Source organism: Glycomyces sp. NPDC049804, assembly GCF_040674615.1.
GTDB classification, from domain to species: Bacteria; Actinomycetota; Actinomycetes; order Mycobacteriales; family Micromonosporaceae; genus Glycomyces; species Glycomyces niveus.
The window spans coordinates 125,784-352,657 of record NZ_JBFAMQ010000004.1; the positions used below are offsets into that span (position 1 = coordinate 125,784).

General features: G+C 71.1%; 212 protein-coding genes, 7 tRNA genes and 2 pseudogenes (1 of these 221 only partly in view). 137 read left to right on the forward strand and 84 right to left on the reverse strand.

The window, feature by feature from the left end; translation table 11 throughout:
* The first annotated feature begins 307 nt into the window (after positions 1–307).
* From AB0K52_RS07495 to AB0K52_RS07540, 10 genes are all read left to right on the forward strand, one after another.
* Complete coding sequence (locus AB0K52_RS07495) at positions 308–811, forward strand: GNAT family N-acetyltransferase (RefSeq protein WP_363527573.1); 504 nt, start codon at positions 308–310, stop codon at positions 809–811.
* A 33-nt stretch (positions 812–844) separates the two neighbouring features.
* On the forward strand, positions 845–1,831 hold the full coding sequence (locus AB0K52_RS07500; protein ID WP_363527576.1) for a hypothetical protein: 987 nt from the start codon (positions 845–847) through the stop codon (positions 1,829–1,831).
* Positions 1,832–1,869: 38 nt separating this feature from the next.
* Entirely contained in the window at positions 1,870–2,853 is a 984-nt protein-coding gene (locus AB0K52_RS07505) for an NAD-dependent epimerase/dehydratase family protein (RefSeq protein ID WP_363527579.1), read from the forward strand.
* Positions 2,853–3,617: a WecB/TagA/CpsF family glycosyltransferase gene (locus AB0K52_RS07510; protein ID WP_363527582.1), complete on the forward strand. Its 765-nt coding sequence runs from the start codon at positions 2,853–2,855 to the stop codon at positions 3,615–3,617. The genes AB0K52_RS07505 and AB0K52_RS07510 overlap by 1 nt, the downstream gene beginning before the upstream one ends.
* Before the next feature lie 268 nt (positions 3,618–3,885).
* The gene (locus AB0K52_RS07515; protein WP_363527584.1) at positions 3,886–4,656 is read left to right on the forward strand and encodes a methyltransferase domain-containing protein; all 771 of its coding nucleotides are present in this window, start codon (positions 3,886–3,888) and stop codon (positions 4,654–4,656) included.
* A 91-nt stretch (positions 4,657–4,747) separates the two neighbouring features.
* Complete coding sequence (locus AB0K52_RS07520; RefSeq protein ID WP_363527587.1) at positions 4,748–5,887, forward strand: sensor histidine kinase; 1,140 nt, start codon at positions 4,748–4,750, stop codon at positions 5,885–5,887.
* A gap of 26 nt (positions 5,888–5,913) precedes the next feature.
* The gene (locus AB0K52_RS07525; protein ID WP_363527590.1) at positions 5,914–6,576 is read left to right on the forward strand and encodes a response regulator transcription factor; all 663 of its coding nucleotides are present in this window, start codon (positions 5,914–5,916) and stop codon (positions 6,574–6,576) included.
* Positions 6,577–6,653: 77 nt separating this feature from the next.
* Positions 6,654–7,814 carry a nucleotide pyrophosphatase/phosphodiesterase family protein gene (locus AB0K52_RS07530; RefSeq protein ID WP_363527593.1) on the forward strand — a complete coding sequence of 387 codons (1,161 nt, stop codon included), beginning with the start codon at positions 6,654–6,656 and terminating at the stop codon, positions 7,812–7,814.
* 319 nt (positions 7,815–8,133) lie between these two features.
* Positions 8,134–9,378: a DNA polymerase IV gene (gene dinB, locus AB0K52_RS07535; protein WP_363527596.1), complete on the forward strand. Its 1,245-nt coding sequence runs from the start codon at positions 8,134–8,136 to the stop codon at positions 9,376–9,378.
* 164 nt (positions 9,379–9,542) lie between these two features.
* Positions 9,543–9,953 carry a DUF3040 domain-containing protein gene (locus AB0K52_RS07540; RefSeq protein ID WP_363527599.1) on the forward strand — a complete coding sequence of 137 codons (411 nt, stop codon included), beginning with the start codon at positions 9,543–9,545 and terminating at the stop codon, positions 9,951–9,953.
* 124 nt (positions 9,954–10,077) lie between these two features.
* On the opposite strand, the gene AB0K52_RS07545 is transcribed toward AB0K52_RS07540, so the two are convergent.
* Positions 10,078–10,773 (reverse strand): DUF4191 family protein, encoded by a 696-nt coding sequence (locus AB0K52_RS07545; protein WP_208494097.1) that lies wholly within the window; start codon positions 10,771–10,773, stop codon positions 10,078–10,080.
* A 30-nt stretch (positions 10,774–10,803) separates the two neighbouring features.
* Positions 10,804–11,742 carry a lipoyl synthase gene (gene lipA / locus AB0K52_RS07550; RefSeq protein ID WP_363527602.1) on the reverse strand — a complete coding sequence of 313 codons (939 nt, stop codon included), beginning with the start codon at positions 11,740–11,742 and terminating at the stop codon, positions 10,804–10,806.
* 123 nt (positions 11,743–11,865) lie between these two features.
* Here lipA and AB0K52_RS07555 point away from each other — a divergent pair, with 123 nt between their 5' ends.
* On the forward strand, positions 11,866–12,702 hold the full coding sequence (locus AB0K52_RS07555) for a phosphoribosylaminoimidazolesuccinocarboxamide synthase (protein WP_363527605.1): 837 nt from the start codon (positions 11,866–11,868) through the stop codon (positions 12,700–12,702).
* A 52-nt stretch (positions 12,703–12,754) separates the two neighbouring features.
* On the opposite strand, the gene AB0K52_RS07560 is transcribed toward AB0K52_RS07555, so the two are convergent.
* The 9 genes from AB0K52_RS07560 to AB0K52_RS07600 all read right to left on the reverse strand — a co-directional run bounded on the left by AB0K52_RS07560 (position 12,755) and on the right by AB0K52_RS07600 (position 23,654).
* The gene (locus AB0K52_RS07560) at positions 12,755–15,430 is read right to left on the reverse strand and encodes a Dyp-type peroxidase (RefSeq protein WP_363527608.1); all 2,676 of its coding nucleotides are present in this window, start codon (positions 15,428–15,430) and stop codon (positions 12,755–12,757) included.
* A 100-nt stretch (positions 15,431–15,530) separates the two neighbouring features.
* Complete coding sequence (locus tag AB0K52_RS07565; protein WP_363527610.1) at positions 15,531–16,070, reverse strand: hypothetical protein; 540 nt, start codon at positions 16,068–16,070, stop codon at positions 15,531–15,533.
* A gap of 82 nt (positions 16,071–16,152) precedes the next feature.
* A complete protein-coding gene (locus AB0K52_RS07570) occupies positions 16,153–17,349 on the reverse strand; it encodes a DUF418 domain-containing protein (RefSeq protein WP_363527613.1) in 1,197 nt (398 codons plus the stop codon).
* Positions 17,350–17,506: 157 nt separating this feature from the next.
* Positions 17,507–18,697: a DUF418 domain-containing protein gene (locus tag AB0K52_RS07575; protein WP_363527615.1), complete on the reverse strand. Its 1,191-nt coding sequence runs from the start codon at positions 18,695–18,697 to the stop codon at positions 17,507–17,509.
* A gap of 325 nt (positions 18,698–19,022) precedes the next feature.
* Complete coding sequence (gene fabF, locus AB0K52_RS07580; protein ID WP_363528382.1) at positions 19,023–20,246, reverse strand: beta-ketoacyl-ACP synthase II; 1,224 nt, start codon at positions 20,244–20,246, stop codon at positions 19,023–19,025.
* Entirely contained in the window at positions 20,243–20,479 is a 237-nt protein-coding gene (locus AB0K52_RS07585; protein ID WP_363528385.1) for an acyl carrier protein, read from the reverse strand. Before AB0K52_RS07585 ends, fabF begins: the two co-directional genes overlap by 4 nt.
* A 26-nt stretch (positions 20,480–20,505) precedes the next feature.
* Complete coding sequence (locus tag AB0K52_RS07590; RefSeq protein WP_363527618.1) at positions 20,506–21,459, reverse strand: beta-ketoacyl-ACP synthase III; 954 nt, start codon at positions 21,457–21,459, stop codon at positions 20,506–20,508.
* The gene (locus AB0K52_RS07595; RefSeq protein WP_363527620.1) at positions 21,456–22,391 is read right to left on the reverse strand and encodes an ACP S-malonyltransferase; all 936 of its coding nucleotides are present in this window, start codon (positions 22,389–22,391) and stop codon (positions 21,456–21,458) included. The genes AB0K52_RS07590 and AB0K52_RS07595 overlap by 4 nt, the downstream gene beginning before the upstream one ends.
* 93 nt (positions 22,392–22,484) lie before the next feature.
* Positions 22,485–23,654, reverse strand: coding sequence for a helix-turn-helix domain-containing protein (locus AB0K52_RS07600; RefSeq protein ID WP_363527622.1), 1,170 nt, complete (start codon positions 23,652–23,654; stop codon positions 22,485–22,487).
* Positions 23,655–23,770: 116 nt separating this feature from the next.
* Between AB0K52_RS07600 and trxA the strand changes: the two genes are divergently transcribed.
* Positions 23,771–24,163: a thioredoxin gene (gene trxA / locus AB0K52_RS07605; protein WP_363527625.1), complete on the forward strand. Its 393-nt coding sequence runs from the start codon at positions 23,771–23,773 to the stop codon at positions 24,161–24,163.
* Between the two features lie 143 nt (positions 24,164–24,306).
* Here trxA and aceE read toward each other — a convergent pair whose 3' ends face one another.
* Entirely contained in the window at positions 24,307–27,039 is a 2,733-nt protein-coding gene (aceE, locus tag AB0K52_RS07610) for a pyruvate dehydrogenase (acetyl-transferring), homodimeric type (protein ID WP_363527628.1), read from the reverse strand.
* A gap of 397 nt (positions 27,040–27,436) precedes the next feature.
* Here aceE and AB0K52_RS07615 point away from each other — a divergent pair, with 397 nt between their 5' ends.
* The gene (locus tag AB0K52_RS07615; RefSeq protein WP_363528388.1) at positions 27,437–27,832 is read left to right on the forward strand and encodes a DUF3052 domain-containing protein; all 396 of its coding nucleotides are present in this window, start codon (positions 27,437–27,439) and stop codon (positions 27,830–27,832) included.
* Between the two features lie 147 nt (positions 27,833–27,979).
* Positions 27,980–28,441, forward strand: coding sequence for a peroxiredoxin (locus AB0K52_RS07620; protein WP_208494112.1), 462 nt, complete (start codon positions 27,980–27,982; stop codon positions 28,439–28,441).
* Between the two features lie 50 nt (positions 28,442–28,491).
* Here AB0K52_RS07620 and AB0K52_RS07625 read toward each other — a convergent pair whose 3' ends face one another.
* Together AB0K52_RS07625 and AB0K52_RS07630 are read right to left on the reverse strand one after the other, a co-directional pair.
* On the reverse strand, positions 28,492–29,451 hold the full coding sequence (locus AB0K52_RS07625) for a cation diffusion facilitator family transporter (RefSeq protein WP_363527631.1): 960 nt from the start codon (positions 29,449–29,451) through the stop codon (positions 28,492–28,494).
* A 142-nt stretch (positions 29,452–29,593) separates the two neighbouring features.
* Entirely contained in the window at positions 29,594–31,345 is a 1,752-nt protein-coding gene (locus AB0K52_RS07630; protein ID WP_363527634.1) for an ABC transporter substrate-binding protein, read from the reverse strand.
* Between the two features lie 274 nt (positions 31,346–31,619).
* Here AB0K52_RS07630 and AB0K52_RS07635 point away from each other — a divergent pair, with 274 nt between their 5' ends.
* The 10 genes from AB0K52_RS07635 (at position 31,620) to AB0K52_RS07680 (ending at position 43,917) form a co-directional block, all read left to right on the forward strand.
* Positions 31,620–32,891, forward strand: a complete 1,272-nt coding sequence (locus AB0K52_RS07635) for a sugar ABC transporter substrate-binding protein (RefSeq protein WP_363527637.1) — start codon at positions 31,620–31,622, stop codon at positions 32,889–32,891.
* A gap of 91 nt (positions 32,892–32,982) precedes the next feature.
* A complete protein-coding gene (locus AB0K52_RS07640) occupies positions 32,983–33,870 on the forward strand; it encodes a sugar ABC transporter permease (RefSeq protein ID WP_363528391.1) in 888 nt (295 codons plus the stop codon).
* The gene (locus AB0K52_RS07645) at positions 33,870–34,805 is read left to right on the forward strand and encodes a carbohydrate ABC transporter permease (protein ID WP_363527640.1); all 936 of its coding nucleotides are present in this window, start codon (positions 33,870–33,872) and stop codon (positions 34,803–34,805) included. The genes AB0K52_RS07640 and AB0K52_RS07645 overlap by 1 nt, the downstream gene beginning before the upstream one ends.
* A complete protein-coding gene (locus tag AB0K52_RS07650) occupies positions 34,802–37,366 on the forward strand; it encodes a beta-galactosidase (protein ID WP_363527642.1) in 2,565 nt (854 codons plus the stop codon). The genes AB0K52_RS07645 and AB0K52_RS07650 overlap by 4 nt, the downstream gene beginning before the upstream one ends.
* Before the next feature lie 18 nt (positions 37,367–37,384).
* Positions 37,385–38,623: an ROK family transcriptional regulator gene (locus tag AB0K52_RS07655; protein ID WP_363527644.1), complete on the forward strand. Its 1,239-nt coding sequence runs from the start codon at positions 37,385–37,387 to the stop codon at positions 38,621–38,623.
* 46 nt (positions 38,624–38,669) lie between these two features.
* Entirely contained in the window at positions 38,670–39,290 is a 621-nt protein-coding gene (locus tag AB0K52_RS07660) for a GyrI-like domain-containing protein (RefSeq protein ID WP_363527647.1), read from the forward strand.
* Between the two features lie 28 nt (positions 39,291–39,318).
* The gene (locus tag AB0K52_RS07665; RefSeq protein WP_363527650.1) at positions 39,319–40,842 is read left to right on the forward strand and encodes an FAD-dependent oxidoreductase; all 1,524 of its coding nucleotides are present in this window, start codon (positions 39,319–39,321) and stop codon (positions 40,840–40,842) included.
* 74 nt (positions 40,843–40,916) lie between these two features.
* Positions 40,917–41,210 carry a metalloregulator ArsR/SmtB family transcription factor gene (locus AB0K52_RS07670; RefSeq protein WP_363527653.1) on the forward strand — a complete coding sequence of 98 codons (294 nt, stop codon included), beginning with the start codon at positions 40,917–40,919 and terminating at the stop codon, positions 41,208–41,210.
* 14 nt (positions 41,211–41,224) lie between these two features.
* Positions 41,225–42,214, forward strand: coding sequence for an LLM class flavin-dependent oxidoreductase (locus AB0K52_RS07675; RefSeq protein WP_363527656.1), 990 nt, complete (start codon positions 41,225–41,227; stop codon positions 42,212–42,214).
* A gap of 113 nt (positions 42,215–42,327) precedes the next feature.
* Positions 42,328–43,917, forward strand: coding sequence for an SDR family oxidoreductase (locus AB0K52_RS07680; RefSeq protein WP_363527659.1), 1,590 nt, complete (start codon positions 42,328–42,330; stop codon positions 43,915–43,917).
* A gap of 1,300 nt (positions 43,918–45,217) precedes the next feature.
* Here the strand turns inward: AB0K52_RS07680 and AB0K52_RS07685 are convergent.
* A tRNA-Val gene (locus AB0K52_RS07685) sits at positions 45,218–45,292 on the reverse strand.
* A 130-nt stretch (positions 45,293–45,422) separates the two neighbouring features.
* On the opposite strand from AB0K52_RS07685, the gene AB0K52_RS07690 reads away from it, so the two are divergent.
* The 6 genes from AB0K52_RS07690 (at position 45,423) to AB0K52_RS07715 (ending at position 51,799) form a co-directional block, all read left to right on the forward strand.
* Positions 45,423–46,166 (forward strand): DsbA family oxidoreductase, encoded by a 744-nt coding sequence (locus AB0K52_RS07690; RefSeq protein ID WP_363527662.1) that lies wholly within the window; start codon positions 45,423–45,425, stop codon positions 46,164–46,166.
* Positions 46,167–46,259: 93 nt separating this feature from the next.
* Entirely contained in the window at positions 46,260–47,426 is a 1,167-nt protein-coding gene (locus AB0K52_RS07695) for a VLRF1 family aeRF1-type release factor (protein ID WP_363527665.1), read from the forward strand.
* Positions 47,427–47,583: 157 nt separating this feature from the next.
* Complete coding sequence (locus tag AB0K52_RS07700; RefSeq protein WP_363527668.1) at positions 47,584–48,186, forward strand: TetR family transcriptional regulator; 603 nt, start codon at positions 47,584–47,586, stop codon at positions 48,184–48,186.
* 126 nt (positions 48,187–48,312) lie between these two features.
* The gene (locus AB0K52_RS07705; RefSeq protein WP_363527671.1) at positions 48,313–49,728 is read left to right on the forward strand and encodes an FAD-dependent monooxygenase; all 1,416 of its coding nucleotides are present in this window, start codon (positions 48,313–48,315) and stop codon (positions 49,726–49,728) included.
* Positions 49,729–49,941: 213 nt separating this feature from the next.
* The gene (locus AB0K52_RS07710; RefSeq protein WP_363527674.1) at positions 49,942–50,865 is read left to right on the forward strand and encodes an endonuclease/exonuclease/phosphatase family protein; all 924 of its coding nucleotides are present in this window, start codon (positions 49,942–49,944) and stop codon (positions 50,863–50,865) included.
* A gap of 40 nt (positions 50,866–50,905) precedes the next feature.
* Entirely contained in the window at positions 50,906–51,799 is an 894-nt protein-coding gene (locus AB0K52_RS07715) for an endonuclease/exonuclease/phosphatase family protein (protein ID WP_363527677.1), read from the forward strand.
* Here AB0K52_RS07715 and AB0K52_RS07720 read toward each other — a convergent pair.
* The 6 genes from AB0K52_RS07720 to AB0K52_RS07745 all read right to left on the reverse strand — a co-directional run bounded on the left by AB0K52_RS07720 (position 51,735) and on the right by AB0K52_RS07745 (position 59,021).
* Complete coding sequence (locus tag AB0K52_RS07720) at positions 51,735–52,820, reverse strand: NAD(P)-binding domain-containing protein (protein WP_363527680.1); 1,086 nt, start codon at positions 52,818–52,820, stop codon at positions 51,735–51,737. The two genes, AB0K52_RS07715 and AB0K52_RS07720, sit on opposite strands and share 65 nt — an antisense overlap.
* A gap of 50 nt (positions 52,821–52,870) precedes the next feature.
* Entirely contained in the window at positions 52,871–53,329 is a 459-nt protein-coding gene (locus tag AB0K52_RS07725; RefSeq protein ID WP_363527683.1) for a DUF3291 domain-containing protein, read from the reverse strand.
* 91 nt (positions 53,330–53,420) lie between these two features.
* Positions 53,421–53,846: a HepT-like ribonuclease domain-containing protein gene (locus AB0K52_RS07730; RefSeq protein ID WP_363527685.1), complete on the reverse strand. Its 426-nt coding sequence runs from the start codon at positions 53,844–53,846 to the stop codon at positions 53,421–53,423.
* Complete coding sequence (locus AB0K52_RS07735) at positions 53,843–54,262, reverse strand: nucleotidyltransferase domain-containing protein (RefSeq protein ID WP_363527688.1); 420 nt, start codon at positions 54,260–54,262, stop codon at positions 53,843–53,845. The genes AB0K52_RS07730 and AB0K52_RS07735 overlap by 4 nt, the downstream gene beginning before the upstream one ends.
* A gap of 130 nt (positions 54,263–54,392) precedes the next feature.
* A complete protein-coding gene (gene acnA / locus AB0K52_RS07740) occupies positions 54,393–57,113 on the reverse strand; it encodes an aconitate hydratase AcnA (RefSeq protein ID WP_363528394.1) in 2,721 nt (906 codons plus the stop codon).
* Between the two features lie 429 nt (positions 57,114–57,542).
* Positions 57,543–59,021, reverse strand: a complete 1,479-nt coding sequence (locus AB0K52_RS07745) for an aminopeptidase P family protein (RefSeq protein WP_363527691.1) — start codon at positions 59,019–59,021, stop codon at positions 57,543–57,545.
* Between the two features lie 153 nt (positions 59,022–59,174).
* Between AB0K52_RS07745 and AB0K52_RS07750 the strand changes: the two genes are divergently transcribed.
* The 13 genes from AB0K52_RS07750 (at position 59,175) to AB0K52_RS07810 (ending at position 69,956) form a co-directional block, all read left to right on the forward strand.
* Positions 59,175–59,474, forward strand: coding sequence for a hypothetical protein (locus AB0K52_RS07750; protein WP_363527694.1), 300 nt, complete (start codon positions 59,175–59,177; stop codon positions 59,472–59,474).
* Positions 59,471–59,866, forward strand: coding sequence for a hypothetical protein (locus AB0K52_RS07755; RefSeq protein ID WP_112140276.1), 396 nt, complete (start codon positions 59,471–59,473; stop codon positions 59,864–59,866). Before AB0K52_RS07750 ends, AB0K52_RS07755 begins: the two co-directional genes overlap by 4 nt.
* A 32-nt stretch (positions 59,867–59,898) precedes the next feature.
* Entirely contained in the window at positions 59,899–60,366 is a 468-nt protein-coding gene (locus tag AB0K52_RS07760) for a PH domain-containing protein (RefSeq protein ID WP_363527697.1), read from the forward strand.
* Positions 60,367–60,703: 337 nt separating this feature from the next.
* A complete protein-coding gene (gene infC, locus AB0K52_RS07765; protein WP_363528397.1) occupies positions 60,704–61,345 on the forward strand; it encodes a translation initiation factor IF-3 in 642 nt (213 codons plus the stop codon).
* A gap of 82 nt (positions 61,346–61,427) precedes the next feature.
* Positions 61,428–61,622, forward strand: a complete 195-nt coding sequence (rpmI, locus tag AB0K52_RS07770; RefSeq protein WP_208494136.1) for a 50S ribosomal protein L35 — start codon at positions 61,428–61,430, stop codon at positions 61,620–61,622.
* A gap of 51 nt (positions 61,623–61,673) precedes the next feature.
* On the forward strand, positions 61,674–62,057 hold the full coding sequence (gene rplT / locus AB0K52_RS07775) for a 50S ribosomal protein L20 (protein WP_208494137.1): 384 nt from the start codon (positions 61,674–61,676) through the stop codon (positions 62,055–62,057).
* Between the two features lie 2 nt (positions 62,058–62,059).
* Complete coding sequence (locus AB0K52_RS07780) at positions 62,060–62,866, forward strand: RNA methyltransferase (RefSeq protein WP_363527701.1); 807 nt, start codon at positions 62,060–62,062, stop codon at positions 62,864–62,866.
* A 187-nt stretch (positions 62,867–63,053) separates the two neighbouring features.
* On the forward strand, positions 63,054–64,115 hold the full coding sequence (gene pheS / locus AB0K52_RS07785) for a phenylalanine--tRNA ligase subunit alpha (RefSeq protein WP_363527704.1): 1,062 nt from the start codon (positions 63,054–63,056) through the stop codon (positions 64,113–64,115).
* A gap of 3 nt (positions 64,116–64,118) precedes the next feature.
* Positions 64,119–66,614, forward strand: coding sequence for a phenylalanine--tRNA ligase subunit beta (gene pheT / locus AB0K52_RS07790; RefSeq protein WP_363527707.1), 2,496 nt, complete (start codon positions 64,119–64,121; stop codon positions 66,612–66,614).
* Positions 66,615–66,812: 198 nt separating this feature from the next.
* Positions 66,813–68,339 (forward strand): penicillin-binding transpeptidase domain-containing protein, encoded by a 1,527-nt coding sequence (locus AB0K52_RS07795; RefSeq protein WP_363527710.1) that lies wholly within the window; start codon positions 66,813–66,815, stop codon positions 68,337–68,339.
* Positions 68,340–68,394: 55 nt separating this feature from the next.
* Positions 68,395–68,775, forward strand: a complete 381-nt coding sequence (locus AB0K52_RS07800) for a DUF4190 domain-containing protein (RefSeq protein WP_363527713.1) — start codon at positions 68,395–68,397, stop codon at positions 68,773–68,775.
* Between the two features lies 1 nt (position 68,776).
* Positions 68,777–69,484, forward strand: a complete 708-nt coding sequence (locus AB0K52_RS07805) for a phosphatase PAP2 family protein (RefSeq protein ID WP_363527716.1) — start codon at positions 68,777–68,779, stop codon at positions 69,482–69,484.
* Positions 69,485–69,512: 28 nt separating this feature from the next.
* Positions 69,513–69,956: a DUF4190 domain-containing protein gene (locus AB0K52_RS07810; RefSeq protein ID WP_363527719.1), complete on the forward strand. Its 444-nt coding sequence runs from the start codon at positions 69,513–69,515 to the stop codon at positions 69,954–69,956.
* On the opposite strand, the gene AB0K52_RS07815 is transcribed toward AB0K52_RS07810, so the two are convergent.
* Complete coding sequence (locus tag AB0K52_RS07815) at positions 69,934–70,344, reverse strand: YrdB family protein (protein ID WP_363527722.1); 411 nt, start codon at positions 70,342–70,344, stop codon at positions 69,934–69,936. The two genes, AB0K52_RS07810 and AB0K52_RS07815, sit on opposite strands and share 23 nt — an antisense overlap.
* 116 nt (positions 70,345–70,460) lie before the next feature.
* Here AB0K52_RS07815 and AB0K52_RS07820 point away from each other — a divergent pair, with 116 nt between their 5' ends.
* From AB0K52_RS07820 to argH, 9 genes are all read left to right on the forward strand, one after another.
* Complete coding sequence (locus AB0K52_RS07820; RefSeq protein WP_363527725.1) at positions 70,461–71,642, forward strand: histidine kinase; 1,182 nt, start codon at positions 70,461–70,463, stop codon at positions 71,640–71,642.
* A complete protein-coding gene (locus tag AB0K52_RS07825; protein ID WP_363527728.1) occupies positions 71,632–72,276 on the forward strand; it encodes a response regulator transcription factor in 645 nt (214 codons plus the stop codon). Before AB0K52_RS07820 ends, AB0K52_RS07825 begins: the two co-directional genes overlap by 11 nt.
* A 130-nt stretch (positions 72,277–72,406) precedes the next feature.
* On the forward strand, positions 72,407–73,420 hold the full coding sequence (gene argC / locus AB0K52_RS07830) for an N-acetyl-gamma-glutamyl-phosphate reductase (protein WP_363527731.1): 1,014 nt from the start codon (positions 72,407–72,409) through the stop codon (positions 73,418–73,420).
* 67 nt (positions 73,421–73,487) lie between these two features.
* Positions 73,488–74,642 (forward strand): bifunctional glutamate N-acetyltransferase/amino-acid acetyltransferase ArgJ, encoded by a 1,155-nt coding sequence (gene argJ / locus AB0K52_RS07835; protein WP_363527734.1) that lies wholly within the window; start codon positions 73,488–73,490, stop codon positions 74,640–74,642.
* Positions 74,639–75,541, forward strand: a complete 903-nt coding sequence (gene argB, locus AB0K52_RS07840; RefSeq protein ID WP_208494150.1) for an acetylglutamate kinase — start codon at positions 74,639–74,641, stop codon at positions 75,539–75,541. The genes argJ and argB overlap by 4 nt, the downstream gene beginning before the upstream one ends.
* Positions 75,538–76,740, forward strand: a complete 1,203-nt coding sequence (locus AB0K52_RS07845) for an acetylornithine transaminase (protein WP_363527737.1) — start codon at positions 75,538–75,540, stop codon at positions 76,738–76,740. Before argB ends, AB0K52_RS07845 begins: the two co-directional genes overlap by 4 nt.
* A 2-nt stretch (positions 76,741–76,742) precedes the next feature.
* The gene (argF, locus tag AB0K52_RS07850; RefSeq protein ID WP_363528400.1) at positions 76,743–77,687 is read left to right on the forward strand and encodes an ornithine carbamoyltransferase; all 945 of its coding nucleotides are present in this window, start codon (positions 76,743–76,745) and stop codon (positions 77,685–77,687) included.
* 88 nt (positions 77,688–77,775) lie between these two features.
* Positions 77,776–78,300, forward strand: a complete 525-nt coding sequence (locus tag AB0K52_RS07855; RefSeq protein ID WP_363527740.1) for an arginine repressor — start codon at positions 77,776–77,778, stop codon at positions 78,298–78,300.
* Between the two features lie 31 nt (positions 78,301–78,331).
* Positions 78,332–79,726, forward strand: a complete 1,395-nt coding sequence (argH, locus tag AB0K52_RS07860) for an argininosuccinate lyase (RefSeq protein WP_363527743.1) — start codon at positions 78,332–78,334, stop codon at positions 79,724–79,726.
* A 67-nt stretch (positions 79,727–79,793) separates the two neighbouring features.
* Here the strand turns inward: argH and AB0K52_RS07865 are convergent, their stop codons facing one another.
* Entirely contained in the window at positions 79,794–80,294 is a 501-nt protein-coding gene (locus AB0K52_RS07865) for a hypothetical protein (protein WP_363527745.1), read from the reverse strand.
* Between the two features lie 66 nt (positions 80,295–80,360).
* Entirely contained in the window at positions 80,361–80,921 is a 561-nt protein-coding gene (locus AB0K52_RS07870) for an HdeD family acid-resistance protein (RefSeq protein WP_363527748.1), read from the reverse strand.
* A gap of 140 nt (positions 80,922–81,061) precedes the next feature.
* Here AB0K52_RS07870 and AB0K52_RS07875 point away from each other — a divergent pair.
* The 3 genes and pseudogenes from AB0K52_RS07875 to AB0K52_RS07885 form a co-directional block, all read left to right on the forward strand.
* Positions 81,062–81,253 (forward strand): annotated as a pseudogene (locus AB0K52_RS07875) (hypothetical protein); the annotation flags it as partial.
* Between the two features lie 74 nt (positions 81,254–81,327).
* Positions 81,328–81,651: a type II toxin-antitoxin system PemK/MazF family toxin gene (locus AB0K52_RS07880; protein ID WP_363527750.1), complete on the forward strand. Its 324-nt coding sequence runs from the start codon at positions 81,328–81,330 to the stop codon at positions 81,649–81,651.
* Positions 81,652–81,717: 66 nt separating this feature from the next.
* Positions 81,718–82,386: a hypothetical protein gene (locus tag AB0K52_RS07885; RefSeq protein WP_363527753.1), complete on the forward strand. Its 669-nt coding sequence runs from the start codon at positions 81,718–81,720 to the stop codon at positions 82,384–82,386.
* Positions 82,387–82,427: 41 nt separating this feature from the next.
* Here AB0K52_RS07885 and AB0K52_RS07890 read toward each other — a convergent pair whose 3' ends face one another.
* From AB0K52_RS07890 to AB0K52_RS07905, 4 genes are all read right to left on the reverse strand, one after another.
* Entirely contained in the window at positions 82,428–84,554 is a 2,127-nt protein-coding gene (locus tag AB0K52_RS07890) for an MMPL family transporter (protein ID WP_363527756.1), read from the reverse strand.
* A 108-nt stretch (positions 84,555–84,662) separates the two neighbouring features.
* Positions 84,663–85,334, reverse strand: coding sequence for a response regulator transcription factor (locus AB0K52_RS07895; RefSeq protein ID WP_363527759.1), 672 nt, complete (start codon positions 85,332–85,334; stop codon positions 84,663–84,665).
* Positions 85,331–86,470, reverse strand: a complete 1,140-nt coding sequence (locus tag AB0K52_RS07900) for a sensor histidine kinase (RefSeq protein ID WP_363527761.1) — start codon at positions 86,468–86,470, stop codon at positions 85,331–85,333. The genes AB0K52_RS07895 and AB0K52_RS07900 overlap by 4 nt, the downstream gene beginning before the upstream one ends.
* A 109-nt stretch (positions 86,471–86,579) precedes the next feature.
* Positions 86,580–88,922, reverse strand: a complete 2,343-nt coding sequence (locus AB0K52_RS07905; RefSeq protein WP_363527764.1) for a Tex family protein — start codon at positions 88,920–88,922, stop codon at positions 86,580–86,582.
* Positions 88,923–89,055: 133 nt separating this feature from the next.
* On the opposite strand from AB0K52_RS07905, the gene AB0K52_RS07910 reads away from it, so the two are divergent.
* From AB0K52_RS07910 to AB0K52_RS07920, 3 genes are all read left to right on the forward strand, one after another.
* A tRNA-Gly gene (locus AB0K52_RS07910) sits at positions 89,056–89,128 on the forward strand.
* A 24-nt stretch (positions 89,129–89,152) separates the two neighbouring features.
* Positions 89,153–89,224: transfer RNA gene (locus tag AB0K52_RS07915), tRNA-Val, on the forward strand.
* 47 nt (positions 89,225–89,271) lie between these two features.
* Positions 89,272–89,345: transfer RNA gene (locus AB0K52_RS07920), tRNA-Cys, on the forward strand.
* Positions 89,346–89,417: 72 nt separating this feature from the next.
* Here AB0K52_RS07920 and AB0K52_RS07925 read toward each other — a convergent pair.
* Positions 89,418–89,546 carry a hypothetical protein gene (locus AB0K52_RS07925; RefSeq protein ID WP_363527767.1) on the reverse strand — a complete coding sequence of 43 codons (129 nt, stop codon included), beginning with the start codon at positions 89,544–89,546 and terminating at the stop codon, positions 89,418–89,420.
* 26 nt (positions 89,547–89,572) lie between these two features.
* Between AB0K52_RS07925 and AB0K52_RS07930 the strand changes: the two genes are divergently transcribed.
* The 3 genes from AB0K52_RS07930 (at position 89,573) to AB0K52_RS07940 (ending at position 93,503) form a co-directional block, all read left to right on the forward strand.
* Entirely contained in the window at positions 89,573–90,016 is a 444-nt protein-coding gene (locus tag AB0K52_RS07930; protein WP_363527770.1) for a universal stress protein, read from the forward strand.
* 103 nt (positions 90,017–90,119) lie between these two features.
* Complete coding sequence (locus AB0K52_RS07935; RefSeq protein WP_363527773.1) at positions 90,120–92,690, forward strand: cation-transporting P-type ATPase; 2,571 nt, start codon at positions 90,120–90,122, stop codon at positions 92,688–92,690.
* Positions 92,691–92,852: 162 nt separating this feature from the next.
* Positions 92,853–93,503 (forward strand): UdgX family uracil-DNA binding protein, encoded by a 651-nt coding sequence (locus AB0K52_RS07940; protein ID WP_363527776.1) that lies wholly within the window; start codon positions 92,853–92,855, stop codon positions 93,501–93,503.
* A gap of 51 nt (positions 93,504–93,554) precedes the next feature.
* Here AB0K52_RS07940 and AB0K52_RS07945 read toward each other — a convergent pair whose 3' ends face one another.
* Both AB0K52_RS07945 and AB0K52_RS07950 read right to left on the reverse strand, forming a co-directional pair.
* Positions 93,555–94,034, reverse strand: a complete 480-nt coding sequence (locus AB0K52_RS07945; protein WP_363527779.1) for an Hsp20/alpha crystallin family protein — start codon at positions 94,032–94,034, stop codon at positions 93,555–93,557.
* Between the two features lie 123 nt (positions 94,035–94,157).
* Positions 94,158–94,664, reverse strand: a complete 507-nt coding sequence (locus tag AB0K52_RS07950; protein WP_363527782.1) for a GNAT family N-acetyltransferase — start codon at positions 94,662–94,664, stop codon at positions 94,158–94,160.
* 117 nt (positions 94,665–94,781) lie between these two features.
* Between AB0K52_RS07950 and AB0K52_RS07955 the strand changes: the two genes are divergently transcribed.
* Positions 94,782–95,756, forward strand: coding sequence for a phosphotransferase (locus tag AB0K52_RS07955; protein ID WP_363527785.1), 975 nt, complete (start codon positions 94,782–94,784; stop codon positions 95,754–95,756).
* A 6-nt stretch (positions 95,757–95,762) separates the two neighbouring features.
* Here AB0K52_RS07955 and AB0K52_RS07960 read toward each other — a convergent pair whose 3' ends face one another.
* The 4 genes from AB0K52_RS07960 to AB0K52_RS07975 all read right to left on the reverse strand — a co-directional run bounded on the left by AB0K52_RS07960 (position 95,763) and on the right by AB0K52_RS07975 (position 99,407).
* Complete coding sequence (locus AB0K52_RS07960) at positions 95,763–96,245, reverse strand: DUF4188 domain-containing protein (RefSeq protein WP_363527788.1); 483 nt, start codon at positions 96,243–96,245, stop codon at positions 95,763–95,765.
* Positions 96,246–96,356: 111 nt separating this feature from the next.
* Positions 96,357–98,750: a phosphoketolase family protein gene (locus AB0K52_RS07965; protein WP_363527790.1), complete on the reverse strand. Its 2,394-nt coding sequence runs from the start codon at positions 98,748–98,750 to the stop codon at positions 96,357–96,359.
* Between the two features lie 73 nt (positions 98,751–98,823).
* Entirely contained in the window at positions 98,824–99,069 is a 246-nt protein-coding gene (locus tag AB0K52_RS07970) for a hypothetical protein (protein WP_363527793.1), read from the reverse strand.
* Positions 99,066–99,407, reverse strand: coding sequence for a winged helix-turn-helix domain-containing protein (locus tag AB0K52_RS07975; RefSeq protein ID WP_363527796.1), 342 nt, complete (start codon positions 99,405–99,407; stop codon positions 99,066–99,068). The genes AB0K52_RS07970 and AB0K52_RS07975 overlap by 4 nt, the downstream gene beginning before the upstream one ends.
* A gap of 115 nt (positions 99,408–99,522) precedes the next feature.
* Between AB0K52_RS07975 and AB0K52_RS07980 the strand changes: the two genes are divergently transcribed.
* From AB0K52_RS07980 to AB0K52_RS07995, 4 genes are all read left to right on the forward strand, one after another.
* Entirely contained in the window at positions 99,523–100,185 is a 663-nt protein-coding gene (locus tag AB0K52_RS07980; RefSeq protein ID WP_363527799.1) for a GNAT family protein, read from the forward strand.
* Complete coding sequence (locus AB0K52_RS07985; protein WP_363527802.1) at positions 100,182–100,844, forward strand: GNAT family protein; 663 nt, start codon at positions 100,182–100,184, stop codon at positions 100,842–100,844. Before AB0K52_RS07980 ends, AB0K52_RS07985 begins: the two co-directional genes overlap by 4 nt.
* Before the next feature lie 116 nt (positions 100,845–100,960).
* A tRNA-Gly gene (locus AB0K52_RS07990) sits at positions 100,961–101,033 on the forward strand.
* A 67-nt stretch (positions 101,034–101,100) separates the two neighbouring features.
* Positions 101,101–101,200, forward strand: a tRNA-Gly gene (locus AB0K52_RS07995).
* A gap of 174 nt (positions 101,201–101,374) precedes the next feature.
* Here the strand turns inward: AB0K52_RS07995 and AB0K52_RS08000 are convergent.
* From AB0K52_RS08000 to AB0K52_RS08015, 4 genes are all read right to left on the reverse strand, one after another.
* Positions 101,375–102,019 (reverse strand): helix-turn-helix domain-containing protein, encoded by a 645-nt coding sequence (locus AB0K52_RS08000; RefSeq protein ID WP_363527805.1) that lies wholly within the window; start codon positions 102,017–102,019, stop codon positions 101,375–101,377.
* Positions 102,020–102,127: 108 nt separating this feature from the next.
* Complete coding sequence (locus AB0K52_RS08005) at positions 102,128–103,618, reverse strand: MFS transporter (RefSeq protein WP_363527808.1); 1,491 nt, start codon at positions 103,616–103,618, stop codon at positions 102,128–102,130.
* A gap of 247 nt (positions 103,619–103,865) precedes the next feature.
* A complete protein-coding gene (locus AB0K52_RS08010; protein WP_363527811.1) occupies positions 103,866–104,117 on the reverse strand; it encodes a hypothetical protein in 252 nt (83 codons plus the stop codon).
* 60 nt (positions 104,118–104,177) lie between these two features.
* Entirely contained in the window at positions 104,178–105,731 is a 1,554-nt protein-coding gene (locus AB0K52_RS08015; RefSeq protein WP_363527814.1) for a serine/threonine protein kinase, read from the reverse strand.
* A 283-nt stretch (positions 105,732–106,014) separates the two neighbouring features.
* Between AB0K52_RS08015 and AB0K52_RS08020 the strand changes: the two genes are divergently transcribed.
* The 5 genes from AB0K52_RS08020 (at position 106,015) to AB0K52_RS08040 (ending at position 112,535) form a co-directional block, all read left to right on the forward strand.
* Positions 106,015–107,160 carry a citrate/2-methylcitrate synthase gene (locus tag AB0K52_RS08020; RefSeq protein WP_363527816.1) on the forward strand — a complete coding sequence of 382 codons (1,146 nt, stop codon included), beginning with the start codon at positions 106,015–106,017 and terminating at the stop codon, positions 107,158–107,160.
* A 76-nt stretch (positions 107,161–107,236) separates the two neighbouring features.
* Entirely contained in the window at positions 107,237–109,294 is a 2,058-nt protein-coding gene (gene pta, locus AB0K52_RS08025) for a phosphate acetyltransferase (RefSeq protein WP_363527819.1), read from the forward strand.
* Between the two features lie 30 nt (positions 109,295–109,324).
* A complete protein-coding gene (locus tag AB0K52_RS08030; protein WP_363527822.1) occupies positions 109,325–110,509 on the forward strand; it encodes an acetate kinase in 1,185 nt (394 codons plus the stop codon).
* 129 nt (positions 110,510–110,638) lie between these two features.
* Positions 110,639–111,094: a hypothetical protein gene (locus AB0K52_RS08035; RefSeq protein WP_363527824.1), complete on the forward strand. Its 456-nt coding sequence runs from the start codon at positions 110,639–110,641 to the stop codon at positions 111,092–111,094.
* Entirely contained in the window at positions 111,081–112,535 is a 1,455-nt protein-coding gene (locus tag AB0K52_RS08040) for a multicopper oxidase family protein (RefSeq protein ID WP_363527827.1), read from the forward strand. The genes AB0K52_RS08035 and AB0K52_RS08040 overlap by 14 nt, the downstream gene beginning before the upstream one ends.
* Before the next feature lie 81 nt (positions 112,536–112,616).
* On the opposite strand, the gene AB0K52_RS08045 is transcribed toward AB0K52_RS08040, so the two are convergent.
* Positions 112,617–113,051: an SsgA family sporulation/cell division regulator gene (locus AB0K52_RS08045; RefSeq protein ID WP_125246281.1), complete on the reverse strand. Its 435-nt coding sequence runs from the start codon at positions 113,049–113,051 to the stop codon at positions 112,617–112,619.
* A 400-nt stretch (positions 113,052–113,451) separates the two neighbouring features.
* Between AB0K52_RS08045 and AB0K52_RS08050 the strand changes: the two genes are divergently transcribed.
* On the forward strand, positions 113,452–114,120 hold the full coding sequence (locus AB0K52_RS08050; protein ID WP_363527830.1) for an O-methyltransferase: 669 nt from the start codon (positions 113,452–113,454) through the stop codon (positions 114,118–114,120).
* A gap of 15 nt (positions 114,121–114,135) precedes the next feature.
* On the opposite strand, the gene AB0K52_RS08055 is transcribed toward AB0K52_RS08050, so the two are convergent.
* Positions 114,136–114,939 carry an SDR family oxidoreductase gene (locus AB0K52_RS08055; RefSeq protein ID WP_363527833.1) on the reverse strand — a complete coding sequence of 268 codons (804 nt, stop codon included), beginning with the start codon at positions 114,937–114,939 and terminating at the stop codon, positions 114,136–114,138.
* A 122-nt stretch (positions 114,940–115,061) separates the two neighbouring features.
* Between AB0K52_RS08055 and AB0K52_RS08060 the strand changes: the two genes are divergently transcribed.
* The 5 genes from AB0K52_RS08060 (at position 115,062) to AB0K52_RS08080 (ending at position 120,584) form a co-directional block, all read left to right on the forward strand.
* Positions 115,062–116,366: a sensor domain-containing protein gene (locus AB0K52_RS08060; protein ID WP_363527836.1), complete on the forward strand. Its 1,305-nt coding sequence runs from the start codon at positions 115,062–115,064 to the stop codon at positions 116,364–116,366.
* 140 nt (positions 116,367–116,506) lie between these two features.
* Positions 116,507–117,148: a response regulator transcription factor gene (locus AB0K52_RS08065; protein ID WP_363527839.1), complete on the forward strand. Its 642-nt coding sequence runs from the start codon at positions 116,507–116,509 to the stop codon at positions 117,146–117,148.
* A gap of 91 nt (positions 117,149–117,239) precedes the next feature.
* Positions 117,240–119,612 carry an excinuclease ABC subunit UvrA gene (locus AB0K52_RS08070; protein ID WP_363527842.1) on the forward strand — a complete coding sequence of 791 codons (2,373 nt, stop codon included), beginning with the start codon at positions 117,240–117,242 and terminating at the stop codon, positions 119,610–119,612.
* Positions 119,613–119,725: 113 nt separating this feature from the next.
* A complete protein-coding gene (locus AB0K52_RS08075) occupies positions 119,726–120,169 on the forward strand; it encodes a helix-turn-helix transcriptional regulator (protein WP_363527845.1) in 444 nt (147 codons plus the stop codon).
* 10 nt (positions 120,170–120,179) lie between these two features.
* Positions 120,180–120,584: a VOC family protein gene (locus AB0K52_RS08080; protein ID WP_363527848.1), complete on the forward strand. Its 405-nt coding sequence runs from the start codon at positions 120,180–120,182 to the stop codon at positions 120,582–120,584.
* A 175-nt stretch (positions 120,585–120,759) separates the two neighbouring features.
* Here AB0K52_RS08080 and AB0K52_RS08085 read toward each other — a convergent pair whose 3' ends face one another.
* The 3 genes from AB0K52_RS08085 to AB0K52_RS08095 all read right to left on the reverse strand — a co-directional run bounded on the left by AB0K52_RS08085 (position 120,760) and on the right by AB0K52_RS08095 (position 124,284).
* Positions 120,760–121,599: an alpha/beta hydrolase gene (locus tag AB0K52_RS08085; protein WP_363527851.1), complete on the reverse strand. Its 840-nt coding sequence runs from the start codon at positions 121,597–121,599 to the stop codon at positions 120,760–120,762.
* 234 nt (positions 121,600–121,833) lie between these two features.
* Positions 121,834–122,631 (reverse strand): metallophosphoesterase family protein, encoded by a 798-nt coding sequence (locus tag AB0K52_RS08090; protein WP_363527854.1) that lies wholly within the window; start codon positions 122,629–122,631, stop codon positions 121,834–121,836.
* A 24-nt stretch (positions 122,632–122,655) separates the two neighbouring features.
* Positions 122,656–124,284 (reverse strand): helix-turn-helix domain-containing protein, encoded by a 1,629-nt coding sequence (locus AB0K52_RS08095; RefSeq protein WP_363527857.1) that lies wholly within the window; start codon positions 124,282–124,284, stop codon positions 122,656–122,658.
* A 130-nt stretch (positions 124,285–124,414) separates the two neighbouring features.
* On the opposite strand from AB0K52_RS08095, the gene aceA reads away from it, so the two are divergent.
* On the forward strand, positions 124,415–125,728 hold the full coding sequence (gene aceA / locus AB0K52_RS08100; RefSeq protein ID WP_363527860.1) for an isocitrate lyase: 1,314 nt from the start codon (positions 124,415–124,417) through the stop codon (positions 125,726–125,728).
* Positions 125,729–125,801: 73 nt separating this feature from the next.
* Positions 125,802–127,427, forward strand: coding sequence for a malate synthase A (aceB, locus tag AB0K52_RS08105; RefSeq protein ID WP_363527863.1), 1,626 nt, complete (start codon positions 125,802–125,804; stop codon positions 127,425–127,427).
* 120 nt (positions 127,428–127,547) lie between these two features.
* Here the strand turns inward: aceB and AB0K52_RS08110 are convergent, their stop codons facing one another.
* From AB0K52_RS08110 to AB0K52_RS08120, 3 genes are all read right to left on the reverse strand, one after another.
* Entirely contained in the window at positions 127,548–128,603 is a 1,056-nt protein-coding gene (locus AB0K52_RS08110; protein ID WP_363527866.1) for a hypothetical protein, read from the reverse strand.
* A 441-nt stretch (positions 128,604–129,044) separates the two neighbouring features.
* Positions 129,045–129,488, reverse strand: coding sequence for a DUF4383 domain-containing protein (locus tag AB0K52_RS08115; protein WP_363527869.1), 444 nt, complete (start codon positions 129,486–129,488; stop codon positions 129,045–129,047).
* A 91-nt stretch (positions 129,489–129,579) separates the two neighbouring features.
* Positions 129,580–130,284: an FCD domain-containing protein gene (locus AB0K52_RS08120; protein ID WP_363527872.1), complete on the reverse strand. Its 705-nt coding sequence runs from the start codon at positions 130,282–130,284 to the stop codon at positions 129,580–129,582.
* A gap of 151 nt (positions 130,285–130,435) precedes the next feature.
* Between AB0K52_RS08120 and AB0K52_RS08125 the strand changes: the two genes are divergently transcribed.
* Together AB0K52_RS08125 and AB0K52_RS08130 are read left to right on the forward strand one after the other, a co-directional pair.
* Complete coding sequence (locus tag AB0K52_RS08125; protein WP_363527875.1) at positions 130,436–130,939, forward strand: gluconokinase; 504 nt, start codon at positions 130,436–130,438, stop codon at positions 130,937–130,939.
* Between the two features lie 95 nt (positions 130,940–131,034).
* Positions 131,035–132,426 (forward strand): GntP family permease, encoded by a 1,392-nt coding sequence (locus AB0K52_RS08130; protein ID WP_363527877.1) that lies wholly within the window; start codon positions 131,035–131,037, stop codon positions 132,424–132,426.
* A gap of 207 nt (positions 132,427–132,633) precedes the next feature.
* Here AB0K52_RS08130 and AB0K52_RS08135 read toward each other — a convergent pair whose 3' ends face one another.
* Positions 132,634–133,824 (reverse strand): M20 family metallopeptidase, encoded by a 1,191-nt coding sequence (locus AB0K52_RS08135; protein ID WP_363527880.1) that lies wholly within the window; start codon positions 133,822–133,824, stop codon positions 132,634–132,636.
* 181 nt (positions 133,825–134,005) lie between these two features.
* Between AB0K52_RS08135 and AB0K52_RS08140 the strand changes: the two genes are divergently transcribed.
* Positions 134,006–134,659, forward strand: a complete 654-nt coding sequence (locus AB0K52_RS08140) for an NADPH-dependent FMN reductase (RefSeq protein ID WP_363527882.1) — start codon at positions 134,006–134,008, stop codon at positions 134,657–134,659.
* 51 nt (positions 134,660–134,710) lie between these two features.
* Here AB0K52_RS08140 and AB0K52_RS08145 read toward each other — a convergent pair whose 3' ends face one another.
* A complete protein-coding gene (locus tag AB0K52_RS08145; protein ID WP_363527885.1) occupies positions 134,711–136,486 on the reverse strand; it encodes a 5'-nucleotidase C-terminal domain-containing protein in 1,776 nt (591 codons plus the stop codon).
* Positions 136,487–136,865: 379 nt separating this feature from the next.
* On the opposite strand from AB0K52_RS08145, the gene AB0K52_RS08150 reads away from it, so the two are divergent.
* The 5 genes from AB0K52_RS08150 (at position 136,866) to AB0K52_RS08170 (ending at position 140,303) form a co-directional block, all read left to right on the forward strand.
* Entirely contained in the window at positions 136,866–137,453 is a 588-nt protein-coding gene (locus tag AB0K52_RS08150) for an SUKH-4 family immunity protein (protein ID WP_363527888.1), read from the forward strand.
* Positions 137,454–137,478: 25 nt separating this feature from the next.
* On the forward strand, positions 137,479–138,471 hold the full coding sequence (locus AB0K52_RS08155) for a 2-dehydropantoate 2-reductase (protein WP_363527890.1): 993 nt from the start codon (positions 137,479–137,481) through the stop codon (positions 138,469–138,471).
* Between the two features lie 133 nt (positions 138,472–138,604).
* Positions 138,605–138,958 (forward strand): YbaB/EbfC family nucleoid-associated protein, encoded by a 354-nt coding sequence (locus AB0K52_RS08160; protein ID WP_208494201.1) that lies wholly within the window; start codon positions 138,605–138,607, stop codon positions 138,956–138,958.
* Positions 138,958–139,287, forward strand: coding sequence for a hypothetical protein (locus AB0K52_RS08165; RefSeq protein WP_363527893.1), 330 nt, complete (start codon positions 138,958–138,960; stop codon positions 139,285–139,287). Before AB0K52_RS08160 ends, AB0K52_RS08165 begins: the two co-directional genes overlap by 1 nt.
* On the forward strand, positions 139,284–140,303 hold the full coding sequence (locus tag AB0K52_RS08170) for a hypothetical protein (RefSeq protein WP_363527895.1): 1,020 nt from the start codon (positions 139,284–139,286) through the stop codon (positions 140,301–140,303). Before AB0K52_RS08165 ends, AB0K52_RS08170 begins: the two co-directional genes overlap by 4 nt.
* Before the next feature lie 2 nt (positions 140,304–140,305).
* Here the strand turns inward: AB0K52_RS08170 and AB0K52_RS08175 are convergent, their stop codons facing one another.
* Genes AB0K52_RS08175 through AB0K52_RS08190 form a run of 4 tightly spaced genes read right to left on the reverse strand, consistent with a single transcriptional unit; the run spans position 140,306 to position 145,062 of the window.
* Complete coding sequence (locus tag AB0K52_RS08175) at positions 140,306–141,352, reverse strand: ATP-binding protein (RefSeq protein WP_363527898.1); 1,047 nt, start codon at positions 141,350–141,352, stop codon at positions 140,306–140,308.
* Entirely contained in the window at positions 141,349–142,020 is a 672-nt protein-coding gene (locus AB0K52_RS08180) for a response regulator transcription factor (RefSeq protein WP_363527900.1), read from the reverse strand. The genes AB0K52_RS08175 and AB0K52_RS08180 overlap by 4 nt, the downstream gene beginning before the upstream one ends.
* Before the next feature lie 10 nt (positions 142,021–142,030).
* Positions 142,031–143,677 (reverse strand): serine hydrolase domain-containing protein, encoded by a 1,647-nt coding sequence (locus AB0K52_RS08185; protein WP_363527903.1) that lies wholly within the window; start codon positions 143,675–143,677, stop codon positions 142,031–142,033.
* A 47-nt stretch (positions 143,678–143,724) separates the two neighbouring features.
* Positions 143,725–145,062, reverse strand: coding sequence for a BNR-4 repeat-containing protein (locus tag AB0K52_RS08190; RefSeq protein ID WP_363527906.1), 1,338 nt, complete (start codon positions 145,060–145,062; stop codon positions 143,725–143,727).
* 148 nt (positions 145,063–145,210) lie between these two features.
* Between AB0K52_RS08190 and AB0K52_RS08195 the strand changes: the two genes are divergently transcribed.
* From AB0K52_RS08195 to argG, 5 genes are all read left to right on the forward strand, one after another.
* Positions 145,211–145,957, forward strand: coding sequence for a GAP family protein (locus tag AB0K52_RS08195; protein WP_363527908.1), 747 nt, complete (start codon positions 145,211–145,213; stop codon positions 145,955–145,957).
* A gap of 119 nt (positions 145,958–146,076) precedes the next feature.
* Positions 146,077–146,688, forward strand: a complete 612-nt coding sequence (locus AB0K52_RS08200) for a glyoxalase (protein WP_363528402.1) — start codon at positions 146,077–146,079, stop codon at positions 146,686–146,688.
* Positions 146,689–146,832: 144 nt separating this feature from the next.
* A complete protein-coding gene (locus AB0K52_RS08205; protein ID WP_363527910.1) occupies positions 146,833–147,198 on the forward strand; it encodes a hypothetical protein in 366 nt (121 codons plus the stop codon).
* 140 nt (positions 147,199–147,338) lie between these two features.
* Positions 147,339–147,794 carry a hypothetical protein gene (locus AB0K52_RS08210; RefSeq protein WP_208494210.1) on the forward strand — a complete coding sequence of 152 codons (456 nt, stop codon included), beginning with the start codon at positions 147,339–147,341 and terminating at the stop codon, positions 147,792–147,794.
* Between the two features lie 177 nt (positions 147,795–147,971).
* Positions 147,972–149,420 (forward strand): argininosuccinate synthase, encoded by a 1,449-nt coding sequence (gene argG, locus AB0K52_RS08215; RefSeq protein WP_363527913.1) that lies wholly within the window; start codon positions 147,972–147,974, stop codon positions 149,418–149,420.
* A 53-nt stretch (positions 149,421–149,473) separates the two neighbouring features.
* On the opposite strand, the gene AB0K52_RS08220 is transcribed toward argG, so the two are convergent.
* The gene (locus AB0K52_RS08220) at positions 149,474–150,331 is read right to left on the reverse strand and encodes an alpha/beta hydrolase (protein WP_363527916.1); all 858 of its coding nucleotides are present in this window, start codon (positions 150,329–150,331) and stop codon (positions 149,474–149,476) included.
* 132 nt (positions 150,332–150,463) lie between these two features.
* On the opposite strand from AB0K52_RS08220, the gene AB0K52_RS08225 reads away from it, so the two are divergent.
* From AB0K52_RS08225 to AB0K52_RS08250, 6 genes are all read left to right on the forward strand, one after another.
* A complete protein-coding gene (locus AB0K52_RS08225) occupies positions 150,464–151,483 on the forward strand; it encodes a LacI family DNA-binding transcriptional regulator (RefSeq protein WP_363527919.1) in 1,020 nt (339 codons plus the stop codon).
* Positions 151,484–151,547: 64 nt separating this feature from the next.
* On the forward strand, positions 151,548–152,318 hold the full coding sequence (locus AB0K52_RS08230) for a ThuA domain-containing protein (RefSeq protein ID WP_208494214.1): 771 nt from the start codon (positions 151,548–151,550) through the stop codon (positions 152,316–152,318).
* Positions 152,315–153,436 carry a Gfo/Idh/MocA family oxidoreductase gene (locus AB0K52_RS08235; protein WP_363527922.1) on the forward strand — a complete coding sequence of 374 codons (1,122 nt, stop codon included), beginning with the start codon at positions 152,315–152,317 and terminating at the stop codon, positions 153,434–153,436. Before AB0K52_RS08230 ends, AB0K52_RS08235 begins: the two co-directional genes overlap by 4 nt.
* Positions 153,437–153,452: 16 nt before the next feature.
* Positions 153,453–154,613 carry a Gfo/Idh/MocA family oxidoreductase gene (locus AB0K52_RS08240; protein WP_363528405.1) on the forward strand — a complete coding sequence of 387 codons (1,161 nt, stop codon included), beginning with the start codon at positions 153,453–153,455 and terminating at the stop codon, positions 154,611–154,613.
* Between the two features lie 177 nt (positions 154,614–154,790).
* Positions 154,791–155,204: a YciI family protein gene (locus tag AB0K52_RS08245; RefSeq protein WP_363527925.1), complete on the forward strand. Its 414-nt coding sequence runs from the start codon at positions 154,791–154,793 to the stop codon at positions 155,202–155,204.
* Entirely contained in the window at positions 155,204–156,355 is a 1,152-nt protein-coding gene (locus AB0K52_RS08250; protein WP_363528408.1) for a DUF6596 domain-containing protein, read from the forward strand. Before AB0K52_RS08245 ends, AB0K52_RS08250 begins: the two co-directional genes overlap by 1 nt.
* 198 nt (positions 156,356–156,553) lie before the next feature.
* Here the strand turns inward: AB0K52_RS08250 and AB0K52_RS08255 are convergent, their stop codons facing one another.
* Entirely contained in the window at positions 156,554–157,279 is a 726-nt protein-coding gene (locus AB0K52_RS08255; protein WP_363527928.1) for an SDR family NAD(P)-dependent oxidoreductase, read from the reverse strand.
* 89 nt (positions 157,280–157,368) lie between these two features.
* On the opposite strand from AB0K52_RS08255, the gene AB0K52_RS08260 reads away from it, so the two are divergent.
* Both AB0K52_RS08260 and AB0K52_RS08265 read left to right on the forward strand, forming a co-directional pair.
* A complete protein-coding gene (locus tag AB0K52_RS08260; RefSeq protein WP_363527931.1) occupies positions 157,369–158,232 on the forward strand; it encodes a GNAT family N-acetyltransferase in 864 nt (287 codons plus the stop codon).
* 73 nt (positions 158,233–158,305) lie between these two features.
* Positions 158,306–158,860 (forward strand): GNAT family protein, encoded by a 555-nt coding sequence (locus AB0K52_RS08265; protein ID WP_363527934.1) that lies wholly within the window; start codon positions 158,306–158,308, stop codon positions 158,858–158,860.
* A gap of 3 nt (positions 158,861–158,863) precedes the next feature.
* On the opposite strand, the gene AB0K52_RS08270 is transcribed toward AB0K52_RS08265, so the two are convergent.
* Positions 158,864–160,135 carry a glycoside hydrolase family 27 protein gene (locus tag AB0K52_RS08270; protein WP_363527937.1) on the reverse strand — a complete coding sequence of 424 codons (1,272 nt, stop codon included), beginning with the start codon at positions 160,133–160,135 and terminating at the stop codon, positions 158,864–158,866.
* An 89-nt stretch (positions 160,136–160,224) separates the two neighbouring features.
* Here AB0K52_RS08270 and AB0K52_RS08275 point away from each other — a divergent pair, with 89 nt between their 5' ends.
* Entirely contained in the window at positions 160,225–161,043 is an 819-nt protein-coding gene (locus AB0K52_RS08275; protein WP_363527940.1) for a helix-turn-helix domain-containing protein, read from the forward strand.
* A 4-nt stretch (positions 161,044–161,047) separates the two neighbouring features.
* On the opposite strand, the gene AB0K52_RS08280 is transcribed toward AB0K52_RS08275, so the two are convergent.
* A complete protein-coding gene (locus AB0K52_RS08280) occupies positions 161,048–162,277 on the reverse strand; it encodes a SpoIIE family protein phosphatase (protein WP_363527943.1) in 1,230 nt (409 codons plus the stop codon).
* 234 nt (positions 162,278–162,511) lie between these two features.
* On the opposite strand from AB0K52_RS08280, the gene AB0K52_RS08285 reads away from it, so the two are divergent.
* The gene (locus AB0K52_RS08285) at positions 162,512–164,539 is read left to right on the forward strand and encodes a galactosylceramidase (protein WP_363527946.1); all 2,028 of its coding nucleotides are present in this window, start codon (positions 162,512–162,514) and stop codon (positions 164,537–164,539) included.
* Positions 164,540–164,668: 129 nt separating this feature from the next.
* On the opposite strand, the gene AB0K52_RS08290 is transcribed toward AB0K52_RS08285, so the two are convergent.
* Together AB0K52_RS08290 and AB0K52_RS08295 are read right to left on the reverse strand one after the other, a co-directional pair.
* Positions 164,669–167,383 carry a S8 family serine peptidase gene (locus AB0K52_RS08290; protein ID WP_363527949.1) on the reverse strand — a complete coding sequence of 905 codons (2,715 nt, stop codon included), beginning with the start codon at positions 167,381–167,383 and terminating at the stop codon, positions 164,669–164,671.
* Between the two features lie 305 nt (positions 167,384–167,688).
* Positions 167,689–167,763, reverse strand: a tRNA-Val gene (locus tag AB0K52_RS08295).
* A 224-nt stretch (positions 167,764–167,987) separates the two neighbouring features.
* On the opposite strand from AB0K52_RS08295, the gene AB0K52_RS08300 reads away from it, so the two are divergent.
* Positions 167,988–170,312, forward strand: coding sequence for a rhamnogalacturonan lyase (locus AB0K52_RS08300; protein WP_363527951.1), 2,325 nt, complete (start codon positions 167,988–167,990; stop codon positions 170,310–170,312).
* Between the two features lie 208 nt (positions 170,313–170,520).
* Positions 170,521–172,758 carry a hypothetical protein gene (locus tag AB0K52_RS08305; protein WP_363527954.1) on the forward strand — a complete coding sequence of 746 codons (2,238 nt, stop codon included), beginning with the start codon at positions 170,521–170,523 and terminating at the stop codon, positions 172,756–172,758.
* 64 nt (positions 172,759–172,822) lie between these two features.
* On the opposite strand, the gene AB0K52_RS08310 is transcribed toward AB0K52_RS08305, so the two are convergent.
* Together AB0K52_RS08310 and AB0K52_RS08315 are read right to left on the reverse strand one after the other, a co-directional pair.
* Complete coding sequence (locus AB0K52_RS08310) at positions 172,823–173,854, reverse strand: ABC transporter substrate-binding protein (protein WP_363527957.1); 1,032 nt, start codon at positions 173,852–173,854, stop codon at positions 172,823–172,825.
* Between the two features lie 147 nt (positions 173,855–174,001).
* Positions 174,002–175,057: an ABC transporter substrate-binding protein gene (locus AB0K52_RS08315; protein ID WP_363527959.1), complete on the reverse strand. Its 1,056-nt coding sequence runs from the start codon at positions 175,055–175,057 to the stop codon at positions 174,002–174,004.
* Positions 175,058–175,153: 96 nt separating this feature from the next.
* Between AB0K52_RS08315 and AB0K52_RS08320 the strand changes: the two genes are divergently transcribed.
* Genes AB0K52_RS08320 through AB0K52_RS08330 form a run of 3 tightly spaced genes read left to right on the forward strand, consistent with a single transcriptional unit; the run spans position 175,154 to position 178,052 of the window.
* A complete protein-coding gene (locus AB0K52_RS08320) occupies positions 175,154–176,221 on the forward strand; it encodes an iron ABC transporter permease (RefSeq protein WP_363527962.1) in 1,068 nt (355 codons plus the stop codon).
* Positions 176,218–177,258, forward strand: coding sequence for an iron chelate uptake ABC transporter family permease subunit (locus AB0K52_RS08325; RefSeq protein WP_363527965.1), 1,041 nt, complete (start codon positions 176,218–176,220; stop codon positions 177,256–177,258). Before AB0K52_RS08320 ends, AB0K52_RS08325 begins: the two co-directional genes overlap by 4 nt.
* Positions 177,255–178,052 carry an ABC transporter ATP-binding protein gene (locus AB0K52_RS08330; protein ID WP_363527968.1) on the forward strand — a complete coding sequence of 266 codons (798 nt, stop codon included), beginning with the start codon at positions 177,255–177,257 and terminating at the stop codon, positions 178,050–178,052. Before AB0K52_RS08325 ends, AB0K52_RS08330 begins: the two co-directional genes overlap by 4 nt.
* A 16-nt stretch (positions 178,053–178,068) precedes the next feature.
* Here AB0K52_RS08330 and AB0K52_RS08335 read toward each other — a convergent pair whose 3' ends face one another.
* The 3 genes from AB0K52_RS08335 to AB0K52_RS08345 all read right to left on the reverse strand — a co-directional run bounded on the left by AB0K52_RS08335 (position 178,069) and on the right by AB0K52_RS08345 (position 181,350).
* A complete protein-coding gene (locus AB0K52_RS08335; RefSeq protein ID WP_363527971.1) occupies positions 178,069–179,208 on the reverse strand; it encodes a low temperature requirement protein A in 1,140 nt (379 codons plus the stop codon).
* A 75-nt stretch (positions 179,209–179,283) separates the two neighbouring features.
* Positions 179,284–180,666 (reverse strand): HAMP domain-containing sensor histidine kinase, encoded by a 1,383-nt coding sequence (locus AB0K52_RS08340; protein ID WP_363527974.1) that lies wholly within the window; start codon positions 180,664–180,666, stop codon positions 179,284–179,286.
* A 6-nt stretch (positions 180,667–180,672) separates the two neighbouring features.
* Positions 180,673–181,350: a response regulator transcription factor gene (locus AB0K52_RS08345; protein ID WP_363527977.1), complete on the reverse strand. Its 678-nt coding sequence runs from the start codon at positions 181,348–181,350 to the stop codon at positions 180,673–180,675.
* A 321-nt stretch (positions 181,351–181,671) separates the two neighbouring features.
* On the opposite strand from AB0K52_RS08345, the gene AB0K52_RS08350 reads away from it, so the two are divergent.
* Positions 181,672–182,523, forward strand: a complete 852-nt coding sequence (locus tag AB0K52_RS08350) for an SDR family oxidoreductase (protein ID WP_363527980.1) — start codon at positions 181,672–181,674, stop codon at positions 182,521–182,523.
* On the opposite strand, the gene AB0K52_RS08355 is transcribed toward AB0K52_RS08350, so the two are convergent.
* The 5 genes from AB0K52_RS08355 to AB0K52_RS08375 all read right to left on the reverse strand — a co-directional run bounded on the left by AB0K52_RS08355 (position 182,520) and on the right by AB0K52_RS08375 (position 186,920).
* A complete protein-coding gene (locus AB0K52_RS08355) occupies positions 182,520–182,954 on the reverse strand; it encodes a hypothetical protein (protein ID WP_363527983.1) in 435 nt (144 codons plus the stop codon). The two genes, AB0K52_RS08350 and AB0K52_RS08355, sit on opposite strands and share 4 nt — an antisense overlap.
* Before the next feature lie 86 nt (positions 182,955–183,040).
* Complete coding sequence (locus tag AB0K52_RS08360) at positions 183,041–183,892, reverse strand: hypothetical protein (RefSeq protein WP_363527986.1); 852 nt, start codon at positions 183,890–183,892, stop codon at positions 183,041–183,043.
* Positions 183,893–183,901: 9 nt separating this feature from the next.
* On the reverse strand, positions 183,902–185,167 hold the full coding sequence (locus tag AB0K52_RS08365) for an MFS transporter (RefSeq protein ID WP_363527989.1): 1,266 nt from the start codon (positions 185,165–185,167) through the stop codon (positions 183,902–183,904).
* On the reverse strand, positions 185,164–186,168 hold the full coding sequence (locus AB0K52_RS08370; RefSeq protein WP_363527992.1) for an S-adenosylmethionine:tRNA ribosyltransferase-isomerase: 1,005 nt from the start codon (positions 186,166–186,168) through the stop codon (positions 185,164–185,166). The genes AB0K52_RS08365 and AB0K52_RS08370 overlap by 4 nt, the downstream gene beginning before the upstream one ends.
* Complete coding sequence (locus AB0K52_RS08375) at positions 186,165–186,920, reverse strand: SDR family NAD(P)-dependent oxidoreductase (protein WP_363527995.1); 756 nt, start codon at positions 186,918–186,920, stop codon at positions 186,165–186,167. The genes AB0K52_RS08370 and AB0K52_RS08375 overlap by 4 nt, the downstream gene beginning before the upstream one ends.
* 123 nt (positions 186,921–187,043) lie before the next feature.
* Here AB0K52_RS08375 and AB0K52_RS08380 point away from each other — a divergent pair, with 123 nt between their 5' ends.
* The 4 genes from AB0K52_RS08380 to AB0K52_RS08395 all read left to right on the forward strand — a co-directional run bounded on the left by AB0K52_RS08380 (position 187,044) and on the right by AB0K52_RS08395 (position 190,967).
* The gene (locus AB0K52_RS08380; RefSeq protein WP_363527998.1) at positions 187,044–188,189 is read left to right on the forward strand and encodes a sensor histidine kinase; all 1,146 of its coding nucleotides are present in this window, start codon (positions 187,044–187,046) and stop codon (positions 188,187–188,189) included.
* Positions 188,182–188,805 (forward strand): response regulator transcription factor, encoded by a 624-nt coding sequence (locus AB0K52_RS08385; RefSeq protein ID WP_363528000.1) that lies wholly within the window; start codon positions 188,182–188,184, stop codon positions 188,803–188,805. The genes AB0K52_RS08380 and AB0K52_RS08385 overlap by 8 nt, the downstream gene beginning before the upstream one ends.
* A 150-nt stretch (positions 188,806–188,955) precedes the next feature.
* The gene (locus AB0K52_RS08390) at positions 188,956–189,954 is read left to right on the forward strand and encodes a hypothetical protein (RefSeq protein ID WP_363528003.1); all 999 of its coding nucleotides are present in this window, start codon (positions 188,956–188,958) and stop codon (positions 189,952–189,954) included.
* Complete coding sequence (locus AB0K52_RS08395) at positions 189,954–190,967, forward strand: hypothetical protein (protein WP_363528006.1); 1,014 nt, start codon at positions 189,954–189,956, stop codon at positions 190,965–190,967. Before AB0K52_RS08390 ends, AB0K52_RS08395 begins: the two co-directional genes overlap by 1 nt.
* A gap of 81 nt (positions 190,968–191,048) precedes the next feature.
* Here the strand turns inward: AB0K52_RS08395 and AB0K52_RS08400 are convergent, their stop codons facing one another.
* On the reverse strand, positions 191,049–191,879 hold the full coding sequence (locus AB0K52_RS08400) for an aldo/keto reductase (RefSeq protein ID WP_363528009.1): 831 nt from the start codon (positions 191,877–191,879) through the stop codon (positions 191,049–191,051).
* Between the two features lie 113 nt (positions 191,880–191,992).
* Here AB0K52_RS08400 and AB0K52_RS08405 point away from each other — a divergent pair, with 113 nt between their 5' ends.
* The gene (locus AB0K52_RS08405; RefSeq protein WP_363528012.1) at positions 191,993–192,457 is read left to right on the forward strand and encodes a hypothetical protein; all 465 of its coding nucleotides are present in this window, start codon (positions 191,993–191,995) and stop codon (positions 192,455–192,457) included.
* A complete protein-coding gene (locus AB0K52_RS08410) occupies positions 192,454–192,753 on the forward strand; it encodes a transcriptional regulator (RefSeq protein WP_363528015.1) in 300 nt (99 codons plus the stop codon). The genes AB0K52_RS08405 and AB0K52_RS08410 overlap by 4 nt, the downstream gene beginning before the upstream one ends.
* A 50-nt stretch (positions 192,754–192,803) precedes the next feature.
* On the opposite strand, the gene AB0K52_RS08415 is transcribed toward AB0K52_RS08410, so the two are convergent.
* Both AB0K52_RS08415 and gmd read right to left on the reverse strand, forming a co-directional pair.
* The gene (locus tag AB0K52_RS08415) at positions 192,804–193,640 is read right to left on the reverse strand and encodes an aldo/keto reductase (RefSeq protein WP_363528019.1); all 837 of its coding nucleotides are present in this window, start codon (positions 193,638–193,640) and stop codon (positions 192,804–192,806) included.
* A gap of 18 nt (positions 193,641–193,658) precedes the next feature.
* The gene (gene gmd / locus AB0K52_RS08420; RefSeq protein ID WP_363528022.1) at positions 193,659–194,654 is read right to left on the reverse strand and encodes a GDP-mannose 4,6-dehydratase; all 996 of its coding nucleotides are present in this window, start codon (positions 194,652–194,654) and stop codon (positions 193,659–193,661) included.
* A gap of 196 nt (positions 194,655–194,850) precedes the next feature.
* Here gmd and AB0K52_RS08425 point away from each other — a divergent pair, with 196 nt between their 5' ends.
* The 3 genes from AB0K52_RS08425 (at position 194,851) to AB0K52_RS08435 (ending at position 198,147) form a co-directional block, all read left to right on the forward strand.
* Positions 194,851–196,002, forward strand: coding sequence for an alkaline phosphatase PhoX (locus AB0K52_RS08425; RefSeq protein ID WP_363528025.1), 1,152 nt, complete (start codon positions 194,851–194,853; stop codon positions 196,000–196,002).
* A 103-nt stretch (positions 196,003–196,105) separates the two neighbouring features.
* Positions 196,106–197,080 (forward strand): NAD(P)/FAD-dependent oxidoreductase, encoded by a 975-nt coding sequence (locus tag AB0K52_RS08430; RefSeq protein WP_363528028.1) that lies wholly within the window; start codon positions 196,106–196,108, stop codon positions 197,078–197,080.
* Positions 197,081–197,181: 101 nt separating this feature from the next.
* Positions 197,182–198,147, forward strand: a complete 966-nt coding sequence (locus AB0K52_RS08435) for an NAD(P)H-quinone oxidoreductase (protein ID WP_363528031.1) — start codon at positions 197,182–197,184, stop codon at positions 198,145–198,147.
* 218 nt (positions 198,148–198,365) lie between these two features.
* Here the strand turns inward: AB0K52_RS08435 and AB0K52_RS08440 are convergent, their stop codons facing one another.
* Entirely contained in the window at positions 198,366–198,785 is a 420-nt protein-coding gene (locus AB0K52_RS08440; RefSeq protein WP_363528034.1) for a MerR family transcriptional regulator, read from the reverse strand.
* Between the two features lie 186 nt (positions 198,786–198,971).
* Between AB0K52_RS08440 and thrS the strand changes: the two genes are divergently transcribed.
* On the forward strand, positions 198,972–200,993 hold the full coding sequence (gene thrS, locus AB0K52_RS08445) for a threonine--tRNA ligase (RefSeq protein WP_363528037.1): 2,022 nt from the start codon (positions 198,972–198,974) through the stop codon (positions 200,991–200,993).
* 42 nt (positions 200,994–201,035) lie between these two features.
* Here thrS and AB0K52_RS08450 read toward each other — a convergent pair whose 3' ends face one another.
* Positions 201,036–202,529 carry a potassium/proton antiporter gene (locus AB0K52_RS08450; RefSeq protein WP_363528040.1) on the reverse strand — a complete coding sequence of 498 codons (1,494 nt, stop codon included), beginning with the start codon at positions 202,527–202,529 and terminating at the stop codon, positions 201,036–201,038.
* An 82-nt stretch (positions 202,530–202,611) separates the two neighbouring features.
* On the opposite strand from AB0K52_RS08450, the gene AB0K52_RS08455 reads away from it, so the two are divergent.
* The 7 genes from AB0K52_RS08455 to pdxS all read left to right on the forward strand — a co-directional run bounded on the left by AB0K52_RS08455 (position 202,612) and on the right by pdxS (position 208,087).
* Entirely contained in the window at positions 202,612–203,157 is a 546-nt protein-coding gene (locus AB0K52_RS08455; RefSeq protein ID WP_363528043.1) for an HIT domain-containing protein, read from the forward strand.
* A gap of 116 nt (positions 203,158–203,273) precedes the next feature.
* Positions 203,274–203,894 (forward strand): phosphatidylinositol phosphate synthase, encoded by a 621-nt coding sequence (gene pgsA / locus AB0K52_RS08460; RefSeq protein WP_363528046.1) that lies wholly within the window; start codon positions 203,274–203,276, stop codon positions 203,892–203,894.
* Positions 203,887–204,783 (forward strand): phosphatidylinositol mannoside acyltransferase, encoded by an 897-nt coding sequence (locus AB0K52_RS08465; protein ID WP_363528049.1) that lies wholly within the window; start codon positions 203,887–203,889, stop codon positions 204,781–204,783. The genes pgsA and AB0K52_RS08465 overlap by 8 nt, the downstream gene beginning before the upstream one ends.
* Positions 204,784–204,793: 10 nt before the next feature.
* Complete coding sequence (locus AB0K52_RS08470) at positions 204,794–205,909, forward strand: glycosyltransferase family 4 protein (RefSeq protein ID WP_363528411.1); 1,116 nt, start codon at positions 204,794–204,796, stop codon at positions 205,907–205,909.
* A gap of 121 nt (positions 205,910–206,030) precedes the next feature.
* Positions 206,031–206,495, forward strand: a complete 465-nt coding sequence (locus AB0K52_RS08475; RefSeq protein ID WP_363528052.1) for an SPW repeat protein — start codon at positions 206,031–206,033, stop codon at positions 206,493–206,495.
* A gap of 68 nt (positions 206,496–206,563) precedes the next feature.
* Positions 206,564–207,043 carry a hypothetical protein gene (locus tag AB0K52_RS08480; RefSeq protein ID WP_363528055.1) on the forward strand — a complete coding sequence of 160 codons (480 nt, stop codon included), beginning with the start codon at positions 206,564–206,566 and terminating at the stop codon, positions 207,041–207,043.
* A gap of 123 nt (positions 207,044–207,166) precedes the next feature.
* The gene (gene pdxS / locus AB0K52_RS08485) at positions 207,167–208,087 is read left to right on the forward strand and encodes a pyridoxal 5'-phosphate synthase lyase subunit PdxS (protein ID WP_363528058.1); all 921 of its coding nucleotides are present in this window, start codon (positions 207,167–207,169) and stop codon (positions 208,085–208,087) included.
* Positions 208,088–208,140: 53 nt separating this feature from the next.
* On the opposite strand, the gene AB0K52_RS08490 is transcribed toward pdxS, so the two are convergent.
* Positions 208,141–208,575, reverse strand: coding sequence for an SSI family serine proteinase inhibitor (locus tag AB0K52_RS08490; protein ID WP_363528060.1), 435 nt, complete (start codon positions 208,573–208,575; stop codon positions 208,141–208,143).
* Between the two features lie 61 nt (positions 208,576–208,636).
* Here AB0K52_RS08490 and AB0K52_RS08495 point away from each other — a divergent pair, with 61 nt between their 5' ends.
* Positions 208,637–208,930 carry a hypothetical protein gene (locus AB0K52_RS08495; protein WP_363528063.1) on the forward strand — a complete coding sequence of 98 codons (294 nt, stop codon included), beginning with the start codon at positions 208,637–208,639 and terminating at the stop codon, positions 208,928–208,930.
* Here the strand turns inward: AB0K52_RS08495 and AB0K52_RS08500 are convergent.
* Positions 208,927–209,484, reverse strand: a complete 558-nt coding sequence (locus tag AB0K52_RS08500; protein WP_363528066.1) for a hypothetical protein — start codon at positions 209,482–209,484, stop codon at positions 208,927–208,929. The genes AB0K52_RS08495 and AB0K52_RS08500 overlap by 4 nt on opposite strands.
* Positions 209,485–209,536: 52 nt before the next feature.
* Positions 209,537–209,968, reverse strand: coding sequence for a hypothetical protein (locus AB0K52_RS08505; RefSeq protein WP_363528069.1), 432 nt, complete (start codon positions 209,966–209,968; stop codon positions 209,537–209,539).
* Positions 209,969–210,129: 161 nt separating this feature from the next.
* On the opposite strand from AB0K52_RS08505, the gene pdxT reads away from it, so the two are divergent.
* The 3 genes from pdxT (at position 210,130) to AB0K52_RS08520 (ending at position 212,326) form a co-directional block, all read left to right on the forward strand.
* Positions 210,130–210,783: a pyridoxal 5'-phosphate synthase glutaminase subunit PdxT gene (gene pdxT / locus AB0K52_RS08510; protein WP_363528072.1), complete on the forward strand. Its 654-nt coding sequence runs from the start codon at positions 210,130–210,132 to the stop codon at positions 210,781–210,783.
* A 20-nt stretch (positions 210,784–210,803) separates the two neighbouring features.
* Entirely contained in the window at positions 210,804–211,565 is a 762-nt protein-coding gene (locus AB0K52_RS08515) for a YebC/PmpR family DNA-binding transcriptional regulator (protein ID WP_363528075.1), read from the forward strand.
* Positions 211,566–211,657: 92 nt separating this feature from the next.
* Entirely contained in the window at positions 211,658–212,326 is a 669-nt protein-coding gene (locus AB0K52_RS08520; protein ID WP_363528078.1) for a phosphoribosyltransferase, read from the forward strand.
* Here AB0K52_RS08520 and AB0K52_RS08525 read toward each other — a convergent pair.
* Positions 212,323–212,922 (reverse strand): annotated as a pseudogene (locus AB0K52_RS08525) (alpha/beta hydrolase); the annotation flags it as partial. The gene AB0K52_RS08520 and the pseudogene AB0K52_RS08525 sit on opposite strands and share 4 nt — an antisense overlap.
* A 57-nt stretch (positions 212,923–212,979) precedes the next feature.
* Entirely contained in the window at positions 212,980–214,230 is a 1,251-nt protein-coding gene (locus tag AB0K52_RS08530; RefSeq protein ID WP_363528081.1) for a multidrug effflux MFS transporter, read from the reverse strand.
* A gap of 275 nt (positions 214,231–214,505) precedes the next feature.
* On the opposite strand from AB0K52_RS08530, the gene ruvC reads away from it, so the two are divergent.
* From ruvC to secF, 6 genes are all read left to right on the forward strand, one after another.
* Positions 214,506–215,042 (forward strand): crossover junction endodeoxyribonuclease RuvC, encoded by a 537-nt coding sequence (gene ruvC / locus AB0K52_RS08535; protein ID WP_363528084.1) that lies wholly within the window; start codon positions 214,506–214,508, stop codon positions 215,040–215,042.
* Positions 215,039–215,638, forward strand: a complete 600-nt coding sequence (ruvA, locus tag AB0K52_RS08540; protein WP_363528087.1) for a Holliday junction branch migration protein RuvA — start codon at positions 215,039–215,041, stop codon at positions 215,636–215,638. Before ruvC ends, ruvA begins: the two co-directional genes overlap by 4 nt.
* A 3-nt stretch (positions 215,639–215,641) precedes the next feature.
* The gene (gene ruvB / locus AB0K52_RS08545) at positions 215,642–216,703 is read left to right on the forward strand and encodes a Holliday junction branch migration DNA helicase RuvB (protein ID WP_363528090.1); all 1,062 of its coding nucleotides are present in this window, start codon (positions 215,642–215,644) and stop codon (positions 216,701–216,703) included.
* Between the two features lie 98 nt (positions 216,704–216,801).
* On the forward strand, positions 216,802–217,272 hold the full coding sequence (yajC, locus tag AB0K52_RS08550; protein WP_363528092.1) for a preprotein translocase subunit YajC: 471 nt from the start codon (positions 216,802–216,804) through the stop codon (positions 217,270–217,272).
* Between the two features lie 160 nt (positions 217,273–217,432).
* Positions 217,433–219,286 (forward strand): protein translocase subunit SecD, encoded by a 1,854-nt coding sequence (secD, locus tag AB0K52_RS08555; protein WP_363528095.1) that lies wholly within the window; start codon positions 217,433–217,435, stop codon positions 219,284–219,286.
* A gap of 9 nt (positions 219,287–219,295) precedes the next feature.
* Positions 219,296–220,465 (forward strand): protein translocase subunit SecF, encoded by a 1,170-nt coding sequence (gene secF / locus AB0K52_RS08560; protein WP_363528098.1) that lies wholly within the window; start codon positions 219,296–219,298, stop codon positions 220,463–220,465.
* 94 nt (positions 220,466–220,559) lie between these two features.
* On the opposite strand, the gene AB0K52_RS08565 is transcribed toward secF, so the two are convergent.
* Entirely contained in the window at positions 220,560–220,757 is a 198-nt protein-coding gene (locus AB0K52_RS08565) for a YtxH domain-containing protein (protein WP_363528101.1), read from the reverse strand.
* Positions 220,758–220,900: 143 nt separating this feature from the next.
* On the opposite strand from AB0K52_RS08565, the gene AB0K52_RS08570 reads away from it, so the two are divergent.
* Both AB0K52_RS08570 and AB0K52_RS08575 read left to right on the forward strand, forming a co-directional pair.
* Entirely contained in the window at positions 220,901–222,109 is a 1,209-nt protein-coding gene (locus AB0K52_RS08570; protein WP_363528103.1) for an FAD-dependent monooxygenase, read from the forward strand.
* A gap of 237 nt (positions 222,110–222,346) precedes the next feature.
* The gene (locus AB0K52_RS08575) at positions 222,347–222,802 is read left to right on the forward strand and encodes a hypothetical protein (RefSeq protein ID WP_363528106.1); all 456 of its coding nucleotides are present in this window, start codon (positions 222,347–222,349) and stop codon (positions 222,800–222,802) included.
* 53 nt (positions 222,803–222,855) lie between these two features.
* Here the strand turns inward: AB0K52_RS08575 and AB0K52_RS08580 are convergent, their stop codons facing one another.
* The 4 genes from AB0K52_RS08580 to AB0K52_RS08595 form a co-directional block, all read right to left on the reverse strand.
* On the reverse strand, positions 222,856–223,338 hold the full coding sequence (locus AB0K52_RS08580) for a hypothetical protein (protein ID WP_363528109.1): 483 nt from the start codon (positions 223,336–223,338) through the stop codon (positions 222,856–222,858).
* A gap of 66 nt (positions 223,339–223,404) precedes the next feature.
* Complete coding sequence (locus AB0K52_RS08585) at positions 223,405–225,813, reverse strand: bifunctional (p)ppGpp synthetase/guanosine-3',5'-bis(diphosphate) 3'-pyrophosphohydrolase (protein WP_363528112.1); 2,409 nt, start codon at positions 225,811–225,813, stop codon at positions 223,405–223,407.
* Positions 225,814–225,878: 65 nt separating this feature from the next.
* On the reverse strand, positions 225,879–226,802 hold the full coding sequence (locus AB0K52_RS08590; RefSeq protein ID WP_363528115.1) for a peptidylprolyl isomerase: 924 nt from the start codon (positions 226,800–226,802) through the stop codon (positions 225,879–225,881).
* 32 nt (positions 226,803–226,834) lie between these two features.
* On the reverse strand, positions 226,835–226,874 hold the 3' portion of the coding sequence (locus tag AB0K52_RS08595) for a hypothetical protein (RefSeq protein ID WP_363528118.1). The gene runs 293 nt beyond the window's last position; 40 of the gene's 333 nt are visible here — the last part of the coding sequence; the start codon falls outside the window, past its right edge — the gene reads right to left on this strand; the stop codon is at positions 226,835–226,837.

Below are 226,874 nucleotides of genomic sequence, written 5' to 3' on the forward strand. Positions count from 1 at the left end.
CGGAGGGTCCCGGCGATTCGGACATCGACGGGCCCCCGGTCTCAACCCTGCACCATGGGTCCGACATGGTCGGCCGCCACGGAAACGTGAGCGGAGGGTCCCGGCGATTCGGACATCGACGGGCCCCCGGTCTCAACCCTGCACCATGGGTCCGACATGGTCGGCCGCCACGGAAACGTGAGCGGAGAGTCCCGGCAAATCGGACATCGACGGGCCCCCGGTCTCAACCCTGACACGGGGGTGCGACGGCGAGGGCGGCGCCGGGGGAGCTGGCGCTGTTCGAAGGTGTGGATTACGCTTCCGGGCCATGGAGATCCGTGACGCCCGCCCTGAGGACTGGCCCGCTGTGTGGGCGTTCGCCGCTCCGATCGTCGCGTCGGGGGAGCACTTCGTGTGGGAGGCCGACACCCCCGAAGAGCGGTTGCGGGCGTGCTGGATCGAGAAGGAGGCGCCCGCGAGCGCGCTCGTCGCGGTCGTCGACGACGGCACGCCCGAAGGCCGGGTCGCCGGGATCGCCGAGATCCACCCCAACCAGCCCGGGCGCGGCGCGCACATCGCCAACGCCGGGTTCATGGTCGACCCGGCCGCGCGCGGCCAAGGCCTCGGGCGCGCGCTCGGCGAGGCCGCGCTCGCCCGCGCCAAAGCCGACGGGTTCACCGCCATGCAGTTCAACGCCGTCGTCGCCACCAACACCCGCGCCGTCGACCTCTGGCACTCCCTCGGCTTCCGCACCCTCGCGGTCCTGCCCGAGGCCTTCCGCCACCCCGCCCAGGGCCTGGTCGGCATGCACCTCATGTTCCGTGAACTGTGACCCGCGCAGCACTTGTGTAGCATCGCAATCGCTATGAACGAACTGCGCGAGTCCATCCTCTCCGTAGGCGTCGCCGACCCCGAGACGGCCGTCAGCGTCCACGCCCTCCTCGGCTCCGACCCCGCCCTCCTGGCGCAGGCCGGCGACCTCCCCTCGACCCGCCAAGAAGCCGACACCTGGGTCAAGACCGCGTTCCTGCGGCCCGGGAGTCCCTTCCTCGAGGCCGCCGCCGGCGCCGTCCAGGCCGCCCTCGGCGAAGGCCCCGACAAGCCGACCGACGCCGTCCTCGCCGCCGTCACCGTCCGCCCCCGGACCCCCTACGACCTGCGCGCCACCACCGGCCTCAGCGAAGCCGACCTCGACGTCCTCCTCCCGCGCCTCGAAGCCGCCGGGCTCATCCGCGCCGACGCCAACCCGCTCGAACCCGACGCGCCGTTCTGGACCATGGAGCACCGCCTCGCCCGCTTCCACTACGCGATGCTCGCCGAGCACCTGCCGCGCTGGCGGCGCGGGTACATCACCGACAAGCTGTGGCGGATGACCCACGCCCGCTTCGACCGGTACGTGTGCCGCCCCGAATTCCACCGCCTCGCCCGCGAATGGGCCCTCAACGACCCCGCCGCCGCGCGGACCACCCGCCTCACCGTCCCCGACCCGCGCTTCCGGCAGCTGCGCTCCATCGAGCTCGCCGCCTGGACCGCGACCGGCGAACCGATCGCGCTCGGCACCATCCGCTGGAAGTTCCAAATGGTCGAACGCCAGCTCAAACGCCTCCGCTACGTCAGGAAGCTCCTCGGCGACCCCCCGACCCGCCTCTACTGCATCGCCCCCCGCGTCGAGGCCGCGATCGCCGCCGACCCCGACCCGGACCTGTTCGTCATCGGCCCCGCGCAGCTGCTGCGCCGCGGCGCGGACGAGGCCCCCGCAGCCGGCCCCGACCCCGCCTTTGACACTGCCCCCAAAGGTGACTTACACCCCATTTCCCGGCTGGTAGGTGCGGAAACGCGACGGGTAGGCTGAGGCTTCTTTCCCCGTACCCGAAACCTTGAGGAGTGACGATGGCGGCAAGCGTGGACGCGGTAGTGGCGGGAGCCGGTGGGTTCATCGGCGGGCACCTGGTGGCGAGCCTCCTCGCCGAAGGCAAGACCGTTCGCGCCGTCGACGTCAAGCCCCTCGACGAGTGGTACCAGGTCCACGGCGACACCGAGAACCTGCAGCGCGACCTCGCCGACCTCGACGCCTGCCGCGAAGCCGTCGGCGACGGCGCCGCCGAGGTCTACAACCTCGCCTGCAACATGGGCGGCATGGGCTTCATCGAGAACAACAAGGCCCTGTGCATGCTCTCGGTCCTCCCCTCCACCCACATGCTCATGGCCGCCAAGGACGCCGAGGTCGGCCGCTTCTTCTACTCCTCCTCCGCGTGCGTCTACGCCGGCTACAAGCAGACCGAGGCGAACATCGCGCCCCTGAAGGAAGAGGACGCCTACCCCGCCGACGCCGAAGACGGCTACGGCTGGGAGAAGCTGTTCTCCGAGCGCATGTGCCGCCACTTCCGCGAGGACTTCGGTCTCGAGACCCGCATCGCCCGCTACCACAACATCTACGGCCCCGAGGGCACATGGGACGGCGGCCGCGAGAAGGCCCCCGCCGCCACCTGCCGCAAGATCGCCCTCGCCGCCCTCAAGGGCGAGAAGACCGTCGAGATCTGGGGCGACGGCGAGCAGACCCGCTCCTTCACCTACATCGACGACTGCGTCCACGGCACCAAGATGTTCACGCGCGGCGACGTCACCGAGCCCCTCAACCTCGGCTCCTCCGAGCTGACCACCATCAACAACCTGTACTACCTGGTCGCCGACATCGCCGGCATCGAGATCGAGCTCAAGCACATCGACGGCCCCCTGGGCGTGCGCGGCCGCAACTCGGACAACACGCTCATCCAGAAGTACTACGGCTGGGAGCCCTCGATCAGCCTCCGCGAAGGCATGACGAAGACCTACGAGTGGGTCTACGACCAGGTCAAGGCCAAGTACAGCAGCTGATGTCCGACCCGCAGCTGCGCCGCGTCGACGTCCTCGGCGTCGGCGTCTCCACCGTCAACCAGGACATGGCACTGGCCGAGGTGACCCGCTGGGTCGAGACCGGCGAACGCCACTACGTGTGCGTCACCGGCGTGCACGGGGTCATGGAGTCCCAGCGGGACCCCGAGCTCCTGGCCATCCACAACGCCTCCGGGCTCACCACGCCCGACGGCATGCCGATGGTGTGGGCCGGGCACAAGGCCGGCGCCGACTGGATGGACCGGGTCTACGGGCCCGACCTGATGCTCAACGTGCTCGCCCGCGCCGCCGAACGCGGCTGGACCTCGTTCCTCTACGGCGGCAAGGACGGCGTGCCCGAACTCCTCGCCGAGAAGCTCGCCGAGCGCATCCCGGGCGTCAAGTTCGCAGGGCTTTACTCGCCGCCGTTCCGTCCCTTGACGGAAGAGGAGGACGAGGCGATCGTGAAGCGCATCAACGACTCCGGCGCCCAGCTGGTGTGGGTGGGGCTCTCGACGCCCAAGCAGGAGCGGTGGATGGCCGCGCACCGCGACCGCCTCAACGCCCCCGCCATGTTCGGCGTCGGCGCCGCGTTCGACTTCCACGCCGGACTCGTCCCGCAGGCCCCGCCGTGGATGCAGCGCAACGGCCTCGAATGGTGCTACCGGCTCACCAAAGAGCCCAAGCGCCTCTGGCGCCGGTACTTCAAGAACAACCCGGCGTACCTGCGGGAGATCCGCAGACGCCCGCCCTTCCTCCGCGACTGACACTCGCCTCCGCCGCCCGGTCCCGCCTCGGGGCCGGGCGGCGTTTCCGTGTCGCACCCCCGTGCCAGGGTTGAACCGGGGGCCCATCGATGTCCGATTTGCCGGGACCCTCCGCTCACGTTCAGCGGGCGCGACCGATGTCGTACCCCTCGTGCAGGGTTGAGACCGGGGGCCCATCGATGTCCGATTTGTTAAGACCCTCCGTTCACGTTTCCGCACTCTGCCGCCCTCCTCACCCACAGGGGTGAACGGCGCTAGGCTGTGGCCCATGGTCGACATTCCCAAAGAGATCACGCACACCGGGCACCACCCCCGCATGGCCGTCGTGTGGTCGGTCCTGTCGGCCGAGATCGAGCGATTCGCCGCCGGGACCGGAGCGACCCTCCGCATCCTCGACGTCGGCGGCGGCTCCGGCGGATTCGCCGTCCCCCTCGCCGAACTCGGCCACGACGTCACCGTCGTCGAACCGAGCGCCAACGCGCTCGCCTCCCTGCGCCAGCGCGCCACCGACGCGGGCGTCACCGACCGCGTCCGCGCCGTCCAGGCCGACGCCGACGAACTCCCCGACGTGGCCGAGCCCGGCACCGCCGACCTCGTGCTCTGCCACTCGGTCCTGGAGATGGTCGACTACCCCGACACCGCCCTCGACGCGCTCGGCCGCGTCTGCGCGCCCGGCGGCGCCGTCAGCATCCTCGTCGCCAACCGCATCGCCGCCGTCCTCAGCAAGGCCCTCTCCGGGCACTTCGACACCGCGCTCGACCTCCTCACCCACGTCGACGGCGTCACCGCGGGCCGCGACACCATCAAGCGCCGCTTCGAGACCGCGACGCTCACCGCGCTCGTCGGCGGCTCAGGGCTCGTCACCGAGCAGGTCCACGGCGTCGGCGTCGTCGGCGACCTCGTCCCGGCCCCGCTCGCGAGGGTCGAGTCCGGCCCCGGCGAGGGCCTGCGCGAGTTCGAGCTCGCCACCGCCTCGCGAGTCCCCTTCCGGGACATGGCCACCAACATCCACCTGCTCGCCCGCAAACCCATGCGCTGACCGGGGGCGGCCGCGTCTACGCCGAGGCGCATAGACGCGGTTACGTCCTCGCGCCGAAGGCGCGCGCGCCTCCCGGCCGTAGCCTGGAGCCGTGACCGCGCCATCCGCCGCCCGCCGCCGCATCCCGGCCCTGGCCTTCGACATCGGCCTCGCCGCCCTGCTCGGCGTCCTCGCGAGCGGCACGACGGTCGGCGCCGCCGCCGACCACGACCCGGGGCCGCTCGCGTTCACCCTCATCGCGGTCGCCGCCGCGTTCCTGGCGGTCCGCCGCCACTGGCCCGAAGTCGCCCTCGCGGGGACGGTCACGAGCCTGTACGTGTACCTGTGCCTCGGCCTGCCCGAAGGGCCGGTCTACATGCTGCCGGCGGTCGCGGTGTTCTTCTACGCGTTCGCGAGGCCGCTCAAGACCGTCCTGATCGTCATCGGGGCGCTCTTCGCGGTCAACACCGCGTTCCAGACGTTCGTGCTCGGCGACATCCCCGACCTGTGGGTCAACGCGAGCATCACCTTCGTATGGCTCGGCATCGCCGCCGCGGGCGGCCGCATCGTCCGCGAGGCCCGGCACGCCCGGGCGCGCGAACGCGAGGCCGAACGCGAGCGGTACCGGGCCGATGAACGCGTCGAGATGGCCCGCGAGATCCACGACGTGGTCGGCCACAGCCTCGCGGTCGTCAGCATGAACGCCGGCGTCGCCCTGCACATGCTGGAGAAGCGCGGCCAGGGCGCCCCGCCCGAGGTGCTCGAGAACCTCCAGGCGATCCGGGACGCCTCCACCCGCGCGCTCCAGGACCTCCGCGCCACCCTCACGCCCCTGCGCCAGGGCCGCCAGCCCGACCTGCGCCCGACCGGCGCGATCGCCGACCTCCCGTCCCTGGTCGAGTCGGTGCGCACCGGCGGGCTCGACGTCGCCTACGAGGTCAGCGGGGACCCCGCGCTCGTGCCCGCGAACCTCGCCGCCACCGCCTACCGGGTCGTCCAGGAATCGCTGACGAACGTCATCCGCCACGCCGAAGCGACCCGGGCGACGGTCCGGATCGACTGCGGCGCAACGGAGATCCGCATCCTCGTCGAGGACGACGGGCGCGGCGGGCCGATCGACCTCGACCGGGTCGGCCAGGGCGTCACCGGCATGATGGAACGGGTCCTCACCAGCGGCGGCCACTTCAGCGCCGCGCCCGGGCCCGGCGGCGGCTTCGCCGTCCAAGCCGACATGCCGTACACGACAACATGACCTCGAATGCCCATAAAGGACCGCGCATGATCGAACTCGTGATCGCCGACGACCAGAGCCTCATCCGCATGGCCCTGCGCAACCTCTTCAACGGCGAGGACGACATCCACGTAGCCGCCGAAGCCGAGAACGGCCAGGAAGCCTGGGAGCTCGTCTCGCGTCTGCGGCCCGACGTGGCCCTCCTCGACGTGCGCATGCCCGGCCTCGACGGCCTCGAAGTGCTGCGGCGCATCAGCCGCGACGCCGGCCTCGCCGCCACCCGCGTCGTCATGATCACGACCTTCGAAGTCGACGACTACATCTTCGACGCCCTCTCCAACGGCGCCGCCGGCTTCATCATGAAAGACGCGCCCCCCGACGACCTGCTGCGGGCCGTGCGCCTCGCCGCCGCCGGCGACTCCCTGCTCAGCCCCGACGTCACCCGCAAGGTCATCGACGCCTACGCCGAGCGCGGCACCGGCGTGGCCCGGCCCCACCCCGGCCTCGCCGCCCTCACCGAACGCGAACTCGAGATCCTGCGCTGGGTCGCCACCGGCCTGCCCAACGACGAGATCGGCGCCCGCCTGTTCATCAGCCCCGCCACCGTCCGCACCCACGTCGGCAAGCTCCTGACGAAACTCGCCGCCCGCGACCGCGCCGGACTCGTCGCCCTCGCCTACCGGTCCGGCCTCGACATCCCCGACGCCTGAACGGCCGCGACCCGGAAAGCACGCCCCTTTCGCACATGGTGTGGCCGAACCGACACGAAACCGGCTAGCCTCGGGCCATGCCTTCGAGCCCGCACCTCACGGCGACGCGACCCGCCTACGACACCGGCACCCTCGCCGACGTCATGCCGACCGCGCTTGCGGCCCTTGGCATCCCCACCCGCGGCCGCAACCTCCGCGGGGCCGAGCTCGACGGCGTCCGCCGCATCGCCGTCCTCCTCCTCGACGGCTTCGGCTACCACCTCCTCGGCCAGGCCGCCCAGGCCAGCGCCACCATCGGCGCCATGCGCCACGGCGAACTCGGCACCCTCACCCCGATCACCGCCACGGTCCCCTCCTCCACCCCGATCAGCCTCGCGTCCCTCGCGTGCGGGCTCCCGCCCGGCGAGCACGGCATCATCGGGTTCACCGTGCGCGTGCCCGACACCGGCGACCTCGTCACCCACATCCGCTGGGACGGCGCGCCCGACCCAGAGACGTGGCAGCCCGAGCCGACCTGCTTCGAGCAGGCCGACGCGGACGGCGTGGTGTGCACGGTCGTCTCGAACGGGACGTTCCGCGACACGGGCCTGACCCGCGCGATCTACCGCGGCGCCGACTGGCTGCCCGCCATCGCCCCGCACGAGGTCGCCGAGGGGACCCTGGCGGCGCTGGCGCGGGGGGACCGGAGCCTCGTGTACGCGTACCTGCCCGACGTCGACACGGCCGGGCACTTCCACGGGATCGGGTCGCCGCAGTGGCTCGAAGCGGTCGCGAAGGTCGCGGAGGCGATCGACGGGATGCTCACCGGGCTGCCGCGGGACGCGGCGCTGATGGTGACCGCCGACCACGGGATGGTCAACATCACCGACCGGCTGCACCTCGACCGGCGGCCCGACCTCGGGTACGGGGTCGAGGCGGTCGCGGGCGACGGGCGGATGCGGTACCTGTACACGGCGCCGGGCGCGGTCGAGGACGTGCGGCAGGCGTGGACGGACGCGGTCGCGGGCCGCGCCGAGGTGATCGGGCGGGACGAGGCGGTCGACCGCGGCTGGTTCGGGCCCAAGGTCACCGAGACGAGCCGCGAGCGCATCGGCGACCTGGTGGTGGCGTGCCGCGACACGTTCGCGATCGTGGGCGTGGAGGGCGAGCCGCCGCACGTCGCGCGGCTCATCGGCCACCACGGCGGCCTGACGGCCGCGGAGATGGCGGTCCCGCTGTGGAGCTACCGCACCGGCTGAGCCGAGGGCCGGATGCCGCTCAGGTGGCGGGCTGCTGTGCGCCGCAGGGCGCTTCGCGAGGCCGGGGCGGCCGCCGCGCCGCGTGTGCCGCACGGGAGCGGGGGCCGGGACGGTGTGCGATGGACGTCGGTGAGGGGGCGCTTCGGGCGGCGCGGCGGCGCGCCGCCTGGCGCGCGTAGGGCGTGCCCCTTCCCACCCGCGTCCGCCTGCCTGCCAACCGAAGGGGACCACTTCCTCAAACGGGTCTGACATTCATGTGTCTGCGCAGGTCGTGGATGGTGGTGCGGGGGTTGTCGGACCTGGTGGCTAGGCTTCGGGGGTGGCCAGCGATCTTCATCGGTTCATCGGTCCCGGGCTGTCCGATGACGGTCTCGGGATCATGCACGTCGACATGGACGCGTTCTTCGCGTCCGTGGAGATCGCGCGCGACCCGTCGCTGCGCGGCAAGCCCGTGATCGTCGCCGGGCTCGGGCCGCGCGGGGTCGTCTCCGCCGCCTCGTACGAGGCCCGCGAGTACGGCGTGCACTCGGCCCTGCCGACCGCCATCGCCCGCCGCCGCTGCCCGCACGGCGTGTTCATCACCCCGACCACCTCGTACGGGGAGGTCTCGCGGGCGGTCATGGCGATCTTCCGGGAGTTCACCCCGCACGTCCAGCCGATCTCGGTCGACGAGGCGTTCCTGGACGTTTCCGGGGCGCGGCGGCTCATCGGCTCGCCCGTCGAGATCGCGCGGGCGATCCGCGAACGGGTGCGGGCCGAGCACGGCATCACCTGCACCGTCGGGATCGCCTCGACCAAGTTCCTGTCGAAGCTCGCGTCGGAGGCGTCGAAGCCCGACGGGCTCGGCGTCGTCCCGGCCGCCACGGAGCTCGAGTTCCTGCACCGCCTGCCGATCCGGTCGGTGTGGGGGATCGGGGAGAAGACCGCCGAGAAGCTCACGCGCCTGGGGATGCGCACCGTCGGCGACCTGGCCCGGCTCGACGTCGACAGCCTCGCCGCGTCCGTCGGCACCGCCAGCGCCGAGCACCTGTACGCGCTGTCGCGGAACATCGACCCGCGGCCGGTGCGACCCGACCGGGTCGAGAAGTCGATCAGCAACGAGACGACGTTCGACCGCGACGCCCCGGACGGCGCGGTGTGGGGGCCGGTCCTGCTGGAGCTGTCGCGGAAGGTCGCGTCCCGGGCGCGCGCGGCGGGCTGGGCGGGCCGCGGGGTGACGGTGAAGATCCGCTTCGGGGACTTCAAGACGATCACGCGTTCGAGGATGCTGCCCGCGCCGACCGATGTGGGCCGTGAGATCTACGCCGCCGCAAGGGAACTGGCGGACGCGGCCGCGACGGCGCCGGTGCGGCTCATCGGTGTGAAGCTCGATCACCTGGTCGAGGCGGCCGCCGTGGGGCGGCAGGTGGCGCTCGGCGAACCCGAGCACGGGTGGCGCGACATCGAGACGGTGATCGATCAGGCGAGCGCGAAGTTCGGGAAGGGCGCGGTGCGTTCGGCGGGCCGCCTGGCGCGCCGGGACTCGCGTGTAGACACCCCTGAATCGGGGAACCCGAGCCGGTGACGGCCCCGGCGGCGGGCGCGCCCCGTCAGCGCGCGCATCGGGGCCAGAACGCACTGATTCAAGCACGAACTGCCTTCCGCCTCGGGCGAAAGCCTCGTAGACTTGGATGCAAGCAGTGGAGTCGCCGTGGCGGCTCCGTCGAGCACTAGCGCAGGAGGAGTGTCGTGCCGCTCTCCGACCACGAACAACGTCTGTTCGAGCAAATCGAGCAGTCCTTGTCCGAAGACCCGCAGTTCGCCTCTGCTGTGCGCGCCCACGATCCGGCGCACGTGACCCGGCGCAGGCTGATCCTGGCCGGCATCGTCACGGTCATCGGGATCGGCGTCGTCATCGGCTCTGTGATCGCCGGGGGCGATGTCGCCATGTTCGGCGCCCCGATCGGCGCGGTGCTCATGTTCGGCGGTCTGATCCTCGGCCTGTGGGCCCAGCGCCGCGGCACCAATGTGAAGCTGAAGGCGGTCGACGGCAAGGCCAGCCGGCCCGTCGGCGGCTCGAAGGCCCCCAAGCCCGGCGGTTTCACCTCCCGTATGGAAGAGCGCTGGCGGCGCCGCCGCGACAACGGCGACATCTTCTAGGCATTGGTCATCTGAGACATCGCTTCGCCGCTGCACGACCGGCGGCGGGGCAGGACAGCGAAAGGCCCGGCGGGGCTTCCCCGCCGGGCCTTTTCGTGCGCAGGTGTGTTGCGGCGCTTGCGTTCTAGCGGCCGCGCAGGGCGGCGCGCCGCGCGCCCTTGCCGGCGTTGGCGCTGGTCGGGATCGGGCCCTTCGGGATGGCCATGCCGATGCCGAGCGCGTCGAGGCGCTTGGCGATGTGGTTGGCGTCCTTGGAGTCGATGTTCTTGGGCAGCTTCATGAGCCGCTTGCGGACCTCGGTCACCGAGAAGTCGTCGCTCGCGGTCTCGCCGACGAGGAACGTGTAGACCGGGGTCGAGCCGACCACGCGGGAGATGCGCTTCTTCTCCTGGCCGAGGAGCTTGCGGACCTTGCCGCCGCCCTCGCCGAGGAGGACCACGCCGGCCTTGCCGACCGCGCGGTGGACCATCTGGGTCTCGGACAGGGCCGCGACGCCGGGGGTGACCTGCCAGCCGCGGATGCCGTCGATGAGCGCGTACGCCGCGCCCGGCTTGCCCACGGCCTCCTTGTTCACGACCTTGCTCGTGCGCATGTTGAGCACGATCAGGCCGGCCAGGAGCGCGACGAACAGGGCGCTGACGAACCAGATGAGGGAGAACTTCGCGAAGACCACCAGAGCGGTGATGATCGCGAACGGCAGCAGGATCGCGGCGGCCTCCAGCGGCAGGAACAGCTTGTCCCGCTGGTGGGTGAACTTGATCGCCATCCCGATGGTCTTCAGGCGCGACCCGAACGTCTCTTTTTCCTGCTGCTTTGCCATGACGTCAATTCTAGTGGGCGATGTCGGCGGTTACGCGGGGGCTGCTGCGCGTGCTTCGATCGCCTGTCGGTACAGGCGGCCGGCGCGGTACGAGGAGCGCACGAGCGGGCCGCTCATGACGCCCGCGAAGCCGATCTCCTCGGCCTCGGCGGTGAGCTCGACGAACTCCTCGGGCTTGACCCAGCGGTCCACCGGGTGGTGGCGCTTGGTCGGGCGCAGGTACTGGGTGATGGTGATGAGCTCGCACCCGGCGGCGTGCAGGTCCCGGAGGGCCTGGGAGACCTCCTCGCGGGTCTCGCCCATGCCGAGGATGAGGTTCGACTTGGTGACCAGGCCGGCCTCGCGGGCTTTGGTGATGACCTCGAGGGACCGCTCGTAGCGGAACGCGGGCCGGATGCGCTTGAAGATGCGCGGCACGGTCTCGACGTTGTGCGCGAGCACCTCGGGGCGGGAGGAGAAGACCTCGGCGAGCTGCTCGGGGACCGCGTTGAAATCGGGGATGAGCAGTTCGACGCCGCAGCCGGGGACGGCCGCGTGGATCTGGCGGACGGTCTCGGCGTAGAGCCAGGCGCCGCCGTCGTCGAGGTCGTCGCGGGCGACGCCGGTGATCGTGGCGTATTTCAGGCCCATGGTCTGCACGGACTCGGCGACGCGGCGGGGCTCGTCGCGGTCGAGCGCGTCGGGCTTGCCCGTGTCGATCTGGCAGAAGTCGCAGCGGCGCGTGCACTGGGAGCCGCCGATGAGGAACGTCGCCTCCCGGTCCTCCCAGCACTCGTAGATGTTGGGACAACCGGCTTCTTGGCAGACCGTGTGCAGCCCCTCGCTCTTGACGAGGCCCCGCAGTTCGGTGTATTCCGGGCCGGTCTTGGCCTTGACCTTGATCCAGGAGGGTTTCTTCTCGATCGGGGTCTGGGCGTTGCGCACTTCGAGGCGCAGCATCCGGCGTCCTTCAGGCTGTTCGGAAGTCACCGGCCCAGCCTACGCCGCGCAGACGCGGGACGGCAGGTGTCGCTCCGCACAGCGGCCGCGTCGATGAAACGTAGGATGACGTTCCCGCTGGTCTAATGGGACCAGTCGAACACGGGAGCAGCAGTGGAACTCATTCACCAGGGCAAGGTCCGCGACGTCTACGCCGACGGCGGCGACCTGATCCTCGTCGCCTCCGACCGCGTCAGCGTCTACGACGTGGTCCTGCCGACCCCGATCCCCGGCAAGGGCGCGCTCCTGACCGCGTTGAGCCTCTGGTGGTTCGAGCAGCTGTCCGACATCGTCCCCAACCACGTCGTCTCCGCCGAGGACGTGCCCGCCGAGTTCGCCGGGCGGGCCGTGCGGGTCAAGCGCCTCGAGATGGTGAAGGTCGAGGCGGTCGTGCGCGGCTACCTCACCGGCTCCGGCCTCGCCGAGTACCGGAAGAGCGGCACCGTCTGCGGCATCGCCCTCCCCGAGGGCCTCGTCGACGGCTCGCGCCTGCCCGAGCCGATCTACACCCCGACCTCCAAGGCCGACGTGGGCGACCACGACCTCCCCATGACCTACGAGGAGACCGCCGGCGTCCTCGGCGACGCCCTCGCCGCCCGCGTCCGCGACCTCACCCTCGAGATCTACCGGCGCGGCGCCGAGATCGCCCTCGCCAAGGGCATCATCATCGCCGACACGAAGCTCGAGTTCGGCATCGACGCCGACGGCACGCTCCGCCTCGCCGACGAGGTGCTCACCTCCGACTCGTCCCGCTTCTGGGACGCCGCCTCGTGGGAGCCCGGCCGCACCCAGGCGTCCTTCGACAAGCAGTTCGTGCGCGACTGGGCCAAGTCGACCGGCTGGACGCCCGACGACGCCGAAGCCCCCGAGATCCCGCAGGACATCGCGGAGGCGACCCTCGCCCGCTACATCGAGGCGTACGAGCTCCTCACCGGCCGCACCTGGTCCTGAACGGCGCCGTGCGGGCCGCCCTCCCGGACGGCCCGCACCGCCGCCGTCATCCTCAGGCCTCGAACAGCCCCTGGCCGACGTAGCCGCCCTCGGGCGCGCCCGGCGGGAGCACGAACACCCCGCTGCCCTCGGCGGTGACGAACTCGCTCAACCGGTCCGAGGCCGCCATCTTCTCCTGCGCGTCGACGAACGCCTGCGGATCGGCCTGGAACGACACGAACAGCAGCCCCGCGTCGTACGGGTGCTCGGCGTGCATGTGCCCGTCGAGGTGGCCGTCCGCGGCCGCGTCGGAGCTCACGTCGCCCTGGGTGAGGAACCCGTAGTCGTAGTTGTAGCCGCGCCGCACCATCGGCGCGTCGTGCACGACCGCGATATGCGAGTCCGCCGGGACCGCGGGCAGCCCGGAGGCGTCGAGCGCGGTGAAGTCCGGGTGGTCGAACTCGCCGCCGCCGCTCAGCGGCACCCCCGAGTCGCGCTCGCGCCCGAACGTCAGGTTCTGGTCGTCCCGCGAGAGCATCGACCAGTCGGGCAGGCGCATCCGGATCTTGCGGAACACCAGGTACGTGCCGCCCTCGAACCACGCCGGCTCCGCGTCGACCGCCCACACCCGCGAGTCGAACGCCTCCGACCCGACCTCGGGGTTCGCGCTGCCGTCCTTGAACCCCATGAGGTTCCGCGGCGTCCCGCCCCCGGCCGGACGCGACGAGAACCCCTGCTGCACCCAGCCGAGCGCCGCGAGGCCGACCGCGCGTTTCCGCAGCTCCAAGAACGCGCCGCTCACCACCTGCTGGTCGTCGCCGCAGATCTGCACGAGCAGGTCGCCGCCCGACCAGGCCGGGTTGAGCCTGTCGCCGTCGAATTCGGGCAGTTCCACCAGCTTCGACGGCTGCACCCGCCCCAGCCCGGTCTTGGCGAACGCGCCCGGGCCGAGCCCGAACGTCACCGTCAGCCGCGCCGGGTCCAGGCCCGCCGCCACCGCCTCCGCGTCGAACTGGTCGTCGCCGTCGATCCTCGCCTTCGGCGGCGCCTCGCCCGCGGCCAGCGCCGCGGCCACCGCCGACCAGTCCTGCAGCAGCGCTCGCAGATTCGCGGCCACCGCGGACGCGTCGAGCGCCGCGCCGGACGCCAGGTCGGTGCCGGACAGGGTGAACGACGCGAACAGCGCGTGCGCCTGCGCGGGCGTCTCGATCCCGGCCTGCCGCTCCCCGAAGAACGGCTCCACGCTCGCGGTGTCAGCGGCGGCTTCGCCGTCGTCGGGCCGGGACGACGCGATCGCCATGCCCGCGCCCGCGCCGACGGCCGCCGAGATGGTGGCGCCGGCGAGCGCCGCGCGACGGGAGATCCGGGCCTCGCCGTCCTCGTTCTCCTTGGGCGGCTTCCTGAACCGCTGCCACAGGCCGATGGCGACGTCGATCGCGACGAACGCGGCCAGGGAGAGGCCGAAGAGCGGGAACCACCAGCCGACGCCCACGGCGGCGACGACGATCCCCGCGACGAGCGGCCACGGCAGGCGCCGCAGCGACCCGCGCGGATACGGCCGCCCGACGAGCCCGCCCTCGGGGCGGCGCTGCCACCACATCCGGTAGCCCCACGCGATCACGCACAGCAGCGCGACCATCACCGCCGCCAGCAGCAGCTGGTTCGCGAGGCCGAACAGCAGGCCCATGTGCGCGGCGATGAACACGTTCGTCACCTGCGCCATGAACGGCCAGTCCGCGAACCGCAGCTCCTCGGCCACCTCCGGTGCGCCCGACGCGGTGTCCACCACCATCTGGTCCTGCTCGAGCGGCAGGGCCCGGTGCGTCTCGGCCACCAGGTACCGGGTGCCGGCCCCGGTGGGCAGCGTGATCTGCAAGGGGCCGTTCATGTCCGCGTCGCGCGCGGCCGCATAGACGCTGTCGAGGAGCGCCACCGCGAACGGCGACGCGCCCGACGCACCCGAGTGGTCGTGCCCGCCGTGACCGCCGTGGTCGCCCGCGGCCTCGACGGAGACCGACGGCGTCGTCCAACTCAGGGCCTCGCGCAGGTCCGCGATGTGCTCGCCCGCGTACCGCGACCAGGTCAGACCGGTGACCGACAGGAACAGCAGGGCCGCGACCAGCCACAGGCCCACCGGGCCGTGCCACGCGAGCGTCCGGGACCGGCCCGCGCCGGCCGGCTTCGGGTAGAGCAGCCCGCCGTTGCGGCGCCGGCGGGTCAGCCAGAGGACGAGCCCGCCCAGGGCCACCACCCACAGCCAGCTCGCCGCGAGCTCGCTGTAGAGGCGGCCCGGCTCGCCCAGGTGCAGGTTGCGGTGCAGCGTCGAGATCCACTCGCGCACCGGACCGGCCTGCGAGGACCCGTACGAGGTCGACTCGCCGAGCACGTCGCCGGTGTACGGGTCGACGTAGACGACCGCGACCGCGCCCGACTCGCGGGCGACGCCGTCGTCGACGAGCACCGCCGTCGAGGCGTCGTCCTCGGCGGCGGGCCGCACCGCCGTCACGGTCCAGTCCGGGTGGGCCGCGGTGACGGCCTCGACCTGCGCGGCGAGGCCCAACCGCTCACTGCCGGGCTCGACGGTCCGCAGGTCGGCGTAGAGCGCGTCCTCAAGCGGGTACGAGAGCGCGTAGGCCAGCCCGGTCAAAGCCGAGACCAGCAGGAACGGGGCGATGAGTATCCCGGCGTAGCTATGCAGCCGGAGCAGCGGCCGCCTGAGGGCAGCCGAAATCCTTGATCTATTCGACATGGTTCGCTTTCTGAGCAGCCCTGGGAGCAGGCGGCCGCACACGGGGCACGCCTGATCGAGGGCAGGAGTCAGCGCCGAACGCGCTGGGGGACAAAAGGACTCAGGAGAAAGCGAACCGCGGCGGACCGCGATGCGAGATGGCGGTGCGCACCGCCGGGACCGGACGCGGCGCCTGCGCCCGCAGCGCGACCCGGCGCGGCCGGATCGCCACGAGGAGCCCGGCGCCGAGCACCCGGACCGCGCGCGCGAAGTACAGCGTGAGCGCGTCGAGCAGCCTCGCGAACGCGGCGTCGCCGCGCGCCAGCCACGACGCCTGCGCCAACGCCGCCGCGAGGTGCACCAGCCACATGCTCAGGCCCGCGCCGTGCGCGTGGCCCGCCGTGGCGGTGGCGCCCAGCTCGAAGAACTCGTGCAGCCCGAACTGCGCGGCGAGGCACAGCGGCGTGAGGACGAGGAACCCGCGCTGGCGGCCGCCGATCGCGTACGCGGCCGCGAACAGCAGCGCGAGGGCGGCGGCGAACTGGAGCGGGCCGGGCGCGAGGCCGCCGCTCCACAGGTGCAGCAGGAGCGAAGCGGACGCCGAGACCGCTGCGAACACGGCGGCCCGCAGCAGTCGGAACGGCGTCTGCCTCACTAGCACTGGCGTATTGTGGCACGCCGCCCGAAACGCGCGGAACCCCCGCGTCGGCAATGCGACGCGGGGGTGTCGGAAACGGCGGTCCTCAGGCCCGCTTGGGGCCGTAGGTGAGGCGGCGCAAAAGGACCTCGAAGGGGCCGCGTTTGCCGGCCTTGTCGAGCGCGACCGCGACGAACACGGTGATCAGCCAGGTCCCGAAGGCGATGCCGAACGCCGCCAGGTACCCCAGGTCTTCGCCGAGGCCGAAGCCCCAGGCGGTGAGCAGCGGGGCCATGATGAACGACTGCAGCAGGTAGCTGGTGAGGGACCGCTCGCCGACCGCCGCCAGCGCGCCGGGGACGCCGCGGCGGCCGAAGCCGCGCAGCTTGTGGGCCAGGAGCGCGAAGCCGCAGATGTACCCGATCCCGGCGTAGAGGCCGCCCAGGAGCGTCAGGTAGACCGAGCCGACCCACACGGGGGTCGAAGGCTCCCACGCGCCGAGTCCGATGAGCGCCACGGGAAGCGAGGTCGCCACGTTCACGATCATGCCGGTGATGAAGACCCGCTTCAACTGCGGCAGATGCGCCTCGGGGCGTTCGATCCAGCCCGCGCGGTGGAGCATCATGCCCGCGATGATCAGCGGGAAGAACGAACCGGAGACGGTGATGCCGAGGACGCCGGCGGGCGAGGCCATCGCGCCGAACACCATCTGGTTGACATAGGGCGGGAGGTCCAGCCCGGGCGGCGTGCTCGAAGTGAAGAAGTACGCCATGATCACGTTGCCGATGAGCACGACGTACGCGATCGAGCCCCACAGCCACCGCTTGAGCGACTTGTCGGAGAGGCTGACGAAGAACAGGGCGATCAGGCCCATCGCGCCGTAAGGGGCGAGGATGTCGCCGTAGAACAGGAACACCGAGTGCAGGAACCCGAAGGCGAGCAGCCACCACGAGCGGCGGCGCAGGATCTTGCGGGCGCCCTTGGCGTCCATGCCGCGCGCGAACATGCGCGAGGCCATGATGGCGATGCCGAAGCCGTAGAGGACCGCGAACATCGGGCGCGACCGCTCGGCGATGAGCAGCTGCTCGAGGAAATAGGCGATGTGGTCGGCCGCCGACTGGCCGGTGTTGTGGTTGTACCTGTCGAGTTCCATGCCCCACAGGTGGACCGGCACGTTCGCGAGCGCGATGAACAGGAGCATGAAGCCGCGCGCGATGTCAGGGGCGAGTGACCGCTCGGCTTTCGTGATCGAAGCGGGCGCGCCTGGCGGGCTGGCGGCCGCAATAGGGGTCGAAGTGGACACGACGGGCTCCTTCGGAGACGTGCGGGTGCTGATTTCCGGTTTCAGCGTAAGGGAAAAGGCCTGATTTCACGGTAGTGCCAGCCCCCGTCGAAGGCTGCAGCCTGCGGTACCGAACCGCCTCATGCCCCGGAAGGACCCCCGTCGTACCCAGGGTGGATCAGGCCCGTCTGCGGCCGTAGGTGAGGCGGCGCAGCAGCACCTCGAAGGGGCCGCGTTTGCCGGCCTTGTCGAGCGCGACCGCGACGAGCACGGTGACCAGCCAGGTCCCGAAGGCGATGCCGAACGCCGCCAGGTAGCCCATGTTCTCGCCGAGGCCGAAGCCCCAGGCGGTGAGCAGCGGGGCCATGATGAACGACTGCAGCAGGTAGCTGGTGAGGGACCGCTCGCCGACCGCCGCCAGCGCGCCGGGGACGCCGCGGCGGCCGAAGCCGCGCAGCTTGTGGGCCAGGAGCGCGAAGCCGCAGATGTACCCGATCCCGGCGTAGAGGCCGCCCAGGAGCGTCAGGTACATGGCGGCGATGAACAGGAGCGTCGGCGGCTCCCAGGCGCCGAGTCCGATGAGCGCCAGGGGAAGCGAGCTGAGGACGTTCACTGCCATGCCGGTGATGAAGACCTTCTTGAGCGCGGGCAGGTGCGCCTCGGGGTGGTCGATCCAGCCCGCCCGGTGGAGCGTCATGCCGACGATGATGAGCGGGATGAACAGGGCGACCAGGACGCTCACGAAGCTGAGGAGGACGGAAGTGGAGGCGCCTCCGATCATCTGCTCCACATAGGGCGGCCGAGTGGACTCGACGGGCGGACCGCTCTCGCCGAGGAGCACGGCCAGGAGCGGGAGGCCGACGAGCACCAGGTAGATCGAGCTGCCCCACAGCCAGCGCCTGAGCGACCTGTCCGAGAGGTTGACGAAGAACAGGGCGACCAGCCCCGCGGCCCCGTACGGGGCGAGGATGTCGCCCGCGAACAGGAACGTGGCGTGCAGGAAGCCGAACGCGAGCAGCCACCACGAGCGGCGGCGCAGGACCTTGCGGACCCCCTTGGGCTCCATGCCGCGCGCGAACATGCGCGAGGCCATGACCGCGATCCCGAAGCCGTACAGGATCGCGAACATCGGCCGCGACCGCTCGGCGACGACCAGCTGCTCCATGAACAGCGCGACATGGTCGGCGGCCGACTGGCCGGTGTTGCGCCCGTACTCGTCGACGCCCATGCCCCACAGGTGGTTGGGGACGTTCGCGAGCGCGATGAACAGCAGCATCCCGCCCCGCGCGATGTCGGGGGCGAGCGACCGCTCGGCCTTGGCGATCGGCGCCGGCGGGCCGCTGGGGCTCACGGCAGGGGCTGCGGTCATGGCAAGGGGCTCCTCTGCGGGTTCATGGTCCCGGCCGTCCACTGACGACCGGGCGTGCTCCACGCTAGTGCCGTGCGCCGCGCGGCACACCCGTCCGCGGGACGGACTCGGCTCGTTCTCGAGAAGGAGCACGGACCCGTGGGTGGTACCCCGGTACTACGGGCCGCAGGGAGACGAAAGGCCCCATCGCGTTCAGCGATGGGGCCTTTCAATGTTCTTGTGCCGCTTACGCCTTGGCGCGAAACGCCAAGCCGGCTACGCCTTCGTGCTGCGCTTCCGGTCCACTCCGGCTACGCCTTCGTGCTGCGCTTCCGGTTCACTCCGGCTACGCCTTCGTGAACAAGAGCGCCGCGTTGTGGCCGCCGAAGCCGAAGGCCGTGTTGAGCGCCGCGTTCAGCTCGACCTTGCGGGCCTCGTTCGCCGCCACGTCCAGGTCCAGGGCCGGGTCCGGGTTCTCCAGGTTGATGGTCGGAGGGATGACCCCTTCGACGATCGCCAGGATCGTCGCGATCGACTCGACCGCGCCGGCCCCGCCGAGCAGGTGCCCGGTCATGGACTTGGTGCCGGTCAGCACCGGGTGGTCGCCAACCTCGCGCTTGACGCCCTTGACCTCGGCCATGTCACCGACCGGGGTGGAGGTGGCGTGGGCGTTGACGTGGCCGATCTCCTTCGGGTCGATGCCGGCCTGCTTGATCGCCGCCGCCATCGCCCGGCCGCCGCCCCGGCACTCCGGGTCGGGCTGGACCATGTCGAAGCCGTCGGAGGTCAGGCCGGAGCCCGCCACGACCGCGTAGATCTTCGCTCCGCGCGCCTCGGCGTGGTCGCGGCGCTCCAGGATCAGGGCGCCGCCGCCCTCGCCCATGACGAACCCGTCGCGGTCGCGGTCCCAGGGCCGGGAGGCGTGCGTCGGGTCGTCGTTGCGGGTCGACATGGCCTTCATCGAGGAGAACCCGGCCATCGGCAGGCCGCCGATGACCGCCTCGGCGCCGCCGGCGATGACCACGTCGGCGCGGCCGACGCGGATCATGTCGGCGGCCCACGAGATCGCCTCGGCCGAGGTGGCGCACGCGCTGGTGGGGGCGTGCACGCCGGCGCGGGCGTGGAACTCGAGGCCGACCACGGCCGCGGGGCCGTTGGGCATGAGCATGGGCACGGTGAACGGGGAGACCTTGCGGGCGCCGCTCTCCTCCAGGATGTCGTCCTGGGCGAGCAGCGTCAGCGCCCCGCCGATGCCGGAACCGAAGACGACGCCCAGGCGTTCCTTCTCGAGGTCGTCGTTCAGCCCCGCGTCGTTCCACGCCTGCTGAGCCGCGACGAGCGCGATCTGCTCGGAGCGGTCCAGACGGCGCAGCCGGACCCGGGGCAGGACCTCGGACGGCTCCACCGCCAGCTCGGCGGCGATGCGGCAGGGGAGTTCCTGCGCCCATTCGTGCTCGAGCAGGTGGACGCCCGACCGACCGGCCACGAGTGCTTCCCAGGTCGACGCCACGTCCCCGCCGAGCGGGGTGGTCGCGCCGAGCCCGGTGACGACTACCTCAGTCACATTCAGCCCTTTTCGATGAAGGAGACGGCGTCGCCGACGGTCTTGAGGTTGGCGACCTCGTCGTCGGGGATCTTCACGCCGAACTTCTCTTCGGCGGCCACGACGACCTCGACCATGGCGAGCGAGTCGACGTCCAGGTCGTCGGTGAAGGACTTGCCGTCGGCGACATCGTCGGGGTTGACGCCCGCGACCTCTTCGAGAATGTCGGACAGGCCTTCGCGGATCTCGTCACGAGACAGAGCCATGAGTTATTTCCTCTCGATAATTACGGGCAGCGGATGACTTGCCCGGCGTAGGTGAGTCCGCCGCCGAATCCGAACAGGAGGATCGGGGCGCCGGAGGCCACCTTGCCACTTTGTACCAACTTCGACAGCGCCAGCGGCACCGATGCCGCGGACGTGTTGCCGGAGTAGACGATGTCCTCGGCGATGACGCAGTCGTCGCTGAAGTCGAGGCGCTTGGCGATGCCCTGGATGATCCGCAGGTTCGCCTGGTGCGGCACGAAGGCCGCGAGCTCGTTGACCTTCAGGCCCGCCCGCTCGGCGACCTGCTCGATGAGCGGCGCGAGCTGGGTGGTGGCCCACCGGAACACGGTCTGGCCGGCCTGCTTGATGAACGGCACGTCCTCCTCGATGCGGATGACGTCGCTCATCGACGGGTCCGAGCCCCACAGGACCGGGCTGATCGCCTGCTCCGGGTCGTCGGTGCCCTCGACGATGACCGCGCCCGCGCCGTCGCCGAAGAGGACGCACGAGGAGCGGTCCTCCCAGTCGGTGACCGCGCTGAGGCACTCGGCGCCGATCACGATGGCGCGCTTGGTGCTGCCGACCCGGATGGCCATGTCGGCCTGGGCCAGCGCGTACTCGAAGCCCGAGCACGCGGTGTTGATGTCGATGGCCGCCGGGGCGCCGATGCCGAGGGCGTCGGAGACGCGGCAGGCGGTGTTGGGGCACAGGTCCTTCGCCGAGACGGTGGCGACGATGACCATGTCGATGTCCTCGGCGGTGAAGCCGCCGTTCGCCATCGCGTTCCGGGCGGCCTCGATCGCGAGGTCCGCGACCTTCTGGCCCTCGGCGGCGATGCGGCGCTCCTTGATGCCGACACGCGAGACGATCCACTCGTCGTTCGTGTCGACCATCTCGGCGAGGTCGGCGTTGGTGAGGATCTTCTCCGGCTGGTAGTGCCCGACGCTGACGACGCGCGATCCGTTGACGCTCACTCGGCTCCTTCATTCGAGTCGGATTCGGCCTGCGCGCCGTGTTCGGCGGCGAGGTGAAGCTCGTCGGGCGTGTTCACGTTGACGCGCTCCACGCCCTTGAGCGCCCGCTTGGCGAGGCCGGTGAGCGTACCTGCAGGCGGCAGCTCCACGACCGCCGTGACGCCCATGGCTTCAAGCGTACTCATGCAGGCGTCCCACCGGACCGGCGACGTGACCTGGGCCACGAGCTGGTCGAGGGCCTGGCGGCCGGAGGTCACCGGCTTGCCGTCCCGGTTGGACAGGAGCGTGCGGACCGGGTCGGCGACCTCGATCTCGGCGGCCGCGGCCTCGAGCGCCTCCTGCGCGGGGGCCATGTGCGGGGTGTGGAAGGCGCCGGCGACCTTGAGCGCGATGACGCGCGCCTTCTCGGGCGGGTTGCCGGTGAGCTTCTCGATGGCGGCTACCGGTCCGGCGGCGACGATCTGGCCGGCGCCGTTGCGGTTGGCGGGCCAGGCGCCGGCGTTCTCGATCGCGGCGAGGACGTCCTCTTCGACGCCGCCGAGGACGGCGGCCATGGTCGTCGGCTCGATCGCGCACGCGGCGGCCATCTCGCGGCCGCGGACGGCGGCGAGCTGTACGGCGGCCTCGGGGGAGAGGACCCCGGCGAGGGCGAGCGCGGTGAGTTCGCCGACGGAGTGACCGGCGACGACGCTCGCGGCGGCGACCGGCAGGTACTCGGCGGCGAGGAGCCCGGCGGCCACGAGGAGCGGCTGGGTGTTCGCGGTGTCGGTGATCTCGGCCTGGTCGGCGGCGGTGCCCAGGTGCACGAGGTCGAGCTGGACGAGATCGGACCAGGCGCGCAGGCGGGCCTCGGCGGCGGGGTCGTATTCGATCCACGGCGTCAGGAACCCGGGCTTCTGCGAGCCCTGCCCGGGGGCGAGAATGGCAAGCACACTAAGACTTTCGCATCGACAACAGGAGATACGGGAGCAGTCGGAGGACTGAAAGCCCGTTCGGTTCTTGTAGGGAATCTACAACACTCGTTGTCAACTGCGAGAACGCCGGGTGCCTGAAGCGTTCTCCAGGCGCCCTATGGTCAACCCCACACGGAGGACGAACGCCTCATGCGGCTCGGTGGGGGAGAAACCGGTCACCTCCTGGATACGGCGCAGGCGGTAGCGGACGGTGTTGGGGTGGACGTACAGCTCGCGGGCGGTGCCCTCGAGGACACCGCCGGAGGCGATGAACGCGTCCATGGTCTCGAGCAGCTCGCCGCCCGCGCGGCGCAGCGTCATGTAGACGCTCTCGCGCAGGGCCCGGCGGGCCTCCTCGTCGCCCGCGATGGCCCGCTCCGGCAGGAGCTGCGTGGCCGTGACGGGCCGGGGCGCGTCGGGCCAGGCCGGGGCGGCCCGGTGGCCGGCGACGGCCGCGAGCGCGGACGCGGAGGCGTCGGCGAGACCGCTCACGGTGGGGCCCACCACGACCGGGCCGTCGCCGAACTGCCCGGTGAGCTTCTCGACGATCTCGACGGGCTCTTTGACGCCGCCGAGGAGGAGCACGAGGCGGGCGCCGTGGACGCCCGCGAGGATGTCGAGCCCGAGCCGCCTGGCGGCGCGCTGGACGGAGTGGAGCACGAGGGTGGCCTCGCCGCCGGGGGTGGCGCCGCAGACGACGGTGATCGTCTGCGTCTCGGACCAGCCGAGGGCGGCGGCGCGGGAGATGAGCTCGTCGGAGTTGTCGCCGCGCAGGAGCGCGTCGACGAGCATCGCCTGGAGTCGCGCGTCCCAGGCGCCCCGGGTCTCGGCGGCGCGCGCGTACACGCGCGCGGAGGCGAACGCGATCTCGCGGCTGAAGCGCAGCACCGACTCGCGCAGCTGGTCCGTCTCGCCTTCGGCGGCGAGCTGGGGCACCTGCTCCTCGACCACGTCGATGACGACCTGGATGAGGGCGACGGTGTGCTGGAGGCTGATCGCGCGGGCGAGCTCGACGGGGGCGGCCTCGAAGACCATGTCGGAGGTGCCGAGGTCTTCGCCGCCGTTGCGCAGCCACTCGAGGAACTGCCGCACGCCGGCCTGCGCCACCAGGGTGACCATGGAGCGCTGCTCGGCGGGGAGGTCGCGGAACCAGGGGAGGCGTTCGTCCATCCGGGTGAGCGACTGGGTCGTCAGCGCCGACGAGGAGCGTTCGATGTTCTGAATGGTCGTGGCCAGATCCATGCCCTATAGCCTGCCAGACGTGGCGAGCGCCGCGCATGGCCGTCTGTCGGAATAGCTCGGCCGCCACTACTGTTGCGCGGAAGAGCACGAAGAACCGACGACAGAGAGGCGGCCCCATGGCCACGGTTGAGCTGACCAAGGACAACTTCGAGGAGACCGTCACGGGCAACGGCATCGTGCTGGTGGACTGGTGGGCGGAATGGTGCGGCCCGTGCAAGATGTTCGCGCCCACCTTCGAGGCGTCGAGCGAGAAGCACCCCGACGTCGTCTTCGGCAAGATCGACACCGAGGACCAGCCGGAGCTCTCGGGCGAGGCCGGGATCCAGTCGATCCCCACGCTCATGGCCTTCCGCGACGGCATCCTCCTCTACAGCCAGCCCGGCGCGCTCCCGCCGGCCGCGCTCGAGGAGATCATCGGCAAGGTGAAGGAGCTCGACATGGACGCCGTGCGCGCCGAGATCGAGAAGGAAGAGGCCGAGGGCCACGACCACGAGGGCCACGCGCACTAGTCCGAAGAACGCCCCGCGGCGGCAGGCGGCGGGCGGCATACGCGGACGGGCGGAACGCCTCGGCGTCCCGCCCGTCCGCGTATGCCGCCCGAACGGCGGCGGGGCCGCGAGCATCCGCTCGCGGCCCCGCCTTCGCGCGTTCCTTAGGAGTCGCCGCCCGCCTCGCCGGCTTCGGCGGCGGTCGGGTCGGTGATCTGGTACTTCGCGGCGGCCTGGGCGGCCAGCTCCGGCTTGACCTCGCCGCGGGCGGCGAGCTGCTGGAGGGCGGCCACGGTGATCGACTCGGCGTCGACGTTGAAGTGGCGGCGCAGCGCCCCGCGGGTGTCGGAGTGGCCGAAGCCGTCCGTGCCCAGCGAGGTGTAGTCGCCCGGCACCCAGCGGCTGATGAGGTCCGGGACGGCCCGCATGTAGTCGCTGACGGCGATGAACGGCCCCTCGGCGCCCGAGAGCTTCGAGGTCACGTACGGGATCTGCTTCTCGGCCTCCGGGTGGCGGAGGTTGTGGCGGTCGGCCTCGATGCCGTCGCGGCTCAGCTCGGTCCAGGAGGTGACCGACCAGATGTCGGCGGCCACGCCCCAGTCCGCTTCGAGCAGCTCCGCGGCCTTCACGGCCCAGGACATGCCCGAGCCCGAGGTCAGCAGCTGTACTCGCGGGCCGGAGCCCTGGGCGGACTGGACCTTGTGGATGCCCCTGAGGATGCCCTCGACGTCCACGTTCTCCGGCTCGGCCGGCTGCACGATCGGCTCGTTGTACACGGTCATGTAGTAGAAGACGTGCTCGCCCTCGCCGTACATGCGGCGCAGGCCGTCCTGGACGATGTGCCCGATCTCGTAGCCGTACGCCGGGTCGTACGAGACGACCGCCGGGTTGGTGTGCGCCAGGAGCAGCGAGTGGCCGTCCTCGTGCTGCAGGCCCTCGCCGTTGAGCGTGGTCCGCCCGGCGGTGGCGCCGATGAGGAAGCCGTTCGCGAGCTGGTCCGTGGCGGCCCAGATCGCGTCCGCGGTCCGCTGGAACCCGAACATCGAGTAGAAGATGTAGAACGGGATCATCGGCTCGCCGAGCGTGTCGCCCGCCGTGCCCGCGGCGGTGAACGCGGCCATCGAACCGGCCTCGTTGATGCCCACGTGCAGCAGCTGGCCCTGCTCGGACTCCTTGTAGGAGAGGAACAGGTCGCGGTCCACCGACAGGTACTGCTGGCCGTGCGTCGACCAGATCTTCGCGGTCGGGAACATCGCGTCCATGCCGAACGTGCGGGCCTCGTCCGGGATGATGGGGACCCAGCGCTTGCCGGTCTCCTTGTCCCGCATGAGGTCCTTGAGCAGGCGGACGAGCGCCATCGTGGTGGCGGCCTTCTGCTTGCCCGAACCGCGCTTGGTCGACTTGTACGCCTCCTCGCCGGGCAGGCTCAGCGGGATGACCGTGTTGCGGCGCTTGGGGATCGCCCCGCCGAGGGCGGCGCGGCGGGCCTTCAGGTACTCGTCCTCGGCCGAACCGGCCTCGGGCTTGACGTACGGCGGCAGGTACGGGTCGGCCTCGAGCTGCGCGTCGGTGACGGGCATCTCGAGCGCGTCGCGGAAGCCCTTGAGGTCGTCGAGCGAGAGCTTCTTCATCTGGTGGGTCGCGTTGCGGCCCTCGAAGGTCGAGCCCAGCTTGTAGCCCTTGACGGTGTGCGCGAGGATCACCGTCGGCTGGCCCTCGTGGTCCATCGCGGCCTTGTACGCGGCGTAGATCTTGCGGTCGTCGTGGCCGCCGCGGCGCAGGTTCCAGATGTCGTCGTCCGACAGCGGCTGCGCGAGCGCCTTAGTGCGGGTGTCGCGGCCGAAGAAGTGCTCGCGGATGAACGCGCCCGACTCGGCCTTGAAGGTCTGGAAGTCGCCGTCGGGCGTGGTGTTCATGAGGTTCACCAGCGCGCCGTCGGCGTCGGCGGCCAGGAGCGGGTCCCACTCGCGGCCCCACATGACCTTGATGACGTTCCAGCCCGCGCCGCGGAAGTACGACTCGAGCTCCTGGACGATCTTGCCGTTGCCGCGCACCGGGCCGTCGAGGCGCTGGAGGTTGCAGTTGACGACGAAGGTGAGGTTGTCGAGCTCGGCGCCGGCCGCGAACTGCAGCGCGCCGCGGGACTCGACCTCGTCCATCTCGCCGTCGCCGAGGAAGGCCCAGACCTGCTGCTTCTTGGTGTCCTTGAGGCCGCGGTCGTCCATGTAGCGGTTGAAGAGCGCCTGGTAGATCGCGTTGATCGGGCCGAGGCCCATCGACACGGTGGGGAACTGCCAGTAGTCGGGCATGAGGCGCGGGTGGGGGTAGGACGGCAGGCCGCCCTGGGGGCGCGAGACCTCCTGGCGGAAGCCGTCGAGGTCGTCCTCGGTCAGCCGGCCTTCCACAAAGGAGCGGGCGTACATGCCGGGGGAGGCGTGGCCCTGGAAGAAGATCTGGTCGCCGCCGCCCTCGTGGTCGCGGCCGCGGAAGAAGTGGTTGTAGCCGACCTCGTAGAGGTTCGCCGCGGAGGCGTAGGTCGAGATGTGGCCGCCCACGCCGATGCCGGGTCGCTGCGCGCGGTGGACCGTCATCGCCGCGTTCCAGCGCACGAACGAGCGGATGCGGTGCTCGACGGCCTCGTCGCCGGGGTAGTGCGGCTCGGCCTCCACCGGAATGGTGTTCACATAGTCGGTGCTCGTGGACGCCGGTACGCCGATCTGGCGCTTGCGGGCGTGCTCGAGCAGTCGCTGCATGACGTAGCGGGCACGGGTGCGCCCGCCGCCGTCGAGGAGGCCGTCCAGGGATTCCAGCCACTCGCTGGTCTCCCCAGGGTCAGTGTCCGGTCCTTGGGTCGGCAATCCGTCACTGATGGGCGGCCGGTTCTGTTCCGTGGTCACGGGCGATCCCTCGTTCTAAGACTGCGGCTTTGCAGGGTTGCTCTTCAGGCAGCAGAGTGTCATCGTTTTCTACCATCCTCCCTTGAATCTACCGCGAGCATCGTCCACCCACCCGCCTTGATGCGACCGCGCCCACACTCCCCGAAGCTGTGAAACGCGCTCACCTGCGGCGCTGTGAAAGCCGTCTCGGCAAGCGGGATCACGGGCATGTGAACGTGTCCGCACGAAGCCCCCTCGGCGGCTTTGCGAACCGCTCGGGGCCCGCTTTTGCCGCGTGCGCGAGATCTGGATATGCCACGCCTCATATGGTCTACTTCATATGCTGTTGCAGAGCAGAGCGGGACGCTCTGGCAGCCTGACCTATGGAGGGGACGAAGTGAACGCTCCGAGCAGCCCGGTGGACTCATCGAGCGTGGTGCAGCGACTCGGACTCGAAGGCGTCGAGTCCGTCATGGAGATCGGCTTCGACACCGACGTCGACGCCGCCCTGCGCAGCGCCGTCATCGAGGCCGTCGGGGAGCTCCTCGACGAGGACTCCGACGAGATCGTCGGCGCGGTGCTCCTGTGGTGCCGCGAAGAGGACGGCGACCTGGTCGACCTCCTCCTCGACGCCCGCGACCCGCTCGCCGACGACGGCGTCGTCTGGCTCCTCACCCCCAAGGCCGGGCGGCCCGGCCACATCGAGCCCGCCGACATCGAGGAGTCCACCACCCTCGCCGGGCTCAAGTCGACGAAGACTCTGAACGCCTCCCCGGACTGGGTCGCGTCCCGCATGGTCGTCGCCCGCCGCTGAGGGCGGCGCCGGCGACGCCGACAGGTGGCGCTGAGACGAGGCGCGGACTCGGGGCGGGCGCGGTGACGCGCGCCGCGGCCTGCCGCTAACGTTCAGCGCGTCAGGTACCCATGGCCCTCGCCGAGGGCCGCACCGCGAGGAGCGCGCATGCCGATCGAGACCGGAACCAAGGCCCCCGCCTTCACCCTGAAGGACCAGAACAACCAGGAGGTCAGCCTCGCCGACTTCCTCGGCGAGAAGAACGTCCTGCTCGTGTTCTACCCGTTCGCGTTCACCGGCGTGTGCGAGGGCGAGCTGTGCGGCATCCGCGACAACCTCGACGCCTACCAGAGCGACGACGTGCAGGTCCTCAGCGTCTCCGTCGACTCCCCGTTCGCCCACAAGGTCTGGGCGCAGCGCGAGGGCTTCGAGTTCCCGCTGCTGTCCGACTTCTGGCCGCACGGCGAGGTCGCCCAGGCCTACGGCGTCTTCAACGACGAGAAGGGCATGGCGAACCGCGGCACCTTCGTCATCGACAAGCAGGGCGTCGTCCGCTTCGCCGAGATGAACATGCCCGGCGAGGCCCGCGACCAGGGCGCCTGGCAGAAGGCCCTCTCCGAGCTGGCGTAAGACGAGCAGAGAAGGGGCCGCCGGGTTCGCCCGGCGGCCCCTTTCGCATGTCAGGGGCTCGGTTCGGCGCCGCGGCCCGGTTCGGCGTCGCCCCACGGGCTCAGGAACACGTACATGACCATCGGGTAGCGCTCGCGCAGCCGGGCCTCGAGCTCGCGGCAGCTGCGCTCGATCGCCTCGCCGCTCGCGCCGTCGCGGAAGTCGACCTTCGCCGCGACCATCACCGAGGCCGGCCCGAGCTGGAGGGTCAGCAGCTCCTGCACGGCCGTGATGTCCTCGCCCGCCTCGATCTCGTCCCGCACCGCCTGCCGGAACCGCGGCGGAAGGCTCTTGCCGATCAGCAGCGAGACGTTCGCGTGGCCGAGCACCACGGCGACCGCGAGCAGCAGCACGCCGATGAGGATCGAGGCGGCCCCGTCGTACAGCGGGTCGCCGGTGGCCTCGGTGAACAGCAGGCCGGTCGCGGCCAGGCCGAGGCCGATGAGCGCCGCGAGGTCCTCGAGGAACACGGCCTTCAGACTCGTGTCGGGGGTGTGGCGCAGGAGCGTCCTCGGGCGCACCGACCACCGCTTCGACTCGCCGCGCAGCTGCACGATCGTCCGCGCGAAGGAGATCGCCTCCAGGACGAACGAGATGCCCAGGACCATATAGGACAGCAGGTAGTCGTCCGCGGGTTCGTCGTGGAGGGAGTGGAAGCCGTGCGTGATCGAGAACAGGCCGCCCGCCACGAACGTGAACGCCGCCGCCAGCGCCGCCCACAGGTACGCGGTGCTGCCGTAGCCGAAGGGGTGCGCCGCGTCCGGGGCCTTGGCGCTGTTGCGAAGCGCGACGTACAGCATCATCTCGGTGACGGTGTCCGCCATCGAGTGCGAGGCCTCCGAGACCATCGCCGCCGATCCGCCGAGGAGGCCCGCGATGAGCTTCGCGATCGTGATGCCCAGGTTCATGAGCGCGGCGACGAGGACGGTCACCACGCTCTCGGATTTCACCTCTGCCGCTGCACCGTTCACGCCCTCGAGCCTAGGCGAGCAGCAGTGCGGCGGGAAGAGAAAGGGCCGGGAGCGGCGACGCGCTCCCGGCCCTCTGATCCTGCTCAGCCCGTGGCGCTCTCGTCCAGGCTGCGCCCTCTATTCCTCTTCGGGCCTACGCCCTCTATTCCTCTTCGAGGAAGCCCCATTCGCCCACGTTGTAGAAGACCCGCATGGTGGTCGCCCAGTTGTCGCGCACGTTCACGACGTCCCGGTTGACCATGACCAGCTGCGGGGTCCACGCCAGCGGCAGCTGCACCGCGTGGTCGAGGGAGATCTGCGCGGCGCGGTTGTTGAGCTCGGCGGCCTTGTCGCGGTCGAGGGTGGTGGCGAGCTCGGCGACGATGGCGTCCACTTCGTCGTCTTGGAACCCGGTGTGGTTGCCCTCGCCCCAGTAGTCGGCGGCGGAGGACGCGAACAGCGGGGTCTCGATCCAGGAGAAGAGGATGAGGTCCCAGTCGCGGGCCTCGAGCACCGTGTTCAGCTCGCCGCGCGGGATCGGGTCGGTCTTGACGTCGACGCCCAGGTCGCCGAGGTAGGTGATGACGAGGTCCTGGATGATCGGCGTGAAGGCCTCGCCTTCGATGCCGGTGCGGAAGCGCAGCGAGACCGGCTCGCCCTCGGGGGTGAGGAGCGCGTCGCCGTCCCAGGTGTACCCGGCTTCGGTGAGGATCGCGCGGGCCGCCTCCTGGTCGCCCGAGCCGAGGCCGGAGTCGCCGATCTGGTCGGTGTGGTACTCCGAGCCGGGCCGGAAGAGCACGTTGGTCATGGTCTCGGTGTCCTCGAACGCGGTGCCGTAGGCGCGGGCGTTGATCTCGTCGGCGTTGATCGCGGTGAAGATCGCGCGGCGCAGCGGTTCGGCGGCGAGGAACGGGTTGTCGAAGTTCGCGTCGATGTGGGACCAGCCGGACTGCGGCGCGACGCTGTACTTCAGTTCGGGGTCGGCGGCGAGCTGGTCGAGGATCTCGGGGTCGAAACTGGACGGCGCGGCCCCGTCGACGGTGCCCTGGCGCAGCTCGGTGGCCATGGCGTCGGCGCCTTCGATGTACCTGAGCGTCAGAGAGTCGAGCGTGGACCGCTGCGAGCCGGTCCACTCGGGGTTCGGCACGTACTTCGCGTAGTCGCCGAGCGCGCCTTCGACCATTTTGAACGGTCCGGCGCTGTAGTCCAGGGGCGGGTTCTCGGAGAAGTCGGCGACGGACGCGGCCATGACCTCGGGGTCGGTGCGCCAGTCGGCGTGGCCGCGGGCCTCGGCGATGTGCGCGGGGTGCGTGATCACCTGCGCGGCGTACCACTCGGCGTCGAGGTAGCCGTCCTGGTAGGTGACGACGATGGTGTCGTCCTCGCCCTGCTCGATCGAGGCGACGTGGGAGCCGTACTCGGTGGCGGGGGTGCAGCCGGCGCACTGGGCGTCGTCGGTGGAGGTGGCCTTCCAGTGCCAGAGGAAGTCGTCGAGGCCGATCGGGGTGCCCTCGCCCCAGGTGGCCTCGGGCTTGAGGTGGTAGGCGACGGTGAGCGGGGTTTCCGAGAGGAGTTCGGGGCCTTCGGAGTAGATGCCGTCGTTGTAGTGGATCTCGCCGTTCTGGTCGTAGGTGAAGACGGTGGGTCGCAGCGGCTGGTTGATGATCGATGTGGAGAGGCTGGAGCCGTAGATGTCGGCCTGGCCCCAGGCCTCCCATTTGCCGCCGACGGCCCAGACGAGGTCGCCGCCTTCGGCGCGCGGCCCGGAGTTGCACGTGGTCGGTTCGGTGAGGCAGTCCTCGAAGCCGACGCCGGTCTCGGCGGGTTCCTCACCGCCGCAAGCGGTCAGGACGAGGATGAGGGCGGCGGCGGTGGCGGCGAGGGCGGTGGCTCGGCCGCGTAGCTTTTTGGGCATAGCAGGCTCTTTCGCGTCATTCAGGGGGAAGTTCTTACTGGCGACATCACACCATATTGCCGCCCGAAATGGAACTCTAGTAAAACGATAGGAATACTAGCTTCTCGGCGCGGCGATCGCCACCGTCGTCCGGTCATCCCATCGTCATCGCGTCGAAATCGTTATCCGTCACATCTATCCAACCCTTTATCTATGGGTTAGATTTTGCCTTGTCTTAACTCGCGCCGGCGGCCCGCCGGCGTCCGAACCCCCGTACCGCAAGGAGGCGGAAGACATGGTGGACAAGGCTTATTGGCGAAGGGGCGTCGCCCTCGGCGCCACGGCGCTGCTCGGCGCGGCGGCCCTGGCCGCGTGCGGCGGAGGCGAATCCGGCGACGACGGCACGCTGAAGATGGTCGTCTGGGGCGGGGACCTCGACAAGGAGACCTACCAGGCCCGTATCGACCTCTTCGAGGCCGAGAACCCCGACACCAAGATCGAGCTGCAGCTCATCCCCTCGGACCAGTACGCCCAGAAGGTCCAGACGATGATCGCCGGCGGCGACGGGCCCGACATCATGCAGGTCGCCGAGAACGTCAACTCCTACTCGTCCAAGAGCCAGCTCCTGCCGCTCGACGAGTACATCGAAGAGTCCGGCCTCAACATGGAGGAGCGCTTCGGCCCCGTCGGCTCGCTCTACACCTACGAGGACCAGACCTACGCGATCCCGGACCGCTCCGGCGCGATGATCCTCTACTACAACAAGGACCTCTTCGACGCGGCCGGCGTCGAGTACCCGACCGCCGAGTGGACCCAGGAGGACGCCCAGGCGGCCATGGAGAAGCTGACGATCCCCGGCGAGCAGTGGGGCTTCTCCGGCGCGGGCTGGTGGGCCCAGTGGTGGAGCTTCGCCTACCAGAACGGCGGCCAGATCATCGACGACGGCGGCAAGCCCGCCGTCAACTCCCCTGAGGTCGTCGACGCCCTGCAGTGGGCCAACGACCTCCAGTACAAGTACCACGTCGCGCCCACCGCGGCCGAGTACGCGGACATGGGCCCGGACATGGGCGGCGACCCCGCCTTCGCCGCCGGCACCGTCGCGATGAACGCGACCGGCTTCTGGGGCATCGGCGGCCTCCTCGAGTCCGACATCAACTGGGGCATCGCGCCGCTGTGGCGCGGCCAGGAGCAGGCCGTCTCGGCCTTCGGCTCCGGCCTCTCCATCACCCGCGACAGCGAGAACCCCGAGAAGGCCTTCGAGGCCATCGACTTCCTCACCGACACCGCGGCGCAGGAGGTCATCATCGACAAGGCCCAGGACGTCCCGGCCAACATCCAGGTCCAGCAGTCCGACGCCTTCCTCAGCCCCGAGTGGGCCCCCGAGGGCCTGAACATGGGCGCCTTCGGCGAGTCCTCCAGCTTCATCTTCCGCGCCCCGTTCATCCCGGAGTGGAACGAGATGCAGGCGACCTTCGACGACAACCTCGGCACCTTCTGGAACGAGGGCGGCGACGCCAAGACCGAACTCGACAAGATCCAGACGCAGCTCGAGTCGGTCATCGAGTAGGGGACCGCACCCAATGTCGTCGAACGCCATCGGCGAAGCCCCCGGCGCGGCGCGCACTGCGCGCCGCGCCGGCGGGCGCCGCCCCGCCAAGATGTCCCGCCGCAGCAAGAAGGAAGCGCTGTACTTCTGGCTCTTCATCTCGCCGTGGCTGATCGGATTCGTCGGGTTCCTGCTCGGCCCCATGATCGCCTCGGTCTACATCTCGCTGACCGAATGGGACTCGTTCACCCCGCCCGAATGGGTCGGGCTGGAGAACTACAAGGAAGCGCTCACCGAGGACCCCATCTTCTGGAAGGCCCTCTGGAACACCTTCTACTACGCGCTCATCTCCGTCCCGCTGGGCCTGGTCATCGGCACCTGGCTCGCCAACCTGCTCAACAAGCGGGTGCAGGGCCGCAAGCTCTTCCGCACCTTCATCTACCTGCCGACGCTCGTCCCGCTCGTGGCGACCGCGATGGTCTTCAAGATGGTCCTCGCGCCCTCCGGCCCGCTCAACGACCTGCTCGGCTGGTTCGGCATCTCGGGCCCCGACTGGCTCCTCGACGAGAACTGGGTCAAGCCCGCCCTGATCGTGCTCTCCGCGTGGGGCGCGGGCGGCGCCACGGTGCTCCTGCTCTCGGCCATGAACGGCATCCCGCGCGAGCTCTACGAAGCCGCCGAGATCGACGGCGCCGGATCGTTCCGCCAGTTCTGGTCGGTCACGTTCCCGCAGATCACCCCGGTGATCTTCTTCAACCTCATCATGGGCCTCATCGGCTCGTTCCAGATCTTCTCGCAGGTGTACATCCTCACCGCGGGAGGCCCGGACAACGCCAGCCAGATGATGGTGCCGCTCCTGTTCGAAGAGGCCTTCGGCTTCTACCACTTCGGTTACGCCTCGGCCGTGGCCTGGCTGCTGTTCGTGGTCATCATGCTCTTCACCGCGGTCGCGTTCCGCACGTCCCGCAAATGGGTGTTCTACGAGACGGAGGTGCGGTAATGGCCATCGCCGCCCAGATCCCCGCGACCGCCGACGAACCGGTCGCCAAGGGCCCCAAGAAGGACCAGGACCACGCGCAGCGGCGCCTCTCGGTCTTCAAGGCCTCGCCGGCCACGTACGCGGTCCTCATCGTCGTCTCGGCGCTGTTCTTCGTGCCGTTCATCCTGATGATCTCGATCGCGCTGGCCAGCGACCAGACCAGCGCCGCCAACGGGTTCACGGTCTTCCCGACCGAGTTCACCTGGACGAACTTCACCGACGTGTTCACCGCGACCGGGCTCCCCGTGGGGCGGTTCATCACCAACTCGGTCCTCATCGCCACGCTCTCGGCGGTCGGCCAGGTGCTGTCGTCCTCGCTCGTCGGCTACGCCTTCGCGCGGCTGCGGGCCCCCGGCAAGGGCGTCATGTTCATGATCGTCCTCGCCACCATGATGATCCCCGCGCAGATCACCATGATCCCGCAGTTCCTGCTGTTCAAGGAGCTCGGCTGGGTCAACACCTACCTGCCGCTGATCATCCCGAACTTCTTCTCCAACGCCTTCAACGTGTTCCTGGTGCGGCAGTTCGTCTCCCGCATCTCCAACGAACTCGACGAGGCGGCCCAGGTCGACGGCCTCGGCTACTTCGGCGTCTACCGCCGGATCATCCTGCCGATGATGTGGCCGATCCTCACCGCCATCGCGATCTTCACGCTGACGCACGCGTGGGGCGACTTCATGGGCCCGCTCATCTACCTCAACGCCGAAGAGCAGATGCCGCTCGCCCTCGGCCTGCAGTACATGACCTCCACCAGCAACTCCCTGCAGCTGCCGCCGTGGAACCTCGTCATGGTCGGATCGATCATCCTGACCCTGCCGATGATCGTCATCTACTACCTCGGCCAGAAGTACCTGTACGAAATGAACCTCCAAGGTGGAAGTGCTGGTGTGAAGTGACTGATCTGTCCACCGCGACCGTCCGGCTCGGACGCTCTGGGCTCGTCCTCGACGACCGCGAGGAGACGCTCCTGTGCGCGTCGCTGTTCTACTTCCGGCTCCCCCGCGAAGTATGGGAGGCGCGGCTCGCGCAGGTGCGCGCCACCGGATACCGCGCGATCGACGTCTACCTCCCGTGGAACTTCCACGAGACCGCCCCGGGCGCATGGGACTTCGAGGGCCGCCGCGACGTCGGCGCGTTCCTCGACCTCGCCCACGCCGCCGGCCTCGCCGTCATCGCCCGCCCGGGCCCGTACATCTGCTCCGAATGGGACGGCGGCGCGCTGCCCTCCTGGCTCGCGCTCGAAGACGGACTCCAACTGCGCCAAGCGGAACCGAAGTTCCTCGCGCAGGTCGGCCGCTGGTTCGACCAGGCCATGCCGATCCTCGCCGAACGCCAGTGGGGCCGCGGCGGCAGCGTGGTCGCCGTGCAGCTGGAGAACGAGCTCGACTTCTTCGACACGCACGACCGCCACGCCTACCTCACCGCCCTGCGGGACATGGCGCTCGGCCACGGCATCGACGTGCCGCTCGTCGCCTGCGCCGGCCAGGGCGACCTCGTCGGCGCCACCGGCGGCGTCGAGGGCGTCGCCCCGGCGTTCAACTTCTACCCCGACGACCGCTCGCCGTTCGTCGAGGCCGAAGTGCGCCGGTACGCCGATCTCGTGGGCGCCCAGGGGCTCCCGCTGCTCGTCACCGAGACCAACCGGGCGCACACCACGCTCCGGCGCCTCATGGCCAGCGGCGCGACCCTCCTCGCCCCCTACCTCCAGGCCTCCGGCTACGACTTCGGGTACACGCCCTCGACCGGCAACTGGGGCGACCCCGGCGGGTTCATGACCCACGACTACGACTTCGGCGGCTACCTGTCCCCGGTGGGCGAGGCCCGCGCCGAGTCGGCCGAGGCCCGCGTCCTCGCGGCCCTCGCCCGCACCCTCGGCCCGGCCCTGGCCCGCGCGACGACCGTCGAGGCCCGCGGCATCAGCGCGGACGTGCCCACCAGCGCGTCCCCGTCGCAGCTCGTCCTGGACGGCGGCGGCACGCTGACCGGCGTCCCGAACCTCGGCGACGAACCGGGGACGGCCGCCGTCGGCGGCGTCTCGATCGCCTTGGCGCCCTTCTCGTGCGCGCTCGTCCTGCGCGACCTCCCGCTCGCGGGCTTCGGCCTGCCCGGCACCTTGAAGTTCGCCTCGGCGGACCTCGTGAGCGCCGACGGCGGCCTCGAGTTCGCCTCCCGCGTCCCGAGCACCATCGTGCTCGAAGGCGCCGGCGGCGCGCAGGTCGTCGAGGTCGACGCGCCCCAGCGCGGCGGCTCGGTCGTCACCGAGGTCGCCTCCGGCGGGGACCGCTGGACCGTCGTGGTCCACCACCCCGAGGACGTGGCCGCGCCCGACGGCGCCCCCGGCGTCATCTCCCCGGCGCTGCCCGAACCCGAGAGCCTCACCGCCGCAACCCGTCTCGACCTCGAGACCCGCACCGGCGAGACCACGGCGCACGAACTGCCCCCGACCTCGGAGGCCATCGGCGTCTACCGCGGCCGCACCCACTACGCGGCCTCGGTCGCGGGCGCGACCGAACTGCTCATCGAAGGCGCGGGCGACATCGTGGACCTCGCGCTCGACGGCACCGCGCTGCCGAGCCTCGCACGGTTCGGCGCCACCGTGCGCGTCCCGGTCGACGGCGCCTCGCGGCTCGAAGCGACCGTGGAGACCTGGGGCCACGCGAACTTCGACGACTCGCGCCTGCCCGGCCTCGCGATCGGGTCGCTGCGCGGACTCGGCCGCGTCTGGTCGATCGCCTCGAGCGAGGACGTCGCCTCACTGTGGACCGTCGGCGGCGGCGCGCAGTGGGCCGGCGACCCCGCCCCCGTGCGGACCCTCGCGGGCTGGAGCAGCACCCGGATCGGACGACCGGCCACGTACCGGCGCGCCCTGCCCGTGGACGGCACCAGCCACTACGCGCTGCACCTCGCCGGGCTCCAGACCCCGGTCGAGATCACCGCGGACGGCGCGTCGGCCATCGTGAGCCCCGACGACCCCTGGGTCCACTTCGGTCCCGGTGAGGGCCGCGAGGTCGCGATCACCATGGCGCACTGGCCCGTCGACGGCGGCGGTGCGACGCTCCTGCGCCTCGAGGCTGTGCGAGACTGGCAGGTCGAGGCGCAAGCCGACCACGCCCTCCTCGCGCTGTCCGCGAAGGACAGTGCCGGGACCGTGATCGAGCTGCCGCTCGAACTCGAAGCGGGGGAAGAGGTCTGGCTCGACGTGCCGGTCCCGGCCGGCGGCCGGTCCCTGCGGTTCGAGGGCGGGCAGCTGCGCGTCAGCGCGTTCGCGAACGGCGAACTACTGGGGCGCGTGTGGCTCGACGACGCCGCCCGCCCGAAGTTCACCGGCGGGGACCCCGGGCGACTGTGGATTCCGGGATCATGGAACACCGGCGCAGTGCGCCTGCTGGTCCACGGCACCGCCGGCGGCGACCGGCCGCGCCTCGAGCGCGTCACCGCCGCCGCCTCGCCCGAATAACCCCGACCAGGAGTCCACATGGCCGTCACCAGGCGCACCTCGCGCGACATCCGCAGCGAGTCGCGGCTCGACGTGCTGCACGCGCTGCTGGCGGCGGGCGAGGCGAGCCGGGGCGAGCTGGCCGCCGAGACGGGCCTGAGCAACGCCACGGTCGCGACCGTGGTGAGCGACCTGCTCGAAGGCGGCATCGTCACCGAGGCCCGCCGCACCGGCGGGCGCATCGGGCGGCCGACGACCACGCTGCGGCTCAACGGCAGCCGCGGCCGCATCGTCGGCGTCGACGTCGCCGAGACGTACGTGCGGGCGACCGTGTTCGACTCGGCGCTCGACGAGCTCGCCTCCGCCGAGGTGGCGACCGACGAGCACCACGACGACCACGACTCCATCGCGGACGCCATCGTGGAGGCCCTCGACCGCGCTCTCTCGCGAAGCGCGGCCGAGGGCGCCCCGGCGGGCCGCGACGACGTGCTCGGCGTCGGCATCTCGCTCCCCGGCGGCATGCAGCGCCGCGCCGAGGTCGCCGTCGTGGTGCCGAACGCGCCGTGGCTCCACGTCGACCGCCTCCGCGAGCGCATCGGCCTGCCCATGGTCGTCGACAACCCGCTCAAGGCCATCGCCACCGCCGAACTCTGGTTCGGCGCCGGCCGCCGCCACAAGAGCATGATCACCGTCAACCTCGGCACCGGCGTGGGCGCCGGGATCGTCCTCGAAGGCACCATCCTGCGCGGCGCCCAGAACGGCGCGGGGGAGTGGGGCCACAGCCTCCTCGCCCTCGACGGCCGCACATGCCGCTGCGGGCGCATGGGCTGCGTCGAGGCCTATGTGGGCGCGGCGGGCATCCAGCAGACGCTCGCCGCGATCGCCCCCGAGCACCCGCTGTCGTCGGTGCCGATGCAGCGGGAGTTCATCGGGGCGCTCGCGGCCGCGCTCGAACCGCCCGCGCACCCGGCGCTGGCCGAGACGCTGGAGCTGACGGCCCGGTACCTCGGCTCGGCGATCGCGGACCTGTGCGCGATCGTCAACCCCGAGATGATCACCCTGACCGGGTGGACGGCGTGGGCGCTGGGCGACCACCTCGTCCCTGCCGTGCGCCGCCGCGTGCTCGAGGAGGCCCCCGGCGACTCCGCCGCCGACCTCGCCATCGAGGTGTCCACGGTGCGCGGCAACTCGGTCGCCACGGGCATCGCCACCATCGCGTTGGAGCGCTTCCTCGGCGACGTGGGCCTGGTGACCACCCGGGTGCCCACGGCCATCTGACCGTCGTTCCGGCGGCGCTGTCGCACCCGGATGCGACACTGCGGGCATGGAGAAGTACGACGTCAAGAAGGCCTACAAGCAGCTGTACTCGCCGCCGCGCAACGCGTTCGCGGTCGTGGAGGTGCCCGAGTTCCGGTACCTGGCGGTCGACGGCAAGGGCGACCCGAACACCGCCGACGCCTACGCGGACGCCGTCGCGGCCCTGTACGGGACGGCGTACACCCTCAAGTTCGCGAGCAAGAACACCCTCAAACGGGACTTCGTGGTCGCCCCCATGGAAGGGCTGTGGCGCGCCGACGATCCGGCCGTGTTCCTCACCCGCGACAAGGGCGCGTGGGAGTGGACCATGATGATCAGCCAGCCGGAGTGGATCACCGAGGAGATGGTCGTGGCCGCCGCGGGCGAGGCCGCCGCGAAGCACCCCAACCCGGCCTTCGACGGGCTGCGGTTCGTGGCCTTCACCGAGGGCCTGTCCGTCCAGACCCTGCACATCGGCTCCTACGACTCCGAGACGCCCGTGCTCGAGCGCCTGCACGAGCACTACCTGCCGTACAACAAGCTCGCCTTCAACGGCGACCACCACGAGATCTACCTCAGCGACGCCCGCCGCACCGCCCCCGCCAAGCTCAGGACCATCCTGCGCCAGCCGGTCAAGCGCGTGGAGTGAGCCGCCGGTCCGGGGGTACCCCCTGGCCATGAAGTCGCCGCTGGTCATGCCTGAGTCCTACTGGATCGCCTCCACCGAGGAGACGCACTACCCGGCCCTCGAAGACCCACTCGAAGTCGAGGTGGCGGTCGTCGGCGGCGGCATCACCGGCCTGTGCACGGCCTGGGAGCTCGCTCGCGCGGGCCGCTCGGTCGCCGTGATCGAGGCCGACCGGATCGTCTCGGGCACCACCGGCAACACCACCGCCAAGCTCAGCGCGCAGCACGGCAGCATCTACGCGCACCTGCGCGACGCGTTCGGGGCCGAGGCGGCCCGGCAGTACGCGGCCTCGCAGACGGGCGCGATCGGGCATGTGGCCGCCGTCGCCGAGGAGCTGGGGATCGACTGCGAGCTCGAGCGCGCGCCCTCGTTCGTCTTCACTGGTGCCGAGGACGGCGTCAAGCAACTGCGCAAGGAGGCCGAGGCCGCCCGGGACGCCGGCCTCGACGCCTCGTTCACGACCGAGACCGGCCTGCCGTTCGACGTCGCGGGCGCGGTCCGGGTCGAGGACCAGGCGCAGTTCCACCCGCGCCGCTTCCTGCTCGCGCTCGCCCAGGACCTGACCGCGCAGGGCGCGGCGGTCTTCGAGCGGTCGCGCGTGACCGGCCTCGAGACCAAGGTCGGCGTCCACGTCCTCGACGTCGCCGGCGGCGGCGAGGTCCGCTGCGACCAGGTCGTGATCGCCACCCAGTTCCCGGTGATCGACCGGGTCAAGCTCTTCGCGCGCCTCACGCCGCGCCGCGAGCTCGTCGTCGCCGCCCCGATCGCCGCGTCCGCCGACCCCGGCGGCATGTACCTCACCAACGACGACAACCTCCGCTCGGTGCGCACCGCGCCGTACGGCGAGGACCGGCGGCTCCTCATCGTCACCGGCGAGAAGTTCACGCCCGGCGACCCCGACACCGCCGGGCGGCTCGACCGCCTGAGCACCTGGACCACCGAGCACTTCGACATCGGCGGGATCGAATACCGCTGGGCCGCACAGGATTTCACGACTACCGACCGCGTGCCGTTCGTCGGCGCCCTGTCCGGCGAGGACGGCGTCTACGTCGCCTGCGGTTTCGGCGGCTGGGGGATGACCAACGGGGTCGCCGCCGCGCGGACCATCGCCGACACGATGGCGGGCTCGCCGCCGCCGTGGGCCGAGCTGTTCGGCCCGGGCCGGTTCCACCTCCTCAAGGAGGCCGGCCGCCTCGCCTCCTCGGGCGCCAAGGTCGTGGGCCACTTCCTCGGCGACCGCCTCCCGCACGCCGCCCCGTCCGACCCGGACGAGCTCGAGCCCGGCCAAGGCGCGGTCATGCGCCTTGACGGCGGGCTGCGGGCCGTCTACCGCGACGAGGACGGCGGCCTGCACGTCGTCTCGGCCACCTGCATGCATATGGGCTGCATCGTGGGCTTCAACGACGCCGAGCGCACCTGGGAGTGCCCGTGCCACGGCTCGCGGTACGCCACCAGCGGCGCCGTCCTGCAAGGCCCCACGACGAAGCCCTTGGAGCCGCACCCGCACCACTGAGCGGTGACCTGATTCATTTTGCCGTCGGCGCCCGAGCGGTATAGTTTCGGCAATTAGCGAAATGCCGAAAGGCGGTGGACGTGCTCGACGAGTGCAAGGCCCTCTCCAACGAGACGCGCCTGCGAATCCTCAACTGGCTCAAGGATCCCGAGGCCAACTTCCCGTGCGGCGACACCGCCGGGCTCGGCGTGTGCGCCGGGCTCATCCAGCAGAAGTCGGGCGCCTCGGCCTCCACGGTCTCGGCGCACCTCGCGATCCTCCAGCGCGCCGGGTTCCTCCAGGCCACCAAGCGCGGCCAGTGGATCTACTACCGCCGCGACGAGGAGCGCATCCGCGCGTTCACCGCAGACCTCCACAGCAGTCTCTAAGGAAGGCACCGAACATGGCCGTAGCCCTGTCGATCCTCGACCTGGCGCCGATCGCGCCGGGCCGGTCCGCGCGCGAGAGCCTCGCCGCGAGCGTCGAACTCGCCCGGGCCGCCGAACGCAGCGGCTACACGCGGGTTTGGTACGCCGAGCACCACAACATGCCGACCATCGCCTCCAGCGCCACGAGCGTCGTCATCGGGCACGTCGCCGAGCACACCGACACCATCCGCCTCGGCGCGGGCGGCATCATGCTGCCCAACCACTCCCCGCTCGTGATCGCCGAGCAGTTCGGCACCCTCGAGACCCTCTTCCCCGGCCGCATCGACCTCGGCCTCGGCCGCGCCCCGGGCACCGACCGCGAGACCATGCGCGCCATCCGCCGCGACGCGACCTCCGCCGACACGTTCCCGCAGGACGTGCTCGAACTCCAGGCCTACCTCAAGGGCGAGTCGCGCATCCCGGGCGTCCAGTCCGTGCCCGTCCCCGAAGGCGAGGTGCCCCTCTACCTCCTGGGCTCCTCGCTGTTCGGCGCGCAGCTCGCCGCCCGGCTCGGACTGCCGTACGCGTTCGCCTCGCACTTCGCGCCCGACGCCCTCTTCGAGGCCGTCGCCGCCTACCGCGAGGAGTTCCGCCCCTCCGAGCAGCTCGCCGCCCCGTACGTCATCGCCGGGGCGAACGTCTTCGCCGCCGAGAGCCGCGAGCAGGCCGAGGCCCAGCGCGAGACCGCCTACCGAAACCGCGCCCGCGCTTTCATCTCCCGCGGCGGCCCGGGCCGCGAGTACACCGACGCCGAGATCGACGCCTTCCTGCACTCCTCCGGCGGCCGCCAGCTCACCGCCATGACCAAGTACACCGCCACCGGCACCGCCGAGGACGTGCGCGCCTACCTCGAGGACTTCGCCGCGAAGGTCCGCGCCGACGAGCTCATCACCGCCCACTACGCCCAAGAGGTCCCCGACCGCATCCGCTCGGTCGAACTCACCGCGAAAGCCCTCATCCGCTGAACGCGGACGCCGGACCGCGCGGCCCCTGAACCGGCCGGACGGCGCCCGTCCGGCCGCGTCCGGCCCTCCGCTGCCCTAGGCTCCCGGTGAGGAGCCGACGACGGGAGAGCGGGATGGACGGGGCGGACCTGACGGCGCCGAGCGGCGCCGAGCCCGAGTACCGCTGGAGGCCCTCGCAGGCCGGGGAGGCGCGCCCGCTGGTGCTGCTGCTCGGAGCGACCGGGTACATCGGCGGCCGGCTCCTGCCGCGGCTCCTGAACGCCGGATACCGGGTGCGGGTGCTCACCAGGCGGCCGGAGCGGGCCCGCGGCCTCGCATCGGCCGACGTCGAGGTGACGGCCGGCGACGCCGCCGACCCGGCGGCGGTGCGGCGGGCCGCGGCGGGCGCGCGGTTCGTGTACCACCTCATCCACTCGATGACCGACCGGCGCGACTTCGAGCGGCGCGACCGGCTCATCGCCCGCAACGTCGCCCGCGCCGCCGCGGCCGCCGGCGTCGCACGCGTGGTCTACCTCGGCGGGCTCTCGCCGCAAACCGGGCTGCTCTCGGCGCACCTGGCGTCGCGGCGCGAGGTCGGCGAGATCCTGCAGCGGTCCGGGGTCCCGGTGCTGGTGCTCCAGGCCGGCGTCGTCATCGGATCGGGCTCGGCCTCCTTCGAGATGATCCGGCACCTGACCGAGGTGCTCCCGGTCATGACCGCCCCGCGCTGGGTCCGCAACCGGATCCAGCCCATCGCCATCCGCGACGTCCTCCACTACCTCCTCGCCGCACTGCGCACGGAGGGGCACGGGGCCTACGACATCGGCGGACCCGACGTGCTGCGGTACGACCAGATGATGAACGGCTACGCGCGCGTCGCCGGCCTGCCGCCCCGCCGCATCCTCGCCCTCCCGGTCCTCACCCCGCGCCTGGCCTCGCACTGGGTCGGGCTCGTGACGCCGGTGCCCCGCAACCTGGCGCGCCCGCTCGTCGAATCGCTCCAGCACGACTGCGTGATGCGCGACCACCGCATCGACGACCTCATCCCGCCACCGCCCGGCGGTCTCCTCCGCTACGACGACGCGCTGCGCCTCGCCCTCGGCCAGATCGAAGTCGACCGCGTCGAGACCAGCTGGGTCGACGCCACCGTGGCCCGCGCGCCGAGCGACCCCCTGCCGGGCGACCCCGAGTGGGCCGGCCGCGTGGTCTACACGGACGAACGCTCCGTCGACACCGCCGCGAGCCCCGAGGCGCTCTGGCGCGTGATCGCCGGCATCGGCGGGGAGAACGGCTGGTACTCCACGCCGCTCCTGTGGGCCGCCCGCGGCTGGGGCGACCGCGCCTTCGGCGGCGTGGGCCTCAAACGGGGACGCCGCAGCCGGTCCCAGGTGCGCGTCGGCGACAGCATCGACTTCTGGCGCGTCGAGGTGTGCCGACCCGGCCGCCTCCTGCGACTGCGGGCCGAGATGCGCCTCCCCGGCCTCGCCTGGCTCGACCTCGCCTGCGAGCCCGGCGCGGTCACCCGCTACCGCCAGCGCGCCGTGTTCTTCCCGCGCGGCCTCACCGGACGCCTCTACTGGTTCGCGGTGCTGCCCTTCCACGGACTCGTGTTCTCCGGCATGGCCCGCCGCATCGTCGCCATCGCCGAGACGGAGGACCGAGCATGGACCCGGCCGAGGGGCACCGGCCGGTGGCGCGGCCCGAAGCCGCCCACCAGCACCTGAGATACCTTGCAGCGCACTGGATGCCGACCGACATCTGCGCAGCGTTCCAAGGTGGGTGCTACAGGGATCGAACCTGTGACCACCTTGCTGTAAGCAAGAACCCGTGTCCGGCAGTGTCCGATTTCGCAAGCATTCCCGCAGCTAGAAGCCATTTCAGGACGGTGGTTGTCGGTAGTTGCTGGCTGCTATTGGCTGTTGTTGTCCGCTGCTTTCGGCTCTGGAAACGGCTCTTGGTGCCAAGTCGCTCCAGGCCCGGAACCGCGTCATGACGACGGGATGGCACGATAGCTCCATGTCCGACCTTCGAAAGGCCAATGCCGCGTAGACGGCCAAGCGCCTTGCGCGCTGAACAGGCTACTGCCCGCCCCCGCGGGTGCGTCCTACCAGTCCGGATTCACGGGATCTCAGCCCGGACCGCCAACGCCATTCACCTGGTGGAGGTCTCCAGCAGGGCCTACTACCTCTTTCCTGGCGTGACTAAGAGAGCGTTGCGGCGCTACCGTGCGTTCGTCTCCCCGCCAGGCAGGCGTACACGCTACCCGAAACCTGCCGAATGTTCGTGCCGCGGTTGCTCACTCGACGATGTACGCCACGCGCGTGATGTCCTCGAATCAGTTCTTGTACAGCTTCAAGGGCGTGAGCGTTCAGAGCTGGGCCTGCAGGTTGCACGACTCGATTCCCAGTATCTTGCTCGTACACTGCCCGATCCGTTCGCAACGCATTACGACAGCGACCGACCATGCCCATGGTGGAGACGTCGTCTCTCCTTGGGGCTCGAGGGAGGCCAGACTTGGTGAACCGTGATCGAATGCTTTTCCATGCCGGGTCTCATCGGACTCGGCACCTTGCCGCAGCCGACGCTTGCGGCGGATAGTAGTCCTATCCGCGCCTGCGGTGGTGCCGCCGACCGCCACGATCTCGACCACACGGGACCCGGACGCCGTTCATTCGGCCGCAACTGGAACGGAGCCGGAGTCTAGCGCGATGAGGACGGACATTGGTTCGAGGTGCACGACGCTCCCCATGATCCCTCTGTCGCTGCCTTGGCGCCCCTGCGCCTCACCTGGCTCGAGTCGTGCCCGTGCCGGCCATTCTTCATCTCGTCTGCCTCGCTGGCGCCGCGGCCTGAGGAACGGCCGGAGGCCGCACGCCCCGGGCGAGCGGCGCGCGCCAGGCGCGCGCAGCGCGCCCTTGACAAGGCCTTCGGGAAGGGATTCGTCGATGCGAGTTGAGCAGGCGATCGGCTCTTGATCTGGCTCTTCTCGGCCCTCGGCGGATGCTCCGCCGGGGGCCTTCGTGCTGGTGGGTGCTACAGGGATCGAACCTGTGACCACCTCGTTGTAAGCGAGGTGCTCTACCGCTGAGCTAAGCACCCGGAGGGCGCGCGGAAGCGCGCCGAGCCTGAGAAAGGGTACCTGAACGGGGACTTGGGCGCGAGTGCCGGGTGGCCAAGGCGTTCCGCATCGTGGGCGCGGGACGAGGCGTGCGGCACAGACCGGAATTCAATGGAAGCTTCAACTGTTGGGGAGTTCGTGGAAAAACTTCGCGTGGACATCTGGTCCGACATCGCCTGCCCGTGGTGCTACGTGGGCAAGGCCCGGTTCGACAAGGCCGTGCAGCAGCTCGAGGGGAAGGTCGACGTCGAGGTCCGGCACCGGTCCTTCGAACTCGACCCGCACCGCGAGCCGGGCGACACCGCCCCGGTCGTCGACATGCTCGTCAAGAAGTACGGCATGAGCCGCGCCCAGGCGCAGGCCGGCGAGTTCCGCCTCGGCGACCTCGCCAAGGCCGAAGGCCTGGAGTACCAGACCGAGGGCCGCGACCACGGCAACACCTTCGACCTCCACCGGATCCTCCACCTCGCCTCCGAGCGGGGCCTGGAGGCCCAGGCGTGGCAGGCGTTCTACGTCGCGAACTTCGCCGACGAGGCCTCGATCTTCGACCGCCAGCGCGTGATCGACGTGGCCGTCGGGGCCGGGCTCGACAAGGACGAGGTCGTCGCCGTGCTCGACGACCCCGACGCCTACCGCGAGGCCGTGCGCGCCGACGAGGCCGAGGCCGCCGCGCTCGGCGCCACCGGCGTCCCCTACTTCGTCGTCGACGAGAAGTACGGCGTCTCCGGCGCCCAGCCCACCGAGCTGTTCGCCGAGGTCCTCGAGAAGGCCTGGGGCGAGAAACGACCCGCGATCACCACGATCTCCGGGGCCGAGGACGCCGAGGCGTGCGGCCCGGACGGCTGCGCGATCTAGGACCGGCTCAGGCGTAACTGGCGAAACCTTCACGTACGGGCACCTACGGGAATATCCTGAGGCGAATTCCGCTCGATCGAGGAGGCGATAGCCATGCCGATGGACCGCGAGACGCAACTCAGGCTGGTGAAACTGCGCGACGACACCGGCGTGCTCTCGCTCTACGTCAACGCCGACCCCCGGCAGGAAGGGTCCACGCCGCCCTGGAAGACCCGGCTCGACCAGGGCCTGAAGCAACTGCTCGAATCCGTCGACAACGGCACCCGCTCCGGGCTCGGCCGCCGACTCGAGGAGATGAAGCTCGACCTCGAGCAGCTCGTCCGCCCCGGCGCGCCCGGGATCGGCCGCGCGCTGTTCGTCGGCCTCGCCAGCGGCCAGACCTACCGCGTCGAGATGCAGACGCCGCTGACCGACCGGGTCGCCCTCGCGCCCCGCTCCCACATCGCCCCGATGTTCGGGGCCTGGGCCGAGGGCTCCCCCACCGGCATCGCCGTCGTCGACGGCAAGGGGATGCGCCTGCTCGACAGCCGCTTCGGCAAGTGCGAGGAGGTCTCGGGGCTCCACTTCGAGCTCGACACCGCCGAATGGCGGGTCATGAAGGGCCCCAGCGCCACTCGCAGCGCCTGGGGCGGGCGCGACGGCATCAGCGCGAACAACCAGCACGACCTGTTCGACTACCGCATCGCCGAGCACCTCCAGAAGTTCCTCGCCGCCGCGCACTCCACCCTGGAGGAGCACGTGGCGACATTCGGCTGGGAGCTGCTGGTCATCTCCGGCGAGCCCGAACTCGTCGAGGCGTCCACCAAGTCCCTGCACAACGGGTTCAAGGCCCAGGTCGTGCCCTCCCAGCTGGTGCTGAGCCAGTCCACGCCCGCGCAGGTCCAGCAGGCCCTCGCGCCCGAGATCGCGGCGGCGCGGGCGGCCCGGGACGCCCAGTTGGTCGCCGATTTCAACGAGTCCCCGCGCAAGACGGTCGCCGGCTCCGAAGCCGTGATCGACGCGCTCCAGGGCGCCCGGGTGGACCGGCTCGTCATGGAACGGGACTCGGTGTGGAGCGGCCGCCGCATCCCCGACGGTACGGTCCTGGCCGACTCGATCGCACCGGGGGAGCCCGAGGTCGCCGCGGCGATCGCGGACGCCCAGCTCGGCGAGGCGATGATCGAGATGGCGCTGGCGTCCGACGCGAGGGTGTCGATCCTCAGCGACGGCGTCCGGCTCGACGAGACGGCGGGCGGGGTCGGCGCGTTCCTGCGCTGGTGACGACCACTTGAGCCGACAAGTTAGGTTATGCTAACCTTTCTTCGGCAGTACGAACCAGGGCCGCGGGTCGCTCACCTCCCGCGGCCCTGAGCCGTGTCCGGGGATATTTTTTTGGCAGTCACTGCCATTTGGCAGTGACTGCCGATATGCTGTCACCATGGACCCCGATTCCGGCGCGGCGCCGAACCTCCAGGCGCGCAAGAAACTCGCGGCGATGCACCGCATCCAGGCGGCCGCCCTGGACCTCTTCGAGGCGCACGGGTTCGACCAGGTGGCCATCGAAGCGGTCGCCGCTGCCGCCGACGCCTCGCCCCGCACCGTGTACCGCTACTTCGGCACCAAGGAGATGCTGGTCATCTGGGACGAGGCGGACGAGCATCCGTCGAGCCCGCTCACCCCTTACTTCGGCGACGGGGACCCGATCGGGGCGCTCCGCGCGATCTTCGCGGCCGGGTTCGCGGCGATGGGGGAGGACGACCTCGACCTCATCCGGCGGCGGCTGGCGCTGGTGTACACCACTCCGGCGATCGAGGCCGCGTTCATCCTCCACTCCTACGAGAAGTCCCGCGCCATCGCCGCGGCCGTCGCTTCGGCGCGGGGGGACCGGTCCGAGACCGAGATCTTCGTGCACGCCTTCGTCGGCGCCACCATCGGCGCGATGCGGCACTGGTGCCTCTCGGGGTTCGACGGCCCGCCCTTCCCGCACCTCGACCAGGCGCTGCGCCTGCTCGAGCACGGCTTCGCCCACGGCACTCCCTGAACGTTCCCGTCTGCTGAATCACACTGGGGCCGAAGGGCTTCCCTTGGTTCGCCGCTCCGGCTACAGTGAATTCATCAGGTGATGAATTAATCGTCTCGATCCACACCCCCATCGAAGGAGTACGGCATGTCAACGCAAGCCGAAGTCATCGTCGTCGGAGCCGGACCCACCGGTCTGCTGCTCGCGGGCGACCTCGCCGAATCCGGCGTCGACGTCATCGTCCTCGAAGGACGCGGCGAGAAGATCTCGAACCTCTCCCGGGCCTTCGGCGTCCACGCCAGGACCATGGAGGAGCTCGACGCCCGCGGCCTCGCCGATGCGCTCCTCGCCTACGGCGGCGCGAAGCTCCCGGGCATCCGCCTGTTCAACCGGGTCACCCTCAACCTCTCCGACCTCGAGACCCGCTTCCCCTACCTCCTCATGACCCCGCAGTACACCGTGGAGGAGGTCCTGCGCAAGCGGGCGCTGGAGGCCGGGGCCTCGATCCTGTACGACCACAAGGTGACCGGGCTCGACCAGTCCGCCGAAGGCGTCACCGTCCGCACCGACGCCGGCGACTACACCGCCCGCTACGCCGTGGGCGCGGACGGCGTGAAGTCCGCCGTCCGCGAGGCCATCGGCATGCCCTACCCCGGCGAGGCGGTCCTGCAGTCGATCATGCTCGCGGACGTCAAGCTCGCCGAGCCGCCCGCCGAGAGCCCCGCCATCCACGGCATCAACGGCGCCTTCTGCTTCATCGCCTCCTTCGGCGACGACTACTGGCGCATCTTCGCCTGGAACTCCGCCGAGCAGAAGAACGACGACGACCCCATCGACCTCGATGAGATCAAGAAGGCCACCCGCCTCGTCTTCGGCTCCGACTTCGGCATGCACGACCCGCGCTGGATCTCGCGGTTCCACTCCGACGAGCGCCAGGTCCCCTCGTACCGCGACGGCAACGTCTTCCTCGCCGGCGACGCCGCCCACTGCCACTCCCCGGCCGGCGGCCAGGGCATGAACACCGGCCTCCAGGACGCCGCGAACCTCTCCTGGAAGCTCGCCGCCGTCCTCAGAGGAGCCGACGCGGCCCTGCTCGACACCTACCACTCCGAGCGCCACCCCGTGGGCAAGGCCGTGCTCCGCTCCAGCGGCACCATGATCCGCCTCGCCGCCGAGCGCTCGAAGGTCAAGGCCGCCATCGGCGGACTCGCGTTCGGCGCGGCCATGCACATCAAGCCCATCGAGGCCAAGGCGATGGGCGTCATCTCCGGCGTCGGGTTCCACTACGCGCACGAGAAGGGCGAGGACCAGCTCGTCGGCCACCGCGCCAACGACATCGCCCTCGCCGACGGCACCCGCCTCTACGAGGCCCTGCGCGGCGGCAAGTTCGTGGTCCTCGACAGCGCCGAGTCCTACGCGGCCGGCGTCGTCGCCGACGCCCGCTCGGCCGCCCCGGACGGCGAAGCCAAGGTCATCCGGCCCGACGGGTACATCGGCTGGGCGGGCGAGGACGACCCGACCGCCATCCGCGCCTACCTCGAATCGCACGCCGGAAAGAGCTGACACCGAACACCACCGCGACGGCGGCGGGCCACCGGCCCGCCGCCGTCGCCGCGCCCGCCGCTTGAGGACGGTCGGGGGCGGCGGGACGAGCCGGGCGTTCCACATGGGGCCGAGGGGCATTCACCGCGTGTTCACCGGTTGAGGGTGTTCGGAAGGCGGCATTTGTCGTTGACTTGCCTTCCACCCGGTTTCATCCTGAGATATAGAGGTTCCATGACCACCATCCTCAGTAGACGGAATGTCCTCGGTGCGGGCCTCGCGGTCGGCGCCGCCGCCGTCGCCTCCGGCGCCCTCGCCACCGCCGCCGAAGCCCAGGAGTCCTTCGGCGCCACCCTCATCGGCCCCGCCCGGGGCGACCAGCTCCACCTCATGACCTTCAACCTCCGGTACGAGGGCGGCGACCCCTCGCCCCGCACCTGGGACGAGCGCCGCCCGCTCGTCAAGACCGTCCTGTGGCGCGAGCGCCCCACCGTCCTGTTCACACAGGAGGGTCTCTACGGCCAGAACCAGGACATCCTCGAGGACCTCAAGGACCACGACTGGATCCACCTCGGCCGCCTCGGCGGCTCCAAGAGCGAGGCCACCGCCGTCTTCTGGGACCGCCGCCGCCTCAAGGCCCTCGAGTACGACCACCTGTGGCTCTCGGACACCCCGCTGCTCATCGGCTCCAAGAACTGGGGCAACAACGTCGTCCGCATGCTCACCTGGGTCCGCTTCCTCGACCTGCGCACCGGCCGGGAGTTCTACGCGGTCAACAACCACTTCGACCACGAGTCCGAGCCCGCCCGCCAGCAGGGCGCGCAGATGAACCTCGACGTCATCGCCCCCTGGGTCGAGGCCGGCGTCCCGGTGGTCTGCGCGGGCGACTTCAACCAGGTCCCCGACACCCCGACCTACACGATCCTCACCGACGGCGGACTCGTCGACACCATGCTCGCCGCCGAGGAGCAGGTGACACCGGTGTACGGCACCTGGAACGGCTGGAACCCCGTCCCCAGCGAGGAGGAGCGGCGCATCGACTGGATCCTCACCACCCCCGACGTGCGGATGCTCAAGGCGGGCGTGAACACCTACACCAAGGACGGGCGCACGCCCTCCGACCACTGGGCGGCGCAGGCGCTCATCGAGCTCCCCTAAACGGTCGGCGGGGCGGCGGCGGCGCGGATATTTTGAGGACATGAACGACGCGCTGATCGCCGCCCCGCCGGGCCACCCGCTCCTGGGTCCCGTCGAGCCGCCGCTGCTGCACGTCATGACCTACAACCTCAAGTCCGCCTCCGGCCGCGCCCCGCACTCCTGGTGGCGCCGCCGCCCTCTCGTGAAGGCCGTCCTCGAGAACGAGCTCCCCTCCGTCATCTGCACCCAGGAAGGCCGCTTCCGCCAGCTCCTGGAACTGCGCGACGACCTCGACGGCTACGACTGGGTCCACCTCGGCCGCGGCGGGGGGTCCCGCAGCGAGGCCACCGCGATCCTCTGGGACGCCGCCCGACTCTCCCCGCTCGAATACGACCACCTCTGGCTCTCCAAGCACCCCAACGTGATCGGCTCGCGCAACTGGGGCAGCGGCACCATCCGCATGCTCACCTGGGTCCACTTGGAGGACCGTGTGACCGGCCGCCGCTTCTACGTGGTCGACAACCACTTCGACCACCGCTCCGAGAAGGCCCGCCGCAAAGGCGCGGGCATCCTCCTGCGCACCGTCGAACGCTTCCTCGACCCGGTGATCGTCGCGGGGGACTTCAACTGCGGCCCCGACTCCGCGACCTACCGCGCCCTCACCGGCGGCGGCCTCGAGGACACCTGGGAGACCGCGGCCGAGCGCGCGACGCCCGACTGGGCCACGTACAACCGCTGGCGGCCCGAACCGGTCGAAGGCCCGACCCGCATGGACTGGATCCTGGCCCGGCCGAGCGAGGACTGCGGCGTCGAGGTCCACCGGGTCGGGGTGAACGCCTACACCGAAGGCGGCCTGACCCCCTCCGACCACTGGCCGGTCCAGGCAGTGCTCAGACTCGCGCCCCGGCGCGAGCCGCGGCGGGCCTCGCGCCCAGGTACTCCCGGATCTCGCTGACCGCCGCCCGCCCGGCCCGGTTCGCCCCCACGGTGCTGGCCGAGGGGCCGTAGCCGACCAGGTGCACGCGCGGATCGGCCGCGACCCTGGTGCCGTCCATGACGATCCCGCCGCCGGGACCGCGCAGCCTCAACGGCGCGAGGTGGTCGAGCGCCGCCCGGAACCCGGTCGCCCACAAGATCGTGTCGACCGGCACGAACCGGCCGTCGTCCCAGCGCAGGCCCTCAGGCGTGATCGCGTCGAACATCGGCGAGCGGGCGAGCACGCCCGACTCGCGCGCGGCCCGGATCGCGGGCGTCAGCGGCACCCCCGTGACGCTGATGACCGACCGCGGCCGCAGCCCGCGCCGCACCCGCTCCTCGACCATCGCGACCGCCTCGCGGCCCCGGTCCGGATTGAAATCCCCTGAGCGCCAGCGCGGTTCGCGCCGGGTGAACCAATGCGCGGACGCGGCGAGCGGGGCGATCTCCATCAGGTGCTGGATCGCCGAGATCCCGCCGCCGACGACGGCGACGCGCCGGCCCTCGAACTCCCACGGCCCCCGGTACTGCGCGGTGTGCAGCTGCCGCCCGGCGAAGGTCTCCTGCCCGGCGTAGCGGGGCCAGAACGGGCGCTCCCAGGTGCCGGTGGCGTTGACGAGCGCCCGGGTGATCCAGGTGCCCTGGTCGGTGACGACCTCCAGCCGCTTGTCGGGAAGCGAGCGCACCGAGGCGACGGAGACGGGCCGGCGGACCCGCAGATCGAACTCGCGCTCGTAGTCGGCGAAGTACTGCGCGATCACACCGGAGACGGGGGTGGACGGGTCGGGCTCGGGCACGTCCATGCCCGGCAGCCGGTACACCCCGTTCACGGTCTCGAAAGTCAGTGTGGGCCAGCGGAACTGCCACGCGCCGCCCGCGTGCGGGGCATGGTCGAGCACGACGAACCCGGTCTCGGGCTCGAAGTGCCGCCGCAGGAAGTAGGCGGCGGAGAGGCCGGCCTGGCCGGCCCCGATCACGACTACCTCGACTTCGCGCTGCACCTCTAGTGGAACGGTTCCGGCACGGGCGGGATTCCGCCGCGTGAGCCCCTTCACGCCTCCGGCGCCGGGAATACCTCCCTCATCGTGAACGCCTCCGGGCTCGGCCCCTTCTCCCGCAGGACGGTGAGCCGCTTCTCGGCGTCCTGCACCGTGGGCCGCTCGCCCGCGGGCACCCACCACAGCGCGGTGACCGCCTCCTTGAGGTGCTCGAACCACTCGCGGCGGCGCTGGAGGAACGGCCGGTGCGCGGGGCCGTACACGTACTCGCGGAACGCCTCGGGGCCGGTCCACACGGACATGTTGACGATGAGCCATTCGTCGCCCCAGAACCGGAACCCGGTGGAGCCGTCGCCCTCGCCGTCCACGAGCCGCCACACGAAGCCCTCGGCGGCGTCCGCGGCGGCGTTGACCTCCGCGAGGCCGTCCATGAAGTCCTTCATCACCGGCGAGTCGAGGGGCGCGCGCATCCGCCCGATGTTCACTTGCGCCAGTTCGTATTCCGCACTCATATCAGGAAGCCTGCCAGCGCGCCCTGCCATACGTCAACGTCCGCAGCGGATTCAAGTCACACTGCAGCCGACTGGATCTCCCCGGCGGTGCTTAATCCGCCAGTTTGCTCAAGTGAGTGGCGATCGCAGTGACATAGCGCTTGTAAAGGCCCGCCGCTGTCGGAATCGCCTCGGCGAAGAGACGTCGATCCACTGCGACGTAGTCGTGGATGAGGATATTCCGTAGACCCGCGCTCGGTGCCAACTCGGCGGCCAGGTCGGCCGGCACCGCGCCGATCTCGGCTACCTTCGGGAAGGTTTCGCGATAGGACTTCGGGATGATGCTGCCGGTTTGCGCGATCAGATGGTTATTGATCGCCACCGCCAGTTCGACAAGCTGAGTGAAGACTCGCTCCGTTGCGAGGCGCACGGTGATGTCGCTTTCGAGGCGTTCGAGCGTGACCGGCCCGATCGAGTCAAGGGCCTCCAGCATCTCTCGCATCAGCACGAGTCGCTCATGGACGATGTCGGGGTTCACTGCCATTGAGTGAGCTGCCTCCGCTGGAGTTCGCGGACCCATTCGGTGTCCATGCGCGCGTTGATCGCAGCCATCTGCTCCCTTGCGAAGTCGCCGTTACGGCGTTCGAAGAGGACTTCGCCGTATGCCAGGGCCTGTTCGCGCGCGATAGGCGCGGCCTGGTCAAGGTTCATAACGTCGATGGCGCTGGTGCCGACAGCCTGCGTGAGGGTGTCTATGAATCCGAGGAAGTCCGCGCTCCTCCCGCGGCGCAACCGGAAGGCGAGGTCGAGATCATGGGCGGGTCGGCCGGTCTTGCGCACCGCGCTGCCGAATCCGACGAGCAGATCCACACCGAACTCGTCGCACAGCGACTGCAGGCGGCCGCTTCGGGCCATCCCCTTCAACCGCCGAAAGGCGCGACGCTGCTCGTCCATCGCCGAAACTATACCGTTCCGTCCTGCTACCGGGCCTCGGGATTTCTGCCGCACCGCTGGGCAGGCGTCTGCGCGGCCATGGGGAAAGGGGCGGGCCGCTCGGCCCGCCCCTCTCATTCGCTCGTGGCGGTTACTCCGCCAGCAGTCCGCGCAGGACGTACTGGAGGATGCCGCCGTTGCGGTAGTACTCGGCCTCGCCCGGGGTGTCCAGGCGGACCACGGCCTCGAAGGTCGTGACAGTGCCGTCGGGGCTCTCGGCGGTCACGGTGACCGTGGCCGGGATGCCGTCGTTGATCGCGGTGACGCCCGCGATCGAGACGGTCTCCTCGCCGGTCAGGCCGAGGCTCTGGTGCGACTCGCCCTCGGGGAACTGGAGCGGCAGGACGCCCATGCCGATGAGGTTCGAGCGGTGGATGCGCTCGTACGACTCGGCGATGACGGCCTTGACGCCCAGCAGGCGGGTGCCCTTCGCGGCCCAGTCGCGGCTGGAGCCGGTGCCGTACTCCTTGCCGGCGAAGACGACCAGCGGGGTGCCCGCGGCGGCGTAGTTCTGGCAGGCGTCGTAGATGGTCGCGACCGGGCCGCCGGCCTGGGTGAAGTCGCGGGTCCAGCCGCCCTCGGTGCCCGGCGCGAGCTGGTTGCGCAGGCGGATGTTCGCGAAGGTGCCGCGGACCATGACCTCGTGGTTGCCGCGGCGCGAGCCGTAGGAGTTGAAGTCCTTCGGGCTGACGCCCTGGGCCTTCAGGTACTCGCCGGCGGGCGAGTCGGCCTTGATGGAGCCGGCGGGGGAGATGTGGTCGGTCGTCACCGAGTCCCCGAGCTTCGCCATGACGCGGGCGCCCGTGATGTCCTCGACGGGGGCCGGGGTGGCCGGCATGCCGTCGAAGTAGGGGGCCTTGCGCACGTAGGTCGAGGCGTCGTCCCACTCGAAGGTGTTGCCGGTCGGGATCGGCAGGGACTGCCAGGTCTCGTCGCCGTCGAAGACGGAGGCGTACTCCTTGAGGAACATGTCGCGGCCGATGTTGCCGTCGACGACCTCGCGGATGTCCTCGGCCGAGGGCCAGATGTCGCGCAGGTAGACGTCCTGGCCGTCCTTGCCTTTGCCGATCGGGTCCGAGGTCAGGTTGAGGTCCATCGAGCCGGCGAGCGCGTACGCGACGACCAGCGGCGGGGACGCCAGGTAGTTCATCTTGATGTCGGGGTTGATGCGGCCCTCGAAGTTGCGGTTGCCCGAGAGGACCGCCGCGACGGCGAGGTCGCCGGCCTGGACCGCGGCCGAGGTCTCCTCGGGGAGCGGGCCGGAGTTGCCGATGCAGGTGGTGCAGCCGTAGCCGACCAGGTTGAACCCGAGCTTGTCGAGGTATGGGGAGAGCCCGGCGCGGGTGAGGTAGCCCGTGACGACCTGCGAGCCCGGCGCGAGGGAGGTCTTGACCCACGGCTTGGAGAGCAGGCCCGCCTCGACGGCGTTCTTGGCGAGGAGGCCCGCACCGACCATGACGTACGGGTTGGAGGTGTTGGTGCACGAGGTGATCGCGGCGATCACGACGGCGCCGTGGTCGAGCTCGAACTCGCCGGCCTCGGTCTTGACGGTCTGCGGGTTGTGCGGGCGGTCCCCGTTGGGGGACTGGGCGGGCGCGTCCGAGCCCGGGAAGGACTCGACGCCGGCCTCGTCGGTGACGTAGTTGGCCACGTCGCGGCGCCACTGGTGCCCGGCCTGGTCGAGCTGGATGCGGTCCTGCGGGCGCTTGGGGCCGGCGATGGAGGGCACGACGGTGGAGAGGTCGAGCTCCAGGTACTCGGAGTACTGGGCCTCCTTGGCCGGGTCGTGCCACATGCCCTGGGCCTTGGCGTAGGCCTCGACGAGGGCGATCTGCTCCTCGCTGCGGCCGGTGAGGCGCAGGTAGTCGACGGTGCGCTCGTCGATCGGGAAGATGCCGCAGGTGGAGCCGAACTCCGGGGCCATGTTGCCGAGGGTGGAGCGGTCGGCGACGGGCACGGAGGCGACGCCTTCGCCGTAGAACTCGACGAACTTGCCGACGACGCCGTGGTCGCGCAGCATCTCGGTGATGGTGAGGACCAGGTCGGTGGCGGTGGTGCCGGCCGGGAGGTCCCCGGAGAGCTTGAAGCCGACGACGCGCGGGATGAGCATGGAGATCGGCTGGCCGAGCATCGCGGCCTCGGCCTCGATGCCGCCGACGCCCCAGCCGAGGACGCCGATGCCGTTCTCCATGGTGGTGTGCGAGTCGGTGCCGACGCAGGTGTCGGGGTAGGCGACGCCGTCGCGGGTCATGACGACGCGGGCCAGGTGCTCGATGTTGACCTGGTGGACGATGCCGGTGCCGGGCGGGACGACCTTGAACTCGTCGAACGCGGTCTGGCCCCAGCGCAGGAACTGGTAGCGCTCGCGGTTGCGCTCGTACTCGCGCTCCACGTTGCGCTGGAAGGAGTCCGGGTGGCCGAAGAAGTCGACGATCACGGAGTGGTCGATGACCATCTCGGCGGGCGCGAGGGGGTTGATCTTGGACGGGTCGCCGCCGAGGTCGCGCACGGCCTCGCGCATGGTGGCGAGGTCGACGACGCAGGGGACGCCGGTGAAGTCCTGCATGATCACGCGGGCGGGCGTGAACTGGATCTCGGTGTTGGGCTTGGCGTTGGGGTCCCAGGAGCCGAGCGCCCGGATGTGGTCGGCGGTGATGTCCGCGCCGTCCTCGTTGCGCAGCAGGTTCTCGAGGAGGACCTTGAGGCTGTAGGGGAGGCGGTCGTGGCCTTCCACCTTGTCGATGCGGAAGATGTCGTAGTCGTTTTCGCCGACCCGCAGCGTCTCGCGGGCGCCGAAGGAGTCCGTGCTCACCATGAGAGCTCCTTGGTTTCAGAACTGAAGATCGGTCTCAGTCTGCCGCACCCTCAAGGCCAGGGAACCGAGGTCGCAGAGAGTGGACCGCTCCTAAACAGTACGTCCGTCTTATTTAACGGTTCCAACTGTATCACCCGGTGCGTGGCGAGGGGTCCTTAGCCGAGCCTAAACCGGTGCCGCGACACGGTTCCACGGCATCGGCTCACGGCAGGGCCAGGGCGTGATGCCTTGCGGCGCTTGGGATTTCGAAGAGGTCCGCGACCGGGCCGCACTGCGGGGTTTGAAGGCCGGCGGCGGTTCGCGGTTGGTGTGCGGTGATGCTCGCCGCCGCCGGCCCGGTGCGGTGGATATAAGTCTTAATTCGGACTATACGCGCCGTGCCCGCCAGGTCTTCACCGACCCGGTGATTCACGTCGCCACCAGGCCTTACACCGCCAAGCGAGGTCCGGCCTGGCGCTGCTCGCCGAGCCAGGACTCGACGTCGTCGGCCGCGCGCGGGAGCCCGGCCGAGAGGTTCTCGCACCCCTCGGCGGTGACCCGCACGTCGTCCTCGATGCGGATGCCGACCCCGCGCAGCTCCTCGGGGACCAGCTCGTCGTTGGCCTGGAAGTACAGGCCCGGCTCCACGGTGAGCACGTAGTCCTCCTGCACCGCGCCCCGGTAGTAGTGCTCGGGGCGGGAGTTCGCGCAGTCGTGCACGTCGAGGCCGAGCATGTGGCCGAAGCCGTGCAGGGTCCAGCGCCGGTAGATGAGCGAGTCCTTGTCCAGGGCCTCGTCGACCGAGCCCGGCAGGACCCCGAGTCCCTTGAGGCCCTCGGCCAGGACCCGCATGCAGGTCTGGTGGATCTCCTGGAACTCGGTGCCGGGCTTGATGACGTCCATGCCCGCCTGCTGCGAGGCGTGCACGATGTCGTACACCTCGCGCTGCAGCGGCGTGAACGCGCCGCTCACCGGCAGCGTCCGGGTGACGTCCGCGGTGTAGAGGTGGTTGTTCTCCACGCCCATGTCCATGAGGATCAGCTCGCCCGGGGTGGTGCGCCCGTCGTTGGTGATCCAGTGCAGCGTCGTGGCGTGCGAGCCCGCGCCCACGATCGAGTCGTAGCCGAGGCCGTTGCCCTCGAGGCGCGAACGCAGGCCGAACACGCCCTCCAGCGTCCGCTCGGGGATCGAGCCGTTCGAGGGCAGGATGCGCGCCACGTCCTCGAAGCCGCGCACCGTGATGTCGATGGCGTCCTGCAGCTGCTCGAGCTCCCACGCGTCCTTGACCAGGCGCAGCTCCGAGAGCACCGCGGCGAGTTCGCCGTCGCGGGTCAGCTGCGGGCGCCCGTCGGCGTCCTTGCCCGGCTCCTCGGCCGCGTACAGCGCGTCCACGCCCGCGTCGAAGCCGCGCAGCACGCGCACCTTGCCGCGCTCGACGCCCTGCAACTCGCTCTCGAGCCGCTCCACGTCGCGGACCTCGACGCCCAGCTCGATGCTCGTCTCCTGGAGGGACCGCTTGCGGCCGATCCACAGCTCGCCGTATTTCGCGGAGCGGAAGAACTCGTCGGAGTCGGTGCCCTTGCGCGGGCGGCGGTACAGCACCGCGTCGTGGCCCGCCGTGCCGTTGGGGTGCAGGACGAGCACGCCCTCGGGGTCGAGGTCGCCGGTGAGCCACGCGAAGTCCGAGCCCGCGCGGAAGCGGAAGAAGGTGTCGTTCGAGCGGGTCTTCTCGGCGCCCGTGGGGACCACGACGGTCTCGCCCGGGAAGGCCGCGGAGACCGCCTCGCGGCGGCGGGCCGTGTAGGCCGCCTGCGCCGTCTCGGCCACGTCGAGTTCCGACGCGCCCCAACCCGTTCGCATGAAGTTCAGGAACTTCTCGGGGAACTTGGGGTCGTGGGGCCGCTCGCCGGACTTCTTCTCAGCCATGACAGGTCCTTCCCAACCGTGCTGCTGCGCCGATGATCGGTTCGCAAGCTTCGCCGAATGTGAGGTGGATGTGCCTCAACACGACCGTACTACTGCGGTGAGACCCCGACGGCGGCTAGTAGCGAGGCCGCGGCCACCGCTACCCTGGAAATCGTGACCGATCGCGCCAATTCGTCGCTCAATCCCCCCGCCGGGGCGGGGGCCGGGCGTTCCGGTGTCACGCTCGGCGCCGACCAGCTCGAGCAGATCCGCCGCCTCGTCGCGGTCGGCCGGGCCTCCTCGGTCGACGAGTACGTCGCCGCGGCCGTGGCCGAGCGCCTCGAGCGCGACCGCTCCCTCACCGAGCTGCAGGACCTCTTCGAGCGCAAGGGCCACGCCCCCAGCGCCGAGCACCTGGCCTGGGCCCGCGAAGTCCTCGGCGTCGACGACAGAGACGGCGAGGGCAGAGCGTGATCGGCGGCCGCATCCTGGACGTGTCGGCCATCGTCGGTTTCGCGACCTCCATGCCCTACCCGCAGGCCGTCGTCTTCACCGCCCTCGAGCAGAACGTGGTCCTCGCGATCCCCTCCGGGGCCCTCGCCGAGGCCTGGTCCCAGGCCCGCCGCCGCGACCGCGACGCCCTTCTCGTCCTGCTCGGCCTGCCCGTCACCGTCGTGATGGACCTCGACCAGAAGTCCGCCCGCGACGTCGGCCTCATGCTCTCGCGCTCGCGCCAGCACGGGAACATCGCCGCCGGGCACGTCGCGTGGTGTGGCCTGAACCGCCCCGGCTGGCCCATCGTGACGGGCGAGCCGAAGACGCTGCTTGCATTCGACTCGAGCCTCGAGATCGACCAATTGCCTTGAGCCGAGGACCGACGGACAATGGAGGGGTGCACGTGACCGCCGCACAGGAGCAGACCATGAGCGATCTCGGCCAACTGGACTACCGGCCCCGCAAGTCCCGCATCGGGGCCTGGATCGGCGCCGCCGTCGCGTTCGGCGGCTTCACCGCCCTGTCGTTCACGCTCGGCAGCCAGACCTACGAGGGCGGCGCCGTCACCTGGGTCGACCAGGCGGGCATGATCGGCCTCGGCGTCATCGGCGCCGGCATCGCCCTCAGCTTCCTGCGCCTGCGCGTCCGCGCCGACGCGAAGGGCATCGAGGTGACCAATGTCGCATCGAAGCGCTACTTCCCCTGGCAGGTCGTCACCGCCCTCAACTTCACGGACAAGATGACTTGGGCCACCGTGGAACTCGCGGACGACGACGAGATGTCCATCATGGCGATCCAGGTCAGCGACAAGGCCCGCGCTGTGGCGGCGATCAAACACCTGCGAGCGCTCTTGGAGCAGTCCCGCAGCTAGGTGCTAGTATTGCGTGTCGATCGCACCGGGCCATCTCGCATGGCGCGCGGTGCCGCAAGCGGAGTCCAGCTCCCACCCGCAGCCGGGACCCCTCAGGGGGAGCCGACAGGTGAACGGGTCACGTACGGCGACGAGATCGCCGTGCCCTTGGAGTGGACCCTGGCTGACGCCGGGGTCTTTTCTTTTGGGGACCTCACACGCGTGAGGCCTGTGCTGGGTCACGCTTGCACGACAAGCCGCCGGGGCTCCCGCCCCGACGACCGGAACAGCCACAGGGGCGCTGATGTTGACATCAGCGAGAATCGCGAACCAAGGAGGCCCCATCAGCGATCTGCGTATTAACGACCAGATTCGGACCAAGGAAGTGCGCCTGGTCGGCCCGGCAGGGGAACAGGTCGGCATCGTGTCGATCGACAAGGCCCTGCAACTGGCCGCCGACGTCGACCTGGACCTGGTCGAAGTCGCACCCACCGCCCGTCCGCCGGTCTGCAAGCTCATGGACTACGGCAAGTACAAGTACGAGTCCGCTCAGAAGGCCCGTGCCTCGCGCCGCAACCAGCAGCAGACCGTCATCAAAGAGATGAAGCTCCGGCCGAAGATCGACAAGCACGACTACGAGACCAAAAAGGGTCACATCGTGCGGTTCCTCACGGCCGGCGACAAGGTCAAGATCACGATCATGTTCCGCGGTCGCGAGCAGTCGCGCCCCGAGCTCGGCCGGCGCCTGCTGGACAAGCTCGCGGAAGAGCTCGCCGACCTCGCGATCATCGAATCGGCCGCCAAGCAGGACGGCCGCAACATGATCATGGTCGTCGCCCCGATCCGCCCCAAGGGCGAGATCGCCAAGAGCGGCGGCGGACGCAAGGGCGGACGCGGCGGCGACGCCGAACCGGCCGAAGCGGCGGCCCCGGAGGCGCCCGCGGCGGCTCCCTCGGAGCAGCCCGCGGAGACGCCCGCCGAGACGACGCCCGAGGCCTGACCCCGAGCACCACTCACCGGCCGGAAGCGGGCGCCCGCGCGCGCCCGCCCCCGACCGGCATTGAACACAGAGGAGAAGCACGATGCCGAAGATGAAGACCCACAGCGGTGCCAAGAAGCGGTTCAAGGTGACCGGCTCCGGCAAGCTGATGCGCCGCAGCGCCGGCAAGAACCACCTCATGGAGCACAAGAGCGGTCGCTTCAAGCGCAAGGCGCAGGGCCGCACCGAGCTCGCCCCCGCCGACCAGAAGCAGGTCCGGAAGCTGCTGGGCAAGTAAGCCCGCACTCCGTTTGACTTCCCATCCGCTTTAAACGCAAGGAGACTTACTGTGGCACGCGTCAAGCGTTCGGTGAACGCCAAGAAGAAGCGCCGCGTCGTACTCGAGGAGGCCAAGGGTTACCGCGGCCAGCGCTCGCGCCTGTACCGCAAGGCCAAGGAGCAGCTGCTCCACTCGTACACCTACTCGTACCGCGACCGCAAGAACCGCAAGCGCGAGTTCCGCAAGCTGTGGATCACCCGCATCAACGCGGCCGCCCGCGCGAACGGCATCACCTACAACCGCTTCATGCAGGGCCTGTCCCTCGCCGAGGTCGAGGTGGACCGCAAGATCCTCGCCGAGCTGGCCGTCAACGACGCGGCGGCGTTCACCGCCCTCGTCGAGGTCGCCCGCAAGGCCCTCCCCGAGGATGTCAACGCCCCGGTCGAGCAGTAAAGATGCATCTTGATGAACCCGGGACGGGCGCGCTCACCGCGCGATCGTCCCGGGTTGTCAATGCCCGCAAGCTGCAGCGCCGCCGCGAGCGCGACAAGACCGGGCGGTTCCTCGCCGAAGGCCCCCAGGCCGTCCGCGAAGCGGTCGCCGCGGGCGTGGTCGTGGACCTGTTCTACGACCTCGACGCCGACGAGCGCCACTCGGACCTGATCGACGCCGCCGTCGCCGCGGGCGCCCACGTGCACCCGTGCACCGACGCGGGCCTGGCCGCGCTGGCCGAGACCGTGACCCCGCAAGGGCTCGTCGCGGTCTGCAGGTTCCTCGACCAGCGCCTCCCCGAAGCGGCGACCCTGGTCGCGGTGCTGCACGGCATCACCGACCCCGGCAACGCCGGGACGGTGCTCCGCGCCGCCGACGCGGCCGGAGCCGACTGCGTGGTCTTCGGGACCGACTCGGTCGACCCCTACAACGGCAAGTGCGTGCGCTCCTCCGCCGGGAGCCTCTTCCACCTGCCCGTGGTCCGCGCCGCCGACACCGGCGACGCGCTCGACCTGTTCCCGCACGCCCAGATCCTCGCCGCAGCCGCCGACGGCGACGACCTGTACGCGCTCGACGCCGCGGGCGACCTCGAAGCGCCGACCGTGTGGCTGTTCGGCTCCGAGGCCCACGGCCTCGACGACGAGACCGCCGCACTGGCGCACCGCAAGGTCGGCGTCCCGATCTGGGGCAAGGCCGAGTCCTTGAACCTGGCCGTCGCCGCCGGGGTGTGCCTGTACGCGAGTGCCGCCGCGAAGCGGCGCGCGTCATGAGCACGGTCGCGAGCGCCGCCGCCGCACGGCGAAAGTTACACTGGTGGCATGTCGATCGACTACCGCGAATTTATCCAGCCCGCCGGGTGCGGGCTGTGGCGTTAGTCGACCACTTCCTCTCTGGCGGGCTGCGGCCGAGCCGCGCGCCTTTTCTAGACTCCTAAAGGTCCCGCCAGGAGAGAGACGAATGACTACAGAGAATGAGGCTGGCCTGCTCCAGCCCGAGGCCCTCGCAGGGGCCGTCAAGGACGCCGCCGCGATCATCGAGGCCGCCTCCGACCTTGGAGAACTCGCCGCCGCCAAATCCGCCACGCTCGGCGACAAGGCGCCGGTGTCCTTGGCCCGCAGGGCCATCGGTTCGATCCCGGGCAAGGAGCGCGGGGAGGCCGGACGCAATGTCAACGCCGCCCGCACCGAGATCACCGCGGTCTTCGAGGCCCGCGAGGCGATCCTGAAGGAGGCCGAGGCCGCCCGCGTCCTCCGCGAGGAGACCGTCGACGTCACCGCGCGCACGCCCCGCCGCCGCCAAGGCGCCCGCCACCCGATCAACGTCCAGATGGACCGCATCGCCGACCTGTTCGTGGCCATGGGCTACGAGATCGGCGAGGGCCCCGAGGTCGAGCTCGAGTGGTTCAACTTCGACGCGCTCAACATCCACCCGGACCACCCGGCCCGGACCATGATGGACACCTTCCACATCGCCGACGGCAAGGGCGAGTACGGCTCGAACATGGTGCTGCGCACCCACACCTCGACCGTGCAGATCCACACCATGCTCACGCAGGAGCCGCCGATCTACACGGTCGCGCCCGGCCGGGTGTACCGCACCGACGAGGTCGACGCCACCCACTCGCCCGTGTTCCACCAGACCGAGGGCCTCGTGGTCGACAAGGGCATCACCATGGCCGACCTCAAGGGCACCCTCGACCACTTCGCGAAGTCGGTCTTCGGCCCCGAGGCGATCACGCGCCTGCGGCCCTCGTACTTCCCGTTCACCGAACCGAGCGCCGAGGTCGACGTCTGGTTCGCCGCGCACAAGGACGGGCCGCGCTGGATCGAGTGGGGCGGCTGCGGCATGGTCAACCCGCGCGTGCTGCGCGCCTGCGGCATCGACCCCGACGTGTACTCGGGCTTCGCGTTCGGCATGGGCGTGGAGCGCGCGCTCATGCTGCGCCACGGCATCACCGACCTGCGCGACATCATCGACGGCGACGTCCGGTTCCCCGCCGGGCTGAAGGTGGAGGAGTAGACGATGAGGATCCCCGTTTCCTGGCTCGCCGAGTACGCCGCCCTGCCCGCGGACCTCACCACGGAGGCGCTCGACGCCGCCCTGGTCGAGGCCGGGCTCGAGGTCGAAGAGGTCGACGACCTGCGCGGCCGCGTCACCGGCCCGCTCGTGGTCGGCCGCGTCGCCTCCATCGAGGAGCTGACCGAGTTCAAGAAGCCGATCCGCCACTGCTGGGTGGAGGTCGGCGAGGCCGAGCCCCGCTCGGTCATCTGCGGCGCGCGGAACTTCGCCGAAGGCGACCTCGTCGTCGTGGCCCTGCCGGGCGCCGAGCTGCCCGGCGGGTTCAAGATCGGCTCGCGCAAGACCTACGGCCGCCTCTCGGACGGCATGATCTGCTCGGCCCGCGAACTCGGCGTCTCCGACGACCACGAGGGCATCATCGTCCTCCCCGAGGGCGAAGTGGGCGCCGACGCGCGCCCGCTCGTGGGCCTGGACGACGTCGTGTTCGAGCTGGCGATCACCCCTGACATGGGCTACTGCTTCTCCGTGCGCGGCATCGCCCGCGAGGTCGCGCACCGCCTCGGCGTCGCGTTCACCGACCCGGCGTCCAAGGCCGCCGAGCCCGCCGCGACCGAGCACCCGCCCTACCCGGTGCGGGTCGAGACCGACGGCTGCACGCGGTTCACGCTGCGCGAGGTGCGCGACGTGGACGCGAACGCCGAGTCCCCGGAGTGGATGGCCAAGCGGCTCACCCAGGCCGGGATGCGCCCGCTGGGCCTGGCCGTCGACGTCACGAACTACCTCATGCTCGAGCTGGGGCACCCGCTGCACGCCTTCGACCGCGACGCCCTCGAGGACGTCATGGTCGTGCGCCGCGCCAAGCCGGGCGAGACGCTGAAGACCCTGGACGACGTGGAGCGCAAGCTCGACCCCGAGGACATGGTCATCACCGACGGCACCGGCCCGCTCTCGCTCGCCGGCGTCATGGGCGGCCAGACCTCCGAGGTCGGGCCGACCACCCGCAACGTGCTCATCGAAGCGGCGCACTGGAACCCGACCGCGATCGCCCGCACCTCGCGGCGGCACAAGCTGACCTCCGAGGCCTCCAAGCGCTACGAGCGCGGCGCGGACTCGGGGATCACGCTCATCGCCGCCCAGCGCGCGGCCGACCTCCTGGTCGAGTACGGCGGGGGCACCCTCGTCGAGGCCGTGGCCGACATCGACCACCGCGAGCCGGCCGCGCCGATCGTGATGCCGGTCGACCTGCCGTCGCGGACCATCGGCGTGGACTACGACCGCGACCTCGTCGTCGCGATGCTCGAAGCGGCCGGCTGCACCGTCGTCGGCGGCGTCGTCAAGGAAGGCACCGTGGAGGGCGGCGACGTCCTCACCGTGGTGCCCGCCTCGTGGCGCCCCGACCTCACCGACCCCGCCGACCTCGTGGAGGAGGTGGCCCGCCTCCACGGCTACGGCCACATCCCCTCGAGCATCCCGCGCGCGATCGCCGGAACCGGCCTGACCTCCTCGCAGCGGCGCCGCCGCCGCGTGGCCCGCGCCCTGGCGGACAACGGGTTCGTCGAGACCTACACGTTCCCGTTCGTCTCGCGCGAGCGCGCCGACGAGCTGGGCCTGGACGAGAAGGACCCGCAGCGCGAGGCCGTCGCCGTGCTCAACCCGCTCGACGACGCCGCGCCGCTGCTGCGCACCACCGTGCTCGCGAGCCTGGTGAACGCGGTGCGCCTCAACCTGGCGCGCGGCGCGAAGGACCTCGCGGTGTTCGAGGAGGGCCTGGTCTTCCAGCCCGCCGAGGGCTGGTCCGACCTCGAAGTGGTCGAGCTGCCGGTCTCCAAGCGCCCCGAGGACGAGGCCATCGCGGCCGCGATCCGGCGCCTGCCGGCGCAGCCGCGGCATGTGGCCGCCGTGCTGTGCGGACAGAACGTGCCGTCCGGTGTGGACGTCCAGGGCCGCGCCGTGGACTGGGCCGACGCGGTCGAGGCCGCCGAGATCGTCGCCGAGGCCTCGGGTGTGAAGCTCAAAGCGGCCCGAGGGGAGGCCGCGCCGTGGCACCCGGGCCGCTGCGCGGAGCTGCGCGTGGGCGGGGCCGTCGTCGGCCACGCCGGCGAGCTGCACCCCGAGGTCTGCGAGCGCTTGGGCCTGCCCCGGCGCACCGCCGCGATGGAGCTCGACCTCACCGCGCTGCCGCTGCCCGACCTGGCGCCCGCGCCGGTGATCTCGCACTTCCCGGCCACCCTCATCGACGTGGCGATCGTGCTCGGCGAGGAGGTCCCGGCGGGCGAGGTCGAGGCGGCCCTGCGCGAAGGCGCGGGCGAACTGCTCGACTCGCTGCGGCTCTTCGACGTCTACCGGGACGCGAAGCTCGGTGAAGGCAAGAAGTCGCTCGCCTTCAAGCTCGAGCTGCGCGCCGCCGACCGGACCCTCACGAACGAGGAGGGCGTGGCCGTGCGCGACGCCGCCGTCGCCGTGGCGGCCGCGCGTTTCGGCGCTTCCATTCGCGAATAGACGGTTGCGACTCCTGGGGCGCAACATCGCAGGTGCGATGGGGCGCCCCATTCGCGTGTCCGCGTCAGCCGGTTACGGGCAGTAAGCCCAGAGCCGGGGGTTCCCGGCTGGTCCGCGCCTTTTAAGGTACGTGGTGTGAATAACGGGAACCCCTCTCGCGTTGGCAGGCGGCGGAGGCGGACCGGCTCGCAAGGCGCGTTGGCCCGCAGCCACCGAGCCGCACCCGCCGGCGCGTCCTACAACGGTGCGCGGCGCAAGGACGCCACGAACGTCTTCTCCGCCATCAAGGTCGATCCGCACGTCTTCGACGGGCTCCTCAAGATCGACCGGCTTCGCCTGGCCGTCGGCGGGGCCGTCGTCCTCGTGATCGCCATCGGCGTCACCATCGTCCTCGCCAACCTGCCGAGCGAAGGCGCCGGCGGGGCCGACCAGGAGGACGCCGCCTACCTCTACGCGGGCGGCCAGGCACTCCCCGACGACTTCGCCGACCGGCACCCCTCGCTGGCCGAGCAGATCAACGCCGAACTCGAGGCCCGCTACGGCCTCACCCCCGACCAGCTCTACGACGAGGCCGCCCGGCCCGACGGCCTCCGCGTCGTCCTCACCCTCGACAAGGCCCTCCAAGAGGCCGCCGAGCAGACCCCCGACGAAGCGGGCGTCGTCGCCGTCGAACCCGGCACCGGCGCGGTGCGCTGCTATTACGGCGCCGAGCGGGCCTCCGGCGCCGACCAGGTCAGCGCCGCCGCGCCCCACCCGCCCTCCTCGGTGTTCGACATGATCACCGCCGCCACCGCACTCGAAGCGGGCGCCTCCATCGAATCGTGGTGGAGCGACCAGGACACCGACGTCACCCTCGCCGCCGCCGTGCAGGAGTCGCGCACCGGCGCGATGGACGCCGTCGCCGAGAAGTACGGCGTCGAAGCGGTCCTCGAGACCGCGAAGGGCATGGGGCTCAGGACCATCGCCGACGGCCAGGGCACCGTCTACGACCTCGCGAACGGCGAGTACGGCGGACTCAAGGCCGCCGACTTCGGCACCTACCCCGTCAGCGTCGTCGACATGGCCGGCGTTTACGCCACCATCGCCGCGGGCGGCCTCCAGGCCGAGACCCACTTCATCGAGCGGGTCATCGACACCGGCGACGACGAGGTCCCCGCCGACCAGGACATCGCCACCAACCAGGCCCTCGCCGAGACCACCGCCCAGGACCTCCAGTTCCTCGGCCTCGGCGAGGCCGAGGCCATCGACGACCGCGACTTCTTCGGCGTGGGCGCCGACTACCACGGCGAGACCACGCAGGCCTGGTTCGTCGGCGCGATACCGCAGCTGAGCGTCGCCGCCTGGGCCAACGGCGAAGCCGCCGCCGACGGCGGCGTAGGACTGTGGCGCAACGTCATCGACACCGCCATCGAGACCAACGACTACGAGGCCGAGCGGCTGCCCGGCGCCTCCGGCGAGGGCGAGGACCTGACCGAGGACATCGTGGGCGACGACGGCCAGATCGACCCCGACAGCGCCTACTGCCGGACCAATCCCGACGCCGAGGGCTGCGGCGCCTCCTCCTCGCCCAGCGCCTCCGACTCGCCGTCCGCGGACGACACCAGCAGCGCGGCCGAACCCGAACCCGACCCCACCTCCGCCGAACCCGACCCCGAGCCCTCGTCCTCCTCGGAACCCGAGCCGGAACCGTCCACCACGGAGGACTGCAACTGGCCGTTCTGCTGAGCCGCAGTGGTAGGGTGCGGGCTCCGGCAACGCCCACCAGCCATGAGGAGTCACCATGTCCTACGACCCTTATCAGCAGCAGTCCCAGCCCCCGGGCATGCAGCCGCCCCCGCCGCCGGGCATGCCCATGGCACCGCCCGCCTACCCGCAGCAGCAGGCCGGCGGCGTCGAGATCAACGGCAAGGCCGTCGCGGCGCTCGTCTGCGGCGTCCTGTTCTGCACCGGCCTCCTCGGCATCATCTCGCTCGTGCTCGGCAAGAGCGCCGAGCGGGAGATCAACGCCGGCATGGGCATCGGCCGCCCGATGGCCAAGGCCGGGCGCATCCTCGGCTGGGTCGGCATCGCCTTCACCCTGGTCTGGGTCGCCTACTTCATCATCCTGTTCGCCATCATCGGCACCGCGGCGAACTCCATCTCGAACTCCACGGTGTACTAGCTTGACCCCCAACGGCTTCCCGCGATCGCGGCTGCTCCTGACACTCTCGATCGCGGTGCCGTTGGCGGTGCTCGGCGACGCCCTCTGGGTGCGCGCCGACCCCGGCTCCCCGCCGTGGCAGGGCCTCGACGACTGGTGGAACGGCCTCGTCGGCAGCCCGGGCGGCAGCCCGCTCTGGCACGCCGCCGAGCTCTTCAACCACCTCGGCGGCGAGTTCGGCCTCGTCCTCGGCGCCGTCGGCATCGTGCTGCTGCTCCTCGTGCGGCGCTGGCGTTCGGCGGTGTACGTCTGCGCGGCGCTCGCGGCGACCAAGCTCGTCACCGACGCGGGGAAGCACCTGGCCGAGCGTCCGCGCCCCGGCGACATCACGGTGGACACCGGCTCGTGGGCGTTCCCGTCCGGGCACAGCTCCCGGATCGCCGCGATCGCGGTCGTCATCGCGGTGCTCTTCGTCCCCGCCCGGCACTGGAGCCGCTGGTGGCCGTTCGCGATCGCGCTGACGTGCGCGATGATGCTCGCCCGCAACTGGCAGCACGCGCACTGGCTGACCGACACGGTCGCGGGCGCGGCCACGGGCGCGGCGGTCGCCGTCTTCATGTGGTGGGCGCTCGCGCCGCTGCTCGACCGCGAACGCGCCCTTCGCGAAGGCGCCGTGCTCGAGACGGCCGACGCGGGGGCCCAGGGGATCGGCTCAGAGCGCTTAAGCTGATTGCAGTTCTTTCTGAGAGGTGCCCTCGATGACCACGCCCGACCCGTACTCGCAGTCCCAGCAGCCGCCCCCGCCGCCGCAGGTCCCGCCGCCCTACGTGCCGTACCCGCCCCAGCCCTACGGGTACCCGCCGTACGTGCCGCCGCGGCCCACGAACGGCATGGCGGTCGCGGCGATGGTCGTCGGGATCGTCGGCGTGTGCGGCTTCCTGGGCATCCTGGCGCTCATCTTCGGCAACGTCGCGAAGCGGCAGATCCGCGAGACCGGCGACCAGGGCGACGGCATGGCGACGGCGGGCATCGTGCTCGGCTGGATCGGGACGGCCGCCACGATCTTCTGGATCGCTTACTACATCATCATGATCGTGTTCGTCGGCGCCGCGTTCAACGAGCTCGAGAACAGCGACTGGCCGACCAGCGACTGGCCGACCGACGACCCGACCTGGGCGATCACTTTGCTGGCCGGGTTCTGACGTACGTCGTCGCCGTCGTGTTCGCGGCCGCCAGGACCGCGAACGCGACCGCGGCGGCCGCGTAGCCGAGTCCCCACAGGGCCAGTGCCCCGGAGCCGAACGCGGCGGCCTTGACCGCGACCACGCCCGCGGTCGGCAGGAGGAACCGCGCTCGCGGCGAGGCGAACGCGCCCCACACCGCGATGAGCGCCCCCACCGCGGCGACCGCGATCGGGATCCTGGCCCACCAGGCGAGGTCGAGCGCGAGCGCCCACCAGCCCACGAAGGCGAACATCGCCATCTCGAGGGCGAACGCCAAGAGCGCGTTGAGCATGACGAGGGTGCGGAGCGGGCCGGCGTACCTCGCCCATTCGACCGGGGGAGGCGAGGATTGTTCACTTCGGGGCACATGTCAATGATGTCGCCCGGGGCGGCCCGTATCCACTCCGGGTGCGACCAAAGTCGGAGGCGCGGATACGCATCGAGGCTGAGGACGCGGCGGCCCGGGCGTGATGGGATGGGGGCATGACCGATTCCCCGGGCCTCCTCCAGCGCGTCCACCGCGGCGACGCGATCGCCGCGGGGCTGCTGTTCGCGGCCGGGTCGCTCCTGATCGGACTGGGCAGCTTCGAGCGGTACGTGGCGGACCTGCCGATGTGGGTCCGGTTCGTGCCGCTGGCGCTGACCTGCCTGGGCGTGGTGATCCGGCGGGCCGCGCCGGGCTGGTGCCTGGCCATCGGCACCGTCGGGTTCTGCATGGAGGTCGGCATCGGACTGTCGCTGGCCACGGCCTGCGTCTTCACCGACAACCTCTACGCGTTCGCCCGCTACGGCCCGCGCCGCAAGGTCCGGGTCCTCGCACCGGTGGTGGCGCTCCTCGTCCTGGGGCTCGGGGTGTTCTCGGTCCTGGAGGGCCGGAGCCTGGTCGCGGTGCTCACCACGCTCGCGATCGCCGCGGTGGTGCTGCTCTCGCCGATCGCCACGGGCGTCATCGTGCGGCAGGCGCACGACCGGGCGAACCTGGAGGCCGAGCGGGCGGAGCAGGCGACGCGCCTGGCGGACGTGCGCCGCCGCGAAGCGGTGCTGCGCGAACGCACGATCATGGCCCGGGAGCTGCACGACACGGTCGCGAACTACCTCTCGGCGATCGCCCTGCAGTCGACGGCGCTGCAGGCCCGCAAGGACCTCGACGCGGAGACGGTGCGGACCTCGGTGGCCGCGATCCGCTCGAGCTCGGTGGAGGGCCTGGCGGAGCTGCGGCGCATCATCGGGCTGCTGCGCGCGGGGGACGAGGGCGAGGAGCTGGCGTCGTACCGGATCGACCAGGTGCCGGACCTGGTGGAGCGCATCCGCGCGGTCGGGTTGAAGGTCGACTTCGAGGTCGAAGGGGTGCAGCGGGACCTGCCGGGCGAGGTCGAGCTGACCGTGTACCGGCTGGTGCAGGAGGCGCTGACGAACGCGCTCAAGTACGGCTCGGACGCCTCGGTCGTGATCGGCTTCGAGGCCGAGCGGCTGACGGTGCGGGTGGAGAACGCGCTCGACCCCGAGGCCACCGCGCCGTGGAACGACGCGGTGCCGAGAGGCGGGGCGGGCCTGGTCGGCATGACGGAACGGGTCCGGCTGCTGGGGGGTAAGGTGCACGCCGGACTCGACGGCACCCGCTGGAAGGTCTGCGCGGCAATCCCCACGGGAGGCAATGGTGGCTAGGGTCCTGCTCGCCGACGACCACGCGGCGGTGCGCGCCGGGCTGCGGATGCTGCTGGACAGCGCCGACGACATCGAGGTGGTCGGCGAGGCCGCCGACGGCGTCGAGGCGGTGGAGCGCGCGAGGGAGCTGCGCCCGGACGTGGTCGTGATGGACATCCGGATGCCCCGCAAGGACGGCATCGCGGCCGCGGCCGAACTGCGCGGCGTCGCCGACGTGCTGGTGCTGACCAGCTACGGCGACGACGCGAACGTCTTCGACGCGCTCCGGGCGGGGGCCAGCGGGTTCCTGCTCAAGGACGCCGACGCCGAGACGCTGGTCGAGGCGGTGCGCACGATCGCGCGCGGCGACGGGTTGATTTCGCCCGCGGTCACGCGCGGCCTCATCGCGGAGTTCGCGCGCTCGCGCCCGGCCTACGCCCCGATCGCGGTCGACGGCGCCGGGCTGGCGAACCTGACACCGCGCGAGACCGAGGTGCTGGCGCTCATCGGCGAGGGCATGTCGAACGCGGAGATCGCGGGCGAGCTCGGCATGGCGGAGGCGACGGTGAAATCGCACGTCACACGGGTGCTCGCGAAACTCGGTCTCGCCAACCGCGTGCAGGCGGCGATCTTCGCCCGTGAACAGGGGCGCTGAGGTTCCGGCGACCTGCGGCCGCCCGCGAACAGGGCGGTGATCACTTCCCAACCTCCGGAATTCGAGCGCGACACCCCGGCTGAATGCTGATACAGTGCTCTGCATAGTCATTCAACACGGAGGTTTTCCAGTGGCTTATCAGGTCGCCGTGGCGGGTGCCAGCGGCTACGCCGGGGGCGAGGTGCTGCGGCTGCTCGCCGACCACCCGCAGCTCGACGTCGTCGCCGCGGGCGCGCACAGCAACGCCGGTGAGTACATCACCGCAGTCCACCCCCACCTCACCGCGTACGGCGACCGACGCTTCACCCCGACGAGCCCGGAGGCCTTCGAAGGCGCCGACCTGGTCATCATGACCCTCCCGCACGGCCAGTCGGCCGCGCTCGCCGCCCAGCTCCCGGCCGACCAGAAGATCGTGGACCTCGGGGCCGACCACCGGCTCCAGGACGCCGCGGCCTGGGAAGCCTACTACCCGGGCCCGCACGCCGGGACCTGGACGTACGGCCTGCCCGAGCTCCCCGGCCAGCGCGAGGCGGTCGCCGCCTCGACGCGGGTCGCCGCGACCGGCTGCTACGCCGTCGCCACCATCCTCGCCCTGCGGCCCCTGCTCGACGCCGGGATCGCCTCGCCCGAGGACGTGGTGGTCGTCGCGGCCTCCGGCACCTCCGGCGCCGGCAACGCCCCGAAGAAGAGCCTCCTCGCGAGCGAGGTCATGGGCTCGATGAGCGCGTACAAGGTCGGCGCGCACCAGCACGTGCCCGAGATCAAGCAGGCTTCCGGCGCCGCCTCGATCTCGATGACGCCGCTGCTGGCGCCGATGCCCCGCGGCATCATCTCCACGGTGACCGCCAAGGCCGCCGCCGAGGTCACCGCCGCCGATGTGCACGCCGCCCTGGTGAAGGCCTACGACGGGGAGCACTTCGTGCATGTGCTGCGCGAAGGCCAGTGGCCCTCCACGGCCGCCACCTACGGCACCAACGCCGTCCAGCTCCAGGGCACGGTCGACAAGGACTCGGGCCGGATCATCGTCACCTCGGCGATCGACAACCTCGGCAAGGGCGCGGCCGCGCAGGTCGTGCAGTGCGCCAACCTCATGCTCGGCCTCGACGAGGCCGCGGGCCTCACCGTGAACGGAGTGGCGCCGTGACCGCTCACACCCGTCGCCCCGCCCGCCGGCCCGCTTCGCTCGCCGTTACCCGAACCGGAGTAAACGCATGACCATCACGTCCCCCAAGGGCTTCCAGGCCTCGGGCGTCACCGCGGGCCTCAAGGCCTCCGGCAACCCCGACATGGCGCTCGTCGTCAACGAAGGCCCGCTGCAGGTCGCGGCGGGCCGCTTCACGGGCAACCGCGTGAAGGCCGCCCCGGTCAAATGGTCCCAGCAGGTCCTGAAGACCGGCGCGCTCAAGGCCGTCATCCTCAACTCGGGCGGCGCGAACGCCTGCACCGGCGCGCTGGGCTTCCAGAACACGCACGCCACCGCCGAGAAGACCGCCGAGGTCCTCGGTTGCGGCGCAGTCGAAGTCGCGGTCTGCTCGACCGGGCTCATCGGCGAGCAGCTGCCGATGGACAAGATCCTGCCGGGCGTCGAGGCCGCCGCGAAAGCCCTCGCCGCCGACGGCGGCCCCGCGGCCGCCACCGCGATCATGACCACCGACACCGTCGCCAAGAACGCCGTCGTCACCAGCCCCGCGGGCTGGTCCGTGGGCGGCATCGCCAAGGGCGCGGGCATGCTCGCGCCGGGCCTGGCCACGATGCTCGTCGTGCTCACCACCGATGCGGTCGTCGACGCCCCGCTCGCGGACGCCGCGCTCGGCACCGCCTGCCGGTACTCGTTCGACCGGCTCGACTCCGACGGGTCGATGTCCACCAACGACACCGTGCTCCTGCTCGCCTCCGGCGCCTCCGGCGTCGAGGCCGAGGCCGACGAGTTCATCGCCGCGCTCACCGAGCTGTGCAAGGACCTCGCGCACCAGCTCCTGTCCGACGCCGAGGGCTCCACCAAGGACGTCGCCATCACCGTCTCGGGCGCCGAGGTCGAGGACGACGCCGTCGAAGTGGCCCGCTGCGTCGCCCGCGACAGCCTCGTCAAGACCGCCCTGTTCGGCTCCGACCCGAACTGGGGCCGCATCCTCGCCGCCGTCGGCACCGCCAAGGCGCCCTTCGACGCCGACGCGGTCGACGTCGCCGTCAACGGCGTCTGGATCTGCAGGGCCGGCGCCGCCGGGGAGCCGCGCGACCTCGTCGACCTCAAGGGCCGCGAGGTCACGATCGACATCGAGCTCCACAACGGCCCCGCCTCGGCCACCATCTGGACCAACGACCTGTCCCACGACTACGTTCACGAGAATTCGGCGTACAGCACATGAGCCTGACAGACGACCTCGCACCTCACCTGCAGAAAGCCCTCGGCAAGGCCGAGACCCTCATCGAGGCCCTGCCGTGGCTCCAGCGCTTCACCGGCTCCATCGTGGTGGTCAAGTACGGCGGCAACGCCATGATCAACCCCGAGCTGCAGGCCGCGTTCGCCGCCGACATGGTGTTCCTGCACTACGTCGGCATCAAGCCCGTCGTCGTGCACGGCGGCGGCCCGCAGATCTCCTCCATGCTCGCGAAACTCAACATCGCCTCCGAGTTCAAGGGCGGCCTGCGCGTCACCACCCCCGAGGCCGCCGACGTGGTCCGGATGGTCCTGGTCGGCCAGGTCGGCCGGGAACTGGTGGGGCTCATCAACAACCACGGCCCGTTCGCGGTCGGCATGTCCGGCGAGGACGCGCAGCTGTTCACCGCCAAGCGGCGCTGGGCCGAGGTCGAGGGCGAGCGGGTCGACGTCGGCCGCGTCGGCGACGTCGCCTCTGTCAACACCGCCGCCGTCGACGACCTCATCGCCGCCGGCCGCATCCCGGTCGTCTCCACCGTGGCCCTCGACCACGACGGCGTCCTCTACAACCTCAACGCCGACACCGCCGCCGCCGCGCTCGCCGAAGCGCTCGGCGCGCAGAAGCTCATCGTCCTCACCGACGTCGAGGGCCTCTACGAGAACTGGCCCGACAAGGACTCGCTCCTGCGCCAGATCACCACCGACAAGCTCGCCGGCATGCTGCCGTCCCTCCAGGCCGGCATGGTCCCCAAGATGGAGGCCTGCCTGCGCGCCGTCAAGGGCGGCGTCCCCCAGGCGCACGTCATCGACGGGCGCGTGCCCCACTCCACGCTGCTGGAGATCTTCACGACCGACGGCGTCGGCACCATGGTCCAGGAGTCGAAATGACCTACGCGGAGCAGATCAAGACCCGGTACGAAGCCGCGCTCATGGGCAATTACGGCCTGCCGCCCGTCGCCCTCCGCGAGGGCGAGGGCCGCTCCGTGACCGATGTGGACGGCAACACCTACCTCGACATGATCGGCGGCATCGCCGTCTCCAGCCTCGGGCACAACCACCCCGCGCTCGTGGAGGCCGTGAGCCAGCAGGCCGCCCGGCTCGCGCACACCTCGAACCTGTTCCTGCACGAGAAGGAGGTCGAGCTCGCCGAGAAGCTCCTCGAGCTGTGGGGCAACCCCGGGCGGGTCTTCCTCTGCAACTCGGGCACCGAGGCCAACGAGGCCGCGCTCAAGCTCGCGATCCTCCACGGCGCGGCCACCGGGAAGACCCGGATCGTCGCCACCGAGAACGGCTTCCACGGCCGCACCCTCGGCGCCCTGTCGATCACCGGCAAGGCCGCGATCCGCGAACCCTTCGCGCCCTTCGGCCGCGACGTCGTGTTCGTGCCCTACGGCGACGCCGACGCGCTCAAGGCCGCCGTGGACGAGACCGTCGCCGCCGTCTTCCTCGAACCCACCCAGGGCGAGACCGGCGTCGTCCCCTCCCCGGCCGGGTACCTCAAGGCCGCCAGGGAACTCACCGCCGAGCACGGCGCGCTCCTGGCCCTGGACGAGATCCAGTCCGGGTTCGGCCGCACCGGCGCCTGGTTCGCCCACCACGCCGAGGGCATCGTCCCCGACGTCGTGACCCTCGCCAAGGGACTCGGCGGCGGCGTCCCCATCGGCGCGGTGCTCGCCACCGCGGCGACCGCCGCGCTCTTCACCAAGGGCGCCCACGGGTCCACGTTCGGCGGCAACCCGATCGCGTGCGCCGCGTCCCTCGCGGTGATCGACACGATCGAGCGCGACCACCTCTTCGAGAACGTCCTCGCCCTGGGCGAGCGCCTCGACGCCCGCCTCACCGCCGACCCCCGGATCACCGAGGTCCGCGGCCAGGCCCTGTGGCGCGGCATCAACCTCGCCGAACCCGTCGCGGCCGAAGCGGTCGAACGGCTCATCGGCCTCGGCGTGCTCGCCAACGCGCCCCGGCCCGACACGGTCCGGATCGCGCCCCCGCTCACGATCACCGAATCGGAGCTGGACGCCTTCTGCGACAAGCTCCTCGAAGCCCTCGACCTCGTCATCCCCGCGCCCGGAGGCCGACCGTGACCCTGAAGCACTCAGCTCCGCTGAAGAAGAAGCATTTCCTCAAGGACGACGACCTCACCGTCGCCGAGCAGGCCGAAGTCCTCGACCTCGCCGCGAAGATGAAGGCCGACCGCCACGGCTTCCCCGCGCTCGCGGGCCCGCTGTCCGTCGCGGTCGTCTTCGAGAAGCCCTCCACCCGCACCCGGCTCTCCTTCGACGTCGGCATCGCCGAGCTCGGCGGCCACTCGGTCGTGATCGACGCCCACTCCACGCAGCTGGGCCGGGGCGAGACCGTCTCGGACACCGCCCGGGTCCTCTCGCGGTACGTGAGCGCGATCGTGATCCGCACCTTCGGCGACGACCGGATCGAAGAGCTCGCCGCCCACGCGAGCGTCCCGGTCGTCAACGCCCTCACCGACGGCTGGCACCCGTGCCAGCTCCTCGCCGACCTGCAGACCATCGCCGAGCACAAGCCGCTCAAGGGCACGAGCATCGCCTACCTCGGCGACGCCGCGTTCAACATGGGCAACTCCACCGTGATCGCCTGCTCGATGGCCGGCATGCACGTCCGCATCGGCGCCCCCGCGGCCTACCAGCCCGCCCCCGAGGTCCTGGCCCGCGCGGCCGAGATCAACGCCGAGACCGGCGGTTCCGTGGCCCTCACCGAGGACCCGGTCGAGGCCGTGGCCGGCGCCGACGTCGTCTCGACCGACGCATGGGTCTCGATGGGCATGGCCGACAACGAGAAGCGCATCCAGGAACTCACGCCGTACCAGCTCAACGGCGAACTCCTCGCCCACGCCGCGCCGGACTCGATCGTCCTCCACTGCCTTCCCGCGCACCGCGGCGAGGAGATCACCGACGAGGTCATGGACGGCCCGCGCTCGCGCGTGTTCGACCAGGCCGAGAACCGCCTCCACGCGCAGAAGGCGCTCCTCGCCTGGCTCCTCAAGGAGCGACGACCGTGAGCCCGCACCCCTCGCCGGCCCGCTGCGCTCTGAGCGACTCGGAGAACGCCGCGTGCCGACGCGTCGCCCCTCACCGGAGTGAGCGCCGATGAACCAACCGACCACCAAGGCCGCCCGCCAGGCCCGGATCGTCGAGCTCATCTCGGGCAGCCCGATCCGTTCCCAGACCGAGCTGGCGAACCTCCTCGCCGCCGACGGCATCGAGGCCACGCAGGCCACGCTCTCGCGCGACCTCGAAGAGCTCGGCGCGGTCAAGGTGCGCGGCACCGACGGCGGCAGCGCCGTCTACTCGATCTTCGAGGAAGGCGAACGGCCCCTTCGCGACACCGAGATCGCCTCGGACCGCCTCCAGCGGCTCCTGCGCGAACTCCTCGTCGGCGCCGACCACTCCGGCAACATGGCCGTCCTGCGCTGCCCGCCCGGCGCGGCCCAGTACCTCGCCAGCGCCATCGACCGCTCGGGCCTGTCCGACGTGATCGGCACCATCGCCGGGGACGACACCATCGCCGTGATCGCGCGCGACGGCGTGACCGGCGCGCACGTCGCCGACCAGATGCTGCACTGGGCGGGCAAAGGCCCCGACCCCTATGCGGCCCAAGACCACCAGCAATGACCGTGATGCACAGCAAGGGAGACGCCGCGTAATGGCGAAACTGTGGGGAGGCCGCTTCTCGGGCGGCCCGGCCGCCGCGCTCGAGGCCCTGAACGCCTCGATCGGCTTCGACTGGCGCCTCGCGCCGTACGACCTCAAGGCCTCGAAAGCCCATGCGCGCGTGCTCAACCGAGCCGGACTGCTCACCGCCGACGAGCTGGAGCGGATGCTCGGGGCCCTCGACGGCCTCGGCGAGGACGTCGCCTCCGGCGCGTTCACCGGCACCATCGCGGACGAGGACGTGCACACCGCGCTCGAACGCGGTCTCGTCGAACGCCTCGGGGAACTCGGCGGCAAGCTCCGCGCCGGCCGCTCGCGCAACGACCAGATCGCCACGGACCTGCGCCTCTACTGCCGCGACCACGTGCGCGGCCTCGCCGCCGACCTCACCGACCTCGTCAGTGCCCTCACCGAGCAGGCCGCCGGGCTCGTGGACGCGCCCGCGCCGGGCATGACCCACCTGCAGCACGCGCAGCCGATCACCCTCGGCCACCAGCTCCTGGCCCACGCCCAAGGCCTCCTGCGCGACCTGGAGCGCCTGGGGGACTGGGACAAGCGCGCCGCGCTCTCCCCGCTCGGCTCGGGCGCGCTCTCGGGCTCGTCGCTGCCGCTCGACCCGGTCGCGGTCGCCGAGGAGCTGGGCTTCGACGCCCCCGTGGCGAACTCGCTCGACGGCGTCTCGGACCGCGACTTCGCGGCCGAGCTGCTCTTCGCGTGCTCGATGATCGGCATCCACCTCTCCCGCCTGGGGGAGGAGGTCATCCTCTGGTCGAGTCAGGAGTTCGGCTGGGTCACGCTCGACGACGCGTTCTCCACGGGCTCGTCGATCATGCCCCAGAAGAAGAACCCCGATGTGGCGGAACTGGCGCGCGGGAAGGCGGGCCGTCTCGTCGGCAACCTGACCGGTCTGCTGGTGACGCTCAAGGGCCTGCCGTTCACGTACAACAAGGACCTCCAGGAGGACAAGGAGCCGGTCTTCGACTCGCTCGACAACCTGGCGCTCCTCCTCCCGGCCGTGACCGGCATGGTCGCGACCATGACGTTCAACGTCGAGGTGACGCGCGCGTCCGCGCCGACCGGGTTCAGCCTCGCGACCGAGGTCGCGGACTGGCTGGTGCGCAAGGGCGTGCCGTTCCGCAGCGCCCACGAGATCGCCGGGGCCTGCGTGGCCCACTGCGAGTCGCGCGGCATCGAGCTCCACGAGATCGCCGACGCCGACCTGGCCGGCATCTCCGAGCACCTCGACCCGGCCGTCAAGCAGGTCCTCGACGTGGACGGCGCCCTCGCGGGCCGCACCACCCCGGGCTCCACCGGCCCGAAGCCGGTCGCCGACCAGCTGGCGAAGGTCCGGGAGCAGATCGACGCCTGGAAGGCCTGGGCGAACTGACGCCCGCGCGTCTCAAGCCGAACGAGCAGCGGCCCGCGCCTCGCGCGGGCCGCTTTCCCTGCGCCCGTCAAGCGGGCGGGGCGATGACGATCTTCCCGTCGCAGTGCGGCGGCTGCGTGCCGGTCACCGGTTCGGTGCGGCAGACGGCCACGGTCAGGTAGTCGATCGAAGCGGTCTCGTCCGCGGTGAGCGCGAAGGCGTATTCGATGCCGTTGTCGCGCTCCGGCATCGGCACGTACTCGACGTCCACGGGGGCGTCCTTGTCGTAGGCGACGACCTCGAGGTGGCGGTCGTGCGGTTCCACGCCCAGGCAGATGCGGCCGTCCCGGTGGAACGAGGTCCAGGCCTTGCCGGTGACGTTCACCGTCGGCTCGACGCCGATCTCGGCCCATTCGGCCTCGCCGGCGGTCGAGTAGAGGGTGCAGTAGTCCTCCCCGAGCGCTTCGGTCGCGAATCCGATCGGCGCTCCGGCCGACGCGGGGGCGGCGGCCGCGAAGACCGCGAGCACCGCGGTGAGGACCACCAAGGCGGTCCTCACCGCGGTGCGGCGTGTGCGGGTTGGGTGCATGGCGACTCCAGGTCGTCTGAGCGGGTGCGCGCCCAACCTCGCGCCCCGACGTCAATATTTACCGTCCTAAATATCCGTGAACTCCATGCGGCCGTCAAGCTCCTTGGCGAGCCGCCGCAGCCGCACCGCGGTGAACACCGTGAAGAAGCCCCAGATGATCGCGAAGAACCCGATCGTCACGACCAGCGCCACCGCGCCCTCTTCGGGATTGGCCAGCAGCACGATGCCCAGCACGACTCCGGCGAGGCCGGAGATCACGAACAGCCAGCGCCCGCCCGCGTCGCGCGAGAGGCCGAAGCCGCTCACGATCGAGCCGAAGCCGATCACGATCGCCCAGATCGCGATCAGGTACAGCAGCGCGAGCGCGCTGATCCCCGGCCAGAACAGGGCGATGAGGCCGGCGACCACGCCGACCGCGCCGAGCACGATCAGGATCCCGCGCCCGCTGGAGCGCCTGATCCCCATGGCGATCGCGGTGATCCCGTCGACCACGGCGTACGCGCCGAACAGGATGACCAGCGCGAGCAGCGTGATCTCCGGCCAGAACACGGCCATGGCCCCGAAGACGATGGTGAAGACACCCCGCACCAGCACCCAGGCCCAGTTCCTGGCGAGCAATTCCAGCATCGCAACCACCCCGTTCCACCTGCGATAACGCCCTTGGATCCGAGGCTAGACCCCAGCGGACCGAGCAGCATGAGTTCCCCGAAACGCGACACGGCGGACGAGGGCGGACGTGTGTTTGACAATTGTTGTACACTCGATGCATGGCTATTGGCTTCCGTCCCACCGACGACGACGAGCGGATCATCGAGAGCTTCAAACGCGAAGGCGAGAGCACCTCCGATGTCCTCCGTCGCGGCCTGCGCAGCCTCGAACGGCTCGCCTGGGAGGACCAGGCCCGAGCCGACATGGCCCGGCTGGCCCTCGAAGACCTCTCCGACGAACCCGACGCGTGGGAGTACGACGAGAGCGGCGCCATCCGCATCGTCGGTACGGACCTCATCGTCCCCGCCCGCAAGGACGAAGGCCGGTGATCCGGGGCGCCGTCTACCCGATCGACCTCGGGGACGCGAAGCGCGGCCACGAGCAGCGCGGCAAGCGGCTCGGCCTGGTGCTGAACACGCAGCAAGAGCGGTGGAGCACGGTGATCGTCGTTCCAACCTCGACCAGCGCCCAAGGATCGGCCTTCCGGCCCGAGGCCCTCGTCGCCGGCCGGACTACGCGCTTGCTGGTCGACCAGTTGCGCACCATCGACACGCGGTATGTCACCGGCGACCTCGTCGACTTCTTGAAACGCGAGGACATGGAGCAGGTCGAATACGCGGTCGTCCGCTACCTCGGCCTCATGGCCTGAAGCGCTTCGTGCTCGCCCGCCCGATAGTCGCTTTACCGGAGTCCGGCGGGTGCATAGGCTGCGGGCGTGATTGATGCGCTGCGCGGGTTCCCGTCCGATCCGGCCGCTTTGGCGGAGTTGAACCACCGGGAGGCGGCCGGGTGGCTGCTCGCGGACGGGTGGAACGTCTGCGGAGCGGGGGACTGGGCGACGGTGTGGCGCTCGCCGGACGGGGCGCTGGCGGCGCGGGTGAGTCCGTTCGAGCCGGCCTATGAAGTGTTCGTGCGGCTGTGCCGGGCGCTCCCCGGCAATCCGCTGCTGCCGCGGATCGAGCTGGACGCGCCGCTCGAGGGCGGCGGGCGGCTCACCGTCATGGAGCATCTGGCCCCGGCCGATCAGGAGCGGGCGGAGGCGGTGTGGCAGCGGTGGGACGAGGCCGGTCCGGACGATCCGATCGCGGTGGTCAGGGCCACCGCGGAGCGGCTCGATGCCGAAGCGGCCGAGGCGATCCCGTACTGGGGCGGGCTGGACCGCAACCCGCACAACGTGATGGCGACAGCGGCGGGCGAGCCCCGACTGGTCGACCTGTTCTACGCCGAGGGCCTCGTGATCTACGGCGAGCTGCTGAAGGACCCGGCGGCGGTGCGGGCGCGGTTCCCCGCGGAGCGGCGGCGGTACATGGCCGAGATCGGCGCGGTCGTGCGCATGTCGCCGCCTGAGGAGCTCGCGGCGCTCAGGGCCGCCGCGCAGGATTGAAGAAGGCCCCGGCGCATCGCGCCGGGGCCTCGGTTTCCTTTCTAACGGGTCAGGGCCGGTTCGCGGTCCGCGCGCTTCGGCTCGGTCTCCGGTTCGACGGTGACGTGGGGCAGGGCCTTGTCGAGCCACTTCGGGATCCACCAGGCGCCGCGTCCCATGACCTTCATGACGGCGGGGACGAGGAGGCAGCGGATCACGAACGCGTCGATGAAGATCGCGACGGCCATGCTGATGCCGAACTGCTGGAGCAGGCGGGCGTCGTCGAGGATGAACGAGCCGAACACGGCCATCATGATCGCCGCGGCGGCGGTCACCACCCCGCCCGTGGAGGCGAGGCCGCGGCGGACCGCGACGAGGGCGTCGCCGGTGCGCTGCCACTCCTCGCGCATGCGGGACATGAGGAACACCTCGTAGTCCATGGAGAGGCCGAAGATGATCGCGAAGGACATCACCGGGACGAAGGCCTCGACCGGTCCGGCCGGGATGCCGAACATGCCCTCCTGGAAGATCCAGGCGACCACGCCGAGGCTCGCGCCGATCGTCATCAGGTTGAGGATCGCGGCCTTGACCGGGATGAGGATCGAGCGGAAGACGACCATCAGCAGCAGGAGCGAGAGGCCCACCACGAACAGCAGGAACAGCGGGGCCTTCTCGATCATGATGTCGCTGAAGTCGATCGCGGCGGCGGTGGAGCCGCCGACGAGCTGGTCGCCGTCGACCGCGCCGAGTTCGTCGCGGAGCTCGTGGACGAGGTCGACGGTGGCCTGGTCGGCCGGGCCGGCGGTGCCGACCACCGTGGACATCCACAGTTCGTCGCCGATCGCGAACGGCGGCGACGCCAGCTCGACCGCGTCGAGACCGGCGAGCGTCTCGTACGCGGCGTTCGCCTCGGCCTCGGTGCCGTCGGTGACGACCATGAGCGGGCCGTTGAAGCCCTCCCCGAACTCGGCGGAGAGCAGGTCGTACGCTTCGCGGCTGGTCGTGCCCTCCGCGTCGGTCCCGGCGTCGGCGAAGCCGAGGCGCAGGTCGAGCAGCGGGGTCGCGAGGGCCGCGAGCCCGGCGGTGACGACGATGATCGCCAGCCAGGCCCGCTGCTCCACGAACCGGGACCAGCCGACCCAGCGGGCGCCCGGCACCCGCTTCGCCTTCGCGGCCTTCTTGCGGACGCGCCGCTCGATGCGCTTGCCGAACAGCGCCAGCAGGGCGGGCAGCAGCGTCACCGAGGCGAGCATCGTCACGAGCACCGTGAGCGCCACCGCGATCGCGACCGCCTGGAGCGAGCCCAGGCCGAGCGCGAACAGGCCCATGAGGGCCACGATGACCACCGAGCCGGCGAACAGGACCGAGCGGCCGGCCGTGTCGAGCGCCGTCGCGGCGGCGGCCCTCCGGCTCGCGCCGCCCTGCAGCTCGGAGCGGAAGCGGGCGAAGATCAGCAGCGCGTAGTCCACGCCCACGCCGAAGCCCACGAGGAACATGATGGGCGTCAGGAACGTCGGCAGCGTGACCACATGGGACACCAGCATGGACAGGCAGAACGCGGTGCCCACGGCGAACAGGGCGGTGATGAGCGGCAGGCTCGCGGCGAGCAGGGACCCGAACATGAACACGAGGATCACCAGGGCCGCGAGCATGCCGATGCCCTCGGCCGCGCCGCCCCCGCCTTCGCCCGCCTCGCGGATGACGTCGCCGCCGAGGGCGAGCGTCAGGCCCTCGCCCGAGGCGTCCTCGGCCATCGGGATCAGCTCGGCGGCTTCGGCGGTGGTGCCGTCCCAGGTCAGGGTCGCGTAGCCGACCGTGCCGTCCTCGCTGATCGCGCCGTGCTCGGCGAACGGGTCGTTCACGCCGGTCACGCCCGGCTCGTCGGCGAGGTCGGCCAGGAAGGCCGCGACCCGGTCCCGCTCGGCGGCGACCGAGTCGGCGCCGAAGACCACCTGCACGGTGGACTCGTTGGCTTCAGGGGCGCGCTCGTCGAGCAGGTCGGCGAGCTCCTGCGACTCGGTGCCGGGCATCGAGTTGTCGTCCTCGAACGCCGAGCCGACCGCGCCCGACGCGCCGATCGCGGCGCCGAACACGAGGACCCAGAGGAGGAGTGCGATCCAGGGGCGGCGCTGCGTCCAACCGGACAGCCGCGCCAGGGCGGAGGGCTTCGAGGCAAGGTGTGGTTCCATGCCGACCACTCTCGCCGTCAGGGCCGCCCTGCCGCATCGGCTCGGCAGCGGCATTCGCCGTACGTCCCAGGGATGAGGACTCGCGCCGGCACTACGTCGGCAGTCGCATCACTCGCCGTCGGTCCAGGTCGGGCGCACCAGGCCCGACTCGTACGCGGTCACCACCAGCTGCGCCCGGTCGCGCGCCGAGAGCTTCGACATGATGCGGCTGACGTGCGTCTTCGCCGTCGCGGGGGAGAGGAACAGGGTCCCGGCGATCTCGTCGTTGCTCATCCCGGTGGCCACGAGCTTGAGCACCTCGGTCTCGCGCTCGGTGAGCGCGTTCAGCTTCGAGCTCGGCTCCGGCCGGGCGATCCGCCCGGCGAACTCGCCGATGAGCCGCCGCGTCACCTTCGGCGAGATGAGCGCGTCCCCGGCCGCGACCACCCGGATCGCGTGGATCAGCTCGTCCGGGTCGGTGTCCTTCACCAGGAACCCGCTCGCGCCCGCGCGCAGCGCCCGGTACACGTAGTCGTCCTCGTCGAAGGTCGTCAGGATCACCACCTTGACGCCGTCGAGCTTGGCGTCCCGGCCGATCCGCTCCGTCGCCTCCAACCCGTCCATAGCGGGCATCCGGATGTCCATGAGCACCACGTCGGGGCGGTGCCGCCGCGCCAGCTCCAAAGCCTCGGACCCGTCGCCCGCCTCCGCGACCAGCTCGATGTCCTCCTCGTCGCCGAGGATCGAGGCGAACCCCGCCCGCACCAGCCGCTGGTCGTCCACCAGCATCACCCGGATCACCTGTCAACCTCCAGCGGCCACGTGGCCTCGACCGAGAAGCCGCCGTCCTCGCGCGGCCCCGCAGTGAAGGTACCGCCGAGGCTCTCGGCCCGCTCGCGCATCCCCGTCAGACCGTTCCCGGCCCCTTTGGCGCCCTTGGCATCCCCGCGGCCGTCGTCGACCACGGCGACCGCCAGCGTCGACGTCCCGGTCACCACCTTGATCTGCACCCGCTTCGCCTTCGCATGCCGCAGCACGTTCGTCAGCGACTCCTGCACCACCCGGTACGCGGCCGCGTCCACCGCCGCCGGCAGCACCGCGCTCCCGTCCACGCGCACGTCCACCTCGAGGCCCGACGCGCGCGCCGCGTCCACCAGCGACGGCAGCTGCTCCAGGCTCGGCCCCGGCCCGGTCGGCGAATCCTCCCCGGGCTCGCGCAGCACCCCCACCATCGCCCGCAGCTCCCGCAGCGACAACTGGCTCGTATCCGCGATGACCTGCAGCGTCTCCTCGGTCCGGAACAGCGGGTCCTTGCGGAGCTTCCGCAGCGCCGCCGCCGTCTGCACATTGATGAGCGACAGGTGGTGCCCCACCGCGTCATGCAGCTCCCGCGCGATCCGCAGCCGCTCCTCGGCCGCACTCCGCAGCTGCGTCTCCGCAAGCGCCACAGCCGTTTCGGCCCGGTACCGCCGGTAGTGCGCGACGACCGCGCCGATCGCCGGGACCGCGATGATCCACCCGCCGAGCATGAACGTCTCGCTCTCGGTCATGTGCGCGAAGTCCGCCAGGATCTCCGAGATCACCACCGTCAGGAACACGCCCACCGCGATCACCCCGGCCGCGAGCAGCCGCCCCAGCGCCGCGAGCGTGTACAAGGCGATCACGAACGCCAGCAGCATCGGCCCGTCGATCGCGGACGCCGGGTAGTACACGATCGTGCAGGCCATCGTCACCAGCGTCACGATGAGCGGGAAGACGCTGCGGAAGAACAGGGCCGCGACCGAGACGCACAGCACCACCCACGCCAGGGACTCGTTGAGCCCCATCGTGTCGCGCATCTGCAGCGCCCACTGCGTGAGCGTCCAGCCCAGCACGATCACGGCGTTGGCGACCCCGAGGAGCAGGTCCGTCCGGGAGACCGGGAAGCGGTTCAGCACGCCCCAAGCGTAAAGGAGCGCCCGGCGGCCGCCGGGCGCTCCGTGAACGCATCCGGCCGGCACTCGGCCCGACCGGTTCACCGCGCGGCCGCTCCGGCCGCCTTCATCGCTACTTCGCGAGCCCGGCGCGACGCAGCGCCTCGGCCATCGCGCTCTGCGGGGCCGCCTGCTGGCCGCCGCGCTGCTGCGGCTGCCGCCGCCCGTTGCCCTTGCCGCCCTTGTTGTTCCCGCCCTGACCACCCTGCCCGCGGCGCTGGCCGCCCTGGCCGCCGCCCGCTTCGGGCTCGTCGTCCAAGCGCATGGTGAGCGCGATCCGCTGCCGCTGCAGGTCGACCGAGAGCACCTTGACCTTGACCACGTCGCCGGGCTTGACGATCTCGCGCGGGTCCTCCACGTAGCGGCTGGCGAGCGCGGAGATGTGGACGAGACCGTCCTGGTGGACGCCGATGTCGACGAACGCGCCGAAGGCCGCGACGTTCGTCACCGCTCCTTCGAGGAGCATCCCCGGCTTGAGGTCCGCGACCTTCTCCACGCCTTCCTTGAAGGTGGCGGCCTTGAACTCGGGGCGCGGGTCGCGGCCGGGCTTCTCGAGCTCGGCGAGGATGTCCGAGACCGTGGGCACGCCGAAGCGGTCGTCGGCGAAGTCGCCGGGCTTGAGTTTGCGGAGGGTCTTGGCGTCCCCCACGAGAGCGCCGATGGGCGCGCCGGTGGCGGCGAGGATGCGCTCGACCACCGGGTACGCCTCGGGGTGCACCGCGGAGGCGTCGAGCGGGTTGTCGCCGCCCGCGACCCGGAGGAACCCGGCGGCCTGCTCGAACGCCTTGGGGCCCAGGCGCGGCACGCCGAGCAGCGCCTTGCGGTCGGCGAAGCGGCCGTGCTCGTCGCGGTGCGCCACGATGTTCGCCGCGACGCTCTCGGAGAGCCCGGAGACCTGCGACAGCAGCGGCACGGACGCGGTGTTCAGGTCCACGCCGACGGCGTTCACCGCGTCTTCGACGACGGCCTCAAGGGATTTCGTGAGTTTGGACTCGGTCAGGTCGTGCTGGTACTGGCCGACGCCGATGTGCTTCGGCTCGATCTTCACCAGCTCCGCGAGCGGGTCCTGGAGGCGCCGCGCGATCGAGACGGCCCCGCGCAGGGACACGTCCATGCCCGGGAGCTCCTTGGTGGCGTACGCCGACGCCGAGTAGATCGAGGCCCCGGCCTCGGAGACGACGATCTTCGACAGCTCCGCGACCCCGCTCATGGCCTTGATGAGGTCGGCGGCGAGCCGGTCGGTCTCGCGCGAGGCGGTGCCGTTGCCGATCGCGATGAGCTGCACGCCGTGCTTCTTGACCAGCGACGCGAGGGTCGCCAGTGAAGCGTCCCACTGGTTCTGCGGCTGGTGGGGGAGGATCGCGGTCGCGTCGAGGACCTTGCCGGTCGGGTCGACCACGGCCACCTTGACGCCGGTGCGGTAGCCCGGGTCGAGGCCCATCACGGTCTTCGGCCCGGCCGGGGCCGCGAGCAGCAGGTCCTTGAGGTTCGCGGCGAAGACCTTGACGGCCTCGTCCTCGGCGAGCTGCCACAGCCGCATCCGCAGGTCGACGCCGAGTTTGACGAGGATGCGGGTGCGCCAGGCCCACGAGACGGTCTTCGCGAGCCACGCGTCGGCGGGCCGACCCGCGTCCTTGATCCCGAACTTCGCGGCGATCACGGCCTCGCAGTCCGCGCCGTCGACCTCCGATTCACCCGGTTCGAGCGCGAGCGACAGCGCCTCCTCCTTCTCGCCGCGCATGAGCGCGAGCACCCGGTGCGAGGGGAGCGTGGTGAAGGTCTCGGCGAAGTCGAAGTAGTCCGAGAACTTGGCGCCCTTCTCCTCGGCGCCGGCGCGGACCTTCGAGACCAGCCGGCCCCGCTTCCACATGCGTTCGCGCAGGTCGCCGATGAGGTCGGCGTCCTCGCTGAACCGCTCGGTGAGGATCGCGCGGGCCCCGGCGAGCGCCGCGGCCGCGTCGTTCACCTCCGCCTCGGGGTTGAGGAACCCCGCGGCAGCGGTCTCCGGGTCCTGTGAGGGATCACTCAGAAGCAGGTCCGCGAGGGGTTCCAGGCCGGCCTCGCGGGCGATCTGGGCCTTCGTGCGGCGCTTGACCTTGAAGGGCGCGTAGAGGTCTTCGAGCCGCGCCTTCGTGTCGGCGGCGTCGATCTGCGCGGCGAGCGCTTCGGTGAGTTTCCCCTGCTCGGCGATCGATTCGAGCACCGCTTTGCGGCGGGCCTCCAACTCGCGCAGGTAACCCAGGCGCTCTTCGAGGGCGCGCAGCTGCTCGTCGGAGAGGCCCCCGGTGGCCTCTTTTCGGTACCGGGCGATGAACGGGACGGTGGAGCCGTCGTCGAGAAGCGCGACGGCCGAGCGGACTTGATGGGCGCCGACCGAGAGTTCCTCGGCGATGCGCTGATCGATAGCTTGAGCCACGGGAGGATTCTGCCAGAGCGCTGCGACAACATGCCCCGAAGCCGGAAGCCCCGACCCCCCGGTGGACGCCCGGTCGGGCATTGGGTAAAGTTCTATCCCGTCGCCGGGGAACGGAAAAACCCCTGGAAGACATGCGGACGTAGCGCAGTTGGTAGCGCGACACCTTGCCAAGGTGTAGGTCGCCGGTTCGATCCCGGTCGTCCGCTCGGAGCTCGAAAGAGCGCTATCCCGGACGATTAGCTCAGCGGGAGAGCACTCCCCTGACACGGGAGAGGTCACTGGTTCAATCCCAGTATCGTCCACCGAAGTGGAAGGCCCAGGTTCACAAGGCTTGGGCCTTTCGCGTCAAGGTGGGTTGTCCGAGTGGTTAGGTAACGGCCTGCAAAGCCGTGCACACGGGTTCGAATCCCGTACCCACCTCCACATCACTTCCCGTCGTCTCATGCCCGGTTCTCGGGCGCTCGCCGACACCATTCTGATCCATTCCGACCGCCTTCAGTCTGCGCTGAGACGGGACACGCCCCCCTGCGCGCCCCGGTCGGGGAAGCGCCCTGCCGCGACGAGTTCCGCGATCCCGGCGCGGCCGGTCGCGGACCGCTGCACGATGAGGAGGAGGCCGGACACGGCCGAACACAGTGTTGGAGGCGGCAATGGCACGGAAACCGCACGCCGACGGCGGCATCGTGGTGGGCATCGACGGATCACCGTCCTCGGCTGCCGCCCTGCGATGGGCGCTCGACGAGGCCGCGAAGACCGGCTCGACCGTCAAGGCGGTCATGGCCTGGGAGGTCCCCACCAACTGGGGCAAGAAGGTCCCGGTCTACCCAGGCGACGACCTCGGTGAAAAGGCCGCGGAAGCGCTCGCTGCGATCGTCGATGCTGCCGCGGCCGCCCGGCCAGGCGTGAACGTCACCCAGACCGTCGCCAAGGGGCACCCGGCCCGGGTGCTGCTCGACGAGTCCGAAGGGGCGGACCTGCTCGCGGTCGGACAACGCGGCCTCGGCGGGTTCACCGGGGCCATGCTCGGCTCGGTCAGCCAGAAGTGCCTCCACCACGCCACCTGCCCGGTCCTGGTCGTCCGCGCCGAGGACTGACGTCGCAGGCCGGTGTTCGCACCGCCCGTCCGGGACATCGGGGACATCGGACGCGTCCTTCCTACCCCGGTCCGCCCGGCCGCGCCGCGCCTAGGCTGGGCACATGGAAGCCGGGAAGGCGTCATCGGCGGCCACCGGCCTGACCACCGCCGAGGTGGCGGCGCGGCTGCGACGCGACGGCTCCAACGCCCTGCCTCCGCCCCGGCGGCCGCATCCGCTGCTGATGCTCGGCGCGCAGATGGCGCACTTCTTCGCGGTCATGCTGTGGATCGCCGCCGCGCTCGCGCTGGTGGCCGGGATGCCCGCGCTGGCCGCGGCGATCGCCGCCGTGGTCGTCGTCAACGGCGTGTTCTCCTTCGCCCAGGAATACCGCGCGGACCGGGCCGCCGAACGGCTCCGGGACCTGCTGCCGGTCCGCGCGACCGTGCGGCGCGACGGCCGCCCCGTCACGGTCGAGGCCGAAGACCTCGTCGTCGGCGACGTCCTGCTGCTGGAGGCCGGGGACCGGATCTGCGCCGACGCGACCGTCGTGAACGGGCGGCTGTCGGTCGACGAGTCCATGCTGACCGGCGAGAGCGTTCCGGTCCGGCCCGACCCGGGCGGCGGCGTCTACGCGGGCTGTCACGTCGTGGAGGGCCACGCGACCGCGACCGTCACCGCGACGGGCGCGCGGTCGCGACTGGCCGGGATCGCGGCCGTCACCGAACGGGCCGGCCGCCCGCCGAGCCCGCTCGCCGTGCAGCTGCGGCGCGTCGTCAAGATCATCGCGCTGACGGCCGTCGCCGTCGGGGCCGTGTTCTTCGCGGTCGCCCTCGCACTTGGCCGGGCCGGCGGCGAGAGCGCGCTGTTCGCGATCGGTGTGACCGTCGCCCTCGTCCCGGAAGGGCTGCTGCCGACCGTGACGCTCTCCCTGGCGCGGGCCGCGCAGCGCATGGCGTCGCGCAACGCGCTCGTGCGCCGCCTCGAATCGGTGGAGACCTTGGGCGCCACCACGTTCATCTGCACCGACAAGACCGGCACCCTCACCCGCAACGAGATGTCGGTCGTCGAAGTGTGGACGCCTGCCGGCACGGTCGCCGTCGCCGGCGAGGGCTACCGGCCCTCCGGGGCGGTGACCGGCGACCCGGCCGCGCTCGCCGCGGTGCGCCGCCTCGCCGACAGCGCCGCGCGCTGCTCGCCGGATTCCCGTGCGGTCCAGAGGGGGGACTCGCACTGGGAGCCCGTGGGCGACCCGATGGAGGTCGCGCTGCACGTCCTCGCCGATCGCTCAGGCGTCGCCGCGCCGCCGACGCCGCAGTGGCGCCACCCGTTCGACCCGCGCCGGCGGCGCGCCTCCGTCGTCGACGCCGACGGCGTGCACGTCACCGGCGCACCCGACTCCGTCCTGGAGCGGTGCGCGCACACCCCCGCCGCCGCGGCCGCCGCCGTCGCGGCCATGACGGAGCGAGGGCTGCGCGTCCTCGCCGTGGCGCACCGCGCCGCGGTGACCGAAGCGGACCAGGCCGCCTCCGCCGAACGCGATCTCGGACTGCTCGGCATCGTCGGCCTGGAGGACCCGCCGCGGCCCGACGTGGCCGCAGCGATCACCGCCTGCCGGGCCGCCGGCATCCGCCTGGCGATGATCACCGGCGACCACCCCCGCACCGCCGCCGTCATCGCCGCCGAAGTCGGACTGCTCGGCCCTCACGCGATCGTGGTCGAAGGCAAGGACCTGCCCGCGGACGACGCCGAGCTCGGCGCGCTGCTCGACCGCGACGGTGTGGTCGTCGCGCGGGTCGCCCCCGAGGACAAGCTGCGCATCGCCGAAGCCCTCCAATCCCGCGGGCACATCGTGGCCATGACCGGCGACGGGGTGAACGACGGTCCCGCGCTCCGCGCCGCCGACATCGGGGTCGCCATGGGCGCCTCCGGGACCGACGTCGCCCGCGAGGCCGCCGACCTGGTGCTGCTCGACGACCACTTCGGCACGATCGTCGCGGCCGTCGAACTCGGCCGGTCCACCTTCGCGAACATCCGCCGCTTCCTCACGTACCACCTCACCGACAACGTCGCCGAGCTCGCGCCGTTCGCCGTATGGGCACTCCTCGGCGGCTCCCTGCCGCTCGCCATCGGGGTCCTCCAGATCCTGGCGCTCGACATCGGCACCGACCTGCTCCCCGCGCTCGCGCTCGGCGCTGAGCCCCCGAACCCGCGCACCATGCGCGGTCCAGCCCGAACCGGGGGCTTGATCGACGCGCGCGTGGTCCGCCGCGCCTTCGGCGTCCTCGGGCCGGCCGAGGCCGCAGTCGCCATGGGCGCGTTCACCGCCGTCCTCTTCGCGGGCGGCTGGACGTGGGGCACGGCACCCGATGCGGCCCTGCTCGCCACCGCCTCCGGCACCGCGTTCACCGCGATCGTCCTGGGGCAGCTCGCGAACGCGTTCGCGTGCCGCAGCGAAGCGCGCTGGATCGGCCGGGTGGGCTTCGGCGGCAACCCGCTCCTGCTGTACGCGGTCGGCTTCGAACTCCTCATGCTCGCCGTCTTCCTCGCGGTGCCGCCGCTGCCCGACCTCCTCGGCGGCACTGTGCCCGACCCCCTCGGCTGGGCCCTCGCCGCGCTCGCGATACCCGCGGTGTGGCTCGCCGACACCGCGCACAAGGCCGTGCGGGCACGGTCGATACGAGGCCGCCCGTAGCGGCCCCCGGCCGCGGGCTCTCGCCTGATCGAGCCGTCCGCGGGTTCACCGCGGACCGACGGCCCCTCCCCGGCCCGAACCGGGGCCTCCGGCGCTCCCGCCGGGTTCACCGGCCGGCACCGCGGGTATCCACCGTGCCGACCCGAACGGCAGGAGGGCCGCATGGCACGGCATCCCGGCGCCCAGGCGTGGGTGCCCGAAAGCGCGGGGACCGCGCGGCTGCGCGAGGCGGCCCGGTCCTGCGAAGGCTGCGACCTCTACCGCGAGGCCACGCAGACCGTCTTCGGCGACGGCCCGGAGGACGCCCGCCTGTTCCTCGTGGGGGAGCAGCCCGGCGACGTGGAGGACCGCGAGGGCGAGCCGTTCGTCGGCCCGGCCGGGCGCCTGCTCGACCAGGCGCTCGAGGACGCCGGCGTCGACCGCTCCGGCGTCTACGTCACCAACGCCGTCAAGCACTTCAAGTTCGAGCGCGCCGAGGAGACCGGCCGCCGCCTCCACAAGAAGCCGACCCGCGGCGAGACCGTCGCCTGCCACCCGTGGCTCCAGGCCGAACTGCGGGCGGTCCGGCCCGACCTCGTGGTCGCCCTCGGCGCGACCGCCGCCCAATCGCTCATGGGCACCGACTTCCGTGTCAGCACCCAGCGCGGCCGTGTCTACGACCTCGAACTCGGCGAAGCAGGCCGCTGCGAGTTCATGGCCACCGTCCACCCTTCGGCGGTCATCCGCCTCTCCGGCGACGAGCGGGACGAGGCGCTGGCGCGGTTCACGGCCGACCTGCGCAAAGCCGCCGACCTCGTCGGCGCGGCGCACTGAGGACACGGCAACGGCCCCAAGGGAAACCCCTGGGGCCGTTCGCTTCCGTGCTTACTCGGCGTCCTCGGACGTCGCCTCGCCCTCGATCTCGACCTTGGGCTCGACGCCCTTGATCGGGATGCGCTGCGCCTGCGGGGCCGGCTTGACGGCGCCCGAGACGCGGATCGTCAGGAGGCCGTCGGCGACCTCCGCGCTGAGCTGGTCGGCGCTGACGCCCTCGCGGAGCGTGAACTCGCGGCGGAACGTGCCGCCGGCGAGGCCGCGCACGAGGTAGCGGTCGCCTTCGGCCGCTTCGCGCTGCCGGCGCTCGGCGGTGATCGAGAGACGGCGGCCCTCGAGCTCGACCGTGACGTCCTCAGGGCTCACGCCCGGGACCGCGGCGGTGATGACGAGGTCCTCTCCTTCGGTGTAGACGTCGGAGCGAAGCGTGTACTGGACGGCGCGCTGGCCGAAACCGGCCCGCGCGAGGCGCTCGAACTCGCGGTCGAACTGCCGGAACGCCGCGTAAGGGTGCTGGTAGCGAACGATCATGGTGGCTGTCTCCTTCCTCAGGATTAGCACTCGGCGGTGGAGAGTGCTAACGACCTATACGACGCCCGCCCCGATCCGAATATTTCGGCCGTGGCCCAGATCACGACCCGGGCGGCGGCGGGCTCACGCGGCGGCGTCTCGCAGCGGCAGGTCCCAGACCTGGTTCACCAGGTCGTCCTTTCCGAACATCCGCACCGGCCGCTCGTCCGCCAGCGCGAACCCCGCGTCCTCGTACAGTCGCCGCGCCGAATCGAGGACGCTCATGGTCCACAGCGACATCGACAGGTACCCGGCCTCCCGCGCGAAGTCCACGCACTGGCCGACCAGCAGCCCGCCCACGCCGTTCCCGCGAGCCGCCGGCTCGACCCACAGCAGCCGCAGCTTCGCCACCGACGCCCCGGCGTCCACGCACAGGACCGACCCGACCGGCTCGCCGTCGATCTCGGCGATCCAGCCCGCCTCGCGCGTCGGGTCGTGGCGCTCGGCGTAGTCGGCCACGATGCGCGCGATGAGCGCCTCGTACTCCTCGTTCCAGCCGAACTGCTCCCAGTAGCCCTTCCCCTGGCTGTAGACGATCCAGCCGAGGTCGCCGGGCCGCAGCCGTCGCAGTCGCAGTCGCACAGCGTCCATATCGCCTCCGGTGTCCGTTCGCGGTCGACTTCCCACGCTATGCCCGCCCGTCCCAGCAGGCAAGAGCCGCACCGATACCCGATTGCGCGCCCCGCCCGGCGGCGACACAATGGCGCGATGGAGATCGCCATCCGCCCCAAGCTCGACCGCGCCGACGTCGAGGCCCTCGTCCGCAAGCACCTCCCCGGCCCGATCGAGGTCACCGGCCATGAAGAGTTCAAGGACGGGTTCTTCAACGCCGCCCACGCCCTCGCGCTGGCCGACGGCCGCCACGTGGTCGTCAAGGTCGCCCCTGACAAGAGCCTGAAGCTGCTGCGCTACGAGGTGGACCTCATGGCCACCGAGATCGAGTGCTTCGAACGGGGCCTGGAGGCGGGCGTGCCGATGCCGGCGCTCCACTACGGCGACCCGGAGGGCGGCGTGATGATCATCGACCGCCTCAAGGGGGTCTCGCTGCCGAAGGCCCGCAGTGAGATGTCCGATGCGGAGTTCCTGGCCCTGCGCCGCGAGATCGGCGAGCTGAGCGCCCGCTTCGCGACGGTCACCGGGGAGCGGTTCGGGTATCCGCGGCAGAGCGGCCGCACCGTCGCCGACTCGTGGTCCGAGTCGTTCCTGGCGATGGTCGACGACGTGCTCGCCGACATCGCGGAGAACGGCTCGCCGCTGCCGCGCCCGGCCGAGGAGATCGCCGCGATCGTCCACGGCGAGAAGGCGCTGCTCGACGAGGTGACCCGGCCCGCGCTCGTCCACTTCGACCTGTGGGACGGCAACATCTTCGTGGAGCGCGGCGAGAGCGGTTGGCGTGTAGAGGCGTTCATCGACGGCGAGCGGGCGTTCTACGGCGACCCGATCGCCGAGATCGTGTCGCTCGCGTTCGGTTCCGAAGCGGAGCAGGCCGCTTCGGCCGAGGGCTTCCTGGGCCGGGGGATGACGGCGGGGGAGCAGCGGCGTCTCGCGCTCTACCGCGTCTACCTGATGCTCATCCTCATCGCCGAGTGCGATGTGCGCGGGTTCGACCCGGAGCAGACCGAGCACCAGCGCGGCTGGTCGACCGAGAGCCTGCTCAAGAACCTCGCGCTGCTGGAGGCCTGACCGCCCTCAGCGGACGGCGTCGGCCTCGTGGTCGTGGTCGTCGGGGTCGGTGCGGGTCGCGTCCCGCTCCTTCGTGGCGCGGGCGAGGCCGTACGGCGGCATGTTGATGTACGAGGTGTCGTACTCGCCCGCCCTGACCTTGTAGAGCTCGTGCCAGAGGCCGACCTCGCCGTTGCTCTTGACGTTGCGGTTGAACCACTTCCAGAAGCCGCGGTGGGCGTGGACCTGCGAGTGCGCGTACCGCTCCAGGTGCTCCTCGCTGCGCCAGTACTGGACGACCATGATGACCCGGCCGCCGATCATGGTGCGGGTGTCGAGCAGGCCGAGGTCGGGGTCGGCGTGGAGTTCGCGGAGCATCCTGGGCATCGAGGTGAACACCGGCCACCACTTGCCGAACTTCCAGAACTTGTTGATCCGCATGCCGACGGTGAAGACGACGAGGTCGTCCTCGTAGTCGACCACGACGCGACCGGGCCTGACCTTCGCCACGTGGAGTCCTCCCAGGGGTTGCGAGCATGCCTCCCCTTAGAGACTAACGAAGCGTGTTCACCCGGTGTCAAGACGCCGGACGGAATCGGTTGCGCGGCTGGGGGTTCCCGGTCAGTGCGGCCACTCCCACTCGGCGACGGCGGGCGAGTCCTCGCCGTGGACGCGGGTGTGCTCGCGGGCGGCGTGGCGGGCGTCGACCATGCGCTGCCGGAGCCCGGCGGCGTTCTGGCCCAGGCCGGGCACGCGGTCGATGACGTCCATGACGAGGCGGAAGCGGTCGAGGTCGTTGAGCATCACCATGTCGAACGGCGTGGTCGTGGTGCCCTCCTCCTTATAGCCGCGCACATGGATGTTGTCGTGGTTCGCGCGCCGGTAGGTGAGCCGGTGGATGAGCGTCGGGTAGCCGTGGAACGCGAAGAGCACCGGCTTGTCGGCGGTGAAGATCGTGTCGAACTGGCGGTCGCCGAGGCCGTGCGGGTGCTCGGTGTCGGGCTGGAGTCGCATGAGGTCCACGACGTTGACCACGCGCACGCGCAGCCGCGGCAGGGCCTGGCGCAGCAGGTCGGCGGCGGCCAGGACCTCCAGTGTGGGCGCGTCCCCGGCGCAGGCGAGCACGACGTCGGGCGACTGGCCGTCGTCGGTGGAGGCCCACTCCCAGATGCCGAGGCCCCGTTCGCAGTGGCGCACGGCCTCGTCCATGCTCGTGTACTGCAGCGCCGGCTGCTTCCCGGCGACGACCACGTTCACGTACTGGCGGCTCCGCAGGCAGTGGTCCATCGTGGACAAGAGCGTGTTGGCGTCCGGCGGCAGGTAGACGCGCACGATGTCGGCCTTCTTGTTCATCACGTGGTCGATGAAGCCGGGGTCCTGGTGGGAGAAGCCGTTGTGGTCCTGGCGCCACACGTGGCTCGATAGCAGGTAGTTGAGCGAGGCGATCGGCTGGCGCCACGGGATCGAGTTCGTCGAGTCGAGCCATTTGGCGTGCTGGTTGAACATCGAGTCGACGATGTGGATGAACGCCTCGTAGCTGGTGAACAACCCGTGCCGCCCGGTGAGCAGGTAGCCCTCGAGCCAGCCTTCGCACAGGTGCTCCGAGAGGGCCTCCATGACCCGCCCCTGCGGCGCCTGGTGCTCGTCGGTGGGCAGGATCTCGGCGCCCCACTGGCGGTCGGTGGCCTCGAAGGCCGCGCCGAGGCGGTTCGACTCGACCTCGTCGGGGCCGAAGAGCCGGAACCGGTCGGGGTTGGCGGCGATGACGTCCCGGATCCACTTGCCGAGGACTTTGGTCGCCTCGCCGGTGGTGCGCCCGTGGCCCTTGATCTCCGGGCCGTACTCGCGGTAGTCGGGGAGGACGAGGTCGCGCAGCAGCAGCCCGCCGTTCGCGTGCGGGTTGGCGCTCATGCGGCGCGCCCCTCGCGGATGCATCTCGAGCAGTTCGGGCGCGGGCTTGCCGGTGGCGTCGAACAGCTCCTCGGGCCGATACGAGCGCATCCACGCCTCGAGCATCGCTAGGTGCTCGGGGTTGTCGCGCACCGCCGAGAGCGGCACCTGGTGGGCCCGCCACGTGCCGGCGACGGGCACGCCGTCCACATCGTCCGGTCCGGTCCAGCCCTTCGGGGTCCGCAGGATGACCATCGGCCAGCGCGGCCGGATCGGCGTGCCGCCCTCGGCGCCCGTGTGGCGGCGCGCGTGGGCGCGGATCTCGGCGATCCGGTCGAAGCACGCGTCCAGCACGGCGGCGAGGCGCTGGTGGACGCTCGCGGGGTCGTCGCCCTCCACGAGGAACGGCTCGTAGCCGACGCCGCGGAAGAACGACATGCGGTCCTCGTCGGAGATGCGCGCGAAGATCGTCGGGTTGGCGATCTTGTACCCGTTGAGGTGCAGGATCGGCAGGACCGTGCCGTCGGAGACGGGGTTGAGGAACACGTTCGAGAACCACGAGCCGGCCAGCGGGCCGGTCTCGGCCTCGCCGTCGCCCACGACGCACGCGACCGTGAGGTCCGGATTGTCGAACGCGGCCCCGTACGCGTGCGAGAGCGCGTAGCCGAGTTCGCCGCCCTCGTGGATCGAGCCGGGCACGTCGGCGGCCACGTGCGAGGGGATGCCGCCGGGGAAGGAGAACTGGCGGAACAACTGCCGGAGGCCCTCCTCGGAGTGGTTCACCGAGGGGTGCAGCTCCGGGTAGGTGCCTTCGAGCCAGGTGTTGGCGACGATGGCCGGCCCGCCGTGGCCGGGGCCGGTCACGTAGATCATGTCGAGGTCGCGGGCGGTGATGCACCGGTTGAGGTGCGCGTACAGGAGGCTGAGGCCGGGGCTGGTGCCCCAGTGGCCGAGCAGGCGCGGCTTGATGTGCTCGGGGCGCAGGGGTTCGCGGAGCAGGGGGTTGTCGAGCAGGTAGATCTGTCCGACGGTGAGGTAGTTGGCGGCCCGCCAGTAGGCGTCGAGGCGGGCCAGCTCCTCATTGCTCAAAGGCGCGGTCGACAGGCCGGATTGCGTCGTGTCCATGCGTCCGAGGGTGCCGCATCAGGGCGGGCCTGAACCGCGATTCGCGGGAATTCCTCGCCTCGGCCGCCGCGGCTCAGTCGACCTCTTTGAGCATCCGCTCCACGTTCGCCAAGCGGCCCTTGATCTCTGCGAGGGACGCCTGCACCTCGGTGTTGTCGAGGCTCATCTTGGCGGCGAGCTCGCGGTAGGCGTCCTCGCGGGCCACCGAGGCCTTCGCCTTCGCGGTGGTCGCCGCGTACACGATGCCCGCGATGATGACGGCGGTGACGAGCAGGCCGAATCCGAAGACGAACAGCATCCCGGCTTGTCCCATGTTCATGGCGAGGTTCCCTCTCTCTTGTCGGTCGACGGGGGCAGCGTCGGCAGGGCCGACTTGACGATCTGCGGGGTGATCTCCAGCTTGAAGGGGACCGCCTCGAAGTACTTGACGGCCTTGCCGTCCTCCGAGAGCTCCAGCGAGCCCTTCACCAGCCCCGCGGACTGGAGCTTCTGCAGGTGCATGTGGAGCAGCGGGCGGCTCATCCCGAGCTGGCGGGCCAGGTGGCTCACGTACTGCCGCCCGTCGGCGAGCGCCCCGAGGATGCGCAGCCGGTGCGGGTTCGCCAGGGCCGAGCTGGCCGCGAGCAGGGCCGCGCCGGTCAACTCCTCGGTTCCCATGAAAACCATCCTTGTCGCATGTCAGAAAAGTCTGACACATGTCAGGACCGTCTGCAGTCCCGGGGTCGCGGTTAAACCGATTGCCCCGCCGCGCCCGCCCGGAAAGAATCGAGGCATGATCGCCGACCACCTCCCGATCCACCGGCTCCGCCTGCGGACCGAACGGCTCGAACTGCGCCTGCCCGCGAACTTCGACGAGCTCGCCGACCTCGGCGAGGCCGCCGCCGCGGGCGTCCACGACCCGGACTTCATGCCGTTCTCCGTGCCGTGGACCGCCGCCGACCCCGCGACGGTCGCGCGCGGGACGATCGTCTGGTACCACCGGGCCATCGGCCGCTGGGAACCGCAGGACTGGGGCATCCCTTTCCTGGTCTTCCGCGAGGGCAAGGCGATCGGCTCGCAGGTCGTCTCCGGCAAGGAGTTCAAGACCACCCGCGAGGTCGACTCCGGCTCCTGGATCGGACGCGCCCACCAGGGCAACGGCTTCGGCACCGAGATGCGCGCCGCGATCCTGCACCTCGCGTTCGCCGGACTCGACGCCGAGACCGCCCGCAGCGGCTCCTACATCGGCAACGACGCCTCCGAGCGCGTCTCGCGCCGCCTCGGCTACCGCGCCGACGGCGAGGAGTTCCACGTCGTCCAAGGCAAGCGGCGGCACCTGCGGCGCTGGCGGCTCTCGCGCGCCGACTGGGAGGCCCACCGCAAGCACGAGGTCGTGATAGACGGCCTCGACGACGACGTGCTGGACATGCTCGGCCTCGCGAAGGAGACCCCGTGACACTCACCGACTACCTGCCGGCCTACCGGCTGCGCCTGCGCAGCGAGCGGCTCGAACTGCGCCTGCCGGACCTCGACGACCTCGTGGCCCTCGCCGACGAGGCCGCCGCGGGCGTGCACGGACCGGACTTCATGCCGTTCGTGGTGCCGTGGACCGAGTGCGAACCGGTCGAACGCGGCCGCCGGACGCTGATGCACCAGCTGGGCGTCATAGCCGGGATCACCCCCGAGCGGTGGATGCTGCCGCTCGTCGCCGTGCACGAGGGCAAGGTGATCGGCATGCAGGAGGTCGGCGCCGCCGACTTCAAGGCGACCCGCGAGGCCAGGACCGGCTCGTGGCTCGGCCTCGCCCACCACGGCAGGGGCTTCGGCACCGAGATGCGCGCGGCCGTGCTCGAGTTCGTGTTCACCGGGCTCGGCGCCGACTTCGCGCTGAGCGCCTCCTTCGAGGGCAACGGTCCGTCGGAGGGCGTCTCTCGCAAGCTCGGCTACAAGGCCGACGGCATCGACCACAAGGTCCTCGACGGCGTGCGCCGCCAGGACAACCGCTGGCGGCTCACCCGGGCCGACTGGGAGGCGAACCGCAAGCACGAGGTCGCGATCGAGGGCCTGGACGCCGAGGTCCTGGCGTCGCTCGGCCTCGATGGCGCCGGGGCCTGACCGGGACGGGCGCGGCCCAGGCGTGAGCCGCGCCCCAATCGGTACCAAGGCCCTATCAAGGGCCGGTGAACGATGCGCTAAAGTAATCACCGTTCCCCGGTCAACACCGGAGAAATGCGGACGTAGCGCAGTTGGTAGCGCGACACCTTGCCAAGGTGTAGGTCGCCGGTTCGATCCCGGTCGTCCGCTCTAGAAGAGAAGGCCTGGTCGCATGACCAGGTCTTTGCTCGTGTTCGGGAACTGGGGCGGTTTTGGGGCGGGCGTAGCGCAGTTGGCGGTGCCGTTGCAGCGCTTCGCGCTGGTGCGACACCTTGCCAAGGTGTAGGTCGCCGGTTCGATCCCGGTCGTCCGCTCCAGAGGAGAAGGCCTGGTCGCATGACCAGGTCTTTGCTCGTGTTCGGGAACTGGGGCGGTTTTGGGGCGGGCGTAGCGCAGTTGGCGGTGCCGCTGCCGAGAAGGAAGGCCCGGTCTTCCGACCGGGCCTTTCATGTCGAGCGTCGGCAGGGCCGCCCGATCGTGCGGCGCTTCGCCTATTCCTTGGCGTTCTTCGGAATCCAGCGGACGCCCATCTCCTCCTCGGACACGGCTGTGCCCGGCAGCGGGCTCTCGCCCGGGGCACGCAGCGCCTCCAGGTACAACTCGAGGATCCGCAGCCGCACCTCGCGGGTCCGTGCGGCGTCGCCGATGTCGATCGACGCCAGGGACTCGGTGATCATGATGATGTCGCCGATCTCGGCGTCCTCGCGGATCACGCCCGCGCCGTGCACCCGCCGCATGAGGGCGTCGTTCAACTCGGCCCCGGCCGCGCCAGCCGCGAACATGTCCGGCGTCGGTGTGAAGGTCCCCGCCAGCTTCACGGTGATCGACGCCGTGTCCGCCGCCACGATCTGCCTCATGAAGCGGCAGAACGCCTCCCACACGTCGCCTTCGGCGTCGACCGCCTCCTGCACCAGCTCCACGTGCTTGGCCAGGCCGTCGCCGCAGAGCTTGCGCAGCAGGTCCTCCTTGCTCGGGTAGCGCCGGTACAGCGCGCTGATGCCGACGCCGGCGCGCTTGGCGACCTCCGCGATCGGGGCCTCCGGGTTCGCGACGAACACCTCGTGAGCGGCTTCGAGGATGAGCTTGTCGTTGCGGGCGGCCTGCGCCTTGCGCCCGCTGAGCGGCTTGTCGGTCATGACGGCATCCTATCCGGAACAGAGCGATTCATTCTGTTGCACCTTTCTCGAGAGACGCCCTGACCGGCCGCGCCCGCGAGGGCCCGACCGGTCGGGGACTCATGACATCTAGTGCTCGGCCTTGGCCTGCTTCGGGAGTCCGAAGGCCACCCCGAAAGCGACCAGGGTCAGCAGGACCGTGAGGCCGGTGACCAGCTGGGCCGCGCCCATCGCCGGGGCGGCGCCGGCGCCGATCGCGAACTGGCTGAAGAAGACCGTCCCGAGACCGGCCACGCCCAGCGCCGACGCGCCCTGCTGGAACGACTCCAGGAGGCCGGAGGCCGAACCGACCTCGTGGTCCTCGAGGTCGCCGGTGATGATCCCGAACAGCGGCACGAAGATCACGCCCATCCCGATCCCGAAGACCAGCAGGGCAGGGACCAGCGCCCACGGGCCGGGGGCCGCGTCGCCGCCGAGCTGGAAGAACAGGATCGAGAGGCCGACGACCATGCCGACGAGGCCGATGTGGAGGATGTTGCGGCCGAGCTTCGGCGCGATGCCCGCGCCGACACCGGAGCCGATGAACGCGCCGAACGCCCAGGAGGCCATCGCCAGGCTCGCCTTGAGAGGGCTGTAACCGAGGCCGAGCTGCAGGAACAGGCCGACCGCGAGCGAGAAGCCCGTCACCGAGCCGAAGAAGACGACCACGAACGCGATACCGGAGGTGTACGAGCGCTTCTTGAAGACGCTCAGCTCGATCAGCGCGGACTTGCCGATGCGGGCGCGGCCGACCTGGAGGCGGACGAAGACGGCCAGGACCGGGACGGAGGCGACGAGCATGGCGATCGACCAGGCGGGCCAGCCGAGTTCGTGGCCCTCGACGAGCGGGATGAGCAGCAGGCTCATGCCGACCGCCGCGATGACCGCGCCGCCGAGGTCGAGCTTCAGGCCCTTGACCGTGGGAGCGCCCGCGGGGAGGATCTTCACGCCCAGAACGAGCGCGGCGATGCCGAGGGGCAGGTTGAGCAGGAAGATCGAGCGCCAGCCGGTGCCGAACAGGTCGGCGTCGACGAGCAGGCCGGCGAGGATGGGGCCGCCGATGGTAGCCAGGCCGATCATCGGGCCGAAGAGCGCGTAGGCCTTGCCCATCTCGCGGCCGAACATGTCGCGGATGAGGCCGAAGCACTGCGGCACCATCACCGCCGCGAACGCGCCCTGCACGACGCGGGCGATGAGCAGCAGCTCGATCGACCCGGCCGCGCCGCAGGCGAGCGAGGCGGCGAGGAAGCCGACCAGGCCGACCATGAGGACCTTCTTGCGGCCGAACATGTCGCCGAGGCGGCCGCCGGTGAGCAGGCCGATCGCGAGGGCGAGCGTGTACCCGGCGGCGAGCCACTGGATGGTCGCGGCGGTGCCGCCGAGTTCGGTGCGGATCGCGGGAGCGGCGACGTTGACGATCGACGCGTCGAGCAGGTTGAGGAGGGTCGTCGCGAGGATCGCGATGAGCCCGAGCCAGCGCCGCGGGAAGGGCGCTTCGGTTGCGGCCGTGCCGGTTTCGGGGGCCTCGACCGCGGCGGGGCGCGCCGCGTCGATGATCGGGGTTTCGGCGGTGATGGTCACGGTTGCCTCCGGGGCTCTCGTAGAACAGTGGAACGGAACGCTTGATTCCACTATAACAGACCGGAACGATCTGTTCCACTAGGAGGGCCGGGAATTTCCAGAACGCGGTGAGCAGCGAAAACGCCCGGTCGCTTACGACCGGGCGTAGAGCAATTCAGGCGCTAGCCTTCAAAACGGGCATTCAAGGGGCCCCCGGCAACCACCCTGACACGAGGGTCCGACAGTGCGGGCCGGAGGCGACGGCGGCTCAGGTCTGCTGGCCCGCGTTCAGGTAGCCGAAGATGATGATCATCGCGACCGCCACGATAACCAGCCACAGCGTCGCCTTGCGGAACTTGTGCCGGGCGCCGGGGGAGAACCACATGATCGCCGCGAGGATGAGCAGCACCCCGACCACCACGCCCGGTGCGGAGTTGATTCCTTCGTCCACCTTGATCCCTATCCCGTCAGAGCCGACCGACCGAGGCGACCGCGCCTCACGGTCGCTCTGGTCGCCCATTCAATCATTCAGTGCGGAGCCGGGCCGGTCAACCCGTTCCGCCGCAGTGCCGCCTGTCCGTCACCACGAGCAGCTGGTGCCCTCGGCCGTGCGCTCGTGGAAGTACAGCGTGATCGGTGCGGCGTAGTCGCTGGTCTGACCTGGTGCGGGATTCTGGTCGATCACCGTGCAGTGCGCAGGTTCAGGGTGGATGGCGTAGTAGCCGACCACGGCGGACACGTTCGTGAAGCCCTGCTCGTTCAGGTAGTCGCGAGCGTCGAATGTGGTCCTGCCCCGCGCGTCGGGCACCTCGGCGCTGCCCTCCTTCGCGGTGTCGTCCCCGCCTGAGTCCTCCTGGCCGCCGGTCTCACCGCCGCCGGTCTCGCCGCCGCCTTCGGTGCCGTCCCCGGTCCCGTCTTCCCCGGTGCCGCTGTCGCCTTCGGCGCCGGTCGACTCGGCCGCGCTCGTCGCGCCCGCCTCGGACGCCGACGCGTCGGCGCTGGCCGTCGCACTCGTCTCCGCCGCCGCGCCCGAAGCCTCCACAGTGGATGAGGTGCCCTCCGCGCCCTCGGCGACCCGGCCGTCGCCCGCGAACGGGTTCAACGCCAGGACCGCGATCACGACGGCCACCAATGCGACCGCCGCGCCGACGAGGACCATCCGGCGCCGGCGCGGGTCCGGCTGCTCGAGCGCCGCCGGCTCCGCGGGAGGCGTCACCGGCGGCAGGAACGGCGGCCGCGCCGCGGCCGGGTCGTCAGCGGTCGCGCCATCCATTGGGGATTCGAGCGCCGGAGGCGTCGCGACCGCGTGCTGCCCGGTCGTGGCCGCCCGGGCCGCCGCCGCGAGCACGTCGCCGGACTCCCAGCGCTCCTCAGGGGATTTCAGCAGCGACCGGGAGACGATCCCGGCGACCTCGGCCGGCACGTCGGCCGGCAGCGCGGGCGGCTCGGAGTACAGGTGCCCGTGGATGACCGCCGCCGGGTCGGCCGCGTCGAAAGGCGGCGACCCGGTCAGGCACTCGTACGCCACGGCCCCCAGCGAGTACAGGTCGGACGCGCCCGTGACGCCCTTGTCCCGCAACTGCTCCGGCGAGACGTACGGCGCCGTGCCCAGCACCTGGTCGCTCGGGGTGAGCCGCGACCGGTTCTGGAACAGCGAGATCCCGAAGTCCACCACCTTCACCCGGTCCTCGGCGTCGATGAGGAGGTTCCCCGGCTTGATGTCCCGGTGCACGATCCCGCGCCGATGCGCCGCGGCCAGGGCCTCGGCCGCCTGCGCCATGATCGCCATCGTCCGGGCCGGGTCGAGCTTCTCCTCCCGGTGCAGCAGCTCCGCCAGCGAGACGCCGTCGACGAGCTCCATCACGAGGAACACGACCGTCCGGTCCCCGTCGGCCTCCTCGCCGTAGTCGTAGACCTCCACGCACCCCGGGCCCTTCAGGCTCGCCAGGGTCTTCGCCTCCCGCTCGAACCGGTCGCGGGGCCGCTGCGAGCCGTCGAGGCCCGCGTGCAGGACCTTCACGGCGACCGTGCGGTCGAGCCGCAAGTCCTCGGCCCGCCACACCGAACCCATCCCGCCCGAGGCGATGACGCGGTCGAGCCGATAGCGGCCGGCGATGAGCGTTCCGGAGTCCACGGGCAGTCCTCGTTCGGGGTGTCGAATCGCGCGACCGCCTGCGGGCCAAGGGGGGTCGGGAACCGGCGGCTCGCGGTGTCGGCGCTGCTGTCGGGCAGGAGGGTCCACTCTAAGACGCGCCCGCCAAGACCCCGCCGCCGCCCGGGCCGCGGCGCGCGACGCCTGGCGGACGTTCAGGTCCGCGGCGCGCGAAATCCCGTAGGCTGTCAAGCGAACCGGAGCGGCGATCGCGACAGCAAGCGTCACCAGGCGGCCCACAGGCGTGCCGGACGAGGAGAAGCCAATGACCGAATTCATCGAAGTCCCCAAAGGCCTGGACCGTGTCGTCGTCGCCGACACCGAGATCGGCGACGTCCGCGGCGAAGAGGGCTTCTACCACTACCGCCAGTACAACGCGGTGGAGCTCGCGCAGCGGTGCTCGTTCGAGCAGGTCTGGTACCTCATGACCCACGCCTCCCTCCCCACCCGCGACCAGCTCGCCGAGTTCAAGGACCAGGTCGCGCCCTACCGCGCCCTCACCCCCGGGCTCCGCGGACTCCTGCCGCTCCTCAAGGGCGCCACGCCCCTCGACGGCCTGCGCACCGCGCTCTCCGCGGCCTGCGCCGCCCGGCCCATGCAACCCGTTCTCGACATCGACGAGGCCGCCCGCGCCGACGACGCGCTCTTCGCCTGCGCCGTCACGCCCACCATCCTCACCGCCATGTGGCGCATCGGCCAGGGCCTCGAACCGCTCGACCCGCGCGAAGACCTCGGATACGCCGCGAACTACCTGTACATGATGACCGGCGAGGTCCCCTCCGAGGCCAATGCGCGCGCCGTCGAGCAGTACCTCATCCTCACGATCGACCACGGCTTCAACGCCTCCACGTTCACCTCCCGCGTCATCGCCTCCACCGGGGCGGACCTCGGTGCGGCCCTGGTGGGTGCGATCGGCGCGCTCTCCGGCCCGCTGCACGGCGGCGCGCCCGCGCGGGCCCTCGACGCGCTCGACGCGATCGGCGGCCCCGACAACATCGACGCCTGGATCCGCGGCGAGCTCGAGGCCGGGCGGCGCATCATGGGCTTCGGCCACGCCGTCTACAAGACCGACGACCCGCGCTCGCTCCACCTGCGCGAGGTGGCCGAGGGCCTCGACGGCGCGATGGTCGACTTCGCCAAGACCGTCGAGCGCCGCGTGGTCGAGATCCTCGCCGAGGTCAAACCGGGCCGCAAGCTCTACACGAACGTGGAGTTCTACGCCGGGGTGGTGATGGAGCTCGCGGGCGTGCCGCGCACGATGTTCACGCCGACGTTCACGACCAGCCGCGTCGTCGGCTGGAGCGCCAACATCCTCGAGCAGGCCCGCGACCCCAAGATCATCCGCCCGCGCGCCCGCTACGTCGGCACCCCGCCGCCGCAGCCGGTCCCCGCGGACGGCTTCGCCGACTAGCGCGGGCGCAAGCTCACAGGTGAGCCGCCGCGCAGATACGCTGCGCGGCTCGCACGGGATGGATAGCGTTGGAGCCGTGGCTCAAAGTCTCTACCTCGCCAGTCTCGACCCCGGCAGCGGCAAGTCCGCCGTAGCGGTCGGCGTCATGGACCTGCTCACCCGGCGCGCCGGCTCCGTCGCGGTGTTCCGCCCCATCGTCCGCGACGAGCACACGCTCTCCGGCGACCCCGTCATCACCCTCCTCCGCGGCCAGTACCGCCTCCCGAGCCCCTACGAGGCCTCGGTCGGCGTCACCTACTCCGACGTCCGCTCCGACGCGGACGCCGCCCTCACCTCGATCGTCGAGCGCTACCACGCGCTGGCCGACGCGCACGACGTCGTCCTCGTCGTCGGCTCCGACTACTCCGATGTGGGCGCTTCGGTCGAGTTCACCTACAACACCCGCGTGGCCGTGAACCTCGCCGCGCCGATGCTCCTCGTGGTCGCCGGCCACCGCAAGAGCCCCGCCGAGATCGCCGCGGCCCTGCGCTTCGGCACCGCCCAGGCCGAGGCCGACCACGCCACGGTCCTCGGCACCGTGGTCAACCGCGTCGACCCCGCGGGCGTCGACCTCGTCAAGGCCGCGCACCCCGGCACCGGCGTCATCGCCGAGGACCCGGTCGTCGTGGCACCCACCGTGGGCGAGCTCATCGAGGCCGCCGACGCGACCCTCATCTCAGGCGACCCGGACGTCCTCACCCGCACCGTCGGCGACGTCGTCGTCGCCGCGATGACCCTCCCCAACCTCCTCACCCGCCTCGCCGACGACAAGGCCGTGATCCTCCCCGGCGACCGCTCCGAGGTCCTCCTCGGGCTCCTCGCGGCCCACCAGGCCGAAGGCACGCCGAGCCTCTCGGCGGTGTTCCTCACCGGCGGCATCCGGCCCGAACCGCAGATCCTCGACATCGTCGCCGGACTCGACTCGCGCCTGCCGATCGCCCTGGTGCAGCACGACACGTTCGACATGGCGAACCTCGTCGGCGACACCTCCGGCTCGCTCGCCGCCGGCGGCCAGCGCAAGATCGCCCGCGCGCTCGAGGACTTCGCGGCCGGCGTGGACGGCGACGACCTGCTCGACCGGCTCGCGCTCGCCAAGCCGACCGTGGTCACGCCGATCATGTTCGAGCACGCGATGATCGGCCGCGCCAAGGCCCTCGACAAGCACATCGTGCTCCCCGAAGGAACGGAGCCGCGCATCCTCAAGGCCGCCGAGATCCTCGTGCGCCGGGACGTGGCCCGCCTGACGCTCCTCGGCGAGGAGTCCGAGATCCGCTCGCAGGCCGGGCAGCTCGGCGTCGACCTCGGCGGGGTCTCGATCCTGAACCCCGGCGACCACGAGATCCGCGAGCGGTTCGCGAAGGAGTACGCGCAGCTGCGCGCCCACAAGGGCGTCACCGTCGAGCAGGCCTACGACACGGTCGCGGACGTCTCCTATTTCGGCACGATGATGGTCCACACCGGCATGGCCGACGGCATGGTCTCGGGCGCGGTGCACACCACGGCCCACACGATCCGGCCGTCGTTCGAGATCATCAAGACGAAACCCGAAGTGGCCGTGGTCTCCTCGGTGTTCTTCATGTGCCTGGAGGACCGGGTGCTCGTCTACGGCGACTGCGCGGTCAACCCGAACCCCAATGCGGAGCAACTGGCCGACATCGCGCTATCCTCTGCTGACACCGCCATCGAGTTCGGCGTGGAACCGCGCGTGGCGATGCTCTCCTACTCCACCGGCACCTCGGGCCACGGCGAAGCCGTGGACAAGGTCCGGGCGGCCACCGAGATCGTCCGGTCCCGCAGGCCCGGCCTCCCGGTGGAGGGCCCGATCCAGTACGACGCCGCCGCCGACGCCGGCGTCGCGGGCACGAAACTGCCCGACTCCCAAGTGGCCGGGAAGGCCACGGTCTTCATCGTCCCCGACCTGAACACCGGCAACAACCTGTACAAGGCCGTGCAGCGCTCCGCCGGCGCGATCGCCGTCGGCCCGGTGCTCCAGGGCCTGCGCAAGCCCGTGAACGACCTGTCGCGGGGGGCGACGGTGCCCGACATCGTCAACACCGTCGCGCTGACCGCCATCCAGGCGAGCCAGCCCGGCTGAGCCCCCGGGGGCTCGCGAGAAAGGAACGCCATGAGCGCACCGGTCCTGGTGATCAACTCCGGGTCCTCGTCGATCAAGTACCAGCTGGTCGACGGCGAGACACTGGAGGCCTCGACCTCGGGCGTGATCGAGCGCATCGGCCAGGCGGAGTCGGTCCTCACCCACAAGCACGACGGCGAGAAGCACCGGTCCACGGCGCACCTCGCCGACCACGCGGCCGGGCTCGAGGCCGTGGTCGCCGCGTTCGAGGCGCACGGGACCCCGCTCTCGCGCGCCGGGCTCATCGCGGTCGCGCACCGCGTCGTGCACGGCGGCGAGCGGTTCGTGCAGCCGGTCGTCGTCGACGACGAGGTCGAGCAGGCCATCGAGGACCTCGCCGTGCTCGCGCCGCTGCACAATCCGGCCAACCTCGAGGGCATCCGGGTGGCGCGCAAGCTCTTCCCGAAGCTCCCGCAGGTCGCCGTGTTCGACACCGCGTTCCACGCCACCGTGCCCGAGCGGGCCCACCTGTACGCCGTGCCGGGCGCCTGGCGCGAGGAGCACGGCGTGCGCCGGTACGGCTTCCACGGCACCTCCCACGCGTACGTCTCCCGCAAGGCCGCCGAGCTGCTCGGCAAGAGCCCCAAGGAGGTCAACGTGATCGTCGCCCACCTGGGCAACGGCGCGTCGGTCACCGCCGTCGAGCGCGGCCGCTCGATCGACACCTCCATGGGGCTCACGCCGCTCGAAGGGCTCGTCATGGGCACCCGCTCGGGCGACATCGACCCGGCGATCGTCTTCCACATGCACCGCCGGACCGGGGCCTCGTTCGAGGACCTGGACGCGGCGCTCAACAAGGAGTCGGGGATGCTCGCCCTGACCGGCCAGATCGACATGCGCGCGGTCGAGGCCGCCGCCGCGTCCGGCGACCGGGCCGCGCAGATCGGCCTCGAGATCTACTGCTACCGCATCCGCAAGTACATCGGCTCGTACATCGCCGCGCTCGGCGGCGCGGACGCGATCGCGTTCACCGCCGGCGTCGGCGAGAACAGCGCCGAAGTGCGCGCCGGCGCGCTCGGGTCGCTCGTCGCCCTCGGCGTGCACCTCGACGAGGCCGCGAACGCCGCGGGCGGACCGGTCATCTCCACCCCGCAGTCGCCGATCACGGTCATGGTCGTCCCCACCAACGAGGAAGGCGAGATCGCCTCCCAGACGGCGGCGCTGCTGCGCTCCTAGCGCTCACCACCTGCGGCCGCGCCTCGGAAAACCGGGGCGCGGCTCTGCGCCTTCCGCGAACTTCGACACGCTCAGTGTGCCTATGATCACTTTCGGAAACCGGAAGTCCGAGTGAGAGAGGCCCGCACCATGAGAGTCGTCTACCGCGTCCTCGCGTACGTCATCGCCGCCGAGGTCGCGCTCCAGGCCGCGTTCATGGCCTACGCCGTCGCCGGCCTCGGCATCTGGGTCCAGGACGGCGGCGTCCTGGACGCGGCCGTCATGGAGAGCGAGGAGCCCCCGTTCGACGAGGCGGTCGGCTTCATGCTCCACGGCATCAACGGCATGATGGTCGTCCCGGCCCTCGCCCTGATCTTGCTCATCATCTCGTTCTTCGCCAAGATCCAACGCGGCGTCCTCTTCGCGCTCATCCTCCTCGGCTGGGTCGTCGTCCAGGTCTTCCTCGGTCTCTGGGGCCACGAGGCCGCGATCTTCGGCCTGCTCCACGGCCTCGTCGCGTTCGCCGTCTACGGCACCGCCTTCATGGCCGGCTTCCGCGCGAAGAAGCCCGCACTCGGACCCGCGGCCGGGAATGAGCCTTTCTAGGAGGGCCAAGACCCTCGCCGCCCTCGCCGCCACGGCGATCGTCCTCGCGCCGGTCGCCTGGCTCTGGCAGGCCAGCCTCCTGCCGGAGTCGTACTCCATCACCGACATGGGCCGCCACGACCACGGCGGCCACACCGGCCCGGACGAAGCGCCCACCGTCCCGGTGGACGCGCTCACCGTGCCCGACGACCGCGAAGCCGACGTGCGCGCCACGCTCACCGCCGCCCGCGGCACCATCACGCTCGACTCCGGCCGCGCCGTCGACGGCTACACCCTCAACGGCGTCTCGCCCGGCCCCGAGATCCGCGCCGAGCAGGGCCAGCTCGTCGAAGTCGTCCTCGAGAACGCGAACATCGACGAGGGCGTGACCCTCCACTGGCACGGCGTCGACGTCCCCGGCGCCATGGACGGCGCCGCCGGCGTCACCCAGGACGCCGTCGCACCCGGCGACGACTTCGTCTACCGCTTCATCGCCGACCAGGCCGGCACCTTCTGGTACCACTCCCACCAGGTCTCCCACGAACAGGTCCTCGGCGGCCTCCTCGGCCCCCTCGTCGTCACTCCCGCGGAAGGGACGGCGGCGGCCGATGTGGACGTGGTGGCGCTGGCGCACCTCTACGACGGCGGGCGCACCGTCAACGGGCGCGACGGCACCGACCATGTGGACGCCCCGGCGGGCAGCACCGTCCGCGTGCGGGTGATCAACACCGACTTCGGGATCATGCCGGTGTGGGTGGACGGCGCGCCGTTCCGCGTCGCCGCCGTCGACGGCACCGAAATCCATGAGCCCCAACAGGTCGAGGACGCGGCCATCGAGGTGCCCGCCGGGGGCCGGGGCGACCTCGAGTTCACCGTGCCGCCCAGCGGCGGCGTCCGCGTCAACCTCAGCGCCTCCGCGGCCCTCCTCGTCGGCGACGCCCCCGCCGAGGCCTCCGCCCCGCCGACCGAGACCGTCGATCTGCTCCACTATGGAACACCGGCGCCCATCGGCCTCGATCCCGGCGACGCCGACCGCGAATTCGAGTTCGGCATCGACCGCCGCCCCGGATTCCTCGACGGCAAGCCGGGGTTCTGGTGGACCGTGAACGGCGAACTCGTCCCCGAGGTGCCGATGTTCACCGTCGCGCACGGCGACATCGTGACGATGCGGATCGCCAACGACAGCGGCGAGGCCCACCCGATGCACCTGCACGGCCACCACGCGGTGGTCCTCTCCCGCGACGGGGTCGCCGCGACCGGCAGCCCCTGGTGGGTCGACTCGCTCGAAGTGCGCGACGGCGAGGTCTACGAGATCGCGTTCGCCGCCGACAACCCCGGCATCTGGATGGACCACTGCCACAACCTGCCGCACGCGGCCGAGGGCCTGGTCGCGCATCTGGCGTACGAAGGGGTGAGCGAGCCGTTCCTCATCGGCGGGCCCGCGGGCAACCGTCCCGAGTAGGCGGAGGGAACGCGGAAGGGGCGGCCCGGGTCTCCCCGGGCCGCCCCTTCCGCTCGCCGGTAAGGCAGGTCGGCGCGGTCGTCAGACCCCGCCGGCCAGGAGCTTGGTGAGGGTCGAGTCCATGTCGACGTAGCCGGACTCGCGGCCGCGCGGCACCAGGCTGTAGGCCCGGCGGAGGAAGCGCTGCACGACGCCGCGGTTGATCTCGAAGAGGGCGTTCCCGTCCGGGGACGAGAGCGCCAGCGCGACCGACTCGCCGCGCGGGGTGGTCCAGGGCCACACCCTGACGTCGCCGATGCCCGTGGGCTCCTCCAGCCCCTTCGCGAGGAGCTCCCGCGAGAAGGACCAGGCCACCTGGTCGGCGTCGGTGCCGTCGGGGTGGAACATGACGCAGACGGCGTACGGGTCGTCCGGGTCGTAGCGCAGGCTCGCGCGCACACTCACCGTCGCGAAATCGGGCGCGACGAGCCGCATGGTGGTGCCGATATCGACTGTCGCCGATCGTGCCATGCTCATAGCGTTACCCCCCAGTGTGCGACCGGCTCCCCCCGAAGCCGGCCGTCATTCCAATCCGCGACCGCACCGGAGGTCCGGAACTTCGGCCGCGAACAAGTCGTGATTCAGGTCTATCATTCAAGCCGTTGCGCCGTACGACGATCCGCAAGACCGAGACCGGCGCGTTCCCCTGATAAGGGGGCAAATTCTGACAAAAGACCACGGTCGATCATCGTGCTATGTCGTAATTACAACAACGTCCTTCACCCTTTAGCGGTACTATTCCCGACCCTCAGTCCCGGTAGTCGCAAATCGGTGTTGCGACTCGGTTGCGATTCCGCGGAATTATCGGCGTGAATCGGGCGGCGCGGCGGTGATAGCGTTTGACCGACGTTCTCGGACTCCTCGGAAGGAGCGAACCATGGGCCAGGCGCAATGGACCGAAGTCGACGCGTTCCTCTCATCGCTGCTCGTCGGCGAGGACGACGCCCTCACCGAGGCCACGGCCGCGGGCCGGCGGGCCGGCCTGCCGCCGATCTCGGTGTCGCCCGCCCAGGGCAAGCTGCTGTACCTGCTCGCGAAGACGCTCGGCGCGAAGCGGGTGCTCGAGATCGGGACGCTCGGCGGTTACAGCGCGATCTGGATGGCGCGGGCGCTGCCGAAGGACGGGCATTTGGTGAGCCTCGAGTACAGCCCGCGGCACGCCGAGGTCGCGAGCGGGAACATCGCGCGCGCCGGGCTCGTGGGGGTCGTCGAGATCCGCGTCGGGGCCGCGGCCGACACCCTGCCGAAGCTGGCCGCCGAGGGCGGCGAGCCGTTCGACATGGTCTTCATCGACGCCGACAAGGGCGGCTACCCGGACTATCTCGACTGGTCGCTGCAGCTGACGCGGCCGGGCGGACTCATCGTGGCCGACAACGTGGTCCGCGGCGGCGCCGTCGCCGACGGGCTCAGCCGCGACGCGAACGTCCAAGGCGTACGGTCCTATCTGGAGAAGGTGGCGGCCGACCCGCGCCTGGAGGGCACCGTCATGCAGACCGTGGGCGTGAAGGGCTACGACGGCCTCTCGATCGCCCGCGTCGTCGCCTAGCCGGGCTAGCCGGGCCTAGCGGCGCTGGTAGTCCGCGAAGCGGCGCAGGACCAAGCCGATGAGGCGGGTCATGAGCCGGCGCGGGCGGCGCGGCAGCAGGTGCGCCTCGGGCCAGTTCTTCCAATCGGGGACCACGTACCCCCGGTCGCGGTCGAGGGCCTTGAGCGACTGCCGCACGATCGCCTCGGGGTCGGCCAGGAGCCACCCGAAGCGGCCCTCGTCGTACTTGATGCCGTTGGCGATCGGGAAGTCGGTGTCCACCGGGCCCGGGCACACCGCGAGCACCTTCACGCCCGAGCCCTTGACCTCCGCCCACAGCCCGAGGCTGTAGTTCACGACGAACGCCTTCGTCGCCGCGTACAGCGCCATGTACGGCTGCGGCTGGAACCCGGCCATCGAGGCGACGTTCACGACCGCCCCCGACCCGCGCGCGACCATGCCCGGCAGGAACCGCTGCACCAGGTCAGCGACCGCGACGACGTTCACCATCGCCACGTCGCGGTTGTAGTCCGCGCCGATCTCCGCGTCCCGGCCGAACGTGCCGATGCCGGCGTTGTTGACCAGGACCTCGACGCTGATGCCCGCGGCCGCCACGGCTTCGGCGATCCGCTCGGCCGCGCCCGGCGCCGCGAGGTCCTGCACCGCCACCCGCGCCTTGACGCCGTGCGCCGCGCGCAGCTCGGCCGCGAGCGCCTCCAGCTTCGCCTCCGAACGCGCCACGAGGACCACGTGGTGCCCGCGGGCCGCCAGCTGCCGCGCGAAGGCCGCGCCGAGCCCCGCAGAAGCGCCCGTGACCAGCGCCCACGTCCCCTCGCCCATGCCGTTCCCCTTCAGCGGTAGTCGATCAGCAGGCACCAGCCTAGCGAGGGACGCGCTGCGGGCGGTGACACCGCAGGCAGCGGGGCCGGGGCCGGATCGGGGGCGGGTACTCTTGCCGCACCATGTCGATCCCGGACAATCCCATCACGCGGCGACTGGCCCTTCCGGGCTGGTCGGTCCTGCGGTTCAGTCTCACCGTCGTCGCCGGCGTCCTGCTGGTCGCCGCGATCGTCACGGGCGCGCTCGTGGTCTTCTGGATCGGCATCCCCGTCGCCGTGTTCGTGCTCCTCGCCATCCGGGTCTGGGCCAACACGCAGCGGCGCGTGATCGGCGAGCAGCTGGGCGTCCACATCCCCGCCCCGTACCGGCCGCGCCCGAAGAGCCGCTTCGACCAGCAGGCCCTGTGGCTCGTGCGCGAGGCCGCGACCTGGCGCGACTTCGCGTGGCTCGCGATCGACGCCACCCTCGGGTTCGTCGTGAACCTGCTGTACCTCGGCGTCTTCAGCATCGCCGTGTACTACCTGGTGCAGCCGCTGCTGCTCGCGACGGTCTTCCACAGCGCGCCGAGCCCGTTCGTGAACGACTTCGGGTTCTACGACTTCGACACGCCCGCGAAGACCCTCATGCTCGTGCCGGTCGCGCTCGCGTGCGGGGTCGCGTGGTGGCGCTGGGGCGAGCTGCTGCTGCGCTGGTACGCGCACCTGGGCGTGCTGCTCCTGGGGCCGACCGCGAAGGCGCTGCTCACCGAGAAGGTCTCCGAGCTGCGGCAGTCCCGCGACCAGACCGCCGACCACGCCGCCGCCGAGCTGCGCCGGATCGAGCGGGACCTGCACGACGGCGCGCAGGCGCGCATCGCCGCGCTGAGCCTCACCCTCGGGATGGCCGAGGAACTGCTGACCCAGAACCGGCCCGAGCAGGCCGCCGCGCTCGTCGGGGAGGCCCGGCAGGCGTGCTCCGACGCGCTGGAGGAGATCCGGCAGCTGGTGCGCGGCATCCACCCGCCGGTGCTGGCCGACCGGGGCTTCACCGGCGCGCTGCAGGCGATGGCGCTCGACCACCCGCTCCCGGTGTCCGTTGTGGACCGCCTGGTGGACAAGCTGCCGGCGCCGCTCGAGGCCGCCGCGTACTTCGCCACGAACGAGGTCCTGACCAACATCACCAAGCACGCCGAGGCGACCCAGGTGCAGGTCGTCGTCAACCGCGAGCGGGACCGGGTGGTGATCGAGGTCCGCGACGACGGGATCGGCGGCGCCGCGTTCGCCACCGGCGGGGGCCTCGACGGGGTGCGGCGGCGCCTCGCCGCGTTCGACGGGACCGTCGAGGTCGACAGCCCCGAGGGCGGCCCCACGGTCGTCACCATGACCCTCCCCGCCGCCGTGGTCGAACTCGGCAGCGCCCATAATGCGGCCAAGCCCGCTCCGGACTGACGCCGGTCGGGGACGCGCCGCCGGGCGCAGTGGTATGTCACCGGTGCCATGTCACATGGCACTGACGACACGCGCAAGGGACCGCCGCCGATGCCATGTCACATGGCATTAATGCCAGCCGAACCGACAAGGGGTGCCAGATGGACGTCGTCCTCGCCGAAGACCACTCGCTGCTCCGCGACGGCCTGACCCGGATGCTCGAGGCCCACGACTTCCACGTGGTCGAAGCGGTCGACAACGGCCCCGCGCTCGCCGCGGCCCTCCTCAAGCACCGGCCCGACGTGGCCGTGGTCGACATCCGCCTCCCTCCCACCTTCACCGACGAGGGCCTGCGCGCCGCGATCGAGGCCCGCCGCCACATCCCCGCCCTGCCGATCCTCGTGCTCTCCCAGTACGTGGAGCAGCTGTACGCCCGCGAGCTCCTCGGGGACCGGCGCGGCGGCGTCGGGTACCTCCTCAAGGACCGCGTCTCGAACGTCGCCGAGTTCATCGAGGCCCTGCGCCGCGTCGCCGCCGGCGGCACCGCCATGGACCCCGAGGTGGTCGCCCGCCTCCTCGGCAAGCAGCAGAACCGGCTCGACGCGCTGACCCCGCGCGAGCTCGAGGTCCTGGGCCTCATGGCCGAGGGCCGCACCAACGCCGCGATCGCCGCGAGCCTGTTCATCACCGAGAAGGCCGTCGGCAAGCACTCCGCGAACGTCTTCCGCAAGCTCGGCCTGGGCCAGTCCGAGGACGACAACCGGCGCGTCCTCGCCGTCCTCGCCTACCTCGAAGGGAACTGACCAAGCGGCGTCATCCCTGGTCACGGGCGTGCGCGGCGACCGATCAGGATTCGAGAAGCACGTGTCGGAGCCTCCCTCTAGAGTGGCGTCCATGAGCAAAGCCGTGAAGCCCTCCGATACGCACGACGCCGACCGCCACGACATGATCCGCGTGCAGGGCGCCCGCGAGAACAACCTCAAGGACGTGAGCGTCGAACTGCCGAAGCGGCGGCTCACCGTGTTCACGGGCGTCTCCGGCTCGGGCAAGAGCTCGCTCGTGTTCGACACGATCGCCGCGGAGTCGCAGCGGCTCATCAACGAGACGTACAGCGCGTTCCTCCAGGGCTTCATGCCCACCCTGGCCCGCCCTGAGGTCGACGTCCTCGACGGTCTGACCACCGCGATCATCGTCGACCAGGAGCGCATGGGCGCCAACCCGCGCTCCACGGTCGGCACCGTGACCGACGCCAACGCGATCCTCCGCGTCCTGTTCAGCCGCCTCGGGTCCCCGCAGATCGGCCCCCCGATCGCGTTCTCCTTCAACGTGCCCGCGCGCAAGGCCAGCGGCGTGCTCACCTCCGCGACCGGCGAGAAGACCATCGTGCGCGAGGCGGTCTACCACGGCGGCATGTGCCCGCGGTGCGAAGGCCGCGGCAAGACCTCCGAGATCGACCTCACCCGGGTCTTCGACGAGACCAAGTCGATCGCCGAAGGCGCGATCACCGTCCCCGGCTACACCGCGGACGGCTGGATGGTGGCGACCTACCGCGAGTCCGGCTTCCTCGACCCCGACAAGCCGATCGCGAAGTTCACCAAGAAGGAGCTCCACGACTTCCTCTACAAGGAGCCCACGAAGATCAAGGCCAAGGGCATCAACGTCACCTACGAGGGCCTGATCCCCAAGATCCAGAAGTCCATGCTGTCCAAGGACCTCGAATCGCTCCAGCCGCACATCCGGGCCTTCGTCGAGCGCGTCGCCACGTTCGCCGACTGCCCCGACTGCGGCGGCACGCGCCTCAGCGAGTCCGCGCTCTCCTCGAAGATCAAGGGCGCCAGCATCGCCGACGTGTGCGCCATGCAGATCACCGACCTCGCCGAATGGGTCAAGGGCATCGACGAGCCGTCGCTCGCGCCGCTCCTCAAGGCCCTCAGCGACAACCTCGACTCCTTCGTGGAGCTCGGCCTGGGCTACCTCAGCCTCGAGCGCCCCTCCGGGACGCTCTCGGGCGGCGAGGCCCAGCGCATCAAGATGCTCCGGCACCTCGGCTCCTCGCTCACCGACGTCACGTACGTCTTCGACGAGCCGACCATCGGCCTCCACCCGCACGACATCCAGCGCATGAACAACCTCCTGCTCCGGCTGCGCGACAAGGGGAACACCGTGCTCGTCGTCGAGCACAAGCCCGAGACGATCGCCATCGCCGACCACATCGTCGACCTCGGCCCCGGCGCTGGCACGGGCGGCGGCGACATCTGCTACCGCGGCGACCTCGAGGGCCTGCGCGCCAGCGGCACCGTCACCGGCCGCCACCTCGATGACCGGGCGACGCTGAAGCCGGACGTGCGCAAGGCCACCGGGGCGCTCGAGATCCGCGGCGCCTCGACCAACAACCTGGACGATGTGGACGTCGACGTCCCCACGGGCGTGCTCACCGTCGTCACCGGCGTCGCCGGCTCCGGCAAGAGCTCCCTCATCCACGGCCACCTCGCCGACGAGGAGGGCGTGGTCGTCGTCGACCAGACCGGCATCAAGGGCTCGCGCCGCTCCAACCCCGCCACCTACACGGGCCTGCTCGACCCGATCCGCAAGGCCTTCGCGAAGGCCAACGGCGTCAAGCCCGCGCTGTTCTCCGCCAACTCCGAAGGCGCCTGCCCCACCTGCAACGGCAACGGCGTCATCCTCACCGAGCTCGGCTTCATGGACACCGTCTCCACGCCCTGCGAGGACTGCGGCGGGAAGCGGTTCGAGGCCACCGTCCTCGAGTACAAGCTCGGCGGACGCGACATCAGCGAGGTCCTCGGCATGTCCGTCGCCGAGGCGGAGGCGTTCTTCGGCGACGGCGAGGCCAAGACCCCCGCCGCGCACAAGATCCTCCTGCGCCTGGCCGACGTCGGCCTCGGCTACCTCACCCTCGGCCAGCCGCTCAACACCCTCTCCGGCGGCGAGCGGCAGCGCCTCAAGCTCGCCACCCACATGGGCGACAAGGGCGGCACGTACATCCTCGACGAGCCGACCACCGGCCTCCACCTCGCCGACGTCGCGAACCTGCTCGGCCTCCTCGACCGGCTCGTCGACTCCGGCAAGACCGTCGTCGTCATCGAGCACCACCAGGCCGTCATGGCCCACGCCGACTGGATCATCGACCTCGGTCCGGGCGCCGGACACGACGGCGGCAGGATCGTCTTCGAAGGCACCCCAGCCGATCTCGTCGCCGACCGCTCCACCCTGACCGCCCAGCACCTCGCCGAGTACGTCGGGACCTGACCGGTTCCCCCGATCGAGACGGCACGCCCGCGACCGCGCGTCGCGGGCGTGCCGCTTCCTCACAGGGGGCGCCGTCCCTGGCCGAGGACCGGCCGCGATGGCAAAATGGGGCGGTGACCAGCCCCACGGCCTTCGAGCAGCGCCTGCGCGACCTCGCGCTGCTGCGCCGCGTGCGCGACCGCATCGACCGCGAGTACACCGAACCGCTCAACGTCGAAGCCCTCGCCCACGGCGTCCACATGTCGGCCGGGCACCTCAGCCGCGAGTTCAAGGCCGCGTACGGCGAATCGGTGTACTCGTACCTCATGACCCGGCGCATCGAACGCGCGATGTCCCTGCTGCGCATGGGGGAGATGAGCGTGACCGAGGTGTGCTTCGCGGTCGGCTCGTCCTCGCTGGGCACGTTCAGCACGCGCTTCACGGAGCTCGTCGGCATGCCCCCGAGCGTCTACAAGGAGAAGGCGGCCGACGCGACCGAGGGCATACCCGCGTGCGTCTCCAAGCAGATCAGCAGACCGATCAGGAATCGAGAAGCACCCGGCACCGCCAAGAAATAGAGTTGGCCGCATGGACATCAACATCTACCAGGCCTATCTGCCGCAGAACGACCCTGAGGCCGCGCTCGAGTTCTACCGGGACGTGCTCGGATTCGAAGTCCGGAACGACGTCGGCTACGAGGGGATGCGCTGGATCACCGTCGGACCCGTCGGCCAGCCGGACGTCTCCATCGTCCTGCACCCGCCGGCCGCCGACCCCGGCATCACCGACGAGGAGCGGGCGACCATCGCCGAGATGATGGCCAAGGGCACGTACGCCTCCATCAACCTCTCGACCCCCGACCTCGACGAGGTCTTCGCGAAGCTCCAGGAGACCGCCGAGGTCGTCCAGGAACCGACCGACCAGCCCTACGGCATCCGCGACTGCGCCTTCCGCGATCCCGCCGGCAACATGGTCCGCATCAAGCAGCAGTAACCCGCACTGCACCGCACTGCGCCCGGCCGACCTCCTCGGCCGGGCGCAGTGGCATGTCACATGGCACACCGGCGGCGGCGAGAGCTTCGGCGTCGCGGTAGACGGTGGCCGGCGCGCAGGCCGACCAGTTCCACGAATCCGGCGGCGGCGAGCCGGTCGCGCCCGGCGACGGGCGTCAGGCCATCCCGGCGAGGATCGCGGCCGCCTGTTCGGGGCGGACGAGGAAGCCGACGTGGCTGGTGTCGATGGTGTGCACGTCGAACGTGTTCCCGGGGGTGAGGGCGTCGGCCTCTTTGATGAAGCGGTCCTGCAGCTCGACGGGGATCGAAGTGTCCTTTGCGATGCGGATGTAGCTGCGGGGGAGGCGGCCCCAGGTCGCGGCGTCGGCGCGGTCGGCGGGGCCGCCCGCGTCGAGGCTCTCGTCGGGGGTGAGGGTGCTGAGGAAGACGCGGAACTCGTCGTCGCCGCCGTCGGCGAGCAGCGCCTCCTTCAGGGCCGCGAGGAGGACCGGGTCGGCGGTGCGCCAGTTCATGCGGACCGCGCCGAGCCGGCCCGGGTTCGCGGCGGCGACGCCCGCGACCTGGTCGAGGACGCACGCGGCGGCCTCGGGCAGCTGCATGTACTCGCCCGGGGTGTGGTCGACGCAGCACCAGGCCGACACGTAGACGAGCCGGTCGATGAGCTCGGGGTGGCGGTTGGCGACGGCGGTGAGGGTGACGCCGCCGCGGCTGTGGGCGACCGCGATGACCGGGCCGTGCTCCTTGGCGCGCTTGAGGATCGACACCATGTGGTCGACGTTCGCCTGGAGTCCGACGCCCACCAGGTTCGACGCGGCCTCGGCCAGTTCCGCCGCGTCCTGGGTCTGGTACGCGGAGGGGACGCCCGCCTCGAACCCGTGCCCCGGCAGGTCGACCGCGAGCGAGCGGTGGCCGAGGAGGGCGAGCTCGCGCTGGAGCGGCGCCCACGAGAACGAGTTGGCGTTGGAGCCGTGGATGAGGACGAACGTCGGTGTCATGGAGGCATTGTCGCACCGCTCGGCAGCGCGGTCGGTGCTTCGGGCGGGAGGTCGTGTTGCACGCGGAACCCGGCGGCCGAGGCGGCCCGCGAGGGGGCCGCGCCGGGGCGCGGCTGCGCCGCGCGCGTAGGGCGTGCCCCTTCCCACCCGCATCCGCCTTCCGACCAACCGAAAAGGACCACGGTCTCATGGGGGTGTGACATGTGAGCGGCGCTCGTGGTCGGGGGAGGCGCGTCAGGGGTTGCAGGTGTGGCGGTGGTAGGCGGGTTCGCGGCCTTCGCGGTGGGTGGCGCGGTAGACGCCGGTGCGGAGTTCGACTTCCCACACGTCGGCTTCGGGCATGCCGGAGCGGTGGGCGAAGGCGATCTCGGATTCGTGGTCGTAGGCGACGCGCACGAACTGGATCGAGAACGGGGCGGGCTCGGTCGAATCCGGGACGCCCTCGACGATCACGTAGACCGGGGTGGGGTCGGCGAGGCAGTTGCCGACGCTGCCGACGTTGACCAGGGTCCGGCCGTGGCGATCGGATTCGAGGTACGGGTCGTGGATGTCGCCGTAGGCCACGACGTCAGGAGCAGGGCCGTCGCCGGTGGCCTCGGTGTTCGCGAACATGCCCAGGAACTCGTCCTCGCCGTGGTCGAAGAACACCCGTTGGTACACGCTCTGCGGCGAGGCGTGGAAGACGCGGATCCGCTTGCCGCTCATCAGGAAGTCGTGCGAGAGCGGCAGGTCCCGCAGCCACTTCGCCTGCTCCTCGGCGAGCTCGTCGCGCCACCATGCGGCGATCGGGAAGCCCGCCAACCGCTCCGGGTTCGTCAGCGACGCCTCCCAGTTCCCCTGGACGTGCACCTCGCAGCGCTCGCGGGAGAGGTCGACGCACGCGGCCCCGCGCGGTCCCTTCCCGACCGTGTCGCCCAGATTGAAGACCCGGGTGACACCGCGCGCCGCGATGTCGTCGAGCACCGCCTGGAACGCGGTGAGGTTGCCGTGGACGTCGGAGACCAGCGCGATGCGATCGAGGGAGGAGTGCACGCGCCCAAGTGTCCCACCGGAACGTCAGTCCTTGGAATGCCGTTCCAGGAACTGGTAGACCTCGGTCTCGTCCACGCCCGGGAACGAGCCCAGCGGCATCGCCGCGAGCTGGGAGCTCGCGGCCCGGGCGGTCGGCCACACCTGCCCGGCCCACGACTCGGCGAGGGCGCGCGGCGGGTTGCGGCAGCAGTCCGGGTCCGGGCACTTCGACACCGAGCGGGCTTTGGTCTCCTTGCCGCGGAACCACTTCGCCGCCTCGTACGGGACGCCGATGCTCAGCGAGAACAGGCCGTCCGCGCTGCGCTCGGTCCGCGCGGTGCACCAGTAGGTGCCCGTCGCGGTGTCCGTGTACTGGTTGAAGGCGTTGAACTTGTCGGGCACGTCGAAGACCTGCCGGCTCGTCCAGTACCGGCAGACCGGCTGGCCCTCGATCGCGCCGGTCGGGTCGGCCGGGAACGCCACGTCGTCGTTCTCGTAGGCCTTGAAGATGATCCCGGACTTGTGGACCTTCTGGAAGTGCGTGCGGATCCCCAAGTGATGCGTGGCGAGGTTGGTGAAGCGGTGCGCGGCGGCCTCATAGGACACCGCGAAGTTGTCGCGCAGGTCCTCGACCGCGATCTCCTTGCCCGTCATCTTCTGCCGCAGGAACGCCACCGCGCTCGACTCGGGGATGAGCAGCGCCGCCGCGAGGTAGTTCGTGGCGACGCGCTGGCCCAGGAACTCCAGGTACGTGCGCGGCACGTCGTGCTGCAGCACATGGCTGGCGAGCGCCTGGAGCAGCACGGTGCGCGGGTCGTGGGCGCCGGTGCCGACCTGCGTGAGGTAGATGCGGCGGTGCTTGAGGTCGGTGACCGAGCGGGTGGAGTGCGGCAGGTCGTCCACGTGGTGCAGCGTGAACCGCAGATACGCGGCGAGGTCGGCGATCTGGTGCTGGGAGAGCGGCCCGCCGGCGTAGTCGACGCCGTTGAGGAGGGTGCGGGCCTCGGCCTCGATGTCGCCGAAGTAGTTGTCCTTGTCGCGCATGCGCCGGCGCAGCTCCGTGTTGGCCCGGCGGGCCTCCTCAGGGGTCGCGGTGTGAAGGTTGACCTGGCGTTCGACCTCGCGGTGGAGGCCCACGAGCGCTTCGAGGATCTCGGTGGGGGTGCGTCCGGAGGGCTTGACGTTCGGCAGTCCGAGCGCCTGGTACTGGGCGCTGCGCTGGGCGCGTTCGAGGGCGATCTCGAGGGCCACGCGGCGGTTCGGGGGCTCGGAGCCGAGCAGTTCGTCGGAGGAGACGCCGAGGGCGCGGGCGAGGGCCCGCAGCATCGAGAGCTTCGGCTCCTTCTTGCCGTTCTCGATGAGGGAGAGCTGGGAGGCGGCGGAGCCGACGGCCGCGCCCAGGTCGTCCAGGCTCATCTCGCGCTGCTTGCGCAGATGCCGGATCTGCTTGCCGAGGCTGATGAGGTCCACGGTGTGGTCGTCGGCGGCCAGTTGGGCCGCCTCGGCCGCCCCCCACGGGCGGTGGGCGCCCCCCGGATCCGAGGAATCGCCGTTCTTCGCAATGACACGGGTGTGCTTCGCACGCGTGGCCGGGCGCGGGTTACCGCTGCCACCGCCTGTGCTCTGGGCGTCGTTCGCGCCTGGGCCGGGGCCGTTCGCGGGCAGGTTCGTCATTTCCCCAGTATTGCGAAGAACTGTCGATCTTTCCACCCGGAACCGCTACTCAGGCGTCGCGGCAAGTGAAAGATTGTCGTTACCTGCAAGTAACGGCCGCTGCTGCGGCCCCGAATGCTCGGAGCCGACGATGAACGACATGAACCGCGACCGCGAGAACCGCGACCTCGCCGCCGAACGGCTGGCCCTCGAGTGGGCCTCCGACGAGCGCTGGGCGAACACGGTGCGCGACTACAGCCCCGAGGACGTCGTCCGCCTCCGCGGCCGCGTCACCGAAGAGCACACCCTCGCCCGCCGCGGCGCCGAGCGCCTCTGGTCCCGGCTCACCGAGGACGCCGCCACCGGCGGGTACACCCACGCCCTCGGCGCCATGACCGGCGGCCAGGCCGTCCAACAGGTCAAGGCCGGCCTCCACGCCATCTACCTCTCCGGCTGGCAGGTCGCCGCCGACGCGAACCTCGCCGCCCAGACCTACCCCGACCAGTCGCTCTACCCGGCCAACTCGGTCCCGCAGGTCGTGCGCCGCATCAACAACGCGCTCATGCGCGCCGACCAGATCGAGGCCTCCGAAGGCGTCCAGTCCGTCGAGGACTGGCTCGTGCCCATCGTCGCCGACGCCGAAGCCGGCTTCGGCGGGCCGCTCAACGCCTTCGAGCTCATGAAGGCCATGATCGGCGCCGGCGCGGCCGCCGTCCACTGGGAGGACCAGCTCGCCTCCGAGAAGAAGTGCGGCCACCTCGGCGGCAAGGTGCTCATCCCCACCTCGCAGCACCTGCGCACCCTCAACGCGGCCCGGCTCGCCGCCGACGTCGAGAACGTCCCGACGCTCATCATCGCCCGCACCGACGCCGAGGCCGCCACCCTCATCACCTCCGACGTGGACGAACGGGACCACCCGTTCATCACCGGCGACCGCACCGCCGAGGGCTACTACCGCGTGCGCAACGGCATCGAGCCGTGCATCGCCCGCGCCAAGGCCTACGCGCCCTACGCCGACCTGCTGTGGATGGAGACCGGCACGCCCGACCTCGAGGCCGCCCGCGCCTTCGCCGAAGCGGTCAAGGCCGAGCACCCCGACCAGATGCTCGCCTACAACTGCTCGCCGTCGTTCAACTGGAAGCGCCACCTCGACGACGACACTATCGCCAAGTTCCAGCGCGAACTGGGCTCCATGGGGTTCACCTTCCAGTTCATCACCCTCGCGGGCTTCCACGCGCTCAACCACTCCATGTTCGACCTCGCCCACGGCTACGCCCGCGAAGGCATGACCGCCTACGTGGAGCTCCAGGAGCGCGAGTTCGCCTCGGAGGAGCGCGGGTACACCGCCACCAAGCACCAGCGCGAGGTCGGCACCGGCTACTTCGACCGCGTCACCGCCGCGCTCAACCCCCAAAGTGAGACGCTCGCGCTCGCGGGCTCCACCGAAGCGGGACAATTCCACTAGCTGCCCTGCGACCTGTCCGCTGCGACGGGGTCCGCGACACCGGACCCCGTCCTGCCACATAAGGAGAACCAACGTGGTTACGCAAGCCGAGACCCGCACGGATGCGGCGATCGCGGTCAACGGGCCCGCCGTCGACCGCCAGGACGAGATCCTGACCCCGGAGGCGCTGGCGTTCGTCGCCGCCCTCCACCGGGCGTTCGCGCCCCGCCGCCAGGAGCTGCTGCAGCTGCGCCAGCAGCGCCGCATCAAGATCGCCAACGGCGTCGACCCCGGCTTCCTGCCCGAGACCGCGGACGTGCGCGAGGACTTCTCCTGGAGCGTCGCCACCCTCGCCCCGGGCCTGGAGGACCGCCGCGTCGAGATCACCGGCCCCTGCGACCGGAAGATGACCGTCAACGCCCTCAACTCGGGCGCGAAGTGCTGGATGGCCGACCTCGAGGACTCCTCGACGCCCAACTGGCGCAACGTGATCGACTCGCAGGTCAACCTGCGCGACGCGATCGAGCGGCGCATCGACTTCACCAGCCCCCAGGGCAAGGAGTACCGGCTCACCGGGGAGTCGCTGACCGACCTGCCCACGATCATCGTGCGGCCGCGCGGCTGGCACCTCGCCGAGCTCCACATGCGCGTCGACGGCGTCCCCGTCGCCGGGTCCCTCGTGGACTTCGGGCTGTTCTTCTTCCACAACGCCCACCGCCTCATCGAGCTCGGCCGCGGCCCCTACTTCTACCTGCCGAAGCTCGAGTCGCACCTCGAGGCGCGGCTGTGGAACGACGTGTTCACCATGGCCCAGGACCTCCTCGGGCTACCGCACGGGACGATCCGCGCCACGGTGCTCATCGAGACCATCACGGCCGCGTTCGAGATGGAGGAGATCCTGTACGAGCTGCGGCACCACTCGTCGGGGCTCAACGCCGGCCGCTGGGACTACATCTTCTCGGTCATCAAGAACTTCCGCGAGCGGGGACCGCGCTTCGTGCTGCCCGACCGCGACCAGGTGACGATGACCGCGCCGTTCATGCGCGCCTACACCGAACTGCTCGTGCGCACCTGCCACCGGCGCAGCGCCTCGGCGATCGGCGGCATGGCCGCGTTCATCCCCAGCCGCAAGGACCCGGAGGCGAACGCGCTCGCGCTGGAGAAGGTGCGGGCCGACAAGACCCGCGAGGCCGACGACGGCTTCGACGGCTCCTGGGTCGCCCACCCCGACCTCGTGCCCGTCGCCATGGCGGTCTTCGACGAGACCCTGGGCGGCCTGCCCAACCAGATCGACAAGCAGCGCGAGGACGTCGTGCCGAACGCGGCGGCCTTGCTCGACGTCGCCGCCACGCCCGGCGAGATCACCGAGGCCGGCATCCGCAAGAACCTCGAGGTCGGCGTCCGGTACATCGAGTCGTGGCTGCGCGGCAACGGGGCCGCGGCGATCAACAACCTCATGGAGGACGCCGCGACCGCCGAGATCTCGCGCTCGCAGATCTGGCAGTGGATCAACGCCGAGGCCACGACCGGCGACGGCCGGACCGTCTCGCGCCGCTGGGTCGAGCGGCTGCTCAAGGAGGAGTTCGCCCGGATGGAGCGGTTCGAGGGCGACCGCTTCGACGACGCGCTCTCGGTGTTCGCCGAATGCGCGCTGGGCGAGGCGTACCCGACGTTCCTGACGATCCCGGCCTACACGAGGTTCCTCGCGAACGGCCACTGAGCGCCTCGGCACCAGCCCCTGAAGCGGCGGGCCGGCCCGTACCCGCACGGGCCGGCCCGCCGCGCCTCTTCCTGAGGCGCATCATAGAGATATATCGACATCGATGTAATTGCCCGGTGCTCAGCGGCGGCGGTCGATGCTCCGGTCCGGCGTTAAACGCCGGCCCGCTGCGGATTCGACGGGGCGGACCGGGGTCTGGGCCGCGGCGTAGGCGGCGTGGTAGAGCCGGCGCATGGAGCGGATCGCGGAGCGGACCTCTTGGAGGTAGCCGCTGGCGGTGTGCCGCTTGCGGAAGTGGGGCTCGGGGAGGGCGGCGGGGTCGACGCCGACGGTGTCGACGCTGCAGCCGTAGGGGAGTCCCATGTGGGTGATGGCGTCGCAGTGCTGGAACGCGGTGTAGGGCGCGGAGGTGACGACGAGGACGCTGTCCCCGGGCGCGAGGTCGACGACGCGGTCGGCCCAGAAGCGGCAGGTGTCGACGGTGTCGGCGCGGCGGCGGCCGGGCTGCGAGGACGGGGCGGCGACGGCGCGGACGGTGGTCCGCCCGGCCGTGTAGGTCGCGACCTTCCAGGCCCGGCCCGGGTCGCGCAGCGGGTCGCCGCCTTCGTCGACGCGGGGGTTCCCGGCGAGGTCGAAGGCGCGCTTGAGGCTCGCCTCGATGGCGTCCACTTCGAAACCGCCGCAGTCGATCCCGCTGAGGGCCGCCGATTCGAGGTCGGCCCCGCCGAGGGGCCGGAAGCCGCCGACGCCGGTGACGTGGTCGGCGCTCACCCCGTCTGAGAGGATCTCGGCGGCGAAGCGGGTGCGGAAGACGCAGGAGGCGACGAGACCGCCGAGGACGAGGACGTGCGTGTAGTGCGCCAGGCGCGGCTTCGCGGCGGCGCCGAGGCCGAGGGCGAGGGCCGCTGCGGTGGCGGCGTGCTCGTGCTCGGCGGTGAGCGGCTGGGGCGAGGTCTCGTGGCGTTCGCGCCCGGCCCGGAAGTCCCAGTGGTCGGCGGAGAACGCCTCCAGGTAGGCGAGGTCGTCGGCGGTGCCGTTGCCGGGGAGCCTGCCGCCGAAGAGGGCGAGGAGCCGGTGCATCGGCTCGGAGCCGGTCCAGGCGGCGACATCGGCGAGGAGCGAGTGCGGCCCTTGGCCGTCGTAATGCGGCAATCGCACCGGGTTGAACTCGGGCATGGCTGGTCCGATCTGCGGTGGTGTCGCGGCCAGGGGGCCGGGGTGGTGTTGTGGCACATGCTAGGCGGTTACTGACCGTGCCTCACTGGTCAGACCAGGAGAAACGCCGTGTCGCTGCCCAAATACGGTTCGGTCGGACGGGATCGAGGCGCTTTCCGGAGGTCAGTGCCGGGGTGCGTGTGCCACAGGGGACTGCTGGGGTGCGGGACGGCTGCTGCCGTGCGGGTGTCGTGGAAACCTTTCTGGGTATGTGACGCGTGATGTACTACAGCAAGTTGCAAAGCGCCGGGTGTGGCGATGCGCACGAAGGAGATCGCCGGACCGGACGACGGGGGCGCGGCGCCGGGGCGGCGGCCGCGGTGCGCGGGCGGGGACATAGGGGGACCTGCCGCCGAGCCGGTGCGGGAGGCCGGCTCGGCGCGGCAGGGTGAAGCGGCCGCGTCAGGTTCGGCTGCTTCGGGCGAACGCGGCGCCGAGGCCGATCATGCCGACCGCGAGCCCCAGGTGGAGCCAGTTGTCGGCGTCGTTGACCGGCACGAAGTTCGCGCTCGAGTCGAGGTCGATGAGCACCCCGTACAGCCAGAGCACGAGGTAGATCACGCCGCCGATGATCAGGAACGTCACCGATCCGCTCGCCGTGCGGGCCATCAGGAAGCCGACGATCCCGAACAGCAGGTGGACGATGTTGTGGAGCACCGAGACCACGAAGATCCCGAGCAGCTCGGCGTCCGAGTGGTGGCCGGCGAAGGTGAGCGAGTCGTAGTCGGTGGTGACCCCGGGGATGAACCCGAGGACGCCGACCAGGAGGAACACCACCGCGACGACCATCGTCACGACTTGTACGGGCGCCCGTCCGCGGGTCGCCTTCATGCGGATGTCTGACATCTCCGCCTCCCTCAATCGTTGGGCCGGGAGATCGGCTGGGGAGTACCCGCTTCAAACGGTTTCCACACCGTGTGATTCGGAGGATCGCGGCTCAGCCGGGGAGCATCGCGGTGCGGACCTCGACCAGGAGCGCTCTCATGGCGGTCTCGGCCTCGGCGGAGCGGCCGCCCGCGACGGCCGCGGCGACGGCATCGTGCAGGTCCATGGCCTCGGGGACGGGCTTGTGCGGCATGAGGCCGAGCTGGGTGCGGCCGCGCAGGACCGCCGCGATGACGTCGGCGAGCGCGGCGAACATCTCGTTGCCGCTGGCCTGGAGCAGGAGGCCGTGGAATTCGACGTCGCGTTCCATGAACTCGGTGAGCTCGCCGGCTTCGCCGAGGCGGCGGAGGACGGCGGCGAGTTCGACGGCGCGGGAGCGCTGGGCGGGGGTGGCGGCGCGCGCGGCGGCGCCGGCGGCGAGGGGTTCGACGGCGATGCGCAGTTCGGTGAGGGTGCGCAGCTGGGCGCCGCGGGCGGGGCCGGAGAGGCGCCACCAGATGACCTTGGGATCGAAGACGTTCCAGTCGGCGGTGGGGCGGACGGTGATGCCGACGCGGCGGCGGGACTGGACGAGGCCCATGGATTCGAGGACGCGCATGGCCTCGCGGGCGACGGTGCGGGAGACGCCGAACCGCTCCTGGATGCCGTCGAGGGTGAGGACGTGCCCGGGCGGGAGCGCGCCGGCGGCGATCTCCATGCCGAGCTTCTCGAGGACGGGGTCGTGGAGGCCGGTGCCGGTCTGGCGGCGTTCGATCATGCCGTCGCCGCCCCGCACCGGTGGTACCGGTGTTCTGTCTCCTTGCGCCTGTCGCCCATGCCCGAATCCTATACGGCCGGTGTTTGCGGCACGGTGCAATTGGTGCTACCTTTCCGTGGAATAAGTACTACCTTTCGATGAGGAGGGGTCCATGGCGACGACCTGCCTGGTGGTCATGGGGGTCGCAGGCTCGGGCAAGAGCACCGTGGCGCGACTGCTGGCCGATCGGCTCGGCCTGCCCATGGCCGAGGCCGACGAGTTCCATCCGGCGGCGAACATCGCCAAGATGAGCGCGGGCGTCCCGCTGACCGACGCCGACCGGGAGCCGTGGCTCCGGGCGCTGCGGGACTGGATCAGCGAGCACGACGCGGCGGGCCGCGGCTCGGTCGTCACCTGCTCCGCGCTCAAGCGCTCCTACCGGGACCTCCTCCGCGGAGCGAGCGCCCGCGTCCGCTTCGTCCACCTCAGCGGCACCCGCGAGGTCATCGCCGCCCGAATGGCCTCCCGCAGCGGGCACTTCATGCCCCCCAGCCTCCTCGACTCCCAGTTCGCCGCCCTCGAACCGCTCGGCGCCGACGAGGACGGCCTCACCGTCGACGTCGCCGCCGCCCCCGACCGCCTCGTCCAGACCGTCTGCGACGGCCTCGGCCTCTGACGCCCCGTCCCCGGCACCCCCCGACCCTTCTCCGGTACCCCCCGACCCTCCGCCAGCGCCCCCCGGCGCTCCGTGAAGCAAAGGAGCTCTCACCCATGGAAATGGACTGGACACAGACCTTCGGAGCGGCACCGCTCCTGGGGATCGCCGCGGGGGCCGTCGCGCTCCTGCTGGTGCTCATCATCTGGCTGCGCGTCCACGCGTTCCTCGCCCTGGTCACCGTCTCGGCGCTGACCGCGTTCGCGACGGGCATCCCGGCCGAATACCTCATCCCGACGCTCACCACCGGCTTCGGCGCCACCCTCGCGAGTGTGGCCCTGCTGGTGGGCCTGGGCGCGATGCTCGGCCGGCTCGTCGAGGTCTCCGGCGGCGCGAAGGCGCTGACGGACATGCTCATCGCGAAGTTCGGCGAGCGGCGGGCCCCGCTCGCGCTGGGCGTGGCCTCGCTGATCTTCGGGTTCCCGATCTTCTTCGATGCCGGACTCGTCGTCATGCTGCCGATCATCTTCGCGGTGGCGCGGCGCCTGGGCGGCGGTGTTCTGCGCTATGCGCTGCCCGCGGCCGGCGCGTTCTCGGTCATGCACATCTACGTGCCGCCGCACCCCGGCCCGGTCGCGGCGGGCACGCTGCTCGGCGCGGACGTCGGCCTCGTGGTGGCGCTCGGCCTGCTCATCGCGATCCCCACCTGGTACGTGACCAGCTACCTGTTCGGCCTGTGGGTCGGCAAGCGCATCGAGCTGCCCGTCCCGGACGTGCTCTCCGGCGGACCGCAGGCCGACGACGTCGAGAACCCGCCCCGGGCGCGCACGGTGATCCTGCTGCTGCTCCTGCCGCTGGTGATGATCTTCTTCGACACCGGCCTCAACACCGCCGGCTCGGCCGGCTGGGTCGACTCTGACGCCTCCTGGTTCAGCGTGGCGCGGGCGCTCGGCTCGACGCCGATCGCGCTCCTGGTGACGGTGTTCGTGGCGAGCTTCGTGCTCGGCACACGGCGCGGGCGCACCCGCGCCTGGGTCGAGGACCTGCTCGACAAGGCGCTCGGCCCGGTCTGCGCGATCATCCTCATCACCGGCGCGGGCGGCATGTTCGGCGGGGTGCTGCGCGCCAGCGGCATCGGCGACGCGCTCTCGGGCGCGCTCGCCGACATCGGCCTGCCGGTGATCGTGGCGGCGTTCCTCATCGCGACCGCGCTGCGCGTCGCCCAGGGCTCCGCGACCGTGGCGCTGACGACGGCGGCGGGCCTGGTGCAGCCGATCGTGGCCGGGAACGGCTACAACGCGGTCGAGCTGGCCGCGATCGTGCTCGCGATGTCCGCCGGCTCGGTGATGGTCAGCCACGTCAACGACTCGGGGTTCTGGCTCGTGGGCCGCTTCCTGAACATGGACGTGAAGACGACCCTGAAGACCTGGACGGTCATGGAGACCACGATCGGCCTCATGGGATTCGCCGGGGCCTCGCTGGTCTTCGCCTTGGCGGCCGCCGCCTAACGCTCGCCTACCTCAAGGCCGACCACCATCCCCAGCCCCCACCCGCCCCGAGGGGAACGCGAGGCCCATCGCGATCGTGGCAGGGGGTGCGACAAGAAATCGGCCCGATACGGCGCCGGGGACCCCGATTCACTCGATCGGGGTCCCCGGCGCTCGTCCACGGGCGGCGCGGCGGGGGCCGAGCGCGGACCGCCGCAGCGGTGCGGCTCAGCCGCGGGCCATGCGCCGCACGGCGAGTTCCGCCAGCAGCGCCGCGCCGTCGGCGAGGACCGAGTCGTCGAAGGCCGCGCGCGGGGAGTGGTTGGACGCGCCCTGGTCCGGGTCGTCCTGGATCGTCGCGCCGTAGAACATGTAGCTGCCCGGCACGTTCTCGAGCACCCGCGAGAAGTCCTCCGAACCCATGACCGGGAACGGCATCTCGAGGTACCGCTCCGCGCCGAACAGGTCCTTCACCGTCGACTCGACGAACGCCGCCTCGTCGGCGTGGTTCACCGTCGCCGGGTACTCGCGGTCGAACCGCACCTCGGCCGTCAGCCCGTGCGCGGCCGCGATGTCCTCCGCCAGCTGCACCGACTCCTTCTCGACCTGCGCCAGCGCCTCCTCCGAGAACGTGCGCACCGTCGCCTCGAACCGCGCGTTGTCGGGGATGATGTTGTACCTCGTGCCGGCGTGGAAGGTGCCCACCGTGATCACGATCGGCTCGAACGTCGAGAACCGGCGCGTCACGAGCGTCTGCAGCGCGGTCACGATCTCGGCCGCCACCGGGATCGGGTCGAGCGCCGAGTGCGGGCGGGAGCCGTGCCCGCCCTTGCCGACCACGTTCACGAACAGGCCCGAGGACGCGGCCATCATCGGCCCGGCCTTGGTCGTGAACACGCCGCGCGGGACCATGTCCGAGATGACGTGCAGCCCGTAGGCGGCGTCGGCCTTGCGGCCGGCCGCTTCGAGGACGCCCTCGGCGATCATGTGGCCCGCGCCGTCCTGGCCCTCTTCGCCGGGCTGGAACATGAACACGACGTCGCCGGCCAGCTCGGCCTGGTGCGCGGCGAGCAGCCGGGCCGCGCCCACGAGTCCGGCGGTGTGCATGTCGTGGCCGCACGCGTGCATGGTGCCCACGTGCTGCGAGGTGTACTCGAGGCCGGTCTCCTCGGTCACGGGCAGGGCGTCCATGTCGCCGCGCAGCAGCACGACCGGGCCGGGCTTGCCGCCGCGGAGGACGGCGGTGACCGACGTCGAGGTCTGTCCGAGGGTGATCTCCAATGGCAGGCCCTCCAGCGCCGCGAGCACGGCCGCCTGCGTCTGGGGGAGGTCGAGCCCGATCTCGGGGATCCGGTGCAGTTCGCGGCGCAGCGCGATCAGCTCGGGTGCGATCGCTGCGGCCTCTTCACGGAAGTCCATGTGCGCTCCTGGCTTCGGGGACGGTCGTTACTAGCCGGGCGGCAAGCCCGTCCGCTGACGCAATATTGCCACGCGCGCATATGAGGCCGGAAGGGTATTTCCCGGATCGCGCCGCGACGCCCGCGCGCGTCCGCTACACCTGCATGGAGAGCTCAGGAACCGCTGCAGAAGGGAGCGGCCGATGGCGGCCGAGATCAGGCCCATGCGATACCTGGTCATGTCCGGTTCGGGCAGGCAGGGGTCGTACAACGGCCGCCTCGCGGCGCTGGCCGCCGCGGCGGTCGAGACGAACGGCGGCATCGCCGAGCGGACCCGCATCACCGACTTCCCCGTCCCCGTCTACGACGGCGACCTCGAAGCGGCCGAAGGCATCCCGGCGGGTGCCGAGGCGTTCCGGGAGCGGCTGGAGGCGACCGACGCGTTCATCCTCGCCTGCCCCGAGTACAACGCCTCGGTGCCCGGCTCGGTCAAGAACCTCATCGACTGGGTCTCGCGCATGCGCCCCCACCCGCTCCACCAGCGGCAGGTGCTCGTCATGTCCGCCTCGCCGTCGATGGCCGGCGGCAACCGGGGCCTGTGGGCGCTGCGCGTCCCGTTGGAGCACTTGGGCGCCCGCGTCTACCCGGACATGTTCTCCCTCGCCGCGGCGCACGCCGCGTTCGGCGACGACGGCGGCCTCGCCGACGATCCGCTCGCCAAGCGCTTGGACGACAACGTCGCCGGGTTCATGGAGCTGGTCGAGGCGGCCGTGGTGTTCCCCTGCGTCAAGCACGCGTGGGTGGAGTTCCTCGGCGAGCGGCCCGACCCGGTCATCGACCGCGTCCAGATGGAGTGAGCGCGCGGAAACGGCGCCTCGCGGCCCGAGGCGCCGTTTCCTCTGCGTCCCTTAGAAGACCGGCGTGCCCTCGCGGGTCAGGAGCCAGTCCACCGAGGCGAACTCGGCCGGGTCGAGCGCGCCCTTGGCGGTCACCCACTCGATGATGCGGGTGCGGATCTCGATCGACTCGCTCCACAGCTCCTCGGCGGCCGCCACGTGCGGGAAGTTCCCGCCGCCGTTGGCCCGGTAGTTGTTGACCGCGAGCACGAACCGCTGCGCGGGGTCCACTTCGGCGCCCGCGAACTTCAGGTTCGCGATCCGCGAGCCCGCCGCCTTGGCGATGTCGATCTCGTACGTGAATCCCGAGACGTAGTCGTAGTTGTAGTCCGGGCGGCCCTCGGCGTTCGTGATCGCGTTCGGGTCCACCGCGGCGCCCGCCGCGGTCTGCACGAAGTACTGCGCCGAGTACTCGAGGTAGTCGCGGATCTGCGCGCCCGTCATGAGCTTCGCGACCAGCGTGTTGTCGTAGATGTACAGGCTCGAGAGGTCCTTGATCCGCACGTCCCCCGCCGGAATCACCGAGGTGCGCGAGAACGGCGAGGCCTGTGCGACCACCGGCAGGTCCGCGTGCGCGGTGCCCGCGAGCGCGGCCTTCACCGTGTCCTCCTGGACCTTGGTGATGAGGTCGATGATCGGCTCGTCCTTGTACCGCGCCTCGGCGGTGTCGAGGTCGATGGCGGCCTGGCCGACGACCTGGTTGACGTAGGTGACGACCTCGTTGTGCTCGTCGGAGAGGATCGCGGCGATCCGCTCGTCCTCTTCGACCTCGTTGGAGTTGAGGATCGAGGCCTTGACGGACTCGACCTTCCACTCGCCCTTCTCGAGGACGAGGTCGAAGTCGAAGAGGGTGAGGCGCTGGCCGTAGCAGAGCGGGTTGGAGAGGACGACTTCGTGGCCGTCGGGGTCGGCGACGCGCAGCTCCTCGATCTCGACGTGGGCGTGGCCGACGAGGATGGCGTCGATGCCGCTGACCTGCTGGGCGACGAGCGCGGAGGCGTTCTCGACGCCGAGGCCGCCGGAGGTGTCGTACGCGGACTTGCCGGAGGTGCCGGAGTGGGCGGAGATGACGACGACGTCGGCGCCCATGGCCTTGAGCCTGGGTACCCAGTGGGCGGCCTCGGACTCGAGGCTGGGGAACTCGAGGACGCCGTCGACGTAGGCCTTGTCCCAGATGGTGACGCCGGGCGTGCAGAGGCCGAGGATGGCGACCTTGACGTCCTTGCCGCAGCCGGTGCGCAGGCGGGCCATGTGGTAGGGCGGGAAGGCGGGTTCGCCGGTGGCGACGTCGATGGTGTTGGCGCCCAGGAGGGGGAACTCGAGCTGGGACTCGAACTTGCGGAGGGTGTCGAGGCCGTAGTTGAACTCGTGGTTGCCCAGGGCGGCGGCGTCGTAGCCGATCTCGTTCATGGACTGGGCCATGGGGTGGACGGGTCCGGCTTCGGCGACGATGGGGTCGACGCGCGCGTAGTAGTACGCGAGGGGGGTGCCCTGGATGGTGTCGCCGGAGTCGATGAGGAGGGTGTTCTTGCGGCCCTTCTCGGCGCGGACGCGTTCGACGAGGGTGGCGATGCGGGCGATGCCGCGGGTGTTGCCGGCGGCGTCGGCGTACTCCTTGTCGGCGAAGTAGTCCCAGTTGAAGACGTTGCCGTGGAGGTCGGTCGTGCCCATCACGGTGAAGGAGTAGCGTTTGGCGGGCTTCGCCTCGGCGGGCGCGGCCGCTGCGACGGCAGCGGCCGCCCCCGCGGCGGCCGATGCCCCGAGCAGGGTCCTGCGGTTGACGGTCATATGGGTCGCTCCTTAACGGGGTGTCCGGGGAATATGTGAGGAGTATTGCACTCGAACCCGGGTGTCATCCCATGACCCCATCTTGAACTGGGGATGTCCATCGCGAAACGATTCGGCTCGGCGCGATGCGGCTCAGCCGGGCGGCCGAAGGTTCGGCATAGGCGGGGTGAGCAGCGCGGTGACGCGGGACGACCAGGAGCGCGGCCGCGACGCCGACGCCCACGCGGCGCCCCAGCGCGCATGCGCGCGAGGTGGATCCCGAGGACTCGCGGCGACGCCGAGCGGCGGGCCGAGCCGGGGGCGGACCGCCGCCCACCGGATCCCGCTACGCTCTGCCCTCGACGTGAATGATGAACGCACACAGGAGGTTCGGGCGATCATGACAGGAGCGGGCGTACCGCGGGTACCGGAGAGGGCGTGGCTCGAAGCCCGGTTCGGGGCAGATTCGCTCTGGCGGCCCGCGGCCGCCGACCTGCCGCCGGAGCTGACGGACGAGGCCTCGCGGGAGTTCCTGACCACCATCGGATTCCCGGCGGCGACGATCGACCTCATCGCCTTCCGCTCCACGTCGCTGGCGGACGGCGAGGCGATGCACGCGTTCGACGCCGACGAGCTGTTCGGGCGCCGCCAACCCGACGACGACGCGCCGCCGAGCACCTTCTGCTTCTGGGTCGGGACCTGGTGGGACCAGGAGTTGATGCTCGACGCCGCTACGGGCGGGGTCGACCACTACGACCCCAGCGGCTGGGACCACGGCGAGGGCTACCAGGGCCCGGCGGCCGCCTCGCTCGCGGCGCTGGCGGGACAGCTCGGGCTCCTCTCCGAGCGGCGCGAGGCGCTGGCCTCCGACGACACGGAGGTCCGCGACGCCGCCGTCGCCGACCTGCGCGACCGCTTGCGCGAGTTCGACGCCGCCGCGGACGAGTCGTCGTTCTGGAACGCGGTGTTCGAGCATCTGTCGGAGTGAGGCGGCCGCCCAGTAGCATCCGGTCATGATCTGCGTGTACGGCGCCGGGAGCGTCGGCTGCTATGTGGGCGGGCGGCTCGCGGCGGGCGGGGCCGAGGTCGTGTTCGTCGGGCGGGAGCGGATCGCCGCCGAGGTGGCGGCGCACGGGCTCACCCTGACCGATCTGCACGGCGCCGAGCTGCGGGTCGGGTCGCCCCGGTACGCGACCGCGCCGGTCGCCGGGGCGGATCTGGTGCTCCTGACCGTCAAGTCCGCCGCTACCGCCGAGGCGGCGGAAGCCCTCGCGCCCCACCTCGAGCCGGGGACGGTCGTCGTCAGCTTCCAGAACGGGCTGCGGAACGCGGCGGTGCTGCGCGAGCGGCTGCCGCAGGCGCGCGTGCTCGCCGGGACGGTCGGGTGCAACGTCGTCCACGCCGGTCCCGGCCGCTTCCACCAGGGCACGGCGGGCGACCTCGGCGTGGAGGACCACGTCGCGCTCGACGCGTTCGCCCCGGACTTCGCTCGGGCGGGGCTACCGCTGGTCCGCGAGCGCGACCTGGCGGGCGTGCAGGCCGCGAAGCTCCTGCTCAACCTCAACAACGCGGTCAACGCGCTCTCGGGCCTGCCGCTCAAGACCGAGCTCTCGCAGCGCGACTACCGCCGCTGCCTCGTCCTCGCCCAGCGCGAGGCCCTCGCCGCCTACCGGGCCGCCGGCGTGCGCCCGGCCAAGTCGGCCGGGCTCGACCCGCGCCTCCTCCCGGTCCTGCTCGGCCTGCCCGACGCGCTGTTCACCCGCGCCGCCGCCAAGATGCTCGCCATGGACCCGCGCGCCCGCTCCTCCACCTGGGAGGACCTGGAGGCCGGTCGGCCGACCGAAGTGGACTACTTGAACGGCGAGATCGCCGCCCTCGCCGCCGAACACGGCACCGCCGCCCCCGTCAACCGCCGCCTCACCGACCTCGTCCACGCCGCCGAGCGCGGCGGCCGCCGCGACTGGACCGGCGCGGCGCTCCTCGCCGAACTGCGCCGCGCCGCCTGACGCGCAAGGCGCCGCACCGTGTTCAGGAACGCGCCACCGCCGGTTCACTCCCGTTGGCTAGCTTGACAACCGCCCCACCAAGCACAGCCAATCAGCGGCGCCGCGACGGCACCGCCGGCGACGAAGGACGACGATGCGCACCCCCGAAGAGATCATGCAGGACCTGGAGCGGCGCGTCGCCGTGATCCAGGAGCAGGCCGGCCGGGCCGAGGAGGCGCTGGCGGCGTCGGAGACGGTCCTCGCCAGCGACGAAGGCGCCGTCACCGTCACGGTGAACGCGGGCGGCGCGCTCACCGGGCTCCGCTTCTCCAACGAGGCCAAGCACATGTCCGGGACCGGCCTCGCCGACCTCGTGCTCGACACCTACCGGCGGGCCGTGGAGGAGTCGGGGCGCAAGACCGCCGCGATCATGTCCGACCTGCTCGGCGGCGACCAGGAGGCCATGGGCCTCCTGCAGTCGTTCACCGCCCCGAAGGCGGAGGACTGATGGTCAAGGTCGACCCGCAGGCGCTGCGCGAGCACGCCGCGCGACTCGCGAACGGCCCCATGGCGAGGGTCAAGACCGCCGCCGACGCCGCGAACACGGTGCGCCTCGGCGACGTCGACGCGTACGGCATCGTCTTCGCCCAGGTCGTCCCGCCCGTCCTCGACCTGTTCCTGGACGACGCGGGCGCGGCCCTCACCTCGGCCGACGACCTCGGCCTCGGCTTCGCGGCGGCCGTGAACGACACCGCGACCCAGCACCTCGCCGCCGACCAGGAGGTCGCGGCGCTCTTCGACGCACTCGGCAGGGAACTGGACGGGCACACCCCATGACGAACCCCCTCATCGAAGGCCCCACCGCGACCTCGGCCCTCCAGGGCACCAAGGTCATCGGCGGCCTCGCCAAGACCGCCACCGCGTACTCGGCGGTGTTCACCGCCGAGAAGTTCAGCTACCTCGACGCCGGGGTCGCGACCGTGACCACCGGCCTCGACATGCTGTCGTTCGTGGCCAACCCCTTCAAGCACCTCCTGCAGGCCGGGGTCGGCTGGCTCTTCGAGCACATCTCGTTCCTGCGCGAACCCCTCGACTGGGTCGCCGGGAACCCGCAGGCCATCGAAGGCCTGGCGCTGACGTGGAACAACATCGCGATGGAGATGAGCACCGCCGCCGACGAATGGGCGGCCGAGCTCAAGAGCGTCGAGGACTGGGACGGCGCGGACGCCACCGCCTACCGGTCCGCCGCGGCCGGGTTCGAGCAGGTCCTGCGCTCCAGCGCCGAAGCGGCCGCGACGACCGCGAACGGCGTCAACGTCGCCGGTGTGGCCGTGGGCATCCTGCGCACGATCTTCCTGGAGATCATCACCAACTTCATCGCCGAGGCGATCATGTGGGCGCTCAGCGCCCTCGCCACCGCCGGGTTCACGTTCGGCGCCACCCTCGCCGCCGCGATCGCCCGCATCGTCTCCAAGGCCGTGAGCGTCTTCGCGAACCTGGTCGGCAGGCTCGGGCAGCTCATGTCGAGGTTCGGCCGCTACGTCTCGTCCTTCCGCACGTTCGGCGCCCAGTCGCAGGGGCTCAAGAAGGCCATGGACGCCGCCTCCGACCAGCTCCTCAAGGGCTCCTCGAAGGCGCTCATGAACGGCGGGCGGCTGAGCATGAACGGCGCCCAGAACATGCGCAACGCCTCCATGGACACGCTCCGGAGGTCCTTCGACCCGCTCCAGAACAACTGGGGCAACCCGATCAACGCCCAGAAGGTCCTCAAGTACTCGGCGACCGAGATCAACCGCGGCCGCAACCTCGACGACCGGATGGAGCAGGAGCGCAAGGACAACGGCGGCCCGTGACCTCACTCCGCTCGGACCGGGAGCGTCAGCCGGAACCTGGCGCCCCGGTCCGAGCCGAGGAGCACGACGTCGCCACCGTGGGCCTGCGCGATCTGCCGCGCGATCGGCAGCCCCAGGCCGGTGCCGGGAGCCCGGTCGCCGCGCCAGAACCGCTCGAAGACCCGGTCCCGTTCGGCCGCAGGCACACCCGGGCCCTCGTCGGCGACGACCACGTCGATGCCCGCCCCGGTCCGCGCGACACGGACGGTGACGGTCGTGCCCTCCGGGGCGTGCTTGACCGCGTTGTGGACCAGGTTCGCGACGGCGCGGTGGACGCTCGGGGCGTCCACCGGCGCCTCGGCGGCCTCTCCTCGCAGGTCGAGACCGACCTCGCGTGACGCGGCGAAGGCCGCGACCTCCGCGAAGACCTCGCGCACCAGGGCCGTGACGTCGGCGGGGCGGCGCTCGACCGCGCGGGCGCGTCCTCGCGCGTCCACCAGCAGCTCGCCCACCGCGTCCCGCAGCCGCTCGGCCGCGTTCCGGCTGCGCTCCAAGCCCTCCCGGTACAGCGCGAGGTCCGGTTCGGGGTGGCGCAGCAGCACGTCGGCCCCGGTGATCAAGACGGCCAGGGGCGTCCGCAGCTCATGGCTGGTCTCCTCGATGAGCCGCCGCTGCACCCGCGCCGACCGCTCGAGCCGGTCGAGCATCGCGTCGAACGCCGCCGCCAGCCCCCGCGCCTCCGCGGTGCCCTCCCCGCCGCCCACCCGCAGGCTCAGGTCCGAGGCCTCGATCCGTTCGGCCGCTTCGCGGATCCGCTCGAACGGGCGCACCGCCCGGCCAGCCCACCACCACGCGAGCGCCACCGTGACCGGCAGCAGCGCGGCCACGGTGAACCACGCCCACCCCGTCGGGTCCACACTGGATTCCGAGACGAGGCGGGTGGTGCCGTCGGGGGCGGTCTCGGTGACCTCCTGCGCGTCGATCGAGGTCACCGCGAAGACCAGGACCACCGGCAGGTAGATCGCCAGCGCCCCGGTCAGCGCGAGGCGGCCGCGCAGCGAGCGCGTCACGGCGCGCCCCGCAGCACGTACCCGACGCCGTTCACCGTCGCGATCGGACCGGGCTCGCCCAGCTTGCGCCGCAGGCGGCTCAGGATCACCCGCACCGAGTTGGTGAACGGGTCGGCGTGCGCGTCCCACACGTGCTCGAGCAGCTCCTCCGCGCTCACGGTCCGGCCCGGGTGGTGCATGAGGTAGCGCAGCATCGAGAACTCCCGCGGGGTGAGGTCGAGTTCGCCGCTCCCGCGCCAGGCCCGGTGCGCGGCGGCGTCGAGGCGCAGGTCGCCGACGGTGAGGACCGCGTCGCGCACGTCGGCGCGGCGGGCGAGCGCCCGCAGCCGCGCGGCCAGCTCCTCGAAGCTGAAGGGCTTCACGAGGTAGTCGTCCGCGCCCGCGTCGAGCCCGGCCACGCGGTCCTCCACGGCGTCGCGGGCGGTGAGCACGAGGACGCGGCGGGGGCGGCGCAGCGCCGGGTCGGCGCCGAGGCGGCGCAGCAGCGCCAGGCCGTCCCCGTCCGGCAGCCCCAGGTCGAGGCAGGCCGCGTCGAAGTCGTTGCAGCACAAGAGCGCCTCGGCGTCGGCGACGGTGGCCGCGAGGTCCACGGCGTAGGCCTCGTTGCGCAGGCCCAGCGCCAGGACCGGGCCGAGGTCGCGGTCGTCCTCGACCAGCAGGATGCGCACATGAACCCCTCTACGCGTCGCGGCGGGCCTCGAGCCCGCCGCCCGGTCCGGCCACGGTCATGAGGTCGTCCTCGAACGCGACCCGCACGTCCGCTCCGGCGGGATCGGCGGGCCGGTATTCGCCGTCGCCGGTGGGCACCAGCGTAAACGCGGGCGGCTCGGTCGGGACGGCGACGGCGCCGACATCGCCGTGCTCGCCCAGGGCGTACCAGGCGAGCACGTCCCCGCCCGCGGTGCCGAGCCGCACGTAGGTCCGCAGCTCCCCGTTCCCGGCCGCGGTCCCGGCGAGCGCCACGTCCGCGATCGCGCCCAGTTCGGCTTCGAGCGCGTCGCGCTCCTCCCGGCCGGCCGCGGTCTCGCCGTTGAGGAGGGCGAGCACGGCCGCTTCGTGCGCGGCGACGTCCTCGGTCGTGAAGTCGTCCGAAGCGAACAGTGCCGCGACGGCGTCGGCGCCATCGGCCGCGACGAGGAGGCCGTCGTCCTCGGCCGTGACCGTGTAGCTCGAGCCGGAGTCGGCGGTGTAGACCCCTTCGCTCGCGCGCAGTGCCGCCGGGTCGGTTTCGGCGTGCGGTTCGGGGGCCGGGATCGGCTCGCCCGCGATGAGCGCGGGCGCGATCGCGTCGACCAGCTCCCCGGCGATGACGTCCTCGCCGTTCGAGGCGACCGCGAGGGTCGTGCCGGTCTCGGGGAGCCAGGCCGCTACGGCGTTGTGGCCGGTGTCGCCGCCGCCTCCCGAGGCGGTGACGACCGGCGCGCCGAACAGGTCCGGGCCCACGGACACCCAGCCGGGGATCTCCGCGGTGCCGTCGCCGTTGTCGAACCGGGTGCCGAGCAGCAGGTCGACCGCGTCTTCGCCGACGACGCCGCCGGTGAACAGCGCGCCCGTCCAGTCCCGCAGCTCGGCGGCGGTCATGGCCAGGTCGCCGTTCCCGGCGAGCGCCCAGTGCGGCCCGGCGAAGCCGCCGTTCTCGACGGCGGGCGCCCCGTCGACGGTGCCGACCGCGCGCGGCCCCGGCGCGGCCGGCTCGCCGTCCCAGAACCCGCCGATCCGCTCGCCGCCGACCACCAGGATCTCCTCGGCCAGGTAGCCGCGGTAGTCACCGGTCGCCTCGTCCACGATGAGCGCCAGCAGCGCGTACCCGGCGTTGGAGTAGAGGAACTCCGTGCCGGGCTCGAACGCGGACCGCATGCCGCTCAGCATCGCGATGGCCGCGTCGCGTTCGAGCGGCCGGTGGTCCTCGCCGTACTCGCCCTCGATGCCGCTGGTGTGCAGCAAGAGCTGCTCCACGGTGGCGTCCGCGGCCGGGCCGCCCAGGCCGGGCAGGAGACCGCCCGCGCGGTCGTCCAGCGCCAACGTCCGGGCGTCGACGAGGTCGAGCACGGCGGCCGCCGTGAACGCCTTGCTGATCGAGCCGATCGCGAACACGGTGTCGTCGGCGTTCGGCGTCGCGCCGTGCGCCATGCCGGACGCGGCGCGGCAGTCGAAGCCGGCGCCGTCGCCCCATGCGAGCGCGCCGCTGAACCCGGCGGCGGCCCAGTCGCGGATCGCGCCGGTGAACGCGGGGTCGCAGCCGGAGGCGTCGGTCTCGACCTCAGGGTCGGCGGTGCAGCCGGCCGCCAGCAGGACGGCCGCGAGTAGAACGGGAATGCGTCTCATGCGCCGAACCGTAAGGGCGGCGCTGTGAACCGGGCGTAAACGAGCCGTCAGGGGCGCGGCATGTCGAGCAGCACCACTTCGCAGCGGTAGTGCTGCGAGGCGGTCATCGGGCCGCGGAACCACAGCAGCGGTGCGCGGGACGGGTCGCCGGGGGCCACGATCGGCCGCAGGTTGTCCACATCGGAGCTCTCGGTCACCGGCGTCCAGGCCCAGAACCGGCCCGCCGCCGCGGCGCGGCCGTGGAAGATCTCGCGGTGGGGGAGGACCGCGCCGTCGCGCGGGTCCACCGACGTGGAGATGTAGACCGAGCCGGGGTCGTACGGGTCGATCGCGGCGAGCCCGGTGTAGTCCTCCTCGTGCGGCATGAGCCCGGGCCCGGCCTTCGCCAGCTCGTGCACCGTCCATTCGCCCGCGGGGGCCATGCGGGCGTAGAAGAACCGGAGGTCGGGGGCGGCCTGCCGGCGGCCGAGGTCGAGCTCCTCCTCGCCCGCGCGGGCGGTGAGGACCGCGGCGACGCCGCCGTTCGCGGTGGTGCGGATGTCGGTGGTCCAGCAGTGCGAGATGCGCACCCCGTTCCAGCGCGAGCCCGCGGCGAGGACCGTGGTCAGCCCCTCCTGCGACGGGGCCTCCCCGGTGAGCGCCCGGGGGTCCAGGACGGTGCCGTCGCTCTTGTGGAGCGCGCCGCGCTCGAGGTAGCCGTGGTAGATCGAGTTGTCGAAGTCGCGCGGGTGGTGGTCGGTGGTCACCAGGTGGAGGCGGTCCCCGGCGGCGGCGTAGCGGGTGTAGCCGTTGACGTAGCCGACCTTCGGCCGGGTGAACAGCTTGCCCGCGTACGACCAGGTCTCCCCCTCGTCGTCGGAGACGAGCGCGCACTGGTCGTCGTTCACCGCGCGCGCGAAGCAGTACAGCCGCCCGTCCATCGCCCGCAGGTTCGAGTAGGTGACGCCGCGGCCCTCCGTGTGGGGGCTCCAGTCGAAGACCCGCTCCGGGCCCCAGGCGGTGGGGTCGTTCGGTTCGCTGATGCGCCAACGGGTCAGGTCGTCGGTCTTGTGCTTGGTGTAGACGGCGAGCCAGCGGCCGTCGGAGCGGCGCCAGAGGGCGGGCACGTCGTGGTCGTCGGTCTCGAACAGCTCGTGGAGGACCACGACCCGCGAGGTGCCGGTCGCCAGGTCGACCACCGCGAGTTCGACGTTGCCCGAGCGGGCCTCGCCGCCGGGGCCCTCGGCGGCCGCGATCGACCCGACCACGAGGGTCTGCGACGCCGGATCCACGAGCGCGCGCTCGTCCTGGAACCAGCACCATGCGCCGTTGTCATTGACGACGACCGGCTCGGCGATCCGGGGCATGACGGCCTCCTTGGGGATGTCCGCGCGGTGCGAACGCATCGACCGAGCACACTATCGGAAAGCGGTATCAAGCGGTCGGGCGGCCCCGACCGCACCCAACGGCGTGCCACCAAAGATGCAGGCCCCCACCGAAACATCGATCCCGCGACCGACGCGCCCGCCCCCGCCGCATCCCTACGCTCGGCACATGGACCTCGCACTCGCCGCCTCCCTGGCGGCCCTCGCGCTCATCGACTCGACCAGCTTCGGGACCCTGCTCATCCCCATCTGGCTGCTCCTCGCCCCCGGCCGCGTCCGCGCCGGGCGCATGCTCGCCTACCTCGCCACCATCGCCGTCTTCTACTTCGCCGTCGGCCTCCTCATCGCCGTCGGCGCCACCACTTTCATCGACGACATCGGCGCCGTCCTCGACACGAGGCCCGCGCTGTGGGTCCAGCTCGTCCTCGGCGTCGGCCTGCTCGTGCTCTCCTTCCGCTTCGACTCCAAGAAGCAGCAGGGCGAAGGCGGGCGCACCGCGCGCTGGCGCGAGAAGGCCCTCGGCATCGAAGGGGCCGAAGGCGAAGGCGCCACCCGCACGCGCGCCTCGGTGCTGCCCCTCATGGGCCTCGCGCTCGGCGCGGCCACCATCGAGGTCGCCACGATGCTCCCGTACCTCGCCGCGATCGGCATGGTCACCTCCGCCGGGATCGGGGCCGCCGGGATCACAGCGACGATGGCCGGGTACTGCCTCGTCATGGTCCTGCCCGCGCTCGTGCTGCTCGCTGCCCGGCTGGTCGCCCGCGACGCGGTCGAACCGGTGCTGCAGCGCATCAACGACTGGATGGTCAAGAACGCCGCGTCGACGACCGGCTGGGTGCTCGGCATCGTCGGGTTCCTCGTCGCCCGCGACGCGGCCTGGCGGCTCGACCTCTTCGAGATCCTGCTCAACCGCTGAACCGCGGCCGGCCCTCCGGCGCGCCGCGAGGTGATCAGGAATCGAGAAGCACGGTGGCCCCTCCCGGAAATATCGTTGTGGACATGAGCAAGACCAGCGCATATGTCAAGGAGAACACCGTGAACGCCATCCAGACCGTCACCCTCGAAGTCGACGACACCGCCGCCGCCGAGGCCTTCTACGCCGCCGCCTTCGACCTCGGCGAGGACTCATGGCTGCGGGTCCGGCCCGCCAAGGACCCCAGCAGCGGCTTCCGCGGCTTCGCCATCTCCCTCGTGGTGGTCCAGCCCGGCACCGTCGACAGCTTCGCCGAGACCGCCGTCGCCGCCGGCGCCACCGCGATCAAGGCCCCCGAGAAGAGCCTGTGGGGCTACGGCTGCGTCCTCAAAGACCCCTCGGGCAACATCTGGAAGATCGCCACCTCCCAGAAGAAGAACACCGGGCCCGTCACCCGCGAGGTCGAGTCCGTGAACGTCGGCATCGGCGTCGCCGACGTCGCCGCCACCAAGCAGTTCTACATCGACCGCGGCCTCACCGTCGCCAAGAGCTTCGGCCGCAAGTACGTCGAGTTCGAGGCCCCCGGCGACACCGTCTCGCTCTCGCTGTACAGCCGCAAGTTCGCCGCGAAGACCTCGTTCGTCTCGCCCGAGGGCGACGGCTCGCACCGCATCGTCTTCGGCGGCGCCGAGACCTTCACCGACGCCGACGGCTTCGCGTGGGAAGCCGCGTAGATGGCCAGTGCCGCAAGCGGATCGGCACGGGCCCCGGGCCCGTGCCGCGGCGGCGGTGACGTATGCGGCAAGCGCGAGCGGTTCGGACAATTCGCCGCCCCCGGGCTGTTAGCGTGGCCGGACATCACGCGATCGGAGCAACCAATGACGGCACGACGAACCCTCGCCGCCCTCGCCATCGGCGCCCTCCTGGCCCTCGGCGCCTGCAGTGAGGACGGCGGGCTCGAGATCCCCGCGGACTCGCCCACCCTCCCCGGCGAATGGCAGTCCTCGCTGGACGAGCTCGCCTCCGAGATGCCCACCGACCTCGCCACCGACCTGTGGGAGGTCGTCCCCGACGCCTCGCCCGAGGAGATCCTGGCCGGCGCCCGGGAGATCTGCGGCGACGTGGCCGCCAACGCCGACGAGGAGCAGCTGGCCCGCGACGCCGCCGAGCTCTTCGGCGTCGAAGAGGCCGAAGGCCCCACGATCGTCGAGACCGTGAAGCCCTACTGCGACGCGATCGGCTGACCCTCCGGGTGGACATATGCGGCCCAACAGGGCCTAATGTCCGTTTTAGGGGTCCGCGGTGAGGAAGCACCCACCCGGATCGCCGAAACGAGCGGTCCGGGCTTTGCGGGAACGCCGACCGGGGCGGCTACCGTTGAAGGATGACCTACAGCTATCTCTCGAGCGATGAGGCCACGGCCGTCCTCGAGTCCAAGTACCCCAAGGCGCAGCGCCTCGCCGCGCTCTCGGACATGCTCGACGCCGAACTGCTGTGGGACCACGACGCCCGGACCTTCGTCTACGCGGTCGACTGCTGGATCGAGGGCACCGGTTACGGCACGCGCCTCCACACCTGCGCGGTCTGGAACGTCACCGCCGACAAGGACCTGGCCTTCGGGTTCTCCAAGGCCTCCCGCAAGGCCGACCCCGAGCTCGTCTCCGCCGCGGCGGACGAGATCCTCGACATGGTCGCCGCCGGGGTCGCCGCCGCCGACGACGCCGCCGCCTCGGTCGCGATCACCGCGGTCCTCCACAGCGGCCTGGCCGAGTCGCCGTCCCGCAAGCCCATGTTCGCCGCGCTCCGTGCCCAGCAGGCCGCCCGCACGACGGCCGTCTAGAGAACGTCTCCGAACGGGCCGCCCCCACCGGGGCGGCCCGTTCTTTCGTGCGCTTCCATGCCCGGCAGTGAGGCTCGCCATGCCCCAGGCGTATCAGGCCAGGTCGGCGTCCCGGAGCGTGGAACGGCGCCATCCCCCCAGTTGCATGAAAATTCAGCATCATGCATACTCATAACCATGTCTAAAGTTCTCTCCTCGCTCCCGGTCGGCGAACGCGTCGGCATCGCCTTCTCCGGCGGCCTCGACACCTCGGTGGCGGTCGCCTGGATGCGCGAGAAGGGCGCGGTGCCCTGCACGTACACCGCCGACATCGGCCAGTACGACGAACCCGACATCGCCTCCGTGCCCGGCCGGGCCGAGGCCTACGGCGCCGAGATCGCGCGCCTCGTGGACTGCAAGGCCGCGCTCGTCGAGGAGGGCCTGGCCGCCCTCGCCTGCGGCGCGTTCCACATCAAGTCGGGCGGGCGCACCTACTTCAACACCACCCCGCTCGGGCGGGCCGTGACCGGCACGCTGCTGGTGCGGGCGATGCTCGAGGACGACGTGCAGATCTGGGGCGACGGCTCCACCTACAAGGGCAACGACATCGAGCGGTTCTACCGCTACGGCCTGCTCGCCAACCCCTCGCTGCGGATCTACAAGCCGTGGCTCGACGCGGGCTTCGTGAGCGAGCTCGGCGGCCGGACCGAGATGTCCGAGTGGCTGACCGACCGCCGCCTGCCCTACCGGGACAGCAAGGAGAAGGCGTACTCGACCGACGCGAACATCTGGGGCGCCACGCACGAGGCCAAGACCCTCGAGCACCTGGACACCGGCATGGAGACCGTCGAGCCGATCATGGGCGTGCGGCACTGGGACCGGTTCGTCGAGATCGAGCCCGAGGACGTGACCGTCGGCTTCGAGCAGGGCCGGCCGGTCACCATCAACGGCAAGGAGTTCGGCACCGCCGTCGACCTGGTCCTGGAGGCCAACGCGATCGGCGGGCGGCACGGCCTGGGCATGTCCGACCAGATCGAGAACCGCATCATCGAGGCCAAGAGCCGGGGCATCTACGAGGCCCCCGGCATGGCGCTCCTGCACGCCGCCTACGAGCGGCTCGTCAACGCCATCCACAACGAGGACACCCTCGCGATCTACCACGCCGAGGGTCGGCGGCTCGGGCGGCTGCTGTACGAGGGCCGCTGGCTCGACCCGCAGGCGCTCATGATCCGCGAGTCGCTCCAGCGCTGGGTCGGCACCGCCGTTACCGGCGAGGTGACCCTGCGGCTGCGGCGCGGCGAGGACTACTCGATCCTCGACACCGCCGGGCCCGCGTTCAGCTACCACCCGGACAAGCTCTCGATGGAGCGGACCGAGGACTCGGCGTTCGGCCCGAACGACCGGATCGGCCAGCTCACCATGCGGAACCTCGACATCGCCGACTCGCGGTCGAAGCTCGAGCAGTACGCCGGGATCGGCATGGTCGGCAGCGCCCACCCGACCCCGATCGGCGCGGCCCAGGCCGCCTCGACCGGCCTCATCGGCGCGATGCCCTCCGGCGGCGCGGTCGCGATCGCCTCGCGCGGCGAGGCTCCGGACGACGAGGCGCTGCTGGACCACGCCGCGATCGAGTTCGGCACCGACTAGCGCGCAGACGCGGCGGCGCCCCGGAGTCCACGACTCCGGGGCGCCGCTTCGCGCTATCCCTCCAGGACTTCGCGGAGGGCGGCCGCGAACTCGTCGGGCTTGCCGGTCTGGCCGTACTCGCCGCCGAGGAAGCCGCCGTGGTCGCCGGGGAACAGCACGGGCGCGGTGCCGAGCGCCTCGGCCAGGACCTGCGCGGCGCGGGCCGGCAGGATCTCGCCGGAGTCGGCGCCCACCGCGAGCACGATGCGCGTCGGCGCCGCGCCGAGCGCCGCGATGTCGTGCCGGTAGGCGTTGCAGGTGACCATGTTCAGGCCCAGGAGCGGGTCGTCGCGGTCGCCGTCGTCCTCGGTCGGCAGCCCGAACGCCGCCGGGTCGGGCGCGGGCTGGTCGCGGTACGCCTCGGTGAACGGCCCCTGGTGGGAGACCAGGCCGATGAACTTGGCCATGGCCGGGCCGAACCCGGTGGCGAGGTAGGTGTCGCGGATGTCCTCGCAGACCTTGAGGATCACCTCGGCGTCGGGCAGCTCGGCCGACGCGGGCGGCTCGTGGGCGACGAGGGTGCGGACGTCGCCGGGGTGGCGGGCCACGAGCGCGAGGGCGTTCACGGCCCCGCCGCTGCTGGCGAACACGTCGACCGGTCCGCCGCCGACGGCCTCGATGACGCGGTGCAGGTCCTCCGCGTGCTCCTCGACGGTGTTCTCGGCGGCGCCGTCGGTGCGGCGGCTGCGCTCGGACCCGCGCGGGTCGTAGGTGACGACGCGGCGGTCGGCGAAGTGGCCCGCGAGCGTGGCGAAGCCGGGCGCGGCCATCGGCGATCCGATGAGCAGCAGGGTCGGTCCGTCGCCGTCGCGCACGTCGTAGTGCAGGACGGCGCCGGGTGCTTGGACGGTGCCGCTCTGGGGCTCGGTCATGACATCTCCTTCAGTGGTGGTCACCGGTACTGACGACCAGCGTTCCCCGAATTCATCGGCAGGATTGACCCTCGCTCATTTTTATGCTTAAAATCTGTTGCGGACCGGGACACTGCAGAGAGGAGCCGGCGCATGGGCGGCACCCGCAAGGCGAGCATGGCCGACGTGGCCGACCTCGCCGGCGTCTCCGCCATGACCGTCTCCAACGTCATCAACCGCCCCGAGATCGTCTCCGAGGCCACCCGCGCGAAGGTCCACGACGCCATGCGCGAGCTGCGCTACCGCAACAACCTCGTCGCCCGCAGCCTGCGCCTCGCGCAGCCGCGCCAGATCGCGTACGCGCTGCCCGCCCAGGACGCCGTCGGCAACCAGTACATGGACGCGTTCGTCCACGACCTCGCCGAGAGCTGCCAGGCCGTCGACCGCAACCTCACCCTCGTCGCCGAGCGCGACACCGAGGCGCTCCTTACCGCCTGCGAAGACCTGTACTTCGGCCAGTCCGCGGCCGGGTTCGTCATCTCCAACCTCGGCCCCGACGACCCCCGCCCGGCCGGGCTCCGCAAGCGCGGCATCCCCTTCGCCGCCTACGGCCGCACCGGCGACGCCTTCGCCAGCCCCTGGAGCTGGGTCGAAGCCGACGCCGCCCAAGGCATCGCGATGGCCGTCGACCACGTCGCCGACCGGGGCCACCGCGAACTCGCGTTCATCGGCGCCGACACCGGCGTGGTCACCATGGCCCAGCGCGAGATCGGCTACCGCGACGCGTGCGGGCGCCGCGGCCTCACCGCCTCCCTCGGACGGATCGTGCACTGCGGCCGCGACCTCGAGACCGGCGTCCGCGTCGCCGCGGCCCTCCTCGACGCGCCCGAACCGCCGACCGCGATCATCTGCGTCTCCGACCCCCTCGCGGCCGGCGCCGTCATCACCCTCCAGAGCCGCGGCCTCGCACCGGGCCGGGACGTGGCCGTCACCGGCTACGACGACACCACCCTCACCTCGTTCGGCGCCGTCGGCATCAGCTCCGTCCGGCAGCCGTCCGCCGCCATCGCCGCCGCCCTCGTGCGCCTCGTCATCGAGCAGCCCGAGACCCCCGAGCACCTGCTGCTGCCGCCCACGCTCGTCGAACGGTCGAGCACCGACCCGAGACTCTAGGCGAGCGCCTTGGCGCCCAACGGTTTTTAAGCTCACAACACCGGAAACCCATCAAAGGAGACACATGTCAACCGCACCGATCCGAGTCGTCGTCTGGGGCGAGAACCGCCACGAGCAGGTCGAGCCCTCCGTGGCCGAGCGCTACCCCGACGGCATGCACGGCGCGATCGCCAAGGGCGTCAGCGCCTGGCTCGGCGACAAGGCCACGATCACCACCCACACCCTCGACGAGCCCGAGCACGGGCTCACCTCCGACGTCCTCGACGAGACCGACGTCCTCGTCTGGTGGGGCCACGCCGCCCACGGCGAGGTCGCCGACGAGGTCGTCGAGCGCGTCCACCGCCACGTGCTCGCCGGCATGGGCCTCGTCGTGCTCCACTCCGGACACTGGTCCAAGATCTTCACCAAGCTCATGGGCACCACCTGCACGCTGCGCTGGCGCAGCGAGCACGACCGCGAACTGGTGTGGACGGTGAACCCGCAGCACCCGATCGCCCGCGGCATCCCCAACCCGATCGTCATCCCCGAGCAGGAGATGTACGGCGAGTACTTCGACGTGCCCACCCCGGACGAGCTCATCTTCATCTCCGGCTTCACCGGCGGCGAGGTCTTCCGCTCCGGCATGACCTACCGCCGCGGCTTCGGCCGGATCTTCTACTTCAGCCCCGGCGACCAGGACTTCCCGGTCTACCACCACCCCGACGTCAACCACGTGATCGCCAACGGCATCGAATGGGCCCGCCCCGACCGCGAGCGCGAGACGCCGACCCTGCTGCGCTACGACACCGACGACTTCTTCAACGGCCAGGGCTACCGAGGAGCGTTCGAGCGATGAGCTTCAAGACACTCGATACCGAAGGGCCGCTGCGACTCGTCGTCGTCGGCGCCGGCGGCATGGGCCGGGCCTGGACCCGCAACATCCAGTCCAGCCCCGACGCCGAGCTCGTCGGCATCGCCGACCTCTTCCCCGCATCCGCCGAGTCGGCCGCCGCCGACACCGGCATCCCCGGCCTCGCCACGGGCACCGACGCGATCGAACTCGCGCGGCGCACCGGCGCCCACGGACTCGTCAACGCCACCATCCCCGAAGCGCACCACCCGGTCACGGTCGCGGCCTTGAACGCGGGCCTGCCCGTGCTGGGAGAGAAGCCGGTGGCCGCCACCGTCGCCGAAGGCCTCGCCCTCGCGGCGGCGGCCGAGCACACCGGGCAGCTGTTCATGGTCAGCCAGAACCGCCGCTACCACCCGGCGCTCCACCAGGCCAAGCAGCGGCTCGCCGGGCTCGGCGCGGTCGGCATCGTCTCGGTCGACTTCTTCCAGTCGCCGCACTTCGGCGGCTTCCGCGACGAGATGGCCAGCCCGCTCCTGCTCGACATGGCCATCCACCAGTTCGACATGGCCCGCTACCTCCTCGACGCCGACCCCGTCTCGGTCTCCTGCGAGGAGTACAACCCGACCTGGAGCTGGTACGCCGGCGACGCGGCCGCGAACGCGGTCTTCGCGATGGACGGCGGCGCCCGCTTCACCTTCAACGGCTCCTGGTGCAGCCCCGGCCACGAGACCTCCTGGAACGGCTCCTGGCGCGTCTCGGCCGAGCGCGGCACAGTCCTCTGGGACGGCGAGAACGACCCGACCGCCGCCCCCGACGAGCCCTTCGACCCCGGCCAGGACCACGGCCGGGACATCGCGGGCTCCTTGCGGCAGTTCATCGCCGCGCTGCGCCACAGCACCGAGCCGATGGGGCGTGTGCACGCGAACATCATGAGCCTCGCTATGGTCGAGGCCGCGACGCAGAGTGCGGCGCAGGGGCGGCGGGTCGCGATCGACGACGTGCTCGACCGCTCCTACACCGCCGCGATCGCGAACGAGCGCGACCCGGAGGTGCTCGCCGTCCTGAAATCGTGGCCTTCCGTACGGGAGGCCCTGAGCGCTAAGAGGAGCGACAGTGAGTGAATCCCTCAACGTCGGCATGATCGGGTACGCCTTCATGGGCGCCGCCCACTCCCACGCGTGGCGAACCGCGCCGCGCTTCTTCGACCTGCCGCTCGCGCCGCGCATGACCGCGCTGGCCGGGCGCGACCCCGAGCGGGTCGCGGCGGCCGCGTCGAAGCTCGGCTGGGAGTCGAGCGAGACCGACTGGCGCCGCCTGATCGAGCGCGACGACATCGACCTCATCGACATCTGCGTCCCCGGGAACCTCCACGCCGAGATCGCCATCGCGGCGCTCGAGGCGGGCAAGCACGTCCTGTGCGAGAAGCCCCTCGCGAACTCGGTCGAGGAGGCCGAGCAGATGACCGCCGTGGCCGAGGCCGCCAAGTCCGCGGGCGCGCTGGCGATGTGCGGGTTCTCCTACCGCCGCACGCCCGCCCTCTCGCTGGCGAAGCGCCTGGTCGAATCGGGCGCGCTCGGGCCGATCCGGCACGTGCGCGCGCAGTACCTGCAGGACTGGCTCACCGACGAGAACGCGCCCCTCACCTGGCGCCTCGACAAGTCGAAGTCGGGTTCGGGCTCCCTGGGCGACATCGGCGCGCACATCATCGACGCCGCGCAGTGGGTCGCGGGCTCCCCGATCACGGGCGTCTCGGCGATCCTGGAGACGTTCGTGAAGGAGCGCCCGGTCGGCGGCGACTTCGTCGGTCTGGGCGGCGTCGGCGGCGCCGACGGCCCCAAGGGCCCGGTCACCGTTGACGACGCCGCTCTGTTCACCGCGCGATTCGCCGGTACCCCTGAAAACCCCGGCGGCGCCGTGGGCGTGTTCGAGGCGACCCGGTTCGCGCTGGGCCGCAAGAACGCGATGCGCTTGGAGCTCAACGGCACCAAGGGCTCCCTCGCGTTCGACTTCGAGGACATGAACTCGCTGTGGTTCTACGACGCCGAGGACGGGCCGAACGCGGGCTTCCGCCGCATCCAGGCCACCGAGCCCGAGCACCCGTACACGGGCAACTGGTGGCCGGTCGGGCACGGGCTCGGCTACGAGCACGCCTTCACCCACCAGGTCGTGGACCTCGTGGGCGCCATCGCGAAGGGCGAGCAGCCGACCCCGTCGTTCGCCGACGCCCTGCGGGTCCAGAAGGTCCTCGCGGCGGTCGAGACGAGCGCCGCCGACGACAGCCGCTGGACGGCGATCTGACGCACGCGACGTGAGGGCCCGGCCGTGATCGGCCGGGCCCTCACCGTCTCCACCTGCGGATTCGACCCGCTCGAAAAAACTTCTGGAAACCTCCCGCCGGGATGTCGAGAACCGCCGACCGGCTCCGTCCTAGGGTTGTCAGCGGCGAACGAGCCGCCCGAACCGAAGGAGGCCGTCATGGCCAAGTACCTGCTCCTCAAGCACTACCGCGGCGGACCGAAGCCGCACGCCAACGCCGCCACGCCCATGGACGACTGGACTCCCGCGGAGATCACCGCCCACATCGGGTTCATGGACGACATGATCGAGGACCTCAAGCGGCGCGGCGAATTCGTCGACGCCCAGGCCCTCGCCCCGCAAGGCGAGTTCGTCCGCTACGGCGGCGTGGGGAGGCCGCCGGTCACCGACGGCCCGTTCGCCGAGACCAAGGACCTCATCGCCGGATGGATGGTCATCGACGTCGACTCCAAGGAGCGCGCCTACGAGGCCGCCGCCCACCTCTCGTCCGCGCCCGGCAAGGACGGCAAGCCGCTCCACGAATGGCTCGAGGTGCGCCCCTTCTACGGCGAAGCGCCGGCGGTCGAGGAGTGATCGACCCGAACCTCCTGCGGGACCTGACCCCGCAGGTGCTGGGCGCCCTCGTCCGCCGCGGAGCCGACTTCGCGGCGGCCGAGGACGCCGTCCAGGAAGCGCTCGCCGAAGCGGTGCGCCGCTGGGACGGCGGCGCGCCCGACGAGCCCAAGGCCTGGCTCGTGACGGTCGCCTGGCGCAAGTTCCTGGACGCGCGCCGCTCCGCGTCCGCCCGGGTCCTGCGCGAGGTCGCGGCCCACCGCGAACCGGCCCCCGGCCCCGCCGGGCAGGTCGACGACACGCTCCTGCTGCTCAGCCGCTGCTGCCACCCCGCCCTCTCGCCCGCGTCCGCCATCGCGCTGACGCTCCGCGCCGTCGGCGGCCTCACCACCGCCCAGATCGCCCGTGCCTTCCTCGTCCCCGAAACCACCATGGCGCAGCGCATCTCGCGCGCCAAGCGCACCCTCGCGGGGGAGCGGTTCGAGGAGCCCGGCGACGTGCGGGCCGTCCTGCGCGTCCTCTACCTCATGTTCGACCAGGGATTCGCCGGCGACGAGACCGAAAAGGACCTGTCGGCCGAGGCGATCCGCCTCGCCCGCCAGCTCGTCGCCTCCGTGCCGCACGACCCCGAGGCCGCGGGCCTGCTCGCCCTCCTCCTGCTCCACCACGCGCGCCGCCCCGCCCGCCGCACCGCCGCGGGCGAACTCGTGCCCCTCGCCGAACAGGACCGGTCCCTCTGGGACACCGACATGATCGCCGAAGGCGTCGACCTGCTGCAGCACGCGCTGGCGATGGACCGGGTCGGCGAGTACCAGGCGCAGGCCGCGATCGCGGCCCTCCACGACGACGCGGCCTCGGCCGAGGAGACCGACTGGCCGCAGATCCTCGAGTGGTACGACGAACTCGAGCGGCTCACCCCGGGCAGCCCGGTCGTGGCGCTCAACCGCGCGGTCGCGGTGGGCCACGTCGACGGCCCGCTCGCGGGGCTGCGCCTGGTCGAGGCGCTCGATCCGGGCCTGCCGCGCCGCGACGCCGTCGCCGCGTACCTCCATGAGCGCGCGGGGAACCGGGCCGAGGCGGCCCGCCTCTACCAGGCGGCGGCGCAGGCCACCGTGGTCATGGCCGAGCACACGCACCTGCTCAAGCAGGCCGCCCGGCTCAACCGGGCATAGGGCCTGTCCTGTGAATCAGAGACCGGTCGGTATCCGGCCGAGTGGCCCGCCGTGCCGGCGCGTCGCCGGCCTTCCCGGTACCACCCCGGTATCGGGAAGGTCTTCCGCGGCCTCGGCGACGCTCGCGAGCCGTGAATCGGGTACTGCGAGCGAACAAGCGGACTCGGATACCGCCCTCCCTGACGCAGGGGACAGGCCCTAGCCGAGTTTGACGCCGGTGTGGGCTTCGAGCCGTTCGATCAGCGCGTGCTGGAAGTCCGGGTCCGAGGCCGCGGGGTGCGAGCGGGCGACCTTGCGGTGGTACCAGTAGCCGCCGGTGCGCGGCTCGATCGCGCCGTCAGGGGCCGTCGCCAGCCACTCCTGCGTCCGGTGGCCCTCCTCGAGGTCCCCGGGCGCGCCCGGGCCGCCCATCCGCGTCGGGACCCAGCCCGGGTCCACCACGTGCGCGACGGTGTCGGCCCAGCGGCGCGCGACCGCGAACGCGAGGGTGGTCACGTACAGCTTCGAGTCCTCGTACGCGCCGGGCCGCGCCCGCGTCTCGGCGAAGTCGATCGCGTCGAGGTCGGTCGAGCCGTCCCGGTGGTAGCCCGAGCTGAGGTAGACCAGCCGGCGCGGCTTCGCCATCGCCGCCGTCAACAGGTACGGCGCGACCGTATTCACCTGCAGCGCAAAGGGGTCGCGGTACACGCCGGCATTGTGGACCACCGCGTCGAACCGGCCGAACGCGTCGGCCTGCTCGGCGACCGACAGGGTCTCGTCCATGCGCGAGAGGTCGCCGTGGACGGCCCCGTGCAGCGACCCGATGGCCGGCAGCCGGTCCTTCCCGCGGGTGTGGACGACGACGTCGTGCCCCTCGCCGGCCAGCGTCCGGGCGGCGGCCTCGCCGAGGCCCGTCGAGGCCCCGGTGATCAGGATGAGCGCCATGGGCGTCCTTTCGTCGAGCCTGCGAGGCCGAAGATACCGCGCCCGATAACCGGTTGCGGCCGACCGGCGCGGCAGTGTGTCATCTGCGTATGGGGATCGAACTGAACACGCCGGGAACCGCCGACCTGGGCCGAGCGCTCGCGGCGCTGCGCGAATGGCAGTCCGACGACGCGCCGATGCAGCTGCACCCGGGCGACCTCGGCTGGTTCTGGCGCTTCGGGGCCGCCGAGACGGCCGCGGCCGTCCGGACCTGGAGCCGGGACGGCCGGGTGCTCGCGTTCGGGTTCCTCGACGGCGCCGACGTGCTGCGGGTGACGACCGCGCCCGAACGCTTCCGCGACGCCGCCCTCGCCGAGCAGATGGCCGCCGACATCGCCGACCCCGACCGCGGCGTCCTTCCTGCGGGCAAGGCCAACGTCGAACTGCCGACCGGCGCGGTCCTCGACGACCACCTCGCCGCCGTCGGCTGGGGCACCGACGAGGCCTGGACGCCGCTGCGCCGCGACCTGACCGCACCCGTGGAGGACCCGGGCCTGCGGATCGAGACCGCCGGACCCGCACAGGCCGAGCTGCGCGCCGAGCTGCACCGCTCCGCGTTCGAAGGCTCCACGTTCGCCGCCGACCACTGGCGCGCGATGGCCGCAGGGCCCGAATACGCCGACGCCCGCTGCCTCATCGGCTACGACGGTTCCGATGCCGTCGCGGCCGTGACCGTCTGGTCCGCCGGGCCCGGCCGGCCCGGCATCATCGAACCGATGGGCGTCCACGCGGACCACCGCGGACGCGGCCACGGCAGGGCCGTCTGCGTCGCCGCGGCCGCCGCGCTCCGCGACCTGGGCGCATCGAGCGCGCTCGTGTGCACCCCGAGCACCCTCACCGGCGCGGTCGCCACGTACCGCTCCGCCGGATTCGAACCGCTCCCCGAACGCCTCGACCGCCACCGCGAGGGATAACTGGCCCTGCCGCGCGGCCGCGCGATGTGAGAGCATGTCGTCTGTCGCCGCGCGGTCGCACCCGGAGGAACACATGCTCAAGACTTCCCTTGGCGAAGGCGCCGAACTGCGCCCCTTGACGCCTGACCTGGCCGAAGAGTTCGCGGCCCACATCGACCGCGGCCGCGAGTTCATCGGGCGGCACGTCGGCATGGCCGACGCCATCCCCGACGCGGACGCGGCCCGCCGGGTCCTCGAGACCTTCGCCGAGAAAGCCGCCGCCGACACCGGCCGGATGTGGGGGATCTGGCTCGACGGCACCCTCGTCGGCGGCGTCCTCTTCCGCAGCATGGACTTCCGCATGGAGACCGCCGAAGCCGGATGCTGGCTCGAACCCGCCGCCGTCGGCAGGGGCCTCGTGACCCGCGCGGTCGGCGTCATCATCGACTGGGCGATCGAGGTGCGCGGCATCCACCGCGTCGACTGGTGGGCCTCGACCGAGAACACCCCCAGCATCAACGTCGCCAAGCGGCTCGGCATGACCAGGGAAGGCGTCGCGCGCGAGGCCTACCTCCACCGCGGCGAACGCTACGACATGGAGATCTGGTCGGTCCTCGCCCCGGAGTGGCGGGCCGCGCGCGACGCCTGAGGCCTACTCCAGGCGCAGCAGCCTCGCGCCGTGCGCCGGGACCCGCAGCCGCACCGCACCGTCCTTCACGGGGACCTCGGCGCCCGCCCACAGGTCGCGGGCGCCGGTGCGGCCCGCGCCGCCGACGTCGGCCAGGTGCACCTCGAGGTCCGCCGGCTCGTCGCCGAGCCAGAACACCGCGCACGCGTCCGCGTCGCCGAGGTCGGCCTGCCAGACCACGAGCGAGTGGTCGCGCACGACCTCGCGGCTGCCCTGGTTGCCCAGCAGCGCGAGCACTTCGGCGTTCTGGAGCAGTTCGAGCGTGTCGGCCGGAGTGTCCGGCAGGTGCCCGCCGAACATCAGCGGCGAGCGCATCACGCACCACAGCGTGAGCATCGTGCGCTGCTCTTCGATCGTCAACCGCGACAAGCGGTCTTCGCCCACGTGCGCGCGGATGCCGACGTGCCCCAACGGCAGCATGTCGGCGTCGCCCCATGAACCGGGCTCCTGGTGCGGCGCCCAGCGCGCGGCGCGCTGGAACATCTCCTTGAGCCCGTACCAGTCGTCCCACAGGTCGTCCGAGATCCGCCACATCTCCGAGTGGCGCCGCAGCTCGTCCAGGTGCGCGAGCGACAGCGCCTTGCCCGGCGAGAGGCTGAGCACGATCGGCCGCCCGCACCGGTCGATCGCCGCCGAATAGGCGGCGATCTCGACGTCCTGCGTCGGCGGGTGGAGCACGTCGTCGAGCTTGACGAAGTCCACGCCCCACTCGGCGAACTGCGCCACCTGGGAGTCGTAGTACGCCTGGGCGCCGGGCGCGGCGTGATCGATGCCGAAGTTGTCGGGGTTCCAGGTGCACGCGTTGCCGCGGTCGGCGATCCGGGACGCGGTGGTGTCGCCGCCGAGGACCGGGAGGTCGAGCTCGACGGCCTTCTTCGGGATGCCGCGCATCATGTGCACGCCGAATTTGAGGCCCAGCGCGTGGACGCGGTCGGCGAGCGGCTTGAAGGACCCGTCCTTCGCCGACGGGAACCGGTTCGGCGCGGGCAGCTGGCGGCCCCACGCGTCCAGGACCGGATCGGCGACGTCGTTGTACCGGTGCTCGCCGGGGTTCGGTTCGTACCACTGGATGTCGACCACGATCGTGTCCCAGCCGTACGCCTTGAGGTGGGCGGCCATGAACTCGGCGTTGGCGAGGACCTCGTCCTCGGTCACCGACCCTCCGAAGCAGTCCCAGCTGTTCCAGCCCATGGGCGGCAGTTGCGCGGCGCGCTTGCGCGCGGAGTTCGTCGTCATGGCATCACGGTAGCCGTGACGAAGCGAACTCGAATCCGGCGCGCTTAGGCGTTCCTCCGGGATCCTTTGCTCGGCTAGCATCGCCCCTCGTGGGCGGCGATCGGATGAAGCGCGGGACGGCGGTGGACTCCGCCGACACCGGGCTCTGGGTCGCGCACGGGACCGCCCCCGCGATGGGCCGCGCCCACAGCCACGACGACATCGAACTCAACGTCGTCACCAGCGGCGCCATCGAGTACCTCATGGGCGAGCGCCGCGTCCGCGTCGAGGCGGGCCAGTCGGCCGTCTTCTGGGCGGCCCTGCCGCACCGCCTGCTCTCCCTGCCCGGCGAGCCCGCCGGTATCTGCTGGGTCCACGTGCCGCTCGCGACCTTCCTGACCTGGGACCTCCCCGCGCCGGACCTCCGCTCCCTCCTCGAAGGCCGCCCCGCGCTCGCCGCGATGCCGCCGGACGTGGACGCCGCCGGCGTGTGGCGCCGCTGGGAGTCCGAGCTCGCGCTCGGCGACGGCGTCGCCGCCCTCCTCGAAGTCCACGCGCTCATGCGGCGCACGCTCCGCTCCGCCCGCGCCCGGCCCGCCGCGACCGGCCCCAGCTCGCGCCCGCTCGAGATGGCGGCGTTCATCATGGACCGCTTCCGCGACCCGATCACGGCGGCCGACGTGGCGGCCGCCGTCCACCTCAACACCGAGTACGCGATGACGCTGTTCCGCAAGACCTGGAGCATGACCTTGGGCGACTTCCTCCTGCGCCGCCGCGTCGCCGAGGCGCAGCGCCTCCTCGCCACCACCGACCTCGACTGCACCGCGGTCGGCTACGCCGCAGGGTTCGGCTCCGGCAGCACGTTCTACGCCCAGTTCGCCAAGCTCGCGGGCACGACTCCCGGCCAGTACCGGGCCGCCCTCCGCTGACCGCTCACAGCCGCACGACGATCAGCGAGATGTCGTCGTTGCCGCCTTCCGCCACGCCGAGGTCCTCGAGCACCGCGTCGGCCATGTCCGGCGGACTCTGCCCGCAGTGGCGCGTGAGGACCTCGCACAGCCGGTCCAGGCCGATGTCGATGCCCTCGCCCCGGCGCTCGATGAGCCCGTCCGTGTAGAGCACGAGCGTGTCCCCCGGGGTGTACGGGTGTCCCGCCTGCGAGCACGGCACGTGCCGCGGCCGGGCGCCCAGGGGCGGGTCGACGTGCTGGTCCAGCAGCTCGCAGCCGCGGTCGGGGCGCACCAGCGCCGGCGGCGGGTGCCCGGAGTTGCTGTAGATGATGAGCCCGCTGCCGGGGTCGACCAGCGCCTCGACGGCCGTGGTGTTCAGCGCGCCCTCCATCGAGCGGGCGTACAGCGTCAGCACCTCGAGCGCGTGCGCGGGCCGCTCCAGAGCGCGGATCGCGGCGTTCAGCACGCTGCGGAGCATGCCCATGACCGCGGCGGCCTCCAGCCCGTGGCCGACCACGTCGCCGACCCCGAGCGCGAAGCGGTCCCCGGCCAGGTCCACCAGGTCGTACCAGTCGCCGCAGACGTTGAACGACTCGATGGCGGGCCGGTACCGCACCGCCGCGTCCGGGTGCTTCTCGAGGTCCGGCGTGAGCAGCATGGCCTCCTGCAGTGTGACCGCGACCTGCCGGTCGCGCAGGTTCGCCTGCCGCAGTTCCTCATTGAGGTCGTGCAGTTCCCGCGCCCGGTCGTACAGCTCCGCTTCCAGAGCGATCCGTTCGGAGAGCTCGACGCTCGGCATCTGGTGGCTCAGGGCGCTCGACCGCACGAACTCGGTGACGTCGTCGGAGCGGATGAAGACGTACTCCACCTTCCCGTCCGCCCCGAAGATCGGAGTGAACACCGGCGACCACCAGCGGTCGTCGAACTCGCCGGGCTTGTCCGCCACCGGGATGGCGTAGTGCAGGATCAGCGAGTCCTGCCTTCCGGTCTCGATGACCCGCTGGATCGACCCCTTGGCCTTCCGCAGGCTCCCGACGTTGCCCTTGCTCTCCGGGAACGCGTCGAAGAGCTGGTGCCCGACCAGTTGCTCCCGCGTGCGCCCCGTGGCCTCCAGGTACGCCTGGTTGGCCGCGACGATCGTCAGGTCCGGCCCGACCACGACATACGGGGACGGCATCGCCGCGAACCATGCGGCGTAGTCCAGATCCGGCATCTTCCGACCGCCTTAGCGCCCAGGAACCCCATCAGCCCCTCTCCTACCGTTGATACCAGGCCCCGGCCCCGAGAACCTCGAAACCGCCAGGTCCCTCCGCTATGGTCGACCCGCTAAAGGAAATCCTGCGCGAACCTCTTGCCGCGGGCGCGACCGGCTTGTTAAGTTCGGTCTCCCAACTAAGAGGCCGGTCGCACCCCAGCCCCGGCCGCCCCTCGCCCTTTTGGAGCGCGCGTGCAACGACCAGTCCAAGTGGTGGAGCTCCGGGAGGGCCCGGGCGACCGCAGGTTCGACGGGATTGGGGCGGTGAACGGCGGCGGGGCGACCTCGGTGCTGCTCAAGGACTATCCGGAACCGCAGCGCGGTCAGATCCTCGATCTCGTGTTCGCGCCGAAGTTCGGGGCGTCGGTGAGCGCGATGCTCGTCGAGGTCCCCGGCGACGGCAACTCGACCCAGGGCTCCATGCCCAGCCACATGCACACCCGCGGCGACCTGGACGCGCACCGCGGCTACACGTGGTGGGTGATGAAGGAGGCGAAGCGCCGCAACCCGGCGCTGAGCCTCGACGCCGTGGCCTGGAGCGCCCCGGGCTGGATCGGCGAGGGGGAGTTCTGGTCGCAGGACATGGCCGACTACTACGTCTCCTGGGCGCGGCTGCTGCAGGACGTGCACGGGCTCGACCTCGACGCGATCGGGTGCCGCAACGAGAAGGGCGTGAGCCTCGACTTCGCCAAACGCCTCCGGGCGGCGCTGGACGAGGCCGGGTTCGCATCGGTGCTGCTGCACGCCTTCGACAACTGGCCCGACGACAAGTTCGACTTCGTCGACCAGCTGCGGCGCGACCCTGACGCCGCGAAGGCGATCGACGTGATCGGCGCGCATGTCATGTACGGCAACGACATGCACGCCCCTGCGGCGGTGCAGGAGTGGGCCGAGGCGGCGGGCAAGCCGATCTGGAACACCGAGGACCACGTCTACCGGCCGGGGTTCGACTGCCTCATCGGCATCGTGGCGTGCTTCAACGAGAACTACCTGCGCAGCAAGGCGACGAAGACCGTGCTCTGGTACGACGTCGCCGGGGTGTACCCGATCGAGCCGTACGCCGTGGAGCCGGCGATGATCCTGGCGCACGAGCCGTGGAGCGGCCACTACCGGGTGCGGGAGGCGCTGTGGGGCTATGCGCACTACGGCCAGTTCACCGAGCTCGGATGGACCTATGTCGACGAAGCCTGCGCGTTCCTCGACGGCGGCGGCAGCGTCGTGGCACTCCGTTCGCCCGCAGGCGATTTCAGCGTCATCGCCGAGACCAAGGGCGCCGCCGCTCCGCAGCGGCTGCGCGTGCGCGTCCCCGGCGGCCTGGCGCAGGGCCCGGTGACGGTGTGGCGCAGCGACGCCGCCGAGCAGTTCCGCCACATGGGCTTCCTGGCGATCGAGGACGGCGCGATCGAGATCGACCTCGACCCGGACTCGGTGTACTCGCTGTCGACGACCACCGGCCAGCGCAAGGGCGGCTTCGCCGAGGTGCCGGACAGCGCCCCGTTCCCCCTGCCCTACCGCGACACCTTCGCCGGCTACGGCGACCCGGCCGCGCGCGGGCATCTGCCGCGCTTCACCGCCGACATCGCGGGGGCCTTCGAGCTCGTGCCCGCGCCCGAGGGCGCCGGCATCTGCCTGCGGCAGGTCGTGCCGGCGCCGACGCTCTCATGGGCGCCGGACTGGCGGCCGTACACGATCATCGGCGACGCGGACTGGAGCGACTACGAGGTGAGCGTCGACGTCCGGCTCGAGGCCGGGCAGAGCGCGGCCCTCATGGGCCGCGTCAACGAGGTCGGCACGGGGTACGGCTTCATCCCCAAGTGCTACCTGTTCGAACTCGCCGCCGACGGCGCCTGCCGCCTGGTCGCCGTCAACGGCAAGGACGACCCGAACGAGCTCATCGGCGACGCCGAGCAGCAGGCCCTCATCGCCGCCGGAGGCCGCAGCCCCGGCGGCGAGCACACCCTCGCCGAGGCGACGGCCGTCCCGGGCCCGGAGCGATGGCGGCGTCTGACGCTCAGGTTCGACGGCACCCGCATCACCGCGCTCCTCGACGGCGAACCCGTCCTCGAGGCAGTGGACGAGACCCACGGCGCCGGCATGGCGGGCCTGCTGGCGGGAACCGAACCGGCCTTCAGCACACCCCATTACGCGGATCTGGTCGTCAAGGAACTCGGCGCCGGCGATCCACCGCCGCACACCGACGCGGGGGAGCGCCTGTACTAGCCGAGGGGTTCGGTGGCACCGTCGGCACACGCCGCGCCGAGCCGAAGTCAGGACCGGGCGTCACATGCGAGCGTGGAACGAAACGGGCTCGCGCCGCACAGCGGCGCGAGCCCATGCCCCTCATTCAGGTCAGGCGTCGGCCTCCAATTCGAAGTCGGCGCCCACGACGGCGTCGGCCTCGACTTCGGCTTCGGCGGTGCCGGTGGTCCAGCCGTCAAGGGCCGCTTCCAGGTTCGCCGATCCGGCCGCGGTGAAGAGGACGTAGGCGCCGTCCGCTCCGGTCACGGCGGCGTTGCCGGTGGCGGGGTCGGTGACGACCGCGCCCTCGATCGGGTCGCCGGTCGCGGCGTCGGTGACGCTGCCGCGCACGAGGCCGCCTTCGAGCTCGCCGCAGCCGATGCGGACGTTGTCGACCATCCACCAGTAGGCCCACGTGTCGTGGTCGTCGAAATGGAACTTCAGCTGCACGGCGGTCTGGTCGGCCCAGGCGGCGAGGTCGACCGCTTCGACCGTGGCCTCCAAGTCCTCATTGGTGTACCAGACCTGCTCCCAGGTCTCCCCGCCGTCGACGGAGACGAGCACCTCCGCTTCGGCGCCGATGCCGTCGTCCACGAAGAAGCTCGCGAACGACAGGGTCGGGTCCTCGGCGGCGCTCAGGTCGAACACCGGCGTGACGAGGTCGGTGTCGACATGGTGGTCCGGGTCGGCCGCGTCGGAGTTCGCCTCCGCGAAGCCGCCCGAGCCCGGCGTCATGTTGCCGTACCCGAACCGGTCGTCGAAGACCCAGCCGGCGGTCTCGCCGCGGTCCACGACCTCCCAGCCCGCCGGGAGCCCCGGCGAGTCGAAGGCCTCGTCGAGCACGTCGGACCCGTAGCCGGGCGCCAGGCAACCGGGCAGGAGCGGCACTTCGACCAGGCCCGCGTCGGCCGGATCGACCTGGACCACTTCGTATCCGGGGTAGGCGGTCTCGACGGTGAGCGGCCAGTCGCCCTCGGCCGGGATCTCCATGCTGAACGCGCCGGTGAACGGGTCGGTGCGGGCCACGGCCTCGTCGCCCGCGGTCGACACGGTCGCGTCGAGCGCCCATCCGTGCCCGCCGCCGTCGACAACCGCGCCCTCGACGACCTGCGTCGCCTCCTTCTCGAGCTCGGCGTCGAAGACGGCCGCGCCGTTGTTCTTGATGCGCACGGAGCCGGTGACGGTGCCGTACAGGAACTTCGAGACGGTCACGTGGTAGCGCCCGGCCGGGATGCGCGCGAACTCGTAGGCGCCGTCGGCGCCGGTGGTCGCCTCGCGGACGACCGCGCCCTCGAACACGAGCCGGGCGCCCGCGACCGGCTCGCCGTCCTGGTCCGCGACCGCGCCGGAGAGCGCCCCGAACTTGCCCGCGGGGGCTTCGTCGACGGCGTCCTCGGCGTTGACGCGGCCGTGCCCGTAGACGTTGTTGGCCTCCTTGTCGCCGGTGCACTGGTCGTCCGCCGTGTCGACGGCGGTGCCGGTCAGCGTCTCGTAGACCGCCTCGTAATCGCCTTCGAGCGTCGGCGAGGCCGACATGAGCAGGGCGATCGTGCCCACCACGTGCGGTGCGGCCATCGAGGTCCCGTCGCCGAGGCCGTACTCGTCGCCCGGGAGCGCCGAGCGCACGTCCACGCCCGGGGCCGAGAGGTCGGGCTTCAGGACGCCGTTGAGGCCGTGGCCGCGCGAGGAGAACTCGGCGATCTCGTGGTTCTCGTCGTAGGCGCCCACGGCGATCACGTTCTCGTACACCCCGGGGGTGCTCATGGTCAGGCACGCCGGACCGTTGTTGCCCGCGGCGAAGACCGGGATGATGCCCGAGGCGTGCCACAGTTCGACGACCTCGGCGTAGATCGGGTCGTAGCCCGGGATCGTCGTGCCCCACGAGTTGTTGACCACGTGCGGGGCCTTCAGCGGGTCGGGGTTGCGGCCCTCGGAGTCGGTGGGCGCGGCGAGCCACTGCCCGGCCAGGATCAGCGTCTCGATGTCGGGGCAGCAGCCGTTGACGGCGATCCACTCCGCGCCGGGAGCGACGCCGATCCCCTCGGAGCCGACCATGGTGCCCATCGTGTGGGTGCCGTGGCCGTCGTCGTCGCACGGGGCGTCGCCCGGGCAGACGTCCTGGATGTCGTAGAAGTTGTAGTCGTGCGTGAAGGTCCCGTCACCGTTGTTGCCGCGGTACTGCCCCGCGAGCGCCGGGTGGTCGTACTGGACGCCGGTGTCGATGCTGGCCACGACGATGCCCTCGCCGGTGAAGCCCTGCTCCCACACCTCGGGCGCGCCCACGTCCTCGACGCCCCATTCGACGGCGGCCTGCTGGACCGCGTCCCAGGTCTGGAAGTCGTTCTCGGGCTTGTCGTCCGGGGCGATCGGCTCGATCATCGAGTAGTCGGGGGCGGCCACGACCGCCTCGACCTCGTCGAACGCGACCAGCTCGGCGAGCAGGTCGGCGTCGCCGACCACCTTGACGGTGGAAGCGCCCCAGTAGGACTCGTAGTCGACGCCGTGCTCCTCGAGGGCCGCGATCACGTCGGCCTGCGATTGCTCCGCGTACTCCTTGGCAGCCTCGACCGCCGCGGTTCCCTTGGCCTCCTTGGTGTCCGCGGCGAGCGCGGTGCTGTAGTCGGGCGACCCGGCGAAGAGGAGCCACAGCTCCGCGTCGCCCTTGTCGTCGATCTGCTCGAGCAGTTCGGGGGCGACCTTCTCCTCGATGAGGATCTCGGTCTCGGATGGCTGGGCCGCGGCGCCGGTGGCGACCGCGGCCGGGACGAGCGCGCCGGCGAAGGCGGCGGCGAGGATGCGGCGTGAACGCCGCTGTGCAACTGTCACGAACTCTCCTTGTTGGGGGTGGCCCCGCGGCGCCGCCGCGAGACCGGGGGTGGTCTCCGAGAGGAATGAAATTGGTGACTATGGACAGATTCGCTGGGGTAGCTCCACATTGGCGACCCTGAAATCGGTACGCCCCGAAGGACCGGGACGGTTGCATGCGTCACGATTTAGGCACACGAAGATTCCGCGGCGGCTGTTCGGGGGCGTGCGGGTCGGTGAGATGACCCTGGGAGCCGAACCCGGCGATGGACCCGGATTCGGCGACGAAGAAGGCCCGGCGGACATCCGCCGGGCCTTCATGCTGCTGGTGGTCGATACTGGGATCGAACCAGTGACCCCTCGCGTGTGAAGCGAGTGCTCTCCCGCTGAGCTAATCGACCGGGACGAGGTAGAACTGTACCGGAGTGCGCTGCGGGGGACGAATGTGGGGGGGCGGGCGTACCGGCGGTCACAGGGGGCGGGTTTGGAGAGCGCTTGACAGCGGCAGGCGGATGTCGATAGTCTTCGATGCGTTAAATCGTTTCAATTGAGGCCTCCGCGCGTCCCCTCCTTGCATTCGATGCGTTCTCGCAGGCCTCGTGCGTTTTCCGAGGAGCCCCCTTCCATGAGTCCTCCCACTATGTTTCGCAAGGTCGTCGCGGTGTCGTTGGTCGGTGTGCTGGCCGGGGCCGGGGCCACCGCCTCGGCGCAGGCGCACGGCGGCGGCCGGCACGACGACCTCCAGCTCGAGCGGCTGGACCGCGGCCTCATCGCGGCCGTGACCGGCGACGGCGTCTTCCTGAGCTGGCGGCTGCTCGCCGACGAGGTGTCCGGTTATAACGATTCAGGTCTGACCGGGGCCACGTTCAGGGTCTACCGAGACGGCCGGAAGATCGCGACCGTCACCGACTCCACCAACTTCCTCGACGCCAAGGGCGGCGCCGACGCCGAGTACAAGGTCGTCGCCGTCGAGCGGGGCCGGCCCACGGACGTCTCGGACACGGTCACGCCCTGGTCCGAGGGGTACCTCGACATCCCGCTGCAGAAGCCCGCCGACGGGGTCACGCCCGCGGGCGAGGCGTACCGCTACAAGGCCAACGACATCAGCCCCGGCGACCTCGACGGGGACGGGGACTACGAGTACGTCGTCAAGTGGGACCCCTCGAACTCCAAGGACGTCTCGCAGGTCGGCTACACCGGCCCCGTCTACCTCGACGCCTACACCCAGGAGGGCGAGCTCCTCTGGCGCATCGAGCCCGGCGTGAACATCCGGGCCGGCGCGCACTACACCCAGTTCGACGTCTACGACTTCGACGGCGACGGCATCGCCGAGGTCATGCTCAAGACCGCGCCGGGGACCAAATCGACCTCCTATGTGGAGGACGAGGAGCGGTACATCACGCTGCCTGAGGACGACGTCGCCGCCGGTGTCACCCACCAGGACGACTACCGGCTCTCCGCCGCGGGCTACTACGACCACCTCGTGCGGATGTTCATGGGCTGGCACGAGCACCCCGAGGTCGTCAAGGGCGACTGGCCCGCGACCATCGAGGCCGCCCTCGGGGCCGACGCGCTGTTCGACTTCGCGTACCCGCTCGCCAAGGAGGACGCCGAGACGCTCGCCGATCACTTCATCGACGTCTACGCGCCCGCCCGCTCCGCCCGGAACCAGCTGCGGAACTTCGCCGGGTTCGTCCTCTCCGGACCGGAGTACCTCACGGTCTTCAACGGCCGCACCGGGCTCGAGATGGACACCATCGACTTCCCGGTGGCCCGCGGCGACGACGGCCTCGAGTGGGGCGACTACGCCATGGCCCGCATCGAGCCGGGCAACCGCGTCGACCGGTTCCTCTCCGGCGTCGCCTACCTCGACGGCGAGCACCCGAGCGCGATCTTCGCCCGCGGCTACTACACCCGCACGACGATCACCGCGATCGACTGGGACGGCCGGAACCTGCGGCAGCGCTGGCAGGCCGACTCCGGCCACGCGCCGATGTCGAACCCGTTCAACGGCTCGCCGCACGGCGTCGAGGGCCCGGACCCCGAGTGGGGCACGCTGACCACGCAGGGCGACCACTCGCTGAGCGCGGCCGATGTGGACGGCGACGGCAGGCAGGAGATCGTCTACGGCGCCGCGACCATCGACGACGACGGCTCGCTGCTGTACTCCTCGTACGCGGTGATGCCGCCGAACGCCAACAACCCGGGCACGCTCGCGAAGCTCGGCCACGGCGACGCCCTGCACGTGGGCGACTTCGACCCGGCCCGCGAGGGCCTGGAGATCTTCTCGGTCTTCGAGGGCGGCGCGTGGGCGCCGTACGGGTACGCGATGCGCGACGCCGAGACCGGCGAGGTCCTGTGGGGCGGCTACTCCGGCCGCGACACCGGGCGGGGCATGGTCGGCGACATCGACCCGTCGGTCCCTGGCATGGAGGCGTGGGCGTCGCTCCCGCCCGACCAGGCCGGGAACCCGGAGGGACTGTTCACCGTGACCGGCGAGCCGATCGCGGCCCCGACGCCGGGCACGAACATGAGCATCCGCTGGGACGCCGACCTGACGACCCAGCTCGTGCACGGCGCGGACGCCGCCACCGTCGAGGAGACGACGATCCGCGACTACCAGGACGGGGTGGTCCTCGACGCCGCCGGGACGCTCACCAACAACTACACCAAGGGCAACCCGGGCCTGGTCGCCGACGTGCTCGGCGACTGGCGCGAGGAGCTGCTGGTGCGCACCGCGGACTCGAGCGCGATCCGGGTCTTCACCGCCACCGAGGTGACCGGCCACAAGCTGTTCACCCTCATGCACGACCCGCAGTACCGGGTCGGCGTGGCGAACCAGCAGACCACCTACAACCAGCCGCAGTACCCGAGCTTCTACATGGGGTCCGACATGGACTTCGCTGACGTGGAAGTGCCGGACTACTACACGCCCCGCTACCGGGGCTGACCCTCACGGGGTCTTCAGGGGCGGGCCGCTTCGCGCGGCCCGCCCCGCTGCGTTCCCCCTGCGGAAATAGACATGGGATGATACGAGGAATTCACTCGGAAGCCTTGCTTTCGACCCGCTGTTGCGGTTGAGTGAAGACCGCCCCCGTCATCCCGCCTCGGGCGCGCCCTCGCGCCGAGGTCCCGTACGACAGCATTGGAGCTCTCCTGTGCGTTCCCTCAGACGGCGAGCCCGGCTCGCGGCGGCGGCCGCGGGCGCGGTCATCGTCGGCGCCTCCGGCTTCCTCTTCGCCTCGTCCGCCCACGCGGACGTCGACATCGTGCACATCGGCGCGGTCCAGGGCTCGATCGCCGACGGCGACACCGACTTCACCTCGCCCCTGGCCGGACAGACCGTGTACGTGCAGGGCGTGGTCACCCAGCTGACCATGGAGGCCAACGGCAACAAGGGCTTCTTCCTGCAGGAGAAGGCCGACGCGACCGACGGCGACCCGCTCTCCTCCGACGGCATCTTCGTCTTCAACAACAAGTTCTCGACCGTCCGCACCCTGAACGGCTCGCCCGCCCAGGCCGAGCTGGGCGCGAACTGGACCGTGAAGGTGGGCGACGAGATCGTCGTGCGCGCCGTCGTCGGCTCCTACTTCGGGAACATCCAGTTCAGCGGCGGCTCCACCTTCGTCTACGACGTGGTCGCCTCCGGCCTGGACCCGCTCGCCGAGATCGCCGCGGTCGAAGTCGACCCGCCAGACAACGCGAAGGCCTCCACCGAGTACTTCCGCCGCCACCTCGGCATGCAGCTCACCGTCCCGGCCGACTCGGTCGTGACCGCCGGGCGCGACGTGTACTCCAGCGGCGGCGAGGTCTGGGCGATGCGCGGCGACAGCGAAGCGGCGCAGCAGGACGGCTACGCCGCCCGCGCCTTCCGCGACGCGCACCCGCTCGACACGGTCGAAGGGAACTTCGACGACGGCAACGGCTACCTGTTCGTCATGGGCGACATGGGCATCCGCGCCACCGAGGGCACGAACGAGACGGTCATCGCCCCGGCCAAGACCTACGACGTCATCACCGAGGCCAACACCGGCGGCGTGTACCTCTCGTTCGCCAAGTACGGCATCCAGGTCGCGAACGACCTGGCGCTCGAAGGCGGCCTCGAGCCGGCCGAGAACGAGCCGGTCGAGCCCGCGGGCCGCAATGAGGCCGGCATCGCCTCGTACAACATCGAGAACCTGTACGACTTCCGCGACAACCCGAACTCGGGCTGCGACTTCGCCGGGAACACCGGCTGCACCGACGCCGAGGACCCCGAAGGCAACGTCAAGCCCCCCTTCAACTATGTGCCGGCCTCCTATGAGGAGTACGAGGCGCAGCTGCTGCGACAGGCCGGCCAGATCGTCGAGGACCTGCACAGCCCCGCGATCCTCATGACCCAGGAGGGCGAGGCCCAGGACGTCTGCTCGGTCAACCCCGAGTGGACCGAGGACGCCGACCTCGGCCCCGACCGCCTCGTGTGCGACCTGGCGAACACCGGTGAGGCCAACACCGGCGGCGACGGCGCCCCCGACTCCATCCAGGAGCTCGCGCTCGTCATCGCCGAGTACGGCGGCCCGGACTACACCGCGACCGGCGACCTCGACTCGGCCGACACGCGCGGCATCATGACCGGCTTCCTGTACCAGCCCAAGCTGGCCGGCCTGTCGAAGGTGAAGAGCTGGGACCCGGTCTTCGGCGCCGCGCCGAAGGTCGAGTACCCGACCGAGGCCGACGCGATCAACGCCGACGTGCAGAACCCGAAGGCCCTCAACGCGGCCCTGCCGCAAGAGGTCATCGACCAGTGCAAGAGCTCGGGCGTCTTCGCCTGCAACGGCTTCGACGTCTTCAGCCGCCCCGCGCAGGTCGCGAAGTTCTTCCTCAAGGACAAGCACGGCTTCAAGGCCTCGGAGATCTACCTGATCAACAACCACTTCTCCTCGGGCCCGAACACCCGCGTGCTGCACCGCACCGAGCAGGCGAACTACGTGGCCGCGATCAGCGCCGCGATCCTCGACCACGACCGTCGGGCGAAGGTCCTGGCGGGCGGCGACCTCAACGTCTTCCCGCGCCCCGACGACCCGTTCGCCGAGGGCCAGGTCATCTCGGGCGACTGGGTCGGCCCGTCCGACCAGCTCGCGGGTCTTTACGAGCACTCGGGGCTGTCGAGCCTGCACGACCTCATGGTGGAGGAGCACCCGGAGGCGGCGTACTCCTACACCTTCATGGGCCAGACGCAGACCCTCGACCAGATGTTCGTCTCGCCCGCGCTGTTGCGCGAGGTCGAGGCCGCGGTGTCCGCGCACATCAACGCGGACTACCCGGCCGACGCGTACGACTTCGGCGAGGAGCCCGCTTACGGCCGCTACGGCGTCTCCGACCACGACCCGTCGATCGTCACGATCGACATCCGTTAAGGCGCAAGGCATGACGAAGGGGCGGACCGAACGGTCCGCCCCTTCTCGCTTCGCAGTCGAGCCTTTAGACGAGCTTCTTCGCGTTCTGGATCGCGGTCGCCAGGGCCTCGATGGAGGCGGCGGCGAGGCCGTACGCGTACATCGGCTCGGCCTCCCAGCCGACGATCTGGCCTTCCTGGACGGCAGGGAGGGCGTTCCAGGTCGGGAACTCGGTGAGCGCGTCGGGCTGGAGGGCCTGGACGCGGTTGTCGAGCAGGAGGACGTCGGCCGCGTACTTGTCGGCGTTCTCCCACGACAGGAGCTCGTAGTAGTTGCCGGTGGCCTCGTCGAGCGCGTCGGGCACGATGATGTCGACGCCGAGCTCCACGAAGAAGCGGAGGTCGTTGCCGGTGGCCGGGTTCGAGGCGTAGAAGGTCTCGGCGGCGGCCGAGCACGCGAGCACCTTGACCGGGTTCGCGGCGGCGGCGGCCTTGAGGGCCTCCACGGCGGCGTCGTACCGCTCCTTGTTGGCGGCGTTCGACTCCGAGTCGAGGTCCGCGCCGAGGGATTCGGCGAGCTCGGCGTGGCGGGCGATGATCTGGTCCTGGGTGTTCGCGCCGTCGTCCACGTTGAGGGCGGTGACCTCGGCGAGGCCGGTGATCTCGTCGTGGCTCTCCTCGGGCACGTACCAGAGGGTCGCGGGGTCGTAGTAGAAGTGCGTCATGAGCACTTCGGGGCCGTAGGCGGCGTAGGCCTCGACGTCGAACTCGCCGTAGACGTTGCCGAAGACCTCGAGGTCGGCGACGGGGAGATTCCCGGCCTGGGTGGTGGGGGAGCCGTCCTCGTTCGTGGTGGGGCCGAAGACGGCCGGGACCTCGATGCCGAAGTCGTACAGCGCGGCGGCCATGCCGGTGAACGCGACGATCTTGGCAGGGGTCTGGTCGAGCTTCACCGTCGCGGGCTGGTCGTCGGTGAACTCCCACGGCTGCGCCCCGGCGGCGTCGCCGGAGCCGGGCGCGTCGTCGCCCTGGCCGCAGGCGGCGAGCACGCCGGTGAGTCCGAGGGCGCCGCCGCCCGCGAGCAGGCCGCGGCGGCCGAGCTTGGCATCGAAAGCCATGTGTCTCTCCTTCTTGAAGGGCATTGAGGGGCCGGACTGGGAACGGCTCGCGGACACCGCCCGGCCGATCGGAGGTTAGGCTAACCTAATCGAATTCCGGCTCTCTGAGCTGGGGTGCTCACGTGGCGTCAGCCACTGGCCCCGCGGCTAGCCGAGTGGCCTCCCGGCTCCGATCCCCTCGGCGATCCGTTCCAGCTCAACGGCTCCGCCGACGTGCGAATAGATGGGCTCGCCGTTCCACCGATAGACCTGCCCCGCCTGTACGGCCGGGAGCGCCGCCCAAGTCGGGTAGTCGGCGACCAGGGTCTCAGGGTCGATGTTCCCGGTGCGGATATCGAGGAAGATCGCGTCGGCCTCGTACTTGTCGACGTTCTCCCAGGACAGCAGCTCCCAGTACCCGTTCTGGTCGGGGTCGTCCGGCACGACGAAGTCGACGCCGAGTTCGACGCACTTGCCGAGCAGGTTGAACATGGGCGGGTTGGCGACATAGAGCCCGTCGGGCCACGCGCCGACCGCCATCACCCTGTACTCCCTGCCGGTGGCCTGCTGGATCTCGAAATACGCGTCCGGGATCGACGCCATGGCGGCGCCGAACCGTTCGATTCCCGCGGCGTTCGCTTCGGACTCCAGGTCCGCGCCGAGCGCCTTCGCCAGGGCCGCATGGCGGTCGATGATCTGGTCCAGGGTCGGCTTCGAGACCTCGATGCCGATGCCCGGCGCCAGCGCCTCGACCTCTTCGAGCCGCTCTTCGGGCACGAACCACAGGTCGAAGCCCTCGTAGTAGTGGGACACGATGAGCTGCGGGTTGAGCTGCGCGTACTTCTCCACGTCGAACTCGCCCCAGGCGTTGCCGAGGACGGTCAGCTTCTCGACGGGCATGCGCCCGGCCTGGATGTCGGGGGAGCCGTCCGCGAGCGTGGTCGGGCCGAACACGGCCGCGACCTCGACGCCGTAGTCGTACAGGGCGGCCGCGAGGCCGGTGAACGCCACGACCGCGGTGGGCGCGCGCTCCAGTTCGACCTCGGTCTGGTCGCGTTCGTCAAGGAAGGAGAACGGCCCCGCCGCGGCGTTCCCGCCGTCGCCGGCCGGCTCCTCGTCCGAACCGCAGGCCGCGAGCAAGGAGGCGGCGCCGAGGCCGCCGCCCGCGGCGAAGAAGGTGCGGCGGCTGCAGCCAGAAGGGGCGGGCACGGGCCGGAGTGGCAAGGGGAACTCCTTCGAAGGGGGAGCGTTCATGGCGGGGGTGACGCGGTTAGGTTAGCCTAAACAAAACCGCAGACACTATCCCTCCGGAGTTCGCACTTGTCAACCGCCCACAGCGCCAGGGAGCAGGCCCCGGCGCTCGATTCGCCAAGGGCTGCAACCGGGGCCGCGCCGCGCCCCCGCACGGCCCGCCGGGTCCTGGGGCTCCTCGCGCTCCTCGCGGTCCTGGCCGCCCTCGCCGTGCTCAGCGTCGCCGTCGGCTCCCGCGCGATGGACCTCGGCCAGGTCTGGGCCGGGCTCACCGACGCGGACTCGAAGGCCTACCCCGTGGTCACCGAGCTGCGCCTGCCCCGTACCGTGCTCGGCCTCGCCGCCGGCGCCGCCCTCGGCCTCGCCGGGGCGCTCATGCAGGCCATGACCCGCAACCCCCTCGCCGACCCGGGCCTCCTGGGCGTCAACACCGGCGCGGCCGCCGCGGTCGTGACCGCCTCCTTCTTCATCGGCTCCTTCGGGTTCACCTCGACCATCGTGTTCGCGTTCCTCGGCGCGGCCGCCGCCTCCGTCGCGGTCTACCTCATCGCCGGGGCCGCGAGCGCGACCCCGGCGCGGCTCGCGCTGGCGGGCGCGGCCGTGACCGCGGCCGGGTACGCGTACGTCTCGGCCGTCCAGTTGATGGACGCGGCCACGCTCGACCAGATGCGGTTCTGGTCGGTCGGGTCGCTGGTGAACGCCCATGTGGCGCCGATGCTCCCGGTCGTGCTCCTCATCGGCGCCGCCGCGGCGGTCGGCGTGCTGCTCGCTCGCCCGCTCAACGCCCTGGCCCTCGGGGACGCGACCGCGACCGGCCTCGGCGTCGACCCGCGCGTGCTCCGCGTCGCGGGGATCGCCGCGATCACGGTGCTCGCCGGGACCGCGACGGCCGTGTGCGGCCCGATCGTCTTCGTCGGCCTCGTGGTGCCGCATGTGGTGCGGGCCTTCACCGGGCCCGACCAGAACTGGGTCCTGCCGTACTCGATGCTCACGGGCGCGGCGTTCCTCGTCGCCGCCGACGTGCTCGGCCGCGTCGTCGCCCGCCCCGCCGAAGTGCAGGTGGGCATCGTCTGCGCCGTCGCGGGCGGCCCGTTCTTCCTCTACCTGGTCAGCCGCAGGAAGGTGGCCCGGCTGTGAGCGCCCCAGGTTCGACCGTCCTCCGCCTGGGCGGCACCTCGATCCGCGTGCGGCACCGCACGGTCGCCGCCGTCCTCGGCTCCCTCGCCGTACTCTTCGCGGTCGCCATGTGGTCGGCCGCGACCGGCTCGACCGCGCTCGGCCTCGACCGCACCTGGGCGGCCCTGCTCGACCAGGGCACCAAGGGCGACGAGTTCATCCTCTGGGACCTGCGCCTGCCGCGCCTCGCGACCGGCCTCGCCGTGGGCGCGTGCATGGGCCTCTCGGGCGCGCTGTTCCAGAACCTCACCCGCAACCCCTTGGGCAGCCCCGACATCCTCGGCCTCACCCAGGGCTCGACCTCGGGCGCGCTCGTCGCGATCATCCTCACCAGCGGCGGCCTCCAGCTCACGGCCCTGTTCGCGGCGTTCGGCGCGCTCGCCACGGGCCTGGTGATCTGGGCCCTCACGCGCGGCGGCGACCCGTCCGGGTACCGCCTCGTCCTGGTCGGCATCGGCGTCGCCGCGATCCTCGCGGGCGTCAACGGCTACCTCCTCACCCGCACCACGATCGTGGACGCGTTCCGGGCGGTCTACTGGCTCACCGGCGACCTCTCGGGCCGCAGCTGGGACCAGGCCGCGGTCGTCGCGGTCGTGCTCGCCGCCGGGGCGGCCGCGGTGACGGTCCTGTCGCGCGGGCTCGACGCGCTGCGCCTCGGCGAAGCGAGCGCCACCGGCCTCGGCGTGCGCGTCACCGGCACCCGCGTCGCCGCGCTCGTCACCGCCTCGGTCCTCACCGCCGGGGCCGTCGCGGTCGCCGGGCCGCTCGCGTTCGTCGCGCTCGCCGCTCCGCACATCGCCGCCCGCCTCACCGGCTCCACCAGGAGCTTCATGCTCTCCGCGATCATCGGCGCCCTCATCGTCACCGGCGCCGACATGATCGCGGTCGCCGGGATCGCCGACCGCCAACTGCCCACAGGGGTCGTCACCGGCGTGGTCGGCGGCCTCTACCTCGTCTGGCTGCTCACCGCTCAACGCAAGAAGGGGGTCATGTCGTGACCGCTGGTCCACTCGTCGTGCAAGACGCCACCATCGGCTACGGCCGCGTCGCCATCAGCGCCGGTCTGAACGTCGACATCCCCGAAGGGGAGTTCACGGTCATCCTGGGGCCCAACGCGTGCGGCAAGTCCACGCTCCTGAAGGCGTTGGCGCGCATGCTCAAGCCCTCCGCCGGGCAGGTCCTGCTCGACGGCAAGGACATCCACTCCCAGCCGACGCGCGCCGTGGCCCGCCGCCTCGGCCTGCTCCCGCAGTCGCCGATCGCGCCCGACGGCATCACGGTCGCCGACCTCGTCGCCCGCGGCCGCTACCCCCACCAGGGCATCCTCAAGCAGTGGTCCGCCGAGGACGAGCGCGTCGTCGCCGAGGCCATGGCCGCCACCGACATCAGCGAACTCGCCTCGCGCGGCGTCGACGAGCTCTCCGGCGGCCAGCGCCAGCGCGTGTGGATCGCGATGGTCCTCGCCCAGCAGACGCCGCTGCTGCTGCTCGACGAGCCGACCACGTTCCTCGACATCACGCACCAGATCGAGGTCCTCGACCTGTGCGCGAAGCTCCACCGCGAGGGCCGCACCCTCGTCGCGGTGCTCCACGACCTCAACCAGGCCGCCCGCTACGCCACGCACCTCATCGCGATGCGCGGCGGCGAGGTCGTCGCCGAGGGCGCCCCGGCCGACATCGTGACCGCCGAGACCGTGCACCAGGTCTTCGACCTGCCGTGCCGGATCATCGACGACCCCGAGACCGGGACGCCGCTGGTGATCCCGAGCGCTCGTGCGAGGGACCTGGTGTAGAGCCCGAAGGCGCCGGCTACGGCACCCGCGCAGCGAGCTTCCGCTCGACTGCGAGGCCCGCGACCAGGACGATCACGATGGCGCCCAACTGGAGCGCGGTGTTGACCAGGCCGAGCGGCGCGAGCGCGAGCACCGCGGCCGCGAGCGCCACCCGCTCCCAGGCGCGCGGCAGCGGCATCGAGGCCCGCAGTCCGGCCGTGCCCAGCAGGAACAGCGCCACACCGCCCGAGAGCAGCAGCGTGGAGGCGAGGTCGAGCGGCTCCATGGCGTGGCCGACGGCGTGCTTGAGGCCCGCGGCGGTGACGAGGATGCCGACGAGGACCGGGATGAACGCGTACGACAGGCCCACGAGGACCTTCCGCACCCGCTTCACGGCGTCCTTGGTGGCGGTGAGCGCGTGCTCGGTCTTCGGCAGGTCGTGGACGAACAGCGACCACCACAGGCACGCGCCGATCGCGAGCCCGAGGACGGCGGCCACGAGCAGGTCCGCGTCGATCGGCAGCCCGGCGGCGCCGATCCCGATGGCCACCACCGATTCGCCGAGGGCGACGATCACGACGAGGCCGTGCCGCTCGGTGATGTGCGCGGGGTGGAGGTTGAGGCCGCGCTGGCCGTGCCAGATCGGGACCGTCCACACGATGACCGCGGAGGCCGCCCAGAGCGCGTAGCGCCACACGCCGTCGGGGCCGAGCTCGGCGGCGAAGACGGCGGCGACGGCGACGAGGTTCGCGATGAACACCGGGCCGAAGGCGCGGGCGGCCTGGAGGTACATCAGGCCGTGGACGAGCACGACCACGAGCAGGCCGACGGCGATCCAGACGCCGCCTTCCTCTTTGAACGCGGCCGGGATGGTGAGGGCGATGACGAGCCAGCCGGCCATGGCGCACAGCAGGAGGATGCGGCGGGCGGGCCGCTCGGGCGGGATCACGTTGGTCAGCCAGGCGTAGCCGGCGTAGATCCACCACACGAACCCGAACATGAGCACGGTCTGGATGAGGCCCATGAGCGGGTCGTAGGCGATGAGCGCGGTGAACTGGGCGACGGTGAAGACGAAGATGAGGTCGAAGAACAGCTCCAGCGTGGAGACCGGGAGGTCGTCCTCGTCGGGCACGGGGTTGATGCGTTCGACGAACCAGTCGGGGAGGAGGCGTGTCACGAGCACCGAGCGTAGCAGTAGCGCCCAGGCGTCGCTCAGGCCTGAAGGGACCCCTTGCGGCCCTTCCCTTTCGGGCTACTCGAGACGGGCGATCGGGAGCCTGACCTCGATCGCGGTGCCCTCGCCGGGCTCGCTGTCGAGGCGGATCTCGCCGCTGTGCGCGGCCACGATGGACGACACGATGGACAGGCCCAGCCCGGAGCCGCCGGTGGCGCGCGAGCGCGACGGGTCGGCCCGGTAGAACCGGTCGAAGACCTTCTGGCGGTGCTCGGCGGGGATGCCGGGTCCGTGGTCGGCCACGCGCAGGACCGCCCACCCGGCGTTCTCGGCGACCGAGACGTCGATGGCGGTGCCCTGCGGGGTGTGGACGCGGGCGTTGGTCAGGAGGTTCACGAGCACCTGCCGCAGCTGGCCCTCGTTGGCGACCACGGTGAGCGGCCGGGGCGCGGAGAGCGAGATCGGGTGCGTCGCGTCGGCCACTCCGGCGTCGTCCACGGCGTCCTGCGCGAGCTGGGTGAGTTCGACGAGCTCGCGGTCGCCGCCGACCTCCTCGTCGAGGCGGGAGAGGACCATGAGGTCGTCCACGAGCTTCGCGAGGCGCGCGTTCTCGCTGCCGATGCGGTTCATGGCCCGGTCGAGCTTCTCGCCGGGCGGGGTGGCGCCCGATTCGTAGAGCTGGACGTAGCCGCCGATGGCGGTGAGCGGGGTGCGCAGCTCGTGCCCGGCGTCGGCCACGAACTGGCGCAGCCGCTCGTGCTGGCGGTCGCGCTGGGTGATCGCGTCGGTGAGGCGCGAGACCATCCGGTTGAGCGCCAGTGACAACCGGCCCATCTCGGTGCGCGGGTCGGCGGCGGTGATGCGGTGGTCGAGGTTCCCGGAGGCGACGGTCTCGGCGTCGGCGACCATGTGGTCGACCACGCGCAGACCGCGCCTCGTGACGATCCAGGCGATGACGATGCCGAGCGCGCCGACGGTGAACCCGGTGATGAGGACGGTCCTCGTGAGGGTCGAGCTCGTGGCCTCGACGCCTTCGAGCGAGGTGGCGAAGACGATCGTGTACGTGCCCTCGGCCCCGGTGATCTGGACCCTGCCGGTGGACACGGCCCGGTAGGTCATCTCGCCGTCGACGCTGGAGACCGTGAAGTAGTCCGTGTCCGCGGGCGGGGCGGTGATGTCCGGCAGCGGGTACGGGTCGTTCTTGTACCCGGCGGGCACCGCCGAGACGCGCTCGCCGGAGGCGTCGAAGAACAGGACGGCGAACTCCTTGTAGGGGATCTCGCCGTTGTCGTCCGAGGCGTCCATCGGGATGGTGCCCTGCTTGATCAGGCCGTGCAGCTTCTGGTCGACCTGGTCGACCAGGTGCGAGGACACCGTCTGCACGGTCACGAACCCGATGATGCTCACCGCGACGATGAGCAGGACCGCCATGGCCGCGGCGATCTTCGTCCTGATGGCCATGGTCGCCTAGGCCTGCGGCGGGCGCAGCATGTAGCCGACGCCGCGGACGGTGTGGATGAGCCGGGGGCCGAGCTTGTCGAGCTTGCGGCGCAGGTAGAACACGTACGTCTCCGCGAGGCTCGACTCGGTCTCGAAGTCGTACCCCCACACCTGCCGCAGCAGCTCCGATTTGGACACGACCCGGCCGGTGTTCGCCGCGAGGTACCGCAGCAGCCGGAACTCGGTGGGGGACAGGTCGATCGTCTTGCCGTCGCGGGTCACCTGGTGGGCCGCGAGGTCGAGGATGAGGTCGGCGACCGTGACGGTCTCGCCGCCGCGGTTCGAGGCCGAGTCCTTGCCGAGGGTGCGCCGCAGGACGGCCGAGACGCGCAGGCTCAGCTCCTCGAGCCGGAACGGCTTCATCAGGTAGTCGTCGCCGCCGGAGCCGAAGCCGTCGCGCAGGTCGTCGGGGGCGGTGCGGGCGGTGAGGAAGATGATCGGGGTCTCGTCGCCGGAGGCGCGCATGCGGTCGGCGACGCCGAAGCCGTCGAGGCCGGGCATGTTCACGTCCAGGATCACGAGGTCGGGCCGCACCTTCTCGAGCGAGGCCAGCGCCTCGGTGCCCGAGCGGGCGGCCGTGACCTCGTAGCCCTGGAAGGACAGTGCTTCGACCAGCAGGTCGGCCAGGCTCTCCTCGTCATCCACTACGAGAAGCCGTGCCGGGGACCCGTCGCCCCGGAGCGGCACCGCTGGCGGTGTTGCCCCGGCTGGCCCGCTGGTCGAAGTCATCCACCGCTCCTCAGTACTTGTGCCGGGCCCTGGTCGGTTGCCCGTCCGGCGTCTCGTTCGGCCAGCTTATTGCACCGTTTTGGCAACGGAAAGGGTTCGGAAGCGTTTCCAGGCGAGTTCTGGACGCGCTCTCAGCCGGCGTTCAGCAACGGATCGGAGCGTGTCGGCGAGCGGGCTTCCCCCGGAAGTTACTGACTAGTAGTATTCGGGTGACACCGAACACTTGGAGGCAGAGCAATGGAGCCAGCCATCACAGCGCCAGCTGAGACCATGTCGATCCTGAACGGCAGGGCCGCGTTCGTCACCGGCGCCAGCCGCGGCATCGGCGCGGCCATCGCGGTCGCCCTCGGCGCGGCCGGGGCCAAGGTGGCGTTGTTCGCCAAGACCGGCGAGCCCCACCCGAAGCTCCCCGGGACCCTCTACGAGACCGCGAAGCGCATCGAGGACGCGGGCGGCCAGGCCCTCCCGATCGTGGGCGACCTGCGCGACGCCGAAGCCGTGGGCGAGGCCGTCGACACCGCCGCCGCCGCGTTCGGCGGGCTCGACATCTGCGTCAACAACGCCTCCGCGCTCGACCTCACCGGCATCGGCGAGCTCAGCCTCAAGAAGTTCGACCTCATCACGGGCGTCAACCTCCGCGGCACCTTCGCGACCATCAGCGCCGCCCTCCCGTACCTGCGCGGCTCCGACCACGCCCACGTGCTCACGCTCAGCCCGCCGCTCAACACCGACCCGAAGTGGTTCGCCGGCGGGCCCTACACGGCCACCAAGTACGGCATGACGATCATGACCCTCGGCACCGCCGAGACCGAACCGGGCGTGGCCGCGAACTGCCTGTGGCCCAAGACCACCATCGCCACCGCCGCCGTCGAGTTCGCCCTCGGGGGGCAGCCGATGATCGCCCGCAGCCGCACGCCCGAGATCGTCTCGGACGCGGCGCTGGCGATCCTCTCGAAGGACCCGAAGGCCTACAGCGGCAACGCGGTGATGGTCGAGGACGTGCTCGCCGCGGAGGGCGTCACGGACCTGTCGGGGTACTCGGTCGTGCCGGGCCAGGAGGACTTCCAGCCCGACATCTACGTGGACTAGCCCTTGAAGTCCTCGTCGGTGAGGCGTTCCATGCGGGCGGTCTCCTCTTGGCGGCGCTCCCGCAACTGCTTCGGCACACCGGCGAGGACCACGATCGCGCCCGCGGCCAGCAGCGCGGCAATCACGACCCGGACGACGCTCCACCCCGTCGACCTGGTCTCGGCCTCGGCGACCTCGACGCACGCGGTCATGACGACCTCGCCGTCCGGTCCGGTCGTCTCGCAGATGGCCGACGGGCCGACCTCCCGGCCTTCGTAGTACAGCACCTGCTCCTCGCCCGGCAGCGCCGTGAGGAACACGATCACCGCCAACGCGAGCGTCAGTACCGCCGTCACCACGGCCACCCCCGGCGAATCGGGAATCGCGAACCGGTTCCTCCGCCGCGACCCGTCCCCGAAGGGCCTCCTGCGCTGCTCGAACGGATTGCTCACGCCACAAATGCTACTGCGGCCGCCGCCCCCGCCCGCACGAACGACGGCCGCCCCGCACAGCGGGACGGCCGTCGTTCGAAGTTCGATCAGCTGAACAACCGCTCAGCCGTGTCGACCTGGAACGCCCGGGTCGCCCAATACTGCAGTTGCTCGAGATCGGTGCATGATTCGATCCGCTCCCGGTCGGACTCGTCGATCTCGATGCCGCGCTGGTCGAGGATCAGCAGCAGCATCCCAGCATGGCCCTTGGCTTCGATCCGGTCTATGAAGCTCGCTTTTCGCTCTTCGTTGGTGTCGGACTTCACCAGTGCCTCCAGTCGTTCCAGCGCCTTCTCTGAGAGGACGCGGTTGGCCATTCGAGTGTACTTCTGTCGAAGGTGCTCGGGCAGGATCCACAGCGCGTCGTAGAGGGCCGCCATCACCGCCTCGCCGTGCTCGCCGTCGCCATGCGTCATGCCCGACAGCAGCGCCATCTGCTCGACGCCCCGCACCTGTTCGGCTGAGGTGACGATCGGGATGAGATCGGGGCCGATGACGAACGGCACCAGCGTGAACGCGAGATGGCCGGTCTCGATCGGCTGGGCCGCCCAGCGGGCGGTGCGATCGTTCGGGCAGATGACGACGAGCGCCACCGGGCAGCGCAGCCTGCTGCGAATCGATATGAGGTAGTCCGGCCAGACGAAGTACTTGTCGTCGTCCGGCTGGCGCTGCATCTCGTAGACGAGCGCGAAGACGGGTTCCTCGCCGAGGTAGTAGACCTCGACGCCGTCGCAGTCCTCCTTCTCTGGGCGGTCGAGGCGCGTGACCGCCTCCGATCCGGGGCGGACCTCGGTGTAATCGGGGAGCCGCTGGCCGAGCAGGTCGCAGTACAGCTCGGTGGCGAGCTTCGGGTTGTCCTGCAACAGCCTCAGCGGTGTCTCGTGTTCATAAGTGACCACGAGTACACGCTAGGTTTGGCCGGACTTCTTGGGATGCAACGACACTCGCCGGGCCGCTGTGAGATAGGCCGCTTGGGAGCGCCTGCCTGCGAGGAGCCACCAGGTCGCGCCGGCTGCGGTTGCCAGGAGTCCGGCGGCGATGCCCAATGAGGTGAGGCTGAACCAGCCGAGAGCGGTCCCTAGTGCCGCCAGGGAGAGGCGGGCGGTGGCGTTGTAGGTGGTCACGTGGATGGAGGTGACTCGTCCGCGGAACTCGGCCGGGACGGTCTCCAGGAGGATCGTCGTGTCCAAGGCGATGACGACGCCGCTCGCGAGCCGCATCACCACGAGGCAGGCGAGGGCGGCTGCGAGGCCGGGGGCGGCGAAGAAGCCCGCCCACGCGAGCCCTTGCGCCGCATAGGACACCGCCCAGACCGGGAGGTGCGCCTCGCGGCGCAGGCGGGCGGCGAGGAAGGTGCCCGCCAGGACCGCGAGGCCGTCGCAGGCGAACACCGCCGCCACGGTGACGGCGTCGCCGCCGAGGCCGTCGACCACGTGGCCGCTGAGCATCACCGTGTAGCCGCCGCCGATGCAGCCCCAGGCGATCCCGATCCCGATCACGGAGCGGGCCAGAGGGTAGCGGCGGGTCGCGCCGAAGCCTTCGCGGAGTCCGAGGCCGAAGGACCGCAGTCGGGAGCCGACGCGCTCGTTCGTCGCCGCCGCTTCGACCCGGGCGGTCTCGCGGACCCGGGCCAGCAGGATCGCGCCGCAGGCGAGGAGCGCTGCCGCGCCGCCGATCGCGGCGACGGGGGAGCGGGCCGAGACGAGTCCGGCGGCGATCGCGCCGACGATCGTCATGATGCCGCCGAGTGATCCGAAGGCCGCGTTCGCCTGTTGGCGCCGCTCGGGTTCGATGAGCCCGTACAGCCACTGCTGGCGGGCGGCGGGCCAGAAGGCCATCGCGAAGCTCTGCGCCGCGTAGCAGGCGGCGAGCGCGATGAGGCCGCCCGCCGAGGCGGCGGCCGCCATGCCGGTGACCGCGGCCGCTTGGGCGGTGACGGTCCACAGCAGCAACGGGCGCAGGCGCATCCGGTCGGCGGCCAGGCCCGCCACCGGCGTGAGCAGCAGGGCCGGGAGCACTCCGGCCAGTTGGACCGCGGCGAGCGCGGCGGTCCCGGCGACGGCGAGGACATGCAGCGCGACGCTGATCTGGAGCATCCAGAACGCCGCCGAGAGGCAGGCCGCGGCCGCCCACAGCGCCCGCACGTCGCGGTCGCCGAGGAGGCCGCGGCTCATGCGATCAGGTGGACGTCACCGAACTCGTGCCACAGGTAGCGGGCGTCGATGGCCGCGGCGTAGGAGTCGCGCAGGAGGTCGGTGTCGCCGATGGCCTCGAGCATCGCGAGGTGGGTCGAGCGGGGCTCGTGGAAGCCGGTGAGCAGGCCGTCGACCACCTGGACCGGATGCTCGCGGGAGACGATCCGCTCGGTGTGGCCCGATGCGGCGGTGACCTTGCCGCCCACGACCGTGCTCTCCAGCGCGCGCACCACCGTGGTGCCGACCGCGATCACGCGCCCGCCGGCGTCCTTGGTGGCGTTGACCGCCCGCGCCGTGTACTCGCCGACCTCCATCCACTCCGGGTACGGGTCCTCGCCGCTCTCGAGCGACGCGACTCCCGTGTGGAGGGTGACGGGGGCGACGCCGACTCCGGCGGAGACCAGCCGAGTCACCATTTCGGGAGTGAACGGCCTTGCGGCGCTGGGCATCTCGGCCGAGCCCGGGACGGTCGCGAACGCGGTCTGGTACGCGGCGAGGGGCCAGTCCCGATCGATGTAGGAGTACCGGATCGGCCTGCCGTGGCGGGCCAGGTAGTCCGGGACCGAGTCGATCGGGGGCCGGGCCACCCACAGCCGCTTGCCGAAGCGCCGCTCCAGACGCAGCTCGACCTTGCCGGGCAGGTCCACGACCCGCACCTCGCCGGCGTACGGCTTGCCGCGGTCGCGCAGCTCCACCAGCCACGAGCCGTCCGGCCGCGTGGACGAGAAGTGCACCTTCAGGCCCTGCCGCGTCGGCACGGCCGCCGGGAGCGTCGCCGAGTTGTTGACCACGAGGAGGTCGCCGGGGCGCACGAGCGCCGGGAGGTCGTCGAAGTGGTGGTGCCGGATCTCGCCGGTCGCCTTGTCCGACACCAGGAGCCGCACGTCCGAGCGGGCCGTGCCCCGCACTTCGGCGGGCTGGACCGCCTCCAGAGCCGAGTCCAGCGCGAAATCGAACTGGGACGTCAACGTCGAGCTCACGCGCTCGCCTCCTCATGGGTGTGGTTGTGCAGCTTGTCGAAATCGCGGGCCGCGTACCGCCCGCTCTCCGGCGCCGACCACTCGCAGGTGCACCAGCGCGCCCCCGCGATCGAGTAGATCGCCGCCGCGGCCAGTGCGGGCGGGTCCGCCTCGGCGGCGTCGGCCGCGCCCACCGCGTCGGCGAGCATCGCCGTCGACATCTCGCCCGGGTCGAGCGCCCAGACCGCGACGGCCGGCTCCTCGGCGGCGAGCACGTTCGACAACTGGTCGAGCGCGGCCTTCGTCGCCCCGTACGGCCCCCACGTCGCGTACGGGCCCGTCGCGGCGTCCGAGGAGATGTTGACGATCGCGCCGCCCCGCTCCCGCAGGACCGGCAGCGCCAACTGGGCCAGGGCCATCGGCGCCCACACGTTCATCTCGAACAGGCGCGGCCAGTAGGTCAGGTCCGCCTCCGCGAGGCGCGGCAGCGGCACCTCGCCCAAGGTCGAGGCGTTGTTCACCAGCAGGTCGAGCCCGTCCCCGGCCATGGCGACCAGCTCCCGCCGGTGCGCCGCGTCGGTCACGTCCCCGGCCAGGTGGCGGGCCCCGAGGCGCGCGGCGACGCGCGCCAGGCGCTCCTCGCCGCGCGCGGTCAGGATCAGGTCCCAGCCGGCGGCGGCCAGGCGCTCGGCCAGCGCCTCGCCGAGGCCCGCCGAGGCCCCGGTCACGACGGCGGTGCGGTCGTCCACTCGCGGCAGCAGTGCATCACTCATGGCCTCACGCTATTTCCGGCCCCGGCCGGCCGCATCGGGCCGAGGTCGCGGTCGGGACTGCGGCGCAGGTCCTAGGACCAGCGACCGAGGCCCGGACGGCCCCGCGTCGACTAGATTGGCAGCGTGACCGCCTCCGACTCCGACCCGACGAGACTGCTGCACGAGGTGTCGGCTGCCGTCGGCGCCATCACCAGGCACCTCTCCGTGCACCAGGTGCTCGAGGTGATCGTCTCCTCGGCCCGCCGCCTCGTCGGCGCCGACTACGCCGCCATCGGGATCCCCGACGACGAAGGCGGCTTCGCCGAGTTCATCACCGACGGCATCGGCGAGGAGCAGCGCCTCAAGATCGGCCCGCTGCCGCGCCAGCACGGCATGCTCGCCGCGATCCTCGCCGAGAGCGAGCCGATCCGCCTCGACGACCTCCGCCGCGACCCCCGCTTCCAGTGGTGGCCCAAGGCCCATCCGAGCATGGCCGCGCTGCTCGGCGTCCCGATCCAGGAGTGCGGGCGCACCCTCGGCATCGTCGTCCTCACCAACGACCTCGGCCGACCCGGGTTCAGCGAGTCCGACACCGAACTCATCGAGCTGCTCGCCTCCCACGCGGCCATCGCCATCACCAACGCCCGCCTGTACGAGCGCAGCCGCGAGCTCACCGTCGTCGAGGAGCGCAACCGGCTCGCCCGCGAACTCCACGACGCGGTCATGCAGCGCCTGTTCTCCCTGCGCCTCTCCGCCCGCGCCGCCCGCAAACTCGCCCCCACCGACCCCGAGGCCGCCGCGTGCCGCCTCGGCGAGGTCGAGGACCTCGCCGCCGAGGCCATCGCCGAACTGCGCGCCGTCATTGTCGAACTCCGCCCCGCCGACCTCGACGCGCACGGCCTCGTCGAGACCCTCCGCCGCCACGTCACCCTCCTGGACCGCCTGCACGACACCGAGGTCGCCTTCGAGGTCCGCTCCCCGGTCGACCTCTCGCGCGACGGCGAGGTCGAAGTGCTCCGGCTCGTCCAGGAGGCCCTCAGCAACGCCTTCCGGCACGCCCGCGCCCGCCACGTCGCCGTCACCGTCGAATCCGAGCGCATCACCATCAGCGACGACGGCGACGGCTTCGACGCCGACGAGGCCGCCACCCGCGGGCTCGGCCTCCTCTCGATGCGCGAACGCGCCAAAGCCCTCGGCGGCGACCTCGACCTCCGGACCGCACCCGGCGCGGGCACCATCGTGGCGCTCACCCTCGACACCACCGAACCCGAAGAGGCCGAACGTGACTGAGATCCGCCTCCTCCTCGTCGACGACCACCCCGTGGTCCGCCGCGGCCTCCGCGGCTACCTCGAGCTCGAACCCGACTTCACCGTCGTCGGCGAGGCCGGGGACGGCGAGGAGGCCCTGCTCGCCATCGCCGAGACCCGACCCGACGTCGTCCTCCTCGACCTCAAGATGCCCGGCCTCGACGGCCAAGGCGTCCTCGAACGCCTCGGGCCCGGCGAGGGACCCCGCGTCCTCGTCCTCACCTCCGCCACCGACGCCGAACGGGTCCCGAACGCCATCACCGCCGGGGCGGCCGGGTTCGTGTACAAGGACATCGACCCGGACGCGCTGGCGAGCGCCATCCGTACCATCCACTCCGGACAACTGCTGCTCTCGCCGGTCGCCATGCGCGGCTTGATGAACGGCAACAGCACCACCACCTCGGCCCCGTCGCTGACCCCGCGCGAGAGCCAGGTGCTCGGCCTCATCGCCAAGGGCCAGACCAACCGCCAGATCGCGCGCGCCCTCGGCGTCTCGGAGAAGACCGTGAAGACCCACGTCACGAACCTGCTCCGCCGCATCGGCGCGGCCGACCGCACTCAGGCCGCCCTGTGGGCGGTTCGCCACGGTATCGGCTGAATCGCAGAACGTGACCGTCTACTAGGTCATCACGAGCCGTGATCCATTAAGGTCCCCGGTGCCCCCATCCCTCATGTAGCCCCGACCCCCACAATCCGGCGGCGCCCGCCCCGCGTCACCGGGACATACCATCCCAAAGGAACTCTCCCCGTGCCCCGCCACAACCGCATCCTTCCCCTCGCCGCGCTGCTGCCCGCGCTCGCCCTGACCACCGCCTGCGGCTACCTGCCGATCGGCGAAGCCACCGCTCCCTACGAGATGTACCACGGCAGCACCCCCGAACCGTGGTGCGCCGAAGGCGAGGACGGCTACGTCCTCAGCATGGACTCGATCCTCCAGGGCCCGCACTTCTCCACGGGAATCCAGTGCCGCTACAGCGGTGAGCAGTTCCCGCGCGAGGTCGCCGAGCAGCTGCCGTCGCTCGCCGACCTGCCGCGGGCCGAGGACGGCAGCGAATTCCTCGCCAACAACCTCACGAGCAGCCCCGACGCGGATATCTTCGACGCCGTCGGGTGGCCGGTCCGCTCCTGGGTGCAGATCGGCGACCAGGAGTTCGACCTCGACGCTCCTCCGCAGCGAGGCGACTGGATCGTGGTCACTGCCCCGACCGATGCCGACGCCGTGCTCTGGGTCGAAGACGACGGCCGCGCCCAAGGACTCGACCTGCGCACCGGCGAACGGGTCGAGCCGGTCGCCGCCTACTACACCGGTCTCGCTGATACGAGCGACATCCTCGGCGGCTTCAAGTACGAGATGTACTTCGCCGACGACCCCGAGGACGGCCTCTCCTGCGAGTACAACGGCGGCGACGCCTGGCGCACCCCCTGGTTCGAAGGCCTCGGCTGGGCGCCCGAAGGCACGGTCTACCTCAGTGTGTTCACCTTGTGGTGCGACCAGATCGGCGAATACTCCTGGAACCTCGATCCGGCCTCGATCACCCTCGCGAGCGGCGAGGCGGCCGAGCCGGTGGACTGGATCGAGACGCCGACCGACGTCGGTCTCGAGATCCGGGCGCTGTTCGTGATCCCGGACTTCGACTCAGAGGTCACCATCGCCTTCAAGCCGGTCACGGAAGCCGTCGGTACCGACGGGCGGGTCATGGCGTTCCGCGACGAGTTCGCGGTCACCGAGTGGATCGCGGAGTTCTGATGCTCCGAACGATCCGCATCGCGGCGCTGTCCGTCGCGATGCTCGCGGCCGCGCTGCTCGGCACTGCCGGCGGTGCCGACCCGGGCTCCTTCCTGCGAACGGCCCCATACGAACTGATCGTCGGGAAGGGCGGCGGCGAATGGTGCGTGGAAGGCGATGCCGCGAGTACGCTCGCCGAGCCCGCGGATCTTCGCGGCCCGCACTTCTCGTTCTCGCTCGCGTGCCTCTTCAAGGCGCCCGCGATTCCCGACTCGCTCGCCGCCTCGCTTCCCGCGCTGGCGCGCGTGCCGCCCGCGGAGGACGGGGTCGAGTTCCTGTTCACCCAGGTCGCGCTCCCCGCCGAGTACGACTCGGAGCACAAGAAGGACCCGGCGGCGCTCACCTCTTGGATCCAGGTCGGCGAGCGGCGGGTCGACCTGCTGACCGCACCCGGCATCGAGAACCACTACGTCCTGAGCGTGCCGGTCGACGAGCCGGCGGTCCTGTGGGTCGAGGACTCAGGGCGGGCCCAAGGCGTCGACCTGCGCTCCGGCGCGCAGGTCGAGCCGGTGACCGCCTACTACAACGGGCTCGCTCTGCGCTGGTTCGAGCTCGATGGCTACGACACCGGAGAAGTCGACTTCCGCAACTCGCGCCGAGCCGGTTGGATCAGGTGCCGTACGGGATACGCCGAGGCGAACCGCGCCGTCTGGACGGAGGAGCGGGGCTGGGCCGAGAGCGGCACGGTCTTCCTGGAGGTGAGCACGAACTGGTGCTCCGAGACCGAGCTCTTCACCTGGGAGCTGGACATGTCGCAGGCGTTCACGGTCGACGGGGAGGCCCCGGTGTCATGGACGGCGACGGACACTGACGACGAGTACTGGGACCGCTTGACGATGGTCTTCGCGATCCCCGAGGACGCGGCCGAAGCCACTGTCCACTTCAGCCCGGTGGGAACCGTCGGACATAAGGCGAGCGGCGACGAGCTGACCGGCACCCGGCTCCCGAACTTCGCGTGGAAGATGGACTTCTAGCACGGCGGCCGGTTCCAAGCCGGCCGAGTGCGAACGAGGGCGGCGGCACCGGATCGGTGCCGCCGCCCTCGTTCGCTGGGGCTAGTTGACCTCGAGAGGGTCGCCGCCTTGGCGTTTGCCGGTGTCGAGGGCGTCGATCGCGGCGAGGTCCTGGTCGGTGAGGGCGAAGTCGAGGACCTCCCAGTTCTCGCGGATGCGTTCGGGCGTCTCGGACTTGGGGATGACGACGTTGCCGCGCTGGAGGTTCCAGCGGAGGACGACCTGGGCGGGGGTGCGGCCGCGGGCTTCGGCGACGGCCTTCACGGCGGGCTCGTCGAAGAGGTCGCCGGCGCGGAGGCCGAGGGGGCCCCAGGACTCGGTGATGACGCCGTGGTCGGCATGCCAGGCGCGGAGTTCGGGCTGGCTGAAGTACGGGTGGAGCTCGACCTGGTTGATCTCGGGGGCCGAGCCGGTCTCGGTCTCGCAGCGCGACAGGTGCTCGATCGTGAAGTTCGAGACGCCGGCCGAGCGGAGGAGGCCCTCGGAGCGGGCGTCGAGGAGCGCCTGCCAGGACTCCACATACTTGTCGACCTGCGGCCGCGGCCAGTGGAGCAGGTAGAGGTCGAGGTAGTCGGTGCCGAGCCGCTCGAGGGACTCGTTCAGGTTGCGGCGGACCTCGTCGTAGCCGTGGTCCCAGGTCTTGCTGGTGAGGAAGACGTCGCCGCGGGCGACGCCTGACTCCTTGACGGCCTGGCCGACGCCGGCCTCGTTCCCGTATCCCACCGCGGTGTCGATGAGGCGGTAGCCGGTCTCGAGCGCGGTCGCGACGGCGGCGCGCACGTCGGTGCCCTCCTCGATCCTGAAGGTGCCGTAGCCGTAGCGGGGAATCGACGCACCGCCGGACATGGTGATCGCTGTGCTCAGTTCGCTCATGCGCGCGAGCCTACCCATTTGGCAGGCGATTGCAAACGCGTTCTGCGACAAACTTGCCGCCATGGAAAGTCCCGACTTGACGCGATGGAAAGTCGCCCGCTAGACTTTCCGACATGGAAAGTCGACTCTCCCCCGAAGAAGCCCGGGCCGCCCTCGCCGCCGTGGACCAGTCCCGCTCCGACATCGCCGACCGCCTCATCACCCCCTGGTGGTACCACCCCGTGCTCGGCGTCCTCGTCGGCGGTCTCATCACCGTCGCCACGATCGGCGTCGAATTCCCGACCCTGATCGGCGTCCTCGCCGTCTACGCCGTGGGCATCTACCTCCTGATGAGCGCCTACCGCCGCAAGACCGGCGTCTGGATGAACGGGTTCAGCGGCGGCCCCAGGGCCCGCCGCAGCGCCTTCCGCCTGTTCGCCGCCACCCTCGCGATCACGATCGCGGGCTCGGTGTTCAGCATCGGCCTGGAGATCCGCTGGACCGCGCTCCTCACCGGCCTCGCCGTCGCCGCGACCATGACGATCTGGGGCCGCCACTACGACGACCTCCTCCGCGCCGAGCTTCGCGAGACCGCATGACCGAGCCGCGGTTCGACGAGATCATCCACGCGCCCAACCGGTTGCGCATCTGCTCGATGCTCTCGGCCACGGACGAGGTCGAGTTCGCCGCCCTGCGCGAGTCCCTCGGCGTCAGCGACTCCGTCCTCAGCAAGCAGCTCAAAGCGTTGGAGGACGTCGGCTACGTCACCGTCAAGAAGTCCCCTCTCGAGGGGCGCACCCGCACCTGGGCCGCCCTCACCCCCGGCGGCAGGGCCGCCTTCGACGGCCATGTGGCCGAACTGCGGCGTCTCGCCGCCGGCATCGCGATCGACTAGCGGGCAAGCGAAAGGGGCGGGTGGCCCGGCCACCCGCCCCTTCGGCGTGCTCAGCGCTCGTTCGAGCCCGGGTCGATGCCCTGGCGCTCGCCGGTCTCGAGCGCGTCGATCGCGGCAATCTCGTCGCCCGAGAGCGCGAAGTCGAACACGTCGAAGTTCTCGGCGATGCGGCTCGCCTTGGAGGACTTGGGGATCACCACGCACCCGTGCTGCAGGTGCCAGCGGATCACGACCTGCCCCGGGGTCTTCCCGTGCGCCTCGGCGGCGGCCGTGACGGCCGGTTCGGCCAGGACCGAGCCGGTCCGCTGGCCGAGCGGCCCCCACGACTCGGTGGCGATGCCGCGCTCGGCCTGCCAGGCGCGGAGTTCGGGCTGGTTGAAGTACGGGTGCAGCTCGACCTGGTTCACCGACGGGTACACCCCGGTCGCCTCGCGGACGGCCTCGAGGTGCTCGGGCAGGAAGTTCGAGACGCCCGCCGAGCGGATCAACCCTTCGTCCCTGGCCTTGAGCAGGGCCTGGAACGTCTCGGCGTACAGGCCCTGCTTGGGGGAGGGCCAGTGGATCAGGTACAGGTCGAGGTAGTCGGTGCCCAGCCGCTCCAGCGAGGCCTCGAGCGCGGCGCGGGCGGGCCCGGCGCCGTGGTGGTCGTTCCAGACCTTCGTGGTGAGGAACACCTCCTCGCGGGGGACGCCGGAGGCGGCGACCGCGCGGCCGACGCCGACCTCGTTGCCGTACATCTCGGCCGTGTCGATCAGCCGGTAGCCCGTGGCGAGCGCGGCCTCGACGGCCTGCTGGGCCTCGTCGTCGCCCACCTTGTAGGTGCCGTAGCCGATGCGGGGCATCGCGATGCCGTCGTTGAGCTCGATCGGTGCGCTGAGATCAGTCATGTCCCGAGGGTAACCACTTCACAGGGCCTTCCGGTCCGCGTCGACCATGATCCGGGCCAGCTCGTCCCAGTGGACCCGCGCCCGCCAGCCGATCTCGCGCGCGATCTTGGCGGGGTTGCCGATGAGCTCGGGGACCTCGGCGGGCCGCTCGTAGCGTTCGTCGTGCTCGATGTGGTCGCGCCAGTCGAGCCCGGCGTGGCCGAAGGCGGCCTCGGCGAAGTCGCGCACGGTGGCGGGCCGGCCGGTGGCGATGACGTAGTCGACCGGTTCGTCGTGCTGGAGCATGAGCCACATGGCCTCGACGTACTCGGGCGCGTAGCCCCAGTCGCGCACGGCGTCCATGTTGCCGAGGAAGACCTTCTTCTCGAGGCCGGCCTCGATCCGGGCCACGGCCCGGGTGATCTTGCGGGTCACGAACGTCTCGCCGCGCCGGGGGCTCTCGTGGTTGAAGGAGATCCCGGAGACGGCGAACATGCCGTAGGACTCGCGGTAGTTCACGGTGGCCCAGTGCGCGTAGACCTTCGCCACCCCGTAGGGGCTGCGCGGGTGGAACGGCGTCGTCTCGTCCTGCGGCGGCAGGGCCGTGCCGAACATCTCCGAAGTGGACGCCTGGTAGATCCGGGTGTCGATGCCGCTGGCGCGCACGGCCTCCAGGAGCCGGATCGCGCCGAGCGCGGTCACGTTCGCGGTGTACTCGGGCAGGTCGAAGCTGACGCGCACGTGGCTCTGCGCGGCGAGGTTGTAGATCTCGTCGGGGCGCACGTCGCGGATGAGGTTCACCAGCATGCCCGCGTCGGTCACGTCGCCCTTGTGGAGGAAGAGCCGCCGCTCGCTCTCGTGCGGGTCCTGGTAGACCGCGTCGAGGCGGGAGGTGTTGGCGATGAGCGAGGACGCGTGCCGGACGATCCCGTGGACCGTGTACCCCTTCGCGAGCAGCAGCTCGGTCAGGTACGACCCGTCCTGCCCGGTGATGCCGGTGATCAGGGCGGTCTTGCCGGGCGTCGCTGCGGTCATCGTCCGCCTTCCTGTCCAGGTGCTCCCTCGAGTCTAGTCAAGGACGCGGCCCCGGACCGCGCTGAGAACCGTTCACGTCCCGGTCATCGAGACATCACCGTCCCGACGCGCCGAGTTGCCTCGCCGAGCGTCCGGCATTCCCTACGGTGTGTGTGCCAAGCGATCTCCGTCTCATTCGCCCGCAAAGGAACCGCTCATGCACCGACGCAATGTACTGCGAGCCGCCGTGGTCGGCACCGGCTCCGTCGCCTTCGGGTTCACCATGACCCGCCCCTCGTTCGCCGCCTACCCCGTCCAGACCGGCCCGAGCCCGTACGGGTCCCTCCAGCCCGCCGACGCCAACGGCGTCATGCTCCCGCAGGGCTTCACCTCCCGCATCGTCGCCCGCTCCTCCCAGACCGTGCCCGGAACCTCCCACACCTGGCACGGCGCCCCCGACGGCGGCGCGTGCTTCGCGGACGGGAACGGCTGGATCTACACCTCCAACGCCGAGCTCTCCACCGGCGGCGGCGCGGGCGCGCTGCGCTTCGACGCCGCCGGGAACGTCGTCGACGCCTACCGCATCCTCGACGACACCCGCAGCAACTGCGCGGGCGGCGCGACCCCCTGGAACACCTGGCTCTCCTGCGAGGAGGTCGACCGCGGCTACGTGTACGAGACCGACCCGTTCGGCGTGAACGCCGCCTCCCAGCGGGCCGCGATGGGCCGCTTCAAGCACGAGGCCGCCGCATGCGACCCCGACCGCGGGGTCATCTACCTCACCGAGGACGTCTCCGACGGGGCCTTCTACCGCTTCAAGCCCACCACCTGGGGAAACCTCGCCTCCGGGCAGCTCCAGGTCCTCACCGAGACCAGCGGCGCCCTCGCGTGGAAGAACGTGCCCGACCCCGACGGCTCCCCGACCGCCACCCGCAACCAGGTCGCGAACACCAAGCGCTTCAACGGCGGCGAGGGCTGCTACTACGCCGACGGCGTCTGCTTCTTCACCACCAAGGGCGACAACCGCGTCTGGGCCTACGACGCGGTCAACAACACCCTCGTCATCGCCTACGACGACAACCTCACCTCCAGCGCGCCCCTCGCGGGCGTCGACAACATCACCGGCGCGACCGCCAGCGGCGACCTGTTCGTCGCCGAGGACGGCGGCAACATGGAAATCTGCATCATCACCCCCGACGACATCGTCGCGCCGTTCCTTCGCCTCTCCGGCCACGGCTCCTCCGAGATCACCGGCCCGGCGTTCAACCCGGCCGGGAACCGCCTCTACTTCTCGTCCCAGCGCGGCACCTCCGGCTCCAGCTCCGCGGGCGTCACCTTCGAGGTGACCGGCCCCTTCCGCACGGCCTGAACCGAAGGGGCTTCACGGATCCCGGGTTCCGTGAAGCCCCACGGGGGCCGCCGCGTCGCTACGATGTCGGAACGTGTCCCTACAACGGAGTCGGTGATCGCCCATGTCCGTCCTCACCGTCGACCTCGCGATCGTCGGCGCCGGTCCCACCGGCATCTACGCCGCCTACTACGCGGGCTTCCGCGGCCTGCGGACCGCCGTAATCGACGCGCTCCCCGAAGCGGGCGGCCAGATCACCGCCATGTACCCCGAGAAGCAGATCCTCGACGTCGCCGGATTCCCCTCGATCAAGGGCCGCGACCTGGTCGACAACCTGCTGCGCCAAGCCGCGCCGTTCGAACCGGCGTACCTGCTCGGACGCCAGGCCCGCAAGCTCGAGCACCACGACGGCACGCCCGTCCTGGAGCTCGCCGACGGCGAGCGGATCGAGGCCGGAGCCGTGCTCATCACCGGCGGCCTCGGCAGCTTCTCGCCCCGGCCGCTGCCCGCCGCCGAGGACTTCCACGGCGCGGGGCTCGTCTACTTCGTCCCCGAACTCGCCGCCCACGCCGGGCAGGACGTGGTCATCGTCGGCGGCGGCGACTCCGCGTTCGACTGGGCGCTGGCCCTCCACGGCATCGCCCGCAGCACCACGATCGTGCACCGCCGCGAGAAGTTCCGCGCCCACCAGGCCACCGTGGACCGGGTGCGGGACCTCGGCGTGCCCGTCATCGTCAACGCCCAGGTCACCGCGGTCCACGGCACCGAGCAGGTCGACGGCGTCACCGTCGACGTGAAAGACCAAGGGCCGCAGGAACTCCCAGCCGACGCGATCGTGGCGGCCCTCGGCTTCACCGCCGACCTCGGGCCGCTGGGGGAGTGGGGTCTCGACCTCGACCGCCGCTGCATCGCCGTCGACTCCACGATGGCCACCAACCTGCCGCGCGTCTACGCGGCGGGCGACATCGCCGCCTACCCCGGCAAGGTCAAGCTCATCGCGACCGGCTTCGGCGAGGCCGCGACCGCGGTGAACAACGCCGCCGTCGCGATCGACCCCGAAGCCCACCTCTTCCCTGGACACTCGAGTGAGCAGCCGTAATCCCTTGTGGCACAACATATCTGAGCATTCCACACGGGACTAACATGATGTACTGACGGGTATCGCGCCGCGGGCTCCGAACCGAGTCCTACTATGCGGAGATGCTTGCCATGACCGTCGCCGACGGCCGCCTCACCGCCGCCCAGGTGCCCGAACCCGCGCCCGGCCCCGATGAAGTCCTCATCGAGGTCACCGCCGCCGGCGTCAACCGCGCCGACCTCCTCCAGACCGCCGGCCACTACCCGCCGCCCCCAGGTGCGCCCGCCTGGCCCGGCCTCGAGGTCTCCGGCACCATCGTCAACGTCGGCAGCGACGACAACGCCTCCTTCCTCGGCGCCGAAGTGTGCGCCCTGCTCCCCGGCGGCGGCTACGCCCAGTACGTCACCGTCGACGCCGGACTCGTGCTCCCCAAGCCCGAGAACGTGAGCCTCGTCGACGCGGCCGGCCTGCCCGAGGTCGCCGCCACCGTCTACTCCAACCTGGGATTCCTCCTCGACGGCGACCCCGACCGCAAGCGGCGCGTACTCGTCCACGGCGGCGCGGGCGGCATCGGCACCTTCGCGGTCCAGTTCGCCAAGAAGCTCGCCGCGGCCGAGACCTGGACGACCGCGCGCACCGAGTGGACCCAGCAGCTGCAGGAGCTCGGCGCCGACCGGGTCATCGACTACCGCAGCGAGGACTTCGCGGCCCTGTGCATGGAAGCGGGCGGCGCGGACGCCATCCTCGACGTCATCGGCGCGGCCTACTTCGAGCCGAACCTCAAGGCACTCGCCCAGGACGGGCGGCTCGCGATCATCGGCCTCCAGCAGGGCAACGCCGCCCAGATCCACCTCGGGGGGCTGCTCGCCAAGCGCGCCACCATCACCGGCACGACCCTCCGCGCCCGCCCCCTCGACCAGCGCCGCCAGATCATCGCCGAGACCTTCGAACGCGTCTGGCCCGCCCTCGACGCCGGCGAGATCGAGCCCGTCGTCACCACCCGCCTCCCGCTCGGCGAAGCCCCGGAAGCCCACCGCCTCATGGGCGCGGGCGGCCACTTCGGCAAGATCGTCCTCACCCTCAAGTAGGCCTGTCGGACCCCGGTGCGACCCTTGAACGGGGGCGCTTCGCGACGCCCGATTCGCGCAGACCCTCCGCGACACGCCGAAAGCGCCCGCCGCCGCCCTCTCAGGATGGCGGCGGGCGCTTCCCGTTCGCTACTTCTCGCAGCAGCCGTGGCAGCAGGCCTCGCCGGCGCACTGGCACGCGTCGTCATTGCAGCAGTTGCAGCACTCGTCGGTCGTCATCACTTGCACTCACCTCCCACAGCACTGTTCGGGGGACACCAGTTCTCGGGCAGCGGCGGGTCGCAGGTGCCCGCGTCGACCGCGCGCAGCATGTCCGTCAGCTGGCTCCGCAACCCCTCGAGCCGCACGATCTCGGCCGTGATCTCGCCGATGCGCCGCTCCAGGTGCTGCCCGGCCGGCTCGCACGGGCACGAGCCCGTGTCGCGCACCGCCAGCAGGTCCGCGATGTCGGCCAGGCGCAGCCCGGCGCGCTGGCAGGCCCGGATGAACCGGGCCCGGTCGAGCGCGTCGGTCCCGTACCGGCGGTACCCGGCCGCGCTGCGCTCGGGCGCGGGGAACAGGCCCTCGCGCTCCCAGTGGCGGATGGCGTCGGACGAGACGCCCACCTCTTCGGCGAGCTTCCCGACGGTCAGAGTCATGGTTGCCGCAGTCATACAACGACGGTAAACCTTGGTGCCGGGACCAAGGTCAAGGCCGAGCGCGGAGTTATTTCCAACGCGCTCACGTCGCGACTAATGCGATGGAGCCCACCGACCCGCGGCTACTACGATTGACCCGAATATCCACTGGCGGCACTCGCCGCCGAGCACCGAACGAGGAGAACCGTGGCATCCGCAGCGCCGAACCACAGCAGCCCAGCCGTCACCGAACCGCTGTGGGTGACTGCCGGCACCACGTGCGCTGCAGCGGTGGCCGAGGCCGGTCTCCCCGTGAACGGGCCGAACGCGATCGTCGTCGTCCGCGACGCCGAAGGGCAGCTGCGCGACCTGTCGTGGGCGCCCGAGGCGGACACCAAGGTCGAGCCCGTGCCGCTGGACAGCCCGGACGGGCTCAACGTGATGCGCCACTCCGCCGCGCACGTCATGGCGCAGGCGGTGCAGGAGCTGCACGAGGCCAAGCTCGGCATCGGCCCGCCGATCACCGACGGCTTCTACTACGACTTCGACGTGGCCGAGCCGTTCAACCCCGACGACCTCAAGGCCGTCGAGAAGCGCATGCTCCAGATCATCAAGCAGGGGCAGACCTTCCACCGCCGCAAGTACGCCTCCCTCGACGAGGCCCGGGCCGAGCTCGCGAACGAGCCCTACAAGCTCGAGCTCATCGAGACCAAGGGCGAGGGCACCGACGCCGACGAGGTCATGGAGGTCGGCGGCGGCGAGCTCACCGCGTACGACAACCACGACCGCAACGGCGAGCGCGTCTGGGGCGACCTGTGCCGCGGCCCGCACCTGCCCTCGACCAAGCTCATCGGGGCCGTCAAGATCATGCGCTCGGCCGCCGCGTACTGGATGGGCTCGGAGAAGAACCCGCAGCTGCAGCGCATCTACGGCACCGCGTGGCCGACCGTGCAGGACCAGAAGGACTACCTCGCGCGCCTCGCCGAGGCCGAGAAGCGCGACCACCGCAAACTCGGGCAGCAGCTCGACCTCTTCTCGTTCCCCGACGAGCTCGGCTCCGGGCTCCCGGTGTTCCACCCCAAGGGTGCGATCATCCGGTACGAGATGGAGTCCTACCTGCGCGAACGCCAGCGCGAGGCCGGGTACGAGCTGGTGAACACCCCGCACATCACCAAAGAGGGGCTGTTCCACACCTCGGGGCACCTGCCGTACTACGCGGACACCATGTTCCCGCCGATGGAGCTCGAGGGCGCGAACTACTACCTCAAGGCCATGAACTGCCCGATGCACAACCTGATCTTCCGCTCGCGCGGGCGCTCGTACCGCGAGCTGCCGCTGCGCCTGTCGGAGTTCGGGACCGTGTACCGGTACGAGAAGTCCGGCGTGGTGCACGGCCTGACCCGTGTGCGCGGCCTGACCCAGGACGACGCGCACATCTACTGCACCCAGGAGCAGGCGCCGAGCGAGATCAGGAGCCTCCTGGAGTTCGTGCTGCAGCTGCTGCGCGACTACGGGCTCAACGACTTCTACCTGGAGCTCTCGACCAAGGGCGACTCCGAGAAGTTCATCGGCGACGACGAGCTGTGGGAGTCGGCGACCGCGACCCTGCGGCAGGTCGCCGAGGAGTCGGGGCTCGACCTGGTCCCGGACCCGGGCGGGGCGGCGTTCTACGGCCCGAAGATCTCCGTGCAGGCGAAGGACGCGATCGGCCGCACCTGGCAGATGTCGACCATCCAGCTCGACTTCAACCAGCCGGTGGGCTTCAACCTGGAGTACTCGGCGGCGGACGGCACCCGCAAGCAGCCGGTCATGATCCACCGGGCGCTGTTCGGCTCGATCGAGCGGTTCTTCGGCGTGCTGACCGAGCACTACGCGGGCGCGTTCCCGGCGTGGCTGGCCCCGGTGCAGGCCGTGGGCATCCCGGTGCGGGACGAGAACGCGGACTACCTGGAGGCGTTCTTCGGGCGGCTCCGCGCGGCGGGCATCCGCGGCGAGGTCGACCACTCGGACGACCGCATGCAGAAGAAGGTCCGCAACGCGCAGCTGCAGAAGATCCCGTTCATGATCATCGCCGGTGACGACGACCAGAACGCGGGCACCGTGTCCTTCCGCTACCGCGACGGGTCGCAGCGCAACGGCGTCCCGGCCGACGAGGCGATCGCGCACGTCGCGGAGATCGTGAAGTCCCGGGTGAACGAAGGCCCTTCGGCCGCGACCGAAGAGGCGTAAGCGACGACAGGAGGCGGCCCGCACCGGTTCGGTGCGGGCCGTTCAGTCTTCGCCGGTCTCGCCGAGCCAGCGGGCGAGGCGGCCGGCCCGGGCGAGGGCGGTGAGGCGCTGCTCGGTCGCTTCCCGCAGCGCCGGGGTGGTGACGACGAGGAGCTGGTCGTTCGAGCGGAGCCGGTCGGCTTTGGCGGGGACGAAGAGCGTGTCGCCGCGCACGATCCCGGCGATGGCGCTGCCTTCGGGGAGGCGGAGCTCGAAGATGCGGATGCCGGCCAGACCCGAGCCCTTCTGGACGGTGATGGTGAGGACTTCGCCGTCGACCGCGTCGAGCGGCGCGGTCTCGATCTCGACCTCCTGGACGACCGATTCGAGCGCGAGGCCCAGCCGTCTCGCCACCCACGGCAGGGTCGGGCCCTGCAGGAGGGTGAACACGACGACGAGGACGAACACGATGTCCCACAGCTGCTGCGCGCCGGGCAGCTCCAGGGCGCGCGGGATCGTGGCCAGGACGATGGGGATCGCGCCGCGCAGGCCCGCCCACGACAGGAGCACCTGCTCTTTCGCGGTGAACTTGAAGGGCAGCAGGGAGATCCACACCGAGACCGGTCGCGCGAGGAGGGTGAGCACGACGCCGAGGACGAGGCCCGGGACGATGGCGTCGAGCAGGGTCGAGGGCGAGGCGAGCAGGCCCAGCATGACGAACATGCCCAGCTGCGCCATCCAGCCCAGGCCGGTCGCGAACGACTGCGTCGCGGCCCGGTGCGGCAGGCGCGAGTTGCCGAGGACGAGGGCCGCCAGGTACGCCGCGATGAACCCCGAGGCGTGCACGGCGCCCGCGGCCGCGAACGCGGCGAGGCCGAGGCTGAAGACCGAGAGCGGGTAGAGGCCCGACGCGGGCAGGGCGAGCCGCCGCAGCAGCCAGGCCCCGCCGAAGCCGACCGCGACGCCGATCGCCGAGCCGGCCGCGAGCTCCCACACCAGGACCCCGAAGAGCTCCAGCGGGTCCGGGATGCCCGCCACCGCGGAGAACGCGAGCACCAGGATCACCGCGGGGGCGTCGTTGAACCCCGACTCGGCCTCCAAGGTGCCGCTGAGCCGCTTCGGCAGGCCGAAGCCGCGCAGCACCGAGAACACCGCCGCCGCGTCCGTGGAGGCCACGACCGCGCCGAGCGCCAGCGAGAGCTGCCAGTCGAAGCCCAGCAGGAAGTGCGCGCCGAGCGCGGTCACCACGACCGAGACGCCGAGGCCGACGGTCGCGAGCATGGCGGCCGGCGCGATCTGCCTGCGGATCGCCTGCCACCGGGTCGAGAGGCCGCCCTCGATGAGGATGAGCGCCAGCGCGAACGTGCCGAGCGCCTGCGCGAGCTCGTAGTCCTCGAAGAGGATGCCCACGCCGCCCTCGCCGAGCACGAGGCCCGCGCCGAGGAACACCAGGAGCGCGGGGAGTCCGAGCCGCTGCGTGGCCCGCAGCGCGGCGACGGAGAGGAGCACGGTGACGCAGCCGATGAGCACTACGAGGTACAGCTGGGGCAACGTCACGTCCGGAGCTTAACCGACACCGCGTGTCACGGTGTTTTCGTCGGGTTTCCAGCACGGGTCCCGCGTGCCCTAGGATCGTCCCGTGGAAGAGCGCGAAGGCGAAGGCGTCGGCGTCCCCGACGGGTACGAGCGGCTGTGGACCCCGCACCGCATGTCCTACATCCAAGGCGAGGGCAAGCCGACCGGCGACGACGCGGATGTCGAGGGCTGCCCGTTCTGCGAGATCCCCAAGCTCGAGGACGCGGACGGCAACATCGTCTTCCGCGCCCCGACCATGTACGTGGTCATGAACAAGTACCCGTACAACAACGGCCACCTCATGGTCGTGCCCTTCCGGCACGTCCCCGACTACACCGACCTCGACGCCGACGAGATCGCCGAGATGGGCGCGCTCACCCAGCGCGCCATGACCGTCCTGCGCGCCGTCATGGGCGCCCACGGGTTCAACATCGGCATGAACCAGGGCCAGGTCGCGGGCGCGGGGATCGCCGGGCACCTGCACCAGCACATCGTCCCGCGCTGGGGCGGGGACGCGAACTTCATGCCGATCATCGGCCGCACCAAGACCCTCCCGCAGCTGCTGAAGGACACCCGCGCGGACCTCGCGGCCGCATGGGAGCGGGTGTGACCGGCCGGACCCCGTTAGAGTCAAGGCAGCGCCCCCTGCCGGCCCGGTCCGGCGCGGGCGCACCGCACCCACTTGCCCGAACACCCACTTGGGCCAGCCCAGAAAAACAGGAGACCATGGCGAAGTTCCTTCGGACCTCCGGCCGAGCGGGCGTACGCCGCTACGTCGACGCCGCCGCGAAGCTCCTCATCCGCGTGGGCGTCTCCGCCAACGCCGTCACCGTCGCCGGCACCGCCGTGGTCGTCGGCGCCTCCGTGCTGCTGCTCGCCCCCGGCCACCTGCTGGCGGGCCTCATCGTGGTCGCCGCCTCGGTGCTCACCGACATGCTCGACGGCGCGATCGCCCGCGTCAAGGGCACCACGAGCCGCTTCGGCGCCCTCCTCGACTCCACTTGCGACCGCCTCGCCGACGGCGCGATCATGGCCGGCCTGGCCTTCTTCCTGCTCGCGGAGGACCGGGCCCTGGGCGGGGCGCTGGCGCTGTGGGCGCTCATCGCCTCGCAGATGGTCTCGTACGTGAAGGCCCGCGCCGAGTCGCTCGGCGCCGAGTGCAATGTGGGCATCGCCGAGCGGCCCGAGCGGCTCATCATCGCCGCCGTCGCGGTCCTCCTGGAGGTCCTGAGCGTGCCGTTCGCGCTGGAGGCCGGGATGGGCCTGCTGGCGGTGCTCGCCTCGATCACGGTCGTGCAGCGGCTCGTGTTCGCGCGGGCGGTGCTGGAAGAGCGCGTCGATGTCTGAGCGCCTGACCGAGCTGGCCTACCTGGCCGCGTGGCGCGGCGTCCGGCTGCTGCCCGAGGGCGCGGCGGGCGCGCTGGGGAACCGCTTCGCGGACCGCGCCCTGAAGAAGAACGGGCGGGGCGTGCGCCAGTTGCGCAAGAACCTCGCCCGGGTCGTCGAGGGGGAGCCGGACGAGGCGCTGATGCGCCAGGCGATGCGCTCGTACGCCCGGTACTGGCTCGAGGCGTTCCGGCTGCCGTCGATGAGCACCGCGCAGCTCGAGCGGAAGTTCGAGATGAACGGGTACGAGCCGGTCCACGAGCGCGCGCAGCGGGGCCTCGGTTCGATCGTGGCGCTGCCGCACAGCGGGAACTGGGACTTCGCGGGGGCCTGGGTCGGCGCGGTCGCGAAGGACCGCTTGACGACCGTGGCCGAGCGGCTGAAGCCCGAAGGGGTGTACCGGCGGTTCCTGGAGTACCGCGAGTCGCTGGGAATGACGATCATCCCCACCTCGGGCGGCGACCGCAATCCGCAAGCGGCCCTGGGGGAGGCGCTCGACGACGGGCACGTGGTGGCGCTCGTCGCCGACCGCGACCTGGGGCGCGGGGGCACCGAGGTGAAGTTCTTCGGCGAGGCCACGACCTTCCCCACGGGGCCCGCGCTGCTGGCGATCCGCAACAAGGTGGAGCTGTTCACCGCCGCGATCCACTACGAGCAGGACCGCGCCGTCTGCCACATCACCGGCCCGGTGGACCTCGGCACCGGCTCGTTCCGCGAGCGGGTGGCGGGCACGACGCAGCGCATGGCCGAGGCCTTCGAGGCGGGCATCCGCGCCCATCCGGCCGACTGGCACATGCTGCAGCGCTTCTGGTCGGCCGACTTCGACGCGCCGCGGGAAGGCGCGGGCTGACATGGGGGACCTGCGGATCGGGATCGTCAGCCCGTACTCCTTCGACGTCCCCGGCGGCGTCCAGTTCCACATCCGCGACCTCGCCGAGACCCTGATCGCCGCCGGGCACGACGTGTCGGTCCTGGCCCCGGCCACCGATACCGAAGGCCTGCCCGACTTCGTGGTCTCCGGCGGCAAGGCCGTCGCCGTGCCCTACAACGGGTCGATCGCGCGCCTCGCGTTCGGGCCGCGCTCGGCCGCGCGCGTGCGCAAATGGTGCGCGGAAGGGGACTTCGACGTCGTCCACGTGCACGAGCCGCTCACGCCGAGCCTCTCGTGCCTGGCGGTCCTCAACGCCCGCTGCCCGGTCGTGGCCACGTTCCACACCGCGATGACCCGGTCGCGCATCCTCGCGGCCGGGAAGCACATGGCGCAGCTGGTGCTCGAGAGCCTCTCGGCGCGGATCGCGGTGAGCCCCTACGCCCGCAAGGTCCAGGTCGAGCACCTGGGCGGCGGCGCGGTCGAGATCCCCAACGGCGTCTCGGTCGCGTTCTACCGCAAGGCCGCGCCGCTGCGCGACCGGCCCGAGGGGCCGACCATCGGGTTCATGGGCCGCTACACCGAGCCGCGCAAGGGCTTCCCGATCCTGCGCGACGCGTTCGCGCGGCTCGCGGCCGACCGGCCCGACCTGCACCTGCTCGTCGTCGGCCGCGGCGACCCCGAGGAGGCCGTCGCCGGGCTCGACCCCGACGTCGCCCGCCGCATCCGCTTCCTCGGCGCCGTCCCGGACGAGGAGAAGGCCTCGATGCTCGCCGGCGTCGACCTCTACGTCGCCCCCAACACCGGCGGCGAGTCCTTCGGCATGATCCTCACCGAGGCCATGGCCGCCGGGACCTGCGTGCTCGCCTCGGACATCGAGGCGTTCAGCGCGGTCCTCGACGACGGGAACGCGGGGGCCCTGTTCGCCGTCGGCGACGCCGCCGACCTTGCCGCGAAGGCCGCGCGACTCCTCGACGACGGGGAACTCCGCACCGCGTACGTCGAACGGGCCAACGAGTGGGTCAAGCGCTACGACTGGCCCGAGGTCGCCGCGCGCCTGCTCGAGGTCTACCGCGCCGCGATCGAAGCGGGCACCGAACGCCGCTGAATCCCGCAAAACGTGTGATCGCCTCTTTACTCAGCGTGCGCATCGGGTCCATAATGAGGCAGAGGGGCCGCGTAGTCCCGTGCCGGAGCCGCACGCGCGCGGACCCACGGAGGGCAGTTCGATGGCCGATATCTCTCACCGGGGCGAAGCGATGACCACGCACCCGGACGTCCACGAGATGCGGGCCCGATACGACAAGCTGCTCGGCCGGAGGGACGTGGCGTTCATCGACGCCCCGGTCTTCCTCGTCGGGCTGTACTGCATCATCTCGCCCTGGGTGGTCGGCTTCTCGGCCTCGCAGGCGGACTTCGCCACGCACAACCTGATCGTCGGCATCGCCGTCGGCCTGCTGGCGCTCGGATTCACCGTGGCCCCCGAGCGCATGTACGGCATGAGCTGGGCACTGTGCGCCATAGGCATCTGGCTGGCCGTCTCGCCATGGGTGCTCATCACCAACCCTGAGACGAGCCTCATCTGGAACAACGTCATCGTCGGCGCCCTGACCTTCCTGCTCGGCCTCATGGCCGCCTGGCAGGTCCGCGGCACCCGCGACACGACACCGACGCCGGGAGCGGGGCCGATGTAGCCGCACCCGCATACTGCCGCCCGCCACCGGACTTCCGGTGGCGGGCGGCTGTACGTAAGATCAGCCCGATGTGGTGGTTGGCTGTGCTCGTGACGATCGTGGCCGTCGTCGGCGCGTACGCGACGTGGACGGTCACCCGCGTCGAACGCCTGCACCGCCGCGCCCGCGCCGCCGAGGGCGCCCTCCTCGCCAAACTCGACGACCGCGCCGAGACCGTCCTCAAATTCGTCGGCAACCCCGGCTTCGAAGAGGTCGTCGCCCTCGCCCTCTCCGTCGTCGCCGTCCCCGCCGACACCCAGCGCCAGCGCGAACTGCGCGAGTACGCCGAGAACGACCTCACCCGCGCCCTGCGCGAACTCGCCGCCGACCCCCTCTGGTCCGACGACCTCGACGCCGCCAACCGCCGCGTCGCCCTCGCCCGCCAGATCCACTCCGACTTCGTGCGCGACGCCGTCGCCTCCCGCTCCCTCCCCATGTCCGTCGTCCTCCGCCTCCACCACCGCCTGCCCCGCCCCGAGTACTGGGACATCGAGGACCCCGTGCACTGATCGGGCCCGATCGCCCCGTTTGTATCAAGGGGCTTGTGAGGCGGGTCGCGGCGTAGAATCGGCCAGGTCAGACCCCTCTTGGCGCCAGCCAACGACATGCCCTGCAGTTGACGACTACCTCAGATGGAGCCGGGAACCGTGTCAGAGACCCAGAAGACCGAGGCCCAGATCGGGACCGCCCGCGTCAAGCGCGGCATGGCCGACATGCTGAAAGGCGGCGTCATCATGGACGTCGTCACGCCCGATCAGGCCAAGATCGCCGAAGACGCCGGCGCCGTCGCGGTCATGGCGCTCGAGCGCGTCCCCGCCGACATCCGCCGCGAAGGCGGCGTCTCGCGCATGTCCGACCCCGACATGATCGACGGCATCATCGAGGCCGTCTCGATCCCCGTCATGGCCAAGGCCCGCATCGGCCACTTCACCGAAGCCGCCGTCCTCGAGTCCCTCGGCGTCGACTACGTGGACGAGTCCGAGGTCCTCACCCCCGCCGACGAGGCCAACCACATCGACAAGTGGCAGTACAACGTGCCGTTCGTCTGCGGCGCGACCAACCTCGGCGAGGCCCTGCGCCGCATCGCCGAAGGCGCGGCCATGATCCGCTCCAAGGGCGAGGCCGGCACCGGCAACGTCGTCGAGGCCACCCGCCACATGCGCCAGATCCGCCAGGACATCGGCAAGCTCACCACCCTCGACTCCACCGAGCTCTACGCCGCCGCCAAGGAGCTCCGCGCCCCCTACGAGCTCGTCGCCGAGGTCGCCCGGCTCGGCAAGCTCCCGGTCGTGCTCTTCACCGCCGGCGGCATCGCCACCCCCGCCGACGCGGCCATGATGATGCAGCTCGGCGCCGAAGGCGTCTTCGTCGGCTCCGGCATCTTCAAGTCCGGCGACCCGGCCAAGCGCGCCGCCGCCATCGTCAAGGCCACCGCCTTCTACGACGACCCGAAGGTCATCGCCGAGGTCTCCCGCGGCCTGGGCGAGGCCATGGTCGGCATCAACGTCGACACCCTCCCCGAAGAGCAGAAGCTCGCCAAGCGCGGCTGGTAACACAGCACGCGAAAGGGCCGGGGCGTCGCCGCCCCGGCCCTTTCCATTGCGTCCTAAGGCTTTCCGAGCTCGAAGACCGAACCGCCCGTGGCGTTCACCCCGACGCAGTAGTTCGAGTACTCCCGCTCGAACACCACGAAGTCGCCGTCCCAGAACCCGACCGCCCGGAGCTGCACCGGGTCGTGCTCCTTGGTGCACAACGCGTCCGCGACCGGCGCGAGCGCGTCGAAGTCGCCCTCGGCCATCGTCAGCTGCGCGCAGGCGTCGACGCCCTTGCTGTGCCCGGCCCCGCCGGGGCACGCCAGCAGCGTGCCGTTGACGAGGCCCTGGCGTTCGACCTCCAGGAACAGGAGCCCCGAGGCGCTGCCGCCGGTGCCGGGATCGACCGGGACGGGCTGGTCCTGCGGGAACGAGGTCGCCTGGGCCGGAGCGGCACTCGCGGCGACGATGGCGGCGGCCGCGAGGGCGCCGAGGACGAGCTGCTTCATGCGCCGATCCTAAGGACCCGAAGGCGTCCGATCCCGCTTTGACACGCTTTAGGCTGGGGCCATGAACGCAAGCGACCTCGATCAGCTCCCCACCGCCGACCTCCAGCACCGCGCGTTCGCGCTGGCGCGCGAGCGCCGTGACTGGCGGTTCTTCATCGACCTGTTCCGGCACACCCCGACCGCGCTCGACTCCGAGGACCTCGACCCCGACGTGGCCGAGATCGGGGTGGCGATCGACGACCTGCTCGGCATGTGGCGCGAGGCCACCCAAGGGGACTGGGGCTCGGCCGAACCGCTCGCGCGGGCGGCCTTCATCGACTACATCCGGCGGCACGGCGGCGCGCCGGCGTCCTAGTCCCCGGCGCGCTTCGCGGACTTGCTGAGCCAGTACCTGATGTCGCTGGCGAAGAGCCACCACAGGGACAGCACGGAGGCGAACACCCACGGTGCGACGACGAGTCCGACCCCGATCGACATGAGCATGCCGATGACGAACAGGATCGCGGTGGCGGCCACGGCCGACCAGCGGACCGCCTTGAGGCGGGACTTGAACCGGATCGCGCACAGGGCGGCCACGATCGAGGCGATGATCGTGACCCCGGCGATCGTCAGGTAGACGGCCAGGAAGCTGGTGCTCTGGTAGTAGTCGAAGTCGCCCTGGGCGGTGCCGGTGGGCCCGAGGAAGTCGGGGTCCCGATAGTTCTCCTCGATGTCGGCGAGGCTCACGGAGCGGGCGCTGAGGGTGGTCACGGCCACCAGGTTGCCCGCGAGCACGCCGGAGACCACCTGCACCCACATCGCGATCTGCAGCCGCAGGAGCTTCTTGCGGGGCATCTCGTCCTCGCCGTCGGCGTCCTTGTCGGGCGGGACGGGGCCCTTGTCGCGGCCGAAGTTCGGTTGCGGAAGCATTATGTGGCCTTTCAGCGGTGGCTGGCTGGGTCGCCCGCCGGGGCGCCGCCCGCTAGTGGTTGAACCAGCGGCGGGCGAAGCGCTCGGTAAGCGTTCCCAAGATCGTAATCGGCACGATGGCGAGGCCGATGCAGAGCGCCCAGTAGAGGCCGCCGGTGAACAGCAGCCAGCCGAGGCCGACGAGCGCGGCGGCCTGGACGAGCAGGATGAGCACCCACAGGATCCGCCACTGGAACCGCAGGAGGGCGATGGCGAGGACCAGGAACAGCGCGAGCCCGCCGAGGCCGACCGCGGCGCGGTAGACGTCGTGCACGGCGGCCGAGGGCACGAAGTCCTTGGCCTGGTGGTGCAGGAGCACGATGAGACCGCCCGCGACGAGGGCGATCGCCGCTTCGATCCACATGGTGTTGCGTCCGGCCCGGACGGCGCGGGGCATCGGGTTGCGCTTCGAGGTCTTGGCCATCTTCTTCTTACTCCCGGGCATGAAGGGGTGCGTCACGTTCGATCGCAGACTTTAACGGATCGTCGCCTCTCGGCCGTGTTCAGCCCGGTTTCGGTCACAGCCCCGATCGGGCAGGTAGGCACGGGGGCGAACCCGAATTACGCTTGTCGCGCCCGATGATCCGCGACTTTTGGAGTTCTCTGATGACCGCTGTGCCCACGATCGGCGTGCTCGCTCTGCAAGGCGACGTGGTCGACCACATGCGCGCGCTCGAGGCCGCGGGCGCCCGGGCCGTGCCGGTGCGCCGCGAGTCGGAGCTCGACGCCGTCGAGGGCCTGGTGATCCCCGGCGGGGAGTCGACCACGATGAGCAAGCTGCTGCAGATCTTCGACCTGTTCGAGCCGGTGCAGAAGCGGCTGGACGCCGGGCTGCCGGTGTTCGGGTCGTGCGCGGGCATGATCATGCTCGCCGACGAGGTGCTCGACGGCCGCCCCGACCAGCGCTCGTTCGGTGCGATCCCGATGACGGTGCGCCGCAACGCCTTCGGCCGCCAAGTGGACTCGTTCGAGACCGAGATCGGCATCGACGGCGTCGCGGGCGGGCCGTTCCGCGCGGTGTTCATCCGCGCCCCTTGGGTGGAGCGGGTCGGCGCGGGCGTCCAGGTCCTGGCGAGGGTGCCGGGAGGGGCCGCCGACAGCGGCGCAGGGGCGGGGGAGGAGCAGGGCGGTAGGATCGTCGCCGTACGTGCGGGCGCTTGCCTGGCCACCTCCTTCCACCCGGAGGTGACCCCTGACGCGCGGGTGCACGAGTACTTCGTGGGAATGGTCCGAGGCGCAGACGCCGGACCGGTCGAGTAAGAGGAACGAGGAACGCCGGTATGAGTGGCCACTCCAAGTGGGCGACGACCAAGCACAAGAAGGCCGCGATCGACGCCAAGCGGGGCAAGATCTTCGCGAAGCTCATCAAGAACATCGAGGTCGCGGCGCGCACCGGCGGTCCCGACCCGACGGGCAACCCGACGCTCTTCGACGCGATCCAGAAGGCCAAGAAGAGCTCGGTCCCCAATGACAACATCGACCGCGCGGTCAAGCGCGGCGGCGGCCTCGACGGCGGCGGCGTCGACTACGAGACCCTGATGTACGAAGGCTACGCGCCGGGCGGCGTGGCGGTGCTCATCGAGTGCCTGACCGACAACCGCAACCGGGCCGCGGCCGAGGTCCGCGTGGCGCTGACGCGCAACGGCGGCTCGCTCGGCGAGGCCGGCTCGGTCGGGTACATGTTCTCCCGCAAGGGCACGGTCATCGTGTCCCCCAACGAGAAGCTGACCGAGGACGACATCCTCATGGCGGTCCTCGACGCCGGCGCCGAAGAGGTCAACGACCTCGGCGAGGGCGGCTTCGAGGTGCTGTGCGAGCCGACCGACCTCGTCGCGGTCCGCACCGCCCTGCAGGACGCGGGGATCGACTACGACTCCGCCGAGGCGGGCTTCGTGGCCTCCACGAACATCGAGGTCGACGTCGAGGGCGCCCGCAAGGTGATCCGCGTGGTCGACGCGCTCGAGGACTCCGACGAGGTCCAGAACGTGTGGACCAACGCCGACATCTCCGACGACGTCCTCGCCGCGCTCGACGCCGAGTAGGACCGGCCGAGAACGGGCCCGGAGCGAACGCTCCGGGCCCGTTCGCTGCTCCGAGGGGGTTTGGGGACGGCGCCAGCGGGCACTTCCGCTTCATGGGCGAGGAGGTGTTCGCCGACCGGCGCGACGCCGGGCGGCGGCTGGCGCGGCTCTTGGGGGAGTACGGCGGCCGTGAGGACGTGGTGGTCCTGGGGCTGGCGCGCGGCGGGATACCCGTCGCCTTCGAGGTCGCGCGGGCGCTCGAGGCCCCGCTGGACGTGTTCACGGTCCGCAAGATCGGTGTGCCGGGCCAGGAGGAGCTGGCCATGGGCGCGATCGCCTCGGGCGGCGCGGTCGTGATGAACTACGCCGTCGCGGACGAGCTGGGGATCTCCTCGGTGCGCTTCGATCTGCAGGCCGAGCGCGCCTCCGTCGAGCTCGAGCGCCGCGAGCGCGCCTACCGCGGCGACCGGCCCCCGCTGCGCATCGAGGGCAGGACCGTGATCCTCGTCGACGACGGGCTGGCCACCGGCACGACCATGCGCGCGTCCGTGCGGGCGGTGCGCGAACTCGGCCCCGCACGCCTGGTGGTGGCCGTGCCGACCGCGACTGCGTCGGCCTGCCGCGAGGTGGCCGCGATCGCCGACGACGTGGTGTGCGTGTCGATCCCGCAGCACCGGTACGCGGTGAGCCAGAGCTACGACGACTTCGCCCAGACCACCGATGACGAGGTGCGCGCGCTGCTCGCGGCGGCGGCGGACGGCCAGGACGACCCGGCCTTCTAAGGTTCCAGGTATTCGGCGAACCACTCCCGCGCGAGGTCGGCCACGGCCTCCAAGGTCCCCGGCTCCTCGAACAGGTGCCCCGCGCCGGGCACGATCGCGAACTGGCTCGTCCCGCCCAGTCGCCGCTCCGCGCGCAGGTTGAGCTCGGCCACGGCCTCGTCGCGGCCGCCCACGATGAGCAGCGTCGGCGCGGTCACCTCGGCGAGCCGGTCTCCAGCGAGGTCGGGTCTGCCGCCCCGCGAGACGACGGCGCCGACCCGCGCCTCGGGCGCCGCCGCGGCCCACAGCGCGGCGGCCGCGCCGGTGCTCGCCCCGAAGTAGCCGACCCGCAGCCGGCCGTACCGGCCGCGCACCCACGCGGTGGCCTTGAGCAGCCGGTCGGCGAGGAGGTAGACGTCGAACACGTTCGCCCGGTCCTCCGCCTCCCGGGGCGTGAGCAGGTCGAACAAGAGCGTCCCGAGACCGGCCCGGCGCAGCCGTTCGGCGACGAACCGGTTGCGGGGGCTGTTCCGGCCCGACCCCGATCCGTGGGCGAACAGGACCACGGCCCGCGCAGTCTCGGGCAGGACCAGGTCGCCCTCGAGTGCGGCGGGTCCGACCGGGATCGTCACCGACGCTTCCACATCGGCCCGGATACCCGGTCCCCGGCGCGGCTACGCCTCGGCGAGCGCGGGTTCCCTGCGGTACACCGCGATCGTCCACACCACCGCGGCCGCCGTGGCGGCCGCGTACACGGCGATGCCGATCGTCATGTTCGCGAGGGTCACGCCGCCGATCGTGGCCAGCGCGGGCATCGCGCCGCCCGCGCCCATCTGGGTCGCGCCCATGAACGCCGAGGCGGTGCCGGCGATCTGCGGCGGCTGGGAGGACATCGCGGCCGCGCCGGCGTTGGGGAAGACCACGCCGCAGCCGAACATCATGAGCACGATCCCGGCCGGGACGGTCCACAGGTTCGCGGCGTCGGCGAACTGGACGCCGGCCATCCACGCGACGCCCGCCAGGGAGATCGCCATGCCGGCGACCATGCGCTGGTGCGAGGCGCTGCGGTCGATCATGATCATGTTGGCCTGGTTCCCGGCGAGGAGCGCGAGGGTGCCGACGGCGAACAGCAGCGAGAAGAAGCCCGCGGACGCGCCGAGCTCCTGCTGCGAGATGAAGCTGAATGTCGAGACGTACGTGAACAGCATCGAGAAGTTCATGATGACCACGAGCGTGGGCGCGATGAAGCGGGCGTCGCGCACGAGGGTGCCGAGGGACGCGGCGAACTCGCGGGCGCCCATGGCGCGGCGCTCCTGCGCGGGCAGGCTCTCGGGCAGGAACTTCCACACCAGGAAGGTGGTGAGGACCGACAGGGCCGCCATGAACACGAAGACGGTCTGCCAGGGGCCGAAGCGGATGAGCTGGGCGCCGACGACCGGGCCGAGCATCGGCGCGAGCATCGTGACGAACATCATCTTGGCGGTGAAGCGGGTCATGTCGTCGCCCGCGAAGTGGTCGCGGATGACCGCGCGGGCGACCACGACGCCGGCGGCGCCGCTGAGGCCCTGGAGGAAGCGCATGGCGATGAGCAGGTCGGCGCTCGTGGCGACGGTGCACACCAGGGAGGTGGCGGTGAAGACCATCATGCCGACCAGCAGCGGCTTGCGGCGGCCGATGCGGTCGGAGAGCGGGCCGATGAACGCCTGGCCCAGGCCCATGCCGATCATCATCGACGTGAGCGTGAGCTGGATGCGGCTCTCGGGGGTGCCGAGGGCCTCGGCCATCGCGGGGAACGCGGGCAGGTAGAGGTCGATCGCGATCGGCGCCGTCGCCGAGAGCGCGCCGAGGACGAAGACCATCGTGGCGATGAAGCGTCGCGAGTGTCCGGGCGCGGCGACGGGCGGCATGAAGGCAGCAGCAGACACAGTGATCCCAACAGGTTTCGAGCGGAGATGCTTCGGGGCGCCGGTTCCGGCACTCGCTTCGATCGCCGATGGGAGGCGAGTGCGGCCGGACCGGCCGACTACCACCCAATCATGTAACTAGCCGACCGGCAAGTGGTTTATGGGCTAGGCCACCGGTCCGATTCCCGACTGACGCCGATCGGCCGCCATCCCGTTCCGCACCCCGCCGACGTGCTTCGGGCCGAACGTCGGACCCGACGGATATCCTTACGCGAATCGAGCGACAGGAGGAACGCGTGCGCGTCATGGGGATCGACCCGGGCCTGACCCGGTGCGGCGTCGGGATCGTCGACGGCCGTCCCGGCGCACCCGGCACCATGGTCGCCGTCGGCGTCGTGCGCACCGATTCCGAAGCGCCCCTTGCGGACCGGCTCCTCGCCCTCGACGACGGACTGCGCGCCTACCTCGAGGAGCACCAGCCCGAGGCCGTCGCCGTCGAACGCGTCTTCAGCCAGCACAATGTGGCCAGTGTCATCGGCACCGCCCAGGCCTCCGGCATCGCGCTCCTCGCCGGCGCCCGCCTCGGCCTGCCCACCGCCACCTACACACCGTCCGAAGTGAAGTCGGCCGTGTGCGGCAACGGCACCGCCGACAAGCGCCAGGTCACCTCCATGGTCACCCGCATCCTCCGCCTCAAGGAAGCGCCGAAGCCCGCCGACGCGGCCGACGCCCTCGCCATCGCCATCTGCCACCTGTGGCGGGGCGGCGTCAAAGCCCGGATCAACGCCGCCCTCAAGGACAGTGCGGACCTCAGCAAGGAGAGCGCCCGATGATCGCCCAGCTCACCGGCACCGTCGCCGCCGTCGGCGAGTCCTACGCCGTCGTCGACGTCCAAGGCGTCGGCTACGCCGTCCACGCCGGCGCCCACACCCTCGCCAACCTCAAGGTCGGATCGTCGACCGTCCTCGCCATCTCCACTATCGTGCGCGAGGACTCGATCACTCTGCACGGCTTCAACACCGCCGACGAACGCGATCTGTTCGAACTGCTCCAGAACGCCCAGAAGATCGGCCCGCGCATCGCCCGCGACGCCGTCGAAGTGCTCCGGCCCGACGCGATCCGCCGCGCCATCGCCACCGGCGACACCGCCACCCTCACCCGCATCCCCGGCGTCGGCCAGAAGAGCGCCGAGCGCATCGTCCTCGACCTCGCCGACAAGATCGGCCCCGTCGACCTCGGCGGCGTCCCCAAACAGGCCGGCGGCCGCCCCGGCGGCTGGCGCACCCAGGTCAGCCAAGGCCTCCAAGCACTCGGCTGGTCCGCGAAGGAAGCCGAGACCGCCATCGAGAAGCTCGACGCCGAAGGCGCCGACGGCACCGACGTGCCCTCGCTCCTCAAGCAGGCCATCCGACTCCTCGGGAAGCGATAGGGCATGGAACGACCCGACGACTACACCGCCGCCGAGTGGGACGCGGCCCTCACCGCCGCCGAGGCCACCGAACTCGACCGCCTCGCCGAAGAGGGCATCCGCCCCGGCAAGCTCGACGACGTCATCGGCCAGACCCGCGTCCGCGAGCAGATCAGCCTCCTCCTCGAAGGCGCCCGCCGCCGCGGATCCTCGCCCGACCACCTCCTGCTCTCCGGCCCGCCCGGACTCGGCAAGACCACCCTCGCCATGATCGTCGCCGCCGAACTCGGCGTCGGCCTCCGCCAGACCTCCGGCCCCGCCATCGAGCGCTCCGGCGACCTCGCCGCCATCCTCACCAGCCTCGGCCCGAACGAAGTCCTCTTCATCGACGAGATCCACCGCATCGCCCGCCCCGCCGAAGAACTCCTCTACACCGCCATGGAGGACTTCCGCGTCGACGTCATCGTCGGCAAAGGCCCCGGCGCCACCGCCATCCCCCTCGAACTCGAACCCTTCACCCTCGTCGGCGCCACCACCCGCGCCGGCCTCCTCACCGGGCCCCTGCGCGACCGCTTCGGCTTCCTCGGCCAGCTCGAGTTCTACAACGACGCCGACCTCGAAGCCATCGTCACCCGCTCCGCCGGCATCCTCGACGTCGCCATCGCACCCGCCGGCGCCGCCGAGATCGCCGGACGCTCCCGCGGCACCCCCCGCATCGCCAACCGCCTCCTGCGCCGCGTCCGCGACTTCGCCCAGGTCCGCGCCGACGGCGTCATCACCAAGACCGTCGCCTCCGACGCCCTCGCCCTCTACGACGTCGACGAACTCGGCCTCGACCGCCTCGACCGCGCCGTCCTGCGCGCCCTCACCGGCACCTTCAACGGCGGACCCGTCGGCCTCACCACCCTCGCCGTCGCCGTCGGCGAGCAGCCCGACACCGTCGAAGAGGTGTGCGAACCCTTCCTGGTGCGCGCCGGCCTCCTCGCCCGCACCCCCCGCGGCCGCGTCGCCACCGCCGCCGCCTGGCACCACCTGGGACTCAACCCCCCGAGCGCCGAAGGGCTCTTCGGCAGCGGCGACGCGTAGGGTGGGCCATAGGGGGGACGGAGCGTCACGCCCGGCGGGATAGACTCCGCCCACGTCACCCACCGACGACGAAAACGGCATCTACGAAAGGCACCATCGTGCTCGCATCCGCAGACGTCCTCGCGCAAAGCGCCGGCGGCTCGAACATCACGTTCCTCATCATGATCGTGGGCTTCATCGCCCTCATGTACTTCGTGATGATCCGCCCCCAGCGCAAGCGCCAGCGCGAGCAGCAGGACATGCAGAACAACGTCGCCCCCGGTGCCCGCGTCATGACCATCGGCGGCCTCTACGGCACCGTCGTCGACTCCGACGACGAGACCGTCACCCTCGAGGCCAGCGACGAGACCTTCCTGGTCTTCGCCCGCCAGGCCATCGCCAAGGTCGTCACCCCCGCCGAGACCACCGAGTCCGACGAGACCGAGGAAGCGCCCGCCGCCGAGGAGATCAGCGACGCCGACGCCACCCTCTCCGACGAAGACCTCGACAAGCTCCGCGCCAGCGACGACGACAAGGGCGAGGACGACAAGGGCAAGCACGCGGGCAACCCCGACCGCAAGGAGTACTAGGGACTTCACCCCCTAGGCCCTGCACCGCGTTTGCGGCACCCGTCCTAGAATGAGCCCCGCCGAGGGTACGTGTGCGAGAGCACAGCCGCGGTGCGCACCCCGCGCGCCGGCGGCGTCCTCGCGCCCGCCCCTATTCGAGTTCTGAGGAAGAGACCGACCATTGGCTTCAGTAACGGGCGCTGACCGCCCACGGAAGAAGATCCAGCGCAAGCGCCTGCCAGTCGCCCCCTACTTCGTGGCGCTGCTCCTGGTGCTCGCGGTCCTGTGGGTCGCCGCGCTGGCGGGCTCCGGATGGAAGTTCCCCACGCCGAAGCTCGGTCTCGACCTGCAAGGCGGCCTGTCCATGACGCTCACGGCCTACCAGCAGGGGAGCGAAGAGCCCCCCTCGGCCGAGACCATGGAGCAGGCCCGCCAGATCATCGAGGGCCGCGTCAACTCCACGGGCGTCTCCGAGCCCGAGGTGTACGTCGAGGGCACCGAGAACATCGTCGTGAACGTCGCCGGCGACGACATCGACGAGCAGGCCCTGCGCGATGTGGGCGCCCCCGCGGAGCTGCGGTTCCGCATCGTCACGAACTCCGTCGCCGACACCTCGAAGCTCGAGGACGCCCTCGCCGAGGAGACTCCCACCGAGGAGCCGACCGACGGCGCGTCCGAGACGCCCACCGCCGAGTCTTCTGAAGGCGCCGCCTCCGAGGCCCCCGCCGACGACGCCGCCACCGAGACGCCGTCCGAGGACGCGAGCGAGGAAGGCACCGGCAACGGCCAGGCGGCCACCACCGACGAGGTCGCCGAGACCCTCGACGACGTGTGGGCCAAGGTCGGCCCCGACGCCGCGGCCGCCGCCCAGGCGCTCACCGCCGCCCCCGACGAGGCCACCAGCCTCATCCTGGAGCCCTTCGGCACCCTCAAGCCCGAAGAGGTCGCGCTCCTGCCCGCGACCGTCCAGTTCTACCTCCCGCAGATCACCTGCGAGACCCTCGACGCGCGCCCGCCGGGCGCCGTCCAGCAGGCCGACATCGAGGTCGCCGCGTGCTCGGCCCCCGAGGCCGCCTCGGCCGACCAGCCGGACCTGACGTTCCAGTACAAGTACCTGCTGCAGCCGGCCACCGTGCTCGGCTCGGACGTCACCTCCGCCGACGTCGGCACCGACCAGGCGAACCTCAACCAGTTCGTCGTCAACGTGCAGTTCTCCGCTGAAGGCGCCGACAAGTGGAGCGCCCTCACCACCCAGAACCTGCAGTCGCAGGTCGCGATCGTCCTCGACAACGAGGTCGTCAGCGCCCCGACGATCCAAGAGGTCTCCTCGAACTCCACCCAGATCTCCGGCGAGTTCACCGCGGCCGAGGCCAACCAGCTGGCCGACCAGCTCAACTTCGGCTCGCTGCCCACGAACTTCGTGGTCGAGACCGTCAACGAGGTCACCGCGACCCTCGGCGTTGACCAGCTCGAAGCCGGCCTGCTCGCCATGGTCGTCGGCCTCATCCTGGTCTTCCTCTACTGCATGGTCTACTACCGGCTCATGGGCTTCGTGGTCCTCGGCAGCCTCATCGTCGCCACCGCGGTGCTCTACCCGACCGTGGGGCTCCTGGGCTCGCAGATCGGACTGACCCTGACCCTCGCGGGCATCGCCGGGTTCGTGGTCTCCATCGGCATCATGGCCGACTCCTTCGTCGTCTACTTCGAACGCATCAAAGAGGAGATGGCCGGAGGCCGCTCGGCCCGCTCGGCCGTCCCGCGCGCCTGGGTCCGCGCCCGGCGCACCATCCTGTCGGCCGCGGCCGTCTCGATGATCTCCGCGATCGTCCTGTACATCCTCGCGATCGGCCCGGTCCGCGCGTTCGCGTTCGCGCTCGGTCTGTCCACCCTCGTGGACATGCTGGTGGTCTTCCTGTTCACCCACCCGATCGCCGAGTACCTGTCGCGCGGGAACGTCCTCAACAAGCCCAGCCTCTCGGGGCTGCACACCAAGACCGCCTCGACGGCCGCCGGCGAAGCCGCCGCGAAGGGCTAGGGAACGCACATGAGCACCAAGCAGACCGAGAAGCGACCTGGCATCCTCAGCCAGCTCTACCGCGGCGAGACGGACTTCCAGATCGTCCCCAACCGCAAGAAGTTCTACATCGCCTCCGCCGTGGTCCTCGGCGCGCTCGTCGTCGTCATGCTCGTCAAGGGCTTCGTCCTGGGCATCGACTTCGCGGGCGGCGTGCAGTACAGCGTCCCGGCCGCCGACACCTCGGTGAGCCTCCAGGACGTCGAGGACGCCGCGGAGGAAGCCGGGGCCGAGGTCGCCTCCACCCAGGTGGCCGGCTCCGGCGACGGCCGCTCCTACATCATCCGCGTTGGAGAGCTCGACGCCGACGAGCAGACGACCGTGCGCGCCGCCATCGCCGAGGCGGCCGGGGTCGGCAGCGACTCGATCTCGGTCTCCGAGGTCTCGGCGACCTGGGGCGCCTCGGTGTCCCGGCAGGCCCTCGTCGCCCTCGTGGTCTTCATGGTCCTGGTCTCGATCTTCATCTGGATCAGGTTCGAGCGGCGCATGGCCGCGGCGGCCATCGCCGCGCTCATGCACGACCTCGTGCTCACCGCCGGGATCTACTCGCTCGTCGGCTTCGAAGTCACACCCTCGACCATCGTCGGCATGCTCACCATTCTCGGCTACTCGCTGTACGACACGGTCGTGGTCTTCGACAAGGTCCAGGAGAACACCGCGCAGCTGCTGCAGACCCGCAGCAAGACGTTCGCCGAAGGCGTCAACGACGCGATCAACCAGACGCTCATGCGCTCGATCAACACCACCATCATCGGCGTGCTGCCGGTGGCGGCGCTGCTGTTCGTCGGCGTGGGCTTCCTCGGGGTGGGCACGCTGAAGGACATCGCGCTGGTGCTGTTCGTCGGCATGATCGTCGGCACGTACTCGTCGATCTGCCTGGCCTCGCCCTGGGTGGTCGACATGGCCGAGCGCAGTGCCGTCTACAAGCGGCACAACCAGAAGATCGCCAACAAGCGCGCCGGCGGCGACGAGGAGCCCGAGGAGCGGCCGACCCGCACGGCTCCGGACGAGGACGACGACCGTCTCGTGCTCGCCAAGAGCGACGACCTCCCGGTGGAGCTGCTGGAGGAGCCCGAGAAGGCCACGAGCGGCTCGGGCCCGCGCTCGGGCGGCTCCGCGAAGAAGCGCAAGCGCCGCTGAGGCGCGGACATGAAGCGGCGGGCGGACCGGTCGGTCCGCCCGCCGCTTCGTGCTGGCTGGCTCGTCGTGAACCTGCGGCCGAGACCGCGAACTGCTAGGAGCGCTTGTCTCCCTTGAACTTGCCGATGGCGTCCTGCGCCATCTCCTTCGCCTTGTCGGCGTATTCGTCCATCTTATCGCCCATCGGCGATTCCTTGGCCTTGTTGTACAGTTCTTCGGCCTTGTCCTTGATGTCGTCGCTGTTCTCCGAGAGCTTGTCCTTGGCCTCGTTGAACTTGTCCTGCATCCCCACGATGAACCCCTCCCTGCGTGAGTCGCGTTCACTATATGGGCGCCGGGGGCGTGCCGCGGAGGTTTCCCGTACATCCGGGGTCGAATCCCGAACGCTACCGGAGGATGACGCGAGGCGGGCCGATCGCGGCCTACGGTCGCTCCATGAACGACTTGCAACGCCCTGACCGGGCCCGGACCGCCATCGTCATCGGCGGCGGCGTGGCCGGCCCCGTGGCCGCCCTGGCCCTGCGTAAGGCCGGCGTCGACGCCACCGTGTTCGAGGCCCACCGCCCCGGCACCGGCTCCCGCGGCGGCCCGCTCGGGCTCGCCTCGAACGGCCTGAACGCCCTGCGCGCGGTCGGCGCGGACGGCGTCCTGGCCGGCGAGGGCATCCCGGCGCCGCGCATGGTCATCCACTCCGGCACCGGCAAGGTCCTCGGCACGGTGGCGACCGACCCCGGCCTGCCGACGACCACGACGCTGCCGCGCGGGCGCCTGGCCGAACTGCTCCAGGGGCACGCGGCCGCCGCGGGCGTCCCGATCGTGTACGGCAAGCGGTTCGTCGACGCCGTGGACACCGGGCGCAGCGTCATCGCCCAGTTCGACGACCACACCACCGCCGAGGCGGACCTGCTCATCGGCTGCGACGGCATCCGCTCGGCGGTGCGCGGCGTCATCGACCCCGCCGCGCCGAAGCCGCGCTACACGGGGCTCGTCGGCCTCGGCGGGTGGAGCGACGGGCCGCTCGGCGTGGGCGACACCGGCGGGTCGTTCCACATGGTGTTCGGCCGCAAGGCCTTCTTCGGCCACATATCGGACGGCGAGCGCACCGGCTGGTTCGCGAACCTCCCGTTCAAGACCTTCACCCGGGAGGCCTTGCGCGACACCGCGTTCGAGCAGTGGATCGCCCTCATGCGCGACCTGTTCGCGGACGACGACAGCGCCGCGCTCACCATCCTCGACCACGTGACGCCCGCGTCGTTCATCCCCGCCTCGCCGCTCGAGGACCTGCCGCACGTCCCGGTTTGGTCCAAGGGCCGCATCGCCCTCATCGGCGACGCCGCCCACGCCACCTCGCCCTCTTCGGGCCAGGGCGCGAGCCTCGCCGCCGAATCCGCGGTCGAACTCGCCCGATGCCTGCGCGATCTGCCCGTCCCGCAGGCGTTCGCCGCCTACGAGCGGGGCCGCCGCGACCGGGTCGAACGCGTCATCGCCACCGCCGCCCGCACCAACCAGTCCAAGGCCGCCGGGCCCGTCGCAGCGCGCTTCAGGGACGCCCTGATGCCGTTCTTCATGGCCCGCTTCACGACCCCGGAGAAGATGGCGTGGCAGTACGGCCACACCATCGACTGGGAGGCCCCGGCGTCATGACCTCTATATCGGAAACATATTCATGAAGGGGCTCCCTGCGGTGGGAGTCGGTGGGATGCTGAGCGCATGGATGGTAGGGACCCCGAGCGTCAGCCACCCGAATGGCCAGAGCCTGACAGGGGATCGCCTCAGCCCTGGCCTGGATGGACTACTAGTCGGCCAGGGCATTTTCCAAGCAGCGCCCCGCCATCCCGCTCGGAGTCGCTCCCCACGGCAGCTCTTCTCGGCATTGCCGCGATGATTGCGGTCGTCATGTTCTCCGGAGGGCTCTTCATCGGTATGGCAATTTCCGACTCTGATTCGTCGGAGCCTCCTGCTGCGTCCGAGGAGTCGTCCTCGAGTCCTGCCGAGTCAGAGACGACAGCATCGCCGAAACCGGCACTACCGCCCGCTGAACCCAACCCGATGGAGGCGGCGATAGACAGCTGCGCGAGCGATTCTGACCGGATCACCTTGGCTGATGATGGAAACACAATCGTCGCTGAGGGCATTGGGATCGATGGAGAAACTGATGAATCAATAGAGCAGCTAGTCTGCGTCCTGGTTTACCTCGGTGCTCCTGACTCCCTATTCGCCCATCTCGACAGCACGCGCGCGATTGACGGTCGGCAGGAAGATGAATTCGGTGAATACACCGCCGCCTGGACCTTCCACCCGGACGACGGGGTGAACATGACGATCACGACCAACTGAAATCGCAGGCCCGCGCCGCCGATGGGCGGTGCGGGCCGCTTCGCATCGAGTTCCTACGCTTCGAGAGCCTGGGCGAGGTGCTCGAGGAAGACGCGCTCGCCTTCGGAGACGGCGACCTTCTTGCTGAAGAAGCCGCTCTCCTTGGTCTTCACGGACTCGGCGATGACCGTGGCGATCTGGAGGAGCCACGCGCCGTACGCTTCGGCGTCCGGCGCGTCGGCGCGCTCGCGCAGCAGGGCGGTCGCGGCCTGGGCCTGCTTGAGCGCCTGGGTCATCGCCTGGTCGTCGAAGGGGAGCTCGCGGTCGTCGGTCTCGGCGTCGGTGCCGCGCTCGCGCAGCGCGGTGGCGACGGCCTTGACGAACGCGTTCTCGTGCTTCTGCGCCGCCCGGAACTCCTTCGCCCCGGCGGTCACCTCTTTGAGGAACGCCAGGGCGTTCTTGTGGCCGTCGGCGACGATCGCGCCCTTCATGACCACACCGGGGGTGTCGAGGATGAGGTCCAGGTCGTCGCCCGTGAAGGCCGAGAGCTCCGTCATGTCAACGCTTTCCGTCCGATCGGTACGTGGGATGCGCCCAACCTACCGGCCGCCGTCCAGCCTGCTTCAGGAGCGCTCGGCGCCGGTGAGCCGGTACGCGTCGTACACGCCGTCGACCTTGCGGATCACCTTGATGATGTGGTCGAGGTGCTCCGGGTTCGCCATCTCGAACGTGAAGCGCGACAACGCGACCCGGTCGCGGGTTGTGGTCACCGTGGCCGAGAGGATCGAGACCCGCTCGCCCGAGAGCACCTGCGTCACGTCGGCGAGCAGCCGGTGGCGGTCCAGGGCCTCGACCTGCACGGTCGCGACGAACGTCGCCTGGTCGTCCTCATGGGACCAGTGCACCTCGAGCACGCGGTCGGGCTGCAGCTCGATGCGCTCCTCGGCGTTCTCGCAGTCCCTGCGGTGCACCGAGATCACGTGGTAGCGGGTGGCGAAGCCGATGATCGCGTCGCCCGGGATCGGGTTGCAGCAGTGGGCGAGGCGCACCGGCATCTCGCCCTCTTCCATGCCCGCCACGGTGACGGCGGCGTGGATGTCGCCGTGAGCCTCCGGCACGATCCGGGCGGGCTGGGTCGGCGCGGTGGCCTCGGCCATGTCCTCGGCGGCGCCCTCGGCCCCGCCCTGGACGTCCAGGAGCCGCTGCACGACCTGCGTGGGCGAGACGTGGTGCTCGCCCAGGGCCGCGTACAGCGCCTCGACGTCCTTGAGGTTGAGGTCCTTCGCGAGCGACGTCAGGTTGTCGTGGGTCAGCATGCGCTGCAGCGGGAGCCGGCGCTTGCGCATGGCCCGCGTCAGCTCGTCCTTGCCCAGCTCGATCGCCTCTTCGCGGCGCTCGCGCTTGAAGTGCTGCTTGATCTTGGTGCGGGCGCGCGGACTCTTGACGAAGCCCAGCCAGTCCTCGCTGGGGGAGGCGTTCTCCGAGTTCGAGGTGAACACCTCGACCACGTCGCCGTTCGACAGCGTCGACTCCAGCGGCACGATCTTGCCGTTGACCTGCGCGCCGATGCAGCGGTTGCCGACCTCGGTGTGCACGGCGTACGCGAAGTCGACCGGGGTCGAGCCCGCCGGGAGGGCGACCACGTCGCCCTTCGGCGTGAACACGTACGCCTCGGAGGAGGCCAGGTCGAACCGGAGCGCGTCCAGGAACTCCGACGGGTCGGCGGCCTCGCGCTGCCAGTCGAGCAGCTGGCGCAGCCACGCCATGTCGTCGATGTGCGCCGGGGGACCGGCCACAGTGGAGTTCTTGGTCTCCTTGTACTTCCAGTGCGCGGCGATGCCGTACTCGGCGGTGCGGTGCATCGCCCACGTGCGGATCTGGATCTCGACGGGCTTGCCGTTCGGCCCGATCACCGTGGTGTGCAGCGACTGGTACATGTTGAACTTCGGCATCGCGATGTAGTCCTTGAAGCGCCCCGGCACCGGCTGCCAGTTCGCGTGGATCACACCGAGGGCCGCGTAGCAGTCCCGCTCGCTCTCGACCAGGATGCGCAGGCCCACCAGGTCGTAGATGTCGTTGAAGTCGCGGCCGCGCACGATCATCTTCTGGTAGATCGAGTACAGGTGCTTCGGGCGGCCCGACACCTCGGCCTTGATGCGCGAGTTCTTCAGGTGGTCCTTGACCTGCGCGATGACCTGCTGCAGCAGCATCTCCCGCTGCGGGGAGTGCTCCGAGACCAGGCGCGCGATCTCCGAGTAGCGCTTCTTGTAGAGCGTCGCGAAGGAGAGGTCCTCGAGCTCCCACTTGATGGTGTTCATGCCCAGGCGGTGGGCGAGCGGGGCCAGGATCTCCAGCGTCTCGCGGGCCTTCTGCTCCTGCTTCTCGGGCGGCAGGAACGTCAGGGTCCGCATGTTGTGCAGGCGGTCGGCGAGCTTGATGACGAGCACCCGCGGGTCCTTGGCCATCGCCACGACCATCTTGCGGATCGTCTCGGCCTTCGCCGCGTCGCCGAGCTTCACCTTGTCGAGCTTGGTGACGCCGTCGACGAGCAGCGCGACCTCGCCGCCGAACTCGCCCGAGAGCTCCTCGAGCGTGTAGTCGGTGTCCTCGACCGTGTCGTGCAGCAGCGCGGCCACGAGCGTGTTCGTGTCCATGCCCAGCTCGGCCAGGATCGAGGCGACGGCGAGCGGGTGCGTGATGTACGGGTCGCCGGACTTGCGGAACTGCCCGTTGTGCAGCTCCTCGGCCCGCGTGTACGCCTGCTGGAGCAGCCGCACGTCGGCGCGCGGGTGCGCGGCCCGGTGGGCGGCCACCAGCGGCTCCAGGACCTCCGGGAGCTGCGACGACTGCCAGGGCGCGTTGAAGCGCGCCAGGCGGGCCCGCATGCGCCTTCCCGTGGGGGGCCCGATGGGGCCGCCCGAGGTGGGCGCGGCGTCTGCGGACTTGCCGGACGCGGCTCGCTCGGTCACCACGCACGCCTCCTCGGTGTCAGCACGGGACGGCTTCGCAAACGCTCGACGAAGCCTCGACATCCATCCTAACCGCGAGGGGTCGTGTGATCCCCCACCGATGCCCGGAGGAGGGGCGGCCTCACGTGCTACATGCCCGCGGGGGCCACCTGCATGGCCCCGGCCGCGGCCACCTGCTCGACGATGTCGAGGCCGGCGGTCACCTGGCCCAGGATCGTGTAATCGGCCGGCAGCTGCGTGTCCTTGTACACGATGAAGAACTGGCTGCCCGTGGTGCCCGGGCCGGCGTTCGCCATCGCGATGGTCCCGGCCGGGTAGTTGCCCGCGGCCGCGACCGGCAGGTTCTCCTCGCCGTACGAGTAGCCGGGGGAGCCCGCGCCCGCCATCTCGGGGGTGCCGGCCTCGATCGCGGCGCGCGCGTCCGGGTCGCCGCACTGGAGGACCCAGATGCCTTCGATGACCAGGCGGTGGCACTGCTGGCCGTCGAAGTAGCCGTCCTTGGCGAGGTGCGTGAACGAGCCGGCGGTGCAGGGGGCCTCGGCGGTGTCGATCGTCGCGGTGATCGTGCCCAGGTTGGTCACGATCGTCATCTCCTGCTCGCCCGCGGCGGGCTCAGTGGCCGCCGGGGTCGGGCTCGTGCCGTCCGCGGAGGTGTACATGCAGTCCTCCGACGCCGAGGCGTCAGGGGTGCTCATCTGGACGCACTCGAGGTACACGTCCTGGGCGGGCTGGCCGTCCGTGACGCCCTCGGTGGCGGTGCCCACGGCGCCCTCGCCGCTCGGCTCGACGCCGTCGCAGCGGGTCGAGGCGGCCTTGGCCTCCTCCACCAGCGCGGCGAGATCGCCGCTGACGCCGCTCCCGCCCTTGTCGTCGCCGTCCTTGCCGACGTTCACGCCGATCACGATCGCGGCGGCGACCAGGACGAGCGCGCCGCCCACGGCGCCGACGATCCAGCCGTTCTTGCGCCGGTGCTGCTCACGTTCGGCCTTGGCGGCCATCCGCTCCTGCAGCTGCTGCCGGGCGGCCAGGCGCTGGGCTTGTTTCGACGCCACCGTCGATCTCCTTCGTCGCGCGTTGGGGGTACTTACTCGGTCGTTTCGGAGGGGGTCTCGGAAGGGGCTTCA

Excerpts from the sequence above, each read along its gene's own strand:
- AB0K52_RS07495 (WP_363527573.1), top strand. The coding sequence starts at position 308 with ATGGAGATCCGTGACGCCCGCCCTGAGGACTGGCCCGCTGTGTGGGCG.
- AB0K52_RS07500 (WP_363527576.1), top strand. The coding sequence starts at position 845 with ATGAACGAACTGCGCGAGTCCATCCTCTCCGTAGGCGTCGCCGACCCC.
- AB0K52_RS07505 (WP_363527579.1), top strand. The coding sequence starts at position 1,870 with ATGGCGGCAAGCGTGGACGCGGTAGTGGCGGGAGCCGGTGGGTTCATC.
- AB0K52_RS07510 (WP_363527582.1), top strand. The coding sequence starts at position 2,853 with ATGTCCGACCCGCAGCTGCGCCGCGTCGACGTCCTCGGCGTCGGCGTC.
- AB0K52_RS07515 (WP_363527584.1), top strand. The coding sequence starts at position 3,886 with ATGGTCGACATTCCCAAAGAGATCACGCACACCGGGCACCACCCCCGC.
- AB0K52_RS07525 (WP_363527590.1), top strand. The coding sequence starts at position 5,914 with ATGATCGAACTCGTGATCGCCGACGACCAGAGCCTCATCCGCATGGCC.
- AB0K52_RS07530 (WP_363527593.1), top strand. The coding sequence starts at position 6,654 with ATGCCTTCGAGCCCGCACCTCACGGCGACGCGACCCGCCTACGACACC.
- AB0K52_RS07545 (WP_208494097.1), bottom strand. The coding sequence starts at position 10,773 with ATGGCAAAGCAGCAGGAAAAAGAGACGTTCGGGTCGCGCCTGAAGACC.
- AB0K52_RS07560 (WP_363527608.1), bottom strand. The coding sequence starts at position 15,430 with ATGTCGAATAGATCAAGGATTTCGGCTGCCCTCAGGCGGCCGCTGCTC.
- AB0K52_RS07575 (WP_363527615.1), bottom strand. The coding sequence starts at position 18,697 with ATGACCGCAGCCCCTGCCGTGAGCCCCAGCGGCCCGCCGGCGCCGATC.
- AB0K52_RS07600 (WP_363527622.1), bottom strand. The coding sequence starts at position 23,654 with ATGGATCTGGCCACGACCATTCAGAACATCGAACGCTCCTCGTCGGCG.
- trxA (WP_363527625.1), top strand. The coding sequence starts at position 23,771 with ATGGCCACGGTTGAGCTGACCAAGGACAACTTCGAGGAGACCGTCACG.
- AB0K52_RS07620 (WP_208494112.1), top strand. The coding sequence starts at position 27,980 with ATGCCGATCGAGACCGGAACCAAGGCCCCCGCCTTCACCCTGAAGGAC.
- AB0K52_RS07630 (WP_363527634.1), bottom strand. The coding sequence starts at position 31,345 with ATGCCCAAAAAGCTACGCGGCCGAGCCACCGCCCTCGCCGCCACCGCC.
- AB0K52_RS07635 (WP_363527637.1), top strand. The coding sequence starts at position 31,620 with ATGGTGGACAAGGCTTATTGGCGAAGGGGCGTCGCCCTCGGCGCCACG.
- AB0K52_RS07640 (WP_363528391.1), top strand. The coding sequence starts at position 32,983 with ATGTCCCGCCGCAGCAAGAAGGAAGCGCTGTACTTCTGGCTCTTCATC.
- AB0K52_RS07645 (WP_363527640.1), top strand. The coding sequence starts at position 33,870 with ATGGCCATCGCCGCCCAGATCCCCGCGACCGCCGACGAACCGGTCGCC.
- AB0K52_RS07655 (WP_363527644.1), top strand. The coding sequence starts at position 37,385 with ATGGCCGTCACCAGGCGCACCTCGCGCGACATCCGCAGCGAGTCGCGG.
- AB0K52_RS07660 (WP_363527647.1), top strand. The coding sequence starts at position 38,670 with ATGGAGAAGTACGACGTCAAGAAGGCCTACAAGCAGCTGTACTCGCCG.
- AB0K52_RS07665 (WP_363527650.1), top strand. The coding sequence starts at position 39,319 with ATGAAGTCGCCGCTGGTCATGCCTGAGTCCTACTGGATCGCCTCCACC.
- AB0K52_RS07675 (WP_363527656.1), top strand. The coding sequence starts at position 41,225 with ATGGCCGTAGCCCTGTCGATCCTCGACCTGGCGCCGATCGCGCCGGGC.
- AB0K52_RS07680 (WP_363527659.1), top strand. The coding sequence starts at position 42,328 with ATGGACGGGGCGGACCTGACGGCGCCGAGCGGCGCCGAGCCCGAGTAC.
- AB0K52_RS07690 (WP_363527662.1), top strand. The coding sequence starts at position 45,423 with ATGGAAGCTTCAACTGTTGGGGAGTTCGTGGAAAAACTTCGCGTGGAC.
- AB0K52_RS07695 (WP_363527665.1), top strand. The coding sequence starts at position 46,260 with ATGCCGATGGACCGCGAGACGCAACTCAGGCTGGTGAAACTGCGCGAC.
- AB0K52_RS07700 (WP_363527668.1), top strand. The coding sequence starts at position 47,584 with ATGGACCCCGATTCCGGCGCGGCGCCGAACCTCCAGGCGCGCAAGAAA.
- AB0K52_RS07705 (WP_363527671.1), top strand. The coding sequence starts at position 48,313 with ATGTCAACGCAAGCCGAAGTCATCGTCGTCGGAGCCGGACCCACCGGT.
- AB0K52_RS07710 (WP_363527674.1), top strand. The coding sequence starts at position 49,942 with ATGACCACCATCCTCAGTAGACGGAATGTCCTCGGTGCGGGCCTCGCG.
- AB0K52_RS07715 (WP_363527677.1), top strand. The coding sequence starts at position 50,906 with ATGAACGACGCGCTGATCGCCGCCCCGCCGGGCCACCCGCTCCTGGGT.
- AB0K52_RS07725 (WP_363527683.1), bottom strand. The coding sequence starts at position 53,329 with ATGAGTGCGGAATACGAACTGGCGCAAGTGAACATCGGGCGGATGCGC.
- AB0K52_RS07735 (WP_363527688.1), bottom strand. The coding sequence starts at position 54,262 with ATGGACGAGCAGCGTCGCGCCTTTCGGCGGTTGAAGGGGATGGCCCGA.
- AB0K52_RS07745 (WP_363527691.1), bottom strand. The coding sequence starts at position 59,021 with ATGGCTGAGAAGAAGTCCGGCGAGCGGCCCCACGACCCCAAGTTCCCC.
- rpmI (WP_208494136.1), top strand. The coding sequence starts at position 61,428 with ATGCCGAAGATGAAGACCCACAGCGGTGCCAAGAAGCGGTTCAAGGTG.
- AB0K52_RS07780 (WP_363527701.1), top strand. The coding sequence starts at position 62,060 with ATGCATCTTGATGAACCCGGGACGGGCGCGCTCACCGCGCGATCGTCC.
- pheS (WP_363527704.1), top strand. The coding sequence starts at position 63,054 with ATGACTACAGAGAATGAGGCTGGCCTGCTCCAGCCCGAGGCCCTCGCA.
- pheT (WP_363527707.1), top strand. The coding sequence starts at position 64,119 with ATGAGGATCCCCGTTTCCTGGCTCGCCGAGTACGCCGCCCTGCCCGCG.
- AB0K52_RS07800 (WP_363527713.1), top strand. The coding sequence starts at position 68,395 with ATGTCCTACGACCCTTATCAGCAGCAGTCCCAGCCCCCGGGCATGCAG.
- AB0K52_RS07810 (WP_363527719.1), top strand. The coding sequence starts at position 69,513 with ATGACCACGCCCGACCCGTACTCGCAGTCCCAGCAGCCGCCCCCGCCG.
- AB0K52_RS07820 (WP_363527725.1), top strand. The coding sequence starts at position 70,461 with ATGACCGATTCCCCGGGCCTCCTCCAGCGCGTCCACCGCGGCGACGCG.
- AB0K52_RS07825 (WP_363527728.1), top strand. The coding sequence starts at position 71,632 with ATGGTGGCTAGGGTCCTGCTCGCCGACGACCACGCGGCGGTGCGCGCC.
- argJ (WP_363527734.1), top strand. The coding sequence starts at position 73,488 with ATGACCATCACGTCCCCCAAGGGCTTCCAGGCCTCGGGCGTCACCGCG.
- argB (WP_208494150.1), top strand. The coding sequence starts at position 74,639 with ATGAGCCTGACAGACGACCTCGCACCTCACCTGCAGAAAGCCCTCGGC.
- AB0K52_RS07845 (WP_363527737.1), top strand. The coding sequence starts at position 75,538 with ATGACCTACGCGGAGCAGATCAAGACCCGGTACGAAGCCGCGCTCATG.
- AB0K52_RS07855 (WP_363527740.1), top strand. The coding sequence starts at position 77,776 with ATGAACCAACCGACCACCAAGGCCGCCCGCCAGGCCCGGATCGTCGAG.
- argH (WP_363527743.1), top strand. The coding sequence starts at position 78,332 with ATGGCGAAACTGTGGGGAGGCCGCTTCTCGGGCGGCCCGGCCGCCGCG.
- AB0K52_RS07865 (WP_363527745.1), bottom strand. The coding sequence starts at position 80,294 with ATGCACCCAACCCGCACACGCCGCACCGCGGTGAGGACCGCCTTGGTG.
- AB0K52_RS07870 (WP_363527748.1), bottom strand. The coding sequence starts at position 80,921 with ATGCTGGAATTGCTCGCCAGGAACTGGGCCTGGGTGCTGGTGCGGGGT.
- AB0K52_RS07890 (WP_363527756.1), bottom strand. The coding sequence starts at position 84,554 with ATGGAACCACACCTTGCCTCGAAGCCCTCCGCCCTGGCGCGGCTGTCC.
- AB0K52_RS07930 (WP_363527770.1), top strand. The coding sequence starts at position 89,573 with ATGGCACGGAAACCGCACGCCGACGGCGGCATCGTGGTGGGCATCGAC.
- AB0K52_RS07935 (WP_363527773.1), top strand. The coding sequence starts at position 90,120 with ATGGAAGCCGGGAAGGCGTCATCGGCGGCCACCGGCCTGACCACCGCC.
- AB0K52_RS07940 (WP_363527776.1), top strand. The coding sequence starts at position 92,853 with ATGGCACGGCATCCCGGCGCCCAGGCGTGGGTGCCCGAAAGCGCGGGG.
- AB0K52_RS07945 (WP_363527779.1), bottom strand. The coding sequence starts at position 94,034 with ATGATCGTTCGCTACCAGCACCCTTACGCGGCGTTCCGGCAGTTCGAC.
- AB0K52_RS07950 (WP_363527782.1), bottom strand. The coding sequence starts at position 94,664 with ATGGACGCTGTGCGACTGCGACTGCGACGGCTGCGGCCCGGCGACCTC.
- AB0K52_RS07955 (WP_363527785.1), top strand. The coding sequence starts at position 94,782 with ATGGAGATCGCCATCCGCCCCAAGCTCGACCGCGCCGACGTCGAGGCC.
- AB0K52_RS07965 (WP_363527790.1), bottom strand. The coding sequence starts at position 98,750 with ATGGACACGACGCAATCCGGCCTGTCGACCGCGCCTTTGAGCAATGAG.
- AB0K52_RS07970 (WP_363527793.1), bottom strand. The coding sequence starts at position 99,069 with ATGAACATGGGACAAGCCGGGATGCTGTTCGTCTTCGGATTCGGCCTG.
- AB0K52_RS07975 (WP_363527796.1), bottom strand. The coding sequence starts at position 99,407 with ATGGGAACCGAGGAGTTGACCGGCGCGGCCCTGCTCGCGGCCAGCTCG.
- AB0K52_RS07980 (WP_363527799.1), top strand. The coding sequence starts at position 99,523 with ATGATCGCCGACCACCTCCCGATCCACCGGCTCCGCCTGCGGACCGAA.
- AB0K52_RS08000 (WP_363527805.1), bottom strand. The coding sequence starts at position 102,019 with ATGACCGACAAGCCGCTCAGCGGGCGCAAGGCGCAGGCCGCCCGCAAC.
- AB0K52_RS08010 (WP_363527811.1), bottom strand. The coding sequence starts at position 104,117 with ATGGGCGACCAGAGCGACCGTGAGGCGCGGTCGCCTCGGTCGGTCGGC.
- AB0K52_RS08020 (WP_363527816.1), top strand. The coding sequence starts at position 106,015 with ATGACCGAATTCATCGAAGTCCCCAAAGGCCTGGACCGTGTCGTCGTC.
- AB0K52_RS08030 (WP_363527822.1), top strand. The coding sequence starts at position 109,325 with ATGAGCGCACCGGTCCTGGTGATCAACTCCGGGTCCTCGTCGATCAAG.
- AB0K52_RS08035 (WP_363527824.1), top strand. The coding sequence starts at position 110,639 with ATGAGAGTCGTCTACCGCGTCCTCGCGTACGTCATCGCCGCCGAGGTC.
- AB0K52_RS08040 (WP_363527827.1), top strand. The coding sequence starts at position 111,081 with ATGAGCCTTTCTAGGAGGGCCAAGACCCTCGCCGCCCTCGCCGCCACG.
- AB0K52_RS08045 (WP_125246281.1), bottom strand. The coding sequence starts at position 113,051 with ATGAGCATGGCACGATCGGCGACAGTCGATATCGGCACCACCATGCGG.
- AB0K52_RS08050 (WP_363527830.1), top strand. The coding sequence starts at position 113,452 with ATGGGCCAGGCGCAATGGACCGAAGTCGACGCGTTCCTCTCATCGCTG.
- AB0K52_RS08055 (WP_363527833.1), bottom strand. The coding sequence starts at position 114,939 with ATGGGCGAGGGGACGTGGGCGCTGGTCACGGGCGCTTCTGCGGGGCTC.
- AB0K52_RS08060 (WP_363527836.1), top strand. The coding sequence starts at position 115,062 with ATGTCGATCCCGGACAATCCCATCACGCGGCGACTGGCCCTTCCGGGC.
- AB0K52_RS08065 (WP_363527839.1), top strand. The coding sequence starts at position 116,507 with ATGGACGTCGTCCTCGCCGAAGACCACTCGCTGCTCCGCGACGGCCTG.
- AB0K52_RS08070 (WP_363527842.1), top strand. The coding sequence starts at position 117,240 with ATGAGCAAAGCCGTGAAGCCCTCCGATACGCACGACGCCGACCGCCAC.
- AB0K52_RS08080 (WP_363527848.1), top strand. The coding sequence starts at position 120,180 with ATGGACATCAACATCTACCAGGCCTATCTGCCGCAGAACGACCCTGAG.
- AB0K52_RS08085 (WP_363527851.1), bottom strand. The coding sequence starts at position 121,599 with ATGACACCGACGTTCGTCCTCATCCACGGCTCCAACGCCAACTCGTTC.
- AB0K52_RS08095 (WP_363527857.1), bottom strand. The coding sequence starts at position 124,284 with ATGACGAACCTGCCCGCGAACGGCCCCGGCCCAGGCGCGAACGACGCC.
- aceA (WP_363527860.1), top strand. The coding sequence starts at position 124,415 with ATGAACGACATGAACCGCGACCGCGAGAACCGCGACCTCGCCGCCGAA.
- AB0K52_RS08110 (WP_363527866.1), bottom strand. The coding sequence starts at position 128,603 with ATGCCCGAGTTCAACCCGGTGCGATTGCCGCATTACGACGGCCAAGGG.
- AB0K52_RS08115 (WP_363527869.1), bottom strand. The coding sequence starts at position 129,488 with ATGTCAGACATCCGCATGAAGGCGACCCGCGGACGGGCGCCCGTACAA.
- AB0K52_RS08120 (WP_363527872.1), bottom strand. The coding sequence starts at position 130,284 with ATGATCGAACGCCGCCAGACCGGCACCGGCCTCCACGACCCCGTCCTC.
- AB0K52_RS08125 (WP_363527875.1), top strand. The coding sequence starts at position 130,436 with ATGGCGACGACCTGCCTGGTGGTCATGGGGGTCGCAGGCTCGGGCAAG.
- AB0K52_RS08130 (WP_363527877.1), top strand. The coding sequence starts at position 131,035 with ATGGAAATGGACTGGACACAGACCTTCGGAGCGGCACCGCTCCTGGGG.
- AB0K52_RS08135 (WP_363527880.1), bottom strand. The coding sequence starts at position 133,824 with ATGGACTTCCGTGAAGAGGCCGCAGCGATCGCACCCGAGCTGATCGCG.
- AB0K52_RS08140 (WP_363527882.1), top strand. The coding sequence starts at position 134,006 with ATGGCGGCCGAGATCAGGCCCATGCGATACCTGGTCATGTCCGGTTCG.
- AB0K52_RS08145 (WP_363527885.1), bottom strand. The coding sequence starts at position 136,486 with ATGACCGTCAACCGCAGGACCCTGCTCGGGGCATCGGCCGCCGCGGGG.
- AB0K52_RS08150 (WP_363527888.1), top strand. The coding sequence starts at position 136,866 with ATGACAGGAGCGGGCGTACCGCGGGTACCGGAGAGGGCGTGGCTCGAA.
- AB0K52_RS08155 (WP_363527890.1), top strand. The coding sequence starts at position 137,479 with ATGATCTGCGTGTACGGCGCCGGGAGCGTCGGCTGCTATGTGGGCGGG.
- AB0K52_RS08160 (WP_208494201.1), top strand. The coding sequence starts at position 138,605 with ATGCGCACCCCCGAAGAGATCATGCAGGACCTGGAGCGGCGCGTCGCC.
- AB0K52_RS08165 (WP_363527893.1), top strand. The coding sequence starts at position 138,958 with ATGGTCAAGGTCGACCCGCAGGCGCTGCGCGAGCACGCCGCGCGACTC.
- AB0K52_RS08170 (WP_363527895.1), top strand. The coding sequence starts at position 139,284 with ATGACGAACCCCCTCATCGAAGGCCCCACCGCGACCTCGGCCCTCCAG.
- AB0K52_RS08185 (WP_363527903.1), bottom strand. The coding sequence starts at position 143,677 with ATGAGACGCATTCCCGTTCTACTCGCGGCCGTCCTGCTGGCGGCCGGC.
- AB0K52_RS08190 (WP_363527906.1), bottom strand. The coding sequence starts at position 145,062 with ATGCGTTCGCACCGCGCGGACATCCCCAAGGAGGCCGTCATGCCCCGG.
- AB0K52_RS08195 (WP_363527908.1), top strand. The coding sequence starts at position 145,211 with ATGGACCTCGCACTCGCCGCCTCCCTGGCGGCCCTCGCGCTCATCGAC.
- AB0K52_RS08205 (WP_363527910.1), top strand. The coding sequence starts at position 146,833 with ATGACGGCACGACGAACCCTCGCCGCCCTCGCCATCGGCGCCCTCCTG.
- AB0K52_RS08210 (WP_208494210.1), top strand. The coding sequence starts at position 147,339 with ATGACCTACAGCTATCTCTCGAGCGATGAGGCCACGGCCGTCCTCGAG.
- argG (WP_363527913.1), top strand. The coding sequence starts at position 147,972 with ATGTCTAAAGTTCTCTCCTCGCTCCCGGTCGGCGAACGCGTCGGCATC.
- AB0K52_RS08220 (WP_363527916.1), bottom strand. The coding sequence starts at position 150,331 with ATGACCGAGCCCCAGAGCGGCACCGTCCAAGCACCCGGCGCCGTCCTG.
- AB0K52_RS08225 (WP_363527919.1), top strand. The coding sequence starts at position 150,464 with ATGGGCGGCACCCGCAAGGCGAGCATGGCCGACGTGGCCGACCTCGCC.
- AB0K52_RS08230 (WP_208494214.1), top strand. The coding sequence starts at position 151,548 with ATGTCAACCGCACCGATCCGAGTCGTCGTCTGGGGCGAGAACCGCCAC.
- AB0K52_RS08235 (WP_363527922.1), top strand. The coding sequence starts at position 152,315 with ATGAGCTTCAAGACACTCGATACCGAAGGGCCGCTGCGACTCGTCGTC.
- AB0K52_RS08240 (WP_363528405.1), top strand. The coding sequence starts at position 153,453 with ATGATCGGGTACGCCTTCATGGGCGCCGCCCACTCCCACGCGTGGCGA.
- AB0K52_RS08245 (WP_363527925.1), top strand. The coding sequence starts at position 154,791 with ATGGCCAAGTACCTGCTCCTCAAGCACTACCGCGGCGGACCGAAGCCG.
- AB0K52_RS08255 (WP_363527928.1), bottom strand. The coding sequence starts at position 157,279 with ATGGCGCTCATCCTGATCACCGGGGCCTCGACGGGCCTCGGCGAGGCC.
- AB0K52_RS08260 (WP_363527931.1), top strand. The coding sequence starts at position 157,369 with ATGGGGATCGAACTGAACACGCCGGGAACCGCCGACCTGGGCCGAGCG.
- AB0K52_RS08265 (WP_363527934.1), top strand. The coding sequence starts at position 158,306 with ATGCTCAAGACTTCCCTTGGCGAAGGCGCCGAACTGCGCCCCTTGACG.
- AB0K52_RS08270 (WP_363527937.1), bottom strand. The coding sequence starts at position 160,135 with ATGACGACGAACTCCGCGCGCAAGCGCGCCGCGCAACTGCCGCCCATG.
- AB0K52_RS08280 (WP_363527943.1), bottom strand. The coding sequence starts at position 162,277 with ATGCCGGATCTGGACTACGCCGCATGGTTCGCGGCGATGCCGTCCCCG.
- AB0K52_RS08300 (WP_363527951.1), top strand. The coding sequence starts at position 167,988 with ATGAGTCCTCCCACTATGTTTCGCAAGGTCGTCGCGGTGTCGTTGGTC.
- AB0K52_RS08310 (WP_363527957.1), bottom strand. The coding sequence starts at position 173,854 with ATGGCTTTCGATGCCAAGCTCGGCCGCCGCGGCCTGCTCGCGGGCGGC.
- AB0K52_RS08340 (WP_363527974.1), bottom strand. The coding sequence starts at position 180,666 with ATGGCCATCAGGACGAAGATCGCCGCGGCCATGGCGGTCCTGCTCATC.
- AB0K52_RS08350 (WP_363527980.1), top strand. The coding sequence starts at position 181,672 with ATGGAGCCAGCCATCACAGCGCCAGCTGAGACCATGTCGATCCTGAAC.
- AB0K52_RS08365 (WP_363527989.1), bottom strand. The coding sequence starts at position 185,167 with ATGAGCCGCGGCCTCCTCGGCGACCGCGACGTGCGGGCGCTGTGGGCG.
- AB0K52_RS08375 (WP_363527995.1), bottom strand. The coding sequence starts at position 186,920 with ATGAGTGATGCACTGCTGCCGCGAGTGGACGACCGCACCGCCGTCGTG.
- AB0K52_RS08395 (WP_363528006.1), top strand. The coding sequence starts at position 189,954 with ATGCTCCGAACGATCCGCATCGCGGCGCTGTCCGTCGCGATGCTCGCG.
- AB0K52_RS08400 (WP_363528009.1), bottom strand. The coding sequence starts at position 191,879 with ATGAGCGAACTGAGCACAGCGATCACCATGTCCGGCGGTGCGTCGATT.
- AB0K52_RS08405 (WP_363528012.1), top strand. The coding sequence starts at position 191,993 with ATGGAAAGTCGACTCTCCCCCGAAGAAGCCCGGGCCGCCCTCGCCGCC.
- AB0K52_RS08410 (WP_363528015.1), top strand. The coding sequence starts at position 192,454 with ATGACCGAGCCGCGGTTCGACGAGATCATCCACGCGCCCAACCGGTTG.
- AB0K52_RS08415 (WP_363528019.1), bottom strand. The coding sequence starts at position 193,640 with ATGACTGATCTCAGCGCACCGATCGAGCTCAACGACGGCATCGCGATG.
- gmd (WP_363528022.1), bottom strand. The coding sequence starts at position 194,654 with ATGACCGCAGCGACGCCCGGCAAGACCGCCCTGATCACCGGCATCACC.
- AB0K52_RS08425 (WP_363528025.1), top strand. The coding sequence starts at position 194,851 with ATGCACCGACGCAATGTACTGCGAGCCGCCGTGGTCGGCACCGGCTCC.
- AB0K52_RS08430 (WP_363528028.1), top strand. The coding sequence starts at position 196,106 with ATGTCCGTCCTCACCGTCGACCTCGCGATCGTCGGCGCCGGTCCCACC.
- AB0K52_RS08435 (WP_363528031.1), top strand. The coding sequence starts at position 197,182 with ATGCTTGCCATGACCGTCGCCGACGGCCGCCTCACCGCCGCCCAGGTG.
- AB0K52_RS08440 (WP_363528034.1), bottom strand. The coding sequence starts at position 198,785 with ATGACTCTGACCGTCGGGAAGCTCGCCGAAGAGGTGGGCGTCTCGTCC.
- pgsA (WP_363528046.1), top strand. The coding sequence starts at position 203,274 with ATGGCGAAGTTCCTTCGGACCTCCGGCCGAGCGGGCGTACGCCGCTAC.
- AB0K52_RS08465 (WP_363528049.1), top strand. The coding sequence starts at position 203,887 with ATGTCTGAGCGCCTGACCGAGCTGGCCTACCTGGCCGCGTGGCGCGGC.
- AB0K52_RS08475 (WP_363528052.1), top strand. The coding sequence starts at position 206,031 with ATGGCCGATATCTCTCACCGGGGCGAAGCGATGACCACGCACCCGGAC.
- AB0K52_RS08480 (WP_363528055.1), top strand. The coding sequence starts at position 206,564 with ATGTGGTGGTTGGCTGTGCTCGTGACGATCGTGGCCGTCGTCGGCGCG.
- pdxS (WP_363528058.1), top strand. The coding sequence starts at position 207,167 with ATGGAGCCGGGAACCGTGTCAGAGACCCAGAAGACCGAGGCCCAGATC.
- AB0K52_RS08490 (WP_363528060.1), bottom strand. The coding sequence starts at position 208,575 with ATGAAGCAGCTCGTCCTCGGCGCCCTCGCGGCCGCCGCCATCGTCGCC.
- AB0K52_RS08495 (WP_363528063.1), top strand. The coding sequence starts at position 208,637 with ATGAACGCAAGCGACCTCGATCAGCTCCCCACCGCCGACCTCCAGCAC.
- AB0K52_RS08500 (WP_363528066.1), bottom strand. The coding sequence starts at position 209,484 with ATGCTTCCGCAACCGAACTTCGGCCGCGACAAGGGCCCCGTCCCGCCC.
- AB0K52_RS08505 (WP_363528069.1), bottom strand. The coding sequence starts at position 209,968 with ATGCCCGGGAGTAAGAAGAAGATGGCCAAGACCTCGAAGCGCAACCCG.
- pdxT (WP_363528072.1), top strand. The coding sequence starts at position 210,130 with ATGACCGCTGTGCCCACGATCGGCGTGCTCGCTCTGCAAGGCGACGTG.
- AB0K52_RS08515 (WP_363528075.1), top strand. The coding sequence starts at position 210,804 with ATGAGTGGCCACTCCAAGTGGGCGACGACCAAGCACAAGAAGGCCGCG.
- AB0K52_RS08520 (WP_363528078.1), top strand. The coding sequence starts at position 211,658 with ATGGGCGAGGAGGTGTTCGCCGACCGGCGCGACGCCGGGCGGCGGCTG.
- ruvA (WP_363528087.1), top strand. The coding sequence starts at position 215,039 with ATGATCGCCCAGCTCACCGGCACCGTCGCCGCCGTCGGCGAGTCCTAC.
- ruvB (WP_363528090.1), top strand. The coding sequence starts at position 215,642 with ATGGAACGACCCGACGACTACACCGCCGCCGAGTGGGACGCGGCCCTC.
- secF (WP_363528098.1), top strand. The coding sequence starts at position 219,296 with ATGAGCACCAAGCAGACCGAGAAGCGACCTGGCATCCTCAGCCAGCTC.
- AB0K52_RS08570 (WP_363528103.1), top strand. The coding sequence starts at position 220,901 with ATGAACGACTTGCAACGCCCTGACCGGGCCCGGACCGCCATCGTCATC.
- AB0K52_RS08575 (WP_363528106.1), top strand. The coding sequence starts at position 222,347 with ATGATTGCGGTCGTCATGTTCTCCGGAGGGCTCTTCATCGGTATGGCA.
- AB0K52_RS08580 (WP_363528109.1), bottom strand. The coding sequence starts at position 223,338 with ATGACGGAGCTCTCGGCCTTCACGGGCGACGACCTGGACCTCATCCTC.
- AB0K52_RS08585 (WP_363528112.1), bottom strand. The coding sequence starts at position 225,813 with ATGTCGAGGCTTCGTCGAGCGTTTGCGAAGCCGTCCCGTGCTGACACC.